Origin of the sequence: Clostridium sp. D46t1_190503_E9 (assembly GCF_015555225.1) — a bacterium.
In the GTDB taxonomy this organism is placed as follows: domain Bacteria; phylum Bacillota; class Clostridia; order Clostridiales; family Clostridiaceae; genus Clostridium.
The window spans coordinates 173,015-403,700 of record NZ_JADNKB010000001.1; the positions used below are offsets into that span (position 1 = coordinate 173,015).

A 230,686-nucleotide genomic window follows, 5' to 3' on the forward strand; every position below is an offset into this window, starting at 1 on the left:
TGAAAAATTAACAATATTATTATTTCTTTCGTTATAGCTTGCTACAGTTACAGTATACTTTGAGTTTGATGGGTTTGTAATAGTATTATATGGATCAGATGGACTGAACCTTGTATTTTCTGGTCTAATACCCCTTTGAGGTAACCATAAATTAAATGTACCATTTATAATTAATTTTCCTATTATTCTAAATTGCCATATACCTGGAACTAGATTATGAAATGTAACTCTTATAAGTTCATCTCCAGATGTTTGTTCTGGTATAAAGTATGAAATCTCAATATTGGTTTCCTCTAATATATATTTATAATTCATTGTAAAATTCATTAAAGATGGATTCAAACCAGTACTTTCTCCTGCTGGTGAAACAACTTCAATAGTCATAAAATTAGGCGCATCTATCCATATTTCTACAGGTAAAATTTTTTGTCTCTTATTAACATCTAATTGAATTATCTTCATCTCTCCTTCAGATTTTATTATACCCGAGGCATGTCCGCCATTAGCCCCTTCATTTCCTGTTCCCGATACAACTACTACGCCTCTACTCATCGATATTAGCTCAATATATTCCTCTAATATCCCACTTCCTTTATGATTTCCAGAGTTAGTTCCTAGAGGAAAATATATAACAATTGGAGTTAGATTTTTTAATTTATATTCGTATAAAAATTTTAATGCTATATATATTGAAGGTAAATTATATATAGGTATTTCTACTTGATATTCATTTTTATAATACTCAGTTTCTTTTAATTTAATAACTATAAAGCTACATTTACTTGCTATACCTTTAAAATTATTATCTCTATTAAATCCTCCTATAATACTTGCTAGTGTTGTTCCATGACCATTAACATCTATACTAGGTACTATGCTATAAGGGTTTCCTCCATTTCTAGCTAAGCTAATGGCATTATTTATCATTTCATTAGTATATATACTTCCATAATAAGCTTGCTTATCTTCAGATTTTCCATTTGAAGGTATAGTTTGATCCCAAATTAACTCTATTCTACTTTTCCCATCTTCTGTAATAAAGGTATTAGATAAATAATCTATACCTGTTCCTATAACTGCTACCATAACTTTATTACCGGTTAAATCTAATGGATTTTTTATATCTATAACATTACTCTTATTCTCTTGATTTAGTTTAATATCTTGTAATGTATATAATTCCGGATACATTACATAAAAAATTGATTTAAACATTTTATAATTTATCTCTAATTTCTCTTCCGTAGCAACTACTGCATATTTTTCATCTAGTATAAGTACATGATATCCAGGTACTTTCTCTACTTCGCCCTTTATATCTCCTTCATATTCAACTATATATTGCTTATAATTTGGATTTATAAAATAATAATCAAAATTTTCAACACCATTCATACTTTTATATCTCCATATCTTTTGGAAGTCTTATAAAAAGATTTCCAACATAGTATTCATTATATTTATAATCTCTGCTATAGCTTTTATATAGTCCAGCAATAAATTTAAACGTTCCTAATATATCTAAATCCCCATACCCGAACTCCCTACTAGGGTAAATAAAATCACTTCTTCTTTGTGCTCCATACATAATATATGATCTAATTTTTATTGAATCCATAGTTAAATCATTTTTATCAATTATTCCCCATTGCAATAATAAACAACAAGCTCCTGCACATACTGCTGTTGCTGCACTACTTCCAGAAAGTGTACTAACTCCTCCTAATGGCTTTGTAGTTAAAATATTTACTCCTGCTGTTACAATATCTGGATTTATTAGTCCATTAGAATTGAACCCTCTCCCTGATTCAGAAACGCCTCCTTTTTTTTCATTATTATAATAACCTACAGTGACAACCTTTCTAGCAGTTGAAGGAATAGTAAGCGTTATATTAGGATCAGGCTCCAAAAAAACTGTTCCTTCAGGTAATACTTCTTTTGGTGGAAGCCATATATCATATATACCATCAACTATATACTCTCCACTTAGTTGTATCTTCCATATTCCAGGTACTAAATTCCTAAAACCTATTATTATAACTTGATGCCCTGTAAATGTTTCTGGTATAAAATGATATAAACTCATAATCGTATTGCTTAATACGTATTTTATTTCTGTTTTACTTTTTCTCTTAGGTGAAATAAAATTTGATTGTTCTCCTACTGGTGATATTATATTTATTGACATTTTATTAGGCCTTTTAATCCAAATATAAAAAGGAAGCTCCACAAGGAATTTAGGTATTTTTAACTCTATAGTTTTAATCTCACCTTGATTTTTAATGGCCCCTGAAGAATGTCCTTGAGCAGCTCCTTGATTTCCTGTTCCACAAACTGAAACTACCCCTCTATTTCTAGAAACATTAGTTAAATATCTTGATATCAGGTTATTACCATCATGACTGCCTTCTGTAGTCCCAACCCCCAAACAAATAACTAATGGTCTCTTTGCTTTTAATGCATATTTTTTTAAATAATCTATACCAGCTAAAATTTCTGATGCATTATAAACACTTCTATCTGGAAGTCCATTTTCTCTCAACACTTTTTTAAAATTACTAGATTCTAAAAGCTTAACAATTACAAATTCACAATCATTTGCTACACCTTTAACATTACTATTAAATCCTCTGGCTCCAATTATACTTGCCATCTTTGTTCCGTGCCCAACCGTATCTTTTGTTGGTACAATATTGTATGGATCTCCATTATTCTTAGAAAAACTTATTGCTTTATTTATGTCCTCAGCACTAAATATTCTACCAATATATACATTTTCACTTGTACTATTTACAATAGTTTGATCCCAAATACTTAATATTCTTGTTGATCCATCTTCTCTTGTAAATTCTTCATTTAAATAATCTATTCCTGTATCAACTAAACCAACTAATACTCCTCTTCCTGATAAATTTAAATACGGATCATTATTTATTGTATAAAAACTATCTATATCAATTGGTGAAATATCCTGAAGAACATAAGTACTTCTTGGCTCTAAAAAAATTATACTTGGTACTTCAGTCAATAATCTATCTAAATTAGCAGTATTTACTGATACTACTCCTATTGTTTCTGTTATTCTATCTCCACATGCGTAATCTATCTTTTCCATTTCCTCTTGAAATCCTAAACCATATTCCACTAGAAAATTTGGTGAATCTTCATTGTAGTAATACTTATTACACTTATTTCTGTTAGCCATATATATCCTCACTAAATATTTATTTATAATATAAATATTTAATTTGTATATATAATATTCTAAAAAGTTCCTTCATCTTTAATTACTTATAATTTTTTTCTACATAGTTAATCCAATTATTTTTTAGTTCCTCAATTGATAAATCTAAAATATTTTCTATATCATTAGGAGATTTTATAACTTGAATTAACTTTTCATATCCAAATTCATTTACAATGAAATCTACTATAGATCCTGAATATAAATAACTAAATTGATTATTATAAAAATTATCATTTATATCATCTATAGTAATATCTGTATTTTGGGATAGATTTTCTCTTATGGCTTTCTTTTCATAATCTGTTATTTGATTAGCTTCATAAACTGATATACCTTCCATAAACCAAGTAGGTATATTATTTTCTTTTTGATTATTAATATTAAATGTTACTATATGCACAAACTCATGTACAATAACCTTAAGAAGTGATTCCTTGTTATGAATTGAACCTGGATTTAATGGTGATACCATTTTTATTGTATTGTCATATGCAACTCCAACTATTCCATCACTAGCATCTTCATTTCCAATAGCCTTATGAAATTCCTTTATATTCGGATAAATTGTTATTTCTACTTTTGTTTCTAAATTAGTGTCAAAACGCTCTGTTATAGCACTATAATTATCATTCAATACTTCGCTTAACTCCTTAATAGCCTTTGAATCATTTTCATTTGAATAATACTTAAAATATTTGTCTTCTTCTTGCAGTTTTATCTTATCTTCAATAGTTCCTAACTTTCTATAACCAAAAGTAATAATAATTATCATAATTAATATAAATATCCCTATTATTGAAACCTTTTTATTCATACTATACCCCTAAGAACTTTCTAATTTCCTTTAAATTATCTCTGCTCGTCCAATCTGATACATTATCCATTGACTCTACAAGCGCCTTTTCCCAAGGCTCAAATTGAGATGAATCCTTTTTACTTAAAACTCCCTTTAACATCCCAATTAGTAATTTATCCTTAAATGTCATATTCTTCAAATCAAACATTCCCCTTAAATAAAAAAGTTTAATATTTTCTAAATCTCCAGATAAATTATGTTCCTTTAGATGATTATAAGCTTTTTCATCATATGGTGATGCTCCAACTGCAAAGATTGTTATATTTTTATCTTTTAACTTACTATAATTTTTTTTAATAAAAGATAATCCAGCTATTCCAGAAGCATAAATTCCTCCACCGTAAATAATAGTGTCATAACTATTAAGAATTTCAACTTTACAGTTGTCTTGCAAATATAAATCTGCTCCAATATCTTCTGATAACCATTCTGCATATTTTTTTGTTGCCCCATACTTACTTTTATATACAACTGCTATCTTTGACATACAACCTTTCCCCCTTATATTTATTTTTTTATTTATTGCTTATATAAGTTTATTTATAATTATTATAAAATTATTTTAGCTCTAGCTTCACTTTTTTTAATTATTGAAATCTGAATCCTTGTATAGAACCTTTTAATCCATATATCTATTAATTCATATATCTATTAATTCATAATAAGTAATCATCTATTATATCCATTCCAAATCTTCCATTCTAACTTTATAGACATCATGAATCTATAAATTCTCTCTTTCAGTTGAGTTAATCTAAATTACTAATGTCATTTTCCTACTTTACTTGTCTAAAAAAATATTTGAAATATAGCCATTAAGAAAATTACAATCCCTATAATAATTGAAAATATCCCAACACTTTTATTTCGTTTTCTTACTGCATTCGAATTTGTTCTATTTGATAATTCTATTTGGCTTACTCCAGAAAATAATTGACTTAATCCTAATGTCATAATTACAAAATCAAACTTTATATATCCTCCAAAATACATTCCAATTAATATTAATGTCATTACAGAAAAAATTACGGCTATTATTGACCATATTTTTTTATTTATCTCCATTTATACTTTCCTTTCTTCTCTTTCTTAAATTAAAATTTAATATACATTTTATAATAATTATACACAAACCCCAGCACTTATTAAACATAATTTACCATTTTATAATCTTAATATTTCTTAATTTTTCTAAAACAAAAGATTGAGGTACTTACCTCAATCTTAATACTTCCTAATTATTCATTTCTACTAATATAATATGTAAATATAAATCCTCCAATTCCAAGAATTACACCTATTATACTACTTACTCCATCAATGCCTGGGAATACTGAAAATACTGAACCTAATATAAATCCAAATATTAATATATATGTTTGTTCTGGATACTTTAGTAATAACATTTCTATTATTTTAGCTGTTGCCAATGTTCCGACAATTCCGCCTATTGCTATTGGTATTAAAACTGGTATATTCATTTGAACTACAGCTGTTATAACTGTATTGTACAAACCTAAAACATATAGCATAAATGAACCACTTATACCTGGTAAAATAAGAGCTACTGCTACTACTACCCCACCAATAAAAAGCCATAAGAAGCTCCCTAAACTTAATGAAGTAATTATTGCTGATGCATCATTATTTGGACTACCCATCATTAAAACTATTATTATACCAGCAACTAAATATAAAAGACTACTTTTCTTAAATCCTTTAACTGTTGCTTTTCTAAACATAAGCGGTGCCCCACCTAATATTACACCAATAAATAAATATCCAACTGGAATAGGAAAATTATCAAATAATGTTTTAACTATATTACTAAATAAGAATATTCCTACAACTGCCCCAATTCCTACCTGCATCAATATCTTATATTGATTTTTAAAATCTTTAATAATATTATTTACTGCATGAAGTAGCTTATCATATATTCCAAGGATCATTGCAATAGTTCCACCACTAACTCCAGGAACAATTTGCGATATACTAATTGCCACTCCTTTAAAAAAATTTTTTAAAAAATCCATTTTCACACCTCTATCGAAAATTATATTGTATTGTTTCCCATACTAGCATATTCTATACAAAAAAGTCAAAAGCCTTAACATATATTTAACATAAGTATTTATTATTTTATATCAATATAAATTTGTATGCTTATTTAATATACTACTATTTTATAAGATATTGACACATGTATTCTAGCTACCACATAATGTTATTTTAAATTATACCATTGGTATTTATAATTTAATACACTAATTATCCTAAAGAAAATAAACATTAAAGAAAATTATTCTAAAGAATTTCTTAAGATGTATAAAACTATAGAAAATTAAATACTAAACTATAATTTTACATACCTAATATTTTATTAGTTTATCTCATTTTTAGAAACTATAATATACTTTCATTATTAGGACTTAATGTTATAATAATGTTTAAGTTTAAAATTATAACAAAGGACTGATAATATTGATAAAACTAATACAATTCATGAAAGATTACAAAAAAGAAGCTATACTTGGTCCAATATTCAAATTAATAGAAGCAATTCTAGAATTATTTGTTCCTATAGTTATGGCTAAAATAATTGATGTAGGCGTAAGAAATAATGATATAGTTTATATTCTTAAAATGGGTGGTGTACTTATTCTTCTCGGAGCTAGTGGGCTTGGATTCGCTTTAATTTGCCAGTATTATGCTTCTATAGCCTCTCAAGGTGTTGGTACTTCAATTAGAAGTGCTCTATTTAAGCATATAAATAGTTTTTCTCATGCTGAAATTGATAAAATAGGTACTCCAACATTAATCACTCGTTTAACCAATGACATAAATCAAATACAAACCGGTGTAGCTATGATGATTAGATTGGGATCTAGAGCTCCCTTTATAATAATTGGCTCAACTATAATGGCAATAGCTTTAGATTTAAAGCTTTCTATTATCTTTATAATCACAACTCCGCTTATTGCACTTGTGATTTACTTTGTAATGAGTAAATCTCTTCCTTTATACAAAATAATTCAAAATAAACTTGATAATATTTCTTTAATAACTAGAGAAAATCTTGATGGTACAAGAGTTATTAAAGCTTTTTCTAAGGAAGAAAGTCAAAAGTTAAGATTTAATGATGCTAGCAATGATTTAAGTAATACCTCTATAAATGTAGGAAAGATGTCTGCTCTTCTTAATCCAATTACATATATAATTATGAATTTATCTATAGTTGCTATATTATGGTTTGGTGGAATCAGAGTAAATTCAGGTTCATTGACTCAAGGTGAAGTAATAGCATTTGTTAATTATATAACTCAAATTCTTCTTGCCTTAATAGTTTTTGCTCAATTAATAGTTACCCTTACTAAAGCATCTACATCAGCTAATAGGGTAAATGAAATTTTAGAAATTAAATCTACAATAACAGAAAACAGTATTGTTAAGTCTTATAGGTTTTCATCAGCTCCAATTATTGAATTTAAAGATGTTTTCTTTTCATATGCTGACTCTAATGAATATTCATTAAGTAATATATCATTAACTATTAATAAAAACGAAACTATTGGAATTATAGGTGGTACCGGTTCTGGAAAATCTACTCTAGTAAATTTGATCCCAAGGTTTTATGATGCTACAAAAGGGCAAGTACTTATAAATGGAACAGATGTTAAAGATTATTCATTAAAAACTCTTAGAAACTTAATAGGTATAGTTCCTCAAAAAGCTGTTTTATTTAAAGGTAAATTAATAGAAAATTTAAGATGGGGAAATAAAGATGCCACTATTAAGGACATTGAAGATTCATTAGAAATTTCTCAATCATCATCTTTTGTCCAAGCTTTACCTGAAAAATATGATACAAATATACTTCAAGGCGGTAAAAATTTATCTGGTGGTCAAAGGCAAAGACTTACAATTGCAAGAGCTTTAGTTTTAAAACCTAAAATTTTAATATTAGATGATAGCTCAAGTGCTTTAGATTTTGCTACAGATGCAAGCCTAAGAAAAGCCTTAAAAGAAAAAGTTAAAGATACTACAGTGATAATGGTATCTCAAAGAGCTAGTAGTATTAAAAATGCAGATAAAATAATAGTTCTAGATAATGGTGAAATAGCAGGTATCGGCAACCATGATTATCTAATTAACAATTGCGAAGTATATAAAGAAATTTATTCTTCTCAATTAAAAAATTAGGAGGTGACTTCATATTATGAATATTTCATTAGTAAAAAGAATTTTAAGATATACTAAATCTTATAATAAATATATAATTCTTGCTTTTTTTAGTGCAATAATTAATATAACTCTTACACTTTTAACTCCAATTATTATCGGTGAGGGAGTAGATTTAATAATCGGTCCAGGTAATGTTAGCTTTAATGGATTATTTAAAATACTAATTCCCCTTTCATTAACAGTTATATTTTCTTCCATTTTCCAGTTTATTATGACTAGATGTACTAATATTGTGAGCTATAAAACTATTAAGGATATAAGAATCGATGTATTTAATAAAATCAATGCTTTACCATTAAAATATATAGATAGTACTTCTCATGGATCTATTATAAATGGAGTAATTAATGATATAGAAATTGTATCTGATGGTCTTTTACAAGGATTTTCGCAACTTTTTACAGGAATAGTAACTATAATTGGAACACTAATATTTATGATCTCCATAAATATTAAAATCGCTCTTATAGTAGTTGTAATTACTCCACTATCCTTATTTACAGCTTCTACTATAGCTAAACATTGCCATTCTATGTTTAGAAAGCAATCTCAAGTCCGTGGTGAGCTAAGTGGATATGTTGAAGAAATGATAGGAAATCAAAAAGTAGTTAAAGCATTTTCATTTGAAGAACGATCACAAGAAACTTTTGAAGAAATAAATAAAAGATTATATAAATACGGACAAAAGGCTCAGTTTTATTCAGCATTAACTAATCCTTGTACAAGATTTGTTAATGGAATAGTTTATGCAGCAGTAGGAATAATTGGTGCTGTTAGTGCTATTAATGGTGCTATAACAATAGGTCAGCTTTCATCATTCTTAAGTTATGCTAATCAATATACTAAACCATTTAATGAAATATCAGGTGTTATTACAGAACTTCAAGCTGCCTTTGCATCTGCAAGTAGGATTTTTAAAATTTTAGATGAAAAAGAAGAAATTCCAGATCCTAAAGATTTAACTATTCTAAATTCTTGTGAAGGATATATAGATATAAATGATGTTTCATTTTCATACAGTAAGGATAAAAAGTTAATTGAAAACTTCAATTTAAAAGTTAAACCTGGAGATAAAATAGCAATAGTTGGTCCAACTGGTTGTGGAAAAACTACACTAATTAATTTACTTATGAGATTCTACAACATAAATTCTGGAGAAATTAAAATAGATAATATTAATATAGATGATATTACTAGAAATAGTACAAGAGGTTTATACGGAATGGTCCTTCAAGATACATGGTTATATTCTGGAACAGTTAGAGAAAATATAGCTTATGGAAAGCCTGGTGCGTCTTTTGAAGAAGTAATAGCAGCTGCCAAAAATGCTCATGCTCATAAATTTATAATGAATTTACCTAATGGCTATGATACTATCCTTACTGACGATAATTCTTTATCCCAAGGTCAAAAGCAGTTACTATGCATTGCTAGAGTTATGTTATCTAAGCCACCAATGCTTATTTTAGACGAAGCCACTAGTAGCATAGATACACGTACAGAAATTTATATTCAAAAAGCTTTTAATAAATTAATGGAAGGTAGAACAACTTTTATTGTAGCTCATAGACTTTCAACTATACGTGAAGCAGATTTGATTCTTGTTATGAATAATGGAAAAGTTATAGAACAAGGTACTCATGATGAACTATTAAATAAAGGTGGATTCTATGCTAATTTATATAATAGTCAATTTGCTTTATCTTAAAAATAATGAGTGGTACTAAGAAGTACTTCTTAGTACACACTTTAAACATTTAATTATTAATTTAAATTATTTTAGTTGTATATTGTTATATTTTCAATTTCTACTTTCTTATTTTTAAATTTTTCATTATCACATTTAGTAAATATATCAACACTATATTCTTTATCTTCTTTAAATATTAAGGTTTGATTATTATCTAATGTCATGGTTAGTGGAAAATCTCTTATTATATATTCTTTAAAAATTTTCTTTATTAATTCTATATCATTAGTAGTAATTGGGCCCTTTACTATAATCTTCTCTATTCCTAAAATTTCATTATCTATACTATTTGGAACCATATATTCTTCCATAAACTTACGTGATTTATCATCTTTCATCTCTTGTAAACCAATTTGGAGTGGAATCCCATCCAAAAAGTTAACATAACTATTTCTCCAAGGCATTGTTCTCGTAAATAAATTAAAGAACCATTTAAATTTTAAAAACTCTGGCTTTGAAATATTTATATTTCTATTTTTAAATATATCATAAATCTTATCAAGACTATTTGTATCTATCATCAAACAAACTAAGCCCCTATGTATTCTTTTACTAAATCAACATAGTTTATTGCATCAATTGAATTTCTATGTCTTAGTACATTTTCAACTTCCTTTTTTCTTTCTGATCTTACTCTCTTAAAATACTGCCAATCTTCAGCAGAATAAATAGCCATCATTTTATCCCATCCATCTATTAACTCCCTTTTCTTATAAAGCAAATCCTCTAGCATTATAGGATCATAATCTTCAATTCTCGATTGCATAACAAGATCTGCATTTCTTCCTACAACATTTAATGGGTCATATTGAACACATCCTACTCTTTTTATAAAATCTTTAATCCCTTCTTCTCCAATAAAAGTATTAGTAGTATATAGCCCTTGATATACTACTAGGAATTTTCTTAGATCTTCCTTTGATATGGTAATTGCTTTCATATTTTCACCTCTCAAAAACCTTATGCTTTCTTAATTTAAATCCATATAACATGACAATAATTAAGCTTATTTTTGTAGTTAAATTTATTCGATAACTATACATTTCAAACACATATTTTATAAATATAGTTTAACATATTTTTACAAAACAATATCTCTTTATTATAAAAAACCTATGCATTTATTTATTTTTACTTTTGCACAGGCTTAATTTTATATATTTAATATTAAGGTGAATATAATATCATTATCTATAAATTCATAATTCAAACTCCATTCATTTTCTTTAGCAAGTTCACTACATAAATATAGACCAAGACCTGAACTACTCACTTCTTTAGATATATCATCGTAATAATTGTATTTTTTAAATGGTTCAAATAACCTATCCTTTATATCAATAGGAATTTCTAAACAATTATTCTTTAATTTTAATACTATATTTTCATTTTCCTTATATAATTTAATTGAAATCTCATTAGAATCTGAGTATTTTATGCTATTATCTAAAAGATTTAAAATAATTTGTTCAAAGTCTTCTAAAACTCCATATATCATAATTTCTTCTAACTCTTCTTTTATATAAAGATCTTTATTTTTTAACCTTAATTCTAAATCCTCTATTATTTCTTTTATTATATTAGTTAATGAAAATTCACTCTTATTTTTACCTTTACTTATTTTACCTCTTGAACTTTCTAAAATCTTCTCTACTAACTTTTTCATCTTTTCACATTCAAGAACTATTCTATTACTTGCTCTTTTTAAAAATTCCTCATCAATTTCTTTTATATCTTCGTCTCTTATTATTTGAGAATATAAAGAAATAGCTGTAACTGGAGTCTTTAGTTCGTGAGTTGCATTATTAAAAAATTCTATTAGAGCTTTTTCTTGATTATTAATTTGATTTTTCATAGAATTATAAGTTCTAGTCAAATCTGCTATCTCATCTTGTGTATTTATCTCTATATCTTTAATATCTTTTCCTAATTTAAATTCCTTCATAGAAGTGGTTAAATCTCCAAGTGGTTTTGTAACCTTCTTAATTATAAAAGATATAACATATATAATTGTTAAGATAGCAACTACTTGACCAAAAATGATAATTCCTATTGTCTTTATCATTTCATTATACTTAATTGTATAATCTTTTTGTATTATTAAATTACCACTAAAGCTATCATTAATATATAATGGATAATTATAAGTTACAAAATAAGAGTTATTTTCATGTTTAAATTTGATTACTGATTTAATATTATTACTTTCTTTAACTATATCAATTATTTCTTCATTATTTATAACTTTTCCTATTGATTGATTTATATTTCCATAATCATCAGATATAGTAACATATCCTTGTGTTATTTCATTAATTGGTGATAATGCTTTCCAAATAGGTTCTTCTATTATTTCATTTTGTCTAATTATATTTAAAGAAGTTAATTTAATCTTATTCATTTCTTCTATAATATCATTTTTAAAAGACTTATCTAAAAATAATGAAATAAATATGGTAAATATTGTATTTATCGTTACCACTGATACTATTGTCCCAATTAAAAGCTTACCTCTTAAGGTTTTACTCAAAACATCACCTCATTATATATCCTATTCCAAACACTGTTTCTATAATAGAATTATCTTTATCCTCATTAAGCTTTTCTCTTAGCCTTCTTATATGAACATCTACAGTTCTCGTATCACCTTCATAATCATATCCCCATACTTTATCTAATAAATCATTTCTTGAAAATACAATTCCTTTATTTTCATATAGAAAATTTAATAAATCAAACTCCTTTCTTCTAAGAATAACTCCTTCCCCATCTTTTATTACGCTTCTTTCTTTTGTATTAATTTGTATAATTTCATTTTTCTTATCTCCATCTAAGAAATTATTTTCTACTAGTCTTTTTTCATTTCTTCTAAATATAACTTTTATTCTAACCAGTACTTCTTTGATTTCAAAAGGTTTTACTATATAATCATCAGCACCAAGTTCCAACCCAAGTATCCTGTCTATTATTTCTCCTCTTGCAGTTAACATTATTACATAAGTGCTTTTAGATATTTCCTTACAAACATCAAAGCCATCTATATCAGGTAACATTAAGTCTAATAATACTAAATTAGGCTCAAACTCTCTAACTTTTTCTAATGCATCTCTTCCTTTAAATACACTTCTTACATCATAACCTTCTTTTCTAAGTGCAAATGTTACTGCATCATTTATTGAATATTCATCTTCAACTACTAATATTTTTTTCTTTCCCATAGTTCCCCCATAAATTTACTTTTCTTCGATTTCTAAAAAGAAATATTTAGAGTCTTTTAAAATTGACTTTGCTCCTTCTGAATGATCAAAGGCTTCTAATGCAAAGAAAATACTACTTTCATCTTTATTTGCTTTTACCGTAAGACTATCGTAATTTTCTAATCCTGCTAATCTATAAATCAAATCAAATTCATAATTGTCATTTATTTTCGCAAGATAAACCTTATTATTAGTACTAACTAGAAAAAACTCGGTATCTTCAATTTGACTCTTTATAAATACTTCTTTATTCAAAAATATAAGTTCATCTGTTCTTATATTATATAATATATATTCAAACCTCTCATTACCTCTTACTTGAAAAATCAAATTATCTTCACTAATTATGTACCCATTGAACATAGGCTTTTTATTATCAAATAAACTTTCTATACCAATCTTTGAGATATTTATATACCCAAAATCTTCAAAATAAATCTTCCCATCTTTTAGAATTACTTTTTTTATTTTGCCTAAACTATCTAAAGCCATTAAAGATTTTTCTTTTTCATCATAGTAAAACTTATTAGGATTCGTTTTAATTATATCTGTTGTGTAATAAGTTTTATTTTTTATATCTACTATTAATATAGATTTTTCTTCTTTTGATTCATAGTTTTCCGTTACATTATTTATTTCTTCTATATAATAGTCATCCTTAATTTGAAAATAATCTTCATATCTATATTCAAATGAATCAATAACGTTATAATACATTTTGTCATATCCAACTAATTCAAATTTAACATTCTTTTCTAAATCCATATAATAAAAAGTATTATCTCTTGTATGAAGTCCTTCACTATACAAACCTTTGTATAATTTACCTCCTCTTCTTCTGATAAAATTTGCACCTTCCTTTGAAAACCATTTGTTTTCTTCCTTAACCAATACTCCATCCTCATTTAATATATATGGAACTCTTACTTCGTTATCATTAACAGTTCCTTGCTTTCTAGTGTCTAAAATTCCATTAACTCCATCATCATCATAAAAAAGCGGCTCAAAAGCTCTATCATCATAATTTATATTTACATTTCTTTCTGTAATTTTATATTTATTTAACACTTCATTATCCTTAGTATTTTCTTCTAAGATTTTTGTGTTATTGCAACTAACTGTAAATACAGATAAGCTAGCCAAAATAAACAAAAATATTCTTTTCATAATAAAAAACCTCCATGTACTATTTTATTATATATTACATAGAAGTTTTTACATAGTTTATTTAAGTTGTTACAAAGTTGTTAAATTTAAAAATTCTTTTATACTTTTATATATTTTAAATAAAAATTTATATTTTTATATAATCATTATTTTACTTTTCTTCTAATTATATAATATTTATTTATATTAAAAATTCACATTTATTTTCTAAATTTGAAATAAAGTTGATAATAATTATTTATAATGCTATTATTGTAAATGTTTGTACAATTAATGAAATTAGTAAGGCATATTTAGTTTATTATAGATATGTATATGGAGGGGATTATTTATGACAAAAGATATGACAACAGGAAATCCTGTAAAACTTATTTTAACATTTTCTATTCCTTTACTTATAGGCAATATATTTCAACAGTTTTATAGCATGGCTGACACTATAATAGTTGGTCGCTATCTAGGTGTAAATGCATTGGCTGCAGTCGGATCTACTGGTGCTATGGCTTTTTTAGTTAATGGTTTTGTTATTGGACTAACTAGTGGTTTTGCAGTTTTAGTTTCACAAAGATTTGGTGCTAATGATGAAGAAGGTGTAAAGAAAGCTTACGCTAGTTCTTTAATTTTATCTGCCATCATGACTATAGTAGTAACTATTATCAGCATTGCTTCTGCAAAACCATTACTTCAACTTATGAATACACCTGCTGATATTATGGATGAAGCATTAGCATATATAATAGTAATTTATGCTGGTAATATAGCAATAATATTTTATAATATGTTTGCAAGTATTTTAAGAGCTTTAGGTGATAGTAAAACGCCTCTATACTTCTTAATTATAGCTTCAATCCTAAATATAATTTTAGATATTGTGTTTATTGTTAATTTTTCAATGGGAGTAGCTGGAGCTGCTTATGCCACTATTATTTCTCAATCAATATCAGCTATATTATGTGCATTATATATAATTAAAAAATTCCCTATATTGAGATTACAAAGTAGGCATTGGAAAATCAGAAAAAACTATGTTAAAAGCCAATTAAGAATTGGTATCCCAATGGCACTTCAATTTTCAATAACAGCTGCTGGTGCTATGATTCTCCAAGGTGCTTTAAATAATTTTGGTTCTAAAATAATAGCTTCATACACTGCTGCATCTAAAGTTCAACAACTAGTTATGCAACCTGCCGTTACATTTGGTGTTGCTATGGCTACTTATTCTGGACAAAATCTTGGTGCTGGAAGAATAGATCGTATTAAAGAAGGAGTTAAAAAATGTACCATTATTAGTATTATTGTAAGTATAATATCCACAATTGTTGTAGTTACATTTGGTGGTACCTTTACAAAGTTATTTATTGATGGAAGTGATTTAGAAGTAATAGAATACGCAAGGCATTACTTAAATACAGTTTCCATATTTTATATACCTTTAGGATTAATTTTTATATATAGAAATACTCTTCAAGGAATTGGAGATAGCTTTGTACCTATGATGGCTGGAGTTGCGGAAATGATAGCTAGAACAGTTGTTGCATTTACATTGCCAAGCTTAATAGGATTTACTGGAATTGCTTTAGCTGATCCTGCTGCTTGGTTTGCCGCTGCTATTCCCCTTGGAATTACTTATTTTAAAAGAATTAACGTAATTTTAAAAGAAAAGCAATTAGCTGAATAGAAAAAACAAAAGAAAATTTCTAATAAATCATGCTACATTTATTAGAAATTTTCTTTTACTTTAGTTATTATATTTAATATTTCTTAGCATTTCTATGTGAGGTATATCATCTTCTAAATATGCATTAGAAACTTCTATAAATCCTAAGCTTTTATAAAAATCTTTTATGTAAACTTGTGCAGATATTCTAATTGGACTTTCACCATAAGTATTATTAATAAATTCTAAAGCCTTTTTCATAGCTTTTCTACCTAAATCTCTACCCCTATATTTTTCATCTACTACTACCCGTCCAATAGACACTTCATCATAAGAAACACCTTTCTTAAGTATTCTTAAATATGCCACTGTACTATTATCATCAGTACAGAATAAATGATATGCCTCTAAATCTTTATAATCGCAATCTTGATAAATACATTCTTGTTCTATAACAAAAACTTTATTCCTTAAAGCTAGTATACTATAAAGCTCTTTAGTACTTAAATCCTCAAATTTTTTTATCTTCCATTCCATATTAACCACCCCCTAAACGACTTATTATTAGGTAATTAACTATAAAATTTATATTATATTTTATAATTAATATACAATCGCTTAAAAGTTAAAGCCATTAAATCCCCAGTTTTCTACTTGCTCATATTTAATATATATCGCATCTTTAGGGATATTTAACTCCTTTTCATATAAATCACAAATTTCCTTAGTTACTTTTTCTAAATCACTTTTTGAAGTTTCCCCAAAAATTTTCACCTCAACGAATGCTCCATATTTCAATTCTTCTCCTCTAAAATATAAAGAGTATTCATCTTGAAATCCTATCATAAGATAATTTTCACTTTTACCAGGAATTTTTGTAATTATATTTCCTAATTTAGTTTTTAATAATTCTTTTTCTTCTGAACTTAATTTCACAGTTACTTTTGAATCTATAAAAGGCATCACTTTCCTCCTTAATTTGCTTTATATATTTTCTTATATTGTAAGATACTAATTTATTAATACTTTCCTCATCAGTACCATATTTTATACTTTTAATTACTTTTTATACTATTCATAATATTTCCTTACTTTCTATAAACTTGATTATAGCATAATAAACTAGTTCATTAAAGAAGAGATTATTACAATTTAATGTATAGTCTCCTCTTCATGCAAATTAAAATGTTATTCAATAAATATATCTAAATATATTAATCCAGCTTTTCAGTTCCATCAATTAATGTATCTTTAAATACATCTTTTATATAATTAATCAATGCATTAATATCTGTAAATGTTTCTCCTGCCATTATAGCTTCTATTGTAATAGGTAAATTTACCCCTCCAAAAACACAATACTTTTCTTGATTATTAACTAAATTAATCATTACTCTATTAAAAGGTGTTCCTGCAAATAAATCACATAATACAATCACTTTATTATAAATACTTAAATTTAATAAGGAATCATTTAACTTCTTATCATAATCATTTATGCTGTCCCCTACAATAAAATCAACTACTTCTACATTATCATAATCACCATTTAAACACTTTAAAGCACTATACAAACCAGAAGCAAAGGTACCGTGTCCAGTTATTAAAAATCCTACAGATAATTTTTTTCTGTTACTAGAAACGATGTAATTATCAACTATATTATTAATATTATAAGTTATATTTGTATCCATTTACTCCTCACTAAAAATATTTATAGCCTACTATATTATATTTTATTAAGTATGTGAAGTTACAGGAAAAAGTATTTCTCCATCTCTAACCTTACCCTTGCAATTTTTTATAAATAAAGCATTATCATCATCTATAACATCTCTTGTAATAACTTTAAACTTATTAGATTCTGGTATAAAGTTAATCTTAATATTCTTATCATCACTTTCAATAACCCTAATTAATATATTATCAATATCTATAGGATTTTTACTTATAATATCATATATAATAACCTCATCATTTTTCCTTTCTAAAATAACTACAATATCATCATCTTGAAAATAATAAAGATTATTATTAAATATATAATTACAATATACTTTTAATGGCCATTCATCCTTTATTATTCCAAATTTATTTGATACAGGATATCTATCTTTACATAATCTTTCCATAATTATTTTATCTGTTGGCAATGATAAATTTAACCTTCTTACACTTGCAACATTTTTATACCCCATTTTTTTATAATTAATCTTCCTAGAATTTCTATTTCTTATATCATTCATGCTTATTTTATATTCAGTTTCATTTTTTCTATTGAATCCAAACTTAGTATAAAAATCTAAAACAGAATTATTAGCAAATAAATATATATAGTCTACCTTATTCTTATAATCTTTAAAGATTTCATTTATTAATCTTCTTATTAAGCCTTTATTTCTATAATTACTATCTGTCATAACAGTACCTAACTGAATTACTTTTTTTATTTCTCCGTCTTGCATTATTGTAAATTTATTTATAGAAACATTTGATATTACTTTTTCATTGTATATATAAGAATATGTAATATAATTCTCATTACAATACCCTTCTGCAAACCACAACTCGAAATTTAATCCAAATATATCTGAAGCTAAATTACTAAAACTTTTTCTATACTTCTTATTTTTACTAAAATTTTTAAATAAAACAAACTCATCCATTTTCTTATATCCTTCTCTTTAATAAAATCTTGATATAAACTTATAATTACTATTATAGTATTCTATAAATTAATTTTATTTCTATATTATTAGTAATTCCATACTTATATATATTAAATTATCTTTTATAATCTTAATATAAGTTTTGATTTCACTTACTTTTACATAATTTAATATCATATTATTTTTATTAGCATATAATATTTAAAAGCAATTAATAAAGTGTGATTTTATGAATTACCTATTAGAAATTCAAAACTGTAAATTATTAGGTTCCGGAGCTGAAGGCTCTGTTTACTTAACACCTGAAGGCTTTGCTCTTAAGACATTTAAAAATGTTAAAGCAGCTAAAAATGAAGAAGAAATACTTAGAAAAACTTTAGATAGTCCTTTCTTTCCAAATCCTTTATTAAGAGTAAGTAATATATTAGTGAGAGAATATGTAGGTGGAGAAAATCTTTTTGAATATATCTCTAAACATGGCCTAACTTATAATTTATCTATAGAAATTATAGATTTAATCGAGGACTTGAAAAGACTGAACTTTAAAAGAATTAACATAAGAAACGCTCATATATTTGTAAACTCAAAAGGTAAGATTATGGTTATAGATCCCAGAAAACCATATACTAAAGTAACACCATATCCTAAAGACATAATAAAAATACTAGCTAAACTTCATTTATTCGATAAGTTTTTAAAAGATGTTTTGGAATATAAACCAGAGCTGCTTCCTTATTGGACTTCTGCATATGATTATCTTGCATCTCCAAGGGAAAAGAGAATTTATCGATATGGTTAATCAAAATTAATCATTATATATTTATTTACATTTTATATATTTTATGGTAATATGTCTTTAATGGAATAAAGTATATATCTTGTACATTTTATCGTTATTTTTATAGTTGTTAAGCTGTAAATATAATCTTCAAATTATAGATAAAATTTTCTTTACTTAACTACAGTAGATACAATAGACATTCTTAAGCCCTTAATCTTATGAATTAATTATAAAAAATAAATGGTTAGTAAATATAAATTTTATATTTCTAACCATTTATTTTTAATAACTATAAAGCTCATTATAGCTTAAAGCTAACATTATTTTAGGATTATCTCCAGGATTTATCCATTGTAATATTTCCTTCATCTTACTTTGCTCAACTGCTACGCATCCCCAAGTAGGAACTCCAACATCTACGTGCAAAAATATAGCAGAACTTTTACCGCTTATAACAGGATACCTATTATAATCAATCACTAACGCATATTTGTATGAATTACTATGCTCTATTAAATACTCAGCTGAATTCCATCGTCCATTTGGCTCTCCAAATTGCATTGTATTATAATAAGGAGAGTTAACATCATCTACCCAATATTCTGACCCATCTAAAACTCGATATGGAACTCCACTTCCTGGGTTTTGGGCAGCTCCAAAAGCTTCTGTTAAACTATATACTCCAGTTGGGGTGCATAAGTCCATTTCATAAACATCATTTGCAGATTTCATTCCATTTTCTCCAAGTCTTGCAAACATACTATCATATTCATACCATTTTCCATTACTATCTTTTTGCCATAATACTAACTCTGCTGTACTACCACCTGTACTTACTACTGAAATTATTTGTCTGGAATTTTGTGCAACAGAAGTATTTGCAATTTTAGGCTCATTATTAGTAGAAACTGGTTGTTGTACATTGGTTCCGTTGCTTATATTTGATGTATTGGATTTATTTACAATATCTTCTTTTTTAGCATCTTCTTTTACTTCTTCTTCCTTTTTTTCACTTTCATCTTTTGATGCCAATTCTCTTTCATTTTCTTCTCTTATTCTTTCTTCTTCCGCATTTTTCTCTTCTTCTTCTTTAACTCGCTTTTCAACAGAAGATTTTAAATCACTCATCGTTTTTAAAGTCTCATTAGCTTCAATTAAATTTTTATCACTTATAGATTTATTAAAGCTTTCTTTTAATTTCATATAAAGTTCTTCTTCATCACTATTCATATTAGAAATTTTCAAAGAACTAAAAACTTTATTTACTTCTTCTATTTGCACATTTAAGTTTTTTTCTTTGCTAACCTTTACAAGGTAAGCTCCAGTACTGCCTAAAATAATAAGTGTTACTATAAGTAAAATACTTATTATCTTCATCTTTTTAGTTTTTATCATCTTCTTCCCCCATATAATAATTTTTTTTTGTTTAAATGTATTATAATAAACCCATTTCTTATAATACATTATTTTTTATTCTAAATAAATAGTTGATTCTTACAAAATTATTTTTTTAAAGCCTATTTACATATATTCTTTTAAAAGATTTATTCATAAATACCTTTATTTTTACTATAAGTAACATTAATCATTTTATAAAGTTATATATGTATATATTTTTATATTAAATTTTACAAATCTTCTATATAACTAAAATATTAAAACAATTAAATATTGACTTTTATAGCAAATTTATGTAAGCTTTACTTATAAATTAAATAATTTAAGTGCTAGGGGTGCCTTTTGGCTGAGAAATGATAATTCATTAACCCTCTTTTACCTGATCTGGATAATACCAGCGTAGGAAAGTCACGATGTACTTTTATAGGAATGATTATATCAAAGCTATAAGTATACCTCCTAGCAACTTTTAGGAGGTATTTTTTATGGATATTTTTATTAACACATTAAAAGAAGGTTTTACTGAAATCTTGAAAAACCCACTTTCTTTAGCTACACTTATTGGTGTAATAATATTAATATTATCACTTATTAGATTTAAGAAAATTAATCTAGATGCTAAAATTATATCTAGAATTGGTATTGCTTTAGCTCTTGCTACAATACTTCATCTTATAAAGATTGTGGATTTGCCTAATGGTGCTGGAAGTATTAACTTAGGGAGTATGGTTCCTATTTTAATTATCGCCTTTATGTATGGTCCTGAAATTGGTATGCTTACAGGATTTTTATTTGGAATTATATATTTGATTATAAGTCCTTATATACTCCATCCAATTCAAGTTCTTTTCGATTATCCTCTTCCATTTATGGCTATGGGAATTGCTGGATACTTTAAGAATAAAAAACTCTTAGGTATTTTCGTAGGCATGTTTATAAGATTTATATTTCACTTTATATCAGGCTTCTTATTCTTTGGACAGTTTGCCCCAGAAGGCTGGTCTCCTATGCTTTACTCCTTACTTGCTAATGGATTAGTGGTTGGAGGTAATTTCATTGTAGTATTAATAATTACAGCATTGCTACCAATAGATAGAATCATTGAAAAAAGTAGCAATTTCACAATATGAATTTTATAAATCATTATAAATATTATATTTTACTGTATTTATTTAATTATATACTTATGCATTAAAAACTTATTCTTAGTAATGATTGAATATTTTTATTAAATAGTGAATAATCGGTCAATTAAAAATGGAATAAGAGCTAATTATAATTAGCTCTTATTCCATTTTCTTCTCTAATTTCACTTGTATAAAACTACTATGAATATAAGACTAAAATTGAGTATGATTTCAACTTTGGCACTTCTGATGTTTTAACTGTCTTTATTATTTCTACTCCTGCTTTATTAAAATCAGCAATTATATTCCATTCCCCTTTTTTTGAAGCTGGTATATATTGATTTATATCATAGTCATCTATTGATGTTCCATTGTATACAACAATTAAATCATTAATATTTTGTTCTATATGGTTTAAATTTTTAAAATGCCATTTAATTACTCCAACCTTTTCTTCACCATTTAAAAAGCTAATTTCAATATTGTTTAACTCTTCTCTCTTTTCTAGTCTAAACGCTTTAAAATTCTTCCTAATTTCTATTAAGCCCTTCACATAGTTAAATACTTCAATATATTTTGCTTTATCTCTCCAAAATATTGCATTTATATTATCAGGACTCTTATAACTGTTATGATCACCATTTTTCGTTCTTAATATTTCAGCTCCACCCTGTATAAATGGTATTCCTTGTGATGTTAATATTATTGCAAGCGCTAATATATTTCTTCTCACCAAATGATTTTCAAATATATTTTCTTCTTTAATTTTTCTATAATCTTTCTCTTTAATGTCAGGTGTTAAACTTTTTTCAATTTGATCCCAAAGAGTATAATTATCATGTGCATCTACATAATTTATACTTTCTCTTGGATAATATGTCAATGTATTTATAGATCCTTTTAACCCTTCTATTATGCTCCATGCTGTAGCTCCATCATGTTGACTTCCATTGACAAATCCATTAGATGGGTTATTATTTCCTCTTATAAAATCTCTAAATGAATCATTAAATATGGAAAAATCTTCACCCCTTTGACTACCTTTATAAGTTCCATTTGTAAGTGATGACTCTCCACCTTTCCATGGCTCACCATAAATTAATATGCTTTCATCTATTTTCTTACTTTCTTTTACAACTTCCTTCATAGTATCAATGTCTATTAATTCCATAAGGTCAAATCTTAGTCCATCTATATTATAATCTTTTAACCAATGTTTTATAGAATCAATTATAAACTTTCTAACCATAGGTCTTTCGGTTGCTATTTCATTTCCACATCCTGATCCATTTGTAAATCTACCTCTATAATTAGTTCTAAAATAATATGCTGGAACTATATTATCTAAACTTCTTGTTTCCTGCATATGATTATAAACTACATCCATAACTACCCTTATTCCGTTTTTATGAAGATTTTTAATCATTTCCCTGAGCTCGATTATTCTCGAAATTGGATCATATGGATCACTTGAATAACTACCTTCAGGCGCATTGTAATTCTTAGGATCATATCCCCAATTTCTATTACCTTTTTTATTTGATTTTCTTTCATCAACTGAGCCAAAATCAAATACAGGTAACAGATGTATATGTGTTATTCCAAGTTCTTTTAAATGATCAATTCCTGTTTTTACAGTAATCTTTCTTTTCTTATCTTTATAAGAAGTTCCCTCTTTAGCTAATCCCAAATATTTACCTCTGATATTTTTATCTATTCCACTATCATCACTTATAGTAAAATCCCTTACATGTACTTCATAAATTACAGAGTCTTCTTTTCTTAAAAGCTGTGGTCTTTTGTCACATAACCATCCAAATGGCATTGATTTTACATTATTTATATCTACTAAAAATCCTTTTTCTCCATTTATTCCTACTGATACTGCATAGGGATCTACTGCATAATTTATCTTTATATATTCTAATCCATTTCTATCTATATCTTTGAAATATAGTTTATATAGATAAAAGCTACATTCATTTTTTTTTCTACTAATCTCAGTAAAATAAGTTCCGCTTTTTTCATCTTTATCCATATGATATATGTTTTTTTCACTTTCATTAATATCATACCAATTTTCATATAAACATAAATCTACCTTAAATGCTGTAGGAGCCCAAATTCTTAAATATATATTTTCCTCATCATATACAACTCCCATATCAGTTCCATCATAATAATAATTATCTAAAAAGTTTCTCATGGTTACTTTACAAGGTAAAAATGTATTACTAGCCCTTATTTCAACTAAATCACTTGGTGATATTTTGGCATCTAACTTTTTAAACTCAACCTTTTTAAATAATTTATCAATTACATACTCGCAATTTTCTTTTTTAATTCCATTAATGTATAGATAAAATTTAGTACCATCCAAAGGAGTTTTAGATAAAAATGCTGTAATGCTATCTTTATTATCCATTATTGCAATTTCAATCCTAGGCTTTATATATTCAATTACATCTTCTAAATTTGTTATAATTTTATTTTCTCCATAAACTATATAACAATTTTTTATTCCTTTTGGTATTTCAAATGTTGCTGTTTGCTCAGACCAATCATTTCCCCAGTTATCTCCCCAGGCTTTTCTTCTTGCAATTATATTTTCTTCCCTCACAAATGCACATCTACCAAAATCACTTTTATTTTGTAACTCAACTGCATATGAAACTCCATGATTTGAAAAGCTCCATAAATCCCACTTGTATCCATTTCCAAAATAATCGCCATCATTTTTTATGAAATGTATTAATGTTCCTTCTACTTCATTTAAAATAATAGAAAACTCTCTGCAGGCTCTTTCTCCTGTAATTTTATCTATACAAGTTACTTTAAGAGAGTTTTTATTTCTTAATAGTTTACTTATTTTAATTATATTATTTGAAAGCGTGATATCTTTTCCTAAATAATCAATTGTCCAATAAACATCTCTTATTTCTTTTATTCCAAATATCGATTCTTTTAATGCTACTAATTGTATTTCCTCACCTAAAAAAAATACATTACTAGATGCTTTTATTTCTAATGAGTTAATATTATATATTTTATTAGAGTTGTTATTGTTTATATAATTATGTGTTATATTATCGCTATAGCTTATCATTCCTTCAACTCCTAAAACCTTGCTATTATATTTTATTCATATAAATAATTATTGCCCCTACTTGTTTCTTCTTAATCATTAGTAAAATTTATTTGATTCATAAAATAATATTATTAGACTTTAATTTTATACTTCACCATTCATGAACTTTTTCATTATATATCCTACTAATTCTTGTATTAATTTGATATTGATTTGTGAAGATCACTAAGTTAATAATCCCAATAATTGTAATCAATATATAACTTACTTTAAATATAAAAGTCAAAAAATAAAAACTATATATATAATTTGTAGCTTACTTACATAAACATCAAATTCCTTTATAGTTTTTACTCATATCTTAATCCACACTATAATATTAAATCACAAAATTCAATTGCAACATTTAAATCATTTATTTGATAGTTTTCAATAGTCATATTTTTATTTAAATCTTGAAACATTAACTTTGGTAGTAATATTGTTAATTCATTTCCTTGAGAATATTTATTATTAATATATACTTTTCCATTATGAAGCTCTAATAAAGATTTAGCTATTGATAAATTCTTAGCATAAAATTTAAATGAGTAACTGTTAATATTATTTCTTAATGAATTAAATATACAATTATCAACATTATTTCCATTATATTTAAATTTAATTTTTACATAACTTTTTGTCTCTGAAATGCTTATAAATATATCGGAATTTTCTACTGATACCATTAATGTATTTGAAATAATACTTAGTATTATTTTTTCAATTAAATTTGGATCACACTTTATAATTAATTCTTCTATTTCTGTATCAAATATTAAGTTATTATTTTGAAGACTTGCATATTTTACAGTTTTTGATACAATGTCTTCAACTAAGTAAACTATATTATAATTTTTAAATTCCACCTTTAATTCATCTGCATCTATTTTTACTGCATCAATTAAATTATTTATAGTTTTTAATACCTTTAAACAATTTTTTGTAACTACAGAATTGTATTTTAAATAATACTCCTTTAATTCACAACTCCCAATATTACTCATATTATCTATTAATTGAATACAAGAATAAATTGAGTTAATTGGTTCTTTTAAATCATACGACAATTTCGAAAAAAACTTTTCTTTTATCTTATCATATGACTTTAGTTCATTATATCTAGCATTTATTTTAGTTACTTTTTTTTCATTTTCTATATTAATATCCTTCAAAATCGAATTGATTCTTTTTGCAATTATTAATGCTTTTTCATAGTCACCATTATTCTTATAAGCTAATTTAATACCATTATAGCATCTTAAAGTATATCTAATATTGAATTTGTAAGAGTTTCTTAATGCATCATTATAATACTCTAATGCTTTTAAATAATCTCCTTCTGAAAAACTAATATCTCCTTTTATTATTATTATCCAATAATATATGTCAGAGAACTTAAAATTTTTCTTATACTTAATATAGGTTTCTTCACTTTCCCTAATTAATCCTTTAACTATAGATAGATTTTCCCTTTTAGATACATCTTCTGCTATTTCAAGCATTATTTTTCTACATATTAATATATTTACTTTAACCTTAAACTGCTGTTGCTTTCTCTTATCTAACTTCTTTAAGATTTTATTAATATAAGCAAGCAATACTTCTATATCTTTATTTATTTTCTTCTCATTTATATATATTTCAAATATCTCTATAGCTAAAGATAATTTTGTCATTATATTCAATTTTTTTTCATACGTTTCTATAGTTTCAATAATTATTTCTCTCGCATCAGATAATCTGTTATCAATTACATAAATATCTTTCAAAAAACAAACTGTAAATGCAATTTCATCATATTTATTATTAAGCTTTGCATATTTCATAGCTTCCTTAAACATATTTTTAGCCGATTCATAATCTTTTATATAAATGTACACTTCACCAAGACAAACATAAATATTGAATACATCTTCGTCTTTTAACAAAGTTATCATTTCCCTAGTTTTCTTTAAATATTTTTTTATATAATAATTTTCTCTTCTTTTTAATGCTTCAGTGTACATTGTTGATAAATATAGCTGAATTAAATAATAATATGACTTTTCTTCTATAAAAATTTCTTCTGCTAAATTAAAATATTTCTTTTGAAGATAACTTTCATTAAGATCAGAATAACACTTAGTCATATATAAAAATATTTTTCCTCTTTCATGTAAATCATTTATCTTATTGCTACTTAAAGTTCTACTAAAAAATTTAGCTGCTCTTTTTTTGTCTTTTTCTAAATAATAATAAATAGCTTTTGCATATTGTACATATTCATATTTTTTTTCTTCTTCTATATAGATTTGTATATTGTCCTTAACTTTTTGCAAATCTTTATTCCTTAATATATTTAAATATCCATGATCTACATCATTTATTGACTTAGCAAATAATCCATCCATTCCTATAACCCCTATTAATTATATAAATCATAAATATCAGATAATTCTACTGATATCTTTTCAACATTTAGTTTATATTCTTCTTTATATTTATTATTTTCCTCTATTAACCTATATTTAGGTAAACTTACCACAAATTCGCTTCCATCTTTATATTCTGTATTTAAATATATATTCCCATTCATTAAATCTAATAAGGATTTTACTAAAGATAAACCTATCCCACTTCCTTCGGTACTTCTATTTAATGACTTATCTACTTGAATAAATTTTTCAAAGATTTTCTCTTTCATTTCCTTAGGTATTCCAATTCCTGTATCTCTTACACGTATTTCTACATTATCTGTTTTATTATAAATATTAACCATAATCTTACCATTTGCTGGAGTAAATTTTATAGCATTTGATAATAAATTCAATATAATTCTTTCTAGCATATAAGCATCACATTTTATTATTAGTTCTTCTATATCTGTATCAAATAATATTATTATTTTTTTTATTTCTACATATGGTGCTACTGAATTCGTAATTTTCTCTACTAAATCAACTATATTTATATTTTTAAAATTAGCTTCATAAATTCCTTTTTTTATTTTTGTTACATCTATAATATTGTCTATAAGTTTAAAACTCCTTAAGCAATTTTGTCTAATATTATTTTTATATTTTAAATAATACATCATAAATTCTTTTTCATCTTTATCTTTATATAAATTTAAAAGTTGCATTGACGAATATATTATATTAATTGGAGTCTTAAATTCATGAGAAATATTTGCAAAGAATTCACTTTTAGCCTTTTCTGATTCTTGTAACATTTCAAGATTTCTATACAGCTCTAAATACTTTTCTCTATATTTATTATTATCATATGAAAGCATTATTGAATTAGCTTTCTCCATATATTCCATAGCACATCTAAAATCACCAAGCTTTTCGTATGTTTTTGATAACCTTTCATATGTTTTTTCTATAAATCTATAACCATACTTTTGTGATAGTTTCGTTAAGTTATTATAATGAATTAATGCTGTTTTGTACTCATTTAAATTATAGTATATATCACCATATAACATTTCTATATATAAATCAAAATTACTAAATCTAAAAGTATCACTATATTTTTCATAAATAGACTTTGCTTTATCTAATTCTTGCAGTATATACTTTCCCTTTTCCTTCATTTTAATAAAATATCTACACTTAAGAAGTATTAAATTTGCTTCAAATTGTTTTTTAGTTTTAATTGGTATTTTCTTTATATTTTCTTCAATTAAACTTATTAATGACTCTACCTTGTCCATATTTAAATTTAAGTCTATATATAATGTTGATAGCTCCATATAAATTGTTGTAATAATTAATAAAGATAAGTTATTTTCTTTGTTATTTATAATTTTATTATATAGCTCTATTGCATCTCTTCTTCTACCTATATATGTATATCCAACTGCTATATAATACATCAATAAAAATTGAATCTTTTTCAAATTATATTTTTTGGCTAATTTGTATCCTCTATTATATAAATCTATTGCTAGTTCATTATTATTTAGCTCTATAGAAAAAACTGATCCAACATTAAGATATTCTTCAGCTACCCAATATTCATCATTATTGTCTAATAAATCAATAGCTTTTTTTAATATATTTATTCCTTCACCCTTTTTTTCATTTCTGATAAATCTTGTTGCTACATTGATATATAAACTTACTAATTCTTCATATTTTTTTTCTGATGACAATGCTTTTTCCGCCAACATTAAATGAATTTTATATCCATTCATATTATTTTGAACTAAAAACATTTTTGTTAGCTCTGCATATATTTTCCCTGAAGATATCTTTTCAACATTTTTTATCAAAAACTCTTTTTCAAGATTTTCTATTGCATCATCTAACAAAATTTTATTCATATTAATTAAAGCTTTTAAATGATATGATTGCACTTTATCAATACTTTTTGAACCATCATCTACTTTTTCTAAAGCACTCATTGCACTTAAATAAGCCTTATTTATAGTATCTCTATTTTCTTTTGTTTCTCCAATATCTTGTATCTCATTAATTTCTTTTCTTAATGTTTTCATTTTATCCCCTTATAGCTACATATCAACTTAAATACATCCTAATATACTATATTATAGCTTTTGCACTAAAATTTAACAATATTTTATTTAATTTTATTTAATATTTAGATGAAATTTAATTAATTTATTTATATTTATTGAAGTTTAGGATTATTTTTCAAATTAATAGTATGTTTTTGAAAATATATTTCTCTTTTTAAAATATATCTTGAAACATTTTATCTCTTGGGTTACAATTATACTATCTTGTAAATGTTTCCATTTAATCTGATTTTTAATTTAATTCTATATTAATATTAAAATTATTAAAATTCATTTAGGAGGGGTATTATGAATAAGAAAAAAGCTTTGACATTATTTTTACTTGCTAGTATCTCTAGCCAAGCGATAACTTGGCAAAATTCATTTGCATCAGTAAATGAATCACCATTATTCAACTTCAAATCCTATGATTTTACTACAATGGATGCAACTTATGATGAAAACACACCTGTGTACCTTTATAAAAATGGTCCTAAGGTAACTATTCCTGATACGTTTGTTAGTCCAAAAGAACAATTTAGAACAGCTTGGCTATCAACCGTTGTAAATATTGATATTTCTGATGTCACTAGTGATCCAAACCTTTCAGCTGAAGAAGAATTCAAAAATGAACTTTCTTCGATTCTTGATAGATTTGAAGAGCTAAACTTAAATGCAGTTACTTTTCAAGTTAGTCCTATGCTTGACGCTTGGTATCCATCAGATATAGCACCTTGGTCTCAATATCTTCATAAAGGTGGTACTAGCTATACATTTCAAGGCAAAGACCCTGGTTTCAATGGTTTTGATCCATTAAAATGGCTAATTAGTGAAACTCATAAAAGAGGTATGGAATTCCACGCATGGTTTAATCCATATAGAGTTACTAACACTGTTGATAAAAGGTCTATAACAGAGAAATTGAATGAGCTTTCAGAAAGTAATTTTGCAAGAAAAAATCCTCATTTAGTTTACGAATTTCAAAACAAATTATTTTTAGATCCTGGTAAACCAGAAGTTATTGATTATGTAGTTCAAAGAGTAGAAGAAGTTGCTAGTAAATATAACGTAGATGCAATTCATTTCGATGATTATTTTTATCCATATAAATATAGTGAAAATGGTAAAGATATATACTTCTATGCTCAAGATTTAGATAAACAAACATTTTTAAATTATAATAGAGGGTTTGGTGAATACACTATTGAAAATGCTGCTAAATGGAGAGAAAATAATATTAACCTTCTTATTAAATCAATAAAAGATAAAATAACAAACATCAATATAATTAATAATAGATCAATACAATTCGGTGTTTCACCATTTGGAATATGGGGACATGCTGAGAACTATCCTGAAGGCTCTAATACACCTACTGGATCAACATCAAGTCTTAGAGACCAATTTGCTAATACGAGAAAATGGGTTAAAGAAGGTTTGGTTGATTATTTAACTCCTCAAATTTATTGGGCTTTTAACACCGCTGCTGCTCCATATGGAGAATTACTACAATGGTGGGATTCTCAATTTGAAGGAGTAAGTAACTCTCATCTTTATATTGGACATCCTAATTATAAATATATCGATGCATCTTGGGATAATAACTTTAAAAACCCATATGAAATAGCTAACCAATTAAGATTCAATCAAAAATTTGAAAACGTTAAAGGAAGTGCATTCTTCTCCTTTGATAAATTGTTGCCTAAATCAGTTACTACTCCTGGAGATAAATTTGATATATTAAATCATTCTAATGATATTTTAGAAAAGAGCTACTTAAACTTACCAGCAAATGTTCCAGGAAAACCTTGGCTTGACAAATTAGAAACTACCCCTGTTACTAATATCAAATATGAAATAAAAGATAATACTATTAAATTAAGTTGGGATGATACTAATGCTGATAGTAAATTCTATTGCATTTATAAACAAGAAGGAAACCTAGATACAATTGATATCACTAATCCACAAAATTTAATTGTTAGAAAAGGTATAGAATCCGGAAAAGAATTTATTGATACATCTATTGAAGCTAATAAAACATATACTTATGCTGTTACCATAATAGATAATGCCTCAACTGAAAATGAAGCCAAAATATTTAATAAAGTTGTTTTAGATAATGAAAATGCTGCTTTACCTATTATAGAGGCAATTAACAAAATTCCATCATTAGATATATTAACATTAGAGCATGAATCCCTTGTTACTTCTGCAAGAACTCTAGTTACAGCTTTAAATAATGATTCCTATGTTACTAATTTAGATATATTAATTGCTGCTGAAGGCAAAATATCTGAACTTAAGTCAGAAAAAGTTAAAGAGGAACAAATAGCAAAAGAAACTGCAGCTATTTCAGCAATAGACAAGCTTCCAATTTTAGAAAATATAACTTTATCAGATGAAGACTCTATTAAAGATGCAAGAAAATTAGTTACTATTGCAAATAATGATTCAGCAATAACAAACTTAGATAAACTGGTAAAAGCTGAAGCTAGAATTAAAGAATTAAAAGAAAATTCTAATACAAATCCTGAAAACAACAATAATAACAACAATAATAATAATCATAACAACAATAATAATAATAATCATAACAACAATAATAATAATAATCATAACAACAATAATAATAATAATAATAATAATAATAATAATAATCAAGGCAGTAAACTTCCAACTACAGGAGGAAGAAATTCATCAATATTATTGAGTTTTGCATCAATGCTTACCATAGCTGGCGTCACTTTATTTAAGAAAAATAAATAATAAAAACATATTAATCCTAGCAAGTTTTTCTTGCTAGGATTAATTATCCTTATACCTTATTTATTCTTCTTTAAAATTTATTGAATTTGTAGTTAATATATTTATAATATAAAATTCATTTATAAAATATATTATGATTATATAATAGTTCTACTTTATATTTTTATATTTTTATATGTTCTATTGAAATAATGTAAATTTTCCCAACGGGAAAATTATTTCTACCTTTGTACCAACGTTTTCCTTTGATTCTAATTTAATTCCTAAACCTAATTTTTTACATAGACTACTACATAAATATAATCCTATCCCTGTTGACTTTCCATATATTCTACCATTTTCTCCTGTAAATCCTTTTTCGAAGACTTTATCTATATCTCTTTGATTTATACCTACTCCATTATCTTCTATTATTAATGAATTACTGTTTTTATTAGACTTAGTATATATGGTTATTTTTCCTCTTCCCTTTTGTGAATACTTAATTGAATTTCCTATAATCTGATTAATAATAAAGCTTATCCATTTTATATCACTAAATATCATTATATCTATTTCTTTAAGATCTAATATTATTTTTTTATTTATAAAATCTCTTGAATTATTTCTTATTGCTATTTTAACAGCTTCTGATAAATTAAACTCTTTTATAATATAATCCCTGCTCACATCATCGCTTTTCGAATAATATAATACTTGTTCTATAAACCCCTCTACTTTTTTTATTTCATATGATATTTTTTCTGCAATTTCACTTTCACTATTTTCTAAAATTAATTTAGTTGAAGCAATTGGAGTTTTTATTTCATGAACCCAGGTTTCAATATACTCTCTATACTCTGCTTGTTTTTCTTTGTAATATTTAACATTTTCGTTCATATTTTTATTTGTTTCCTTTAAGACATCATAGACTATTTTTCCTTCTAAAAATTCAGGTTCTTCGATTATTTCAGGAAGTAAGTATTTCTTATCTAAGTTTTCCAATACAGAAATCATATTTTTATAGAAGCTATTTTGTTTAAAATATTCTAAAAAAATATTTATAAATAAAGGAAATATCCAAGTTAAAAATATTAATACTATAAACCAGTTATTAACACGTGCTACAAACAAAATTATAGATACAAGTATAAAAAGAAAAATATTTATTATTATTATAGCTCTTCTGTCCTTTATATAGTCTAATATATTCATGGCATTATATATCCTAATCCTCTTCTTGTTTCTATAATATTATTTAATCCTATTTCTTCAATCTTTTTTCTTAATCTAGTTACATTTACCGAAAGAGTATTATCATCTAAAAACAAATCGGATTGCCATAATGCATCCATTAATGCATCTCTAGAGACAATTTTACCTTTATTCTTTATTAAATATGCTAAAATCTTCAATTCATTTTTAGTCAGTTCTATAGTATTTGACTTATATGATATACTCCCATTTGCAAGATTTAACTTCAAATCCCCATAACTAATTATTTCATCATTGCTACTTTTTCCATAACTTCTTTTTAATATTGCTGATACTCTAGCAATTAGTATTTCAGTATTGTAAGGTTTTGTTATGAAATCATCAGCACCTAAATTCATACTCATAAGCTCATCAACTTGGCTATCTCTACTTGTAACAACTATTATAGGAACATCTGATTTTTTTCTAACTTCCCTACAAATATAATATCCATCATAAAGAGGAAGATTAATATCAAGTAAAATTAAACTTGCATTACTTTTATCAATATATTCAATTATATTTTCAAAAGAATCTGGAGTTTCAACTTCATATCCATATCTTTCTAAATATGTCTTAAGCTCTTCTCTTATAGATTCTGAATCTTCAATTATAACAATCTTATACATTATTTCACCTCTATACTAAGTTTTTATTTTATATATTCTTAAATCAATCTCATAAATAATTAATACTGATAGCTATTGATATTTAGTATAATTATTTAAGTAATGGCATAATTGAAATCATATGTTTATTATATACCAAATCCTACTATTTATCACACAGTCCACACAGTCATATCATTTTACTATAGAACCTATATATTTTCAAAAAAATAGGGCTGTATCAAAATGAATTTTGATATTATCTGATAAAAAGGAACGTTTTAATTTGAACTTTCCTTTTTGTGCATATATAAATAATAGATAAAAATTTCTATTTATGTTTTAAAACCGTCTTTAAGTAAGTAAAATCAATGGTTTAAAAGGGGCTCGCGTTTCGCGAGCCCCTTTATAAAAATAATAAATTAACTTTTTTAAGGCAATAAAACTTGATTGAATTTGAATAAATTCTATATTAAATAGATTTCTAGAGACTGTGCCTTTTTTTATTTAACTACGTTTTTGTATCCAGTATATGTTGCATAAAAATATCCTGCATAAATTGCTACTAAAGTAAATAAAGTAACAAAAGATGATAATCCTATGCTTGGCTTATTAAATAATACTATAAAATCATTTATAACACTAATTCCTACTATTGAGTGAACAATCGCTAAAATAAGTGGAATCATAAAATATATTATTGTTTGTTTAAATATAGTTTTATTTATCATCCTTTTAGATGCTCCAATTCTTTTAAGTGAGCTATATCTTTCTTTACTATCAGCAGCTTCAGATAGTTGTTGTAATGATAATATTGCAGCACTAGAAATTAAAAATACTATTCCTAAGTATATTGCTATAAATAAAATGACAGTTGTCATACTTTTATTCTCCGTATATATTTGATTTCTAGTATAACCTAATACAAAATCTGTATAATCATTTCTTGTATAACTTCCACTTCTAAAATCTGTAAATAAGTCTTCATATTTTTCTTCATACTTACCTTCAGAATAGTTAACATTTAAAATTGATCTTGAAGGAATTAACTCTCCCTTAAAATTATCTGGAACTATTATAGTAAATACATTTTCCGAAATTGAATCTGTATAAAATGACTCTGTAATTAAATCTGAATTTGCTATTTTATATTCCTCGCCGCTTAAAATTATAGTTTCTTCATTTTTAGCAAATTTACTTATTTCCTTAATTTTATTTTCAAAACTTGACGCAATTAAGACTTCATCTTGATTCAAATACAAATCCTTTTCACCTTTAAGAGACTTAATTTTATTATAATCAGATATTTTTATAAATTCTATTTGATTATCTCCAAATCCCTTTATATCTTCGGGACTTTTTATATAATCTTTAAGAATATCCTTTAGTTTCTCATTTGAGATATATTCGGTATATATTATATATTTTTCATCATCATTAAATTTAAAATTCAATTTGTCTAAATTTTCTTTTATATCCTTTGAATTAGATCTCTCATCTAGAAACATAAGGGCTGAAGCTGAAAATGGCGTCGTATCTTTTAAACTACTTTCTAAAGCATTTTTAAAACTAAGCCCAGTTGAAAGTGTTGTTATTGTTAAAAATAACATTAATGAAATTATCGTCATAGATACAAAGTTAGTATTAACCTTGCTACTTATTTGTCTTAAAACAAATATATTAAGTTCTTTAAAATAAGCTTTTTTATTATTTTGAATTAGATATATGCTAAATCCACCTAAACTTATAAAGAATAATAATGTTCCTACAATTCCCAATACTAAAGACATAACAAACCTACTATCTTCAGGCTTTAATCCAGCTTTTATAACTAAGTAATATGCAGCAAATAATATTATTATTGATAAAATAAATATTATAATATTTACAATTGGGTTTTTAAATTTTACATTTTCGCTTTTTCTTGAGGCTGTCAACATATCTATTAACTTGTATTTTGATACAACAACAGTATTAAAAATCATAACTAATAAAAACATTATTCCAAAGTAAATAGTACTTTTAATCATTGCTTCAAATGAGATTATAAATTTATATTCTCTCATCCCAACATCAAATAGTTTAGCTGTAAATACTGATAATCCTTGTGAAAAAATCATTCCTAATACAAGTCCTGCTAATAATGACATTATCCCAATAATTAAAGTTTCACAAAGTAATATTTTAGAAATCTTACTTTTTCCCATCCCTAGTGTCATATAAATTCCAAGCTCTTTTTTACGTTTTTTAATTAAAAAGTTATTAGCATATATTATTAAACTTCCAAGAATAACTGATACAAATATTGAAACCATTCCTATAATTTTGCTTAAACCACTTATCGTATTTGACTGACTACTATTCATTTCAAATATAGCTTTTTGGGATTCTATTGAATTAAAACTGTAAAATATACAAACTGCAAATGTTAATGTCAAGAAATATATTGCATAATCTTTTATACTCTTTTTTACGTTGTTAAATGCTATTTTAGAATACATTTCCTGCATCACCTCCTAAAAGAGTAACCACTTCAATAATTCTATTGAAAAATTCCTTTCTGGAATCTCCTCCTCTTACAAGTTCATTGAATATCTTTCCATCTTTAATGAATAAAATTCTATGTGCATAACTTGCTGTAAATGCATCATGAGTAACCATTAATATAGTTGCTTTTAATTCTTTATTAAGAGTTTCAAATGAATCTAAAAGTAACCTTGATGATTTAGAATCTAATGCTCCTGTTGGCTCATCTGCTAATATCAATGATGGGTTAGCAACAATTGCCCTTGCTGAAGCAACTCTTTGTTTTTGTCCACCTGACATTTGATACGGATATTTACTTAATACTTCTGTTATTCCAAGATTACTTGATATATCTTTTATAAGTCCATCAATTTTATTATGACTTCTTCCTTGGATAGTTAGTGCTAATGCTATATTTTCATAAGCAGTTAAAGTATCTAAAAGATTAAAGTCTTGAAATATAAACCCTAGCTCATCCCTTCTAAATTTTTCTAATTGTTTTGATTTAAGCTTTGTGATATCCTTATCGTTTATTATTATCTTTCCTGTAGTCACAGTATCTATTGTTGAAATACAATTAAGTAGAGTTGTTTTCCCACTACCAGATGGCCCCATTATTCCAACAAATTCTCCTTTATCAACTTTAAAGCTTATATTATCAATTGCTTTAGTTACATTATCTTTGTTTCCATAATACTTTTCGATTTTCTCTACACTTAAAATATTCTTCATGTTATCCTCCATCTAATTAATTATATTAATGTTTAAAAAACTACTAATTTCATTACAATCATATTTTAACCTAATATTTATTAATTACGTATTTATCTAACTTTCATTAACCTTTCATTTTCGTAAGATTATAATAAAAAAACAACCCTCTATATATTAAAGGATTGTTTAATATTTATATCTTAACTAATCTTAAACTTCATTACTATCAATTTTATTTTGTCTTGCAAACTTTGTTTTATTGATTATTTTTCTTATAGATAGCTTTAAAATATCTCTGTAATCTTTATTTATTTTATTTTTAGTTTCATAAATTAATAAAAATATTCCTACAGTTAACGGAATGATATAATAACTTATGCGATACAACAATAAAGCTAGTAGGGCTTCTTCTTTATTTATACCAAGAGCATTCACCCCTAATATAAATGATAAATCAAATCCACCAATTCCTCCTGGCATCATACTCACAATTCCTACAGCTGAAGATACTACGTAAATTGGGAATATTTTTGATAAAGGTAATGCATTTCCTAATAGTTTTAAAATGCTAAACAATAATAGTGCCATTGCTATCCATTCTAAAATTGAGATTATCATTATTTTTATAGTCTTTATAGCATTTTTTCGCATTTCTTTAGTTCTACATCTATATAAGTTATAGATAAAAAGGATTGGTGCATAAAGTGCAGCTAATAATATGCCTATTTTTACAAATTCAATTTTCTTTAAACTTGCTATGTTTAAAATTGAATAAATGAAGCAAATTGCAGAAAATCCAGTAAAATTTAATAATACTACTTTTGAAACTTCTTTTACTAATTTTGTCTTGTCCTTAATATAAGGTGAATAAAAATGACTTTTAAGTGCTATTGCAGCTGTGCCACCAAAACCAACTATACTTGAAATAGAGCTCGCAATCCAAGAAGATTTATAAAGACTCTTGTTATCTAAAGAAATATTACAGGTATCCTTGATTATAAAATCATATAACGATAATGGTAAATATGATAATAACCCTAAAATTATAATAATACTTAAGCTTATAAAAGAAAGCTTGTCTTTATATATGTAAAATGTATGTGTATCAAAATCTGAAAATAGCTTTCTGAACTGAATAAGTATTATTGTCAATATAGTAAGTATAAAAACTACTTTCATCCATACTTTTACCTTGCCTTCTGATTTAACAAACATATAAATTCTCCCTACAAAATCAATTTATACTATACATAAAAATTTATTTACTTAATCTTTATTAGTATATATCAATAATAAGGTAAATACAAAATATTTTTATTTAATACTGGAAATTTTAAGTAAAATTATATTAAAATATTATATTCAAAATTTGAATTAATATTTAATATGTTAATTTGTGAATACTTTATAAATCAAATTTTTTTTCATCATAACCAGCAAATACTACTAAAGCAACAACAGTTAAAACATCTTTAATCTTTCTCATAAAAAAACCATCTCCTAATCTCAATTTATAAATTTATTATATTATTTATTTTTCCTTTGTAGTATTTATGTATATTACGAAATGCTTTCAATTATGTAACCTTTTTTATTTTCTATAAAAAAAATCATCTTTTTAAGTAAAGGATAGTTTAATTTTATCTTTTACTACTTAAAAAGATGACTTTATAATTTCCATATTTTTTTATTTTTTTAATTTTCTATAATAAGTATTTTCTAATGGCAATTTAGTTCTAAATTCACCATCTAATTTATAGTATGCTCCTTGCATTGCTGGTGCAGCTGGAACAACAACAATTTCTCCAACTCCTTTTGCTCCATATGCTAAGCTAGATTTATTTTTTTCAATTAAGATAGTTTCTATTTCTGGAACTCCTGTTGATCTAAATAATCCTAATGTTCCAAATTTAGCTAATGGAACTCCATCTTTTAATGGATAATCTTCTGTTAATGCATATCCAAGCCCCATAACTACTCCACCTTCAATTTGTCCTTCTACAGCTATAGGATTTACAGCTCTTCCAATATCGTGAGCTGCAACTACTTTTAGTACCTTACCATTATCATCTAAAACTACTACTTGAGTTGCATAACCATAAGCAACATGACTTACCGGATTTGGCTTTGTACTTCCCATTGGATCTGTATCTGAAACATACTCACCATAAAATTCTTCACCCTCTAGTTCCTCTAAAGACTTATTCTCTAAAGCTGCCTTTAGCTTTAAAGAAGCTGCTCTTGTTGCTTCTCCTGTAAATACAGTTTGTCTTGAAGCTGTTGTTGTTCCTGAGTTTGGTGTAGTAAAAGTATCTGGATTATCTACTAAAACTTGATTTGGTTTTATTCCTGTAGTTTCACAAAGAATTTGTGTTGCTATTGTACCAACGCCTTGTCCAATGCAAGCTGCTGATGTTCTTATGACAGCCTTTCCATCTTTAATTACTATTCTACATCTACCTGTATCAGGAATACCTACACCTAATCCAGCATTTTTAAATGCACAGGATATACCTACATTTTTATTATTTTCAAAAGCATCTTTTACAGCTTCTAAAGTTTCTACTAATGCTGTTCCTTCATCAGCAATTTGTCCATTTGGCAATACTTGACCTGGCCTAATTGCATTTTTATATCTAAACTCCCATGGTGAAATTCCTACAAGCTCTGCAAGCTTATTTATATTACATTCATTTGCAAATGCTGATTGAGTAACTCCAAATCCCCTAAATGCTCCTGCTGGAGGATTATTTGTATATACTGCAATACCTTCTATTTCTACATTTTGATAGTTATATGGCCCAGCTGCATGAGTACAAGCTCTTTGTAATACCGGTCCACCTAATGATGCATAAGCTCCTGTGTCAGAAATTATTCTTGCTTTCATTCCTGTTAAAATTCCATTTTCATCACAAGCTGTAGTAAATTCCATTTCCATAGCATGTCTCTTTGGATGTATTATTATACTTTCTTTTCTACTTAAAGCAACTTTCACTGGTTTCTTTGTATAATAAGTTAAAAGTGCTGCATGATGTTGTACACTCATATCTTCCTTACCACCAAATCCTCCTCCTACAAGCATGCTTTTAATTCTTAATTGGCTTGGATCTAAGTTTAAAAGCTTTCCTATTTCACGAAGCTCATCATAAACCCCTTGTCCACCTGTATATACTGTTAGAATTCCATCTTCATAATTAGCAACTGCACATTCTGGTTCTAAAAAAGCATGTTCAGTTGGTGGAGTGCTATACTTTTCTGTTACAACATATTTTGAATTTTTTATTGCTTCATCTGCATCTCCTCTTTTTAAATATTGTCTACTTAATATATTTCCACTTTCATGAACTTTAGGAGCATCATCTTTCATTCCCATTTCTGGATTTATTACAGGTGAAAGTTCTTCGTAATCAACTTCTATAAGGTTTAATGCTTCTTTTAATATCTTCTTATCTTTTGCTGCTACTAAAGCAACAGCATCTCCTAAATATCTAGTTTCTTCTCCTATATCTATCATAGCTGGCCAATCTTGAACTAAATGACCTATAAATCTATCCCCTGGTATATCTTTTGCAGTTAAAACAGCATAAACACCATCCAGTGCTTTTGCCTTTGATGTATCTATATTTTTAACTAAGGCTCTTGGATATTTTGATCTTAATGCAGATCCATAAAGCATTTCATCAAAGTATAAATCATCTGCATATTTACCAATTCCTAAAGTCTTAACTTCAGCATCAATTCTAGGTAAATTTTCTCCCACTAATCCTTTACAATATACTTTAGGTACTTCTTCATTATTTCTTAAAAGTTCTGCAACTAAATTAATTGCTTTTATAATTTTTACATATCCAGTACATCTACAAATATTCCCTTTAAGAGCAATTTTTATTTCATCTTCAGTAGGATTTAAATTTGTATCAAGCAGTCCTTTTGCACTTATAACCATTCCTGGAATACAAAATCCACATTGTACTGCTCCACATTTACCAAAGGCATAAGCAAAAACATCTCTTTCTCTTTCACTAATTCCTTCAACTGTGATTACATCTTTATTTTCTAATCTACTTAACTTTTGAATACATGCTCTTTGTGCTATACCATCAATTAATACCATACAAGCACCACAAGCACCTTCTGCACAACCATTTTTTACGGATGTCAATTGTGCTATATCTCTTAAATAATCAAGTAAACCCATATCTTCATTTACTGATACACTTTTACCATTGAGCTTAAAACTATACATTTAATTTGCTCCTCCCAATTATCAAAATAATAATTTTAATGTTTTATAAATAAAAAATCTTTTTGATAACTTATTATACGTAATTTTTTAATTCTTCTTCTTTTAAAGCATCTATTTCATCAATATAATAAGGATAATCTTTTAAAATCGTTTCAGCAGTAATTTCTAATTTACTCTTGTTTTCTTTTGAATTAACTGTATATATATATTCTTTTCCATCTTCTCTTAATAAGAATTTATCTTCTCCAATTCTTAATAATCCAGTATTCTTTGAATTATTATATTCTTCTAAATTCTTATAAATAGTTGGTTTCTTAAGATATGGGAAGCCTCCTTTTGGACAGAACATATGGCAGTTACCACATTCATTACACATATTTTCAATATGTGCTATTTGATAATTAGCTGAAAGCTCTTCAACAGGTACTCTCAAATTAGCTCTATTTGGACATATGTCAACACAAATTCCACAACTCTTTAAACAATCAAATGTCTCTAGCTTATCTTCTAAAATTTTACCATTACCTTTATTTTTATAATTAGTGTCATTCTTTGCCTTATCTGCTAATTCATTTAAAGCCTCAATATTTAATCCTTCAGGTGCATGTCCTGCTTTTTTCATTTCATTTAATACACCAATATTATTTGCGTAGCCTTTGGGTTGCAAAAATAACGTTGCTATTGTAATAGGCGCAATTCCAGTATTAAAAACATCTAATGCATTATTTTTATCTATTCCTCCTGATATGGACATATTTATGTCCTTAAACTCACTTGCAATATTTTTAGCTACATTTATTGCTATTGGATATAGTGGCTTTCCAGACATATACATAGCCTCACCTGGCATAATATTTCTATTATTAACTACTGGCAATGTGTTAGTTAATTTAACTCCAAATGTCACATTATTATCTTTTCCTATTTGTAGTAACTTAGATATTATTTCTTTAGCCATATCAAATTGTAAATCGTGTTCAAAGTCTTCTCTTTTTAACTCGATATCATTGTATCCTAAATCATCTAATATTTTTCTTACAGCATCATATCCTAATAATGTAGAATTACATTTTAATAATGTATTTATCTTTTTATTTGATAATAAGTGAGTTGCTATATCTAAAATCTCACTTGCTTTACATCCATGCATTGTTGAAAGTGTAATTATATTTGTAATCTTTGAACTTATCTTATCTATATCTTCTAATTTAAATCTTTTAAAATTATTTATATTTTTCTTTAATACTTCTATACATTCTTTAAAAGCCTTAGTATCTTTTGATTCTTTAAGATCATCAATAAAATCAGAAATCTTTTTTGATTGAATTCCTTTAAGATCATATCCTACACTTATATTAAGTATAAAATCTTTTACATCAGACAATCCAAGCTCAATTCCCATTACTTGTAATAATACAGAAGCTTTAATATACTCATCTTTTGCTTCTTCAACTGTTAATTCTGTAGACCATTCTACATTGTATCCTACATTTTTAACATCAATACAAGGTCTTGCTATCATTTCTTGCATTTCTTTTCCATCTACTATTTGAACAGTCTTAGGTTCAAAATATCTACATCCTGTTAGATAAGCTGCTAAAAAATTTTGAGTTAATTGTGTATGGGGACCAGCTGCAGGCCCTACTGGAAATCTTAAGTACTCACCACAAAAATTCATTTCTATACTATTATCAATATCTCTATAAAAATCCTTTTCTTCTATTCCAAATATTTTTCCTTTTGTATAATAATCTTTAAGAGTTATCTCAAGAATTTTTTCAAAAGACATTACTTTCATTACATCGCTCATAATTGTTCCACCTTTCTTAAAACAAATTTAATATGAATTCCCATCACTATAAATTTTAATTATTAATAAATTTTGATATAAGTTTACTTACTCTATCACTTCTATTAAAGTTAATACAAACTTTTCTATTCCCATATACATAAAAAACTTATTAAACATATAATTAAGAACTCTTACATTTGATCCCATAACTTTTGAGCTATTTTTCTTGAATCTGCAAATATTTTTTCTTCATCTATATTTACTAATTCTCTATTTTTCATAACAACTTTTCCATTTATAATAGTTGTTATTACAGATCTTCCTGTAAATCCAAAAAGCATATGACCATTTATATTACTTGCATTCATAGGAGTTAGAGGATTATAATCAACTATAATCACATCTCCATAAGCTCCTTCTTTTAATATTCCAAGATCTTTATTAAAGAATCTATTTGCTATATTTCTATTATTTTCAAATAACAACTTAAATGTTTCATTAAAAGCTACACTTGGATGACATCTATTATGTCGTTGTATTATAGGGAAAACCTTCATTGATTCAAACATATCGCTAGTATATCCATCAGTTCCCATTCCTATATTTATACCTTTATTTATCATTTCTAATACTGGGGAGCATCCAACTGCATTTCCCATATTTGATTCTGGATTATTAACTACATTTGTATTAGTATATTTTAATAATTCCATTTCTCTATCATTTATATGAACACAATGAACTGCTAAAGTTTTTTCGCCTAATATATTGAAATCATAAAGCCTTTCGATGACTCTTTTTCCACTATGTCTTAAAGACTCATGTAAATCTGATATTCCCTCTGCAGCATGAATATGAAATCCTGAATTTAAGCCTTGAATTTCTTTAGCACATTTTTCTAAAGTTTTATTACTTAATGTAAAAGACGCATGAAGCCCAAATAGGCCTTTTATCATATCACTTGAATCATTACTAGCATACTTAATAAAGTTTACGTTTTCATTAATCCCCTCTTCGACTATTTTATATCCATCTCTATCTGATACTTCGTAACATAATGAAGTTCTAATTCCAAGATCTTTTGCTACATCCCCTATAGTAAACAAACTATTTTCTATACTCATAGGGCTTGCATGATGATCAAAGACAGTTGTAACTCCATTTTTAATACAATCAATATATGTTGTATATGCACTATATTTTGTATCCTCAAGGGTCAATTTTTTATCTAACTTCCACCAAAGTCTTTCTAGTATTTCATTAAAATTTTGTGCAGGGCTTTCTTTTGCATCCATGCCCCTAGCAAAAGCACTATATATATGATGATGTGTATTTATTAATCCTGGCATTATAACCTTACCTTTAGCATCAATAAGTTCAAAATCCTTATATTTAGCTCTTAAGCTTTCAAAATCTCCAACTTCAATAATTAAATTTTCTTTTATAGCAACAGCTCCATTATCTATAATGGGGTTATCAATATCCTGGGTTATAACTATACCATTACCAATTAAAATCATCTATTATCCCTCCAGTATAATATAATCAAAATTATACTTAGCATTATCCATGCCAAGCTTTATTAATTAAAGCTCTTAATTTAATTTTATTTTAATTATTTTTATAAAATTACTTATGGTAACAATACTTTAATTAAAAGTTATAAATAAGTTATATTGTTTCTATTTATTAGATATTCAAAATTTATAACTAATAAAATTTAGCTTTATTATCAATTTAGTAATTGTAATTATCATTTTAAGAATAAAATAAATCTACTTTTCAAATATTATGTTCTAAGCTTTATAGCTTTTAAGTTTCCTGCACATAAAAAATAGCCTCTAAAATTTATACTATTAAAGTATATATTTTAGAAACTATCTTAAAATTTCTGTAACTTGAACTCAATTATTTTTATACCTCTTTACTATATAGTGCCATAAATAAGACTAATATTTTGAGGCAAAATTTTGAAAGTTCGCCCTTATTGTGATACTAAATTCAAAAATATTTATATACTTTTTAATAAATCATCTAATATCAACTGCATAAATTGCAGTAAGAAATTTCCTAAAAAACTAAAATATAAAATACTCTAAATTATATTATAAGTATTTTACGAATATTATTATATTTATTTTTTATAAACCAAATAAATTTTTACTTAGGTAAACTTACTAAAACTCCAAAACTATCAATAGCTTTCTTTGTATTTATATCAGGTTTATGGGGATGTTTCGTTAATGGTTTATCTCCATTATGGTCAAAATATAAGTGATAGTTAATATATTTAATAACTATCACTTATATTTTTAAATTTATTCAATCTTTTAATTTATTATACATAAAATCTATCTTTTCTCTTATTTCTTTATTTTTCAACCTAATATTTTTAATTAATTTATATACTAATATTATAATCCCAAACAGTAAAAACAAATTAATAACGGTTGCAATAATAGTTGCATAATTTATCTCAATAATGCTGTTCATATAATTTCTCCTTTCTTTATAATACCAACTCTCTTAAATCGCTAACACTCGTTAAATAATAACTTGAATTTTCTTTCATAAACTCAATTATTTCTGGTATTACATGAGACCATCCTGCACTAGCAAAATCTACATTGCAAGCTTTTGCCATATCTAATCCTGGTTTTAAATCATCTACTACTAATATATCTTCATTACTTAAATTAAATATCCTCATAGTTTCCTGAATTGAAAAAGGATTTGGTTTTCTTTTATCCTCTTCAAGATCCCAGCCAAATATTTTATCTGGAATAATTCCACAATTAATCTTATAATCTCTTTCAATTTGTTTGCTTTCCGAATGAGAAGCAACACAAATTATTCCACCTAAATTTTTAAATTCTTTTATTAATTCTGAAAAGCCAGGATAAAAATCTGGAATCTTTGATTTTGTATAGCTAGTCCATACTTTATATTGATATTCTTGTTCTTCTTTACTAAACTTTAATACATCTCTACATAGCTCTGAAAATCCAGGACTAAAACAATTATAAACAAATTCTTCGAAAGTTAATAATTTTTCATTTGGTCTTAGTGATTTAAGCGCCTTAATAAAGGATGGATAATGTATATTTGGAGTACTCATAGTAACTGTATCATCATGATCTAAAATTAAACATTTATATTTCATTAACAGAAACCCACCTTAAAGATTATTCATTTTACATGTCCTAAATAAAAAGCTAATTATTCAAATACTATACTTATTATAAAAAATAAAGTATTTCTCTATAAATCAAAAATAGAATAAACATTATAACTTGCAATATTTCAACTCTTTCTATATAAAGTAGCTAACCCTATTCCAAGTTTTTTAGCTGCCATAGATTTTCCTTTAGTATCATGTCCACATTTTTCCAAAGCATAATTTATATATTTTTTTTCTAATTCATCTAATGTTATTAAATCTCCATCTATAATTTTATCTAAATAATTTGCATTATTTTTGTTATAATAATCTATTATATAATCAGGAAGAATACTACAAGTTATTATATTATCTTCATCTACTAAATTTATCATGAATTCCAAAGCATTTTGTAATTCTCGTATATTTCCTTCCCATGGATAATTTTTTAGTTTTTCTATAACATCATCTTTAATATAAATTTTTTCTAAACTATAAGTTGAACAATATTTATCTATAAAATTTAAGGCTAACTCTTTTATATCTTCCTTTCTCTCTGAAAGATTAGGAATTTCGATAGGTATTACATTTATTCTATAATAAAGATCTTCTCTAAACCTTTTTTCTTTAATCATTTTTCTTATATCTTTATTAGTTGCAGCTATTACCCTTATATCTAAATTTATCATTTGGTTAGATCCTATCTTTGCAAATTTCCTTTCCTGAAGAACTCTAAGAAGCTTTACTTGTAATGCTAAAGGCATGTCTCCAATTTCATCTAAAAATATTATTCCTCCATTAGCAAGCTCAAACTTACCTATTCTACCACTATTACTTGCTCCACTAAATGCACCTTTTGCATAACCAAATAATTCACTTTCAAGTAATGCTTCTGGTATAGCTGCACAATTTATAGCTATAAATGGCTTATTACTTCTGTTGCTTTGTGAATGTATAGCTCTTGCTATAACTTCCTTCCCTGTCCCACTTTCTCCTGTTATAAGCACTGATGAGCTTGAATTTGCTATTTTCACAATTTTTCTTTTAATATTTTTCATTGCCTCTGATTCACCAATTATAGATTTTAATTTTATTTCTCCCCATACATTATTTTCATTTATATTATTGCATTTATCCTTTTTACAAATTTTATTTAATATAATAATATTTTTATAATTATATGAATCTAAATCAATTTCTAATAATTCTCCTATACCATCGTAATCAATCCCTTTGGCTCTTATCCCAATTTTATTATTTTCTGCACCATTACTTCTAAATATTTCTATTTTTTCTAAGTCACTACTTTGAATATTTAAGGCTTTTCTTACGTAATTGTTTGCATAAATTACTTTGTCGTTAGAATTTAAAATTACAATTCCATCGCTTATTTTGTTAGCTATGTCTTCAATAAATTTTTCTTCCATGCTATCACCTTTTGTAATATATTATTGATTATCATATTCTCTCTCAATATTATGTTACCATTTTTTCCTTAGCCTTACAATTATTATAATCATCAAAAAAGAAGCTTCGAATCATAAAATAACCTTATTATAAGCTTATTTTATATCTAATGCTCCCTTTTAATTAGTTTATTTACTATTTATTCTACTCATATATATTGTAGGAATTAATGCATACATAGCTGCTGACTTTACTATTTCACTCTTCCAAGTTCTTTCATTCGGTGCATGAGCTTGATCTTCATGTCCTGGTCCAAAACCTATACATGGAATGCCATACCTACCCATTATAGAAACACCATTAGTTGAAAATGTCCATTTATCCACGATTGGTTCTACCTTAAACAAACTCCTATATGCTTCTATAAGTGTCTGGCATACCTCATGTTCTTCCTGTATAACCCAAGTTGGAAAATACGCTTGTGTTTCATAAGAAAGCCCTGTATAAGATTCCTTATTATAATTATACATAGATACTTGTGCTTGTGCCTTTTTAACCGAAGGCAAATCTTTAATTTGATTTATTGCAAATTGATAAGTTTCTCCGTCTGTTAATCTTCTATCTATAGAAATACTACATCCATCTGCCACAGCACATCTTGAAGGTGATGAATAAAATATTTCTGATACAGTTAATGTTCCTTTACCAAGAAAATCATTATCCATAAGTTCACCACCTAAATTTTTTAATTCATTTAAAATTGGAGCCATCTTAAATATCGCATTTTCTCCTCTTTCTGGAGCTGATCCATGACAACTTATTCCATTAGTACTAACCTTTATTTCAACTCTTCCTCTATGACCTCTATTGATATTACATGAAGTAGGCTCTGTAATCACTACAAATTCTGGTCTTATGTTATCTTCATTAATTATATATTGCCAGCAAAGTCCATCACAATCTTCTTCTTGAATAGTACATGCTATAAGTAAAGTATAGTCATTTTCTAAGTTTAGATCTTTAATTATTTTTCCTGCATAAACCATGGCTACTAATCCACCGCCCTGATCACTTGCTCCTCTTCCTAAAATTAGCTCTGCATCTTCATCACCTTCGTATGGATTATAATTCCAGAGACTTGGATCTCCTACCCCTACAGTATCAACATGTCCATCCATAGCAATTAAATGATTTCCTGTTCCAATATAAGCTAAAATATTACCCATTGGATCTATTTCTATCCTATCGAAGCCAACCTTTTCCATTTCCTTTTTTATTCTCATTATTTTACGTTCCTCATTACAACTTTCACAAGGTATAGCTATTATTTCTCTTAAAAAGTCACTCATATCTTCCTTGTATTTTTCTGCACATTTCATGACTTCTTCAGATATAAATCTATAATCCATATTGGTTCCCTCCACCGTAATCTCTAAATATATATCTAATTATTTATCTATAAAGCATATTTTGTGCCAAAACTTTCTTATAAGATTTTATTAAAACAAGCAAATTCCATAATAAATTTATTAATATTATTTAAGCAGTTATCAAAATAATAATTTATATCATTTTGATAACTGCTTTTTATTTTTATTACACTAAAATGAATTTCTTATAGTCCTCTATATTATCAATATCTTGCAAAAATAACTCATTTTCTATATCTATATATTTCACTTTACTTTTATTATTTTTTATTACTTCTCGTCCCCCAATATCTCCCTCTAATAACTCTAAATCACGTTTCAAACATTTAGGGAAAATAACTGGACTGCCAGTCTTATCTTTTACTCTTGGTACTATTATTTTATCTTCACAATTTAAAGATTCAGTTATTAATTTATTTATAGACATACTATCTATAAAGGGCTGGTCTCCACAAAAAAACATAAAATCTTTATTTAAGTCTGCCCTAGATAATCCTAGTTTTATTGATTGACTTTGTCCATAAATAGCAAATTCATTTTTTATTACTTGTATTTCTTCTCTAATTCCTAATTCGATAACATTATCTTCCCTTGCAACTAAAATTATATTAGAAATATCACTTTTCTTGATTTCACCTATAACTTTTTCTAATATTGCCTTTTCTCCAATATTCATTAATAATTTATTTTTTCCCATTCTTCTACTAAATCCAGCTGCTAAAATTATTCCATTCATTTACCCCACACCTTTATTCTTAGGTAAGCGCTTCCATATAATAAGCTTAATTCAGTTTATTAAAAAACTTTATATATTTATTATATTTTTGCAAATAAATTTTCTACTGCTTTTCTAGCTTCAAAAACAGTTTTTTCTTCATCTATTGTAGTAAGCTTACCATCTTTTACAACTATTTTCCCAGCTATTATAGTATAATCTACAGGTGATTTACATCCTACTGTACCTAGTATTGATTTTGGATCATATTCTGCACCTATAAATTCTATTCTATTAGAATTTATCATGAATAAATCAGCAGCTTTTCCAACTGCAAGTTCTCCTATATCTTTCCTACCAAGAACTCTAGCACTTCCTTTTGTAACTAGTTTTAATATATCATACCCTGTTGGTGCTTTATTACTCCAATTTAATCTATGAAGTAAGTAACAAATTCTAAGTTCTTCTAAAAGGTTTGAACCATCATTACTTGCACTTCCATCAACAGCTAATCCTACAGGAACGCCTAAATTTACCATTTCTGGAATCCTTGCTATTCCTGATGATAATTTCATATTAGAAATCGGGCAATGTGCCACTCCAGTTTGAGTCTTTGCTAAAACTTTAAGTTCATCAGTATTAAAGTGAATTCCATGTGCATACCATACATCATTACCAATCCAATTAAGAGTTTCCATATATTCAAGAGGTCTCATATTGAATCTTTCAATAGTATATTTTTCTTCATCTTTTGTCTCTGCTAAATGTGTATGAAGTCTTACATTATATTTTCTAGCTAAAGCTGCACTTTCTTTCATAAGTTCAGCTGTAACATTAAATGGGGCACATGGTGCTAAAGCAACTTGTCTCATCGAAAATTCATTTGCATCATGGTATTTTTTTATTATTCTTTCAGAATCATATAAAATCTTATCCATTTTTTGAACAACAGAATCTGGTGGTAATCCTCCATCTTTCTTGCTTAAATCCATACTTCCTCTTGATGCATGGAATCTAATTCCCAAATCTTTAGCTGATTTAAATTGTTCATCAATAAGCGTTTCTTCAGCTTTTTCAGGAAAAAGATAATGATGATCAAAGCAAGTTGTACATCCATACTTCATTAATTCTCCCATGCCAACTAAAGCACTATATCTTACTGATTCAGAAACTACACCTTTCCAAATTTCATATAATGTAGTTAACCAATCAAAAAGTTCCATGTTTTGAACTTGAGGTAAATTTCTAGTAAAGGTTTGAAAAAGATGATGATGGCTATTTATAAGTCCTGGATACACATACATATCCTTTGCATCAATTACCTCATTTGCCTCATATACATCTTTTCCTATATATTTTATAACTCCATCTTCAATATATAAATTTACATTTTCAAATAAATTATCTTTCTCGTCACATGTTACTAAAGCTTTTATATTTTTTATAAATAAGGTATTTTTCACAATAATCCCTCCAAACTTTATAAATTAACTAGCTTTAATTAGCTTATATTTTCTTTATTCTTCTAAAGATTTTTTTGTTGCATTAAATATTTTTTGATATCCTGTACAACGACATAAATGTCCTGAAATTTCTCTCTTGATTTCTTCATCAGTAAACTTTTTACCACTATTTACAAGTGAAGTAGTTGTAAGAACTAATCCAGGAGTACAAAAACCACATTGAACAGCGCCCTCTTCTATATATGCTTTTTGCACCTTCGAAAGTTCTCCATTTTTTTCTACTCCCTCTACTGTTAAAATTTCTTTTCCATCTGCCCATACAGCCATATATATACATGAATCTATTGGAACACCGTCAACTAATACTGTACAAGCTCCGCATTCTCCAACAGAACACCCTCTCTTAACTCCTGTATAATGTAACCTCTCTCTTAATACATCTAATAAAGTTTCTCTTATATCCACTTCTATACTATGCTTTTTTTCATTAATTGTAAGAGTTATTTTTTTCATAAAGTCATTACTCATTAACTACACCTCCAGTCCTTTTAATTACCTCTAAAATTCCTCTCTTAGTTAATTCTTTTATCAAATGTTCTCTGAAATCTTTTGAACCTCTCCATGAATTTCTTGGTTTTGCATCTAGTAATGCTTTTTCTGATATTTCTATTATATTTTTCATATTTACTTCTATACCTTTTGCAAATTCTTCTCCCTTTGAGCATCTTATTGGAGTTGGTGCTGCTACCCCTAATGATATTCTTAAATCCTTAAATTTATTATTTTCAATAGCTCCAACTACAGATACTCCAAGCATTGCAATATCCATAGCTTTTCGATTACTAAATTTTATATAGTTACCTTTATATCCTTTATAGTCTTCTTTTTTTATTATAATCTTTACTAATATTTCATCTCGAAGGATATTTACTTTACCTGGTCCTAAATAAAATTCTCTTATTGGTACTATTCTTTCTTCATTTTTTCTTCTTAGTAAAAGCTGTGCATTTAATGCAAATAATGTTGTTGCGCTGTCTGCTGAAACTGCACCATTACATACATTTCCACCTATGGTAGCCATATTTCTAACTTGTGGTCCACCCATTGATACTGCCGCCTCTGATAATACATATATATTTTCATTTATTATTTCATTTCTACATATATCTGTAAAAGAAGCCATAGCACCTATTTCTATATCTTCGTTATCATTGAATTTTATTACTTTTAGCTCTTTTATATTTCTTATACTTAAAAGTTCAATTCCAAGCATATCTCCGTGATGCAATTTTATTAATACATCCGTTCCACCAGCTATAATTTTTATATTTTCTTTATTGTCTAAAATATCTAAAGCTTCTTCTATAGTTTTAGGTTCGTAAATATTACTTATATCAAACATTTCTTCTTCCTCCTTATATTAGTCCAAGTTCTTTAAATTTCTCAAAAACTGACTGAGGATTCATTGGAATTTTATTAAAGGCAACTCCTGTTGCATCTAATACAGCATTACGTATTGCTGGTGCTGGTGATATTGTTGTATTTTCACCAAGAGACTTTTGACCAAATCCAGCTGCTGGTTCAAACTTCTCTACAAATGCAGAACCTATATTAGGCGTATCCATTATTGTCTGTAATTTATAATCAAGTAAATTATTATTTAATGCTTTTCCTGTTCTTTCATCAAATAACATTTGTTCTGAAAGTGCATATCCTAATGACATACTAACTCCACCGTGTACTTGTCCTTCTGCCAATTTATGATTCATTATTATTCCTGAATCATGTACATTATAAATTTCTAATACTTCTATTTGTCCAGTTTTCATATCTACTTCCACTTCTGTAAAAGTTGTACCATATGCTATTGCATTACTTCTAACATTTACAGATGTATCACTTGTTATAGGTGCAGATTTTATCCTGTCATAGAATGATTCCATAGCTATTTCTTCTAATGAACAAATAACTCTACCTAATTCTTTCTCAATAATATTGCAATTTTCCATATCTAATGCTTCTTTATCTAACCCACATTTATCACTTGCAAATTGTAATACTTTGTCTTTAACCTCTAATGCAGCTTTCTTAACAGCTGCACCTGATACAAATGTTTGTCTTGATGCATAAGATCCTGTATCAAAAGGCGTTATATCAGTATCTTGATTACTTATAACATGCACCATATCTAAAGGAAGTCCTAGCACTTCTGCTACCATTTGACCAAATACTGTATCACTACCTTGTCCTATTTCTGTAGCCCCAATTTGTAATTGAACTGAACCATCTTGATTCATAACTATTCTTGCTCCTGCAGCTTCTAATGAAACTGGATGTGTTCCGCTAAAATAGCTAAAGCATGCCATTCCTAGCCCCCTTCTTTTGTCCCCAGTTTGATTCTTATAAAGTTCCTTCTTTTCATCCCATTTAATTAATTCTTTTCCTTTTTGAATACATTCAGGAAGTGCAAAAGCTCTAGCAATATTTTTACTAACTGGTTCTACATACCCTTCAGTTATTAAATTATTCAATCTAAATTCTATTGGATCTATATTAAGTTTTCTTGCTATATCTTCAACATGACTTTCAAGAGCAAAAAACATTTGTGGTGCTCCATATCCTCTCATTGCACCAGCAACTGGTAAATTTGTATAAACTGTCTTTGGACTATATTTAATCGAATTAAAATTATATAATGGTCTGAATTTTCCCCCAGAACTCATAGTTACTGAATGTCCATGAGACGCATATGCTCCATTATTCACCAAATTATCTATAGATGTTCCAAGTAGCTTACCTTCTTTTGAAACTGCAGTTTTAAATTTAAATTTCATAGCATGTCTTGTTCTACTATCTATAAAACTTTCTTCTCTATTTAATGCATATCTAACTGGTTTCCCATTTACTGCTAAACTCATTGCTACTGTTAGAGGTTCCAAAACTACATCTTGTTTATTTCCAAAACCTCCTCCAACATACGGCTTTATTACTCTTATCTTTCCCCAAGGGATACCAAATGCCTGTCCTACAACTCTTCTTACTATATGGGGTATTTGTGTAGATGAAACAACTATAATTCTTCCTTCACCATCTCGATATGCATATGCACTATGGTTCTCCATTTGGCAATGTTGTACTATGCTCGTTTCATAAACACCTTCAAAAATACTATCTGCATTTTTAAAATCTTCATCTACATTTCCTGATTCTGAGCCCATTTGACTTAAAATATTATCAGGCCTTTCTTCATGTATAACTGGTGCACCTTCTTTTATTGCATCTTCAGGATTTATAATATGAGGCAAAACTTCATATTCAACCTTAATAAGTTTTAATGCTCTCTCTGCAATGACTTCATCTTTTGCTACAACTGCTGCCACAGCATCTCCAACAAATCTTGCCTTATCTGTTAGTATAAGTCTATCTTCAATATCTCTATGGCTAGCCTCTAAGGACCAAGGATGACCTGCTGTAGAAAACTTTATTTTTGGCAAATCTTTATAAGTTATTATAGCCTCTACACCATCTATTTTTTTTGCTTCACTCACATCTATATCTTTTATTCTTGCATGAGCATAAGGGCTTCTTAGTACCTTTCCAATAAGCATATCCCTTTCAAAAAAATCATCAACATACTTTGCCTTTCCTGTAACTTTAGCAACTGCATCAATTCTGTTTACGTTGCTTCCTATTACTTTATAAGTCATTTTACACCTCCAAAAATACTATTTGTAACTGTTTACAGAAGTAGATTATTTAATATAATATTACTTTTGTAATATACTGTCAATAATCACTTTTTATGTTTATATAATAAGAGTAAAAATCTTTTAATAACTTTTTATTCTTACTTACTATTTTAATAATTTATATTCATCAATTTTTCTATATAATGTTGCTATACCAATTCCTAATTTTTTGGCAATCATTTTCTTATCCTCTGTTGTTGTACCATAAATGTCTAATGCTTTTTTTATTTCAATTTCCTCTAATTCTTTAAGAGTAATAATTTCACTTCTATCTGATATTCTTTCAATTTTTTCACATAGTAAAATATTCTTAGGAATTACATCCTTATCTATTATTCCATCTACACCTATCATATTAACTATAAACTCTATTGTATTTTCTAGTTCTCTAACATTGCCTGGCCAAGAATATCTATAAAAAGCCTTCTTTACTTCTTCTGTCATTACTATATTCTCAAAACTCTTATCTAACAAATTTGTGTATTTATTAATAAAAAACTTTATCAGTAACTCAATATCATCTATTCTTTCTCTTAATGGAGGAATTTCAAAAGGTATTACATTTAATCTATAATATAAGTCCTCTCTAAATTTATTTTCTTTTATCAATTCCTTCAAATTTTTATTTGTTGCTGCAATCACCCGTACATCTATGTCAATTTCTTTATTTGAACCAACTCTTGTTATTTTTCTCTCTTGAAGCACTCTTAATAGCTTTGTCTGAAGATAAATAGGCATATCACCAATTTCATCCAAAAAAATTGTTCCCTTATTTGCAAGTTCAAATTTTCCAATTTTGCCCATAGGATCTGCACCAGTAAATGCACCTTTAACGTATCCAAATAATTCACTTTCTAGTAGAGTGTCTGGAATAGCTCCGCAATTTATTGCAACAAATGCTTTTGCTTTTCTATTTCCTTCATTATGTATAGCTCTTGCAAATACTTCTTTGCCAGTCCCGCTTTCCCCTGTTACTAATACAGTTGAAGTTGATAAAGCTATTTTTTTTACTTTTCTTTTCAAGTCCTGCATTATCTTAGTTTGTCCTAAAATATTTTCCGTTTTTATTACATTTTTTATATTAGTATATTCTGATATATCATCTCTAAACCCTTTATAATCCCTAAATATGAAAATCTTATCGAATTGATTGTCATTTATCTCCATAGGAAAAATATTACCTATAAACTGAAAGACTTGATTTCCAATAGATACTTTATATATCTCCATCTGAAATAAGATATCTCCAGTAGGCTCAATAGATACTTTGGATATAAAAAAATTATCAACATGCTTAATTAATTCTACCCCTTTTGAATTTATATGTGTTACTTTATCATTTTTATTTAATACCATTACCCCTTGATCCATTTTATCTATAATCAAATTTAATGATTTTACTACTACATCTTCTCTTTTTCTTTGAAGATTTTCATAGGCTGCTGTACTTATAAATTCAGCTATTTGCTCCATAAAAGCTTTATAATTTTCAAATCTTGCAAGTATTTGATCTTTTTGCTCTTTACTAAAACAAACTAAGCCTATAACGCCAATGATTCTTCCTTGAAACTTTATTGGTGTACTCATTTCAAATAGTTCTTCACATTTTCCTCTTTTTATACAACTACTACAAATAATATCTTTTCCAGGCTCGGTTATAGCTTTAAATTCTCCAGACTTTAAAACTTCCCTATATGCATAGCCTTGCTTTGATATATCATTATCTATTCTATTTCTATAAGCTCCTGTTGCTGCAATTCTTATTAAATTTTCGTCGACTACTTCTACGTCAACCATTAATATTTTTTCAACTATATTAACATATTTCATTACAGCACCTTGAATTTCTTTCAATATAGACGACATATCCAAACACCTCTTTTAGCTTTTTTATATAACCATGTAGTTTACTTATATATTTATAGCAATTTTTATGCCACTATCTTACTGATTATTAAATTGTAGTAGTTTAACCATGTATTACCTTAAAATATATTAAAGGCTATGCACAAAAATTCTATTTTTTATGCATAGGCCTTATTATTATAACTATCCTTCTATTTCATTTCTTTCATTTTCTTCTTCTTCTATACTTTGCCTTGGTAAGATTAAATTTAATAGTATAACTACTATAGTAGTTATTACTACTGGTGAGCTTCCAAAAACCATGCTTACCCCACTTGGAAATGCATCTAAAACTCCTGGAACTTGTGTTACTCCCATCCCAAGAGCAACAGAAAGACCCACTATACTTACATTTCTACTTGATAACTCATCTTTAATTATTATCTTAATACCAGTCATTGTAATCATTGCAAATACTATTACAGTTGCTCCACCTAAAACACTTTGCGGAATTGTTGTTATTAAAGCTCCAAACTTAGGTATAAATCCAGCTATTAACATAAATATAGCTGCTATTGCTACTACAAACTTACTAATAACTTTTGTCATAGCAACTATGCCAACGTTTTGACTATAAGTAGCTGTTGGAAGGCCTCCAAAAAAAACTCCTAATACACTAGCTATTCCACTTGCTATTATTCCTCCAGATATTTCAGTATCTTTGGCTTCTCTACCAAGTCCCCCTTCTGTTATCGCTGAAAGATCTCCTACTGCTTCTACAGAATTAACTATATATATTACACTAATAGAAATTATCGCTGAGGGTACAAATTTAATTCCAAAATGCATTGGAGTTGGCATTTGTATCCAAGATGCTTCAATTATCGGTGCAAAGTCTACTCTTCCTAATACTACTGAAAAAACATATCCTACAATTATTCCAATTAAAATAGATGCTAACTTAGCATATCCCTTAGTAAAATGATTGCAAAATAACACTACAATTAATGTAAGTATAGCTATCCCCCAATTAATTGGCGACCCGAAATCACTTACATTAGAGCCTCCAGCCATATATCTTACTGCTGTTGGATATAAAGATAAACCTATTGAAAATACAACAGTACCTGCAACCAATGGTGGAAATAACTTTCTCATTGGCTTTAAAAAAGCTCCAAAAAGTATAGCTACAAAACCACCAACTAATTGAGCTCCAAAGATAGCTTCTATACCATAAGCCATCCCTATTGCTGTTAAAGTTGGTACATAAGTAAAACTAACACCAATTACCATTGGTAATCCTGATCCAATTTTCCACATAGGATATAATTGCATCAGTGTTGCAATTCCTGCTAAAAAAAATGATGCCTGCACTAAAAGAGTAGTATCACTAACTCCAAGCCCTGTGGTCCCTGCAACTATAAGCGCAGGCGTTACATTTCCTACTATCATAGCTAATAAATGTTGTAGTGATAATGGCATTGTTTTCTTTAATGAAGGTACTCCGTCCAAATCAAATATCGAAGTACTTCTAGTCCCTTTTTTACCTAATGTTAACATAATAATATATTCCCCCTCATGTAAACTTATTAATTTAAACTCAATACATCACTCGAGAATATATGATAATTATCAACTTAAAAATCACTTCTCATTTTGATAATAACCCTATTCTTATATATCTTTAGTAACAATTTTCATTAATTACAATATTGATTACTATATATAAATATTTAAACATTTACTAATACAATAATAACTTTAATTTTAGTTCTCTATCTTACTTCTTTCATTATCTTCTTCTTCAATTGTTTGATTTGGCAATATTAAATTAAGTAATATTACAGTAATTGTTGTAATTACTACTGGAGAGCTACCAAATATCATATTTACCGCACTTGGAAAAGCATCTAATGCTCCAGGAACCTGTGTTATTCCCATTCCAAGAGCAACTGAAAGTCCAACAATACTTACATTTCTACTTGAAAGTTCATCTTTTATTATTACTTTTATTCCTGTCATAGTTATCATTGCAAACACTATAATAGTTGCTCCACCTAAAACACTTTGCGGTATTGTAGTTATTAAAGCTCCAAACTTAGGTATAAAACCAGCAATCAGCATGAATAAAGCTGCTAGCATAATTATATACTTACTTACAACCTTAGTCATTGCAACAATTCCAACATTTTGACTATAAGTAGCTGTCGGTAATCCCCCAAAGAATGCTCCAATTATACTAGATACTCCATTTGCCATTATTCCTCCTGATAACTCTGTATCTTTCGGTTCTCTACTTAATCCACCTTCTGTTGTAGCTGAATAATCCCCAACGGCTTGCACAGAATTAACTATATAAATTATTACCATAGATATTATAGCAGAAGGTATAAATTTCATTCCAAAATGCATTGGTGTTGGCACTTGAATCCATCCTGCATTTGTAATTGCTGTAAAATCTACTCTTCCAATTATTATAGAAAAGATATATCCTACAATTATTCCGACTAATATAGAAGCCAATTTAATATAGCCTTTTGTAAAGTGATTACAAAACAAAACTACAACTAGTGTGACTATAGCTATTGTCCAATTTATAGGAGATCCAAAATCCTGTGCCGAAGCTCCACCAGCCATATATTTTACAGCTGTAGGATATAATGATAATCCGATTGTAAATACAACAGTTCCTGCAACTAATGGTGGAAATAACTTTCTTAAAGGCTTTATAAAAGCGCCTACTAATATGGCTGCTATACCACCTATTAATTGAGCTCCAAATATAGCTTCTATTCCATAAGCTGATCCTATAGCAGTTAAAGTTGGAACATAAGCAAAGCTTATTCCCATAACAACTGGCAATCCTGAACCTAGCTTCCAAACAGGGTATAATTGCATTAAAGTTGCAATACCAGCCATGAACAATGAACATTGAACTAATAAAGTCTTATCACTTAAATTCATTCCTGTAATCCCTGCTACTATAATAGCTGGTGTTACATTTCCTACTATCATAGCAAGTAAGTGTTGCAAAGATAATGGTATGGCTTTCTTTATTGGTGGTACTCCTTCTACATCAAAGATTGAAGTGCTCTTCTTATTTCTTTTACCTATCTCTAACATATGATATATTCCCCCTCATGTAAATTTTAAATCCAAATTAAATACATCATTCTAGAATATATATCTATTATCATATTGAAAAAATCTTCTCATTTTGATAACAGTTCTATTATTTTAAACCCCTTAAGTAATCGTTTAAATTTTAATATTATTTTCACATAGCTATATGTTAAATTATTTGCAACTTAAAAGAGCCTTTAAAGTTGCACTTAATCTTAAAGCAATAAGTGTGCCAAACTTTAATAGGCTCTTAAATTACAATATTTTACTTTATTCCATTGTTTTCACTATATAAAATAATATCTAAACTATTAATATTATATATAAATATTAAAATGATAATTATAAATTCTTATAATGGCGTATTTACTAATATAAAATTATCAATTCGAGTATATCAATTTAATAATTATTATCATAATGATATTACCAAATTACCTCATGCTCTATATTAAATTTTACTAATAACCTATATATTAAACTTACCATATTCCACATATTTTCTGTTTCATCTTCACAATCAATTATTAAATATGCATTCTTACCTTCAGTATAACACTCAACTATGATATCATAACCTTCATTAATAAAATAATCTTCTAATATTTCAGCAAGATTGTCCCCTTTTTCGTATAAATAATTTTCACCTAATTTCAACTCTACAACATAATTTAATTTTACAATATTATAAAGATGTAAAAGGCTTTTATATGTAGTATTAATAGTATTTAATTTTTTCTTTTTTAAGTTCCCTTTAATTCGCTGTCTCACTTCTTTTCCCTCACCATATAATTAATATTTAATTATTAATTTGCTTCTTAGACTGTCTATCTTCTATATAAGATACTATTATAGACGATATCATAAGGAAAATTCCTAAATATAAAATAGGTCTATTATCTTCAATAGGGCATGTGCCTATAGGCAAATCCCTTCTTACTTCATATATTTTATAAAAACCATATAAACTTACAACTATCGCTATAGTAAATAGTATATTTGATAATTTAATTATTTTTTTCACTATTATTTTCACCCTTCGTAAAGACTTATAAAAATATAATTATATTGTACCATATTTATATAATTTCGTGAATTTTTTTGTACTATTTTTTAACTTATTGTAAATACTATTGAGGTATTTATTTTTTTAATAATTGTTAATAAATATATTTTCTATTTATTTTTAGTAGTATTTATAATTTTTTAGAATAAAAATAGACATATTTAAGTTTATTTCTTTCCTTCCTTTACAAGAAGTCAATTAAACTTATATATGTCCATTTATAATATTATTTCTTAGTAATATCACAATATATTCTTAGTACTTCTCCAACACTCCAAGCTTGTGAATAGCATCCTCTACTTGTAGATGAAAATTCTCCATCAAATATTTCTGCTATTCCATTTATACATCCATCTTTCATATGATCTTCAAATACAGATATCATTTCTTTTGCTTTTTTTATAGATTTTTCATCATAATCATTTACTTTACAATATGCTGTAATAAATGGTCCTATTAAAAATCCCCAAGTTGTTCCCATATGATAAGCTAAATCTCTTTTAAACAGATCACCTATATATTTATTTTTAAACTCTTCATCCATAAATGAAAGAGACCTTAACCCATAAGTCGAATACAAATGCTTATATGCAACTTCAACTATACTCTTTTCTTTTTCTCTATCTAATATTGAAAATGGTAATGAAATTGCCCATAATTGATTCGGACGAATCTTATCATCATTTTCATCTACCACATCAAAAAGACATTTTTTATCTTCATTCCAAAATTTTTTGTTAAAAGAGTTCTTAACTTTTAAAGAAAGTTCTTTATATTTTAAATCTTTTTTATTAAATTTAATTCTAAGTTCCTCCATTATACATAATGCATTATACCATAAAGCATTTATTTCTACAGGTTTACCGTGTCTTGGAGTTACAACAAAATCTCCAACCCTTACATCCATCCAAGTTACTTGATCTATACCTGAACCAGCAAAAATTAATCCATCATCATCCATACCTATTGAAAAATCTGTTTTAGTTGAATATGCTTTAAAAATTTCTACTAATTTATCATATATTTTTTTCTCTATAAAACTGTAATCTTCATCTGTACCTGTATATTTCAAATATTTATAAACAGCTTGAAAATACCAAAGTGATGCATCTACTGTATTATACAAAGGTTCTGTATTAGTATCTGGAAATAGATTAGGGATTAATCCATTCTTCACGTATTTGGAGAATGACTCTAGTATTTCTCTTGCATCTTCAAATCTCTTAGTACATAAAACTAATCCTTCAAAAGCAATCATAGTGTCTCTTCCCCAATCAGTAAACCATGGATAACCTGCTAATATAGTCTTTAGGCCTGTACTATTTCTATTAACTATAAAATGATCAGAAGCTTTAACAAGATTATTAGCAAAATTATCATTATAGCCTGCTTTTTTTACTAAATCTTCTGCTCTCTTCTTGTACTCTTTTTCTATCTCAAATCCAGTTTTACTTATATTTTCTTCTAAAGTACATATAATGTAAAACTTTTTTGTTTCTTTAGCTTTTATTTTTATATTTATTTCGTACGGAGTATAATGATTATCTATGCCTAAAAATCCTGTTCTATTATCTATCATATAATATTGATTTTCTTCAAATAAATAATTAGGAGTTGCCATTGTAGTAGGTATTAAACTTCTATCATAGTATTCTCCTTCTGATGCATAAAAAGTAATCCTTACATCCTTATTTTCTTCTGGAATTAAAATAATTTTATTATTTTTAACTTCTTTACTAAATTTTAAATTAGTTTTTTCTATTGAATCTCCTGGTAATCTATAATTAAACAAAGGAATTATTTTAAAATTTAAATCTTCACTTCCATTTTCTATTTCATAACAAACAGCTGTTGTATTATACCCATATTCCATTGAAATACTTTTTTTAATCTTAACATCTTCTACTCTATAAATATATTCTGGAATTATATCAAAATTAAATCTTTCTAAGTGTTCTTGTCCGTTTTTGGACATATTAATATATTGTTGAGAAGTTAAATCATACGTTCTACCATTTATATTCACTTCTTCTTGAGTTCTTGTAAAGATTAAATATCTATTCAGTGGTGGGTTTAACGCTGCTATTAGGTAGCCATGATGCATCATAGCACTTCCACCAGAAACTGTACAATTAGCATATCCACCTATTCCATTTCCAATCATCCAAGATAACTCATTTCCTTCTTCTATTGTCTTAAAAGAACCTCTTCCATAACTATATATCTTTTCCACCTATACCCCTCCAAAACTTCTTTAACTTTTGCTTTTCATATTAATTATATAATTAATACTATATTTATTTAATTGTATAGAAGTACAAAAAGGAGGCAGCTAATTTATATATTCTACAATCTTATATTGTAAAAAATCATAAAATTATTATTTCATGTGTAACATTTATACTCTTATATTCATATTATTATAATAGCTATTAGCTTTATGGCTAATCCATATAAATTCATCTCCTTCATTAATTATAAAAAAAGAATCAAGGCTTTAGCTTTGATTCTTTTTTATAATTCTCCAAATTTTATACTTATTTTCTTAAATGCTACTTCTTTTGTTACAGTAAGACTTTCTGGATCTATTATAATTTTAAATATATTAGGGCATTTTTCTGATCTCCATAATTTCATAAACTTAGGAGTTGCTGTTAAACTAGCATAATATTTTTCTTCAAAATCATCAAAAAACTCTAGGAACTCTAACTTGCTAACTTTATCAACTACCAAATTGTCTTTTTTTATATTTTTTACTATTGGTACAAAATATCTTAATGGAATTTCATAATTATACCTTCCTTTTATCTTTTTTCCCTCTAATATTGGTCTCTTTAAAAAAGGAAATTTTATTATATCATCATCTTTTAAATTAATTTTAAAAATAGGTTCTTCATTTTTACCCTTTTGTATTTTTATCTTAATCATTTGTTTCACCTTTGGTTTATATTTTAATTTATTCCCATGTATCCCAAACTTCTTTTTTATACCCAAGAGTTGCAGTGTTTCCATTTCTAACTATAGGGGATTTAAATAGTTTAGGATTTTTTAATAAAATCTCTTCTTTCATTTCGCAGCTTCTAATTTTATCTAAATTTAGATTTTTATATTCCTTGCTAGATTGATTTATTAATTCATTTATTGAAATATTCCTTTTAACAGAATTAAGTTCTCCCTTACTAAGCCCTTTAATGTCTATATCTATAAATTGAAAGTTTATTTTTCTCTCTTTAAAGTATCTTTCTGCTTTCTTTGTATCAAAGCACTTCTTTCTTCCAAATACTTGTATATTCATGTAATTGTCACCTCCTAATGTCTCTTTATTATAACATAAATTTATATTATATATAAAAAGTAGATTATTTGTTCATTATCTATCAAAAATATTTTCCGTAATCATATATAGCAAAATGATTTATTTATAAACAACAATAATAAAAATATTATTTTATTATTATTTATAGAATATTTTTTCTCCATTGGTACAAGCTAATATTATAAATAAATCTTCCAAACAGAAATAGTATTTTTATTGTATAGTTATTATAAAAAAAATTATTAATGATATCTATCAAAACACTTAAATATAATATATTAACGAATGTCTATCATCTCAATGCCTTACAATACCTTATTTAAATAATCAATTAATTATTTAAGTAAGTATAAGCAGGGAATAGATTTTCTATACAGCATCAAAAAAGCAATTACATATTCCTTTTTGCTTTTTTGATGCTGATTTATTTTGTTGAAATATGAACTTTTTCACTATATTATTCTATACTAATAATTAAGATGAATTTTTAAGGATGATGATTTTGCAATATTTTATTTTAATTTTAAAAGTTTTTATTATAGAATATATAATTATATTTTTGCATGAACTTTCTCATTATATTGTATCTTTATTTTTAGGATTTAAATGTTCCTTTTATCATGTAATTCCTTTTACTATTTATAAATATGACGGTAAATTCAAATTTAAATTAAAGCCTTTAATACAAGGCAATATGACAAGTAGATTACATTTTAACTCAATAAAAATATCTTCCAAAATAGAATACAACATTCTTTTAAAAAAGCTTAAAATATTTTTTTGGATTGGTCCAGTATTGGATTTTATAATATTTATAATATTGTTTTGTATCGGAGTCAGTAATGTTAACTACTCATACTTAGCATTAATTTCACTTATTCATCTATCTATTACTACTCTTAACTTTTTCAATAGCGATGGTAAATATGCCATAGGAGCAAATGAAGACTCTAGAATTGCTTTTGACTTAATTAGGAGCTTTACTATTTGCGGAAACGGAGAAATTCCATATGAAAGTAAAAGAATTCTTACTGACACACATATGGAAATTGCAGATGAGATAACTTTAGAAAAATTTGATGTAAATGATCTTTGGAACTTTCTAAATAATATTTCTTTTTTCACTAATTCTCTTTTAAGTTTTTTAAATAAAGATCTATTAACCATACATTCATCAACCTTCAAATTTTTTGAAAGTTTAATTATTGATTTTGATGATATAAAAAAATATGATTATAGGCAAATAGAAAAGACTTCTATTTCTTTAATTTATTATTTTATATATAAAAAACTTAAAGACAAATCTTTTTATCCAAATGATGATATTATAAATAATATTTATAATGGATGTAATTCAATATATTTTAGAAAGTTATTTGATTTATATTTCACTTCTAATAACAATAATATTGAATACTTGATTAATGAAAATAATATGCCAAATTTTATGTCTCACTGTGAAGGTTATAATAAACTTCTTATAAATATTATTAATTTATATAAAAATGAAATGGTATAGTTAAAGCACTGTATTTTTAACTACAGTGCTTTAACTATATTTTAATTCATTTCTATATTATCAAATTTGTTATTTAAAATTAATATATCAACTCTTCTATTTTTAGCTCGTCCCTCTTCTGTAGCATTATCTGCAATTGGTCTATACTCACCATACCCTACAGCTGATAATCTGCTTGGAGATATCGATCCATAGCTAATTAAAAATTCAACTACATTAGAAGCTCTAACAGAGGAAAGTTGCCAATTTGAATGATAATCAGTAGTACTTATAGGCAAATTGTCAGTATGACCTTCTACCCTTACATAATTATCTATTTTGTTTAAAACATTTGATACAGAAATAAGTTTAGGTTTCAACTCCTCTTTTATATCCGCCTTTGCACTATCAAAAAATATACTATCGGTAAAGCTTATAATAAGTCCTCTTTCTTCTATACTTGTAGTTACACTTTCTTCTAACTCTAAGTCTTTTACTATATCATTTACTTGTGATTCTATACCTTGTAATTTTTCTTCTTCACTTTGAACCAATGGCTTTAACTCTCCTGCCTCATCACTTGAACTACCTGAATTTTCAGCACTTCCTAAAACTGAAGATCCACCTGTGAATACAGCTCCCATAGAAGTAGCTAACTGCTTATACTTTGATTCATTAACACTAGAAGCGGAATATAATACAACAAAAAATATCATAAGCAAAGTTATAAGATCTGAATATGTAAGCAACCATCTTTCATGATTTTCTGGTTTTTCTACTCTCTTTTTCATCTATTTTCCCTCACTTGATTCAAGCTTCTTTAAGTCCTCTTCAGTTAAAAATCCTTCTAATTTACTTATTATAGAACTTGGACTAGCACCAGCTTGTACCAATAATAAAGCCTCAATACACATCTCTTTTTCAATTATTTCTTCACTATTTAAAATTTTTAGTTTATTTGCTATAGGCAACCAAATTAAATTAGCAGTTCCTATACCATAAAGAGTTGCAATAAAAGCTACAGCTATTTTAGGGCCTAAAGTACTTGGATCATCTAAATTACCTAAAACTTGAACAAGCCCCATAACTGTTCCTATAATCCCCATTGTTGGTGCATAACCACCAGCCGCCTCAAAAATAGAAATTCCTTGATGATGCCTTTCTGAAATTTGTTCTAGTCTTGTTTCTAATGATCCTTTCATGATCTCTGGATCAACTCCATCTACTATCATTTGCAGGCCTTTTTTTATAAAAGTATCTGTTTCTGTATTATTTAAATCTGCTTCCAAACTTAATAATCCATTTTTTCTTGTTTTTACTGTAATTTCCTTGAAGAATTCTACATTTTCTATAAGGTTACTATTTCTTTTCTTAAATGCAATGCTAAAAACCTTAGGAAATCTTTTTAAAGTTTTTCCTGGAAAAGCAACCCCAACTGCTCCTATTGTTCCACCAACAACTATTAATAATGCTGTGAATTGATATAAAGCTCCTAATGCTCCTCCTTCTAAAATAAATCCTAATATAATACAAGCAAAGGAAAATATAATACTAATTATTATTGTTATGTCCATATTTCACCATCCATATAATTTATTTCTAAATTATATATTTTTTATATTTACATATCAATCTCATTATTTTGTTATTTTTTATCTATTTTAGTCGATTTTTTCTCGTTAAAAAAAACTATTGTGTAATAACTAACTTTATCGTTGCAATACACAATAGTCTATTTCTATAATATATTTTTTAATTCCTTTACCCAGCTTCTTGCTCCATTTACTGAATCCCAAGCAGTTTCTGCATTTTTCATATAGTAGACTGCATCTTCTTCAGTCCCTAAACTTTTAAGTTCAGGTGGATTTTTAGGAATTCTTTTTTGCTTGATTATATAATCTATAACAAATGGATTAGAAGCATTTGCAATTCTTAAAGCTCTTTCTGCTTCCTCTAATTTTCCTACTTTAAATAAATAAAGGGCTTTTGAGAATTTTGTAGATGGTAAGTAATCATTTTTATATTTATTTAATACATTTAAAACTTCATCATCTAAATTCTCTGTAATTAACCATGAAAGCAATACCCCTCTTATTAATAATCTATCTTCCGGATCTAGATTTATTAAATCATTAAACTCTTTTATTGCTTCTAACTTTTCATTTATGCTCCATAATAAATTTCCAAGTCTATATTTGGCGCTATAGTATGGTCTTGTAACTTCTGAATCTAAGAATTTCCCTATATACTTATCTATATTTTCTTCACCTATAGCATTTTGAGCAACTTCTAATGCTTTTAATACTAAGGCCTTTTGTTCATTTATTCTTAACGAATTGTCATAAGATAATATTATATAAGCTTCCGCACATTTTTCACTTATTTTTAATGCTTCTTTAGCTAATTTAGCTTTTTTCTTATAATTTTTTTGATTCCATGCCTCATTAGCTATCTTATTAGCCTTTTTTAAATCCTCATCTTCTATAATCTCAGCTTCTACTTTTGAAACGCAAACCTCATCTAATGTTTCTTTCTCTATCTTTTCCTTTTGTTCTTCTTCCAAATCTATCTCATTATCCGCAATTTTCGAATTATCTAAAGAATCGCCTTTATTACACGTTATTAACCATTTATCATCTTCTAAATCTATTAACGCTCTTACTTCTCTTGATTTTGAAAGACCTGTACTACTACTTACCTCAAATAATTTATATAAATCCCCTGCTTTAATATTTATGCCTGTCTTATTTGTGAATAATCCATTTTTTAACCCCAAAGCATGTACAATTCCGCATGCCCATGAATTTGCTTTTCCTTTATTTAAATTAACTTCTTTTAATTCAGATATTTCTTTACATAAGCTCTCTGCAAGAAACAAATATTCTTCATTTAAGTTTTTTTTACAAACCTCTTCTATAAAACTCATTACTTCTAAATATCTCTCATTACTTACTTCAGATGTTTTTTGCATTACTTATTTTCTCCTTTTTCTATTATGTTATTTGGAATATTATAAAGCCCATTATACTTAAATAACATACTCCAATTGATGATTTAAACCGATGTTTTATATTATATGATATTTAATTACTTTTTTCAAATAATAGTATGTTTTAGAAGTTAATATAAGTAAATTTATGTAAATTTGTAATAACTTTTCAATTATGCTATAATATGATTATATAAATTATTAAACAATATATATTTCAATTTTACTATTTTATTTAAAGAAGTGCATTACATAATTAATATCCTTTTAATTTTAATTAGGTAATTGTAATTGAAAAATATATTTTTAAGGAGGTTAATAAATGAAAAAAAGAATTTTAGCAATATTAATATCATTATCTATCCCTTTTTCAATGATTTCTTGTGGAGCAGAAGCAAATAGTAACAAAAATAATACAGCATCTAATATTAGTAATAATGAAGCTACTCTAATCGATGAAGAAGATAATATTAATGATAATACTCAAAATGATATTAGTAATTCTAATGAAACAATAACTGATAATGCAAATATTTATTATTATGACGTTGTTACTGATAAAATAGTTTACATAAGTAAAACTATTGAAATTAAAGATAAGGCTGTAGCAACTGCTTTAGTTAAAGAATTAAAGAAAGCTCCAAGTGAAGAAATTGCAGCTTCTTTAAATAGTGATATTTCCTTAAACTCGGCTGAAGTTGATAGTACTAATGATATTATAAAACTAGATTTTTCATCTAATTTTGTTGAAGCTCAAAACTTAGGTTCTGGTCCTGAATCTAGCACTTTAACTGCTATTTGCAATACATTTGGTGATTATTTTAATGTAACTCAAGTAATCATAACTTTAGACGGAAAACCTTATACTTCTGGACATATTTCAATGAAAGATGGAGATATATTTAAGGTTAACTTAGATAATACATTTGAATTAACAAAATAAAACTTATGATTTTAAATAATTTAAAATAAATTATTTAATATTTCTTAACTATAATTATACCCTATAGAGTAATAATTTTAATACTCTATAGGGATTCTTTATTCTACTTATATTCAATTCCTCTAGTATAAAATAAATCATCAGAAATCGCTGCTATTCCTCTAACTTTACTTCCTCTCTTTAATCTTTCTTCCTTAATTGGATCTAAAGGATATGCATTACCATTAAACTTTAATAACCTAAAATCATCTCCATTACTATTTAGTAACTTTACTACTAAATCTCTATATCCATTTGTTTTATTTTCAGATATTATAATTGGATTTGTAGCATTACTTATCTTTGATAAAACATTATATTCATTATCTTTCTCCTCTAATATAACTAAAGTTGCACCTCTTTCAGTACAAAATTTAGGTCCTTCTAAATAAACTAAAATTTGATAACTATCATCATCTTTTAATTTTACTTTATTATATAAGTAATTTACCTTATCCTCATCTGGATTTAATAAAAATTCTTTTTCGATTATCCTTTCTATAGCTTCATCTTTAACTACTTCTGATTCTATGAATTCAACCTTTGAAAAATCTAAGTAATCTTTATTTAATTCATCCTTTGCCCTAACTAACAAATTTGGTGTCTTTTCACCTAGTATTCCTACAAAAGAATCTACCCTAGTAAAAGTAATACCTTCAAAAGTTAAAACATTGCTCATTACCCCAAGAATATCTTTTTCATTAGTTCCTATAATTTTTTGTGTAACCAAAAGATCGTATACTCCCCTTCTTAGTAAATCTATCGGACTTATTCCAGATAAAGCTAAAACTTTTCCTATTATTTTTTTCTTTAAAGTACCATTATTGTTATATAAACCATTTAAGTAATCTTTATCTCTTCTACTTATATCTATGGAATAGGTCATTCCCTTATCTATATCTATTACATCCACAGTATAGTTATCTTGATATATAACTTGATATGAATCAAGTTGATTATAATAATTTGTATCAAAAATCTTTATATCTTTATCTCCATCTAAATGATACATATTAGCGGTTATATATCCATTATTTCCTATGTCTTCTATTGTAAATAATATTTCATTATCTTTTATATTTTTAAAATGCTCTAATACTATTCTAGGATTATATCCTTCTATTCCCCTTAAATCTATAGTTGTTATCTTTCCACTTTCTCCGTCAGAAATTATAATTTGCATATTATGGTAAATCGTATTTTTCCCAAGCCCTCTCTTATTGCCAACTAAGTAAATAATATCTGTATCTCTACTTCCTTTTACATCACCAACTATAGTCATTATAACTTCTCTCTGTCCATGTTTATTCACTTCATTTCTCTTTAAGTTTTTTAAATATATAGCCATAAAAACCTCTTTTATAATATTACTACATTATATAATATTATAATATTATAATTTGTGTTATTTATATTACAATTGTCTATGATGCATGGATCTAATATATTTATCTTTTATAATTATATTTTAGTTATTTTATAATGATAAATTATAAAAAAAAGATAGGCTACTCCTATCTTTAAAATATAGTATTTAAAATATTTTTATAATTAAATAAATTGCAACTAATTATTGGTAATTTCCTTATAATTAAAATTTTCCTTCTCCATCACAAACAGGACATATAAAACTTCCCTCACCATTACAGGTAATACATCGAGAATTAGGTAATTCTTCTGTTCCACAATCGCATTTTATTTTACCTGTTCCACTACAACTTATACATTCACTCATGTATTCTTCCTTATTAACCTTCATTTATATTCCTCCTTTGCTAGTTCTATCTATTAATTATTGTCTTAAATAATATTTTTATTCAAAATTTTTTTATATATAAAAAAATATGAAAGTAATAATATATTTATAAATATATTATTACTTTCATAAATAATTATGCTAAACAGAAATTTCACTCTTTATTTCTAAGGCATCTTTATTAACTTCTATAATTGGGTTTATATAATTTTCTATAAATTCTATAACTTGACTTGGTGCTCTACCTACAAAGTTAACTGGATTAATTATATTTTTTATTTCTTCTTCACTTAACATAAAACTATTATCTTTTATAATTCTTTCAATTAAATCATTATCTAAACCTTCACCTTTTACTCTTTGTGCAGCTGCCATTGAATGAATTCTAATTCTTTCATGAAGCTCTTGTCTATCTCCGCCTCTTTTAACTGATTCCATCATTATATTTTCTGTGGCCATAAAAGGCAACTCATTATTTACATGCGCTGTTATTACTTTTTCATATACAACCATATTTTCTGCAATGTTTATATATAAATTTAAAACACCATCCAAAGCTAAGAAAGCTTCTGCTACAGCAATTCTTTTATTTGCTGAATCATCTAAAGTTCTTTCAAACCATTGAGTTGCAGCTGTTATTGCTGGATTTAGTGAATTAACTATTACATATCTTGCTAAGGATCCCATTCTTTCACTTCTCATAGGATTTCTTTTATAAGCCATAGCAGATGATCCTATTTGATTTTTTTCAAATGGTTCTTCAATTTCTTTCATACTTTGTAATAATCTTAAGTCATTACTAAATTTATAAGCACTTTGAGCAACTTCTGATAATCTATTTAATACTATAGAGTCTAATTTTCTAGGATATGTTTGACCAGTAACACCATAGCTTTTATCAAAGCCCATTTTTTTTGCTACTATATTATCTAATTCTTTAACCTTCTCTTCATCGTTATTGAATAAAGTCATAAAACTTGCTTGAGTACCTGTAGTTCCTTTTACTCCTCTTAATTTTAATGTTGATAGTAAAAAATCTATATTCTCTATGTCTAATACTAAATCTTGCATCCAAAGAGTTGCTCTTTTTCCTACAGTAGTTAATTGAGCAGGCTGAAAATGTGTAAATCCAAGGGTTGGCATATCTTTATATTTCATGGCAAAATTTGATAAATGATTTAATACTGTTACTATCTTCTTCTTAATCAATAGTAAAGCATCTCTCATAATAATTATGTCTGTATTATCACCTACATAACAACTAGTCGCTCCTAAATGTATTATTCCTTTTGCACTAGGGCATTGTAATCCATATGCATATACATGACTCATAACATCATGTCTAACTTCTTTTTCTCTTTTTATTGCTTCATCATAATTAATATTATATATATTAGATTTTAGCTCATCTATTTGATCTTCAGTTATATTTAAACCTAATTCTTTTTCTCCTTCTGCTAATGCAACCCATAATTTTCTCCATGTTGAAAATTTCATATCTTCTGAGAATATAAAACTCATTTCTTTTGATGCATATCTTGAATTTAATGGTGAATCATATAAATCTTTCATCCTTAGATAACCTCCGAATAAATTTTTATTTTTTTACTTTATAATTCGTATTATAACATAACATAATTATTTTTTCAGTATTTTTAAAATAATTTTCAGCTATATTTTTATTATTTATTAATTCAGTTATATTTTTGTTATTTATTAATATATATATACTGTATTAATTCATAAGGAGGATAAATTATGTGTAAAATAAATCTCGTTGACAAAATATCTTTTATATTAGTATTAATTGGAGCAATAAATTGGGGCTTTATAGGCTTATTAAGTATAAACCTAGTTACTTTCCTTGTTGGTGGGTCAGTTTTATTACAAAGAATAGTTTATATCTTAGTATTTGCTGGAGCTATAGACTTGATTGTTTTAATATTTAAATGTAAATCTCTAAATTTATTTAGTTAACTACATACTATCATAAATATTAAGTTAAATAAAAAGTGGATATATATTATTACCTATTCTAACATTTCTTAAAGATTAACTAACTATTATATATGTTCACTTAGAACTAAAGTAATAAAAGTTAAAATGGATATATTTTTAGTATAATAGTACTAAAAGCTTTATATAATATCATTTTAAGATTTTAACCTTTACTATAAATAAAAAAAGTGCCTATTGGCACTTTTTTTATTAGTCTTCTAAGCTAGCTATTAAGTTAGAAATTTCTTCTACTGCTAAAGCTTCGTCATCTCCACTTGCTAAAACAGTTATAGCAGCTCCTTTAGTTACTCCTAAAGAAAGAACTCCTATTAAACTCTTAACGTTTGCTTTCTTTCCGTTAAATTCTATGCTTACATCTGATTTGAAAGATGAAGCTTTCTTCACTAATAAAGTTGCTGGTCTAGCATGTAAACCAGTTCCGTTGTTTACTACAACCTCTTTAGATACCATTAAACACACCTCTTTACATTAAATTTCAAATAGTTATCTATTTAACTATTACATTATATATGTAAATCAAAAAAAATTCAAGGCTTATGACACCTATTTTCCTTAATATGAAAAAGAACTACTATTATGTAGTCCTTTTCTTTATCTCCCCTAAAATAAATTCTCTCCCCAAATTAAATTCCAGAACTTACTATCTTGGTTGAACGATTAGTTTTATTGCTGTTCTCTCTTCACCATCTATTTCAATATCAGTGAATGCTGGAACACAAACAATATCTTTTCCGCTAGGGGCAACGAAGCCTCTTGCTATAGCAATTGCTTTTACGGCTTGATTTATAGCACCTGCTCCTACTGCTTGGATTTCTACTATATTTTTTTCTTTAATTATGGCAGCTAATGCACCTGCCACTGAATTTGGATTTGATTTTGTTGAAACTTTTAATACTTCCACTTTGTCTTTACCTCCTAGATAAAAATCGTTTACAATATATTGCAGAGTTTTTACTCTTGCAATATATATATTCTATAAGTTATTAAAAAATCCTCCTTTATTTTGAAAATTTTTTAATCTTTTTTTTCAAATTTCAACATAAAAAATAAAGTACACTTTGCATTGCAAAATGTACTTTATATTATTTAGCATAATCTACTGCTCTTGTTTCTCTTATAACATTAATTTTAATTTGACCTGGATATTCTAATTGTTCTTCTATACTTTTAGCTAAGTTTCTAGCTAATTCTACAGATCCAGCGTCATCTAACTGATCTGGTTTAACCATAATTCTAATCTCTCTACCAGCTTGAATTGCATATGACTTTTCTACACCTTCGTAAGAATTTGCAATTTCTTCAAGTTTCTCTAAACGCTTAATATAAGCTTCTAGAGTTTCTCTTCTAGCACCTGGTCTTGCTGCTGATATTGCATCAGCTGCTTGAACTAAAACGGCTTCTAGTGTTAACATTTCAACATCTCCATGATGCGCAGCTATAGCATTTGCTACAACTTGTGATTCTCCATATTTTTTAGCAAGATCTCCACCTATTACAGCATGACGACCTTCTTCTTCTTGTGTTGCTACTTTACCTATGTCATGTAATAAACCTGCTCTTTTAGCTAGATTTACATCTAAGCCTAATTCTGCAGCCATAACACCAGCTAAATATGAAACTTCAATAGAATGCTTTAACACATTTTGTCCATAACTAGTTCTATACTTTAGTCTACCAAGTAATTTGATTATTTCAGGATGAACACCATGAACACCAGTTTCTAGTGTTGCTTGTTCTCCTTCTTCTTTAATATCATTTTCTACATCTTTGGTAGCTCTTTCTACCATTTCCTCGATTCTAGCTGGATGAATTCTACCATCTACAATTAACTTTTCCAAAGCTATTTTAGCAATTTCTCTTCTAACTGGGTCGAAACTTGATAAAATAACTGCTTCTGGAGTATCATCTATTATTAAATCTACTCCTGTTAATGTTTCAAGAGTTCTGATATTTCTACCTTCTCTACCTATAATCCTACCCTTCATTTCATCATTAGGAAGGGCAACAACATGTACTGTTGATTCTGATACATGATCTGCTGCGCATCTTTGAATAGCAGTTGTTATAATTTCTCTAGCTTTTTTATCTGCTTCTTCCTTTGCTCTAGCTTCTATATCTTTGATCATTATAGCAGTTTCATGAGTTATTTCTCTTCTAACTTCTTCTAAAAGGATTTCTCTAGCTTCATCACTAGATAAAGTTGCTATTCTTTCAAGCTCCTCTCTTCTCTTAGAGTACAGTTCCTGTACATTTGCTTCCATTTCATCGATTTCTTGTAATCTTTTATTTAGAGCTTCTTCTTTCTTTTCTAAAAGATCACTTTTTTTGTCTAGGGATTCTTCTCTTTGAATTATTCTTCTTTCAAGTCTTTGAATTTCATTTCTTCTTTCTCTTGAATCCCTATCTAGATCATTTCTTAGTCTATGAACCTCTTCCTTTGCTTCTAAAATTGATTCCTTCTTAGTAGCTTCAGCTTCTCTTTTAGCATTTTCCAAAAGAGTTTCTGCTTCTTTTTCTAAGCCTTCTATCTTACTTTTAGAAGCTCTTTGTATAGCTTTATAAAGTAAAAAACCGAATACGATTAATACTATAATATTAACTATTATCCAAGTAAGAATATTATCCATAACAACACCTCCTCCATTCATATAAACTTATGTTTAACAGAAAATGTAGTAGGTATCATACTTAATCTAACTGATATTTGAAATATGATAAAACCAGTATTTGTTATTATTTTATCTTAAAATTAAAATTATGTCAAGTTTAGTTGTATAATTCACAAAGTAAATTTAATTGTTTACATCCTTATTGTTACGTAAATTTAAGTTGCTTTATCTTACTATTAAACAAGAAAGTCGATAATAATAATATAAAAATATTATTATTATCGACTTATATTATTAACATATTTAGCTAATTATATTCTAGTTACTACAAATTTTATTTTTCTTCCACATTATTATCTATAGCAACTTCCTTCATAAGAGGTAATTCATACTTCTCTCTTATTCTATTTTCTATTTCTAGAGCAATTTCTGGATTTTCCTTTAAGTATTGTTTTGCATTTTCTCTACCTTGACCTAATCTTACATCTCCATAAGAGAACCATGCTCCACTCTTTTGAACCATTCCTTCTTTAACACCTACATCAACTATATTACCAGTTCTTGATATACCTTCATTATACATTATATCAAATTCAGCTTGTTTAAATGGAGGTGCTACCTTATTTTTAATTACCTTAACTCTTGTTCTGTTTCCTACAACATTTTCACCTTGCTTTATTGAATCTATTCTTCTAACATCAAGTCTTACTGAAGAATAGAATTTTAACGCTCTTCCTCCTGTTGTAGTTTCAGGATTTCCAAACATAACACCAACTTTTTCTCTTAATTGGTTTATAAATATAGCTATACAGCCTGTTTTTTGTATAGTTCCTGTTAGCTTTCTTAAAGCTTGTGACATAAGTCTTGCTTGAAGTCCAACGTGAGAATCTCCCATTTCACCTTCTATTTCAGCTCTTGGTACTAATGCAGCAACTGAGTCAACTACTATAACATCTATTGCTCCAGAACGAACTAAAGCCTCAGCGATTTCAAGACCTTGTTCTCCTGTATCTGGTTGAGAGACTATAAGATTTTCTGTATCAACACCTAATCTTCTAGCATAACTTGGATCTAAAGCATGTTCTGCATCTATAAATGCAACTGCTCCTCCTAGCTTTTGTGCTTCAGCAGCAACATGTAATGCTACTGTTGTTTTACCTGAACTTTCCGGTCCATATATTTCTATAATTCTTCCTTTAGGTAATCCCCCTACACCTAAAGCTATATCTAAGTCAAGACACCCAGTTGAAATAGTCTCAATGTTTAATGCGCTATTTTCTCCTAGCTTCATTATGGATCCTTTACCAAATTGCTTTTCAATTTGACCCATTGCATTTTCTATAGCTTTTAACTTATCCATATCTATATTTCCCATATAGCACCTTCCTCTCTAAAACGAACATCTGTTCTATAAATAAATTATATATTATATGTTAACTATAGTCAACATATAATATATAATTTCATACTAATATCTTGCATATTAAAAGTTCCAACTTTGGAAGATGGAACTTTTATTTTTAATTATATCCTATTTATTTTATAATAAACTATTTATTAGTATTTATTATTTTTTTATTTTTACTAAAATAGTCAATTCCAGATACTATTGTCATCACAACAGCTAGTAATAATAAAAACTTTGGACCATATGTAATAATATTTCTAAATATATCACTTTCAACAACTAATGTTGTTAAATATTTTGAAGATCCTACATTAACTTGAATTAATAAAGCTATTATAGCTGTTATTTGAGTAACAGTTTTCACTTTTCCCCAAGTGCTTGCTGCAATTACTTTTCCTTCAGCAGCTGCAATTGTTCTAAGTCCTGAAACTGCAAATTCTCTTGCTATTATAACCACAGTTGCCCATGCTGGTATAAGCTGAAGCTCAACTAATGATATTAATGCAGCTGTAACTAAAAGCTTATCTGCAAGAGGATCCATAAATTTTCCAAAATTAGTTATTTGATTTCTACTCCTTGCAATATATCCATCCAATTGATCTGTTAAAGATGCAATTATAAATATAAACGTAGCTATGAAAGTACCATATGGAATATTTTTTACAGCAATAAATATTAAAAATAAAGGTACTAAAAATATTCTTAGCATTGTTAGCTTATTTGCTAAATTCATCGTATATCTCTCCTACTAAATCATACTCTAATGCTTCCTTAATTTTGACTTTTACAATATCACCTTTTTCAAGCTTTTGAGTTGTATTAACCAAAATATTTCCATCAATTTCAGGTGCCATTTCTGAACTTCTTCCAATGAAATATTTACCTTTTCTTCCTTCTATAATAGTATCATAAACTTTTGATATTTTCAATTTGTTTAATTCTTCTACTACATTTTTTTGAACCATCATTAGTTTTTCTTGTCTTTCTTCCTTTATTTCCTCTTCAATTTGATTTTCCATATTAGCTGCTGGAGTTCCTTCTTCTTTTGAGTATTTGAAAACACCAACGTTATCAAGTTTATAGTCCTTTAAAAAGTCACATAACTCATTAAAATCTTCTTCTGTTTCTCCAGGGAAACCAACTATAAGAGATGTTCTAAGAGCTATTTCTGGAATTCTTTTTCTTAATTTATCAATTATATTAGTTATTGTTTCTTTATTTGTTCTTCTTGCCATACGCTTCAAAATATTATTGCTTATATGTTGTATTGGTAAATCTAAATATTTTACAATCTTTGGATTTGTCGCCATTTCTTCAATTAACTCTTCTGTTATTTCTTCTGGATAACAATAAAGTAACCTTATCCATTCAACTCCATTAACATTAGAAATTTCACTAACTAATTCATGAAGTTTATTTTCTTTATATATATCCATTCCATAGTATGTTAAATCTTGAGCTATTAATATGATTTCCTTAACTCCATTTTTTACAAGAAGATTTACTTCTTCTAATATTGCTTCTTTGGATCTACTTCTAAATTTTCCCCTTATTTTAGGTATTATGCAATAAGTACAGTAATTATCACAGCCTTCTGCAATTCTAACATATGCAGTATATTTATCAGTAGTTAAAAGTCTTATTCCTTCATTTATATTTTCATCGCTATAATTTGTTGCAAGTAGCTTTCTTTCCCCTTTTATAAAATCTAAGATAAGCTTATGTAACTTCATATAGTCGTTAACACCCATAAGTATGTCAATTTCAGGCATAAGTTCTAATAATTCTTCACCATACCTTTGAGTTAAACATCCTGTGGCTATAAGCATCTTACATTTATATTTATTCTTGTATTCAGCCATTTCTAGTATTGTATCTATAGATTCTTGCTTTGCACTTTCTATAAATCCACACGTATTAACGATTATTATTTCAGCTTCCTTAGGATCATTAGTTATTTCATAAAATTTATTTATTGTTCCAAGTATAAGTTCAGAGTCAACTCTATTCTTATCACATCCTAAACTTACCATCCCAACTTTATATTTTTCCAAAGCTACTTCCTCCTATGTTCTATAAATTATTGCTCATTTGGCCTAAATATTATTTTAATGTAGAAAAATAATATTTACAAGTTTTTTTAATCTTCCATATTTAATTCTTCTTTTGAAACTAAAACTTGTCTTGGCCTGCTTCCATCTTTCTCTGATATAATACCACGCTCTTCAAGTTCATCCATTATTCTTGAAGCTCTATTAAACCCTATTCTAAGCTTTCTTTGAAGGAATGATGTAGATGCTTGATTGTATTCTATAACAACTTTTATTGCTTCATCTAAAAGTTCATCACCACTCTCATTATCTCCAAAATTACTTGTATCTTTTGCTCCATTTTCTATATGTTCAATTATAGATTCTTCATAATCTACATTTGATTCTTCATCTTTTATAAAGCTAACAACCTTTTCTACTTCTTCTTCGGATATAAATGCTCCTTGAACTCTAATAGGTTTATTTTCCCCTATTGGACAATATAACATATCTCCTCTTCCAAGTAATTTTTCAGCACCTGTTGAATCTAATATAGTCCTAGAATCTATACCAGAAGAAACAGCAAACGAAATTCTAGATGGTATATTAGCTTTAATTACACCTGTAATTACATCTACAGAAGGTCTTTGAGTTGCAATTATTAAATGCATTCCTGCTGCTCTAGCCATTTGTGCTAATCTACATATATAATCTTCTACATCATTAGGGCAAGCCATCATTAAATCAGCAAGCTCATCTACTATCATAACTATATATGGTAGCTTTTCTTCAATTATTCCCTTTTCATAAAGAGCATTATAGCTTTCTATATTTCTTACTGATGAATCTGCAAATAATTTATATCTCTTATTCATTTCATTAACTGCCCAGTTTAGTGCAGCTGCTGCCTTTTTAGGATCTGTAACTACTGGGATTAAAAGATGTGGTATTCCATTATATACACTAAGTTCTACTACTTTTGGATCAACCATTAATAATTTAACTTCATTTGGACTATATTTATATAACAAACTGACTATAAGCGTATTAATACATACTGATTTACCAGATCCAGTTGCCCCTGCAATTAACATATGAGGCATTGTAGATAAATCTCCTACTACGCATTTTCCTGCTATATCTTTTCCTAATGCAAAAGCCAATTTTTTATCTGATGTCCTAAATTCATTAGAGTCTAAAACTTCTCTTAGAAATACTGCTGTTTGCTTATTATTTGGAACCTCTATGCCTATTGCTGCTTTTCCTGGTATAGGAGCTTCCATTCTTACACCACTAGCTGCAAGTCCTAAAGCTATGTCATCTTGTAGATTTACTATTTTTGAAACTTTTACCCCAGGACTTGGTTGAATTTCAAATCTAGTTACTGAAGGTCCTTTAGTTACTTGAACTACCTTTGCATCTACTCCAAAATCATTAAGAATCCCCTCTAGCTTACCTGCATTTTCTATCAACTCTTTCTTATCCTCACTTTTAAGCTTCATCTTACTATTTATATTTAAAAGCTCTACAGATGGATGATTATAAATTTTCTCTTCCTTCTTTTCATCTGTTAAACTTTCTTCTATTTCTTTACTTACCACATCCTTAACTGTGTTATCTAATTTTTCTTTTTTCTTAATCTTTTCTTCTTTAACTGCTTTATTTACTGTATCATCTTGCTTTTCTTCATCAAAGACTTCTATATTAAAAGGATTATTTTTTTTATTTTCTTTTAACTCTTCAACTGAACTTTCAAGTGCTCCTTCATCTAAAGAAGAATTCTTCATAAAATCAAGAATTTTTATTTTATTATTTATTCCATTTATAAACTCTTCTCTTTCTCTTTCTTTCACCTTAGGAACAGCATCTATTAATGGAGTTTTTTCTTTTTCCATTTCTTTTTCTACATTAACTTTAGTCTTTATTTCCTTTCTTTTTGGTTTTATCTTTTGACTTTCCTCTTTAAAGAACATGATTATATCATATAAAGTTATATCAAATATTAATATTGTTCCTATTGCCCAAAATGCAACATATAATATATATGACCCTATATAACCTATAAGTTTCCCTAATGGATAAGAAATTAAATGTCCTACAAGTCCTCCATGTACTCCATAAACCCTAACTACTTCTTGCCAAGTTTCATAAAATCCTTCTTTTGATTGCAATACATGAATACTACCAGTTGCACAACCTAATGTTATTGATGCTATAATTAGAGTAATACCAAAAAACCTTCTTGTTACTTTAATGCTTCCCTTCGAAACTATACTATGATACCCAAAATAAATTAAATATAATGGAAGTACAAAAGCACTTACTCCTATTAGTTTATATATTACTTGCCTTGATAAAATAGATAATGCTCCTGCCCAAGTTGTGTAAATTGCTATAGCTAATAAAATACCTATTGCTATATAAACTATTCCTTTAATATCTCCATTTTCTTTTACATCCTTTTTTTTATTTGTGTCCTTTTTGCTATTAGTATTTTTTGCTTTGACTCTAGACACACAATCACCTCGCAATTTTCCCACTTATTGTAAGTTAATTATTTACATAATATTATTATAAACTTTAATGAAAAAAAAGCAATTTAAATAACTGTCTATTATTTAAACTGCTTAAATTAATATAATATATTCTAAAGTAAATTTCCTTTTTCATAAATTTATATAATTATTCCTTAACTTATTTTTGATTTTCTTTTTCTTCAATTAGCTCCTTCAATTTACTTAAAGCGTCTTTAATTCCACCCTCTTCATCTATTAAGCCACATTCTACTGCTTGCTTTCCAATTAAAATAGTTCCCATATCATTTAATAGCTCATCTGATTTTAGCATCATTTGTTTTAATTCATCTTTATTTATTTTAGATGTTCTTACAATAAAATTATCTATGCGCTCTTGCATCTTTTGAAAGTAATTAAATGTTTGAGCTACACCTATAACAAATCCATTCATTCTTATAGGATGAACTATCATTGTAGCTGATGGTGTTATAAAAGAATAACTTGATGAAGTTGCAAGTGGTACCCCAATTGAATGTCCACCACCTATAACTATTGAAACTGTAGGCTTTGATAGGGAATTTATCATTTCCGCAATTGCTAACCCAGCTTCTACATCTCCACCAACTGTATTTAGTATTATTAATACTCCTTTTACATTATCGTTTCGTTCCATAGATATAAGTTGAGGAATCACATGTTCATACTTTGTTGACTTTGATTGTGCTGGTAAAACTTGATGTCCTTCTATTTGCCCTATTATAGGTAGTATTTGAATACTTTCGTCTTGTGCAACACCATTATCAGTTCCAAATTCTTTTATTTCTTCTCTTTTTTCCTTAGATTCTTTTAGCTTTTCTTCTTCATTCTCTATATCCTTATTTTCATCTTTTGATGAGTTAAAAAAATTATTCATAATAAAATCCTCCTATACAATATTATTTTGTACAAGAGGATTTATTTTATTCACCTAAATTAAATGCTTTATGAAGTAAATTGAGAGCTCTCTTAACATACTCAGATTTAATTAAGCACCATATTGTCATATTAGAATCAGCTGTTTGAAGAATTTCTATTGAACCTTTTGATAATGTATTTATTATTTTCGCCATTATACCAGGTACTCCAGTCATTCCTATCCCAACTATAGCTATAGTGCTACAATTTTCTATTAAGTTATATTTTATATCTGCTTCCTTAAGAACTCTTTCTAGTTTTTCCTTTTTACATGAATCTATAGTGAAAATTTGTTCAGTTGGAAATATATTTATTAAATCTAGACTGATATTATTTTTCGCTAAAATTTCTAATAAATATCTATAATTTACTTTATCTTTATTTTCATTTAATCTTACTGTTACTTGAGCTCTATTATTTAAATGTGTTATCCCTGAAATAGTTCTTTCATGATTACTTGTTCCATAGCTATTAACTAAAGTACCTTTACAGTTACTCATAGTATTCTTAATAACAATTGGAATATTAGCTTTTCTTGCACACTCAACAGCTCGTGGATGTATAACCTTTGCTCCTTGATCTGCAAGTTGAAAAACCTCATTATAAGTTATTGTATCTATTAACGAAGCATCATCAACGATTCTTGGGTCAGCAGTCATTATACCATCTACATCTGTATATATTTCTATTTCTTCTGCATTTAAAGCTTCACCTATAATACATGCTGATGTATCACTTCCCCCTCTTCCAAGGGTTGTTAAATATCCTTTTTCAGTTATTCCCTGGAATCCAGTAACAACTGGAACTTTTCCGCTTTCTATAATACTTTTAATATTTTCTGTTTTTGTATAAAGTAAATCTGCTTCAGAAAAATTATCATTTGTTATAATACCTGCTTGACCACCAGTAAGTGGAACTGCTTGGATACCTTCATTTATTAAAACATTGCTCATTACTACACTGCTTATAATTTCTCCACAGCACATAAGCATATCAGTTGCCTGTAGGTTATTCCTCTTGAAATTATTATCTAATAAAGATAATAAAGTATCTGTAGCATAAGGTTCTCCTTTTCTTCCCATTGCAGATACAACTACTACAGGGGAAAATCCTTCATCTATTGCATTTTTAACCTTAGCTACTACTTGATTTCTTCTCTCTTCAGTAGATACAGATGTACCTCCAAATTTTTGTATAATTATTTTCAAGTAATAACCTCCCTAAATTTATGCTCTTGCCCTTTTTATTTTCTCCTTATCAGCTGAAACAACTATAACATTTGCTCCAATTTTAGTAACATAGCTCCAAGGGATTTCTACATATTCCCTACTACTGAATAGGCCTAATTTACTTCCGGCAACAGCAGCAACTATAAATTGCAAATTTCCATTTTCATCAATTATAAAATCTAAAGCTTGCTGAGTATCATATTTTTCTGCTTCTTCTGTATTAAATATTTCATATCTTTCTAAATCACTAAGAAGTCTATACTTAGATTCTCTTTTGGACTCATCTTCATAATACTCACCTTTTTTTCTATCTCCTCTTAACATAAGATTCACCTCCACACTATCTTATGTAAATCCTATGCTAATCAGAGATAATTTAGTACCTAATATTAAGATTAAAATTATATTCTTCTTATTCCATTTTTATTTGAATTATCATATGCTTTTATATTAGGTTCTATTATATTATTTAATTTCTCCCATTCTATATCTTGACCTACATACGCTGAACTTATTATGCCTGGTTTAAAGCAAGTATCTAATACATAATTTATGTCATCAGCATTTATATTGTTAATTCTTTTTATTACTTCCTCTTGTGTTTTGATCTTATTTTGTAGTAGCATACTCTTTGCATTTGAAAACATTCTTGATGATGTACTTTCTAAACCTAATATATAACTTGCCTTTATTTTTTCCTTGTTAATTTCTAATACATCATTAGAAATTCCATTTTCAGCAAATTTTTTAAGTTCCTTATTAATAACATCTAGTGCCTTATCTGCAGATTGTTTACTTACTCCTGTATATATATTATTTATTCCAGTCCCTAAATATGGCTGAGCATATGAATAAATAGTATAGCAAAGTCCTAACTCTTCTCTTACATTTTGAAATAATATAGATGATGCTCCTCCTCCAAACACATTGTTTAGAAGTACTAGAGAATAAGATTTTTCATGCGCATATGGCAATCCTTTAAATGCTAAATTTATATGAAGTTGTTCTATTGGTTTATTTGTATATTTACTTTGTGAAAGTAAAATTGGGGTTTTATATTCTGGCTTATAATCTCCTTCCCCTTCCCAAGACCCGAAATTATCTTCTATCATTTTCAATAATTCTTTTTCATCAAATTTTCCACATACAGAAATTACTGAATTATGAGGCGCATAATGTGATTTAACAAATTTCTTTATCTTTTTACTATTAAATGACTTTATATTTTCTATAGTACCAAGTATAGGATAAGATAATGAATTATCTCCAAAAATAGCCTTTGATGAATCATTATCTAAAACATCTTCTGGAGTGTCTTCACTCATATTTATTTCCTCAATAACTACACCTTTTTCTTTTTCTATTTCTTCATCATCAAACTTAGAATTTAATATCATATCAGCTAAAATTTCTATTGATAAATCTAAATGTGTATTTAAAGCTTTTATATAATAACAAGTTGCTTCTTTGCTTGTATAAGCATTTATTTGACCCCCTACATTTTCTATTTGTTGAACAATTTCCTTTGAAGTTCTTTTTTCTGTTCCTTTAAAAAACATATGCTCTATAAAATGTGATATACCGTTTAACTCTAAATCCTCATTTCTTGAACCATTTTGAACCATAACACCAACACTTATTGAATTTACGTGATCTATATATTCTGTTACAACTCTTAAACCATTTTTTAATGTATATATATTGTACATAGTTCCTCCTCTTTATTTCTAAATTTATTCTATATTACTATTATTCTATATTATTTTATAGTTATGTAATACTTAATTATTAATTATTAATTATTAATGTTTAATTTAAATTTTATCATATAAAGAAAAAAAGGCAATAAATTGCCCTTTACTAACTTTTTCTATTCGCTTTTCTCAGTCTTTTCTTCTGAGTCATCAGTTAAAGCATCTTTTCTTGAAAGATTAATTCTTCCTTGATTATCTATCTCAGTTACCTTGACTAATATTTCATCACCTACAGATACCACATCTTCAACTTTATTTACTCTTGCTTTGTCTAATTTTGATATATGACATAATCCTTCTTTATTAGGAAGAATCTCAACAAAAGCACCAAAAGTAGCTATCTTAGTTACTTTTCCTAAGTAAACTTCTCCGACTTTAACTTCTTTTGTTAAACCTTCTATAATAGCTATTGCTTTATTTACGCCATCATGATCTGCTGAAGATACAAAAACTGTACCATCTTCTTTAATATCAATTTTAACTCCAGTTTCTTCGATAATCTTATTTATAACTTTTCCACCAGCACCTATAACATCTCTTATCTTTTCTGGATCTATACTTATTATTGAAGTTTTAGGAGCATATGTTGAAACTTCTCCTCTTGGTCCTGGAATACATTCACTTATTTTATCTAAGATATGAAGTCTAGCCTTTCTAGCTCCCATTATAGCATCTTCTATAACTTTAAAACTTAATCCCTTTATCTTAGTATCAACTTGTATTGACGTAATTCCTTCTACAGTTCCTGCAACTTTGAAGTCCATATCAGCAAAGAAGTCTTCTATTCCTTGAATATCAGTTAAAACTTCTTCTCTTGTAAGATCTTCTGAAGTTATAAGTCCCATTGCTATACCTGCTGCTGGTCTCTTAAGAGGAACTCCTGCATCTAATAATGCTAAAGTACTACCACAAACTGAAGCTTGTGATGTTGAACCATTAGAACTTAATACTTCTGATACTAATCTAATAGTATATGGGAATTCTTCTTCTGAAGGTATTAATGGTTCTAATGCTCTTTCTGCTAAAGCTCCATGACCTATTTCTCTTCTTCCTGGTCCTCTTAAAGGCTTTACTTCACCTACTGAATATCCTGGGAAGTTATAGTGGTGCATGTATCTTTTTGATTCTTCTTCACCTATACCATCAATTATTTGAATATCTCCTACTGCTCCTAATGTAGCAACAGTCATTACTTGAGTTAATCCTCTTGTAAATAATCCTGTACCATGAGTTCTTGGTAAAATTCCTACTTCACATGATATTGGTCTAACTTGATCAAATGCTCTTTCATCTGGTCTTCTATGGTGATTTAAAAGCATATCTCTTACAACTTCTTTTTGTAAGTTATAGATTATTTCCTTTATATCTCCTACGTTTTCTGGATACTTTTCTTCAAATTCTGCATAAACCTTTTCATTTACTTCGTCCATTGCAGCATTTCTTTCATCTTTATCAGTTATCCACATAGCTTCTTTAATTATTTCACCAGCAAATTCTTTTATTTCGTTTTCTAACTCTTTACTTGGCTTATATAATTCAGGAACCATTTTTTCTTTTCCAAATCTTTGCATTGCTTCTTCTTGGAATTTAATGATATCTTGGCAACTATCAAATCCAAATTTAATGGCAGCAAGCATAACATCCTCTGGAATTTCTTGACCACCAGCTTCAATCATCATAACTCTTTCACTAGTTGCACAAACAGTTAATTGGAGTTCACTTTCTTCTCTTTCTTTAGATGTTGGATTTAAAATGAAATTTCCATTGATTAGACCTACTTGCACAGCTGCAACAGGAGTTGTAAAAGGAATGCTTGATAAGCATAATGACAATGATGCTGCATTAATTGCTAGAATTTCTGGTAGGTTATCCTTCTCAACTGATACTACTGTACATACAACTTGAACATCATTTCTATATCCCTTTGGAAATAAAGGTCTTAATGGTCTGTCAACTGCTCTTCCAAATAATATAGCATTTTCTGAAGGTCTACCTTCTCTTTTAATAAAACCACCTGGTATTTTTCCTACTGAGTATAATCTTTCTTCATATTCAACACTTAGAGGAAAGAAATCTATTCCCTCTCTTGGTTTTTCTGAAGCATTAACATTAGTTAAAATTACTGTGTCTCCATAGCTAATAAATGATGCTAAATTTGATAACATCCCAATCTTTCCAAATTCCAACTTAAGTTCTCTACCAGCTATAGTTGTTTTCATTACATTGTTCATTTTGTAACCTCCCTTCAGGCTTATATCTTATCATTTAAAATTGTTAAAATAATAGAGCGGCTTAAAAACCGCTCTAAAGACTATCTTCTTAAGCCTAATTTTTTAATTATAGCTCTGTATCTTTCGATATCTTGATCAGCTAAGTAATTTAAAAGACCTCTTCTTTGTCCAACCATCATTAAAAGACCTCTTCTTGAGTGGTGATCTTTCTTGTGCATCTTTAAATGATCAGTTAAAGAATTAATTCTTTCTGTTAATAAAGCGATTTGCACTTCTGGTGAACCAGTATCTCCTTCATGTCTTCCGTGTTCTTTGATTATTTCTTGCTTTCTTATTGCGTCCATTGTTCGCACCTCCGTAAATTTATCCCCTATATCCAGGAAATGAGCTAGCACCCTCATATCTTAGAATTAGGTTCTTCTTTGCTATTATAACAAATGATATAGATATTGTAAATTATAAATTTACATAATTATATTACTATATCTCTATCTTCCGCAAATTTTTCATCCTTTTTAATTTGTTCAACAAGTTCCTCTAAGGAATTAAACTTTATTTCACCCCTTATTCTTTCAATAAAATAAACTTTAATTTCTTGTCCATAGATAGTATCATCAAAATTTAATATATATGTTTCTATAGTTAATTGTTGCCCATTTACTGTAGGATTATTCCCAACAGATGTAATTCCTTTATAAATTTTATTATTATACTCTACATTAGTATAATAAACTCCCTTATCCGGAATTATTATTTTATTATCGAACTCTAAATTTGCAGTTGGAAATCCTATTGTTCTTCCTAGTTTTTTACCATGAATAACTCTTCCTTTAATTAAATATGGCTTAGATAACATTTTAGAAGCTTCTTTTACATCTCCTTCTAAAATACTTTTTCTTATTCTAGTACTACTTATTACATCACCTTTATAAGTGTATGGTTCCATAATATATAATTCATATCCATATTTACTTTGAAGATCTTCTAATAATTTTACATCCCCTAAATTTTTATATCCAAATTTAAAGTTAAATCCAACTATAATTCCTTTTACATTATAGTCTACACAAAGTAATTTTATAAAATCCTCTGCAGACATTGACATAAATTCTTTAGTAAAGCTTCTTAGTATTACTATATCTACATCTTCTTGTTCTAAATACTTAAGCTTCGTTTCTAAATCCATAATTAATTTAGGTGTACTTTCTGGCTTTACTAATGTTTTAGGATGATTTTTATATGTAAACACCATACTTTTGCCTTTTTTTTCATTAGCAACTTGGACAGTCTTTTTTACAAGGGATAAATGACCATAATGAAGTCCATCAAAACTTCCTAATGCTACATAGTTGTCACTATCCTTATTTTCCATAATAATATCATCTATTACTATCATATCCTGCTCCCCTAATTAATTAATAATTTTTCTATTTTAAAGCCTTGATGATCGCTTTTACCAAGTCCTATAAACATTCCACTTTCATCATAAACTCTATATAGTTTTCCTATTTCAATATTTTCTTTGGTAAATCTCTTATCAAAAACTTTAACTCCATTAATTAAAAGTTTTGAATATTTAGTTAAAACTATTAATTTTTCATAGGAATCTAAAGCATCCTCTATACTTATAATGTAATCTTTTATATTTTCAGAATTTATATCTTCTATATTAATAGATTCATCCTCAGTAAATTTAGATGTTTTACTTCTTTTTAGCTTTGTCATAGTAGCTCCAACATTTAAAGTTTCCCCTATATCATAACAAAGACTTCTTATATATGTCCCTTTTGAACATGTAACTTTCATACTAATATATGGATTGTTTATCTTTACATCTTCTATCTTATATATATTTACAAGTCTACCTTCTCTTTCTACTTCTATGCCTTTTCTTGCCAATTCATAGAGCCTTACACCATTTTGCTTTAAAGCAGAATACATAGGTGGAACTTGAGAATATTCTTTTTCATAAGAATAAATAGCTTTCACTATATTTTCATCGCTTATATTAGATGGATCTTTTTCCTCTATTATATCTCCCTCTAAATCATATGTAGTAGTTTTTATACCAATCTTAAACTCTACTTCATAGATTTTTTCACTATTCATTATATAATCAATAATTTTTGTTCCTTTGCCTATACATATAGGCAAAACACCACTTGCTTCTGGATCTAGTGTTCCAGTATGTCCAACCTTTCCAGTGCCTGCTGCTTTTTTTATTATTCTTACAACATCAAAAGAAGTCATACCAGTATTCTTAAAAATATTAATTACGCCGTTCATTATAACAACTCTTTCTCTATTTCCTCTAGAATTTTGTTCTTAGCCTCGTCTAATTTTATCCCCTTTAAAGTTATCCCCGCAGCTTTCACATGGCCACCGCCACCTAGCTTTTCAGCTATATTTCTAACATCAAATTTATCTTTTGATCTTAAACTTGCCTTAGAACCATTTTCTATTTCCTTTATTAGAACTGCAACTTCTACACCTTTTATTTGTAAACCGAAAGATATTATATCTGATGTATCCCCTATTTCTATCCCAAGCTCATCCCCATAAGCCATAGGAATTTTAATTAATGCTACTTTACGATCAAATAAAAGTTCCATGTCATTCAATGCTTTACCCATTAATCTAATCTTTTCAAAACTCTTGTTATCAAAAAGATTTTGATGTATGTAGGTATTATTTACACCAATTTTTCTTAATTTTGCTGCAATATTATGAGTTCTAAAAGTTACATTTGAATGCCTAAATGCACCTGTATCTGTAACTAATGATGTATAAAGACAAGTACCTATATCTCTTATATCATCACTTTGATTATTAAAATTAATTCCTAATGATTCTAACAATTCAAAAACTATTTCTGCTGTAGCCGCAGCTTCTACATCTACATAATTTAAATCTCCATATTTATCATTTGTAATATGATGATCTAAATTTAATATACTTCCTTTAAAATTATCTAAGTCTGCAGATATTCTTTCATAATTTCCACAATCTAATACTACAACTATTGAAGTATCATCAACTGGAGTTATTAAATTTCCTGTAGCTTCATTTGCACCTTTAAGAAATTGAAGATTTTCTGATATTATATCTTTTGAAATTAAATAAGCATCTTTTTTTAAGGTTCTTAATCCATTTAATAGTGCAAGTGCACTACCTACTGCATCACCATCAGGTGATACATGGTAGGTAATGCCTATTTTTTTACTATCTAAAATTGCTTTAGATATATCTTGTAATGTGTTCATTACTTTTCCTTAACTTTTTCTATAAGCTCTTCTATTTTCATACTGTAGCTTATAGAATCATCAAGCTCAAATAATATTTGAGGTGTATTTCTCAAATTCATTCTTTGGCTTATTTCTTTTCTTATATATCCGCTTGCACTTTTTAATGCTGCAAAGGTTTCATTTTTTTCTTCTTCATTTTTACCAAAAATACTTACAAATACCTTTGCATATCTTAAATCCTTAGTTACTTTAACTGCTGTAATTGAAACCATAGCAGTCATTCTAGGATCTTTAATTTCATCTCTTATGATAACACTTATTTCTCTTCTAACTTCTTCGTTTATTCTGCCACCTCTGTAATTAGCCATTTAAAATCACCTCTTTAATTAAAGCTGCTTTCTTTCAATTGCTTGCATACTAAATGACTCTATTACGTCACCTTCTTTAAGATCATTAAACTTTTCAACACTTAAACCACATTCATAACCAGTGTTTACTTCCTTTGCATCATCTTTAAATCTCTTAAGTGAAGCTAAAGTTGATTCAAATATTACTATTCCATCTCTTATAACTCTAACTTCAGAGTTTCTTATTATTTTACCATCTGTAACGTAACATCCAGCAATTGTTCCTACATTTGAAATCTTATAAACCATTCTTACTTCTGCTTTTCCATTTACAACTTCTTTATACTCTGGATCAAGCATTCCAATCATAGCTGATTTAACATCTTCTATTGCATCGTAAATTATTCTATATGTTTTAATTTCGACCCCTTCTTTATCTGCAACTACTGTAGCATTTGAATCTGGTCTTACATTAAATCCTATAAGTAATGCATTTGAAGCCGTTGCAAGAGTAACATCTGTTTCAGTTATAGCACCAACACCACCATGAATTACTCTTACTTTAACATCTTCAGTTGAAAGCTTTTCTAATGATTGTTTTATAGCTTGAACTGACCCTTGAACATCAGCCTTAACTATAATACCAAGTTCTTTAACTGTTCCTTCTTGAATTTGGCTATATAAATCTTCAAGAGAAACTCTATTAGCTGAATGGAAGCTTTCATCTTTAATTTTTTGTTTTCTTGTTTCAGCCATATTTCTTGCTGTTTTTTCATCTTTAACAACAGTAAATCTATCTCCTGCTGCTGGAACTTCTGAAAGTCCTAAAATTTCCACTGGAATTGAAGGACCAGCTGCTTTTATACTCTTTCCTTTATCATCAAACATAGCTCTTATTCTACCATATGTAGAACCAACTAATATTGAATCTCCTACATGTAATGTACCATTTTGAATAAGTAGTGTTGCTACTGCACCTCTACCTTTATCAAGTTTAGCTTCTATAACAGTACCCTTAGCTTTTCTCTTTGGATCAGCTTTAAGTTCTGCCATTTCTGCTGTTAATAGAACCATTTCTAATAATTGTTCTAAATTTTCACCTGTCTTTGCTGATACAGGAACACATATAGTATCTCCACCCCAGTCTTCGGCTACTAATTCATATTCAGTTAATTCTTGTTTAACTCTGTCTATATTAGCTCCTGGTCTATCTATTTTATTTATAGCTACTATCATAGGAACTTCTGCTGCTTTACAGTGGCTAATAGCTTCTTTTGTTTGTGGCATTATACCATCATCTGCTGCAACAACTAATATAACTACGTCTGTAACTTGAGCTCCTCTTGCTCTCATTGCTGTAAAAGCTTCGTGTCCTGGTGTATCTAAAAATGTTAATTTTTCGCCATTTAAATTTACAGTGTAAGCTCCAATATGTTGAGTTATACCACCAGCTTCATGAGCAGTAACATTAGCTTTTCTTATAGCATCTAATAATGAAGTCTTACCATGGTCAACGTGACCCATAACTGTAACTATAGGAGGTCTCTTAACTAGGTTTTCTTCTACCACTTCTTCTTCTTCAACCACTTCTAGCTCTTCTTTTTCTTCTTTTTTAACAACTAAACACTCATATTTTTCACATACTTTTTCAGCAGTTGCAAAATCTATTTCTTGATTTATAGCAGCCATAACGCCTGTAAAAATAAGAGTCTTTATAACATCTGCACTTGGTTTTCCAAGTTTTTCTGAAAGTTCTTTTACAGTTATTGTCTCTCCAATTTCAACAACACCTGATCCGCCTTCACCAATTATGTTAGCGTCTTCTTCTACTTTCTTTCTTTTTCTTTTTTTAGCTTGATTATTAACTTCTTCAGCTAATATTTCTTCATATTCATCAACTATAGTTTTATCTCCTGATGCTCCAGTATCTCCAATTAACTCTTTGATTAACTCTGCATCTTCATCTTCTATAACGCTCATATGATTTTTTACATCAACGCTAAACTCATTCATTAATAATTCTATAAGTTCCTTTGAACTTATTTGCAGTTCTTTTGCCAATTCATATACTCTGATTTTTGACAATAAAATCACCCCCGGTTAAATTTTAACTTTTTCCTCTTCGTAAAGGGTATAAAGTTTTTTAGCCATATTTTCATCTGTTATAGCTAATATTTTCACTTCTTCTCTTCCAATTGCAGCACCTAACTCTTCTTTTGAAAAGTCTTCTATAAATTCTATATCTTTTGATACGCAATGATTTTTAAATTTCTTTTTTGTACTATTTGAAGCATCATTAGACATGATGAATAAAAAAATAGATTTCCTATTTCTTTGCTCGTCACATTTACTATACCCTTCAACTAAATTTCCTGATCTTTTAGCTAGGCCTAGAAAATTAAAAAATTTATTCATTTTCAATCTCTTCCCTTAATCTATTGTATATAACTTCATCTATAGCTATATCTAAATTTCTTGAAAGCCTTTTTGTTTTAAAAGCTTTTTCTAAACACTCTTTATCTTTGCAAATATATGCGCCTCTGCCTGATTTTTTCCCAGTTAAATCAACTGAAACATCACCTTCTGGAGTTTTTACAACCCTTATAAGTTCCTTTTTAGGTTTCATCTCCATACATCCTGTGCACATTCTCAAAGGAATTTTCTTTACTTTCATAAAAATCCTCCCTTATTCTATAGTTTCTTCAACTGTTTCTTCTTTTAATGCATCTGCTTGAGATTTGCTTTTTATATCTATTTTCCAATTTGTTAACTTAGCTGCAAGTCTAACATTTTGCCCTTCTTTTCCTATTGCAAGTGATAATTGATTATCGTCTACGACTACTTTAGCAGATTTTGTTTCTTCACAAGCAACTACTTCTAAAACTTTAGCAGGACTTAATGATGCTGCTATAAACTCTTCAGGATTTTTGCTCCATTTTATTATATCAATCTTTTCACCTTTAAGCTCGTTAACTATATTTTGTACTCTTGTTCCTTTCGGTCCAACACAAGCCCCCATTGGATCTACATTTTCATCATTTGAGTAAACAGCAATTTTACTTCTTGAACCAGCTTCTCTTGAAATACTCTTTATTTCAACAACACCTTCATATATTTCAGGCACTTCTAACTCAAATAGTCTTTTTACTAAACCTGGATGGGTTCTTGAAACTAAAATTTGAGCCCCTTTTGATCCATTTTTAACTTCTACAACATATAGTTTTACTTTTTCATTAAATTTATATTCTTCTCCTGGAATTTGTTCATTTGGTCCAATAGATGTTTCTATTCTTCCAAGATTTACAAAGACATTACCTTTATCTTTTCTTAAAACAGTACCAGTAATTATGTCATATTCTAATTCTTTGTATTCTGAATATACTATGTTTCTTTCAGCTTCTCTTATTCTTTGAGTTACTACACCCTTAGCAAGCTGAGCTGCTACTCTACCAAAATTCTTTGGAGTAACTTCTAAATCAACTATATCATCAAGATCATATCTTGGGCTAACTTCCTTAGCTTCTTCTAAACTTATTTCAGTTACATCATCATACACATCTTCAACTACTACTTTTTGAGCGTATACATGAATTTCTCCTGTTTCTCTATTTATACTTACTTTAACATTTTGTGCTGAAGTTGTTGGGCTAGCGTAGTTCTTTTTGTATGCTGCAACTAACGCATCCTCAATAGTTGTAAAAAGTAAATCTTCGCTAATCCCCTTATCTTTAACAATTTCTCTAAGAGCACCTATAAACTCTTGGTTCATTTTAATATCCTCCTTATTATATTTCCCCTTCTAAATTGGCTGATTTTATTTTATCTTTTGGAATTGTAACTAACTCATCAGCTTCAACTACAACTGAATCATCACTTACTTCCTTTAATATACCTTTTAAATTTTTTCTTCCATTTAATGATTTTGTGAATTTAACCATTATCTCTTTTCCTATTTGCTTTTTAAAGTGTTCATCTGTAAATAGTCCTCTATTTAATCCTGGTGATGAAACTTCCAAGAAGTATGCATCTTTGATTGGATCTTTTTCATCCATGACATCACTTACTCTTCTAGACAATGCTTCACAATCAGATAATGCTATACCACCATCTTTATCAATATATATTCTTAAATAATAATCTCCATTTTCTTTTACATACTCAATGTGATAAATTTCATAATTAAGTTCTTCAGCTATAGGTCTTACTAATTGATCAATAGTTTCTAATAATGCATCAACTTTCATATTAACCCTCCTTTACTATATTCAGTTTTTAAATTTTAAAGCTTTACTAAATCTTAACTACTCTATAAAAAAAGCAACTATTTGTAGTTGCAATTAAATAGAAAGAGCGGGCATTTATCACTCCCACTCACATTTTCTAGCTATTAGTAAATTACTTCTTTAATTATCCTATCATAATTTCCTAATTAATACAAGGGGTAGTAATTAAATTGTTACGCTACTTATATTAATTACTTGCCCCATATATATTATTTTTATACTTAATTTAAAACAAGGATAACTGATTCGTTTCTGACATTCCTTCAAGGCACCCATGATTACTCAATGTTTCTATTACAGTTTTTGAAACTTTTGATCTTACTCTTAAATCCTCTTTAGATATAAATTCGCCTTCTTTTCTAGCTTCTACTATACTTTTTGCTGCGTTATCTCCAACTCCTTGAAGCGCACTTATAGGAGGTCTTATTCCATCCTTCTCAATTGTAAACTTTGTTGCTTCTGATATATATAAATCTACCTTTAAGAATTTGAGTCCTCTTGCATAAAGTTCATAGGAAAGTTCCAAAACAGTAATTAATCCCTTATCTTTTGCTGTAACTTTATTCCCTAGTTCGTAAAGTTCATCTAATTTTGCTTTTATTGCTCCTGGTCCCTTACAAATAAGGTCTGCATCAAAATCATCTGCCCTTACAGTAAAATATGTTGCATAATATGCTTCAGGATAATATACCTTAAAGTAAGCTATCCTTACAGCCATCATTACATAAGCAACAGCATGCCCTTTAGGGAACATGTATTTTATTCTTTTACATGACTCTATATACCAATCAGGAACATTATTTTCCTTCATTGTTTTTTCAAATTCTTCTGTAAGTCCCTTACCTTTTCTTACACTTTCCATTATGGTAAACGCCATCTTAGGAGGTACTCCAGCATACATTAGATAAACCATGATATCATCTCTTGTAGATATACAGTCTTTAAGTGTAGTATATCCTTCTTTTATAAAGTACTGTGCATTGTTAAGCCATACATCTGTACCATGTGAAAGACCAGATATTCTAACTAAATCTGCGAAACTTTTGGGTTGAGTATCTACAAGCATTCCTCTAACAAATTTTGTACCAAATTCCGGAAGTCCATAACTACCAACTTCACACCCTAGTTCTTCCTTAGTTACTCCTAGTGCTTCTGGTGAAGTAAATAAAGAAATAACTTTTTTATCATTTAAAGGTATTGTCTTAGGGTCTACTCCTGTTAAATCTTGAAGCATTCTTATCATAGTTGGATCGTCGTGTCCAAGTATATCAAGCTTAAGTAATCTTCCTGATATAGAGTGATAATCAAAATGAGTTGTTGTAACATCTGATGTTGGATCATCAGCAGGACGTTGTATTGGTGTGAAATTATAAATTTCATTATCACTTGGAACAACCATAATACCACCTGGATGCTGTCCTGTTGTTCTTTTTATTCCTGTGCAACCAATAGTTAATCTTTCAATTTCAGCACTTGATGCTCTAAGCCCTCTTTCATCTAAATATTTTCTTACATATCCATATGCTGTTTTTTCAGCAACAGTACCTATTGTTCCTGCTTTAAATACGTATCCTTTACCAAACAAAACTTCTGTATATTTATGAATTTCTCCTTGGTTATCACCTGAAAAGTTAAGATCTATATCAGGTTCCTTATCACCTTCAAATCCTAGGAAAGTTTCAAACGGTATATCATGACCATCTTTTATATATTTAGCTCCACATTTCGGACAATCCTTATCTTCTAAATCAGCACCTGAGCTTACAGAACCATCTAAGAAGAACTCCGAATTTTTACAGTTAGGGCAAACGTAATGTGGAGGTAACCCATTAACCTCTGTTATATTTGACATTGTTGCAACAAAAGATGATCCAACAGATCCTCTTGATCCAACTAAGTAACCATCTGCTAGTGATTTTGCAACTAGTTTTTGGGCAATCAAATATAACACAGCATACCCATTATTTATAATTGAGTTTAATTCCTTATCTAATCTTTTTTGAACTATTTCGGGCAGTGGATCTCCATAAATTGAATGTACCTTTTTCATAGTCATTTCTCTAATTTCATCATCTGCACCTTCTATTTTAGGTGGATATGTTTCATCTGGTATTGGCTTTAAAACATCTATAGAATCTGCTATTTCTCCTGGATTAGTTATTACAACTTCTTTTGCACCATCTACTCCTAAATAAGAAAACTCTTTTAACATTTCTTCAGTAGTTTTTAAATATAAAGGTGGCTGTTTTTCTGAATCTGAGAAACCTTGCCCTGCCATTATTATTCTTCTAAAAACCTCATCTTGTGGATCTAAAAAGTGTACATCTCCTGTTGCTACTACTGGTTTATTAAGTTCTTTACCTAAATTATATATCTTAGTATTTAAACTTCTAAGTTCGTCTTCATCTTTTACATTTCCTTTATTTATAAGATATTCATTATTCCCTATAGGCTGGATTTCTAAATAATCATAAAATCCCATGATTTCTTTTAGTTCTTCATCTGACTTTCCATCTAAAACAGCTCTATATACTTCTCCAGCTTCACAAGCCGAACCAATAATTAGCCCTTCTCTCATTTCCATAAGCTTACTTTTTCTAACCCTTGGATTCTTATGAAAATTATCTATATGAGCTTCAGATACTAATTTATATAAGTTCTTCATACCTGCTTGAGTCTTTGCAAAAATTATTATATGATATGTCTTTTCCTTTTTAATATCCATTTTTTCAATGAATTCCCTATTTAAATCATTAAGACTATTCATATTTAATTCTTCTACCATCTTTTTGATAGATATCAAGAAAATTTCTGCAGTTGCCTTTGCATCATCAACTGCTCTATGATGATTTTCAAGTGAAACTCCAAGATGTTTAGCTACTAAATTTAATTTTACTCTTTTTAATTCAGGGTATAAAAATCTTGCAAGAGGAACTGTATCTACTATAGTTGAATTAAATTCAAGACCTAAGTCATTACAATTCTTTTTTATAAATCCTGTATCAAATGCTGCGTTATGAGCTACCACTGCACAATCATCTATAAACTCCATAAATTTAGGTAAAACAGCTTCTATAGGATCTGCATCTTGAACCATTTCATCAGTTATTCCAGTAAGTTCCGTTATCTTATAAGGAATTCTACATTTAGGATATACAAATTCACTAAATGTATCTATTACTTCTCTTCCCTTAATCTTCACAGCTCCTATTTCTATTATCTTATCATTTTTAGCTGAAAATCCTGTAGTTTCTATATCAAATACTATAAAAGTATCATCAAAGCTTTGCCCCATATCATTTAATGCTATAGGTATTCCATCATTAACTAAATATCCTTCTACTCCATATAGCACCTTAATTTTATTCTTTTTAGCTGCAATTTGAGCATCTGGAAAAGCTTGAACAACACCATGATCTGTTATTGCGATAGCTTTATGACCCCATTTTGCTGCTCTTTCTATTATTTTAGTAGCTGACACAACGCCATCCATAGCACTCATGGTTGTATGACAATGAAGCTCAACTCTTTTTTCTTCAGCTCCATCCATTCTTTCTATCTTACTCATTCTTAAGATATCTCTTCCCATTATTACTACTTCTCTAGCATATGTATCGTAAATTGCTTCTCCTCTCACTTTACAGTATAAGCCTTTTTTAACATTATCTAATACTTCTTCAGTTTCTTGTGGCTTTAAAAAGCATTTTACAGTTATTGAACTTGTATAGTCTGTAATAAAGAAAGTTAATATAATTTTACCTGTTTTAGTTTCAACTATATCTGTTTTAAATACTTCCCCTATAACAGCAACAACACCTGAAGTTTCATCAATTTCCTTAATTGGTATAGCTTCTTGACTTATACCTCTTCCTAAAATGCTATTTTCACTTTTAGGCTCTCTTTTGAATTCTCTTTTTTCATATGGTTTCTTAGCCTTAGCATTTTGTTTTTCTTCACTTGGATTACTTGTAGACTGCACTGAAATATTTCTTCCACTGAAGATTTCTTTTAAAACTTCTTTTTCTTTTTCAAGTTTTTCAGTATAGTTACTTTCTACTTCCAAGCTACTATCATACTCTAAAGTTATTTTAGATTTTATTCCAAATATACTTTCTATCTTTAATGCTATTTGCTTTGGAATATCTTTTGTATTTAGATGCTCATTTATTTTCTCATATCCACTAGCTATATTTATAGTATTACCATTAACACTCTTCTTTCCTTTAATAAGTACTGGTTTAGATAAAGGTGCTTTTTTCATTACATCTTCTGTAACTTCAAGCCAATGTTTTTCTACTATCTCATTTAGTGTTAAGTTTGATATATCCCTATAAAATAAGACTTCTATATTTATATCAATTCCTAATGTTTTCTTAATTGCCCTTTTAACTTCATCTTCTTCTTGATTATTTAAACCATCTTTTCCACGTAATACAACTTTTAGAAGATTGCTTTTCTTTAAAAACTGAAACTTTATTATATTTATTCCTTTATCTTCTAATGATTCATTCTTATTTATTTCTTTCTTTATAAGTTTTAAAGCATCTTCACTCAAATAAATAACACCTCCTGTATACTTGATCATATCTAATTGATAATGCATAGTTTAATATTTTATGAAGTGTTGAGTAAAATATTTATTAATATTTGGCAAATAATAATTAACGAAATAATTGACAATGTAAAATGTCAATTAAGTATTTATCCAACTTAATTTTTCATTATTCATTGTCAATTATTTTAATTACATATTTTCTATTTCTTTCATTAACTCTTCAATTAAATCTTCTTCTTTTACTTTTTTAACAATTATACCTTTTTTAAAGATTAAACCTTCTCCTCTACCACCGGCAATTCCAATGTCTGCTTCTCTTGCTTCTCCTGGTCCATTAACAGCACAGCCCATTACAGCAACCTTAATATTTTTGTTTATACTTTCTAATTTTTTTTCAACTTCTTGTGCTATTTTAATAAGGTTAATTTGAGTTCTGCCGCAAGTAGGACAAGATATAAATTGTAATCCGCTTTCTCTTAATTTTAAGGCTTTTAATATTTCCTTAGCAACCTTTATTTCTTCAATCGGATCACTAGTTAAAGATACTCTAACAGTATCGCCTATACCTTCTGCTAAAAGTGTACCAAGTCCAATACTTGATTTTATTGTTCCCCTAAAAGGTGTTCCTGATTCAGTTACACCTAAATGAAGAGGATAATTGCAACTTTGACTCATCAATCTATATGCTTCTATCATCATTACAACATCAGATGATTTTATTGAAATAACTATATCATAAAAGTCTAATTCTTCTAGTATTTTAACATGTCTTAAAGCTGATTCAACTAACCCCTTTGCAGTTGGCTTTCCATCTCTTTCTAAAATATCTTTTTCTAAAGACCCTGAATTTACGCCAATTCTAATTGGTAAGTTTTTAGCCTTTGCTGCTTCTGCAACTATTTTAACTTTTTCTATACTTCCAATATTACCTGGATTTATTCTTAAAGCAGATACTCCATTTTCGATAGCTGCTAAAGCTAATTTATAATCAAAATGTATATCTGCAACTACAGGAATTGGTGAACCTTGGCATATTTCCTTTAATGCCTCTGCCGCCTTCATATCAGGAACTGCACATCTTATTATTTCACATCCTGCTTTATATAAAGTATTTATTTGTTCTAATGTAGCTTCTACATCTCTTGTATCTGTATTTGTCATTGATTGAATAGATACAGGAGCATCTCCTCCTATATAACAACTTCCAACCTCAACTTTTCTTGTTTGTTTTCTTTCCATTTTATTTCCTCTCCTAAAGTTGTATAGGGAATAATATATCTTTTATTGTAACTATAATCATAAGCCCAAAAAGTAACATTATTCCAACATAGTTCATTGCCCCAACTAATTTATCTGGTACTTTTCTTCTTGTAATAAGCTCTATTAATAATATTACAGTCCACCCACCATCTAAGGCTGGGAATGGTAACATGTTAAATACAGCTAAATTTATGCTTATAAAGGCTACAAAATACATAAGATTCCATATACCATTTTTTGCGGCCTCACTAGACATTCTGATAATAGATACCGGTCCCCCTACATCTGTTTTAAAATTAACTTCACCCATAATCATCATCTTTAAACTTTTATAAGTTTGACTAATTACTGATAATGTTTCTTTGAAGCTTTGTTTAAAACTTTGTACAATACCCGGGTTATCTACTCTTTCGAATCCAAAGCCTATCATGTATCTTTCCCTTCCATTTTCCTCTGTCAACTTTGGAGTAACAGTAACTTCCTTCTTCTCCCCATTTCTTTCAATTAAAAAGTTAATTGGATTATTTTTTGCAAGACTTATCCCTATAGTTAAATCATCTGCTGAAAATACTCTACTTCCATTAACCTTTACGAAAGTATCGCCTTCTTGTAATCCAGCTTCCATTGCTGGCATATTTTCAATTAAGCTATTTACCTTAGGTAAACTATATCCAAACTTATTTAAAAATACTGTAAATATAATTATAGCAAATAAGAAATTCATAGTTGCTCCAGCTATAATAACACTTATTCTTCTAAGAGGCGACTTCGAAGAAAAGCTTCTTTCATCTTGAACCTCTTCTTCTTCTCCCATCATTTTAACATATCCTCCAATAGGAAACAAACCTATTGAATATTTTGTTTCTTTTCCTTGAGTTGAAAGTATTTTAGGTCCCATTCCAATAGCAAATTCCTCAACCTTTATTCCATTTACCTTTGCCATTACAAAATGACCAAGTTCATGGACTATTATAAGTAAACTAAATCCCAATAACGCATAGATTATATACAATATATTTCTCCTCCTAATTCCATCTTACCCTTATATATTCTCTTACTTTCTTATCTAATTCAATTACATTTTCTAAATTAACTTCCTTTGATTTTTCTTCTTTAAAATGTTCTAAAGCCTCTTCTATGATTTCTGAAACTTGTAAAAACTTTATCTTTTCTTCTAAAAGTAAAGATACCGCTTCTTCATTAGCACCATTTAATATACATGGAGCTAACCCTCCTTCTTTTCCAGCTTTATAAGCAAGCTTTAAACACTTGAAAGTTTCTAAGTCAGGTTTTTCAAAAGTTAATGCTCCAATTTCATAAAAATTAAGTTTTTTTGCTATAGCATGTTTTCTTTCTTTTTTATTAATTGCATATTGTATAGGTAACTTCATATCCGTTGAACCTAACTGAGCAATAACACTTGCATCATTATACTCTACCATTGAATGAATTATGCTTTGAGGGTGCACTACTACTTCTATATTTTCATATGGACAATTAAACAAAAAATGTGCTTCAATAACTTCAAGTCCTTTATTCATAAGTGTTGCTGAATCTATAGATATTTTTTGCCCCATATTCCATTTTGGATGTTTTAATGCATCATTTACCGTCACACTTTTTAAGTATTCATTATCTTTTCCTCTAAATGGTCCCCCTGAAGCTGTTAAAATAATTTTACTTACATCATTTTCAGTATACCCATTTAAAGCTTGGAATATAGCACTATGTTCCGAATCTACTGGTAGTATATCTACTCCCATTTCTTTTGCTTTTTTCATAACTAACTCGCCAGCTACAACTAAAGTTTCCTTATTAGCTAATGCTATATCTTTTTTTGCTTCAATAGCTTTTATAGTTGGTCTTAATCCAATCATACCCACTACTGAAGTTAAAACCATATCTATTTCTTCCAATGTAGCTATTTTTTCAAGACCTTCTATTCCTGAATAGACTTCTATCTTCAAATTGTTATCTAAACAATAACGTTTAATAACTTTTGAACTTTCCTCATCCATCATAGCCACATACTTAGGATTAAATTCATTTATTATTTCCTTAATCTTTTCAACAGATGAATTAGCACTTACACCTATAAGCTTAATTTCATTATTTGAACTTCTTATTACATCTAAAGTTTGAGTACCTATTGAGCCTGTAGCCCCTAAAATCGAAATGTTTTTCATACTTACCTCCTCGAATTCAGTATTTAACTACTGTATATCATATCTTTTGCAATTATACTGTAAATTGGACCTGCAATTATACCAATAAATCCAAACATTTTTACCCCTACATAAATCGATACTATTACTATTAATGGATGAATTTCTAATTTGCTACTTAGAAATTTTGCCTCTAATATTTCCCTAACAAACCGTTCTAACAAATATAATGAAATTAATCCAATTATTAATAAATACCTCTTCATTATAATATTGTATATTATAATTGGTATAAAAACAATTGTTGTTCCAACAAAAGGAAGTATATCTAAAATTGCACATAGACTTCCTAAAAAAATACTATTATGTATTCCAAGTATCTTAAATCCTAATGTTATTATAAAAGCACTTAATATTATTAACCTTACTTCTATTTTAAAAACTTCTTTTAAATTTTTTATTTTCTCCATGAAATTATTTATAACTTCATTTGGAAATATGTTTTTTAACAAATCATAAATTTTACTCTTATCAACTAATATAAAATAATCTATAATATTAGCTAAAAAGTATGCTATAACTCCATCTCCAGTTACTATTGCACCTTGCATTATCATATTACTACTAAAGAAACCACTTAAAGTTTGTAGCATTTTATTCAAGTCAAAATTCAAAAGTATTTTCATATTTTTAATAAATGCATCTACTTCTGACATATTATTTCTATAAAACTTATAAAATAAACTTAAAATTGTATTTCCAAAATAAAATATTATAACAAACATAAAAATATTTATTATAAGTAAACTTAAGATTGCACACATAGATTTCGGTAAGTTAGTTTTTATAAAAAATTTATATAATGGCTGAGTTATTAAAATCATTATAACAACAATAATAAAAGGTTGAAAATAGTTTTTTATTAATAATGTAATTAACGAAATAATAATAAATGCAATTACTAAATTTATTATTTTACTATAAGTATCGTATAATTTCATAATATTGCTCCTTAACATATCATATATAGGTTGTACTTGAATTATATTCAACTTAAATATCCAAATAATTATTAAAAGTATTTAAGTAAACCTAATATTTTTCAACTTATATAAAAAATTTAAATACTATATGTTTTTAATCCAATATTTTATTAGGCTTAATATATACAAACATTTAATATATCAATACTTTGAATTCATAAATCACTAATCAAAACATACATACTATGATTATATTAATCTTGATTCTAATACATACCTTACTATTTAGTAATATAATTTTTTTAATACAAAAAAAGGTAGAGAAGTAATTTCTCTACCATCTTTAATTAATAATTTATATTTATTAAAAAATTTAATATTATATCATTTAAATCTAAATTCCCACAATAAAAGTTAGGTAATAGAAAACTACAGCTGCATTAAATAATATAGAATCAAATCTATCTAAAATCCCACCATGTCCAGGTATTAAGTTACTATAATCTTTAATCCCCACATATCTTTTTACAGATGATGCAACTAAATCACCGAATTGACCCATTATTCCGCATAATGCACCTATTAAAAAGAAATGAATTATTGAAACCTCTGGAACATAGTTAACAATTATCAACCCATATATTCCACAACCAATAGTACTTCCTAAGAATCCCCCAACTGATCCTGCAACTGTCTTTTTAGGGCTAACCTCTGGACAAATCTTTCTTTTTCCTAAATACTTACCTGCATAATATGCAGTTGTATCAGCAACCCAAGATCCTAAGAAAATTAACCAAACTAAATATTCTCCACCAGTTTTACTATTTACTATAGGAATAAAGCTAAATAGCACACCTATATATAAGAAACCTAATAAAGTTATTGAAACATCAATAAATGTATATTTTAAATTTATAATAGGTATAATTAGTAAAACTATAGCTGCAAGAACTATAATATACATAATTTCCTCAAAATTATTTCCTATTAAATAAAAAATTGCTAAAAGTGCATATCCTACTATAGGTACTGGCTTAAACTTCTTTTCTTTTAATGCTTTATAAAACTCATATAAACCACATACTGAAATGACTATTGTAAAAGACTTAAGCCAAATTCCACCTAGTAAAATAAACAGTATAAATGGAGCTATCATAGCCGCTCCCAAATATCTACTATTTAACTTCATATTTCCACCTCAACTATTATACTCCACCATATCTCCTGTCTCTATGCTGATAATCATATATGGCTTTATGTAAATGTTCTTCTTTAAAATCTGGCCAACATACATTGGAGTACCAAAATTCTGAATAAGCACATTGCCATAACAGGAAATTACTAATTCTTTGTTCACCTGAAGGTCTTATAATCAAATCTGGATCTGGTGTATTATTAGTATATAAATATCTTTCAAATATTTTATCATTAATATCATCTATATTTATATTTCCCTTTTTAGCATCTTCTGATACCATTTTAACTGCTCTTATTATCTCATCTCTCCCACCATAATTGAAAGCTATACTTAAAACTATTCCTTTATTATCTTTAGTTATATTTATTGCTTCATTAATTTCTTCTTGAGCATCAATAGGTAACTTGTTAATATCCCCTAAAACTTTGATTACAACACCATTTCTATTTAATTCTGCTAATTCACTTCTCAAATATTCAACTAGCAATTTCATAAGTGCAGAAACTTCTTCATTTGGTCTTTTCCAATTTTCAGTTGAAAATGCATATAACGTAAGGTATTTTATTCCTAAAATATGCGATTCTTTTATTACTCTTCTTATAGTTTCAACACCAGCTTTATGCCCCATAGTTCTTGGAAGCTTTCTTTGCTTAGCCCATCTTCCATTTCCATCCATGATTATAGCTATATGTTTAGGTATATTTTCTTTATCTAAAACTATTTCTTCTTTATTTTTTTTATTTCTACTAGTTTTAAAAATATCTAACATATTTGTGTTCCCTCCACCATTACTAATATGGAAAAAAACCTGCTAAAGGCAGGTTTTAAATTGACATAATCTCTTTTTCTTTTGCCACAATTATTGTATCTACTTCTTTAACGAAAGAATCTATTACCTTTTGAACTTTTTCTTCTGAATTTTTAAGTTCATCTTCAGTTATTTCTCCATCTTTCTTTAATGCTTTAATCTTATCATTAGCTTCTCTTCTTATAGATCTTAAAGCAACCTTTGCTTCTTCACCTGTTTTTTTAACATTTTTAACAAGGTTTTTTCTTGTTTCTTCTGTTAATTCTGGAACTACTAATCTGATTACGCTACCATCATTTGATGGATTTATTCCTAAATCTGAAGTAAGTATAGCTTTTTCTATTTCTTTCATTAAACTTTTTTCCCAAGGTGATATTACTAAAACTCTTGGTTCTGGTGCCGAAATATTAGCTACTTGATTTAATGGACATGGACTACCATAGTAATCAACTTGTATTCTATCAAGCATTGTTGGGTTAGCCCTCCCGGCTCTCATAGTTGAAAGATCAGATTTTAATACAGAAATAGTTTTGTTCATTTTTTCTTCTGCTCTTTGAATAATATCCTTAATCATAAAAACCTCCTATTTTTTAGATGAAACTAAAGTTCCTATTTTCTCACCAGAAATAGCTCTTTTTATATTTCCTGGTTCCTCTAATCCAAATACTAAGATTGGAATACTGTTATCCATACATAAAGAAGTTGCAGTTGAATCCATTACTTGTAACCCCTTCTCAAGAACTTCTATATAAGTAAGTGTATCATATTTTTTAGCATCTGAGTACTTATATGGATCTTTATCATATACACCATCAACTTTTTTAGCTAGTAGTATAACATCAGCTTCAATTTCTGCTGCTCTTAAAGCTGCTGTAGTATCAGTTGAGAAATATGGATTTCCTGTTCCTGCTGCAAATATAACTACTCTACCTTTTTCTAAATGCCTCACTGCTCTTCTTCTTATAAATGGTTCAGCAATTTCTTTCATTTCGATAGCTGTTTGAACTCTTGTCATTACTCCGTTTTGTTCAAGTGAATCTTGAAGCGCTAAAGCATTTATACATGTAGCAAGCATTCCCATATGATCTGCTTGTGATCTATCCATACCTTCTCCACTTCTTCCTCTCCAGATGTTTCCTCCACCTACTACTAATCCTACTTCTACTCCCATTTCTACTAAGTCTTTAACTTCTAATGTGATTCTTTTTATTATATCAAAATCAAATCCAAATCCATTTACACCTGCTAAAGCTTCTCCTGAAACCTTTAGAATTACTCTCTTATATTGACATTTATCCATTCTTAGTACCTCCATATATTATTCGGTTACTTCCTAAAAAAAGAGAACACATATGTGTCCTCCTTTGTATTACTTAGTCATCTTAGCTACTTCTTCTGCGAAGTTATCTTCTGCTTTTTCGATACCTTCTCCTCTTTCGAATCTTACGAACTTATTGATAGTTATAGGAGAACCAACTTCCTTTGATTTTTCTTGAAGGTATTTGCTTATGCTCTTATCGCCATCTTTTACCCATGCTTGATCTAAAAGACAAACTTCCTTATAGTATTTTTGAATTCTTCCCATTACCATTTTTTCAACTATGTTTTCTGGTTTTCCTTCATTTAAAGCTTGAACTCTGTAGATTTCTTTTTCTTTTTCTAATGATTCTTGATCAACATCTTCTCTGCTTAAGAATGTTGGGTTAGCTGCAGCAACTTGCATACAAACGTCCTTTGCTACTTCTGTTAAAACAGTAGCATTATCAGCTTCGCATCCTAATTCAACTACAACACCTATTCTTCCGCCACCATGGATATAGCTTTCTACAACGCCATTTGCCACAGCAAACTTGTTGAATCTTCTTACAGTCATATTTTCACCTAACTTAGCTATTAAAGCAGTAAGTGCTTCTGAAACTGTATTTTCAGCATCAAATTTTTCAGCAACAAATTCTTCTACAGTTGTAGCAGAAGTTGTAGATGCCATTTGAGCTAATCTATCTGCAAAAGTTACAAATTCTTCATTAGCAGCAACGAAGTCTGTTTCACAGTTTAATTCAACTATACCTGCTGATTTCTTATCTTCAGATATGTAAGTTTTTACTATACCTTCAGCAGCAACTCTTCCTGCTTTTTTAGCAGCAGCAGCAAGACCCTTTTCTCTTAATATTTCAACAGCTTTTTCCATATCTCCTTGAGCTTCTGTTAAAGCTTTTTTGCAGTCCATCATTCCTGCACCAGTTTTTTCTCTTAATTCTTTAACTGATTGAGCAGTTATCATAATGTAAATTCCTCCTAACTTAATGTAAACCTTATTATTTAGGTCAAAAGGTAAATGAGTTAACTCACCTACCCTTTAATTTTATTACTCAGCTAATTGTTCGCCTTGTCTTCCTTCGATTATACCATCAGCAATTTTAGCAGTTATTAATTTAACAGCTCTGATTGCATCATCGTTTCCTGGAATTACGTAATCAACTTCTTCTGGATCACAGTTAGTATCAACTATACCTACTACTGGTATTCCTAATATCTTAGCTTCTGAAATTGCGTTCTTTTCTTTTCTTGGGTCAACTACAAATATAGCACCTATGTTAGTAGAATCTAAGTTCTTAATTCCACCTAAGTTCTTTTCTAGTTTTTCCATTTCACCTTTTAACTTTATAACTTCTTTCTTTGGTAAAACTTCAAATGTACCATCTTCTTCCATAGTCTTTAAAGTTTCTAATCTGTTAATTCTTGTTTTGATAGTTTTGAAGTTTGTTAACATACCACCTAACCATCTGTTATTAACAAAGTGCATGTTTGATCTTATTGCTTCTTCTTCGATAGCTTCTTGAGCTTGTTTCTTAGTTCCTACAAATAAGATCTCTTTTCCTTCTGCTGCAACTTCTTTTATAAAGTTATAAGCTTCATCAACTTTCTTAACAGTCTTTTGAAGATCTATTATATATATTCCATTTCTTTCTGTGAATATATAAGGAGCCATCTTAGGGTTCCATCTTCTTGTTTGGTGTCCAAAGTGTACACCTGCTTCTAATAATTGTTTCATTGATATAACTGACATTCTGTTACCTCCTGGTTTTTTCCTCCATTGCCTTCTTATAGAGTTTCCTAAAATAAGGCACCATCTCTATAAATCTGACAATGTGTGTATTTATTTACCTTAGATAGTATAACATAAGCTAATTGTAGTAGCAACATTTTTTTCATCTAAAAATCAATAAATGTAAAATTAAATATTTTTTACATTATTAGAAAATTCAATATCTTTCTACAATCTTTTTATTTCATAAAACTTTTTTAATTACTATCAAATATTTTTGTATAAACTATTCTAATTTTTCTTATAAATTCTAAAAGCGTCAAATTACAACAAGTAACTTGACGCTTTTAGTTTATGTTAATTTATCTTTTTTAATTCATCTAATAACTTTTCATTTAATATTTTTATGTGTGTTCCCTTCATCCCAAGAGATCTTGATTCTATTACTCCTGCACTTTCAAATTTTCTAAGTGCATTAACTATAACACTTCTTGTTATACCAACTTTATCAGCTATTTTTGATGCAACTAATAATCCTTCATTTCCTTCTAATTCACCAAAAATATGTTCCACAGCTTCAAGTTCTGAGTATGATAAAGTTCCTATAGCTAATTGTACAACAGCTTTCTTTCTTGCTTCATCTTCTATTTCTAATTGCTTTGATCTTAGTATTTCCATTCCTACTATAGTTGCACTATATTCAGCTAAAACTAAATCTTCATCTGTAAATTCTTCACCAAATCTTGCAAGAATTAAAGTACCAAGTCTTTCTCTATTTCCGATTATAGGAACTATTGTACTAATCTTATCTTCCATAATACAATTTCCTTGATTTTCAAAAACACATAAACCTTTGTTAGCTAAATTAGCAATACTTTCATGAACATTTAATAAATTATCATTATAATCTTTTGGAAATCTCTTTTCATCTATAACTTGATTTTTCATAACATCACATTCAAAATTTTTTGAAAATGAATATCCAAGAATCTTACCTTTTCTGCTTGCCACATAGACATTACATAATAATACTTCACTTAATAAAGAACATATGTCTTCAAACGCTACAGGATCTGTACCGGATTTTTGCAGTATCTTATTCAACATTCTTGTCTTATTTAATAATGATGACATCCCATCTTCCTCCTATAAATAAAGCCTGTTAAATTTTTTGAAAATTTGAAATTGATCAAATTTTCTCAAAACATCTTAATTACTTATTTATACTAACATAGGAAGTACTTATTTTCAACAAATTTTTTATGCTTTTCGACATTTCCTTAGAAAAATTGCTTATTTTAATATTTTATTAAATTGTAATTGATTTCTATTCGTTAATTGTCATTACTTTCCCTATTTAAGTTAACAGTTTTGTTACAATTCGAATCAGAACATTGTGCATAGCTTCCTTTAGCTTTACTATATTTTAAAACCATATAAGCACCACAATCTGGGCATTTATCTTTTAACGGTTCATTCCAACTAACAAAATCACATTGCGGATAATTAGCACAACCAAAGAACTTTTTACCTTTTTTACTTTTTTTCGCTAATATCTTTCCTCCACATTTTGGACAAGGTGCTTCAATTTCTTCAACAATAGGTTTTGCATTTTTACATTCAGGATATCCTGGGCAAGCTAAGAAATCCCCATATCTACCATGCTTTATTACCATCATACGACCGCATTTATCACACGGAACATCACTTACCTTATCCTCTATAACGACCTTAGAAACCTCTTTTTCAGCCTTATCTATTGCAATTTTTAATGGCCCAAAGAATTCTCCAACTACTTTTCTCCATTCTTCTTGACCTTCTTCTATATGATCGAGATTTCTTTCCATTTCAGCTGTAAAATCAACATCTACTATTTGTTTAAAATATTCGCTAAGCATATTATTAACTATAAAACCAAGTTCTGTTGGAAATAATACTTTCTTCTCTCTCTTTATATAATCTCTACTCAATAATGTAGTTATTGTAGGAACATAAGTACTCGGTCTTCCAATTCCCTTTTCTTCTAGTAATTTTACAAAGGATGCTTCAGTATAACGTGCCGGCGGTTGTGTGAAATGTTGTTTTCCTTCTATATCAACTTTATTTAACTCATCATTTTCTTCTAACTTAGGCAATGAAACATCTTCATTATCTTCATCCGTTAAATATTCATAAAGTTTCATAAATCCATCAAATTTTACAGTAGATCCACTTGCTCTAAACTTATAGTCTCCATTTTTAATTTCTATGTTATTAGTATTCAACTCACAGGAAGCCATTTGACTTGCCATAAATCTATTCCAAATTAATGCATATAACTTATATTGCTCTGTAGTTAAAGAAGCCTTTGCAATTTCCGGAGTAATATCAATTATAGATGGTCTTATGGCCTCATGAGCATCTTGAATATTTTTCTTTCCCTTATATATTCTTGGAGAATTTGGTGCATAATCTTCTCCAAAATTCGAATTGATAAATTCTAATGCTTTTCCTTGTGCTTCATCTGAAATTCTAACTGAGTCAGTTCTCATATAAGTTATTAATCCTACTGTTCCATAACCTTTAACTTCAACACCTTCATATAGCACTTGAGCTATAGACATTGTTCTTTTAGTCATAAAGTTCAACTTTTTTGATGCTTCTTGTTGAAGTGTACTTGTTGTAAAAGGTGGTAATGGATTTTTTACCTTCGTTCCTTTTTTCACTTTAGTTACAATAAACTTATCTTTCTTTAACTCGTCTATTATTTTCTCACTTTCTTCTTTAGTACTTATTTCAATCTTTTTACCTTTATATTGTGATAACTTTATTGGAAACTTCTTTCTGTCTTTAGTTGCTATGCAATCAACGGTCCAATACTCTTTAGGTTCAAAACGATTAATTTCTTCTTCTCTATCGCATATAAGTTTTAACGCTGCTGATTGAACTCTTCCTGCACTTAAACCCCATTTTATATTCTTCCATAATATAGGGCTAATTTCATAACCAACTAATCTATCTAATATTCTTCTCGCTTGTTGTGCATCTACTAAATTTATGTTTATCTTTCTCGCTTCTTTTATAGATGCCTTTACAGCTGTTTTAGTAATTTCGTTAAATACTATTCTACATTTTTCATCTTCTGAAATATGTAAAATATTAGCTAAATGCCATGATATTGCTTCCCCTTCACGGTCAGGGTCAGTTGCAAGATATATCTTATCTGCTTTCTTAGCTGCCTTTTTAAGTTTACTTAAAAGTTCGCCTTTTCCTCTTATAGTTATATATTTTGGATTAAAATTATCTTCTATATCAACGCCCAATGTACTTTTTGGCAAATCTCTTACATGTCCCATAGATGCTTCTACTATATAATTCTTACCAAGATACTTTCCTATAGTCTTAGCCTTTGCAGGTGATTCTACTATTACAAGATTTTGTCCCATACATAAAAACTCCAGTAATTTTTATGGAGTTTACACCCCCTTAAATTTATAATGATTTTGCATAATAATTGCCTGGAAGACAAATAATTTCATTTCTATTTTGCATTTCAAATAATAACTCAAATAATACCTTTCTGTCAACATTTACAGATTCTATTATATCATCTAAATGTTTTGGTTCATTATCTATAACCTTTAAAAGACACTGTTTATATCCATTATTTTCATTTTTTTCTTTAATATCTTTTTTTATATTAAAAAAATCATATAAATCTTCTATTTCAGTAAATGGTTTTGCTCCATCTCTTATTAATTTATTACATCCTTCACTATTCCCATTTATCACCGGTCCAGGAACTGCCATTATGTCTTTACCTATGTTTAAAGCATAATCTACGGTGATAAGAGTACCACTTTTTTTGGTTGCTTCCACTATTATTACTTTGTCACTTATTCCACTTATTATTCTGTTTCTTCTTGGAAAATTATATGCCATAGGTGGAGTTTTAGGTAAAAATTCTGAAATTAATAACCCTTCTCTTATAACTTTCTCATATAATAATTTATTGCATTTAGGATATACTACATCTATTCCACATCCTAATATTCCTATAGTTTTACCTCTATATTCTAAAGCAATTTTTTGTGCTACTGAATCTATTCCAGCTGCTAATCCACTTACAACAGTTATATTATTTTCACTTAATTCTCTTCCTATAATTTTAGCTACTTCTATTCCGTATTGTGTGCATTTTCTAGCTCCTATTACAGCTGCCAATTTTCCCCTTAATAAATCTAAGTTTCCTTTATAAAATAGTACGTAAGGTGGTTCTTCAATATGCTTTAAAATTTCTGGATACTCTTTTGAGTTAATTGTAATATATCCTATTCCACTACTATTTATGTAATTATTAAAATCACTGATTTTCTCTTCAGAAATATTTTTATCTTTTATCTTTTGTAATTCTCTTATTTCATTTTTTTGCTTCCTAATATTACTTTCATTTTCATATCTTTTTAATAGTAATAACTTCTTCTCGTTAGATATATTAGTTAAAATAAACCATAATTCGTCATTTTTCATAATAACCACCTTTAATTAAATTATTTCTCCATCTACATTTTTTCTATACCCTAATGCTTCAAAAACGTGATGTTCATATATTTTATCTGAAGCTTCTAAATCTGCAATTGTTCTAGAAATCTTTATTATTTTATCATATCCTCTCATTGTTAAATTGTATCTTTCATAACACATCTTTAATAAACTTTTTGCGCCTTCTGAAATTTTAAATAAATACTCAAAATCTCTTCCTCTCACCTCTGAATTATAGCTATATTCACTATTTTTATATCTGATTTTTTGTATTTCTCTCGCTTCTAATACCTTTATTTTCATCTTTTCGGAACTTAAATTATCATTTTTTTTCGATATATCCTCATACTTTAATCTCGGTACGTAGTTTAACAAATCAATTCTATCTAGAAGGGCTCTTGATAATCTATTTAAATATTTTCTTCTTTCATTTTCTGAACATATACATCTATTTTCATCTACTCCTCCTAAGTAAAGTCCACAAGGACAAGGATTAAAAGCTCCAACAAGCAAGAAATTAGAAGGTAATTTATATGTTCCATTAACCCTATTGATATTAATAACTTTTTCTTCTAATGGTTCTCTTAAAACTTCTAACACTTCTCTTTTAAATTCCAATATTTCATCTAAAAAAAGTACTCCATTATGTGCTAAAGTTATTTCCCCAGCCTTTACTTCTTTTCCACCACCAACCAATGCTATTTTAGTTATTGTATGATGTGGATTTCTAAAAGGTCTAATTACTCCATCTTCACCTGAAAATATACCAGATGCACTATATATCTTTGCAATTTCCATTTCTTCCTTATAAGTAAGAGGTGGTAATATAGATGGCAATGCCTTTGCAAGCATTGTCTTGCCTGAACCTGGTGACCCATAAAGCAATATATTATGTTTACCTGCAGCTGCTATTTCCATTGCTCTTTTAGATGTTTTTTGTCCTATTATATCTGAAAAATCTAAATATAATTTATTAGCTTTTTTAACCTTTTCTTCAAAACTAAATGGCAATAAATCTTCATTATTAATAAATGAAACAACTTCTTTTAAATTTCTAAAAGGATAAAAATTACCTACATTAAAGGATCTTAATTCATTTAGATTATTAAAAGGAAAAATGAAATTATTTTTCTTATTATTTTCCCCTTCAAATATTATCGGAAGTATTCCCTTTATCTCTTTTAGATCTCCACCTAAAGAAAGTTCACCAAAAACTATAAATTCTTTTAAATTTTTGTTAATTATTTGATTTGATTTCATAAGTATGCCAAGAGCTATAGGTAAATCAAGTAATGAACCTATCTTTTTAATATCTGCTGGCGCTAAATTTATAGTAATTCTTCCTAGTGGAAACTCAAACCCGCTATTAACTATAGCAGACCTTACTCGTTCCTTTGATTCTTTTATTGAAGCATCAGGAAGACCCACTATACTAAAACTTGGCATTCCTTTATTAATATCCACTTCAACATTTATAAGTATTCCATCAAGTCCATTATGTGTAGCACTTATTATTTCTATTGACATAATTATCACCTCTTAAACATTATTGACATTCTAATTTAATTATTAAACATCATTTTTTATGATTTAATATATTATTTTTGTCAATATTATAAGGTGATGATAATTTTCTATAATTATTAATTTTATTTAATTAATGGTGGTATTTTATGAGTAAATTTAATAAATGTATTGGATCTTATGGTGAAGATTTAGCTTCATCTTATTTAAAATCTAAAGGCTATTACATATTGAAAAAAAATTTTAGAAATAAATATGGAGAAATTGATTTGATATGTAGACATGATGGTTTAATAATATTTGTAGAAGTAAAAAGCAGGTATAACTACAACTATGGATTACCATGTGAATCTGTTACTTCTTCAAAACAAAAACAAATAATTAATTTATGTAAATTTTATATACTTACAAGAAAGTTATTTAATTATAATTGTAGGTTTGATGTTGTGGAAATTTATTTCAATTCAAATAATGAATCTTATTTACTAAATCATATAGAAGATGCCTTTAGAGGTTATTAATAAAATAAGTATAAACGGTTTAAAAGGATCTCACATTTCGTTACCCCTAAAAAATAATATGGAATCATAAAGGGAGTCGCGAAATGCGACCCCCTTTCAAAAAAATAAATTAACTTTTTCAAGGCAATAAACCTTACTAAAATTAAATAAAGTAAATTCATAAGACTGTACTTCTATATTATATATTTGACTTAAAGTATATTCTTTAAAAATGATTTTCTATGTATTTTACATGCTCCAAATTTCTTTAAACCTTCAATATGTTTACTAGTACCATAACCTGCATTTTCCTCAAAAGCATAATGTGGATACTCTTTTGCATAATCTTTCATTAAATTATCTCTATAAACCTTTGCTAAAATAGATGCAGCAGCTATTGATGCTGACTTTGCATCACCTTTTATTACTGATTTATTTGGAATATTAATTCCCTTAACTAAATATCCATCTGATAAAACAAGATCTGGCTTAATTTTCATTGATGTACAAGCTTCTAGGAATATATTATTATTACAATAAGCTATACCCTTTTCATCGATTTCATCATTTGAGCTTTCTGAGATAAAATATGCTAACGCTTTTTCTTTTATTATTTCCGATAAAGCTTCTCTTTTCTTTTCTGATAATTTCTTAGAGTCATTTAACCAAAGTATAAGTTCATCTTCCATGACATTTAAATCTAATATAACTGCACATGATACAATTGGTCCTGCAAGCGGTCCTCTTCCTACTTCATCAACTCCAGCTACATATGTATACTTTCCAAATCCTTTATCGAAATTATACATTAATTTTACTCTTTGAACTTCTTTTTCTATCTTTTTCTTTTCTTTAAGTAACTTTTCAGCTAATGCTTTAACATTTTTTCTTTCATCTAAAGATAGCTTATCAATCAAATATACAAGTTCTGCATTATTTCTTTCTTCAATTATATTTATATTATCTACATGAGACTTTATATCTTTATAACTTAAAGTTTTTATATCCTTTTTTAATAAATCCATTAAATTACCCCTCTAACTCTTCTATATCATTTGGGCGCTCTAATGAAATATTGCCTATTTTCCCACCTCTAAACTCGTCTAAAAGAATTACAGCTATTCTATTATAATCTATTTCTCCGCCTTTAACTAAGCATCCTCTTTTTCTCGCTATGCTATTTAGTGTTTCTAGTGAATCTTCATTTATTTCTTCAATTTTATATCTTTCTTTTAATTTATCACCATAAAAGCTTTGAAGTCTTTTTACTAAATTAAATGATAGTTCCTCTATATCCATTATTTCATCCTTAATTGCTCCAGTAAAAGCTAAATTAAGGGCGGTTTTTTCATCTTCAAACTTAGGCCATAAAACTCCAGGTGTATCAAGCATTTCTATATCCATCTTAGTTTTAATCCATTGTTTACTCTTTGTTACTCCAGGTCTATCCCCTGTCTTTGCTATATTATTTTTAGCCATCTTATTTATAAATGTAGACTTACCCACGTTAGGTATTCCTACTACCATAACTCTCATTTGTATTTTTACTAAACCCTTAGCCTTTAATCTATCATGCTTTTCCTTTAATAATAAATCTAAGGTTGGTTTAATTTGATTTAATCCTTTTCCTGTTAAACAATTTACTTCTATAACTTTTACATTTTCTGAAGATAAATGATTCATCCACATTTTTGTTACTCTTGCTTCTGATAAATCACTTTTATTTAAAAGTATAACTCTTGGCTTTCCTTCACAAAGTTTATCTATATCAGGATTTGCTGAGCTTCTTGGTATTCTAGCATCTCTTATTTCAATAATTGCATCTACCAATTTTAAGTTTTCTTTTATTTCTCTTTGAGTTTTTTTCATATGTCCAGGAAACCAGTTAATTGTAGGCATATTAAAATTCCTCCCTATCTACTTAATATTTTGTATTATATCCATTTATATTTTCTTATATATCAATAATTAAAATTTAATTTCTTTATAAGTAAAAAAGCAATCATATGTAATTCACATATCATTCCGTTGCCTTATTTCAGTTTAACGCAAATTTACATATGGTCACTTTAAAAATGAAGATAAATATTATATAAACTTATTTACACAATAATATCATTGTACTTTCCTAAAAATAAAGAAAAAGGGACTTATAAAAGTCCCTTACTTAATCATTAGATAATTATCTAACGTTTAATTCTTTAACTTTAGCAGCCTTACCTACTCTGTCTCTTAAGTAGAATAACTTAGCTCTTCTAACTTTACCTTTTCTTACAACTTCCATTTTATCAATGATTGGAGAGTTCATTGGGAAAGTTCTTTCTACTCCAGTTCCGTAAGCAACTCTTCTTACAGTGAAAGTTTCTCTTAATCCACCGTTTTGCTTCTTAATAACTGTTCCTTCAAACATTTGTACTCTTTCTCTTGTACCTTCTTTAATTTTAACGTATACTTTAACAGTATCTCCTACGTGGAAATTTGGAAGATCACTTCTCATTTGTTCTGCTTCAATAGCTCTTATTATTTCGTTCATTGTGTAGTCCCTCCTTAAATTTATATTAGACGTTCTTAACAAATACTTGACAGAGGACCGCCCGTACTAACACAAAGGTTATTTTAACATAAGTAATGTTATATTTCAACAATTTATTTATACTTTTCTAGTATTTTTTTATCCTCTTTAGTAAGAGTCATTTTATTATATAAGTCTTCTCTTTTTCTTTTAGTTATTATTAATGATTGAGCTCTTCTCCATTTTCTTATGTTCTCATGATGTCCTGAAAGCAATATATCTGGAACCTTATCCCCTTCAAATTCCTCTGGTCTTGTATACTGTGGATATTCTAATAATCCATCTGAAAATGATTCATCAATATAACTTTCTTCTTTTCCCAAAACTCCATTTTTTAATCTTAATATAGAATCAATTATAGGAATTGCTGCCATTTCACCACCAGTCAATATAAAATCTCCTAATGATATTTCTAAATCTATATGCTTATAAACTCTTTCATCAATACCTTCATAATGTCCACACATAAATATAAGCTCATCTTCCTTTGCTAAGTCTTTAGCCATATCTTGATTAAAAGTTTTTCCTCGTGGTCCTAGAAAAATTACTTTTCCATTATTAGATTTTTTGCAATGCCTTATAGAATCTACTAATGGTTGAGGAGTCATTACCATTCCAACTCCTCCACCATAAGGATAATCATCTACTTTTTTGTGCTTATTCACTGTAAAATCTCTTATATTTATTGCATCTATTTCTACAAGTTTTTTTTCTTTAGCTTTTCCTATAATACTGTGATTAAATATATCAAACATTTCAGGAAATAATGTAAGAATATTAATCTTCATCTTGCCATTCTCCTACTGGTTTTATTGTAATTTTTCTATTTTCTACATCTATATCTGTCACTATATCCAAAAGAACAGGTATTAATAACTCCTTTGGTTTTCTTATCCAATACACATCATTATTTTTTGTTTGTATTACATCATAAACTTCCCCTAAAGATTTACCTTCTGTATCATAAACATTGCATCCTATTATATCTGCAATATAATATGTATCCTCTTCTAATGGAACTGCATATTCTCTTGGAATTTCCATATATTTATTTTTATATTTTTCTGCTTCTTCTATAGAATCAATTCCTTCTATTTTCACTATTACTCTATCTTTTTGAAATTTACAACCTTGAATTTTTCTTTCTACTCCATCAATTAATACAAAATCTAAATCATTATATCTTTTGGGGTCATCAGTTAAAGCTATAACTTTTACTTCTCCTTTTAATCCATGAGTATTTACTATTTTCCCAACTCTTAAAATATCCCTCATTTTAGCACCTCTTTTTATTAAATTATTTATTTCAATTTATCTATTTAGCTTAGTATTGTCCATATATACTAAAGTTAAAACACTAATTTTAATTTAGCATATTTAATATTTCTAATATTTCTATAATATTTGATAGATACATTAGAAATATTACAATTAATTATATATTTCCTTATAGTAATTGTATGTTTAAAAAGAGTTAGGATTATCCTAACTCTTTACATCAATAATTTCAACTACTACTTTTTTGTCTTCTTTCATTGCTGCTGCTTTTACAACAGTTCTAATAGCTTTTGCTATTCTTCCCTGTTTACCAATTACTTTTCCCATGTCTGCAGGAGCAACCTTTAGTTCCAGAATAATTGATTGCTCTCCTTCGATTTCATTTACATGAACTTCATTTGGATTATCCACAAGGGATTTAGCTATAATTTCAATTAATTCCTTCATAAACACCTGTAATTATGATAATTACAGAGTTCACCTCCTAAAAATTACTTATTTAATCCTGCTTGAGCAAAAAGTCTCTTAACTACATCTGTAGGTTGAGCTCCATTTTGAACCCATTTAGTAGCTTTTTCTTCATTGATTTTAACTTCAGCTGGTTCAGTTAAAGGATTGTAGTATCCTATTTCTTCGATGAATCTACCATCTCTTGGTGCTCTTGAATCAGCAACTACTATTCTATAGAAAGGAGCTTTCTTTGCACCCATTCTTCTTAATCTGATTTTTACTGCCATGTTGTTTCACCTCCTTTAAAAGTATAATTTATATTAACTCATAAAAGGTAATTTACCAAAGAATCCTTTTTTAGATTTCTTTTGAAATGACTTCATTTGTTTCATTTGCTTTCTCATCATATCAAAGCCCTTAATGAGTTTATTTACTTCTTGTAATGATGTACCTGAACCTTTAGCAATTCTTTTCTTTCTTGAAGATGATCCAGCTATAAGCTTTGGATTTCTTCTTTCCTTTGGTGTCATTGAATGAATTATAGCTTTTACTCTGCCTAACTGTTTTTCACCAGCATCGAAATCTATATCTTTCATTTCTTTTGGTATCCCAGGCACCATTTCCATTATCTTGCTTAAAGATCCTAGTTTTTTCATTTGTTCCATTGCTGTTAAATAATCTTCATAAGTAAAATCATTTTCTAGCATTTTTGAGCTTAATTCTTGTGCTTCTTTATCGTCAAAGGCTTGCTGAGCTTTTTCTATTAATGAAAGAACATCTCCCATTCCTAATATTCTTGAAGCCATTCTATCTGGATAGAAAACTTCAAAATCACTCATTTTTTCACCCACACCAATAAACTTAATTGGTTTTTCTGTAACACTTCTAATTGATAAAGCTGCTCCACCTCTCGTGTCACCATCAAGCTTAGTTAATATAACACCAGAAACATCCAATGAATTATTAAAGCTTTCAGCAACATTTACGGCATCTTGACCTGTCATTGAATCTACTACAAGTAATATTTCTTGTGGATTTACCACTTCTTTGATAGATTTCAATTCTTCCATAAGATTTTCATCTATGTGCAGTCTACCTGCTGTATCTATTATTATTACATTATTTCCATTTTCCCTTGCATGAGCTATACCTGCTTTTGCAATATCAACAGGATTTACTTTATCACCCATTTGAAAAACTGGAATATCTATTTGCTTTCCAACTACCTCTAATTGTTTAATAGCTGCTGGTCTATATATATCACAAGCTACTAAAAGAGGTTTTTTATTTTGCTTTCTAAGTTGTAGTGCAAGCTTACCACTCATTGTAGTTTTACCTGCCCCTTGAAGACCAACCATCATTATAACTGTTGGACCTACAGAGTTAAAGTCTAATTTACTTTCACTACCTCCCATAAGATTAGTAAGTTCTTCGTTAACAATTTTTATAACTTGTTGAGCTGGAGTTAAGCTTTCTAAAACTTCATTTCCAACACACTTTTCACTAACGCTTGAAATAAACTTCTTAACTACTTTAAAGTTAACATCAGCTTCAAGTAACGCAAGTTTTACTTCTCTCATGGCTTCTTTTATATCTTTTTCAGTTAGCTTTCCTTTGCCCTTAAGCTTCTTAAAAGCTTCCTGTAACTTATCGGATAAACCTTCAAAAGCCACGTTAATCCCTCCTATGATCTTATAAATCTTCTAAAATACTTTTATATTTATTATAATCATCTTCAGATATTGAGTATTTATTTTTTAAATCCTCAAGAAGACTTATAATTACTTTTTCTTGATTAAAACTTTTTTTAAGTAAATTAAGTTTACTTTCATAGGATAGAAATTGTTTATAGCATCTCTTTATTAAATCATGGATAGCCTGACGACTCGTGTTATTCAATTCAGCAATTTCAGCTAAGGATAAATCCTCATTATAGTAAAGCTCCATAATTTTATACTGTTTCTCTGTTAATAATGGACCATATAAATCCATTAATAATGAAATCTCAACCCTATCTTCCATTTCATCACCTTACCCACAAAAGAGATTTTAACAAAACAATTCTATACTGTCAAGTATTTTTACTTAACACCCAATAAAAATTTTGTTCAAAATTTTTAAATGTACAATTGATAATTATCAATTGTTAAAACAGTGCTTCTGCAAATCCTTCTGCATCGAATTCTTGAAGGTCATCTATTCCTTCTCCTACACCTATATATCTAACTGGTATATTTAACGTGTTTTTAATTGAAATTACAACTCCACCTTTAGCTGTTCCATCTAGCTTAGTTAATATAATACCATCAATAGGGCAAGCCTCCATAAATTGTTTTGCTTGAATTACGGCATTTTGACCTGTAGTTGCATCTAATACTAAAAGTGTTTCTTTTGATGCATCATTAAATTCTCTATCTATTATTCTGCCTATTTTAGATAATTCATCCATAAGATTTTTTTTATTATGAAGCCTTCCTGCTGTATCACATATTAATAAATCAATATTTCTTGACTTAGCTGCATTTACAGCATCAAAAACTACTGCTGCTGGATCAGAACCTTCCATATGCTTTACTAAGTCTACCCCTGCTCTTTCACTCCATACTTCTAGTTGGTCTATAGCAGCTGCTCTAAATGTATCTGCTGCTGCAAGTAATACTTTTTTACCTTCTTCTTTACTCTTTGCTGCAAGCTTCCCTATAGAAGTAGTCTTACCTACTCCATTTACACCTATTACAAGTAATACTTTCTTTTTAGAAGCTATATCTTCTTCTTTTCCTTCTGTTCCTTCAAGTAATATATCTTTGATTACAGCTTTTAAAGCTGGATAAACTTCACTTGGATCATTAATTTTTTCTTTTCTTATTTTTGCTTTTAATCTATCTATAATTTCTACTGTTGTATCCATTCCTATATCAGACATAACCAAAATTTCTTCTAATTCTTCATATAAATCTTCGTCTATAGTAATAGCTAGTTTTAGTGTTTCATTTATTTTATCTGTAAGTGCATCCTTTGTTTTTGAAAGTCCTGATTTTAAATTGTCAAATATTTTTCCAAATATGGCCATAGTTTACCTCCTAATTATCTTTGCTTAAGTCAACAGAAACTACTTTTGAAACTCCTTTTTCTTCCATAGTCACTCCATACATAACATCACTTGCTTCCATGGTACCTTTTCTATGTGTAATAACTATAAATTGTATATTCTCAGAGAATTCCTTTAAAAACTCTGCATATCTATATACATTTGCATCATCTAATGCTGCTTCAATTTCATCTAATATACAAAATGGTGTTGGCTTCATCTTTAAAATTGCAAATAAAAGTGCTATAGCAGAAAGGACTTTTTCTCCACCTGACATTAAATTTATATTTTGAAGCTTTTTACCTGGTGGTTGAACATTTATTTCTATATTAGCTGTTAGTTCATCACCTTCACCTAAAATAAGTTCTGCATTTCCACCTTTAAATAAATCCTTGAATGTTTCATTAAAGTTTTTATTTAGTATCTTGAAATTTTCTCTAAATAACTCTTGCATCTTTGAAGTCATTTCATTAATAACGGTCATCAACTCATCTTTTGCTTTGTTTAAATCCTCTTCTTGAGCAGACATAAACTCATATTTTTCGCAAACTTCTTCATATTCTGCAATTGCTGCTAAATTTACTGTTCCAAGTGCAGTAATTTTAGCTTTTAACTTAAATATCTCATCCTTAACCTTTGAAATATTTTCTATCTCTAATGCAATTTCAACAGCTTCTGCTAAGGTTAAATTTAATTCTTCATTTAACCTTTTATAATGATTTTCCCTTTCACTTTCTATTTTGGCATATGCTATTTCCCTTTTATTTAGCTCTCCTTCTAGATTTCTTAATGTTTCTATTAATTCATTAGTTTCTCCATCTTTTATTTTTAACTTATCCTTTAAAGTTATTCTTCTTACTTCATCAGACTTAAAAATATCTTCAAGTTCATTTAACCTCTTATTGATTTCATCTATTAAATTTACTTTTTCATCTATTTGATTTTTTAAGTAGTTTATATTTTTTTCCTTTTCAGTATTTTCAACTTTAAGCTTTAATATCTTTTCTTCTTTTTCTTTTTCATCTTTTTCTTTTCTTTTTATTTCTGATTCTTTTCCATAAACTACTTCGTCTAATGTTGCTTTATTTATTTTTATTTGCATAACTTCATCTTTTATTTTATCAAAGTTTTCCTTCTTTTCAATCAATAATGTTTGTAAACTTTGTGACTCATTTTTATTGCTCGAATTATTTTCTTTTAATTTGTCTAATAGTTCTTTTTTTATCTTTATTTCTTCTCTTAATCTATTTAAAGTTTCCTTATTTAAAGATAATTCTTTTTTTGAAACTTCAAGAGAGTTTTTAAGCTTATAACCTTCATTTTCTAATGCTTTAATTTCACTTTCAAATCTTGTTATGTCAATTGTCTTTTCATGGACTTCATCGCTTTTATTTAGATTTTCTTCATCTATTACTTTTATTTCTTCTTTTATTTTATTTAAAGACTCCTGCTCTAAAGAATATCTTTCTTTACTCTTTGATATATTTTCTTCTAATTCCTGAAGTTCTCTTCTTCTTCCTAAAATACTTGAATTATTTTTCTTATATATACTCCCTCCAGTAAGAGCTCCTCCTGGACTAATAACTTCACCATCTAAAGTGACTATTTTTAATTTATAATTTCCAAGTTTAGATATTTTTAAGGCACAATCCATATCTCTTGCTATTATTGTTTTACCTAAAGAATAATCCATTATCTCCTTAAATGTACTGTCAAACTCAATTAAATCAGATGCTAATCCTAAAAATCCAGGAACATTTTTTATATTGTCAGAAATTATTAATCTATTACCCTTAATAATATTTAATGGTAAAAAAGTCGCTCTTCCTAAAGAATTTTTCTTAAGATAATCTATTAATAGCTTTGCTACATTTTCATCTTTTGTAATTATATTTGAAATAGCTCCACCTAAAGCTATTTCTATAGCAGTTTCATACTCCTTATTCACAGTAAATATCTCACCTAAAACCTTAGTACCTTTTCCATAAGAAACCTGACCTTTTTCTATTCTTTCCATCAATCTCTTTACGGATAATTGATAACCTTCATAGCTTTTTTCTAAATCCTTTAAAGTTGTTAATTTACCTTCTAAAGTATTAATATTTTTAGATATTTCTCTTATAAGGCTTTCTTTCTTTGTTGCTGAACTACTAAAATTAGAAAGCTTTTTCTTATTTTCAATTATATTATTTTTTATTTCTTCTCTTACTTTTCTTGTTTCATCAATATTTTTCTTAAGGCCTAAAATTGTAGCTAAGTTAATACTTATATTTCCTTCAATAGTCTTTAAAGTATTTTCTCCATTTGCTCCTAGTTCCTCTTTATTTAAGATTTCTTTATTTAATAAAGCTATATTATTATTTATTTCTGATGTCTTCCTTAAAAGTTCAAATTCTTCATCTTTGAAATGTTGAATCTTTTTCTCTAACTCCTGAATTTCCCTATTTAAATCTTGTACTTCTTTTTCTAACCTCTTAATATCATCTTCTCTTTGTATTTGCTCTTTTATCTTTTCTTCTAGTTCCTTGCCTAAAAGGTTTTTTTCATCTATAGAAATTTTCAAACTCTTTTCTAAATCTTCTATTTCTGATGAGTCTCTCTTTATTACTTCATCTAAATTTTTTATCCTCTCTTTGAATATTTCTATATTCTTTAGACTTTGATTTAATTCTTCCTTTTTAGTATAATATTCACTTTTTTCTGCATTATTTTTGTTTTCTAACTCTTCTATCTTACTTTCTAGCAATAGAAGCTCTTCTTTGTCTTTATGTAACTTATTTCTTTTAGTTTCAATATCACTTTTTCTACCAGTTATATCTTCACTTATTCCATTAATTTCTTCGTCAATTCTACTTATATTATTAACTAAAACAGAAACTTCTTTAACTTTAAGCTCTTCTGCTAAAGTTTTATACTTTAAAGCCTTTTCTCTCTCTATTTTTAATGGCTCTATTCGCTCTTCATAAGTAGATATTATGTCTCGTATTCTAACTAAATTATTTTCAGTATTAGATAGCTTTCTTTCTGCTTCTTCTTTTCTTGACTTAAATTTAACTATACCTGCAGCTTCTTCTAATAGAGCTCTTCTATCTTCTGCTTTACCACTTAATATAGCTTCTATTTTACCTTGTCCAATAAGCGAATACCCCTCTTTACCTATCCCTGTATCCATAAACAAATTATTAATGTCTTTTAGCCTACATTTTTGATTGTTTATTAAATACTCCGTTTCACCAGATCTAAATATCCTTCTTGTAACAGTTACTTCTGAATAATCTGTATCCAATGAATTATCTGAGTTATCTAGCGTAAGTGAAACTTGAGCTAGTCCAACAGGTTTTCTAAACTGAGTCCCCGCAAATATGACATCCTCCATTTTTCCACCTCTAAGTGTTTTTACACTTTGTTCACCAAGAACCCATCTTACAGAATCAGATATATTACTTTTTCCACTTCCATTTGGACCTACTACTGCTGTTACTCCTTTTCTAAACTTTAACTGGGTTTTATCTGCAAAAGATTTAAAACCTCTTATTTCTAGGGATTTTAAAAACATAGATACACTCCTTACCTATATCAATGATACTACTAAACTCATTGAAAACATGATTGCTAAAATTATAGTAATTACATATATCATTTTTTGTCTTGTTTGCTTCTTCATAATTACCACTCCTATTCTTATTTAAGTTTATAGTAAAGATGCTAAAATATCAATAATAAGGTAGGCAAAATCTTGCCTACCTTATATACTAACCTTTTCTATTCTTTTTAGCACGATAATATTAACATTTCCTCTGTCTACTTTATCTTTGGTAGCTATTAGTATTTTTCCTTTATGATTATTTCTTAAGTTATTAAAATATACTTTCTTATTTGCATAAAGCTTACTTAAATCTTTTGAATTTATTTCAATAATTATATCTTCATTTTCATTTATGACAGATCCAATTTTATCACAAATTAAACTTCCCTCTACCAATTCTCTAAATGATGGATGGAACGGTCCATCTATTATATCTTTTCCCCATGTTATACTTTCAGTTGGCTGAAGACCTATTCTAATTATATTAACATTTGCATCTTTATATAGCCTATATAGATCTTTAGATATGTCAACAGCTTCTTCTAAGGAATACGGTTTATATTGACCTCTTTCATACATGTCAGCCATAGGTGTGTCTTTAATTACTAATGAAGGATATATCCTACATATATCCGGCTTCATTTTTATAGACTTCTTTACAGTTTCTATATCTTTTTCAAAAGTATCCCCTGGAAGTCCTGGCATTATTTGATGTCCTAATGTAATACCATATTCTTTTATTAGTTTAGAAGCTTTTTCTACATCTTCTGCACTATGCCCTCTTCCTGATAATCTTAACACTTCATCATCTAAAGATTGTACTCCAAGTTCAATTACATCTACCTTATAATCTTTTAAATAATCTAATATGTAATTATTTATTGCATCAGGTCTTGTAGACATTCTAATTTTATCTATATAACCTTTTTCTTTATATTCTTTTGCAACTGCTAGTAATTCTTTTTGTTTATTTACATTTATTGCAGTAAAAGTTCCTCCAAAAAATGATATTTCGACAGTTGCATTTTTATGATCTATAGTCTTAAGATATTCATCTACAGTTTCTCTTACATCTTTATCTGTAACTTCTTCATGAACAACTTTTGCTATTCTATCTTGATTACAAAATACACACTGATGCGGACACCCTTGATGAGATATAAATATTGGTATTATATAATGTCTTTTAATCATTTAATTCCTCCAAGTTTCTTAAGGCTTCTTTAGCTGCATTTTGCTCTGATTCTTTTTTGCTATAACCTTCACCTTTTCCAAGCTCTTTATCTTCAATTAAAACTGAGGTATAGAACTTTCTCCTGTGTGGAGGTCCTTCATACTTAAGTAATTCATATATTATAGAGACTTCCCCTGACTTTTGCATTTCCTCTTGAAGCTTAGTTTTATAATCTAAAACAATATCATTATTTATTGCTTTATTTATTATTTCTTTAAAGTGGCCTAAAATATAATCCTTAACAAATTCAAGCCCTTTATCTAAGTAAATTCCTGCAAGTAAAGCCTCTACAGCATCAGCTATTATAGAAACCCTTTCTCTTCCTCCTGTTAGCTCTTCACCCCTACTTATTCTAATAAAATATCCTAAATTTAATTTTTTACCAATTTCATAAAGTGAGTTTTCACAAACTATAAGGCTTCTTATTTTTGTTAATTCACCTTCACTCTTATTTTTATAATTTAAGAAAAGATACTCAGTTATACATAACTGTAATATAGAATCTCCTAAAAATTCAAATCTTTCATTATACTCTTGATCTTTGTGTTGATTTGCGTAAGAACTATGTGTTAATGCTGTTTTTAAAAGCTTTGGCTCATTAAACGTTAATCCTATACTATCCTCAACTTCTTTTATATTAAACTTCGCCATTTCGTACACTCCTTGAAGTTTATTCTTCAATTTGCTTTTTAAGAAACTCTTTTTAATAGAGCAAATTCAAGAATAAACCAAATTCTCCTGTATATTTTAAATATAAAATCCCGCATTAAAGCGGGATTATATTATTCTTCAACATGATTCTTTAAATACTTAACTACATCTCCGACAGTTTTAAAATTTTCTGCTTCTTCATCTGGGATTTCAGTATCTAGCTCGTCTTCTAAAGCCATCATAAGTTCAACTAAATCTAATGAATCTGCATTTAAATCGTCAACGAATGAAGAATCCATTGTTATATCATCTTCGTTAATGCTTAATTTTTCAGCTATTATTTCTTTAACTTTCTCAAACATCTAATTCACCTCCTACATACATCATTTAGATAATATTATATATTATTTATCTAGTCAATATGCATATTGGAATAAATTATATATTATTTTGAAGTTCTTCTTTTATTTTTTCTAATACACCATTGTCATAAAAAGTTTTTGTTTGCCTTATAGCATTTTTAAAAGCTTTTCCATCTGAACTTCCATGGGCTTTAATACAAATACCTTCTACGCCTAAAAATGGTGCTCCACCATATTCTTTATAATCAAATTTCACTTTTAATGACTTAAATACAGAACTTAAAAGACCAGCACCTATTTTACTCATTATACCACCTGATAAAATTTCTTCTTTTATCATGTTTAATAATGTTGATGCTACACCTTCATACATTTTTAACAATGTATTTCCTACAAAGCCATCACAAACTAAAACATTTACATCACCTTTTGATGTATCTCTTGGTTCTACATTACCAATAAAATTCAAACTATCTTCTTCTTTTAACAGCTTATGAACAGTTTTAGTTAATTCGTTCCCTTTTTCTTCTTCTGCACCTATATTAACAAGCCCTACTGAAGGATTATCATTCCCTAGTACACCTTGATAATATACTTTCCCCATCTTAGCAAATTGAACTAAGTAATTAGGCTTACAATCTACATTTGCTCCAGCATCTACTATCATGAAACTACCATTTTTCCCAGGCATAATTGGAGCAAGTGCTGGTCTCTCTACACCTTTTATCCTTCCAACTATAAGTGTACAACCTGCTAAAAATGCACCTGTACTACCTGCTGATATAATAGCATCACATTCTTTTTCTTTAACAAGTCTCAATGCTTTGCATATACTTGAATCCTTTTTCTTCTTTAAAGCCATTACAGGATGCTCATTTGGAGAAATAACCTCTCTTGCATCGACTATACTAATTAGTCCTTCATCATATTGGTATTTCTTTAGCTCTTCTTCTATTTGCTCTTTAGGACCTGTTATATAATATTCTATTCCTTCATATTCCTTCAAAGCTTGAATAACGCCTTCTACTACGGCTTTAGGTGCATTATCTCCACCCATACCATCTATAGCTATTTTCATAATACCACTTCGCCCCTTTTCTTTATATATAAAGAAAAGAAAGTCATTAGACTTTCTTTATTCTTCTACTGAAGCAACTACTTCTTTACCTTTATAGAATCCACAGTTCTTGCAAACTCTGTGAGCTAACTTCATTTCGTGACATTGTGGACACTCAACTATTCCAGGTAAGCTCGCCTTAAAAGTTTGAGCTCTTCTTGAATTTCTCTTTGCTCTATATGTTTTTCTAGCTGGATTTCCCATTACTACACCTCCTTATTTCCAAACAACTCTTGTAACTTTGCCAGTCTTAAGTCTACATCATTTGTCTCACATTGACAAGAACCTTCATTAAGATTTTTACCGCATTGGTAGCAAAGTCCCTTACAGTCATCTGTGCAAAGTCTCTTAATAGGTAAGGTTGAAATAATAACATTTTCAACTATTTTAGCAATATCTAAAGTATCGCTATCTACAAAAATAATTTCTTCATTATCTTGAAGTTCCTTATTATTTGTAAACCTTTCTTCTATATCAATATCTATTGGATAGATAAAGGCCTCTAGGCATCTTGAACAATTTAATTTCAATTTTGTTTTTATTGAAGCTTTTAAAGTTAAAACATCTTCAACAGAGATAACATTTCCAACTAAATTTACAGCTTCTACAGCTTCTATTTTTTCTCCATCAAAATAAAGTGGAGCTAATTCATATGTTACATTGATTTCTTTTTTTCTTTTCTTTGATGAAATTAAGTCTGAAAATTGTATAATCATATGTACTGCTCTAGACAATGTCCTCATATCCTTCAGGATACATTATACACCTTATGTGTATAGCTTGAGCAAAGCTTCATTTCACTCCTTAGATAAATATTTGCCGAATAAACACAATTTATTATATAAAGTGCATGATTAAAAGTCAAGCAATTTATTCTAAATAACCCAACTAATAATTATGCACTCTAAAAATCAACTACTTTATTAGTTCAACAGTATCTCTTGCTATAACTAATTCTTCATTAGTTGGTATAACAAAAGCTTTTACCTTACAACCATCTTTAGATATTTCTCTTACTTTACCTCTAACATTATTTCTTTCAGTATCTACTTCTACTCCTAAGAATTCTAATCCTTTTAGAATTGACTCTCTAGTTTCTGGTCCATTTTCTCCAACTCCAGCAGTAAATACTATAGCATCAACGCCACCCATTATAGCAGCATATGATCCAATTGTAGCTCTTACTTTATATTCAAATATAGCAAGTGCTAATTTAGCTCTATGAATTCCTTCTTTAAATGCAGCATCTTCAATATCTCTAAAATCTGAGCTAATTCCTGATATTCCAAGAACACCTGATTTCTTATTTAATAAATCGTTAACTTCATCAATTGATAAACCTTCTTCTTTCATTAAGAAAGTAACTATAGCTGGATCTATATTCCCACTTCTTGTTCCCATAGCTACCCCTTCAAGTGGAGTGAATCCCATTGATGTATCTATAGATACACCATTCTTAACAGCGCATAAACTTGCACCATTTCCTAAATGGCATGTAACTATTTTTAAATCTTTTATATCTTTCCCCATAACTTCTGCTACTTTTTGAGAAACATATTTATGAGAAGTACCATGGAATCCATATTTTCTTATTCCATGTTTATTATATAAATCATATGGAAGAGCATATAAATATGCTTCTTCTGGCATTGTACCATGGAAAGCAGTATCAAATACAGCTACCATTGGTGTATTTGGCATTAAATCCTCACAAGCTTCAATACCTATCATGTTAGCTGGATTGTGAAGAGGAGCTAATTTAAAGCAATCTTTAATATAGTCCTTAACTTCTTCATTTATAACTACAGAATTTTTATATTTTTCTCCACCATGAACAACTCTATGTCCAACAGCTGTTATTTCATCCATTGATGAAATAACTCCATTTTCTGCATCTATCAATGCATCTAAAACTAACTTTATAGCTATCTTATGATCATTCATAGGTTGCTTAACTATATACTTATCTCTTCCTTCAACCTTTTGAGTTAAAACTGATCCTTCAATTCCTATTCTTTCTACTAATCCTTGAGCTAATGATTCTTCAGTAGCCATATCGATTAATTGATATTTTAGTGATGAACTACCACAATTAATTACTAATACTTTCATTTGTTTTACTCCTTCCTAATGGATAATTATTTTTGAGCTTGCGCTTGAACAGCAGTTAATGCAACAACATTAACTATATCATCAGAGCTACAACCTCTTGATAAATCATTTATTGGCTTTGCAAAACCTTGACACATAGGACCTATAGCCTCTGCATTAGCAAATCTTTGAACTAATTTATATCCTATATTACCACTTTGTAAATCTGGGAATATTAATACATTAGCTTTACCTGCAACATTACTATTTGGAGCCTTTTGTGCTGCTACTTTATCAACTATAGCTGCATCTAATTGTAATTCTCCATCTATTAAAAGGTCTGGTCTTAATTCCTTTGCGAGTTCTGTAGCTTTTCTTACTTTATCAACCATTTCATGATCTGCACTTCCCATTGTTGAGAATGAAAGCATTGCCACTCTTGGTTCTACCTTGCAAAGATTTCTAGCTGTGTCCGCTGTAGCTATTGCTATTGCAGCTAATTGTTCGTAATTTGGATTTGGGTTAACTGCACAATCTGAGAATAGAAGCATACCTTCTTCTCCATATTTAGATCCAGGTACCATCATTATAAAGAAACTTGAAACAACTGACACTCCTGGGGCAGTCTTTATTATTTGTAATCCTGGTCTAAGTAAGTCTCCTGTCGTATGTACAGCACCTGATACCATTCCATCAGCATCATCTAACTTAACCATCATAGTCCCAAAATATAACGGATCTTTTACTATTTTTTCCGCCTTTTCTAAGGTCATACCTTTACTTTTTCTTAATTCATAAAACTCATTAATATAAGTTTCTAATCTTTCTGAATTATTTGGATCAACTACTTCTATTCCTTCTAAGTTTACTCCTAATTCTTTAGCCTTTTCATTAATTCTAGTATTATCTCCAACTAAAACTGGATAAGCTAAACCAAGCTCTTGGATTCTTTGAGCTGCTACTAAAGTTCTCTCCTCATCACCTTCTGGAAGAACTATTCTTCTTTTATCAGCTTTAGCTGCATCCCATAATTTATTCATAAGTTCCATAATATTTACTCCTTTCAAAAAGACACGGACTCATCTTCATATACTAATATACTCCTAAGTAACTATAATTTTCAACATAAAAATAGCCGAAAGATTTAATTCTTTATATTATAAATATTCAGAATATTCTCCTCGTATTTATAGTCCTCATCTTTCATATTAATCTTTTAATAAATTTTTATTATGCTATAATAATTTTATATTTCCCAATAAGGAGTGTATTTATGAATATAACAGGAATAATAACAGAATATAATCCTTTTCACAACGGTCATCTTTACCACTTAAATTCTGCCAAAAAAGAAACGAATTGCGATGGCATAGTTTGTATAATGAGCGGAAATTTTGTTCAAAGAGGTGAACCCGCATTAATTGATAAATGGAAAAGAACTGAAATGGCAATTTTAAATGGTGTTGACTTAGTTATTGAATTACCTACTTTTTATGCTTTATCTTCTGCAGAATTTTTCGCAAAAGGTTCTATATATATTCTTGACTCAATCGGTGTAATCAATAACATTTTTTTTGGAAGTGAATGCGGCAATATAAGTTACTTAGAAAAAATTGCTAAAACATTAACAATTGAATCCTATGATTTACAATCTAAAATTAAAGAAAATTTAAAAACTGGAATGACCTTTGCTAAAGCAAGAGAACTATCTTTAAAAGAGATATTAAAAGATGACTCAATTGAAGAAGTCTTATCCAGCTCAAATAATATTTTAGGAATTGAATACATAAAATCTCTAATAAATTTAAATAGTTCTATTGTCCCAATGACTTTAAAACGAGAAGGGGCAAGATATAACGATAAATCATTAACTAGTACTTTTGCTTCAGCAACAAGTATCAGAGAAAACTTAAAAAAAGATTTATCTTTAGAAGAACTAAATAAATATTTACCTAGTGTATCTTTAGATATTCTTTATTCATTAAAAGAAATTAATTACCCTTTTGTATTTGAAAGAGAAATGTATCCATACATTAAGTATAAACTACTAACTAATTGTATAGATTTTAACAATCTTTTCGAAATAAAAGAAGGCTTAGATAACAAATTTTTAAAGGAAATTTGCAACAGTAATTCATATGAAGATTTAATATTCAAAGTAAAAAGTAAGAGATATACATATACAAAAATTTCTAGATTAATGGCTCAGATATATTTATCTTTAGATAAGTATTCACATGAGGAACTAATTAAACCAACAAATCTGTATGCTAGAGTTCTTGGTTTCAATAACACTGGAAGATCTATATTAAAAGAAATGAAAAAAAAATCAAAAATACCAATTATAACAAAAGTGCCTAAAAATATAAATAACCCTTTATTGAATTTAGATATTCAAGCAACTAAGGCATACTCAATCTTAAATAACAAATTAAATCCATTAAGTGATTATTTTAAATCACCTATAATAAAAGATTAATATTAAAAAGTCATAGGCATATAAATACTATATAGGAGGTTAATTTTATGTTTAGTATTTTTGTTTTATGGCTTTTTGTTTTTTTTCTTGTAGCTTTATTATTAAAACTTTTAAATGTAAAAAAGAATTATGTAATTTGCTTTGCAATCACAATTTTTATTATTATATTTGTTGTAAATTTACAAGTCAGTATGGCTGCAGCCATAAATGGAGCAAAACTAGTTGTAGCTGCAATATTACCAACAATTTTTCCGTTTAGTGTTATATGTAATTTACTAATTTATTATGATGGTATAGGACTTTACTCAAAAATACTAGGTCCATTGCTTTGCAAACCATTAGGTCTTTCAAAAACTTGCTCTTTCCCATTAGCTGCAAGCTTTATATGCGGCTATCCTTTAGGAGCAAAGTATTCTTCAGATATTTATGAACTTGGATATATACATAAAAGCGAGTATGAAAGGCTATTAAATATAGCTTCTAATGCAGGTCCTATTTTCATATTAGGATCAGTTGCTGCTTCTATGCTTTATAATATAAAATTTGGATATATCTTATTAATTGCTAATTACTTATCTATAATTATTGTAGGTTTTTTAACAAGAAAAAAAACTATTAATATTATTTCATCTAATAATATTAATAGTACTTATAAAGAACATCCTTTTGGAACTAATTTGAAAAATTCCATAGAAGGTGCTATTACTACAACTATCAATGTAGGTGCCTTTGTAATAATATTTTCTGTAGTTATAAGCATAATAAAAAGCAACACTTATATAAGTACTGCTTTTGAAACTTTGGAAAACTTAATTAAATTACCATCTGGAACTTTATACAACTTATTTTTAGGTAGTATTGAATTTACAAACGGATGTAAATTAATATCTATATCCAATATATCTATGAACTTAAAATTAAGCATGATGAGTTTTATTTTATCATTTTCAAGCTTATCAGTTATAGCTCAAGTAAGCTCTATAGTAAGCAAAAGTAATCCAAATATGAAAAAATATATTTTTTATAAATTTATCCAAGGAGTAATAAGTTTTGTAATAACCTTTGTAGTAAGTAATATATTATTATCTTCAATACCTACTTCAAATATAACTCCAAGTGAAAATTATACTATTTTAACATTTTATAAATTTTTTATTCCTATATTAATATTCTTTACTATAACACTATTAATATCGATGATAGTAAAAAACTTTAAAAGAAGATTACATTCCTCTTAATTCTGAAATGTTTTCTTTAATTTTATCTCCTGTACTACTTAATTTTTCATCTATATCTTTTGCTGCCATTTCAAAAGATTTTTGCATATTTTCAATTAGCGTATTTCTTTTTTCTTCAATTTCTCTATCTAATTGAGCTAAAATTTCTGTTGAATATTCTCTAGAACCAATTCTAATTGCCTTAGCATCTCTTTGAGCTAGGGCAATTATTTCATTAGCTCTTATTTTTGCTTCCTTAACTATATCATGATTTTCAACTTTCTGCTTCATCATTTCCATAATTTCACTTTTGGTTGATTCATAATGCTTTTGAGCATCACCTAAAATTCTATCCTTTTCAGTCATTACCCATTGTGCTTTTTTTAATTGATCTGGAAGATAATTTACTACTTGATCTATTACTTCTAAGAATTCCTTCTTATCTATTACACTTTTACCTGTTATAGGTACCTTAGGTGCTGTTTCAATTAATTCCTCTAAGTATTCTAAAAGTTCTATAATATTAACTTCAATCTTCTCCATACCTCTTCCCCCTTGATAAAAATCATTAAAATCTATCCATAACTTCTGTAATTAATTCTTCAGGTACAAGACCTTTAATATTTCCACCAAACTTTGCTACTTGCTTTACTGAAGATGAACTTACGTAAGAATATTCTGAAGAAGTCATAATGAATACAGTTTCTATATCTGAATCAAGTTTAGAATTCATAAGTGCCATTTGAAATTCATATTCAAAGTCAGATACTGTTCTAAGACCCTTTAATATAACTTTTGAATTATGCATTCTTGCAAAATCCACTAACAATCCATCAAAGCTTAAGACTTCTACATTTTTTAAATCCTTAGTAACTTTTTTTATTAACTCAACTCTTTCTTCAATGTCAAATAAACATTTTTTATCCATATTTACTAGCACTGCAACTATAAGCTTATCATAAATTTTAGCGCCCCTAGTAATTATATCTAAGTGACCATTAGTAATAGGATCAAAACTTCCTGGATAAACTGCTATATTCATATCTCTCACCTTTTAAATTACTCCTCATATTTATAAAAACATACTGTTGTATTACCATACTTTCTACTTTGTAATAACTTTATATCTTTATATCCATCATATATTTCTTCTATAGAATCTATTTTAGTGACTATTATTCCACTTTCTTTTAGCATATTATTTTCTTTAATTATTTTTATTGCTTCTGGAATCATTTCCTTACAATAAGGTGGATCTATAAATATAATATCAAAAATCTTTCCTTTTTTATTTAACATTTTTAAAGCATCATATGAATCCATATTTAATGGAGTACAAAAATCTTGAAATTTTAAATTTTCTACATTTTGTTTTAATAAAGGAAATGTTGTGTTACTTTTATCAATTAAATAAACCTCTTTAGCTCCTCTACTTGCTGCTTCTAAACCAAGACTTCCTGTCCCTGCAAAAACATCTACAACAACTGCTTCTGGTATGTATCCTTGAATTATACTAAACATAGCTTCTTTTACTCTATCTAAAGTTGGTCTAGTTTCCATAGTTGCAGGAGGTATTAATTTTCTTCCTCTTGCTTTTCCTGCTATTATTCTCATTTAGTTTCCTCCTTAGGTACTATCATTTCAATTTTAACATAATATTTCTTTATATACAATTTTTTTAGTTAAAACAAATATATCGACTATATCTCTCAATTGAATTAGATATTTCATTACATAATTTTACATGCTCTATTTTATCAGAGTTAATTAAATTATTAGCTTCATATCTTGCACATTTCAATATATCTATATCTTCATATATATCTGCAAGAACAAGCCCAATATCCCCACTTTGCTTAAGTCCAAACATTTCACCTGCACCTCTTAGCTTAAGATCTTGTTCTGATATATAAAAACCATCTGTTGACTCTGTCATTATTTCCATTCTCTTTTTTGTCTTTTCATTTTTAGCTTTTCCTATTAAAATACAATATGATTCATATTGCCCTCTTCCTACTCTCCCTCTTAATTGATGAAGTTGTGCTAATCCAAATCTTTCTGAATTCTCTATAATCATCATTGATGCATTAGGCACATTTACACCTACCTCAATAACAGTGGTTGAAATAATAACTTTTACTTTATTATCTTTAAATAAGTTTATGAGCTCATCTTTTTCTTTTGGCTTCATTTTACCATGTAATATTTCTACACTCACATTCCTGAATACACCATCTTTTAATTCTTCATAAAGCTTTTCTACTGAATTTAATTCCATTTTCTCATTTTCTTCAATTAAAGGACAAACTATATAAACTTGCCTTCCTTTTCCTATTTCATCTAAAGCTAAATCATACGCTAACATTCTATCATTTTCAGAATAAAATCTTGTATCTATTTTCTTTCTTCCTGGAGGCAACTTATCAATTATTGATACATCTAAATCAGAATACATATATAAAGCTAGTGTCCTAGGAATAGGTGTAGCTGTCATAACTAAAACATCTGGTCTTCTTCCCTTGTTTATAAGCTTACTTCTTTGTTCAACACCAAATCTATGTTGTTCATCAGTAATAACAAGTCCTAAATTGGTAAAATCTACATCTTCTTGTATTAACGCATGTGTTCCTATAACTATTAATGGTTCTCCAGTTGATATTCTTTCTTTTATTCTTCTTTTTTCTTTTAAACTAGTACTTCCAGTTAGCAATTCAACTTCTACATTGAAATTTTTTAAAATTTTCAATGTTTCTTCATAATGTTGATTAGCGAGTATTTCTGTAGGAACCATTAAAGAAGCTTGGAACCCATTTTTTATAACATTAAACATAGCTATTATGGCAACAATAGTTTTTCCACTACCAACATCCCCTTGAACTAACCTGTTCATAGAATATTTACTTTTTTGATCTCTTAAGATTTCTCTAACAACTTTTGTTTGTGCATCTGTTAAATTAAAAGGTAATGATTCCTTTAACAAAGTTAATTCTTTATGCCAATAAAAAGAAATACCATCATTGCTTCTTAACTTATTTTTAAGTAATAACAGTTTCATTGAGTAAGTAAATAATTCTTGAAATTTTAATCTTATAACTGCTTGATTTAAATCACCTTTGCCTTTTGGAAAATGTATTTCTCTGATAGCTTTATCAAGACCTATCATATTATACTTATCTAAAATTTCCTTTGGTAAATTATCTGTTATTATTACTTCATCTAATATCTGATTTATAAGCTTTGTAATTATCCTATCACTTAAATCACCCTTTAATGGATATTTGGGGATAATTTCGCTTTTTTTTGCATCTCTACATCCAACCATAGGATTTATTACTTCTAATAAATTTCCTGTTCTTTTAAACTTCCCAACTAAATCATAAGATTCATTTAATCTATAAGAATTTTTTATGTATCTTTGATTAAACCATTTTGCGATAACTATATGTCCTTTATAATCAAATTTTATTGCAGATATTATCTTACCAGTTTTAGTTTTAACATCTCTATCGTATCCTATTACTCTACAAGTTAAAATTTGTTTTTCTTCGCCATCTATTTCATTAAAGTCAACATCACCTTTAATAAATTCATAATCTCTAGGAAAATATAAAAGTAAATCATATATGGTAAATATCCCACATTTATTAAGCTTTTCAGTAAGCTTTGGTCCCACTCCTTTTAGAGTAGATATTTCCATAAATATATTCATTTGCTCACCTCAAAATTTTAATTCAATAAATATTAAAGCACAAGTTTCCACTTATGTAAATAAAGTAGTAACTTGTGCTCTTATCATTATTCCACTGACATTAAGAAGTAATAAAGAGGTTGTGCTCCTCTGTAGCATTGAACATCTAAATCTTCATACTTTTCTTCTATTTCTTCTGCAAATTTTTCTGCTTCTTCTTCAGTAACATCTGCACCATATAATATTGTTATAAGTTCACTTTCTTCATCTATCATCTCAGCAAGTACTTCTTTTGCGACATCACAATATGATGATCCAACTTTCTTTATCTTGCCTTCAATTAGTCCAAGCATATTTCCTTCTTTTATTTCTATTCCATCCATTTCTGTATCTCTTACAGCATAAGTTACAGAACCTGTCTTAACCATTCCCATTGCTTCATTAAGATTATCTATATTTTCCTCAACTTCAGCTTCTGGATTAAACATAGTTATGCATGTTATCCCTTGAGGAATTGTAGTTGTTGGAATAACTTTAACATCTTTATCAGATATTTCAGCTGCTTGATTTGCTGACATTATTATATTTTTATTATTAGGTAAAACAAATATATGTTCAGCATTTAATTTAGATACACACTCCATTATATCTTGAGTTGAAGGATTCATCGTTTGACCACCTTCTATAACATAATCAACACCTAAATCTTTAAATATATTCGTTATTCCTTCTCCCATAGCAACTGCTACGAAAGCATATTTCTTCTTTTCTTGCTCTAATTCTTCAACAGCAGCTTCACCTTCAAAATGATTTGAATCATCTACATGAGCTTCTTTATATTCTTCTTTACTTAAAAGCACTTCTCTATGCTCTTCTCTCATATTATCTATTTTTATTTTAGATAATTCTCCTAATTTAACAGCCTTTGCTAAAACAGCACCAGGATCATTAGTATGAATATGTACTTTTATTACATCTTCATATCCAACTACAACTTGTGAGTCTCCCATAGGTATTATTTCATCTCTAAATTTGTCTGCTTTACTAGCATCTGCAAGAATTATAAATTCAGTACAATATCCAAATTTTATATCAATATCTTCTGTACCTTGAGCTCCTTGCATTTTAGATGAAGCTGGCTTAATATCTTTTATTTCTGCTTTTATATCATCTTTTAAAGCATCATACATCCCTTTAAGGATAATATATAATCCCATTCCACCTGAATCTACAACCTTAGCCTTCTTTAAAGCTGGTAATAAATCTGGAGTTTTATCTAACATTATTTTTGCTTCTGTTACTATAACATCCATAAGATCTACCACATCTTTAACATCTGTATCTATAGCTGCTTCTGCAGCTGCTCTAATTACAGAAAGTATAGTTCCTTCTGTTGGCCTCATAACTGCTTTATAAGCAGCATTACTACCTTCTTTAAACGCTATTGCAAGTTCTACAGTGTCTACTTCAGTTTTTCCTTCTAATCCCTTAGAGATACCTCTTAGTATTTGTGAAAGAATTACTCCTGAATTTCCTCTTGCACCCATTAAAGCTCCTTTTGCAAGCTTTTTTGAAGTTTCTGCAATTGAATCAGAATTTAATCCTTCTATCTCTTTAACCGCAGCTTTAAATGTAGCTGACATGTTTGTTCCTGTATCTCCATCTGGAACAGGGAATACATTTAAAGAATTAACGTATTCACTTTCTTCTAACAATCTATTGCTAGCGTTAACAACCATATTATAAAAATCATGGCCATTTATTTTCTGATATTTCATCTTTTTACCTCCTAGACTCTAACTGCTTGAACATTTACTGTAACAGATGAAACTTTTAATCCAGTAAAGTTTTCCACACTATAACGTACCTTTTGTATTATGTTATTTGCTATTACAGAAATCTTTGTTCCGTATTCAACCATAACATATAATTCTATAACTAATTTATCTTCATTAAACTTTAGCTTAACACCCTTACTTAAATTTTCTATTCTCATTAATTCCCATAAGCCTTCAGTGGCATTCTTAGAAACCATACCAACTACTCCATAGCACTCCATAGTTGAAAGTCCAACAATTTTTGCAAGTACCTCTTCAGAGTAATGTATATTTCCAAGTTCATTTGAATATCCTACCATATAGAATCCTCCTTATAAATATCCTTATACTATATTTTATATTACTTACATTTATTATTCAAGTAAATATTACATAGGTTAGTATATGGAAATATGCTTAGATATATAATTTTTTTTAATTTAAAAGTTTTTTCATTTTTTTCTCAATTTCTCTTGCTTTTTTGACACTTACTATGTTAAAATTTAATCTGTCCTATTGAAGAGAAATTATCTTCACAAATAAGGAGGTGTTTTCAAGTGGCAAGAAGATGCGAAGTTTGTAATAAAGGGGTTGTATCTGGAACTCAATACTCCCACTCACATCGTCAATCAAAGAGAACTTGGGCTCCTAACATAAAGAGAGTAAAGGCTTTAGTTAACGGAACACCAAAGACAGTTCATGTATGTACAAGATGCCTTAGATCTGGTAAGGTTCAAAGAGCAATATAAGTTCAAATAGAAAATGCAATTGACTTAGCAATTGCATTTTTTATTTTGCCTTTTTTAATTTTTAAAGGATTCTTCCTTAATAGTCATATACTCTTCATATGTATTTTATTTTTTTCTTTTAAAAAATCTTATAAAATTCGAAATAAACTTCGGTAATTTTATAGCTATTATCTTCATAAATTCTCCCTCCAATAAAAAATCACTCATCTCTTTATATACATTGTATGCAAATAAATAAAATGAGTGATTACTTTTTTAAATTTAATCTTGTGTATAGAGAACCATTAAAATTCCATTATCAAATGTAACTTCTATATCATTACCTATAAATTCATTCGATGTTGTTAATCCATCACCAAAATATAAATCATAATTTAAAAGATTATACTTAGCTCCATTTATATTAAGATTTTTTACTACCTCGCAATATGCATGAAAAGACACAGTTTCTCCTTTATTTCCTTTTAGTACTATGCTTTTATCAGTCAAAAAAATTTTATTGTTATCATCTATTATTTTAGTGCAAATTGACTTTTTTAAGCCTTTTAGCATGAGTCCTAAATTACTTAGTGAATGATCATATCTCGTTCCTGTAGCTCCTAATAACACTATATTACTAGCACCTTTTTCAATTGCTAAGTTAAAGGCAATTTCTGTATCTGGAAAGTCCTTTTCCTTTTTATATTTAAGCTTTTCGCAATCTAAAACTTCCATAGCTTTTATTATATCTTTATTAGCTGAATCAAAATCACCTAATATGTAATTTGGAGATATATTATACTTATATAATACCTCACACCCCTTATCAGCACCTATTATTAAATGCGCATCCTTAATTTCATTTAACAATAGTTCTTTTGAAGGTGCTTTTCCTCCTGATACTATTACTGCCTTCATTTTATTCTCCTCTTATTGCTTTTATATTTTCTTCAAGTTTTCCATCTCCAAATACAGCAGATCCAGCTACTAAAACATTAGCTCCAGCTTCAATTATAACTTTAGCATTTGTTCTATCTACCCCTCCATCTACTTCTATTAATAAATCTTTATTTGAATTTGAGCTCATTTCTTTAACTTCTTTAATTTTCTCTAAAGTATACGGTATAAACTTTTGCCCACCAAATCCAGGATTAACCGACATAATTAAAACTAAATCTAATTTATTTATTATATCCTTCAAAACAAAAGTTGGAGTTCCAGGATTTAGTGATACTCCTGCTTTTATTCCCTTTGATTTTATATATTCTATAGCTCTATCTATATGCTTTTCTGCTTCATAATGTATAGTTATTATGTCTGCTCCTGCATTTACAAATTCATCTATATATCTTGATGGATTTTCTATCATTAAATGAACATCAAAAATTTTAGATGTTTTATTCCTTATTGATTTTATTACTGGTAATCCTATGCTTATATTAGGCACAAAATTTCCATCCATAACATCTATATGAATAAAGTCTGCTCCCGCCTTATCTACATTAATAATTTCTTCACCTAATTTTGAAAAGTCTGCTGATAATATTGATGGTGATATTTTTACCATTTGTATTTTTCCCCCTCTAGTAATTCTTCTAGTATTCTTATATAAAAATTATATCTAGTTTCGTTAATTTTACCTTCTTGTAGTGCCTTTTTTACTGCACATTCAGGTTCTTTATTATGAAGGCATCCTCTAAATTTACAATTATGATTGTATTCTTCAAATTCTGGGAAAGAATATCTAAGTTCTTCTTTGTCCATAAAGCTAATATCTATATTTGAAAAACCTGGACTATCTACTAAATATCCATCTTCTATTTCAATAAGCTCACTATGCCTTGTAGTGTGCTTTCCTCTACCTATTTTTTCTGATACAACTCCTGTTTCCATATGTGATCTATTTATAAGAGTATTTATAAGAGTTGACTTCCCTGCCCCAGAAGGACCGCATAATACAGTTTCATTATCTTTCAATCTTTCTTTAAGTAATTCTATGCCTAATCCCTTTTTTGCATTTATAAATAATACATCATAACCAATATCATTAATTTTTTTCTTAACTTCTTCTTTTTCTTCTGTACTTGCTAAATCTACTTTATTTAGACAAACTATTGCCTTAATATTGTTATACTCACATAAAATCAAAAATCTATTTAAAAGATCAAAATTAATGTCTGGATTTTTTATTGCAAACACTACAAAAGCTTGTGTAACATTTGCTACCGTAGGTCTTATTAATTCAGAAGTTCTATCGTGTATATCTTCTATTACTCCTTTTCCATTAGAAACATTTATATCTACATTATCTCCAACCATAGGCTTCATATCCTTATGCCTAAATTTTCCTCTTGCCTTACATTCTATAATTCCTTCTTTAGTTTTAACATAGTAAAACCCACCAATGCCTTTTATTATTTTTCCTTCCATACTTCCTCCGAATAATTTAATCTTTATATTTATAATAAACAGATTTCACCAAAAAATGCAAATAAATTTTAAATAAAATAAAAATCAGCTAAAAGCTGATTTTTATTTTATTGATTATCTTCATTATTATTAGCACTATTGTTAGCATTTATATTGCTGTTATTGACTTGAGGTTTCTCTTGTTCTTCTGCATTAGCTGAATTTTTGGCTTTAATTTTTACTGTTTGACCTTTTTTGATTTCCTTAGTAAAGCTTTCAACGATATCCCCAACACCATCAATTTCATATGATAAATCGTGTGAAAGAAGTATTGTTACTGCGTCATCTACTCTCATTCCTGACTTAAGTCCTAATCCAGCAATATCTATAGCTTCTTCCTTAACCTTCTCCTCATACTTTCCTACTGTTAAAGTAATTGGCGTTCCTTCCTGAACCTTAGTACCAGAGTAACTTTGATCTAATACTACCCCATCTTGTTTTTTATCCTTAGTTATTTCTTCTTTAACCTCAATTTTAAGACCATTTAATAACTCTTGAGCTTCTGATAATGATTTACCTTTTACTTCTTTTACATCTATAAGTTTAACTTCTGGTCCCTTACTAACTACTATATCTATCTTAGTATTTTTACTAATTTTAGAATGAGCTTCAGGACTTTGTCTTATTAAATATCCTTTATCAAATGTTTCACTATATTCTTCACTAATTGTATAATTAGTGAATCCTTGAGATATTAAAACTTGCTTTATATTATTAACTTCATAATCTCTAAAATCAGGCATATCAATTTGTTCTTCTCCAGCTGAAACCACAACTTTAATTGTCGAATCTTTTTTTACTCTTGTTCCTGCTTTTGGATCTGTTTCTAATATAGTATTTTCAGGCTTATCGCTATTTTGTGTAGATTTAATTTCTATTTTTAAGCCTAATTTTTCAACTTCTTCTTTAACTTCATCTATAGTCTTTCCAATAATACTTGGAACTTCAACTTCTTTGCTACTTCCATTCCCTTGAGCTAAGAAGAAACCCACAGAACCTAAAATTATAACTCCAATTATAATTCCAATTATAACTATAGCTTTTTTAGCTGAATTTTTGTTTTTCTTTTTCTTCTTAGGTAGCTCATCATCATCTTCTTCTTCATAATCATCATCATAATCTTCGTCATACTCATCATCTTCATAATAATCATCTTGTAATTTAGAAATATTAGTTGCTTTTTGATTATTAATTGGTGTCATAATTATAGTATGATCACTATTATCAACGATTGGATTACCAATAACTACATCTGGATTTTCCTGTATTTTTTGCAAATCTTGAATAATTTCTTTTGCATTTTGATATCTCTTAATTGGCTCTTTCTCAACAGCCTTAAGTATTAACTTATTCAAACTATCTGGAATAGCAGAATTTATATTTTTAGGTGGAATAGGATCTTCTTGCAAATGCTTTAATGCAACTGTAACTGGTGAATCACCTTCAAAAGGTAGTTTTCCTGTAACCATTTCATATAAAACTATTCCAAAAGAATAAATATCTGATCTAAAATCAATATATGTTCCTTTTGCTTGCTCTGGTGAAAGATAATGTGCTGATCCAATAATACTTGTAGTATTAGTTATAGTTTGAGAATCTGTAGATTTTGCTATTCCAAAATCAGTAACCTTTACTTCACCAGATTCTGTAACTAATATATTCTGTGGCTTTATATCCCTATGGATAATATTATTTCTATGTGCACAATCTAAAGCTTTAGCTATTTGAAGTGCTATTTTTATAGCAGTACTATAATTAAGCTTTCCACTATAATTAATAAACTCCTTCAAAGTTTTTCCACTTATATATTCCATTACTATATAATCTATATCATCTTGTGTACCTACATCCAAAACATTAACTATATTAGTATCAGATAAATTTGCAATGGCAGTTGCTTCTCTTTTGAACTTTTGAGAAATTTCTTTATTGTCTGCAAATTGCTTTTTTAATATTTTTACTGCAACAAATCTATTAAGCTTATTACATTTAGCTTTATAAACTTCAGACATTCCGCCTTCCCCTACTTTTTCAAGAAGCTCATATCTACCACCTAGTATAATTCCGTTCATATTACACCTCTCCTCCAAATAACATTACAGTTATATTGTCTCTTCCACCATTAATTTTAGCTAATTCAACAAGCTTTTCACAAATATTCTGTAAGTATTTTTCTTCTATTTCAAATGATAAAACCTCTTCTAAATCTATTTCATTGCTTAATCCATCACTACACATAAGAAAAAACTCAAATTTATCTTTTTCTATATCAAATACATCTACATCTACAGTTTCTTCTGTTCCAATTGCTCTAGTTATAACATTTTTTTGAGGATGATTTACAGCTTGTTCCTTAGAAATGCTACCGCAATCTAATAGTTCTTGAACCAAAGAATGATCCTTTGTTATTTTAGTAATTTTATTTACTTTAATTCCATAACAAGAACTATCTCCAACATTAGCTACTTGAATTGTATCTTTAGTTATTAAACATGCAACTAAAGTAGTCCCCATTCCATTATAAGTTTCATTGCAATGTGCTAAGTTAAAAACTTTCAAGTTTGCATGTTTAATAGCTTTTCTTAATATTTCTGTATTATTAATATTTTTAAAATTATCTCTTATGTATTTTATTAAAGATTTTGAAGCCATTTTACTAGCAATCTCGCCAGCATTATGTCCGCCCATTCCATCTGCCACTACATAAATTTTAAACTCTTCATCTTCATAAAATTCTGCATAATCTTCATTTAGGTTTCTTAAGTTCCCTACATCACTTTTTATACCAATCATGAACACCCACTCCCTCTAATTTTGAGACTTTAAGAAATTTCTCCTTAATTGGCCGCAAGCTGCATTGATGTCATTACCCATTTCTCTTCTTACAGTTACTTCAATTCCATTTTCATTTACTATCTTTTCAAATTCTTCTATAGTCTTTTTTGAAGGTCTTTTTAGAGTATTTTCTTTTATTTCATTAACAGGTATAAGGTTAACATGACAATGCCTTCCTTTTAATAATTTTGAAAGGGATTTCGCGTCTTCCTTACCATCGTTTATACCTGATACTAATGAATACTCAAAAGTTATACGTCTACCCGTTTTCTCAAAATAGTAATCACACGCTTGTAGTATTTCTTTTATTGAATATTTATTGGCAATAGGCATTATTTCTCTTCTTTTTTCATCACTAAATGCATGTAATGATATAGCTAGTGTTATGCTATATCCTTTATCTGCTAGTTCATAAATCTTAGGTACTAATCCACAAGTAGATAAAGTTATATGTCTTTGACCTATATTTAAACCATACTCTGCATTTACTAAATCTAAGAATTTAGTAACATTTTCATAGTTATCTAAAGGCTCTCCACTTCCCATCAATACTATATTAGAGATTCTTTCTCCTAAGACCTTTTGTGCTACAATAACCTCTGATAAAATTTCTCCAGCTGTTAAATTTCTCACTCTACCTTCTAAAGTTGATGCACAAAACTTACATCCCATCCTACATCCAATTTGTGTAGAAATACATATAGAGTTTCCATGTTTATATTTCATTATTACACTTTCAATGATGTTACCATCATCGAAAGCTAATAATAATTTTTGTGTACCATCCAAAGTTGACTCATACTTTTCTACAACTTTTGGTATTCCTATATAAAAATTTTCTTTAAGTTTCTCTACTAGAGAATTAGGTAAATTCTTCATATCATCGAAATCCCAAATATTCTTGTAAATCCATGAAAAAACTTGTTTTGCTCTAAAAGCACTTTCTCCATTTTCCTTCATCCATAAGGAAATTTCATCTAAACTGTAATTTAAAATATTATTCATTATATCACCTATTTTATCTTCTTTATTTTTCCTATAAAGAAACCATCCATAGAATCATTTGGTAATATAGTTAAACTTCCATCTTCATTGTATATAAAGTTATTGTTGTTTCCTATATATATTTTTTCTATTTCTGCATCATTATGTTTTGATAAGAACCATTGTAGATTTTCTTCATTTTCTTCTTTATTTAATGTGCATGTAGAATAAACAAGAGTTCCACCTGGCTTTAAATATTGCCATGCATTTTCCATTATTTCTCTTTGTATTGGAACTAAATCTTTTAATTGTTGTCTTGTTTTATTCCATTTTATTTCTGGTTTCTTTCTTATTATACCAAGTCCTGAACAAGGTACATCTATTAATACTTTATCTCCATAGCTTATATAATCACTATTTAGCTTGGTAGCGTCCATAGCCTTACACACTATATTATTTAATCCTAATCTATTTGCATTTTCTTCTATAAGAGAAAGTTTATTTTCATGTAAATCAAAAGCTAAAACTTCCCCAGTATTTGCTAGTAATTCAGCAATGTGAGTTGTTTTACCACCTGGAGCAGCACAAAGATCAAGTACTTTATCTCCTTCTTTTAAATCTAATAGAGGTGCCACTAGCATTGCACTTTCATCTTGAACTGTAATAAGTCCTTCTTTAAATAATTCGTTATCCTCTATCCCTTTTCCACCTTTTATAGCTATCGCTTCTGGACAAGCATATCCATCTTCAATATTATATCCTATTTCCTCTAATTTTTCATAAACTTCATCATACTCTGCTTTAAATTCATTTACTCTTACAGTAACCTTTGGCGTTTCATTTAATCCAGCCATTAATCTCATAGTTCTTTCTTCACCATATTGTTTTATAAACAATCTTATCATCCAAGGTTGGAAAGAAAATTTATAAGCAAGTTCATCTATTCTATTTCCTGGAACTACAATTTCCTTTTCATCCTTAATATAATTTCTTAAAATACCATTTACAAGCTTTGATGCTTCTAAAGAAATTTCCTTTGCTTCTTCTACTGCTTCATTGCAAGCAGCATATTCAGGTATTTTATCTAAAAAGTACATTTGATAAATAGCTACTCTTAATATATTCAATACAGTTGTATCAATTAAATTAATATCTTTAACAAAGTTTCCTATTAATACATCTAAAGTTTTCTTTCTTCTTAAAGTACCATACACAATTTCTGTTACAAGTCCCTTATCTTTATCTTCAATATCTCTGCTATTAAGTTCATTTGAAAGAACTAGGTTTGAATATGCTCCTTCTTCTAAAACTCTTTGTATAATTTGTCTTGCAAGTTTTCTACTGTTCATCCTTCTACCTCTTAATTATCATTATATCTATTGTTTATAGCTATTAATCTTATTAACTGAGAAATAGCCATAAGAGTTGCTGCTACATATGTCATTGCAGCTGCATCTAAAACTTTTTGTGCTCCTTTTAATTCATCTCCATATAGGAAGGTTCTAGTTTTTAATATATTTAATGCTCTTGTTGATGCATTAAATTCTACTGGAAGGGTTACTAATTGATAAATAACTGCACCTCCAAAGAATATTATACCAACCTTAGCAAATAGTGGATTACCTAAGAATATCCCTATCATGAATAAATATATTGATAATGTACTTCCTATATTAACAACTGGCGCTATCCTAGTTCTTAAAACTAAAGGTGCATAGTGAGTTTGATGCTGAATTGCATGCCCGCATTCATGGGCAGCTATCCCAGCAGCTGCTACAGTTGCTCCGTCATATACTTCTGGTGAAAGTCTAATTACTCTTGATGATGGATCATAATGATCTCCAAGATGCTTTCCATACCTTTCAACTCTTACATCAAAAAGTCCTGCTCCATCTAATATACTTCTTGCAACTTCGCTTCCAGTAACACCACTTAAAGTTCTAACAGTTTTATACTTTTTATAAGCATTATCTATTTTAAACTGTGCCCAAAAAGCTATTATCATAGCTGGTATTAAAATTAAATATGTTGGGTCAAATAAAAATCCTGGGTAAAACATAAACCCATCTCCTTTTATATAGTTTAATTAATTATTATAGCTCTTAAATAACTTTTTTACTTATTTCTAGTTCATTACCATTTATATATTGCTCTATAGTTAAAGGCTTACCATTTGGAAATTGAATTTTTTTAACTAATAGTACTCCTGAACCTGTTGAAACTTTCATACCTTCTTTTGATACATTTATTATAGTACCAGGCTCTTTATTACTATTTTCACATAATACTTCGCTCTCATATATTTTCATTGATTTATCATCATAAGTAGTATGCGCAATAGGCCATGGATTAAGTCCTCTAATTAAATTATGAATATCCTTAGCTGTATTATTCCAATTTATTCTTCCAAGTTCTTTATTTAACATTTTAGCGTAAAAAGTTTCTTCACTTTGCTTTTCTGGAATGATGCTTCCATTATACAATCCCTCTATAGTATTAATTAAGAGTTCTGCACCTTTCTCCATTAATACGTCATGTAATTCTCCAGCTGTCATATTATCAGTTATTTCAACTTCATCCTTAAGAAGCATATCTCCAGTATCAAGACCTACGTCCATTAACATTGTAGTATTACCAGATTTCTTCTCACCTTTTATTATAGCCCAGTTTAAAGGTGCTGCTCCTCTATACATCGGTAACAATGATGCATGTAGGTTTATACATCCATACTTTGGAATATCTAACACTTCTTTAGTCAGTATTTGACCAAAAGCTACTACAATTATAAAATCTGGCTTTAACTCTTTTAGATACTCTATAGCTTCCCTATCTTCTTTTAATTTAATAGGTTGAAAAACCCTTATATTTTTTTCTAAAGCTACTTCCTTAACTGGAGAATAGGCCATTTTCTTTCCTCTTCCCTTCGGTTTATCAGGTTGAGTAAATACACTTTCAACTCCATAAATCTCTATTATCTTTTTTAATGATGGTACTGCAAAATCTGGAGTTCCCATAAATACTATTTTCATGTTAATCCTCCTTTGCTATTTTAAATAATCTATAAATAGAGTTCCATTTAAGTGGTCATTTTCATGAAGTATAGCTCTTGCTAAAAGTTCTGTTGCTTCTAAAACAAACTCTTCTCCCTTTTCATTTAAAGCTTTTACCTTTACATAATTTGGACGTTCAACATCTGCAACTTCTCCAGGTACGCTTAAACATCCTTCTTCTCCTAATTGACTTCCTGAAACTTCTAAAATTTCTGGATTTATAAATACTCTTAATCCATAATCATCATAAACATCTATAACAAATATTCTTTGAAGTATTCCAACTTGTGGTGCTGCTAAACCAACTCCATCGGCTTCATACATAGTGTCTGCCATATCTTCTATTAATTTAAGTGTTCTTGGTGTTATTTCAGTAACAACCTTACATTTCTTTCTTAATGCTTCATCGCCATTTTGTCTTATATTTCTAATTGCCATTTCTTTACCTCCTAAGTCAAATTGTTTGGATTAATATCAATAGTTACTTTTACTTCATTATATACATTCTTATTTAATTGATAAAGTTTATCTTTTATTTTTTTACAAAAATCTAGAGATAAATCACCTTTAAATAATATTTGCCATCTATAATTATCTTTTATTTTAGAAACTATGCATGGAACTGGTCCAAGCATTTCTATATTTAAATATTCATCTTTAATTATTTCCATCTCACCTTTTATTAATTTCATAAAATCTTTAAGTGAGTTTTCATTTTTAGAAGAAACATTCACTAATAGTATTTTACCAAAAGGAGGATAATACATCAAACCCCTTGTAGTAAATTCTTCATCATAAAACCCTTCATAATTATAGTTTTTTGCATAAATTAGACTATAATGCTCTGGATTATATGTTTGAACAATTACTTTACCTTCTTTACTTCCTCTACCTGCCCTTCCAGCAACCTGAGTTACTATTTGAAAAGTTCTTTCTGCTGATCTATAATCTGGTATATTTATAGACATATCAGCAGCAAGTATTCCTACTAATGTTACATTTTCGAAATCTAGACCTTTTGATATCATTTGAGTTCCAATAAGGATATCTCCTTCTCCATTTTTGAATGCTTTATATATTTCTTCATGAGAATTCTTACCTCTTGTAGTATCTACATCCATTCTTAGAACTCTAGCATCCTTAAAGTACTTTTTAACCTCTTCTTCAACCCGCTCTGTACCAGCCCCAAAATGTTTTACATACTTACTTTTACATTTTGGACAAATCTTTTGTTGCTTTTGGCCGTAACCACAATAATGACACACTAAATATCCATTTTTATGGAATGTCATTGCTATATCACACTTAGGGCATTTAAAAACATATCCGCAGCTTCTACAAGATACAAATGTAGAAAATCCTCTTCTATTTAAAAACAAAATGATTTGCTCTTTCTTATTTAATGCTTCCTTGATTTCAGTAAAAAGTTTTCTGCTAAACATAGAAACATTACCACTATTTAATTCTTCTCTCATATCTACTATATCCATTATAGGCATTGGCTTATTATCTATTCTATTATTTAATTCTACTAATTCTATCTCCTCTGTTATAGCCCTGTAATATGTCTCTATAGAAGGGGTTGCTGATCCTAATATAACTTTACAATCTTTTATTTCACTTAAAAATTCAGCTACTTCTCTTGTTACATATTTAGGATTTTGTTCAGACTTATAAGTACTTTCATGTTCTTCATCTATTATAATTACACCTAAGTTAGGTGCTGGTAAAAACAACGCACTTCTTGCTCCTATTACAAGTTTAGCTTTTCCTTCTTTCACCCTAAACCATTCATCATATCTTTCTCCATCTGATAATTTACTATGAAAAACTGCAACTTCCTTTCCAAATCTTCCTTTAAATCTTTCTATCATTTGTGGTGTTAAAGAAATTTCAGGAACTAAAACTATAGCACATTTTCCATCTCTTATAGTATCACTTACAAGCTTCATATATACTTCTGTTTTTCCTGATCCGGTAACACCTTTCAGTAAAAATACTTTTTTATCAGACTTTTCAATTTTTTCTAAAGCTTTAATTTGATCCTTTGTAAGCTTTTTCTCTTTATAATCAATATATTCTTTATCATTATATCTATATACTATTTCTTCATCCACTTTCAAATATCCCTCTTTAATAAGCTTATTTATTTTATATAATGAAAGTGAATGTAAATTTACAAGTTCATTTTTATTAAATTTCCCATTATTATCTTTTATAAATTTTAATATATCTCCATATTTCTCTTCAACGTCTTTGCCGTAAGACTTATTTCCTAGTGCTATTACCATCTTGTATTTATTTTTTGCACCCTTTAAGACACCTTGTGGAATAAGAAGTCTTATTGCATCTATATATTTACATAAATAATTTTCCCTTATAAAGTAAACAAGTCTTAAATCGTCATTATTTAAAAGCGGTTCTATTGAACCTATAGATTTTATCTTTTTTATTCTAATACCTTTTATTTCATCTTCTTTTATAGATAATATGAATCCATCTACAAGGGAATTTTTCATTCCAAAAGGTACCTTTACCCATTGCCCTACCCTTATATCACTTTTAAGATCATCTGGTATTTCATAAGTAAAGGGTTTATCTATATCTAAAGCATCACTATTTATAATAATTTGTGCATATATTTTCAAATTCATCACCCTTTTATTAGGTTCTATTTCCCCCTATACAAGAAGAAAGCGCATCTTAGCGCTTTCTTAATATAGTTTCAAATATTTTAGATGCAACTTCTTTTTTACTCATCTTATCTAAATATATTTCTTCTCCATCTTTTGAAATGATAATAACTTTATTATCTTCACTTCCAAATCCGGTGTCAGCACTTGTAATATCATTAGCTACTATATAATCTAAATTCTTATTTTTTAGTTTCCTCTTTGCATTTTCTAATACATCATTACTTTCTGCTGCAAATCCAACAAGAATTTGATTACTTTTCTTTTCGCCTAATATTTTTAAGATATCATTATCTCTTACAAAGGTTAGGACTAAATCTTCATCACCTTTTTTTATCTTTTCATTACTATAATTTTTTGCTTTATAATCTGCAACAGCCGCAGATTTAATAACTATGTGACTTTTTTCAAAATTATCTAAAATTGCATTTTTCATTTCTTCATTTGTTGTTACATTTATTACAGTCACTCCATTAGGAGGATTAAGATTTGTAGGTCCTGATACTAATGTGACATTAGCACCTCTACGTTTAGCTTCTTCTGCTATATAATATCCCATCTTTCCTGTAGACCTATTTGTAATAAACCTTACTGGATCTATTTTAGAATGAGTTGGTCCTGCACTAACTAAAACATTTTTACCGCTTAAATCCTTAGTAAATTCTTTTTCATCTAATGCTTCTAATACTCTTTCTACAATTGTATTTACATCTGCAAGCTTCCCTTTTCCTAAATCGCCACAAGCAAGTCTTCCTGAAGCTGGCTCAATAAATTCATATCCATATTTCTTTAATTTTTCCATATTATCTTGGACTATTGCATTTTCATACATATTAGTATTCATAGCTGGAGCAAAAATAACTTTTGCTTTTGTGGCCATAATAGTCGTGGATAGCATGTCATCAGATATTCCATTTGCAACTTTTCCAATTATATTTGCAGTGGCTGGTGCCACTAAGAAAACATCTGCTCTTTTTGCTAGTGATATATGCTGTATTTCAAAAGCCTTAGGTTCTGCAAACATATCAGTTACAACCATATTTTGACTTAATGATTGAAATGATAAAGGAGTTACAAACTTAGTTGCAGATTCAGTCATAATAACTCTTACATCAATATCTTTCTTTTTTAAAGCACTTACTATGTCTAAAGCTTTATAAACTGCAATCCCTCCGCTTACTCCTATACATACACACTTTTTTTCATTCATAATTATTTAAATCCTTCTTTTAAAGGAGCAGGTTCATATCCTACTTCACCTTCATTAACTTCATTAATAGCAATTGTTAATGGCTTCTTTGATTTTGTTGCAACCATTGGTTCACTTCCATCTATTATTTGTCTTGCTCTTTTTGAAGTAACTATTACTAAAGAATATCTGTCGTCTACCTTTTTAAGTAAATCCATTATTGATGGATTAATCATAGAGTTGTTCATGAATTAAGCCCTCCTTAGAATCTAAAATTGTATTTTCTTTTATTCTATCAACTCTGCACTTTTCAGCAGCTATAATTGATTCTACCTTTGAAACTGCTAAATCTAAAGTATCATTAACTACAGCATAATTATATTTTGATACATAATTTATTTCTTTATATGCATTTTTAAATCTAGTCATTAATGATTCTTCTGTTTCGCTGCCTCTTTTTATAATTCTTTGTTTTAATTCTTCCATTGATGGAGGAAGAATAAAGATGAATACACCTTCACTGAAATTTTCTTTAACTTGTAATGCTCCTTGGATATCAATTTCTAATATCACATCTTTACCTTCTTCAAGCATTTTTTCCACATTAACTTTTGGAGTACCATAAAAGTTTCCATGTACATTAGCATATTCTAAGAATCCATTTTCAGCTACTTTTTCTTCAAAAGATTCTTTTGTTAAGAAGTAATAATTTATTCCATCTACTTCTCCAGCTCTTGGAGATCTTGTTGTAGCTGAAACTGAAATGTATATATTTTCATGTCTTTCTAATAGTTCCTTACAAATAGTACCCTTTCCCGCTCCTGATGGACCTGAAATAACTATTAATACACCTCTATTACTCTGCATTATTCATCAACCTCATCTACAGCTTCATCTTTTGCTACAAGTCTATGAGCTACTGTTTCTGGTTGAACAGCTGATAATATAACATGATCACTATCTGTTATTATTACAGCTCTTGTTCTTCTACCATAAGTTGCATCTATAAGCATTCCTCTATCTCTAGCCTCTTGTATTATTCTTTTTATAGGCGCTGATTCTGGACTTACAATAGCAACAAGTCTATTAGCAGAAACTATATTACCAAATCCAATATTAATTAACTTTATACCCATTACTTTCCTCCTAGTTATTCTATATTTTGCGATTGTTCTCTTATTTTTTCAATTAAGTTTTTTATGTTAATGACATAATTTGTCATATTCATATCACTAGATTTAGAAGCAATAGTATTAGCTTCTCTGTTCATTTCTTGAATTATAAAATCAAGTTTTCTTCCAATTTGCCCGCCTTCTTCAAAGGTTTTTCTCATTTGATTTAAATGGCTTTTTAATCTGATAATTTCTTCATCTACTGCAGACTTATCTGCTATTATAGCTATTTCTTGCGCTATTCTTGTCTCATCTATTTCTATGCCACCAAGTAAATCTTTAAGTTTTAACTCTAGTTTCTTTTTATATGTACTTGGCACTGTATATGCTATTTTATCTATTTCATAAACTAAAGACTCTATTTCATTTAATTTTTGTAGAATATCTTCTTTAAGCTTCTCGCCTTCAAGTATTCTCATTTCATCCATCATTGATAAAGATGAATCTATAAGCGGCTTTATAACACCCCAAATTTCTTCTATTGAACCCTCTTCTTCAACAATTGTTATAACATCTGAAAATCTTGCTATTTGAGTAGCTGTGATATCATTTTTTATATTAAGATTTTCTTCTATTTCTTTTAAACAATTATAGTAACTTTCTGCAAGTCTCAAGTTTAATTTAGCTATTCCTTCTCCACCTGAATAACTTTTTTGATTAATAAAAACATCTACTTTTCCTCTAAAAAGCTTTGAGTTTATTAACTTTCTAATTTCTTCTTCCAAAGAAATTATGCTTTTAGGTAATCTTACATTAACGTCTAAATATCTACTATTTACACTTTTCATTTCAACTGAAAATAAATATTTATTTCCTTCTTCGCTACTAGCTCTGCCAAAACTAGTCATACTTTTAACCATATATGCCTCCACAGCCTATCTTATATAAATTTTATAAATATGTATATTTCTATAAATCGTTATAAATTTATAGAAATCATTTTATAGATTTATATTATTTTAATTCCTTAAGAACATATTAATATTAATTTATATTTCACTTAACTGTCAATAACTTGTTCATAAATTGTTAACATTTTATTTTTATCACTAAAAAAGAAGTAGATAAATTCTACTTCTTTTTTGGGATTTACGAATACAAAAGAGTTATCTCTTTTATAATTTATATAAATTTTGATATAAATTATCTTTATTTTATAGAAAAGCTAACTTAATTATGAATAATATTGCAAGTATTATCATAACTACTGATACCTTAGTTCTATCTTCTTTATCTTTACATAATAAGTTATAAATTAAATTAATAACTACATATGATAATATTCCTATAGTTAAACCATCACCTATACTATATGTTAAAGCCATAGTTGTTATTGTTAGGAAAGCTGGCACACCCTCAGTTATATTATCAAATTCAATATTTTTTACAGCCCCAAGCATTAGGTATCCTACATAAATTAATGCTGGTGCAGTAGCACATGATGGTATAGCTATAAATACCGGTGAAAAGAACATAGCAAGTAAGAACAATATTCCAGTAGCTATTGCTGTATACCCTGTTTTTCCCCCTGCTGCAACTCCTGTTGAACTTTCTACATATGTTGTAACTGTGGATACTCCCATTGCTGCTCCTATTGTTGTTGAAACAGCATCAACTAATAAAGCTCTACCTGCATTAGGAACATTTCCATTTTCGTCAAGCATATTTGCTCTTGATGATACACCTACTAGAGTACCAACTGTATCGAAGAAATCAACGAATAAGAAAGTGCATATTACAACTATAAATGTTCCTATGGTTTCTTTGTTTGTTAAATGTGAAAAATCTAACTTCCCTGCTATTGGTGCTATACTTTCAAACTTAAATAATCCTTCTGGTAAATATATTCCAAGGTCTGCTGCAACTTCTGGATTTATTAATGCATATCCCCATGCTAGTAATGTACTTGTCAATATTCCAAATAATATAGATCCTTTTATTTTCTTTTTATCTAATACTGCTATTATAACAACACCAACTAATGCAATTATAACTGTTGGTGAAAAGTGTCCCATTGTTACTAATGTTGAATCATCATTTACTACTAATCCTGCTCCAACCATTCCTATAAATGCTATAAAAACTCCAATACCTGCAGTTACTGCATGCTTCATTGTCATTGGTATTGCATTTACAACAGCTTCTCTAACTTTAAATATGGATAATAATATAAATATAATTCCTTCTATAAATACTGCTGTTAAAGCCATTTCCCAAGATATTCCCATTCCTATCACAACTGAAAAGGCAAAAAATGCATTAAGTCCCATTCCAGATGCTAGTGCAAAAGGTAAGTTTGCAAATATCCCCATTAATATACATCCAATAGCTGCTGTTAAACAGGTTGCAGTAACTAAAGCCCCTGCTGGCATTCCTGTTTCTGATAATATATTTGGATTTACTGCTATTATGTAAGCCATTGTTAAGAAAGTAGTAATACCAGCTACTATTTCTCTTTTTAAATTTACATTTTCATTTGATAATATAGGTAATAATACTTGTGTTTTTGATGAGTTTTTCATTGCTAATCCCCCTAGTATTTTTATACAACAAAAGCCGCTATGAATTATCAATAGATAACTCATAGCGGCTTTTAGCTAGAAATGCTGACATGATTATATATCTAATAATATAAACTTGCTCGCATTTTACTCATAGTCAAGATATTTACGGTATCTCGGTAGAAACTTTTGACCCTTATCGCCAATATTATATGAGTTATCTCCTCTGCGAATATTATTATATATTTTAGATAAATCCTTGTCAATACATACGCATGATTTTATTTTAATTTCCGTTAAAATTCGTATTATTTTTAAATGATTCTCTAATATCAATTGCTTTTTTACTTGAAAGAGCTACTATAAGCTTAATTCTTGCCTTTTGTCCTGGCATACTTTCTTCAAAAAATACCCCTAAATCCTTAAGCATCTTTCCGCCTCCATCATATCCATATGATTCATAAACTCTTCCTTCAAAACATCTTGATACAACAACCACAGGTATATTCTTATTTAAAGCTCTTTTTATACCATCAACCATAGTAGGTGGAACATTTCCTCTTCCTAATGCTTCAATTACTATTCCTTTATATCCTTTATCTATAAAATAATCTATATAATCCGCACCCATTCCTGCAACACATTTTATTAAGGCAACTTCATCAATTATATTTTCTACATGATATACCCTATGTTTTTTTGTATTTCTATAAAATAAAACTTTATTATTATCTACTATACCTATCGGACCAAAGTTAGGAGTCTTAAAAGCATTAAGTGCCATAGAATTTACTTTTGTAACTTCAGCTGCTGAATTCAGTTCTCCATTAAAACAAACTAACACACCTCTACCTTTAGCATCCTCTGAAATTGCTGTACAAATAGAAGTCGCTAAATTAAAAGGACCATCATAACCAAGCTCTGAACTACTTCTCATTGCTCCAGTAACTACTATGACCTTTTCAGTATCTATAGTTAAATCTAAAAAATATGCTGTTTCTTCCAAAGTGTCAGTCCCATGAGTTAACACTACACCATCTATATCATCTCTATCTATTAATTCTTTTATAAATTTACTAAGCTCTAACATATTTTGTATAGTCATATGTGGAGAAGGCTTGCTAGAAAAGCTATGAGATTCTACCTCTGCAAACTCCTCTATTCCAGTTACCATTGACATTATTTCTTCCCCAGTCAAGCTTGGAACAGCTGCTTTAATTCTTTCATCAACCTTCATTGAAATTGTTCCACCATTAAAAACTACTGCTACCTTTTTCATAGTTTCCTCCTAAAGTTAATTATAAAATAAAAACTCTTGGTGTACCCAAAAGTTTAAAAATTGTAAAAGTTGATTATTGGTAGGTCGGCGTATCCTACATCTCTTATTACTGAAAATCCAGCGCATGAGGAGCCATTTCTCACCTCAATAATCTCTTTATTCTAAGCCAATATACATATTATAGCTTTTATATTAAAATGTTTCAACTTTTATTTTTATCTCCATCTTATTAATTTTCCACTATATAATTTATTATTTATCTTCCCTTCTGTTATAGGATACATAGTAGAAACATATATATAATCTCTCTCGTTATCTATATCTATACCTATTAGTATATTAGAATCTACCTTTTTAATCAATTCAATATGAGTTCCATTTTCAGTTAGCTTATATACTCCTATATAGTCTGGTTCTTCAATTATATCTTTCATACATTCTATTAAATTCCCAGCTATCTTTTTACTCAAATGTTTTCCATGTCTTTTTTTAATATGCTTTATTACCCCTGGGGATGCATAGATGGTACCTGTAAATTTTACCCCTAAGTTTTCTGCCATTCTTTCTTTAAAATACCCTACTCTCTTATAGGTACTAAATCTGTCTTCCATATCTATCCCTCAATTCTGTATAGTGTATATGAGCTTAATTTGTAAAACATCTCTTATATAATATATTATTCATTAACATTGTATAAATTTACTGATATTAGAAATTTGTATAAAAAAAGAAAAAGACTAGCCTAAAAAAAGACTAGTCTTCCTCCCTTATAATATTATGCAGATTAATCCGCCACTACCTTCATTTATAATCTTTTGAAGAGTTTTTTGAATCTTTACTTGAACATCATCAGGCATTTTATATAGTTTATTTTGTAATCCTTCTTTAATTAATACTTCTAGCGGTTTACCAAACATATTACTTTGCCATAATGAAGCTGGATCTTTTTCAAATTGTTCCATTAAAGACTTTACAAGCTCTTCGCTTTCTTTTTCTGAACCCATTATAGGACTTATCTCAGTTTTTATATTAGCTTTAATAAAATGCAATGATGGTGCTGATGCTTTTAATTTGACACCAAACTTGGTTCCTTGCTTAACCATTTCAGGTTCTTCAAATTTCATCTCTGATAATTGAGGTGCAACTAAACCATAACCAGTTTCACGTACATCAATTAATGCATCTTTCACTTTATCATATTCTTTTTTAGCAAAGTTAAGTTCTTTTATTAATGATAATAAATCACTTTCAGACTTAACATCTAAATCACAAATTTCACTTAATATGTTATAGAATATTCCATCTTTAGGCTTCATAGTAATTGTTGCCTTACCTTCACCTAAATTAACTGAACTCATTTCTGTTGGAGCTAGGTTTTCTTCCTCTTTTAATAGATTCAATGTAGATTTTATATCTCTAACTCTACTTATGTTTTCACACATTCCTTTAATTATACCAAAGAAATTCTTTTTTAACCAATGCTCCGGTTCTAACTTCTCAACCCAGCTAGGCATTTCAATATTGATTTCTTTAACTGGGAATTCTTTAAGTACATGTTTAAATACATCCTCTACATCATTTTCATTCATATTAGCTACATCCATAACTTGAACTGTAACATCATATTTTTCTTCTAATTCTTTCTTCATTGCTCTTGTTTCTGGAGCATTAACATATTTCGTATTAAGTACAACTATAAAAGGCTTATTTATTGCCTTTAATTCTTCTATTACTCTTTCTTCCGCTTCTAAGTACTCATCTCTTTCTATCCCTGTAATACTTCCATCTGTTGTTACCACAAGGCCTATTGTAGAATGATCTGTTATTACTTTTCTAGTTCCTATTTCTGCTGCATCTTCAAAAGGTATCTCGTATTCATACCATGGAGTATTTACCATTTTAGCTTGGTCGCCATCCATATATCCTACTGCACCCTTTACTATATAACCAACACAATCAACCATTCTAACCTTAAATTTTATGTCTTCATCAATAGTAATTTCTACAGCCTCATTTGGAATAAATTTAGGCTCTGTGGTGTGAATGCCTTTTCCTGATCCACTTTGAGGTAGTTCATCCTTTGCTCTTTCCTTCTTATAATTATTATCAATCTTTGGTATTACCATAAGGTCCATAAACTTTTTTATAAATGTTGACTTACCTGTTCTAACTGGACCAACAACACCTACATATATGTCCCCTTGTGTTCTTTCAGCTATATCCTTGTATATATTAAAGCTGTCCACGGTGTAACCTCCTATTTATTTTTAACACTATATATATATTCGAGAGTGGAAAAAAGTATACAACTTTTTTTAAATTTTAATTTTTTCTCAATTACATATATAATAATATATTGTCTCTAGTTATAATTTATTACTAATGAAAAAGGAGAAGTAAACTTTACTTCTCCTTTCTCATTAGTATATTTCACTTTTTCTTTTTCTTTCCATCAAATCTATAACGGCTTCCTTAGGATTTTTATTTTCAAATAAAATCTTATATAAAATATCTGTTATAGGCATTTCTACATTTAAATTTTCTTTAACTTCATAAAAAGCCTTACATGCTTTAATACCTTCAACAACCATTCCGACTTCTTTAATAGCTTCCTCAGTTGTCTTTCCTTTACCTATTAAATATCCTGCCTTCCTATTTCTAGAATGAAGACTGGTACAAGTTACTATAAGATCACCCATTCCTGTTAGCCCAAGGAACGTCTCAGACTTTCCTCCAAGCTTCATTCCAACTCTAACTATTTCGGCCATTCCCCTCGTCATAAGAGCTGCCTTTGAGTTATCTCCATATCCAATACCATCACAAACTCCTGCTGCTAATGCAATAATATTCTTAACTGCACCACCTATTTCAACACCTACTAAATCTTCATTAGTATATACTCTAAAGTTTTTATTAATAAATAAATCCTGAACTTTTTTAGCAGCCTCTATATTTTCAGAAGAAACAACTACAGTTGTTGGAATATCGAAAGCAACTTCCTCAGCATGACTAGGTCCAGATAATATCACAACTTCATTATTTGGCAATTCATCTTTAATAACTTGCGATAATCTTAAATTACTTCCTTCTTCAATTCCCTTTGCTATACTTACTATAATTACATCATCATTTATTTTACCTTTTAATGATCTTGCAATTGTTCTTATTACATGAGATGGAACTGATAATACTATATAATTTGCTCCTTCTATAGCCTCATCTAGATTCGTATAAGCAGTGACATTTTCAGGTATATGTAGATCTTTAATATATCTATTATTTTTTCTATTTATATTTATATCGTCAACAACATTTTTATTTCTATCATATATGCTAACATTATTTTCCTTTTTAGCTAACAATATTCCTAAAGCAGTACCAAAACTACCTCCGCCTAAAAAAGTCACCTTGCTCATGCTTATTCCTTCCTTTCTCTATATTCTATTTGAATACCTGTTCCACTAAAATCAAAGCTTTCTCTTAATTGATTTTCAAGATATCTTTCATATGAAAAATGAGATGCACTTGAATCATTAACAAAGAATATGAACTTTGGTGGTTTTGATGCTACTTGAGTTGCATAATATATTTTCATTCTCTTAAGTCCTACTATCGGAGGTTCTTTCATAAGAACCGCTTTATTTATAACTTCATTTAATATTCCTGTAGGGATTCTCTTTGAATAGTTATCATAACATTCCTTTGCAGTTTCTAAAACCTTATGTGTTCTTTGTCCTGTCTTAGCAGATATAAATAAGTACTTTGCATACTTTAGAAACTTAAGATTCATTTGTAGTTCTTCTTTATATCTTTGCATTGTTTTATCATCTTTTTCAATTAAATCCCACTTATTTACTATAACCATAATAGCTTTATTCATTTCATGAGCATAACCTATTATTTTTTCATCTTGTTCAGTAACACCTTCAGTAGCATCTATCATTAATATACATACATCAGCTCTTTCAATAGCTGTATATGTTCTAATCACTGAATATCTTTCTATTTCCTCTTTAACCTTACTTTTTCTTCTAAGACCAGCTGTATCAACTAAAACAAACTTCCCTTGCTCAGTTTCTAAAGCACTATCTATAGAATCTCTTGTTGTTCCTGGGATATCAGAAACTATCAATCTTTCTTCTCCTAATAATCTATTTATTAAAGATGATTTTCCTACATTAGGTTTTCCTATCATAGCTATTCTTATAAATTCATCTTCTTCATCTTCTTCGATAAATTTATCAAAGTTTTCTACAACTCTATCTAGCATATCTCCAAGCCCTAATGCTTGAGAAGCTGAAATAGTTACTGGGTCTCCAATTCCCAAGTTATAGAATTCCCATGCGTTCTCTTCCTCTTTTAAAGAATCTACTTTATTAACTACTAAAACTACTTCTTTTTTACTTTTTCTAAGCATATTTGCTACTTCATGATCAGCAGGAGTTAACCCTTCCTTACCATCCACAACAAATATTATGACATCAGCAGTTTCTATAGCTATATTTGCTTGCCTTCTCATTTGTTTTACTATTATATCTTCTCTTTCTGGTTCTATACCACCAGTATCTATCATTGTAAAATTATAGTTAAGCCATTCTGCTTGAGCATATACTCTATCTCTAGTTACCCCCGGTGTATCTTGAACTATAGATATTCTTTGTCCAGCTAATTTATTAAATAGGGTAGATTTACCTACATTGGGTCTTCCAACTATTGCTACTATTGGTTTAGCCATTATTTTTCCTCCTTACAATTTGCATTTATTATATCAATAAGGTCATCTCCTGTATAATCACAAACTATCACCTTAACGCCTAACGCTTTTTCTACATCATCAATTCTTAAATCATCTAACATAACCATATCTGCAGGTGCAAGTTCATATCCTTTTCTAAACATATTACTTGGCATAATTAAATAATCTGTTTTTATCTTTCCTTTTAATTGATCTATTATATCAGTTCCAGTTAAAAGTCCTGCTACAGTTATAGTATTTCCAAAGAAGTTATTAATAACCTTATATACATCTATTTCAATGTTTGAATTATGCTTCATAATAAGATCTGCAGACCTTTTTATTTCATCATAAGCTAATTCTCCAGTTACCATTGAAAAACTTCCTTTTGACTTTTTATCTAGAAATTCTATTGATCTTTGCACTACTTCCCTATAATATCTAATCATTCCAACCCCATCTTCTAGTTGGTCATATTCTGAATAAAATTCTTCGTTTGGAACATCTAATCCAGATACTATATAAAATTCATCTGATAATCTAACAAATGGTGCTCCTGTTTCTTCAATAAACCTCTTTTGTAGATCTTGTATCATCATTATTTCTTTTTTTGATGTTTCTTTTGTAAATGTATCAACATAAGGTAGGTTTTCTCTAAACTTAGTAATTCCTATTGGTACAACAGCTACATTTTTCACATATGGATGTAATTCATATAAATCAAGAACAGTTTTTCTTAATTCTTCTCCATTATTTACATTAGGAATACAAACTATTTGTGCATGCATTTCAATTTCTGCATCTCTAAGCTTTTTAAGTCTATCCATTATAGCTCCTGCAAATCTATTTTTCAACATCTTTACTCTAAGCTCTGGATTTGTTGTATGTACTGAAATATTTATAGGACTTATTTTATATCTTATTATCCTATCTATGTCTTCATCTTTCATATTTGTTAAAGTTACAAAATTACCTTGTAAAAATGATAATCTTGAATCGTCATCTTTAAAATATAAAGAATTTCTCATTCCTTTAGGAAGTTGATCTATAAAACAAAACATACACTTATTAGAACAGCTCTTTGCCTTATCCATTATTCCGCCTTCAAATTCAAGACCTAAATTTTCTCCATATTCCTTTTCAATTTCATATTCCCAAACTTCACCATTAGGTTTTTCAATTTCTAGTAGTACTTCTTCATCTACAGCTAAAAATTTATAATCTATAATATCATCTATAGGTGTGCCATTAATTGATAGTAATACGTCATTAACTTCTATTCCAACCTCTTCCGCGATACTTCCAAGGTCTACTTTTTTTATTAGATTTTTCATTTTTTTCACCTCAATATCTTAAACATATTGTCTTATAGTTTATCTAAATTAACATTATCTTTTTTTAATCAACTTAAATATCCATAAATACTTAGTTTATTTTTTGTGATAGAGAGCTTATTTAATTATAAGCATACCCCACCTAAGTATAATAATCACTTGATGTTATATTACATTAATAATAAATTCTAGTCAACAGAAAACATCCCCATTATAGGGGATGTTTTTCTTTATCTATTCATTTAAATCAACATAATTACCATTCTTAGAGAATATTATCCACTCACATATATTAGTGACATGGTCACCAACTCTCTCTAAATACTTAGATGCAAATAATATTTGTGTTCCTTGATTTATCATGGATTCATCTTTCCCCATTTTCTTTAATACAATCTCAAACATGCCTTGATAAATTTCATCTACTCTATCATCCATATCGCAAATTTCATATGCAGCTTTTTCATCTCCATTTACATAGGCTTCAATTGCAAGTTTTATCATGCTTATAATTATATCTACTATTTGCCAAATTGGTGCTATTTCATTTGAAAAATTTACCCCTTTAACTCTTGGAACTATCTTGCAAATATCTACTGCATAATCAGCCATTCGCTCAAGGTCAGTTACAATTTTAGATGTAGTATATATACTTCTTAAATCTCTTGCAACTGGTGATTCAGTAGCCATAAACTTTACACACTTTTCTTCTATCTCTCTTTGAAGATTATCCACCTTATCATCATTTTTCATAACTTTCTTTGCTAAATCTAAATCTTGATTTTTAAGCGCAGTCATACCGTCATATATTTGTTTTTCTACCAAGCTAGCCATTTCTATAAGTTCTGAGTTTAACAATTTTATCTTGTTGCTCATTACTTCTCTCATCATTTCAAATCACCTCTTATATATTTTTAACCGAATCTTCCTGTAATATAATCCTCTGTCCTTTTATCCTTAGGCTTATAGAATATATCTTCCGTATCAGCATATTCTATTACCTCACCATTTAAGAAAAATGCAGTTTTATCAGCAATTCTTCCTGCTTGTTGCATGTTATGAGTTACTATTATAACTGTGTATTTCTTTTTTAACTCTTCCATCAATTCTTCCATTTTATTAGTTGAAATAGGATCAAGTGCAGAAGTTGGCTCATCCATTAATATAACTTCTGGTGAAACTGCTATAGTTCTAGCTATACAAAGCCTTTGTTGCTGTCCTCCTGATAAACCTAAAGCACTTTTTTTGAGTCTATCCTTTACTTCATCCCAAAGTGCTGCACCTTTTAAACTTTTCTCAACTATTTCATCTAAAGCTTTTTTATCGCTTATCCCATGTAATCTAGGCCCATATGCTATATTATCATAAATTGACATTGGAAAAGGATTTGGCTTTTGAAAAACCATTCCTACCTTTGTTCTTAATGCTATAACATCTTTACTTTTATAAATATTTTCTCCATCAACTAGTATTTCACCATCAATTTTAACATTATCTATTAAATCATTCATTCTATTTAAGGTTCTCAAAAATGTTGATTTACCACATCCTGAAGGTCCTATAAATGCTGTTACTTTATTTTCTTCCAAATCTATGTTTATGTTTTTTAATGCTTGATTATCCCCATAATATAAATTCAAATTTCTTACTCTAATTTTAGGCATTAATTCCTTTGACATACTTACACCTCTTAGCTTTTATTCTTAATTAGTAATTTGCCTTACTAAATTTCTTAGTTATTAACTTTGCTAAAATATTTAAAATCAATATTATTGCTATTAATACTATACCAACAGCTGCTGCTTGTTCTATATCTCCAGATTCCTGGGTCACTAAATAGGATTGAACTGTTAGTGTTCTTGCACTAGACATTATCCCTTTAGGCATTTTAGCAACAGTACCTGCAGTTAGAAGTATTGCTGCCGATTCTCCGACTACACGCCCTACTGATAGTATTACCCCAACCAAAATACCTGGAATAGCACTAGGCACTATAACCTTATAAAGAGTTTGGAATCTTGTTGCTCCTAGTCCCAATGATGCTTCCTTATATGATGCTGGAACTGATTTTAAAGCTTCTTCTGTGGTTCTCATTATTACTGGCAATATAATTATTGCCACTGTTAGTGATCCTGCCAATAATGAATATCCAAGTTTTAATGTTACAACAAAAAATATTGACCCAAATAATCCATATACTATTGATGGTATTCCAGATAAACTTTCTGTTGCAAATCTTATAATTTTCACTAATTTACCTTGCTTTGCATATTCTGTTAAATAAATAGCAGCTAATATTCCTATTGGCGTTGCTACTATTATTGATATAAAAACCGTATATAAGGTAGCCACTATCATAGGTAAAATCCCACCATTACCTGATGCGGAATAATTTTTAGTTAAAAAACTTATATTTATATCTTTATAACCTTTTAAAAATATAAATCCTAATATAAATATTAATACTCCAACTGTGAGTCCGGCAGAAATCCATACTAATGCTTTTAGTAAATTTTCTTTAAATTTTCTCATATCTAATTACCTTCCTTATTAGAAAGTTTACTTAATACTAAGTTTAACAATAATATAAATAAGAACAATATTACTCCTGTTGCAAATAACATTTCTTGATGTGTTCCGAATGCATAACCCATTTCTAATGCAATATTCGTAGTTAAAGGTCTTACAGAATCCATTAATGAACTTGGAATTATAGCTGAGTTCCCTGCTACTAATATTATTGCCATAGTTTCTCCAATGGCCCTACCTATACCAAGAACAACAGCGGCTAAAATACCTGATTTTGCAGCTGGTACAACAACCTTAAAAGTTGTTTCTATATGTGAAGCTCCAAGAGCTAAAGATCCTTCTTTATATGATTTAGGAACTGCTCTAATTGCAGTTTCTGAAACTGTTACTATTGTTGGCAGCATCATAATTGCTAAAACTATTATAATCGCTAAAAGACTTTGCCCTTTTGGTAAACTGAATGTGTCCATAATCCATGGTACTATTACCGCTAAGCCAAATACCCCATATAAAACTGATGGAATTCCTGCTAAAAGTTCAACGGCTCCAGATATTATTTTACCAACTTTTTTAGGCGCAATTTCTGCTATAAAAATAGCTGTCAGTATTCCAATTGGTACTCCTATTATTAAAGATCCTAAAGTTCCAAAAATAGATGCTAGTACCATTGGTAAAATTCCAAATTGGTCAGAACTAGGAATCCACCTTGTTCCAAATAAAAAATCTTTAAAAGAATATCCTTTACTTACAAAAGGCGTTAATCCCTTATAAAATACAAAACATATAATTAACAATAAACTTATTACTGCAATTAGAGCACTTGCTAAAAATACTCCCTTTGATATATTTTCTATTAAGTATTTACTATTGTTGTTTTTTTTTACATTTAACATGCTTATCCTCTCCTATGAAAGTAAGAATGCTCGATAATGAGCATTCTTAATAACTCAAAGTTATTTAACTGGAATTAATTTATTTTCTTTAACTATTATTTGACCTTCATCACTTAAAATAAAATCAATTAGTTTTTGACCATTTTCACTTAAGTTTCCTTCCTTAGTTGCTAATAAGAATGGTCTTGAAATCTTATATTCTCCTGATTTTACTAAGTCAGCTTTTGGCTCAACATTTTCAACATTTACAATATTTACTTTGTCATCTAAGTATTCAAAAGATACAAATCCAATTGCATTTTCATTTCCTACAACTATTTCTTTTAATCCCCCATTTCCATTAGAAATCATTGCATCAGCTTTTAATTCTTCTGATTTATATCCAACTATTTGTTGGAATGCGTCTCTTGTTCCTGACCCCTCTTCTCTTGAAGATACAACTATAGGTGCATTTTTTCCACCTTCAATTTCACTCCAGTTAGTTATTTTTCCTGTAAATATTCCTTTTATTTGATCTAATGTGATATTTTTAATTGGATTATTTTTATTAGTTATTATTGCTATACCATCATAAGCTATAACCGTTGACTTAACTTCTTTTTCTTCTTCACTCTTTAGTTCTCTTGAAGACATACCTATTTCAGATATTCCATTTATAGTATCTTTTATTCCTGCTGAAGATCCTACTTGATTTATTTCAATTGATAAATTACCATTGTCACCCTCATACTTTTCTGCAATTTTTTCCATTAACGGTCCAACTGATGTCGACCCTGAAATTGATATTGTTACTGACTTTCCAGCACCTTCACCATTTTCTTCGCCATTACCGCAACCTACAAAAGCTCCTCCTATTATTGTAACTAATAAAACTGTACATATAAGTTTTAAGCTCTTTCTTTTCATAAATTTCTCCTCCAATTAATAATTTAATTTAATCTTTTATATTTATTAATTTTCTCTACATACTTATATTAATCCCTAAAAGTTAAGTAAATATTAGTTCAAAGTTAAGAAAAGTTATGATCTTGTTAAGAAAAATTAACACTACTTCAGATTTAAATACAAAAAAAGAAAAGGCAATACAGCCTTTTCTTTTTAATATGTAAAATCATTTATATTTATATTTTTTCTTAATTTTATTGTAAATTTAGTTCCTTTATTTAAAGTTGATTTAACAAAAATTTCTCCATTAAACATTTTAGCTATATGCTTTACTATGGCTAATCCTAAACCAGTTCCACCCTTAGCTCTTGATTTATCAACCCTATAAAATCTTTCAAATATTCTTGGTAAATCCTCTTTAGGGATGCCAATTCCATTATCTTCTACTTCTATATAGGTATAATCATTAACCTCATAAGTCTTAATACTTATTAAAGTTTTATCATTTGAGTATTTTATAGCATTTTCTACTAAATTCAATATCATTTGAAAGAATTTATCTCTATCTCCAATCAATTCATTTGTACAATTATTCGAAAAATCTATTTCAATTTGTTTACTATTCATCTGAGGAGTAACCATATTTATAACATCTTCTATTACCTTTGATGGATTAAACTTTTCATCTTTCATTTTATGATTATTTTCAATATTAGAAAGAATTAATATATCATTTATTAAATTGGTTAATCTTTCTGCTTCTTTATCAATTATATCCAAAAATTTATTTCTAGTAGGTGAATCCTCCACAAATTTAAGTGTTTCAGCAAAACCTTTTATGGATGTTAAAGGTGTTTTTAATTCATGAGATACATTTGCAACAAACTGACTTCTTATATTTTCAAGCCTTTTTATATCTGTTATATCTAAAACAGTTATTACTACACCTATTGGAATTTTCTTATCATTTATTATAGGAGCTTTCTTAATTCTAAGTTCTCTTAATATTGGATGAATAATTTTTATTTCTTTTGTTCCTATTGCTGGAATATTCTTCATAAAGCTTAATATATCATAATCAATTATATACTCTGAAATATTTTCTCCTATAATATCCTTTTGTATGCCAAACAAATTTTTAGCATATGGATTAATAAGCATTACCTTTTGCTTATTATCTACTGCAATTACTCCACTCTCCATACTTTCCAATATAGCTTCCAACTTATTTTGTTTATCTAGTGAATCACTAATTCTAGATTGCAACTGATCTGCCATATTATTAAAAGTGCTTGCTAATGATCCAATTTCATCATTTGTATATATACTAACTCTTCTACTATAATCACCATTTGCAATTTTATTAGTAGCAATTTCTAATTCCTTAACAGGATAAATTATAGCTCTAATCAGTTTTAAAGAAAGCCCTAATGATAATAAAATCACAAATACTATAACTATAAAATAATATATAATATAACTTTCAGAAAATACTTTTATTGTATATAAAGGTACAGATGATCTTACTAATATATTTTCATCTATTTTAGTTGCATAGTAAATAACATTTGTAGCTTCAGTATTACTATATCTAGTAGATGAAGCTTCTCCTCCTTCTAAAGCTTCAACTATTTCATCTCTATTTAAATGATTTTCAAGATTTTCCCCATCAGTATCTTTCAATACATTTCCATACTTATCCACAAAAGTAAATCTTACCTTTGTATTATTTATTTTAAACTCATCTAAATTGCCATCTTTAAAGCTATTTGATTTTATTACTAAATTATTATAAACAGATAAAATTTCTTTAGTTTTATCTATTTCTTTAATATTTACTAATGCTATAAAAGAACATGTTACAATTAGTAATGCAAAAATTACAGTTATTAATGATGATGCTAATATTCTCTTCTTCATAAATTAGTTATTAGGATTAAATCTGTATCCTACTCCTCTTATAGTTTCTATAAACTTTGGATTTTTATCATCTACTTCTATCTTTTTTCTTAAATATCTAATATGAACATCTACAGTTCTCGTTTCACCAACATACTCATATCCCCATATTTTATCTAGAAGAGTTTCTCTAGTTAATATTTTCCCTTTATTTTTAATTAATATTTCTAACAGCTCGAATTCCTTTAGTGTTAAATCTATTTTTTTATCAGATATAATTACTTCTCTTCTATCAAAGTTTATTAGAATTCCCTTAGTCTTAAATATCTCCTCGCTTCCCCCTAATGACTTGGTTCTTCTTAAAACTGCTTTTATTCTTGCTAATAATTCTCTTATTGAAAAAGGTTTTGTCATATAATCATCGGCGCCAAGCTCAAGCCCTAATATTTTATCTAACTCTTCTCCTTTTGCTGTTAACATTATAACCGATATATCTTTAGTATCATTATCACTTCTTATAGCTTTACAGACATCATATCCATCTAATCCAGGAATCATTAAATCTAATAGTATAAGCTTTGGATTTTCTTCTTTTGCTAGTTTAACAGCATCTATTCCATTATTAGCAGTTAAAACTTTATAACCTGAATTCATTAAATTATAGCTTATAAGTTCTACTATATGGTCCTCATCATCAACTACTAGTATTTTTTCTTCTGCCATTAATATTCCTCCCTATTTTATAAATGCAAATGAAAATAGTCTTCCGTAAGTACCAACTGATTTTCTATATGAATATAACTTTATATTCTTCTCACAATGTGTACATAAATTTAGTGAATATATATTATTTTCATTTATCCCAAATTCTCTTAAATCTTTTAAGATACATTCTTGCATACTTAAATTTTTTCCATCAAATAATTTATCTTCTTCTATCATGGTCTTTTCTATAAATTTTTCTTTCAATTCTTCAGAGATTTCATAACAACACTTTCTTATATGTGGTCCTATAAAAACCTTTGTTTCATTTATATCTATATTAAACTCATCCTTCATTCTTAATAAAGTCTTCAAAGCTATTGAGTTAAATGTTCCCTTCCACCCACTATGAATAGTTGCTACTATATTACTTTTTTCATTCACTATTATTATTGGCACACAATCTGCTGTAAACACCCCTATTGCTATATTTTTCTCTTTTGTAATTAAAGCATCTCCTTCTTCATCTTTTATATTTATATAATTTTTGTCATAAGTATAAATTTTATCACTATGGATTTGATTTAAATAAACAATATCACTTAAATCAAAATCTTTTATTATACTTTTTAAATTATTAACTCCATCCTCTGTATGTCTATTAAAACTTCTATCTTTTTCTGCTGTTGAAAAAACTAGCTCTATTTTTCCTAAATCATAAACTAAAAAATCTTTTTTTAACTTAAAATCCCTTACAGATAAGTTTATCATGTAGTCACCTCTTTAATTTGTTTTAATACATTTTACCATTTATTAAGTATGTTTTCTATTTTTTTTTACTTTATTAATCATGTTTTAACTTACTTTTAACCTTGTTTTTTACATAAAAAAAGTTAACTTAAAATAGAAAATTTCTACTTTAAGTTAACTTTTTATTCATTAGATACCAAATTTTTAATTTCTTCTAAAAAAGTATTTATATCTTTAAATTGTCTATAAACGGAAGCAAATCTAACATATGATATTTCATCTAAATTTTTAAGCCTCTCCATTACCATTTCTCCAATGATTTTAGAATTAACTTCTGTTATCATTTTATTTGAAATAGCCTTTTCAACGTCTTCTGCTAACTCTTCTATTTGTTTTCTTGATATTGGTCTTTTTTGACAAGCTATAATTAGACCATTAATTATCTTTTCTTTATTAAAATTTTCTCTTGTCAAATCTCTCTTAACAACTAATATCGGAATATCTTCAACCTTTTCATATGTAGTATATCTTTTGTTGCAGTTCAAACATTCTCTTCTTCTTCTAATAGTAGTATTATCATCTGTAGATCTAGAATCTACTACCTTACTCTCTTCAAAGGAGCAAAAAGGACATCTCATTTTATTCACGCCTTTCCTAAGTATTGTCTTAAGTATATATAGATTATACAGATTTTTTTAGAATTTTACTAGATATTATTTTATAAATTAAATCCTTCTATATCAGAACTATCAACTAATATAACTTCTACTCCTGCTTTTTTAACCTTACTCCATGGTATTTCTAAATCTTCTTCCTTACTAAACCAGCCCTTCGCGGTTCCTGGTAATATTATTGATATAACCTTACTTTCTTCTATATTAATAACAAAATCTTTTATATATCCCATTTTCGATCCTGTTTTAATATCTATGACTTCCATAGTTCTTAATGCATTTAAAGAATGTAGTAATAAATCATCTTCTTCTACTTCAGAATACATTTCATTTTCAGTTTTAATATTATCAAATAATCCCATAAAAAATCCCCCTTTAAATAATCGCCTATAATAAATATTCTTATGTTCTTAAGATTTAATTTATTCAATACAAAATTAATAGCATGTACATCTTTTATTATTTTAAAAGAGCTCTATTAAAAGAGCTCTATACATACTTTCTCATATGCTTTAATGCAGTTTTCTCCAATCTTGAAACTTGAGCTTGAGATATTCCTATTTCGTCAGCAACTTCCATTTGAGTTCTTCCATTAAAAAACCTTAATGTTAATATAAGCTTTTCCCTATCATTTAACTTTTTCATTGCCTCTTTTATAGATATATTTTCAAGCCAATTTTCATCACTGTTTTTTGAGTCACTTATTTGATCCATAACATAAATGGCGTCTCCACCATCATGATATATAGGCTCAAATAGAGATACTGGATCTTGTATAGCATCTAATGCAAATACTACTTCTTCTCTTGGTAAATTAAGTTCTTTAGCTATTTGTGAAACAGTAGGTTCTTTGTTATTTTCCTTTATTAGTTTATCTCTTACTAATAAAGCTTTATAAGCTATATCTCTTAGTGATCTACTAACCCTTATTGAGTTATTATCTCTTAAATATCTCCTTATTTCCCCTATTATCATTGGTACTGCATAAGTTGAAAATTTAACATTTTGACCTAAATCAAAATTATCTATTGCCTTCATTAGCCCTATACAGCCCACTTGGAATAAGTCATCAACATTTTCACCTCTATTATTAAATCTTTGTATAACACTTAAAACCAATCTTAAATTACCTTTAATAAAAGTTTCTCTAGCACCCTTATCTCCATCTCTCATTTTTAAAAGTAACTCTCTTTTTTCTTTTTCTTTTAATATAGGTAGTTTTGAAGTATTTACTCCACATATTTCTACTTTATTAATAATCAAGCTCATCAACCCCTTCGGAAGTAATAACATACTGCATTAAAAATTATCCCCGAGAGTGATTAATTTTATACTAAAGACAACCTATATCATTTTATTGATTTCTTTTTTCAATCGATTTATTATTTTCTTTTCTAACCTTGAAATATATGATTGAGATATTCCAAGCATATCTGCAACCTCTTTTTGAGTCTTTTCTCTAGTACCATTTAAACCAAATCTTAGCTTAACTATTTCTTTTTCCCTATCATTTAAATGCTTTAATGCTAAAAATAATAACTGTCTATCAACCTCATCTTCAATCAAATTATAAACAATATCATTTTCAGTTCCTAAAATATCTGATAATAAAAGTTCATTACCATCCCAATCAATATTTAATGGCTCATAAAAAGATATTTCTGCTTTTACTTTACTATTTCTTCTTAAATACATTAAAATTTCATTTTCTATACATCTAGAAGCGTACGTAGCTAATTTTATCTTTTTCTCTGGATTAAAAGTATTAACCGCCTTTATTAATCCAATAGTTCCTACAGAAATTAAATCCTCTACGCATACTCCTGTGTTTTCAAATTTTCTTGCTATATATACTACTAATCTTAAGTTTCTTTCAATTAATATATCCCTTATAGATTCATCACCATGTATAAGTTTCTCTACAAGTTCTTCTTCTTCCTCCTTTTTTAAAGGTGGTGGAAGTGCATCATTTCCTCCCACGTAATGGACTTCATTCTTAAAAATTTTAAGTCTTTGTAAAATTCTATTTATTAATACTCTTAAATTCATCATATTCTCACCTATATTACTCCTCTTGATAATAATGCGTTAAATTCATTTTCCTTACTTAATTTATTTTTACAGCTACAAATTATAGCTTCTATAGTTCTCCATTCTTTATCTTCTCCACGAATTCTTACTTTTTCACTTTTGAACCCCTTTAAATTTCCTTCCTCTCCAATAGTGCTATAAGGAATGTAAAATTCTTCATCCTTTTGTATCTCAAATCCATTTAAAAAATCATTTTCTATTATAATACAAGGCAAATTAGTAACAGGCTCTCTTAAAGCATTTCCAGTATCTAATAATCCTTTAATAAATAATGTGTTTTTTTCATCAGATATTTCAATTTCATATATAAAATTATTAATTACAGCTCTTTCCCTTAAGTAATCTACTACCCTAACTATAACTATGTATAGTATCATTATTGATATTAATAAATACTTCATAGAATAATTACTTATTTTAAAAGAATCAAAGATACTGTACTGGTTGTCCATCAACGAAAAACTAAAACAAAATCCAGCTAGTGTAAATGACATAATTAAAAATGTTATTGAAGCTTTTATAATACTAAGTATTTTAAAACTTTTATTTGAAATTGTGACCATTATTAAGACTACTAAAAGTTTAAATGGTAAAGATGTTAAAATACTATTTTCAAAGAATAATACTATCGTATAAAGCGATCCAATTACAGCTGCAAAATAAATAGTTTTATTATATTTATACCTAGACACCTTCATAGTAATTAATAATAAAAATAGATTTACAATAAAATTTTCTATTATAAGTATATCTATGTAAACTACCATATACATCTCCCCCCTCGTACTTAAATTATAAACTGTTACTCTTTAAAATTTTGTCATAAAAACTCTTCGCAAAATATATTTTCATCTCTTATTTATTACATATAACTACAGTTATTTGATTATTATAATAAAAAAAACAAAGAAGTACTATAATTGTTAATGCGCATTAAAAACAAAAAAGACTAAGAAAGTATGACTTTCTTAGTCTTTTTAATTAACTATTTTCTTGATCTTAAAAAGCTTGGTATATTTACACTGTCAGTTTCAATATCTAAAAGAGGATCTACTCTTTTTGTAGGCTCGGATATTTCAACTTCCTGTTTAATTGGTTGCTCTTTAACTACTTTCTTCTCAAATACCGGTTCATGATGTAATATTTTATTGTTATCTTCCTCAAATCCTGTAGCTATAACTGTTATTCTAATTTCATCAGACAGTGTTTCATCTATAACAGCTCCAAATATTATATTTGCATCTGGATCAGCCGCTTCTCTAACGATATCAGCTGCTTCATATACTTCTATAGCTCCAAGGTCTACTCCACCTGTAAAGTTAATAATAACTCCTGTTGCTCCATCTATTGATGTTTCAAGTAATGGAGATGAAATAGCTTGTCTTACAGCATCTTGTGCTTTAGTATCTCCAGTTCCATGACCGACTCCCATATGAGCAAGCCCTTTATTTAACATAACAGTTTCTATGTCTGCAAAGTCAGCATTAACTACCCCTGGAATAGTTATAAGGTCAGATATAGCTTGTACCCCTTGTCTTAATACCTCATCTGCTAATTTAAATGAGTCTAATAAAGTTGTCTTCTTATCAGCCATACTTAGTAATTTCTCATTTGGTATAATAACTAAAGTATCAACAGCCTTCATAAGGTTTTCAATCCCCATTTCCGCATGTCTCATTCTTCTTTTACCTTCAAAAGGAAATGGCTTAGTAACTACACCTACAGTTAGTATGCTCATAGACTTAGCTATTTCTGCAACTACAGGAGCTGCACCAGTACCTGTTCCACCGCCCATACCAGCAGTTATAAATACCATGTTTGCTCCCTTTATAGCTTCAGCTATTTCTTCTCTACTTTCTTCTGCTGCTTTTTTTCCTATTTCAGGATTAGCACCAGCTCCTAGCCCCTTTGTTAACTTTTCTCCAATTTGGATTTTAACATTAGCATGAGATAGCATTAAAGCTTGTTTATCTGTATTAACGGCAATAAACTCAACGTTTTTTAGCCCTTCAGCAATCATTCTATTAACGGCATTTCCTCCACCGCCTCCGCAACCAATTACCTTAATGTTGGTTAACTCTTGCATATCTACTTCGAAATCTAACAAAATAATTCCTCCTTTAGAAAATATCTACTAGTAATTTTTCTACTTTGTTTCTTCTCTTCATTCATTTACTAATCTCAAATTCAATAATAATATATCTTCGTATATTAATTTTACATCATACTGTACCTTTTTAACAATACTTTAATATCCTAAATAAGAAAGATTTTGTTATTTAAAGACAATAAATGTATATTCTTGGACTTTCACTTGTATTTTTTACTTATATTCTTTTTAATTACTATTAAAATTTAGAAATCAATGTAAATTTTATTTACTTTTATAAATATAACCATAATTTTTATAATTAAATTTAATAAAATTCAATTATATTTTATCATCTACAGTGAAATAACTCAACCTTTTCGTTAATATTATGATTATTTTTAAAGAAATCATCCGTACTTCTTTTAATAACACTCCCTTTATCCATGTATAATAAGCTTTTCTTATTATCTATTGTTAAATACATTTAAAATATATAAAAAAATATTTATAATCTTATATTCAACAAAGATTCTAAATTTCCTCTAATAAGTTATACTATTTTATAAATTTAATAAAAAAAACAGAGTATAAACTCTGTTTTATAACATCATTATTCTTTTTATAGTATCTCTATCAACTGAATATGTTAATGCAGTTTCTCCACTTATGATTCCCTTTTTATATAATTCTGCTAACGCCATATCCATAGTTTTCATTCCATATTTTCCACCTGTTTGAATTGCTGATTCTATTTGATGTGTTTTACCTTCTCTAATCAAATTTTGAATACCCGGTGTTGTAGTCATTACCTCTAAGGCCGCAACCCTTCCTTTATTATCTTCAACTGGTACTAATTGCTGAGATACAACACCTTGTAATACCGCTGCTAATTGTACTCTTATTTGTTGCTGTTGATGCGGTGGAAAAACATCTATAATTCTATCAATAGTTTTAGCAGCTCCTATTGTATGTAGTGTGGAGAATACTAAATGACCTGTCTCTGCTGCAGTTATTGCAATTGAAATAGTTTCTAGGTCTCTCATCTCCCCTACAAGTATAACATCTGGATCTTCTCTTAAAATAGCTCTTAGTGCACTTTGATAACTTTTGCTATCTTTTCCTATTTCTCTTTGATTTATAATGCAATTATTATGCTTATGAAGGTATTCTATTGGATCCTCTAATGTTATAATATGGGCCTCTCTTGTATTGTTTATTTCATTTATCATGGCTGCTAATGTTGTACTTTTGCCACTTCCTGTTGGCCCAGTAACTAATACTAATCCTCTTTGCTTTTGAATTATATCCTTTATCACTTTAGGATGCTTTAATTCATCTAAACTAGGTATTTTTAATGCAATTACTCTAATAGCAATAGCATCACTGTTTCTTTGTTTAAATATATTTACTCTAAACCTTCCTGTTCCAGAAATAGAATACGATGTATCCATTTCACCAGTTTTATTATATAACTCAAAATTTTCTCCTAAAATTTCTTTTGAAAAATCCCTTAATGCACTTGGCATTAGTTTTTCAGTTCCTAATTTGATCAAACTTCCATTAACTCTTATAGTTGGAGGTAACCCAACTGTCAAGTGCAAATCTGATGCACCCTTTTCTATTGTCTCATTTAATAAATCATTCAACACATACATAATTCTATATCCTCCATGTTGCTAGACTATGTCTACTTTAATTTATTCGATAAAACTTTTCATATTCCTTCTTTATATTACATAATATTTCAACATAGGATATATGTGTTTATAACACTATTTTGTTGATAATTCTTTTTTCAATTTCTTTAAAGCTTTCTTCTCAATTCTTGAAACATATGATCTTGATATTCCTAATAATGCTGCTATTTCCCTTTGGGTTCTGCACCTACCATCAATAAGACCATACCTCATTTTCACAATTTCTCCTTCTCTTTCGCTTAATGAAACACATATTTTATTATATAATTGCTTAATTTGAAGGTTACTTTCAACTTTTTCTAAAACAGAATCTTTTTCACTACTTAAGACATCAATTAAGCAAATTTCATTTCCTTCTTTATCAACTCCAATAGGATCCTGTAAATAAACTTCATTTTTTTGTTTTTTATTATTTCTAAAAAGCATTAATATTTCATTTTCTATACATCTTGATGCATAAGTCGCTAATCTAGTTCCTTTTGATGCATCAAATGAATCTATTGCCTTTATAAGCCCAACAGTTCCTATAGATATTAGTTCGTCAATGTCTTTATTTGGGAAATTATATTTTTTTACTATATGTGCTACTAATCTAAGATTTCTTTCTATTAATATACTTTTTGCTTCTTTGTCCCCATTTTTTAAAAGTTTTAAATATTGCTCTTCTTCTTCTTCATCAAGTGGTTTTGGAAATGTATTATTGCCTGAAATATATCCTGTTAAAAATACAGAATTACATAACAGCTCTATAATATTAGATAAAAAAAACACAGAACTTCCTCCTCGTAGTGCTTATTATATAATATGATGAAATCCGAAAATATTGCTTGTGTTTCTTAAAATAAAGTTGGAATATTTTTTTATATTGTTATATGAGTCATTTTTCATTATTATTAATTTTTTATATCCATATATAATACAACTTATAAAATCATATTATCTCATAAAATAAAAACTGTTATAAAATCAACACAGATTTTATAACAGTTTTATTATTTATAATAATTTTATATTTTTTTATTAAAATTAAGCTTCTTATTTCTTAGTTAATGATGTAACTATATCTCTAAATATAGGAGCTCCAGTATTTCCTCCTCCAAGTTCTCTTCCATCTGGATGTTTTTCTCCGATATTAGGGGCAATAACCACTATAGTATACTTTTTGCCATCCATTTCAAAATATCCAGCAAACCACCCATGATTAGTACCACCATTACCTGTTGATGTACCAGTTTTACCTCCAATATTAACACCTTCTACCTTAGCTTCAAACCCTGAACCTTCCCAAATTACTTTAGACATAGTTTCCTGAGCTAGTCTTGCAGCAGTTTGACTGAATACCCTTACCTGCTCTTCTTTAAATTCTTTTACAATATTATCATTATCATCTACTATTGACTCAACTATAGTAGGCTTTATATAAACTCCATCATTAACTACTGTATTATATAATCCAGCCATTTGTACTGGAGTAACCATTATAGTTTGACCTATTGAAATATTATTCATACTATTTTCTAAAGTAGGCTTTACTCCTGAAGCTTCATTTCTATTTTCACCTTTTAAGTTTAAAACTGGTTTAAATAATCCCATCTTTTCTAAGTAAGTCATCATTTCATCATAGCCAACTTTTGCCCCTACTTTTGCAAAAATATCATTACATGATACTTTTAGTGCATCCTCTACTGATAAATCGCCATGACCATAAGGTTTGCCATTCTTGCTACAAATCTCACCAGTACAAGAAAAAACATCTGTTGGACTTATAATACCTTTATCTAATGCAATGGTTTCTGTTATTACTTTAAATATTGACCCTGGTTCATAGCCTAATTGCTCTATTCCTAAATCTACATTAGCTTGAGTTTCATCCTTCTGAACCATAGCTTTTATCTTCCCTGTTTCAACATCAGATACTACTACGCCAACATTTTTTAAAAATGCATAATCCTCTTTTTTAAGTACTTCCCTAACTTTATCTTCCCAAGTTTCATCTACAGTTAGTTTAATATTATTATTATTTTCTAAAGTTAGCTCCCCATCTCCATAAATAGCTTTTTCATCTAAATAAAATTTAGCTTCTGGATAAGTATTATTTTTTATATAAGAATTTAAATCGTATTCTAGTGATCCTTCAATAACATTTTCATCAGATATATTAGCTAAAAAATTACTTGTCTTCCAAGCTTCTTTAGTATCAACTTCATCATATGTATAGGTATATATTCCTTTTATATTCTTTAATTTATTTACTTTATTAAAAGTTTCCTCACTAACATTATAGTATATTTTACCATCATTTTTCATAACATCTGAATAGTTAAAATCAGGCTCTTCAGATTTCATGATAAAATTTAAGGCCATTAAATCTTCTAATGTCTCTTCATAGTTATTAAGCATAAAAGGCTTAGTATCTAATATTACTATATATTTTTTATTATAATCCATCATGTCCTTTCCATTAGTATCGAAAATTCTATATTTCATCTGAGATAGATTTTCTGATTGGTAATTTTGCATTTGTCCCGAAACATTGGATGATGGATGTATCTGAAGAAAGTATAATCTTACAATCAATAAAGATATAATTATTAAGTAACTCCCCATTATTATTATAACTCTTTTTAAATTCACTCTATTTTTATTCATTATTAAAAAAACACCTCCCTAGGCTTAATTCTAGCCTTTAGAGGTGTTTTCTATACATTTTTTTCTATTTTATTATATCTTTTATTTTAGTCACAAGTATATCAATTGCAACTTTATTCTGTCCACCTTCTGGAACTATAATATCTGCGTATCTTTTTGTTGGTTCTGTAAATTGCATATGCATAGGTCTAACAACATCTAAATATTGACTAATAACTGAATCTACAGTTCTTCCTCTTTCATTAATATCTCTAACTAATCTTCTAAGGATTCTTATATCAGCATCAGTATCAACATATACCTTTATATCTAACAGCTCTCTAAGTCTTTCATCTTCTAATACCAATATACCTTCAACGATTATGATATCTTTAGGCTCTATCCTTACTGTTTCTTTAGCTCTATTATGATTTGAAAAATCATAAATAGGCTTATCGATAGCAATTCCATTCATTAAATCGCTTAAATGTTTAATTAGCAAATCATTATCAAATGCCCTTGGATGATCATAATTTGTTTTTACCCTTTCTTCCATAGATAAATGACTTTGATCTTTATAATACATATCTTGTTGTATCATTACTATACATTCATTAGAAAAACTTGAATATATGGCATCTGCAATGCTACTTTTACCAGATCCTGTTCCCCCAGTTATTCCAATTAAGATTGGCTTTTTCATTATAGTTCCTCCTTCTTATGTCTATAGCTCTAAAACTTTCTTACCTTTAATTAACATATCTTTTTCTTTTAATGGAGTCTCAACTTTAGCTTTAAATATCATATGTGCTCTATTCGCAACATTAGTTTTAACATCTTTCTCCACATCAAACATTTCTTCAAGTTTTACATTGAAATTAGGTGTATGAGCTCTTAAAACTTCAACTTCATCTCCTTCAAAAACTCTATTTTTTTGAAGGATAGTTGCTTCTTTAGTTTCAGGATCATAACTTTGAACAATACCTACTATATCATAATCTCTAACATAAGATGACACATCATAATTTTGTTCTCCAGTCTTGCCAAAGAAGAAACCTGTATGATATTGTCTATGACTTATTTTTAATAATGTATCCATCCATTCTTGCTTAAATTCATAGCCTTCAGGATTTGCCATATATGAATCAACAGCTTCTCTATATGCTTTAACAACTGAAGCTACATAAAATTCACTCTTCATTCTTCCTTCTATTTTTAATGAATGAATCCCGCTCTTAATAAGTTCTGGTATATGCTTTATCATACATAAATCTTTTGAATTCATTATATATGTACCATTATCATCTTCTACAACTGGATAATATTCGCCTGGTCTAGTTTCTTCAACTAAATAATACTTATATCTGCATGCATTTGAACATATTCCCTTGTTAGCATCTCTGCCTAACATATAATTTGAAATAAGACATCTACCTGAATATGCAATACACATTGAACCATGTATGAATACTTCTAATTCGCAATCCTCTGGTATATTTGCTTTTATTACATTAATTTCATTTAAAGTTAATTCTCTAGCTAAAACTACTCTCTTAACACCTTGTTCATACCAAAACTTAGTTGCCATCCAGTTAACTGTATTAGCTTGAGTACTTAAATGTATTTCTAAATCTGGTGCTGCTATTTTAGCTGCCATTACTATTGATGGATCTGCAGCTATAATTGCATCTATACCTAAATCATATAATCCTTTAATGTATTCTTCTACACCTTTTAAGTCATGGTTTCTTGGAAATACATTCATAGTTACATATAATTTTTTCCCTCTATCATGACAGTATTTTACACCTTCTGCCATTTCTTCGTTTGTGAAGTTATCTGAAAAAGCTCTTAAATTAAGCCTTCCTCCACCTATATATACTGCGTCTGCTCCAAAGTCTATTGCAATTTTTAATTTTTCTAGGCTCCCTGCTGGTGCTAAAATTTCTGGTTTTATCATATTTTTACCTCCTTTTAGTCACTGCAATTCCATCCCCCATTGGTATTACAGAAGTTATTAAATTTTTATCATTAGATACTAATTCTAAGTATTCTCTCATTCTTTTTACTATTGTAATTTTTCGTCTTTTTACTAATTCATTAGATGCAACCATGCCTCTAAACAAAACATTATCTGCTACTATAATTCCATCATCTTTTAACAATCTTAAACAATGTGGTAAAAAATGATTGTAGTGACCTTTGCCAGCATCCATAAATATTAAATCATATGGTTCTTTTAAATCCTCTAAAATTTCTAGACAATCTCCTTCTTTAATCTCTATTTTCCCTTCGAGATTATACTTTTTTAAATTTTCTCTAGCATATCTTATCATATTTTCATCACGTTCTATAGTAGTAATAGTTGGTTTCGTACCTGAAGCTTCGTACATTAATATCGCTGAATATCCTATAGCTGTTCCAAGTTCTAAAATCCTTAAAGGTTTTTTCATACTAACCATAAATTCTAGAAATTTAGCTGTTTCTTTTTGTGCTATTGGAACCTTATTTTCCTTAGCAAAATCCTCTAAATCTCTGTATTTATCACAAGCTTCAGGTATTAAACTTCTTATATATTCTTCCATATAATCATGGGTTATTCCACTCATATTACTCCTCCGAATAGCGGCTATAATTTATAACATTAAGTTTTTATCTTAATATCCAAGTTCATCTTGTTTTTTCATAAAATCTTCATAGTTATTAGTAAAGTAATGGGTTTTATCATTTTGTAAAACATAAAATAAATAATCTGTTTCATCAGGTTTTAGTGCAGCTTTTATTGATTCTAAACCTGGATTAGAGATTGGTCCTACAGGTAATCCATAATTTTTATATGTATTATATGGAGAATTTGTTTCTAAATGACTATATAATACTGTATCTACATGTTCACCTAATGCATATATTACAGTTGCATCTATCTGTAACATCATATCAATATTTAGTCTATTGATTATTACAGATGCAATCATAGGCCTTTCAGAATGAACTATTGCTTCTTTCTCAATCATTGATGCAATTGTTATTACAGTTTCAATATCTTCATCCTCAATATTTGTATTTGTTTCTTCCATTGCTTTATTAAGAATTTCTTTAAATCTTGAAACCATTTTTGTAATTATTTCTTTAGGTGTTTCTCCAACTTTTATTAAATATGTATCTGGAAATAAATATCCTTCTAAATTATATCTTTTTTCACTATTTATTTTTACAAATGACGGCAACTCATATTCTTTTATAGCTTTAATAAAATCCTCTTTACTACATATTCCTTGTCTTTCCATTTCCTCACTTATGTCATCTATTGTATATCCTTCAGGAACTGTAAACTTCACTATATTTAGTGACGATTCATTAGTTAATTTATTTATTAATTCATTAACACTTAAATCTTTTTGTAACACATATTCACCTGGTTTCACATCTATGTTTTTTCCTGAAACCTTAACAAACAATTTAATAAGCGGCAGACTTTTAATTTTTTTTTCTTTTGCTAAAGTATTTATTATACTATAAAAACTATCCCCTTCTTGTACATTGATAACTATGTCTTCTGAAGTGTTTAATGGTTTATTTATTACTCTTTTAAATAAAACAAACAAACTTATAATTAGTATTAAAATTATTATTATGGGAATTGTTTTGGATTTAAATTTTCTCATAAAAACCCCCTACATATAAAGTAAATAGCCTATTATGGCTATTTACTTTATTATAATACTTTTTTTTATACTTATAAAGAGATTTTATTTCATTTATTATTTTTTACTTCTACTTGATATTCTTCTTCTTTCAGCTGCATCTAATACTCTTTTTCTCATTCTTATATTTTCAGGTGTAACTTCAACTAATTCATCTGCATTAATAAATTCAAGACATTGTTCTAATGACATTGGTCTTGGTGGTGTTAGCTTAAGTGCATCATCTGATCCTGATGCTCTAGTATTAGTTAACTTTTTACCTTTACATACGTTTATATCTATATCTTCTGCTCTTGAACATTCACCAACTATCATTCCTTGATATACAGGAATTCCAGCTCCAATAAATAATGTTCCTCTTTCTTGTGCATTAAATAGGCCATATGTTATTGCATCACCATCTTCAAATGAACATATTGATCCTCTACTTCTTCCTGGAATTTCTCCTTTATATTTATCATATCCATGGAATACATGGTTCATTATACCATTACCTTTTGTATCAGTCATGAATTCACTTCTAAATCCAATTAAACCTCTTGCTGGAACAACAAACTCTAATCTTGTATAACCATTTACTGCTGAAGTCATATTTACCATTTCAGCTTTTCTTGGTCCTAATTTTTCCATAACAGGTCCCATAAATTCTTCTGGAACGTCTATAGTTAAGTACTCCATAGGTTCTAACTTTTTACCATTTTCTTCTTTAAAGATAACATTGGCTTTTGAAACCTGGAATTCATAACCTTCTCTTCTCATTGTTTCAATAAGAATAGATAAGTGTAGTTCCCCTCTTCCTGAAACTTCGAAGCAATCTGAAGATACTTCATTAACTTTTAAACTTACGTTTGTTTCTAATTCTTTTAATAATCTATCTCTTAAATGTCTTGATGTAACAAATTCACCTTCTCTACCTGCAAAAGGAGAATCATTAACCATAAAGTTCATACTTAATGTAGGTTCATCTATTTCAACAAATGGTAGAGCTTCAGGTTCTTGGGCATCTGCTATAGTTTCCCCTATATTACAATCAGGAATACCACTTAATGCAATTATATCTCCAAGTGAAGCTTCTTGAGCATCTTCTCTATTTAATCCGTTATATGTAAATATACTTGAAACCCTATAATTTGTTGTACTACCGTCTTTTCTTACTAAAGCAACTTGTTGATTCTTTTTAACGGTTCCTCTATGTATTTTACCAATAGCTATTCTTCCTACATATTCATTTGTATCTAATGTAGTTACAAGCATTTGGAAAGGTCCATCTATATATCCCTTTGGAGGTTCTACATTTTCTAATATAGTTTCAAATAATGGAACCATATCAGTATTTGTATCCTCAACATTATATCTTGCAAATCCTTCTCTTGCAGATGCATAGATTATTTGGAAATCTAATTGTTCATCATCTGCTCCAAGCTCTAGGAATAATTCAAATACTTCATCAATTACTTCTTCTGGTCTTGCATTTGGTTTGTCTATCTTATTTATAACAACTATAGGTTGTAATCCAAGTTCTAATGCCTTCTTTAAAACAAACTTAGTTTGAGGCATTGGGCCTTCGTAAGAATCAACTACTAATAAAACAGAGTCTACCATCTTAAGTACACGTTCAACTTCTCCACCGAAGTCAGCATGCCCTGGAGTATCTACTACATTTATTTTAACCCCATTGTACATAATAGCTGTATTTTTAGAAAGAATTGTAATCCCTCTTTCTTTTTCTAAATCATTTGAATCCATTACTCTTTCTTCTACTTTTTCATTGTTTCTAAAAACGTGACTCTCTTTTAATAAAGCATCTACAAGTGTAGTCTTACCATGGTCAACGTGAGCTATTATAGCTATATTTCTTATATCATCTCTACTTATTAAATTCATTTAATTTCCTCCAGTATATTTTTAATGTAAACCTATAACTTATTTTTCCCAAAATAAAATTGGATACACCTGTATCCAATTTTTTTTAAAATTTATATCTTAGACTATATTCCATTCTAAGATTATTATTGCAAAATGTCAACCTTACAGATTATATTTCCATTATTATTGGTAATATCATAGGTTTTCTTTTTGTCTTTTCATATAGATATCCTCTTAGTTCATCTCTTACTTTAGACTTTAAGCTTGCCCAATCAGTTATATTATTTTCTTCACACTGTCTTAAAGCATCCTTAACTATTTCTTTAGCCTCGTCCATTAATCCCTCAGATTCTCTAACATAAACAAATCCTCTAGATATTATATCAGGTCCTGCAATAACTGAATTGTTCTCTTTTGATAAAGTTACTACAACAGTTAAAATACCATCTTGAGATAAATGTTTTCTATCTCTTAAAACAATATTTCCAACATCTCCAACACCCAATCCATCAACAAAGACTTGACCTGAATTTACAGATCCATTTCTTCTAATACTACTTCTATTAACTTCTATAACTCCACCATTTTCAGGAATTATAACATTTTGTTCTGGCATACCTAGAGATATTGCTAGCTCACCATGTTGCTTTAAGTGTCTATATTCACCATGAACCGGTATAAAGAACTTAGGTTTTACTAAACATTGCATTAACTTCAATTCTTCTTGACATGCATGCCCAGATACATGAATTTCTGCTAATGATTTATATATAACTTCAGCACCCTTTTGGAATAATTGATTTATAACCTTAGAAACCAATTTTTCATTTCCAGGAATTGGCGTTGCAGAGATTATTACAGTATCACCTTCTACAATGTTAACCTTTCTATGCTCTGAACTTGCCATTCTTGCAAGTGCTGACATCGGTTCACCTTGACTACCTGTAGTTATAATTACTACTTTGTCATTTGTGTACTTGTTGATTTGATCTATGCTGACCAAAATATCTTTTTCAAATTCTAAATATCCAAGTTCCGCAGCTACAGCTACTATATTTTCCATACTTCTTCCTGATACTGCAACTTTTCTTCCATGCATACTTGCTGCATCAATTATTTGTTGTATTCTGTGTACATTAGATGCAAATGTTGCAACGATAATTCTACCTTTTGCTTTCGAAAATAATCTTGCAAAACTTTCACCTACTACTTTTTCAGACATAGTGTATCCTGGCTTTTCAACATTTGTTGAATCAGCCATCATTGCTAACACACCTCTTTTACCAATTTCAGCAAATCTTGCAAAATCCATTGGTTCTCCATCTATAGGAGTGTAGTCAATTTTAAAATCTCCTGTGTGTAAAACTACCCCAAGTGGAGTGTGTATTGCTATTGCAACTGAATCTGCAATAGAATGATTTGTTTTTATAAACTCTACTGAAACTGAGTTTAATTTAATTACATCTCTTGGTTTAACTCTTATTAATTCTGTTGAACTTAATAATCCGTGCTCCTTAAGCTTAGTTTCAACAATTCCAAGAGTTAATTTTGTTCCATATACAGGTACATCTAATTGTTTTAAAACATAAGGTAATGCACCTATATGGTCCTCGTGCCCATGAGTTAAAAATATCCCTCTTATCTTATCTTTATTTTTTAATAAATAACTAATATCTGGTATTACTAAGTCAATACCGAACATATCTTCATCTGGGAATTTCAAGCCGCAATCTATAACTACTATATCATTTTTATATTCTATTGCAGTTATATTTTTACCTATTTCATTTATCCCACCTAAAGGAATAATCTTAACTTTTGCCTTCTCGTTTTTCAATATGTCCCCTCCTTCTTCCTAAAATATGTATTACAAAGGTTGTCATCTCCATAGAGAGGATTTCCCTTATTTATCTTATTTATTGTTATCCATTTTGCTTTGGCATTTTCTACAAACACCAAAGAATTTAACACTATGGTCTACAATTTTAAAACCATATGATCTTTCAACTTCTTCTTCAAGTTCATCTAATAAATCATCCTGAACCTCAATAACGCTTTTGCATTCATTACAAACTAAGTGATGGTGTCTATGCCCCTCATCTTTACGAACTAATTCATATCTACTACAACCATCATTTAAATCCAGCTTACAGATTACACCTAATTCTTCTAACAAAATTATAGTTCTATATACTGTAGCTAAACCAATCTCAGGACAACTCTTTTTAACTTCATCATAAATTTCTTCTGCAGTTAAATGTTCTCCTTCTTTATCTATAATAGTGTCAACTATAGCTCTTCTTTGAGGCGTCAATTTATACCCTTTTTGTTTTAAATCTTCTTTTAAAACATTAAAATCTATACTATTTGATTGTTCCACAAACAACACCCCTTTCCTTTTTTCTTAGTTAGATTTTATTCTTCATCAGCAAAAATAGTATCATAAGCTTCTTGAACGGCTGCTAATTCAACTTCGTCATCTATAGGTATTAATAGATCATCTCCGTCTTCATCTACTCCTACCTTTAAAGCAAATATATCATCTTCAGTATAATCATCATCATAAACTATAACATATTCACTTTTTTCTTCTGTATCTGGATTTACCATATCAAAAAATGCAACAACATTTAACTTTACTAATTTTCCATCTTCATCATATAATTCTAATTGTTTTAAATCCTTATCCATAAATTTTCTCTCCTTTTTTTATAATTGTAATTTTTACCTTAATGGTTGTCAATAATAATTTTCAATTGGAAATGAATTAATTATTTCATACTAAGCCTATCTAAATATCCTTGTAGTATATAAGTAGCTGCTATTTTATCAACTATTTTCTTTCTTTTTCCCCTTGATAAGTCCGCTTCAAGCATCGCCTTATGAGCAGCTACAGTAGTAAGTCTTTCATCCCACATCTCAATTTTTATACCTGTAGCTTCTTTTATTATCTCTGAAAGTTCTAGTACTCTTTCTCCTGATTCCCCTATAGTCCCATTCATATTTTTAGGTAAACCTATTACTATAGTTTCAACAGAATATTCTTTACATATTTTTTTGATTTCTTCTATATCCTGCTCTCTTTTAGTCCTTCTTATAGTAGTAATTCCCTGTGCAGTCCAACCTAAAGGATCACTTATTGCAACACCTATAGTTTTAGATCCAACATCTAAACCTAGTATTCTCATATTTATCTCCTTAAACATTAAAGAGTGCCCGATTTAACGGGCACTCTTTATTTTATTTCTAAATAAGATTTTATAACTTCCTCAAGAATTTCATCTCTTTCAAGTTTTCTTAGTAAAGCTCTTGCTCCGTTGTAGCTTGTGATGTAAGAAGGGTCCCCTGAAATAAGATATCCAACTAACTGATTTATCGGATTATAACCTTTCTCCTGTAACGCATTGTAAACATCTGTCAATATTGACTTTGTTAAATCCTCTTTGTTGATGTTTAAATTAAATTGCATTGTTTGATCTAAGTTATTATTCATACAACTGCTGCTATTTGCAGCTCACCCCCTTACTTATATTTAGTTTAACAGTATCCCTAATAATATTATCTCTTATTTTAAAAATTCTATTCACGGGTTTACTTAATTTAATTATATTATAAACCATATAATTATAAAAGTACACTATTTTACTAAAGATTATTTTATTAAAGATTCTACTACTACGTATGTTTTTTCAATTGCAGATTTGATATTTTCTGGATTCTTACCGCCAGCTTGAGCCATATCCGGTCTTCCACCGCCGCCTCCGCCTACTACTGCAGCAACCTCTTTAATTATCTTTCCACAATGAATACCTTTTTCTAAAACATCCTTAGTAGCCATAGAAACCACATTAACTTTTCCACCTACATTACTTAATAAGACAACAACTCCACTTGAAAGTTTATTTCTCATTTTATCTCCTAAGTCTCTTAATGCATTTCCATCTATTCCTTCTACACCATAAGCTACTACTTTTACACCATTTACTTCTTTAACTGAGGCTAAAATATCATCTTCAACACCGCTTGTTAACTTACTCTTAAGCTCTAAAATTTCTTTTTCTTTTTCTTTAATTTCAACACCTTGTGAAGCTATCTTCTTTAATACATCTTTTTCACTACATTTTAAAGCACTACATGCTTCTTTTAGGAGTCTTTGCTTTTCTTCCATATATTTTATAGCATTTAATCCTGACACTGCTTCTATTCTTCTTATTCCAGCAGCAACACCTGCTTCATTTATTATTTTAAATAATCCAATTTCTCCTGAGTTATTAACGTGAGTACCTCCACAAAGTTCCTTTGAGAATTCTCCAACACTTACAACTCTAACCTTATCTCCATATTTATCATCAAATAAAGCCATTGCACCTGATTCTCTTGCTTCATCTAAAGTCATAAGATTTGTATTAACATTAAATACTTCCATTATCTTTTTGTTAACTAACTCTTCTACCTTTTCTATTTCATCTTCTGTTAACCCTTGAAAGTGAGCAAAGTCAAATCTTAATCTTTCATCATCAACATATGAACCTGCTTGATTTACATGCTTACCTACAACTTGTTTTAACGCCTCATGTAGCATATGTGTAGCAGTATGATTCTTAGTTATATTATTTCTTCTTAAAACATCTATCTTTAGATTTGCCACTTCATTTATCTTTATTGTTCCATCTAAAACTTTAACATAATGAATAGTTTTTCCACCAACATTTTTCTTAGTATCATAGACACAAGCTTCTCCAGAAGAAGTTTTTATAATACCTTTGTCACCTACTTGACCACCCATTTCAGCATAAAAAGGTGTTTTTTCAGTAACTATATATCCCTTTTCACCTTTTGACAATTCATCTACAAACTCATTATCATTAGCTAAAACAAGAATTTTAGAATCTACTTCAACATTGCTATATCCAATAAACTCAGTATTTATTGAAGCTTCTATCTTATTAATTGGGCTTTCATCGCTTCCCATATATGATGATTCCCCTCTTGCACTTCTTGCTCTTTGTCTTTGCTCATCCATTTCTTTTCTAAATGCTTCGTGATCAACATTCATGCCTTTTTCTTCTAAGATTTCTTCTGTTAACTCTATAGGGAATCCATAAGTATCATATAGTTTAAATGCTTTTTCACCCTTTAAAGTTTTTTCATTAGAAGATTCCATATCTTCTATATAGTCATTTAATATGTTCATTCCTGAATCTATTGTTTCATTAAATCTTTCTTCTTCTAGTAAAACTATTCTTTCTATATATTCTTTATTTTCTATAAGCATTGGATACGCACCACTATAGTTTTCAACTACTGATTGAACTATTTCAGCTAAGAATAATCCCTTTATACCAAGTAATCTTCCATGTCTAGCTGCTCTTCTTAAAAGTCTTCTTAATACATATCCTCTACCTTCATTACTTGGTTGAACACCATCAGAAATTAGCATAGTTACAGATTTAACATGATCTGTTATTATTCTTAAAGAAATGTCTTTAAGCTTATCTTCCCCATATTTTACTCCTGAAAGCTCTGATACTTTATTTAAAATATTTTTAACTGTATCTATTTCAAATATATTATCTACACCTTGCATTATAGTTGCAATTCTTTCAAGTCCCATTCCTGTGTCTATATTAGGATTTGCTAATTTATTGTAATTTCCTTCTTCGTCCTTATCAAATTGAGTAAATACAAGATTCCAAAACTCAACTACTCTATCTTCATCACTTGCTTTTACAAAGTCATCTACATTTGTAATTACACCCTCGCCTCTATCATAATGAATTTCTGTACATGGTCCACATGGGCCAACACCTATTTCCCAGAAGTTATCATCTTTTCCTAATCTAAATATCCTATTTGGATCTACATTTGTCTTTTTACACCAAATATCATAAGCTTCATCATCTTCTAAATATATTGTTACGTATAATTTATCTTTTGGAATTTGAAGAGTTTCAGTTATGAACTCCCAAGCCCAAGGAATAATTTCTTCTTTAAAATAATCTCCAAATGAGAAGTTCCCAAGCATTTCAAAGAATGTACCATGTCTTGAAGTCTTACCTACATTTTCTATATCTCCTGTTCTTATGCACTTTTGGCAAGTAGTTATTCTTTTTCTTGGTGGCTCTTGTAAGCCAGTGAAATATGGCTTAAGAGGTGCCATACCTGCATTTATTAATAATAAAGATTTATCATTTTTAGGGACTAGAGGAAAACTCTCTAATCTTAAGTGATCTTTTGATTCAAAAAATCTTAAATAAGCTTCTCTAAGCTCGTTTGTTCCCATGAACTTCATATATATTACCTCCATTTTTTACTTTACAGTATTTTATAATAAAAAAAGTTTCCATCCCTATAAAAAAGGGACGAAAACATAAATTCCGCGGTACCACCCTAATTATGTATTAACAATACATCACTTAGATAATATAGCTCCAAGATAGCTTCAATATATTATGTAAGAAGTTTTCACCAACCACTTCTTCTCTAAATACATAGTGTATATTTACTCATTCTCTTCAACGCTAAATATTAATTTTTCTTATATTTCAATGAAATTATAGTTTATTTATTAAAATATGTCAATTATTTTATTAAAACAAATAATCATTGATATCATCATATATTACTTTAACTATAACTCCTATTGGAACTGCCACTATCATCCCTATGAGCCCACCTAATTTTTCTCCTACCAACAATAAAATTATAATTATTATAGGATGCATATTAGTACTATCTCCTGTTATTTTAGGAGATAATATATTTCCTTCAATTTGTTGTATCAAAAATATTGCTAAAAGTGTCCATAAAGCTTTATTGGGCGATTCCAAAAGTGCTACAAATATAGCAGGAACTCCACCTATTATTGGCCCAAAATAAGGTACTATATTCAAGACACCATTAAATATACCAAGTATTAATGCAAATTTAACATTTATTATAAGTAGAACAATAAATGTTAGTACTCCTATAATTAATGATAATAATAATTGACTTATTATATATCTTGACAAAACTTTATCTATATGACTAATAACCTTTTTAGCAATTATCCTCTTTTCTGTTGGTAATATTAATAAAAGCTTATTATAAATAAGATCACCATCAACTAGGAAATAATATGTTACTATTGGTACAATAGCAAAAGAAATCATACTTTCAAAACAAACCATTAAGTTTTCCAAAAAATTATCAGTAGCTTTACTAAAAAACATATTTATTTCTTCACTCATTTGATTATATATTGATTTTAAAAAGGATATATCATTTAAATTCAATTTATCTACAATATTCTTAACATATTCATCAATATTATCTAGTATATATCCAATATTAGAGCTTTCTCTTAACATTGAAGGGATAACTATATATGAAAGTAATATTAAACCAAATAATATAGTTAGTATTATAGAAATTGACGAAATCCTTTTGCTTAATTTAAACTTCTCACTTATAGTATCTCTTAGAGGTTTTAAAGCATAGGCCAATATAAATCCTATAAAAATAATATTTACTATACTGTTTATTGTCTTAATTTTTATATACAAAATTAAAATTAAAACAATTGATAGGATTATTAAAATTGAATTTATAATCTTTTTATATTTCTTATATATCAACATGTTTTTCTTTTACGAGGTATACTTTGAAGCCTAACCTCATCACTTCCATAATATAAGATAAAGTCTTCACCTAATAAACAATCTTTCAATAACAATATTTCTTTACCTTTTATCATCCTATCAAATATTCCCGAACTCATAACTATGCCTTTTATTGATAAATCTTTTTTTTCAATTATTAAATCTTCTAATACCCCTCTCATTGTATTATTTTTATCTTTAATATCCATATCTTTTATACTCTTAAAAGATAATCCTTCTTTTTTATTTAATTCTTTTACAATCATTACTTCTTCTAAAGAAATAATATCACCGCTTCTAACAAAATTTTTCTTACTAAACAGAAGATAATTAGAAACAAAAAAACCAACTATTTTACCTTCATGAAAATTAATATATATGTCATCTACAACACCTAGGTACTTCCCCCTTATATCATACACTTTTAGTAGATAGAAATCCTTACTCTTTAACATAAGCTTTCTCCCTTCTATATAGAATAACTATATTATCTCCTAAAGATAAAAAAAAATTCTCATATATACATATGAGAATTTTCTTATTTATATAATTTCTTCTATTATTCCGCCACCAACAACGACGTTTCCATCATAAAATACAACTGATTGTCCTTTAGTTATAGCTCTTTGCTTTTCCTTAAAAGAAACTTTAACTTTTCCATCTGCAAGTGGTGATATTATTGCTTCAGAAGGTTTTGCCTGATATCTAACCTTAGCAAATACAGTTGTTTCTTCATTAAGAGAATCAAAAGGAATAAAGTTAACATCCTTTGCAACTAAATCAGTTTTAAACACATCTTCTTCTGGCCCTATAACAACTTCATTAGTTCTTGGGTTTATATCAGTAACAAAAATAGGAGTTCCTAATGCTAAACCTAAGCCTTTTCTTTGGCCAATTGTATAATAAACTATACCTTTATGTTTACCTAATATATTACCATTTTTATCAACAAAATTTCCTTCTCTCACTTGATTTGGTCTAGCATTTAAAATGTATTTACCATGATTATTATCAGGTATAAAGCATATTTCTTCACTATCTTTTTTATTGTGAACTGCAAGACCAATCTCTTTAGCTATTTCTCTTATTTTATCCTTAGTATAATCTCCACAAGGCATTAATGTTTGACTTAATTGTTCTTGTGTAAAGTTATATAAAGCATATGTCTGATCTTTTTTATCATCATCTGCTTTTATTAAAAGATATCTACCATCTTCTTTTTTCTCTATTTTAGCATAATGTCCTGTAGCTACATAATCAGCTCCAATCCCTTTTGCTCTTCTTAGAAATTCATCAAACTTTATATGTTTATTACAAGCAATACATGGATTAGGTGTTTTTCCTTCCATATACTCTTGTACAAAATAATCTATTACCTTTTCTTTAAATGAATCCTTAAAATTAAGAACATAAAAAGGTATTCCTAGTTTATCGGCAACTCTTCTTGCATCTTCTACTGAAGAAAGAGAACAACATCCACCTTCTCTTTCAACATAGTCTTCATCTTCATCATCAAAATGTTTCATTGTTACGCCTATTACTTCGTAACCTTGCTCTTTTAAAAGATATGCAGCAACGGAGCTATCAACTCCGCCACTCATACCTACAACTACTTTTTTCTTCATATTAATTCCTATTCGTGACCATGAACATGATCATGTATATCATCATGTTCTTCAAAATCCCAAAGCTCTAAACCTGTGTTTTTTCTATAGTCATTAATTGCCTTATGTATAGCTTCTTCTGCTAAAACAGAACAATGCATCTTTACAGGTGGAAGTCCATCTAAAGCTTCTGCTACTGCTTTATTTGATAATTCCCAAGCTTCTTCTACAGTCTTTCCTTTTATTAATTCTGTTGCCATTGATGATGAAGCAATAGCAGATCCACATCCAAATGTTTTGAATTTAACATCTTTAACTATATTGTCTTCAATTTTTAAATAAACCTTCATTATATCTCCGCATTTAGCGTTTCCCACTTCACCTACGCCATTTGCATCTTCAATTTCCCCTACATTTCTTGGATTTCTAAAATGATCCATAACCTTATCGCTGTACATCATAATATTTTTCTCCCTTCTTTAAAAAGTCTTCCCATAATGGAGACATATTTCTAAGTCTTTCTATAATAGGTGGAACAACTTCAAGTACATAATCTACATCTTCATCTGTTGAACCATCACCTAATGTCAATCTTAGAGATCCATGAGCTAACTCATGAGGTAATCCTATTGCTAGTAATACGTGAGATGGATCAAGTGATCCTGAAGTACATGCACTACCACTTGATGCGCATACACCTTCAAAGTCTAATGATAGAAGTATTGATTCACCTTCTATAAATTCAAAAGTAATATTAGCATTACCTGGTAATCTTTTTTCCCCTACTGGTCCATTTAATCTTGTATGTGGTACATTTAATAAACCTTCAATTAATCTATCTCTAAGTTTAGTTATCTTCTTATTATGTTCTTCTAAATTTTCAGTAGCAAGTTCAATTGCCTTTCCAAGCCCTACTATAGAAGCTGTATTTTCAGTTCCAGCTCTTCTAGCTCTTTCTTGACCACCACCATGAATTAAGTTGTCAATTCTAACGCCTTTTCTTATATAAAGTGCTCCTATTCCTTTTGGTCCATAAACTTTATGTCCTGCTAAAGATAATAAATCAATATTCATTTCTTTAACATCTACTGGAACATTTCCTATTGCTTGAACTGCATCAGTATGGAATAAAACTTTTCTTTCTCTACAAATTTCCCCTATTTCTTTAACAGGTTGAATAGTTCCTATTTCGTTATTTGCAAACATAATTGAAACTAATATTGTCTTATCAGTTATAGCATTTTTAAGTTCTTCTAAGTCAATAAAACCTTCTTTGTCTACATTCAGATAAGTCACTTCAAATCCATTTTTCTCTAAGTATTCACATGTGTGAAGTACTGCATGGTGTTCAATTTTTGTTGTTATAATATGGTTTCCCTTTTTTCTATGAGCTGATGCTATTCCTTTAATAGCCCAGTTATCTGCTTCTGATCCGCCACCAGTAAAATAAACCTCATTTGGATCACAATTTAAAGTATTAGCAACTCTACTTCTAGCTTTATCAATAGCCATTTTAGTTTCTCTAGAAATTCCATAGAAAGATGATGGATTTCCGTACCTTTCAGTAAAGAATGGCATCATTTCTTCTAAAACTTCTGGTTTAACATATGTAGTTGCTGCATAATCCATGTATACATTTCTCATGTCTATTCGCTCCTTTTAACAATCTTAACGGATTGATTTTCATCCTTCATTCTTACATAATCATCTACTATATCTTGAAGTGTAATGTTTTTCATTACTTCATCAATACTATTTTTAATTTTTTCCCATAACAATCTAGTAGCACAAAAATCTACGTTATCACACTCTGTTCCTTCAATGCATTCAGCAATTTCAACAGGTCCTTCAAGTACATTCATAACATCTGCTACTGTTATATCCTTTGGAGCATAATTTAACACATATCCACCTTGAGCACCTCTTATACTTTTAATAAGTTTTGCTTTTCTAAGTGGTGAAAATAATTGCTCTAAATAATATTCTGATATATTTTGTCTTTGGGAGATTGTTTTTATTGAAACGGGGGCATCTCCATAGTGCATTGCAAGGTCTACCATAGCCTTGACCCCGTATCTACCTTTAGTAGAAAGCTTCATTATACTTCCCCCTTTAATGTTGACTATTTTACTAGTATTTACTTTATATATCTTACCAAACCACTCTACTATTGTCAATAATCATCATTTCATCATAACTCCTTATTTTATCTTGTTCCAATACATAGTTATGCTTTCCTCATATTTATTTTTTTGAGGAAAATAATATTTAGAATCTTTTAATCTTTCTGGCATATATATTTGTTTTACATAGTTATTTTCATAATCGTGTGGATACTTATACCCTGAAACACCTAAGCTTTCTGCTCCGGAATAATGTGCATCCTTTAAATAATTGGGTACATCTCCTATATTCTTGTTTTCTAAATCCTTCATAGCATTAGCAATAGCTAAATATGCACTATTAGATTTAGGTAATGTAGCTAAATATATAACAAGTTCTGCTAGTATTATTTGTGCCTCTGGAAGCCCTACCTTTAAAGCCAACTCTATACCTGAATTTACTACACTTAGCGCATTAGGATGTGCAAGTCCTATATCTTCTGCTACTATTACAGAAATTCTTCTTATTATTGCCGTTAAGTTTCCTGATTTAATAAGCCTTGCTAAATAATGTATAGCTGCATCAGGATCACTGCCCCTTATGCTTTTTTGCAATGCACTTAATAAATTGTAATACTCATCACCACTTGCATCTGCTCTCATATGAGATTGATTCAAACTTTCTATATATTCTACAGATATTTCCTTTATATTTTTAAGTTGTGAATTTATAGTTAATTCTAATATATTATAAGCTTTTCTATAATCTCCTTGAGAAATTTCACCAATATACTTCAAAGCTTCTAAAGAATACTCTACATTAATACCTTCACCAATTAGCTTTTTTATCGCCTTCTCTAACCCTATAGTTATATCATGTATATTTAGTGCCTCAAATTTGAATATATTACATCTACTTAATATTGCCTTATGAATTGCAAAATAAGGATTTTCTGTAGTGCTTGCTATTAATGTAACTCTTCCATTCTCTATAAATTCCAAAAGTGCTTGTTGCTGTTTTTTGCTAAAATGCTGTAATTCATCAATATATATAACTACTCCATTATAGTTAAGTAAACTATCCAAACTCTCAGTAATTTCTTGTATATCTTTTACAGAAGCAGTTGTAGCATTTAATTTATAAAATTTTCTATCAACATAATTTGCCATTATATTTGCTAAAGTTGTTTTTCCTGTTCCTGGTGGTCCATACAGTATACAATTTGGAATCATCTTATTTATAATTAAGTTATATAACGGCTTTCCTTTAGCTAATATCTCATTTTGACCAACAAAATCTTCTAATGTTTTTGGTCTCATTATTTCTGCTAATGGTTTCATTATTTTCACTCTTTCTTTTTGTTATTTTTAATTAAATCCTTCATTTAATTCTTTAGCCTTTTCAATATCTTCATATTCAGTAAATCCTTCTATAAAAATTTCTCCGTCTTTTTCTTTTACAATTACTTCAATTGGTACATCTTCGCCTATAGCCTCATCACTTGCATGTTCATCGCCATGTGTCTCTAAAGCTTTTGCTACCATATCAAGAGTCATACACACTTTATATTTTCCATTTTCATTTTTTATACTTACTATTTTACTTTCATATTTCTCAAGATTTAATTCACCTATATATAATGAGTAAAACTCTACATAATTGCAAACATAAAAATTATCCTCACTTATATGTTTCTTCATAGTATCATCGTATCCATCTTTATATGATAAAACTAAATCAATTGTTTCTTTTATCCTTTTCTCATCTTGCCTACTTACATCCTTTGTACATCCAAACATAAGTATTTGTGCAAATAATAATAAAGATATTATTAATATTTTCTTTTTCATATATTTCCTCCATTTTGTAATATTAATTCTTTGTAATATCTTAATAAATTCTCTTTATAAATAATATCACAATTTCTTGTCATATATGAGTAATATGTAAATAAAAAATAGAGACTACATAAGAGTAGCCTCTATTTTTTTATCATAAAATATTATTTTTTCTTAGTTTCTTTTTTAACTTCTTTAGTTTTTGGACCTTCATAAGCTGTAATATACATTTCTCTTAATTCACTCATTAATGGATATCTTGGGTTAGCACCTGTACATTGATCATCAAATGCTTGCTCAACCATTTCATCTAATGTTTCATAGAACTTAGTTTCAGATACTCCAGCTTCTTTTATAGTTTTTGGCATATTAACTTGAGCTTGTAATTTCTCAACAGCCTTTATTAATAATTCTACCTTTTCTTCTTCAGTGTTTCCGCCTAATCCAAGATGATCAGCTATTCTAGCATATCTCCATGCTGCATTTGGATATTTGTATTGAGCAAATGCTGCTTGTTTAGTTGGAGCATCAGTTGCATTGAATCTTATAACTTCATTCATTAATAATGAGTTTGCCATACCGTGTGGTAAGTGATGGAATGCACCTAATTTATGAGCCATTGAGTGTGTAATTCCTAAGAATGCATTTGAGAATGCCATCCCAGCCATACATGATGCATGAGCCATTTTTTCTCTAGCTTTAACATTAGTTGTTCCTTCATTATAAGCATCTGGTAAATACTTAAATACTAATCTTATTGCTTCTAAAGCTAAACCATTAGTATATTCTGAAGCCATTATTGATACATACGCTTCAATTGAGTGAACTAATACGTCTATTCCTGCACAAGCTGTTAATCCCTTTGGTGAAGTCATCATAAGCTCAGCATCAACTATTGCCATATCTGGAGTTAGTTCATAATCTGCAAGTGGATATTTAACACCTGTAGTTTCATCTGTAATAACAGCAAATGGAGTTACTTCTGAACCTGTTCCTGCTGATGTAGCTATTGATACCATCATAGCTTTTTCACCCATAGTTGGGAATTTATAAACTCTCTTTCTTATATCCATAAATCTCATTGCTAAATCTTCAAATTTAACTTCTGGATGTTCATACATTACCCACATAATTTTTGCAGCATCCATTGCTGATCCACCACCAAGGGCAATTATTACATCTGGATTGAAATCTAACATTTCTTTTGCTCCAGCTTTTGCACATCTAAGTGTTGGGTCTGGTTCAACATCTGAGAATATTTTAAATTGTATTCCGTTTCTTTCTAAAACTTCTGTAACCTTATTTGTATATCCCATTTCAAATAATACTTTATCAGTTACTATAAATGCCTTCTTTTTACCCATATCTCTTAATTCTTCTAAAGCTACTGGTAAACAACCATATTTGAAGTAAACTTTTTCTGGAACTCTAAACCAAAGCATATTTTCTCTCCTTTCAGCTATGCTCTTAATGTTAATTAAGTGCTTTGGACCAACATTTTCTGAAACTGAGTTTCCTCCCCATGATCCACATCCAAGAGTTAATGATGGAGCTAGTTTAAAGTTAAATATATCCCCAATAGCACCTTGAGATGCTGGCATGTTTATTAATGTTCTAGCTGTCTTCATCATTTCTCCAAATTTTAATATTCTATCTCTTGATTTAAGTTGATCAGTGTAAAGAATTGAAGTATGTCCCATACCACCTAATTCTATTAATCTATTAGCCTTTTCTAAAGCCTCTTCATATGACTTAACTCTATACATAGCTAAAATTGGAGATAATTTTTCATGTGAAAATGGTTCTTCTAATTCTACAGATTCAACTTCACCAATTAAAACTTTAGCTGTTGTTGGAACATTAACTCCTGCCATTTCTGCAATTTTATAAGCTGATTGACCAACTATATTTGCATTTAATCCACCTTTTTCATTTAATATAATCTTTCTAACCTTATCTACTTCTTCACCCTTAAGAATGTAAGCTCCTCTATCACTTAATTCACTCTTAACTTCATCATAAACTTGATCTATAACAACTAGTGATTGTTCTGATGCACAAATAACCCCATTATCAAATGTTTTTGAAAGTAATATTGAGTTTACAGCCATCTTTATGTGAGCAGTTTCATCTATTATAGCTGGAGTATTACCTGCTCCAACTCCTAAAGCTGGTCTTCCTGATGAATAAGCCGCTTTTACCATTGCTGGACCACCTGTTGCAAGAATTATATCAGATTCTCTCATAACATTTTGTGATAATTCTACTGATGGCTCATCTATCCATCCTATGATTCCCTCTGGAGCTCCAGCCTTAACTGCTGCTTCTAATACTATTCTAGCAGCTTCAATTGTAGCTTTCTTTGCTCTTGGGTGTGGTGATATAATTATTGCATTTCTAGTTTTTAATGCTATTAAAGTTTTAAATATAGCTGTTGAAGTTGGATTAGTTGTTGGAACTATAGCTGCTATAACTCCTATTGGTTCTGCAACCTTTGTTATACCAAAAGTTTTATCTTCTTCTAAAACTCCACAAGTTTTCATATCTTTATATTGATTATATATATATTCAGCTGCGAAATGATTCTTAATAACTTTATCTTCTACTATTCCCATTCCAGTTTCAGCAACTGCCATCTTTGCTAATTTAATTCTGTTATCATTTGCCGCCATAGCTGCTTGTCTAAAAATCTCATCTACTTGCTCTTGATTATAAGTAGCAAATACCCTTTGTGCTTCTCTTAATTCTTTAATTCTTTGAGTTAATTCCTGTGCATTTGTTACAGCCATCTTTTATTCCTCCTAAATATCTATAAGTTAATTTTTACATTCTGATTTATTTACTTTTTTAATATTATGTTTAACTTAACTACATTTTCATTTTATTCCATTGTTTAATTTTTGTCAATCTTTTTTTGTTAAAAGTTTATCACATTTTTTATTTTCTTATTTTTTGTACTATTTTAATGCAATTTCATAAGTTTAAATTTTCCTTTCTTTATTTATTTTGTATTCAAGTTTGATATTTCTTATAATATTCGACTTTATACCTCTACCATTTTCTGAATACTTGCTCATTTTTGAGTTATGGTATAATTTTAGAAAAAATCCCCAAGAAATTTGTTGAGTTAATTTTGTAAATTTCGGTAGTTAATTGTTATATTTATAACAATTAATGAGTTAAACATAACAATTCCTTGACCAATATTTTCAAAAATAAAAATATTAGCTTTATTAGAAATACTAAAGCTAATATTAATTTTCCAAAAATCCGTTTAAATATTTATATATAATAATCTTTAATTCGTAAGATTATTATATTAAACTTTATATTCACTTATATATTTTTATACGTAATTATCTAATAAGGTTAAAAGCTATTTTTCTTTAATTACTTATTATTAAGTTTCCCTTTTTTCTTATATAATTAATTTAAAATATTCAAAAGAATATATTCTATAAATTATATATTCCATCCATAATATATAAACATCATAATCATTATTTTTATTTAAATTTTTATTAGTTATTTTATAAAAAATAAAGGTAATATGTTTATATTTATAAACATATTACCTTTATTTGTACTAATCATTCAGGAATAGCTCTATGCCCTATCCCAATCACTACTTCATCTAAATGTAGTAGTCCAACACTTAGAAAAATACATACAGTTAGGTGTTCTCCTCTTCTTGCAATCCCTACTTTTCCACCTACATTTTGTCCACTTGCTCTGTTCCAAACCTGCATCAATGCATCTCTAGTTGCTCCAATTACTCCACCTTCGTGTAAATGTTCTTCTCTTATTACTCCATTTCTTTTAGAAGCTACTAATGCTCTTTCTAATATTTTAGATGTTGAATCATTTATATTACCACCTATATTTACAGCAGTTACTAAGACACCTTTTTTCTTAAATTCAACCTTAAGTTCTTCCTCTTCATCTCTAGATGAAATTGCCATCCTAGTTGCATACTTAGCAACTTCTAAACTAGTGTTTCCCATAATATCCTCCCACCCCTAATATTTATACATTAATAATATCATAAACATTAGATTCATTATAGTAACTTAAACTGATTACTTTATTAGAACAACTAGTTTTTCTTACTTTATATTTTCACATTTATCTTTAAAATATTTATTTAATTTATCTAAAGACCCTATCAATACATTCTTTTCATCTTCTGAAAGATCATCCATCATACTTCTTACCATTTCATTATGAAATCTTTCATGTAGTCTATGTGCAACTTTTCCCTTTTTAGTTAATTCAACTAACACTACTCTTCTATCTTCTTCTATTCTTTTTCTATCTACATATCCCTTTTTAATTAATCTATTAATTGATGTAGTTAATGTTCCAACAGTTATACCTAAATCCTGTGCTACTTCACTCATCATTCTTTGTTCTTTTCTTCCTATTGTCTCGATTGTATGCATTTCTCTAACAGATAAGTCTGAAAAATGCCCACTTTTCAAAGTTTTTTCTTCAATTTGTAATATTTCATTAAATATTTTTACAAGCAACTCATTAACTATATTTTCACTTCTTTGCATAATAACTTTATCCCATCCTTTTTCTATAGTTCCTCAATTAAATAATAATCTAATAGTAATCAAATTTCAATTGTATAATAAATATTTTTATATAAAGTATTTTGAATATCAAAATTAATTTAACATTTTTATATAAATTATATTTTCATTATTTCTTAATACATCTATTATTTTATCCAATTTTACATATCCAGGTTGTATAATTGTATATATAGCATGAACCTCACTTTCATCATAACGATTTTTTTCTTTATCTAAAAGGTATTCAACTATTTTTATCTTTAAGTTTTCATTTTCAAGCGATTTTTGTATTTCTATATTTACATTCTCTATATCATGATATTTAATTTCAACCTTCTTAACTATATTCTTTGATATAAACTTGCTTTCTATTCTTTTCAAAAAAACTAATGTTATAACTATTATAATAGCTCCAAATATACTTATATAATATTCTCCCATCCCTATAGATAGTCCTAGACAAGCAACTATCCATAAAGTTGCTGCAGTAGTTAATCCCTTAATATTTCCCTTGGTATGGATTATAGCTCCTGCTCCAATAAATCCAACCCCAGTAATTACTTGTGCTCCTAGTCTTCCATAATCAATTTTTATAACATCACTTAACTCTTTATTTGCTTCAATCATTGCAATTGCTTTATTTCCCATATCAATTTGTAATAAAGATATTATTGTTGCTCCTAAGCATACTAATATATGGGTTCTAAATCCTGCTGCTCTATGTTGCATTTCCCTTTCATATCCAATTATTCCTCCAACTATAACAGCAAGAACTAACCTGATTATTATTTCTCTAATGTCTAATATCATCTTATCCTCCTTTAAAGTGCTAAGTTAAAATACTACATTATTTATCTTATGATTCAAAGTAAAGTATTTTGATTATATTTCTATAAAACATATATTATTTTCTATATTTTTTTATAATAAAAAAGGGGCTATACCAAAATAAATTTTAATATTAGCCTACAAAAAAGAAGTTCTAATTTAATTCAAACTTCCCTTTTTGTAAATATATAAATAATAAATAAAAATTTGTATTTAAGTTTAAAAACATCTTTAAGTAAGTAAAATCAATGGTTTAAAAGGGGCTCGCGAAACGCGAGCCCCTTTATAAAAATAATAGATTAACTTTTTAAGGCAATAAAGCTTACTTGAAATTGAATAAATTTTATATTAAATAGATTTCTGAGACTACACCTTTAGCTTTATATCTTAAACCTATCAATAGATTTTAAAACTTCAATACTTCTATATGCTAAATCCTCAGAATCCTCAGCTACATTTTCACTAAATTTATTTAAATCATTTGATGATGCCGTTATTTCTTCAGATGCACTAGATATCTCCCTTGATGCTTTTGCCACATTTATAATTTTCTCTAGTATATTCTTCTTTCTTTCATCTATTTCTATAAATGAAGTATTTATATTACTTATTCTAGGTGTTATACTCTTTACCTCTTTAGCTATATCATTAAATGAATTAATTGAATTATTTATAATACTTCTTTGTAAGTGAAGCTTTTTATTAATTTCTACAGTATCTTCTGCTATTGCCTTTGTATTTTTAAATACATTATTTAGTATAATATGAATATTATTTGATGCATTATTTGAATTTTCCGCAAGCTTCCTTATTTCATCAGCTACTACAGCAAAACCCTTTCCAGCTTCCCCAACTCTAGCTGCTTCTATAGCTGCATTTAAAGCTAATAAGTTTGTTTGATCCGAAATATCATTTATTAAAACTAGTATATCTTTTACTGTGCTTATATCATTAAGCATATTATCCATATTATCACTAAATTCACTAAATCTATTATCAAAATCCTCAGCCGCCACTATTAAAGTATTCATTTCACTACTATTCTTTATTGATTTAATTTCGATATCTTTTGCCATATCATCTATCTTTACAATATTCCTTGAAATTTCATCTATTTCTTCACTAAAGACATTAATTACACCTATTGTATTTTCTAATTCCCCTTTTTGAGTATTACTAAATGCTGCTACTTCAAAAATAGAAGTAGATATATCACTTGCTAATTTATTTAATTCTTTAGAAACAACAGCAAGAGAAGTTGATTTTTCTGAGACATCTTTTGAAGATATTTTTATTTTAGATATAATATCCTTTACTGAACTTCTAGTAGTTTCTATAGACTTACATATATCCCCTATTTCATCTTTTCTATTTAGATGATTTTCTGCAAAACTAACTGTTAAATCTCCGTTAGAAATATGTATCATATTAGTTTTTATATTTTCTAAAACTTTTGTTATTCCCCTAGTAATAATATATATTAATAAAATACTAAAAATTAATATAGAAGAAACTATTAGTAATGTAGTATTTCTAAATTCTTTCAATGATTTAAGCAAGTCATCACTATCTACAGTTATTCCTATAGACCAACCAGTACTTGCTATAGGAGAATAAGCAATATAAGATTTATTACCATTTTGATTATACTCTGAGGAACCACTTTTTCCAGAAATCATATCTTTTTGTACATTTATAACATCCTTATAATTCTCATCATTTCCATATTGATTAATTAAATTGCTTTTTTCCATAACAAAATAAAAATCATCATGGGCTATAACAGTTCCTTCAGAGTTTAAAATAAAAGCTGAGCCAGTATCTAAAAATTCAATATCATTTGATAATTTACTAAAATCTTCTGTTGATTTTAATCCTAGTATGGCTCCAACTATTTTATTATCCTTTTTTAGTGGTACAGTATATGCAGTTACTCTACTTTTATCAATAGATGATATAAATGGATCTGATATTACCTCACTACCATTTATTGTCTTCTTGAAATAATCCTTATCTTGTATATGTTCCATTCCATCCTTATAATAAACAACTCCATCTAATCCACATATTCCTATATTATCAAAGTTCCTCTTTTCAATCTCATTTTTCAGTATATCTCTTTTTTCTTTTATTGATATTTCATCGCTAGAAAGTCTTTTATCCATAGCTATTTCTTCTAAATTTTTAGTACTTTCTAAAAACTTATCATTTATTCTCATTGAGGCTTGTTTGGACATTTCCTCCATTATAATTAGGCTATTTTTTACTAATGTATTTTTCGCAGTATAATATGATATAGTTGAGTTGCTAATAGTTCCTATAGCTATTACTGGAATAAAAAATAGTAGCATCTTTACTAATAGCTTTTTAAAATTCATCATAATCCCCCATATACTTATTTTTCTTGGCAACGTTTCCAAAACTTTATATTACAATTCATTTGATTGATATAATATAAGATAAGTAAACATTTACTTCTATATTTCAATTATATCTCCTAAATTTATACTGATACAATAGTATATTTGCATAAGTATTTTGTAATATTTTGGATTCTTATACAATTTAAAAATAATAAAGGGCTAAACATTAGCCCTTTTAAATTATAGTCATTGATAATAAGGTGATAACTATTCCTATTATAATTGTTAAATAATAAAAGTTATATATCTCTTCATTACTGTATATCTTAAGCTTTTCTACTTTTCCTTTTGGATATATTACTTCTAATTCATCACCCTTTTCCAAATTAAACTTTTCATTTAAATATGATATAGCAACTCTTACCTTCTTATTATCTTCCTCAACTTCTAAAATCGGATAAATACTAGCATTATAAACTGCATGATATTCAGCTCCTGGCATAAAGTAAGTATAGCTTTCAAACCCTATTACTTTAGCCTTTTTTATTATAGATTTTTTCTTTACTTCAATACTTCTTATTAAATTAAAAGCCGTAAATATAGTTAATATTATCCCAATGATCGCAAATAAAATTCCCACTTTAATTCCCCCAACTAAATTTTATTTTCTTCACTATATAGTATGCTGTATATATTTAAAAGATATATGATATAAGTTTTTTCATACTTTTCTAGTTTTTTCTCTAAATATCTGCTATTTTCTTTCATAAATTTTATTATTAATAATAATTTATTAGTTTTTTTAGGCATTTTATGAAATTTTTTAAATTTAACTTTTGTTGATAATAGACATTAATTTCGTTTACTATTTTCTTCTAATAAGATATTATTTAAATATAGCTATTAATAGGGGGTCTATTCAATATATGAATTACACAAAAGTTAAGTTTGAAATATTTATTCCTTTTGAATTTGTAGATAAATTGAGGGAAGCAATAAATAGAACTGGTGCTTTGACTATAGGAAACTATGATAATTGTATGTCTATAAGCGAAGTTAATGGTTACTTCAGACCATTAAAAGGATCTAATCCTCATATTGGGAAAGAAGGTAACTTATCTATTGAGAAAGAGGCTAAAATAGAATTTAGATGTGATAAAGATTTAGCCTTTGAAGTTATTAACGTTATAAAAAAACTTCATCCATATGAAGAGCCTGTTTATAACATATTTCCTGTAATAAATTAATTTATAAAGATAATTATGACGACTTTATTTTAAAGTCGTCATTTCCGTTTTAATAGCTATGTAATAAAAACCAAATTATAGTATCATTTTAATGACCATAGAATAGTTTATTATTAACATTAATATTTGAGGTATAATATAATGAAAATTATTATAATAGGTGGTGGTTTTGCTGGTTGTCAAGCTGCTATACAAGCAAGAAAAATGGGCGCAGAAGTTCATATAATTGAAAGAACTGATATGCTTTTAGGTGTTGGTAATGTCGGTGGAATAATGAGAAACAATGGTAGATTTACAGCTGCAGAAGAACTTTCATTATTAGGTGCTAATGAGTTAATAGATATTATCGATTCTCTTGCTATTCATAAAAATATAGAATTTTCTGGCCATAAACATGCTAATTTAACTGACATAGCTAAAGCAGAACCAGAGATAAGAAGATACATTTTATCTTTAGGAATTAATATTCATTTTAAGAGCAGAGCAATCAACGTATCTTTGGCAAACAACTCTATAACTAAAATCAAATTGGCCGATGGATCTTTTATAGATGGTGATGTATTTATAGAAACTACTGGTTCAACAGGTCCTATGACTAATTGTAACAGGTATGGAAATGGTTGTTCCATGTGCATATTAAGGTGTCCTTCATTTGGTGGAAGAGAAAGCCTAAGTGCTAAAGCTGGTATAAAAGATATCATAGGAGAAAGAGCAAATGGTACTCCTGGAGCTATGAGTGGATCCTGTGAACTCCCTCGAGAATCACTATCTAAAGATATACTAGATATACTTAATCAATATGGGGTTGCTACTCTACCAATTCCACAAGAAGATGTAAATCTAGATAAACTAAGTCAAAAAGTTTGCCAGCAATATGCTTTAAAAGAATTTGCTGAAAATGTTATTTTATTGGATACTGGACATATTAAACTTATGACTTCATACTATCCATTAGATAAGCTTAGAAAAATACCCGGACTTGAGAATGCAAGATATATCGATCCATTGTCTGGTGGTCAATCAAATTCTATTAGATATTTAGCTTCAAGTCCTAGAGATAATTCAATGAAAATATTTGGGTTAAATAATATGTTTTGTGCTGGTGAAAAATCTGGATTTTTTGTAGGTCATACAGAAGTTATGGTAACAGGGGCTTTAGCAGGATATAATGCTGTTAAATTTACATTAAATGAGCCATTATTAGTTTTACCTAGAGATTTAGCAATAGGTGATATAATTGCCTTTGCAAATGAAGCTTTAGATATGGAAGATGGTAAAAGCCTAAGACATACATTTTCTGGTGGAGAATACTTTGAAAGAATGAAAGAACTTAATTTATATACTACAGATAAAGATATTATTTATGAAAGAGTTAAATCTTTATCATTATTAGATATATTTAATAAGTAATATAAGAAAGAGATATAAACTTTAATTTGTCAATAAAGCTTATATCTCTTTTTATTCTTTAATTAATCTTATTTTAAGCTAATTATATTAAATATGTCCATTATTTTAATAATAATGCTAGAGATAAAGACATTGAATAATTTGCATCAATCCCTCCCAAACTCTCTCCATTTATACCTCTTAATTGGACTATTTCCGAAGATCTCCCTGTAACAGTGTTCCTACATACCAGCTGGAAAGCTTTCATAACATAAATCTATATTCTAGAATATAGTAGGAACCATCCCGCCATCAATACGAAGTGCTGCTCCAGAAAGAGATGAAGCAAATGGACTTGCAACAAAGGCTGCAAAACGCCCAATTTCTTCTGGTCTAATTAATCGCTGTATCTGAGAAAGTGGTCTATGATTCTTCATGAAATCAGCTTCCCATTCCTCTGGTGCTATAGAGCTATCACGATACATATTCTCAAGCATTTCCTGCACTCCTTCTGTTAGTGTAGAACCAGGCATAATGGTATTCACTGTAACCTGTGTTCCCTTTGTCAATTTTGACAGACTTTTCGCAAGTGATAGATTCATAGTTTTTGTCATGCTGTACTGTGGCATTTCCCCAGATGGCATTAATGCTTCCTCACTTGCAACAAAAATGATCCTACCAAAATTCTGCTCCAACATATGCGGCATATAAAATTTTACTAGGGCATTTCCTGCCATAACATTAACTTGGAAAAACCTTTCCCAAATCTCATCAGTTATATCCCAATATTCCATTGGCTGAAAAATCCCCATATTATTAATTAAAATATCAACTCTTGGAAACTTCTGAAACAACCTTTCCCTTTCTGAATAATTTGCTAAATCCGCGGAAGCACTCTGAGGTTTTGTATCTGGAAACTTCTCCTTAATTTCCTCTACAACCTTCAATACATCATCTTCTTTTCTACCATTTATTATAACATTCGCTCCTTCTTTTGCCAGCTCAATGGCAATTGCCTTTCCAATGCCTTTCGTTGAACCAGTAACAAGTGCAAGCTTATTCCTTAATCCTAATTCCAAAATAAACACTCCTTTCAACTCATTGAGATTATGATATTATATTAAATTATATGAAATGAAAACTTGCTGGATCTGGTCCTACATATAAACAATATATCTAATTATCTCTTCTTTTATAGTTTCATTTGTTTCATTATAGTTTAATTTAAATAATTCAAAACCAAATCCATTTATTTCAACTCCATTTTCCAATATCATTCTCGTTTCTAATGTATAAATAATTTATATATCCTCTTTTTATTATTACCAACATCAATATATAATATATAATTTTTAAAGATAATTTGTCTAGTACCTACTTTTTTGTGTTATACTTACCTAAAAGTAAATCTTGTTAAAATAAAAGAATCTGTTAAGCCGTTATGAAAAAAACTCTTAATAAATCTTAGAATTTCTCATTCTTTGAAAACTATCTAAGTTTGGATATTTTTTGCATAGCAAATAAGCCTGCAATAAAATTAGATTTTCAGGTTAATCAAAGATATTAAAGCTAATTATGCAGATAATAAACAAGAGTTTTTAGTAAAGCTATCGATAGCGAAAATGAATTAAATCCTTTTTTGTGTTTATACCGCGCTTTAAAAATTTTGCTAAAAGATTCTATATTATTAATGTTTATATCATTAGACATTTGTTCTCCTTAGGGGTGTTTTGTATCTGGCAATAACATAGCTATTGCTTTCTTATATGCTTACCATCTATCTGAAATTAAATTTAATGGTGAACCATATTTTTTAGCTTTATTTTTTTATTAAATTTATGCGATTATAATGTTTGTATGAATGCTGTAAGTAAGTTCCTTTCAAACTTATTGTATTTCCTTGAGTAGAGAAGATCAATGTTCATATAACTTAACAGATCGAACTAAGAAATTTGGAGGTAATTATGGAGAAAAAAATTTATAACATTGGTGTTGAGGCCACAATGGACGTCATTGGCGGCAAATGGAAACCTATCATTTTGTGCAATCTACGTTATTCTTCATTAAGACCAAGTGATCTACAAAGAAATATTCCAAGAATTAGCCAAAAGATGTTAATACAACAACTTAGGGAACTAGAGGCTGACAATATCATTACTCGTACTGTCTATAATCAAGTTCCGCCAAAGGTAGAATATTCATTGAGTGAATATGGAAAATCATTGGGTGATGTACTTGATGTGTTATGCAATTGGGGAGAATCACATGTAAATCACCTAATAACACAAGGAAAAGATGTCGCCTTACGCTGTAAAAAATAAATCTTAAACAACTAATGCCCATGAGCTTGATTTCCTTCTAAATGATTATACATTTTAAATTTCATTCTTATAAAAAAATGAGAATGTAGAAAGATTTGTGTAAAAGCAAATCTACTACATCCTTTTTTATATTTTAAGTGGTAGATGATGTTTATCCTATAGTATATATGGATGCTATTCATTTCAAGGTTAGAGATGCCATAGAATAGCAACTAAAGCAGCCTATATATGCTTATGAATTGATATGAATAGATATGAAGATATCCTTGGAATTTGGATTGATGAAGCAGAAGGTGCAAAATTTTGGCTAAGTGTATGCAATGGCTTAAATAATAGAAACGTTAAAAATATATGGAATGACAAGTACTCAAATGTAATTGATTCTTGTTATATAAATTGGGATAAATTATCAACATTCTTTGCTTTTAATGAACAAATAAGAAAAATGATATATACTACAAATATTTTAGAATGGATAAATAGACAGATAAGAAAATTCACAAAAACAAGAACCATCTTACCAACAGACGATCCTTTAAGAAAATCATTATATTTAGCTACCGAAGTTATTATGCAAAAATTGACGTCACCAATTTCTAATTTGGTGTTAATCATATCTCAATTTATGATAATATCTTGGGATAGATTAAATAAGAATGAAATAATTTAAAGCTTCTACTTTTTAAGTTCTAATGAATATTAAATCATTTTATCAGAAACTAAAGGTATAAAAAAACTCAGTATTATTATTTCAATAAAAGGATAAAAATATAACTGGAAATAAAATTTCCAGTTATATTAGTAAATTAAATTTATTATTTACACAAATTTTTAGATATTCTCTTAAAATATTAATAAAACCTATATCTCTTTTATTTTTTTCTATAAATATTCTATAAAATTATTTAATTACTTAATCTAATTATATTTAATTGTGCTCCGACTGCTGGTGATAATGCTAAAGTTAAAGACGTTGCAGAATTATTACGCAATGTCACTACAGCATTTGCTGCTAAAGTTAACATAGCTGTTCCACTTATTTCTCCTGTAGTTATTAATGCTGAAATATTAGTTGATGTTTGAACTGTTCCACCTACAGCAATTGCAAGTGCTGCACCTACTCCAGCTGTAATAAAGATATTATAGGTTATTTCATATACTCCACCAAGCGGAACTGTTATACTTGTTGCTCCTGCTGTATGAACTATTCCTGATAAAGGACCGTTATTACTAAAAGGAACATCAGCACCTCCTGCAACAACAGATGTTAACGCAGATGCTAAATGATATACATAACCATAAGTTGATATTCCTGAGCCTGTGGCTCCTGTCACACCTGTTGCTCCTGTTGTTCCAGTTGTTCCTGTTACTCCTGTTATTCCAGTAGCTCCTGTTATTCCAGTCACTCCGGTTGATCCAGTTACTCCCGTTGCCCCAGTTACTCCAGTTACCCCAGTTACTCCAGTTGATCCAGTTGCTCCTGTTACTCCTGTTACTCCTGTTACACCCGTTGCTCCAGTTATTCCGGTAACTCCAGTTGTTCCTGTTACTCCGGTCGCTCCTGTTATTCCTGTTGCTCCTGTCGTTCCTGTTATTCCAGTTACTCCAGTTATTCCTGTTACTCCTGTTGTTCCTGTTGCCCCGGTTTCTCCTGTCACACCTGTTGTCCCAGTAACTCCTGTTGTTCCTGTTATTCCAGTTACTCCCGTTGCTCCGGTTATTCCTGTTGTTCCAGTTACTCCAGTTGCTCCAGTTACTCCTGTTGTTCCTGTTTCTCCTGTTGTCCCAGTGACTCCAGTTGAGCCAGTTACTCCAGTTACTCCTGTTACACCCGTTGCTCCAGTTATTCCGGTGACTCCAGTTATTCCGGTAACTCCAGTTGTTCCTGTTATTCCTGTTACTCCTGTTGTTCCTGTTGCCCCGGTTTCTCCTGTCACACCTGTTGTCCCAGTAACTCCAGTAACTCCAGTCTCTCCTGTTATTCCAGTTGCTCCTGTTGATCCTGTTACCCCGGTAACTCCAGTTACTCCAGTTATTCCTGTTGCTCCTGTTGATCCTGTTACCCCAGTTACTCCCGTTGCTCCGGTTATTCCTGTTGTTCCAGTTACTCCAGTTGCTCCAGTTACTCCTGCTGTTCCTGTTTCTCCTGTTACCCCGGTAACTCCAGTTACTCCTGTTGTTCCCGTTGATCCAGTTACTCCAGTTGCTCCGGTTGCTCCAGTTATTCCTGTTGCTCCAGTCGTTCCAGTCGCTCCGGTTTCTCCTGTTATTCCAGTTGTTCCAGTTACCCCGGTTACTCCGGTTATTCCAGTTACTCCTGTTGCCCCAGTTACTCCTGTTGCTCCTGTCGTTCCTGTTATTCCAGTTACTCCAGTTATTCCAGTTACTCCAGTTGTTCCTGTTATTCCAGTCACTCCCGTTGATCCTGTTTCTCCAGTTATTCCTGTTGCTCCCGTTGTTCCTGTTTCTCCTGTTACTCCGGTCGCTCCTGTTATTCCTGTCGTTCCTGTTATTCCAGTTACTCCAGTTGTTCCTGTTACTCCTGTTGTTCCTGTTGCCCCGGTTTCTCCTGTCACACCTGTTGTCCCAGTAACTCCTGTTGTTCCTGTTATTCCAGTTACCCCAGTTGCTCCTGTTTCTCCGGTTATTCCTGTTGTCCCAGTAACTCCAGTTGCCCCAGTTACTCCAGTTACCCCCGTTGCTCCAGTAACTCCAGTCTCTCCTGTTATTCCAGTTGCTCCTGTTGATCCTGTTACCCCAGTTACTCCCGTTGCTCCGGTTATTCCTGTTGTTCCAGTTACTCCCGTTGCTCCGGTTGCCCCAGTTACTCCTGTTGTTCCCGTTGTTCCCGTTGATCCAGTTACTCCAGTTGTTCCTGTTAGCCCGGTTGCTCCTGTTGTTCCTGTTATTCCAGTTACTCCTGTTGCCCCGGTTACTCCAGTTGTTCCTGTTATTCCAGTTACTCCAGTTACTCCAGTTATTCCTGTTTCTCCTGTTATTCCAGTAGCTCCCGTTGCTCCAGTTGCTCCTGTTGCTCCTGTTGCTCCTGTTATTCCAGTCACTCCCGTTGATCCTGTTATTCCAGTCACTCCCGTTGCTCCTGTTACTCCAGTTGATCCAGTTACTCCAGTTGTTCCTGTTGCTCCTGTCGTTCCTGTTATTCCAGTTACTCCTGTTGATCCTGTTGATCCAGTTACTCCTGTTACTCCGGTTGATCCAGTAACTCCAGTCTCTCCTGTTGCTCCTGTTGTTCCTGTTATTCCTGTTACTCCTGTTGTTCCTGTTGCCCCGGTTTCTCCTGTCACACCTGTTGTCCCAGTAACTCCAGTTGAGCCAGTTACTCCTGTTTCTCCTGTTTCTCCTGTTATTCCAGTTGCTCCTGTTTCTCCTGTTACCCCGGTAACTCCTGTTACTCCAGTTGTTCCTGTTGCCCCAGTTACTCCCGTTGCTCCTGTTTCTCCTGTTGTTCCAGTTACTCCAGTTACCCCAGTTACCCCGGTTACTCCAGTTACTCCAGTTGTTCCTGTTATTCCTGTTACTCCAGTTGTTCCAGTTACTCCAGTTACCCCAGTTGCTCCAGTTGCTCCTGTTATTCCTGTTGCCCCGGTTACTCCTGTTACTCCCGTTGCTCCAGTTGTCCCTGTTACTCCAGTTGTTCCTGTTATTCCAGTTACTCCTGTTGCTCCGGTTGCTCCAGTCGTTCCAGTCGCTCCGGTTTCTCCTGTTATTCCAGTTGTTCCAGTTACCCCGGTTACTCCGGTTATTCCAGTTACTCCTGTTGCTCCTGTCGTTCCTGTTATTCCAGTTACTCCTGTTACTCCTGTTGTTCCTGTTGCCCCAGTTACTCCTGTTTCTCCTGTTTCTCCTGTTATTCCAGTTGCTCCTGTTTCTCCTGTTACCCCGGTAACTCCTGTCACTCCAGTTATTCCTGTTGCTCCTGTTGATCCTGTTACCCCAGTTACTCCCGTTGCTCCGGTTATTCCTGTTGTTCCAGTTACTCCAGTTGCTCCTGTTGCCCCAGTTACTCCTGTTGTTCCCGTTGTTCCCGTTGATCCAGTTGCTCCAGTTGTTCCTGTTAGCCCGGTTGCTCCTGTTGTTCCTGTTATTCCAGTTACTCCTGTTGTCCCAGTGACTCCTGTTTCTCCAGTCGTTCCAGTCGCTCCGGTTGATCCCGTTACTCCTGTTATTCCAGTTGATCCTGTTGCTCCAGTTATTCCAGTCACTCCCGTTGCTCCCGTTACTCCAGTTGTTCCTGTTATTCCTGTTACTCCTGTTGTTCCTGTTGCCCCGGTTTCTCCTGTCACACCTGTTGTCCCAGTAACTCCAGTTGAGCCAGTTACTCCAGTTACCCCAGTTGCTCCTGTTGATCCTGTTACCCCAGTTACTCCCGTTGCTCCGGTTTCTCCGGTTGTTCCTGTTATTCCAGTTACTCCAGTTATTCCAGTTACTCCAGTTGTTCCTGTTATTCCAGTCACTCCCGTTGATCCTGTTTCTCCAGTTATTCCTGTTGCTCCCGTTGTTCCTGTTTCTCCTGTTACTCCGGTCGCTCCTGTTGTTCCTGTTGCCCCGGTTTCTCCTGTTACTCCAGTTGTTCCAGTTACCCCGGTTACTCCGGTTATTCCAGTTACTCCTGTTGCCCCAGTTACTCCTGTTGCTCCTGTCGTTCCTGTTATTCCAGTTACTCCTGTTACTCCAGTTGATCCTGTTGTACCCGTTATTCCTGTTGCTCCGGTTTCTCCTGTTTCTCCTGTTATTCCTGTTACTCCAGTTGAGCCAGTTACCCCGGTTACTCCAGTTACTCCAGTTGCTCCGGTTATTCCTGTTGCCCCGGTTACTCCTGTCACACCTGTTGCTCCGGTTACTCCTGTTACTCCAGTTGAGCCAGTTACTCCGGTTGCTCCGGTTGATCCGGTTGATCCCGTTACTCCTGTTATTCCAGTTGATCCTGTTGCTCCAGTTATTCCTGTTGCTCCTGTCGTTCCAGTCGCTCCGGTTTCTCCGGTTTCTCCTGTTATTCCAGTAGCTCCTGTTATTCCAGTCACTCCGGTTGATCCAGTTACTCCCGTTGCCCCAGTTACTCCAGTTACTCCAGTTGCTCCAGTTGCTCCTGTTGCTCCTGTTGCTCCTGTTATTCCAGTCACTCCCGTTGATCCTGTTATTCCAGTCACTCCCGTTGATCCTGTTATTCCAGTCACTCCCGTTGATCCTGTTACTCCAGTTGATCCAGTTACTCCAGTTGTTCCTGTTGCTCCTGTTGTTCCTGTTATTCCAGTTACTCCTGTTGCCCCGGTTACTCCAGTTGTTCCTGTTATTCCAGTTACCCCAGTTACTCCAGTTACTCCAGTTATTCCTGTTTCTCCTGTTATTCCAGTTGCTCCAGTTACTCCAGTTGATCCTGTTGTTCCAGTTACTCCAGTTGTTCCTGTTGCTCCTGTTATTCCTGTTGCCCCGGTTACTCCTGTTACTCCCGTTGCTCCAGTTGTCCCTGTTACTCCAGTTGTTCCTGTTATTCCAGTTACTCCTGTTGCTCCGGTTTCTCCGGTTGTTCCTGTTATTCCAGTTACTCCAGTTATTCCTGTTATTCCAGTTACTCCTGTTGTTCCTGTTATTCCAGTCACTCCCGTTGATCCTGTTGCTCCCGTTGTTCCTGTTGTTCCTGTTATTCCAGTCACTCCCGTTGATCCTGTTGCTCCTGTCGTTCCTGTCGTTCCTGTTTCTCCTGTTATTCCTGTTACTCCAGTTGAGCCAGTTACCCCGGTTACTCCAGTTACTCCAGTTGTTCCTGTTATTCCTGTTACTCCAGTTGTTCCAGTTACTCCAGTTACCCCAGTTGCTCCAGTTGCTCCGGTTATTCCTGTTGCCCCGGTTACTCCTGTTACACCTGTTGCTCCGGTTACTCCTGTTACTCCAGTTGAGCCAGTTACTCCGGTTGCTCCTGTAGTTCCAGTTGCTCCAGTTATTCCAGTCACTCCCGTTGATCCTGTTTCTCCAGTTATTCCTGTTGCTCCCGTTGTTCCTGTTTCTCCTGTTACTCCGGTCGCTCCTGTTACCCCAGTTACTCCGGTTGCTCCGGTTTCTCCTGTTATTCCTGTTACTCCCATTGCTCCTGTTTCTCCTGTTATTCCAGTCACTCCCGTTACTCCCGTTATTCCTGTTGTCCCAGTGACTCCAGTTGAGCCAGTTACCCCGGTTACTCCTGTTACTCCCGTTGCTCCAGTTGATCCACTTACCCCAGTTACACCCGTTGCTCCTGTTGCTCCTGTTGATCCAGTTGTTCCTGTTACTCCTGTTTCTCCTGTTATTCCAGTTGCTCCAGTTGTTCCTGTTATTCCTGTTTCTCCTGTCGTTCCTGTTGCTCCCGTTACTCCAGTTGTTCCAGTTACCCCGGTTGCTCCAGTTGATCCAGTTGTTCCTGTGACTCCTATTGATAAATTATCATCTTCAATTACTACAATAGTTGCCTTTAAAGGTACTATTGTAGCATAATAAACTACACCATTACTTGCATTTACTAAAGATAATGTAACTGGTGCAGTTATAACTTCAATTATTCCTATTCCTACTACTTCTCCAGTTTTAATTGGTGAATTTCCTTCAAAAAAATCTCCTTGAGATGATGCTATAGCAAATACTGCACCATTTGTCGATGTGGTCGATTGTGTAGCTACCCACCAATCTATCACATATCTTCCTGGTTCATTAAACGTAATTACTCCAGTTAGGCTATTATAATTAACATTTCCTGAAGAATAAACTAATGTTTCAAATATTACATTTGCACCAGAAACTATACTTCCACCAGATGAACGTTCTATTTGTAAAGCTATATTACTCATACTTACCTCCTTCATCATGTTTGTTAATATAATTACACAGATATCTCTGAAATTATAATATTAGCCTGTCTAGGCGTATTTCCATATATAACGCTATTTCCAGTAGTGTTAACTAAACTTAATATAGCTGGCACTGACCCAATAGTGACAAGTGCACTTCCATTTAGTTGTCCAGTTACTATTGGCGAGGATCCACTAACTTCCATTCCACCATTTAATCTTATAGCAAAATTAGTAAATGTACTTTCTCCTGCACCATCTACTGATACCCACCAAGTAACATAATAATTACCAGTTTTCAAAATTGTAAACTCTCCTGTTAATGAATTATAAATAATATCTAAGCTTTGATTATTTAAAACCATATTAAATATTACATTACTATTATTGTTAACAAACCCCACAGGATCTCCTATTAATTGAGCTTGAATTCCCCTTAACTGACCAATTCCTCCTGTTGCACCCGTTGCTCCTGTTGCTCCCGTTGCTCCTGTTGCTCCCGTTGCTCCGATCGGTATTGTATGGTTTTGACACAATTTTAAATAAGGACCATTTCCAGATCTGCTTGAAGCAAATTCGACATATTCTTTTGAATTTTCTATCCGTATAGTTATACCATAGTTAGGAAAAATATCATTAATCCAATCCCTTATCAATTCTTTAATGCTTATACTTATATACATATTAACATCTGCAGAAGATATTATCTTACTTATTCCTGTATATATAGCTCTAGGTGCAGTAGAATCAGTAACACTATTTACATTATAATCTTCTAAATTTCTATATATATCTATTTTTACTCTGTCACAATTTGTAAAGTTTGCTGATGTAACATATAGCATTAGATTACTTTCAGAAAAATACATAATTTGATTAAATTCATTAAGATTGAACTTCATCAATGTCATAAACTCTCCTATAAATCTTCTGTAACTACTACAGTTGTAGCCTACTGCTAAATATGGTAAATCAGAAAAATTTTTATTTACTAGTCTATTAAATACAAAAGTATCTTCGCAAGTATATATATTTCTATAAACCAATTGTAGCACCCCCTAATTAGCTTCTTATTACATAATATTCAAAAAAGTAAATTATGTTTATCTCAAATGCATTTTTATCATATAATTACTGAAGTTTCTATTTAATTCTTCTATTAATTATAAATTTATAATTTGATCTTACTTTCGAACAAAAAAATGTACAGAAGAACTACCCTCTGTACAAATTTTTTGATATATTTAATTAGAAATATAAATTAATCTATAGAAATACCTGCAATTGTAGTACCATTACCAGTGGTACCAGGAATTGTTGCTGCGAAAAATAATAGCAAACCTTCTCCTAATATTACTGGTACTGATAAATTTTGAGTTATTCCAGTAATTAGTTCATACATATATTCTCTTACATTAATACTATGCAGAAACTTAGACTGTTGCTTCTACAATTACTATATTAGCTTGTATTGATGTTCCTGCATAATTAACAGTTTGACCTGTTCTATTTACTAAAGTTAGTGTAGAAGGAGTATTCAAAACTGTTACAAACGCCATTCCATGAATTTGTCCTGTTGTATTAGGAGATGAACTAGAACCTACTACATCATTATTTAATTGTAAATCAAAATCTATAAAATTAGCTGATCCTGCACCATCAGTATTTATCCACCAAGTAACATAATAATTACCTGCGGCATTAATTGTAAATTCACCAGTTGACCTATTATAACTAATATTTTGACTTTGATTATTAATTATATTATCAAATGTTACATTGTTTTCATTTAAAATTGATCCAGACCTACTTCCTATCAAATCCGCATTTATGCCTCTTAATTGGACTGTTGCTCCTGTTGCTCCGGTTGCTCCAGTTACTCCTTGTACTCCTGTTGCTCCGGTTGGTCCTACTGGTCCTTGTGGTCCCATCTCTCCTGTTGCTCCTGTTGCTCCTGTTGCTCCTGCTGGCCCTACTGGTCCTTGTGGTCCCATTGCTCCTGTTGCTCCAGTTGCTCCTTGTGCTCCTGCTGGCCCTACTGGTCCTTGTGGTCCCATCTCTCCTGTTGCTCCTGTTGCTCCTTGTGCTCCTGCTGGTCCTACTGGTCCTTGTGGTCCCATCTCTCCTGTTGCTCCTGTTGCTCCGGTTGCTCCTGCTGGCCCTACTGGTCCTTGTGGTCCCATTGCTCCTGTTGCTCCAGTTGCTCCTTGTGCTCCTGCTGGCCCTACTGGTCCTTGTGGTCCCATCTCTCCTGTTGCTCCAGTTGCTCCTTGTGCTCCTGCTGGTCCTACTGGTCCTTGTGGTCCCATCTCTCCTGTTGCTCCTGTTGCTCCGGTTGCTCCTGCTGGCCCTACTGGTCCTTGTGGTCCCATTGCTCCGGTTGCTCCAGTTACTCCTTGTGCTCCTGCTGGTCCTACTGGTCCTTGTGGTCCCATTGCTCCTGTTGCTCCTGTTGCTCCTTGTGCTCCCACTGGTCCTACTGGTCCTTGTGGTCCCATCTCTCCTGTTGCTCCAGTTGCTCCTTGTGCTCCTGCTGGTCCTACTGGTCCTTGTGGTCCCATTGCTCCTGTTGCTCCGGTTGCTCCTTGTGCTCCCACTGGTCCTTGTGGTCCCATTGCTCCTGTTGCTCCGGTTGCTCCTTGTGCTCCTACTGGTCCTTGTGGTCCCATTACTCCTGTTGCTCCGGTTGCTCCTTGTGCTCCCACTGGTCCTACTGGTCCTTGTGGTCCCATTGCTCCGGTTGCTCCAGTTGCTCCTTGTGCTCCTGCTGGTCCTACTGGTCCTTGTGGTCCCATTACTCCTGTTGCTCCGGTTGCTCCTTGTGCTCCTACTGGCCCTACTGGTCCTTGTGGTCCCATTACTCCTGTTGCTCCGGTTGCTCCAGTTGCTCCTTGTGCTCCCACTGGTCCTACTGGCCCTACTGGCCCTTGTGGTCCCATTGCTCCAGTTGCTCCTTGTGCTCCTACTGGTCCCTGTGGTCCATATGGTCCTTGAATTCCTTGTGGTCCTCTTGGCCCTACTGGTCCCCTCGGACCTCTTTCACCATCTACGCCATTTATTCCTGGTAGCCCCATTGGTCCTACTGGTCCCATTGGCCCTCTTGGTCCTGCTGGACCAATTGGTCCTCTTGGCCCCACTGGTCCCCTTGGTCCAACACAACAGCAATTATTACATCTACAATTCGGTTGACATTGATTATTATTAGAATATCTATATCTACGTTCAAGTTCTTCTAAATACTCATCCATATTCATATTCTATTTTTCCTCCTTAGTTTTATATAAATTTACTTCGTATAATACATAATATTCTAACAATTATAGTATGTTCTTCGTTTATAAATAAAACAAAAATTAATTTAAATATATATTTTTTTTAAACAAAATTAGCATTGCACAATCTTATTTTTTATAATTCATTTTTTAATATAAACTTAATAAAATATTATAAAAAAGTGGATTCTTAACGAATCCACTTTGTATATAAATTAAAAATAATTTTAATTTAAAAATATATTTTTTATAGCACCTGTTGGACATTTTTTAGTACATAATTGACAATTTACACACTTATCATAATCAACCTTAGCTAAATTATTAGTTACATGAACAGCATCCTTAGGACAATTTCTTTCACATAACCTACAGCCTATACATGCAGCCGAACAATTTTCTTTAACATGTCTTCCTATTTCTATATTGTTACATTCAACTCTTACTTTACTTGAAACAGGGACTGATTCAATAAGTCCTTTAGGACATATATTTATACACGCTCCACAGTTTGTACATTTGTCCATGTTGACTTTAGCAATTCCATTTACGATTTCTAATGCTCCAAACTCACAAACGCTAACACAACTTCCAAGACCTAAACATCCATATGAACATGATTTAGCACCACCATCAATCATTAATGATGCTGTAAGACAATCATTTACACCTTCTAAGTCATATTTTGACTTAGCTGAATCACAATTTCCATTACACTTTACAAATGCAGTCATCTTTTCTGTTGCATCTACTGCTATACCTAATATTCCACCTATATCTCCTGCAGTTTTTACTCCGCCTACAGAACATAAATTTGGTTTTGCACCAGCTGTTACAACAGCTTCTGCATAAGCATCACATCCAGCAAAACCACATCCCCCACAGTTTGCTCCTGGTAAACATTCTCTTAACATAGGTATCTTAGGATCAACTTTAACTTCAAAAGCCTTTGAAGCAAAGCCTAAAAGCACTCCAAAAATTAATCCTAGAATTCCTAAGCTTAACGCTGCAAATAAAATATTCATTTTAAATCTCCTCCTAGTGAATTAATCCTTGGAATCCTAAAAAGGCAATTGACATTAATGCCGCTGTAAATAATGTTATTGGCAACCCTCTTAGAACAACTGGTATATTTTCATTATTATCTATTTTCTCTCTTATGAAAGCTAATAGTACTATTGATAGCATATATCCTGATGCAGCGCCTAATCCATTTACTATAGCTTCTATAAAGTTGTATCCTTCTTGTATATTTAATGTAGCCATCCCTAAAACTGCGCAGTTTGTTGTTATAAGTGGTAAATATATCCCTAATGCCTTATGAAGAGCTGGAGATAATTTTTTCATTGCCATTTCAACAAATTGAACTAATGCCGCAATTACTAGTACATTAGCTATTGTTTTTAAATATTCTAATTCTAATGGAACTAATATTCCATTATATACTAGCCATGACATTATTGAAGCCAATGTCATAACAAATGTTACTGCAAGTCCCATTCCTACTGCAGCATCTTTTTTCTTTGAAACTCCAAGGAATGAACATATCCCTAGGAATTTTGAAAGTACAAAGTTATTTACAAGCATTGCTGCTATGAAAATCATAAATAATTCCATTTGTTACACCCCTCTTAGTTTTTCTTATTTTCTTTTATTTCTATTCCACTATTACTGCTACCACAGCTTCCTGTTCCACATCCTGAACAACTTCCACAACTATGTTCTAGCGTTTTAACTGCTTCACCAGTTTTTGCTGCTTTTCTTATATTATAAGCATTTAAGACTACCATAAGCCCACCTAAAGTAAAGAAGGCACCTGGCGCTAATATCATTATGGACGCAGGTTTAATACTTTCAGGTATTATTTGAATACCTAAAATTTGTCCTGCTCCTAAGATTTCTCTAAATGTTCCTATTAAGAATAATGCAATAGTAAATCCAAGTCCCATTCCAATAGCATCAAATATAGATGGTAAAATTGGATTTTTTGAAGCATAAGCTTCTGCTCTACCTAATATTATACAGTTAACAACTATTAACGGTATGAAGATTCCTAAAGATGAATATAAGCTAGGAATATACCCTTGCATTAACATATCTACTACTGTAACAAATGATGCTATAACTACTATATACGCTGGTATTCTAATCTTATCTGGAACTAATTTTCTTATTGCTGAAATCATCATATTAGAAAATATTAAAACTACAGTTGAAGCTAGTCCCATACCTAATGCATTTTTAGCACTTGTTGTAACTGCTAAAGTAGGACACATAGCTAAAACTTGAACAAAAATCGGGTTTTCAGTAATTATCCCATTTTTTAATCTTTCAATCAACTTATTCATTATTTTCCTCCTAATTTATTATTAATTTGCACTAGCCCCTGTATCTGCATCAGTATCTTCTTGTGGTGCTACTTCTTCTCCCTTTATGTTTTCTAAATAGAAAGTTATAGCTTCATTTACTGCACTAACAGATGCTTTACTTGAAGTTGTAGCTCCTGATATAGCCTCTACTTCATTATCCTTATTAGGAGTTACTTTAACTACTTCTAAATATCCTACTGCAGGCTTATCCTTAAATCTAGAAGTAAATTTATCTTCTGCAATTTTAGCTCCAAGACCTGGTGTTTCACTATGCGCTAATACCTTTATTCCTGAAACCTTATCTTCTTTTGATATTCCTACTACAAAATCGACTGCCCCATGGAATCCTTTGCTAGTAACTTTTAATACATATCCTACTACATCATTTCCATTAACAGCTTCATATATTTCCTTTACATTACCTTCAGAATCAAGTGCAATATCCATATCTTGAATACCTTCTGCTTCAGGCATTATATAACTTAAATCCTCTTTACTTACTTTTGAATTTTCTATAATTGCTTCTTTAGTTAAATCATTTGCAAATCCAAGTACAAGACCTGCAATCATAGTTATAATTAGAAGGATTCCTCCTAGCTTAAAATTCTCTTTCATAATTCTATTAAGCCTCCTTCTTAACTTTTATTTTTTTAGTTGTAAAATACTCTATAAGAGGAGTAAATAAATTAGTAATTATAATTGCATAATAAGGTCCTTCTGGATTAAATCCCTTAACAGCTATAATTGCTGCACAAACCCCTGCTATTATTCCGAATATGTATTGTCCTATCTTTGTCATTGGTGTTGTTCCATAATCTGTAGTCATAAATATAGCTGCTACAAAAAATGCTCCAGGAAGTAATAAGTCTTTTCCAAAAATATTATACATAATCATTGATGAAGCTATAAATGCGATTGGTCCTCTTAAGCTTATTCTTCCTCTTAATACTAAGTATAGTCCCCCTATACATAATGCTAAGATAGAAACCTCTCCTATACTTCCATTTGCTTGTCCTATAATTTTATCAATTAATGGAACTACTACCTCTGCTGAACTAGATGCTGCTGATGTTGCATCTGTAGCTGGCTTTGCCATAACTCCAGCCCATGAAGCAATTAAGAATGCCTTTGTAGCGGCTGCTGGATTCATAAAGTTTTGGCCAAGTCCACCAAAAAACTGTTTAACAACAATTGTTGCAAATATTGATCCTATGATAGGGATCCATAACGGAACATAAGTCGGCATAATAAGTGCTAGAATAATACCTAAAACTATTGGGCTTAAATCAGTAAAAAAAGATTTTTTCTTTACAAACTTATTCCAAAGCCCTTCTGCTATAATACTAGTTACAACAGTTGCAACTATTACTTTAACAGCATCGATCTTATAAAAATATACTCCTGCAAATATTGCTGGAATTAATGCTATAATAAAATCAAGCATTATCTTATTAATCCCAAGACCTTTTTTCACATGAGGTGCTGGTGATATTTTAAGATTTTTAATTTCCACTCTCTTCACTCCTATTCAGATTTATTACTATTTAAATGTTTTTGAAGTTTTAATTGTTTGTGCTATTTCTATATTAGAAGGACAAACAAAACTACATAAACCACAATCAATGCATTTTTCTCCGCCAAACTTTACAAATTCTTCTTTTGCACCCATTTTATAAAGTTCAACTAATTTTATTGGGTTTAATCCTTCTGGACAGACTCTTAAGCATTTTCCACATCTTATACAACTGTAACTTGCTTCAGATGGTGAATCTTTTTCTGTTAAGAATAAAATCCCTGTAGTTGTATCACCTATTACTGAATCTAAATTATATATAGGTGTTCCATTTATACTACCACCATTAATAACTTTCTTAAGTTCATTTGCATTACCATTTAATGCATCAAACACTTCTTTATATGTTGT

204 protein-coding genes, 1 pseudogene, 2 riboswitches and 1 other annotated feature (2 of these 208 cut by a window edge) are annotated in these 230,686 nt (G+C 28.9%); of the genes and pseudogenes, 17 read left to right on the top strand and 188 right to left on the bottom strand.

Annotated elements, in window-relative coordinates; genetic code table 11:
• The 6 genes from I2E83_RS00765 to I2E83_RS00790 all read right to left on the bottom strand — a co-directional run.
• Positions 1 to 1,395: the 5' portion of a S8 family peptidase gene (locus I2E83_RS00765; protein ID WP_195263041.1), read on the bottom strand. The gene continues 315 nt to the left of window position 1, outside the view; 1,395 of the gene's 1,710 nt are visible here — the first part of the coding sequence; it begins with the start codon at positions 1,393 to 1,395; its stop codon lies off the left edge, out of view.
• A gap of 4 nt (positions 1,396 to 1,399) precedes the next feature.
• Positions 1,400 to 3,205 carry a S8 family peptidase gene (locus I2E83_RS00770; protein WP_195263040.1) on the bottom strand — a complete coding sequence of 602 codons (1,806 nt, stop codon included), beginning with the start codon at positions 3,203 to 3,205 and terminating at the stop codon, positions 1,400 to 1,402.
• 82 nt (positions 3,206 to 3,287) lie between these two features.
• Positions 3,288 to 4,061: a peptidase MA family metallohydrolase gene (locus I2E83_RS00775; RefSeq protein ID WP_195263039.1), complete on the bottom strand. Its 774-nt coding sequence runs from the start codon at positions 4,059 to 4,061 to the stop codon at positions 3,288 to 3,290.
• A gap of 1 nt (position 4,062) precedes the next feature.
• Positions 4,063 to 4,590, bottom strand: a complete 528-nt coding sequence (locus I2E83_RS00780) for a flavodoxin domain-containing protein (RefSeq protein WP_195263038.1) — start codon at positions 4,588 to 4,590, stop codon at positions 4,063 to 4,065.
• Positions 4,591 to 4,892: 302 nt separating this feature from the next.
• Positions 4,893 to 5,168, bottom strand: a complete 276-nt coding sequence (locus tag I2E83_RS00785) for a hypothetical protein (protein ID WP_195263037.1) — start codon at positions 5,166 to 5,168, stop codon at positions 4,893 to 4,895.
• Positions 5,169 to 5,341: 173 nt separating this feature from the next.
• The gene (locus tag I2E83_RS00790; protein ID WP_195263036.1) at positions 5,342 to 6,139 is read right to left on the bottom strand and encodes a DUF368 domain-containing protein; all 798 of its coding nucleotides are present in this window, start codon (positions 6,137 to 6,139) and stop codon (positions 5,342 to 5,344) included.
• Between the two features lie 448 nt (positions 6,140 to 6,587).
• Here I2E83_RS00790 and I2E83_RS00795 point away from each other — a divergent pair, with 448 nt between their 5' ends.
• Together I2E83_RS00795 and I2E83_RS00800 are read left to right on the top strand one after the other, a co-directional pair.
• Positions 6,588 to 8,306, top strand: coding sequence for an ABC transporter ATP-binding protein (locus I2E83_RS00795; protein ID WP_195428234.1), 1,719 nt, complete (start codon positions 6,588 to 6,590; stop codon positions 8,304 to 8,306).
• A gap of 16 nt (positions 8,307 to 8,322) precedes the next feature.
• Positions 8,323 to 10,056, top strand: a complete 1,734-nt coding sequence (locus I2E83_RS00800) for an ABC transporter ATP-binding protein (protein WP_195428236.1) — start codon at positions 8,323 to 8,325, stop codon at positions 10,054 to 10,056.
• 71 nt (positions 10,057 to 10,127) lie between these two features.
• Here I2E83_RS00800 and I2E83_RS00805 read toward each other — a convergent pair whose 3' ends face one another.
• The 5 genes from I2E83_RS00805 to I2E83_RS00825 all read right to left on the bottom strand — a co-directional run bounded on the left by I2E83_RS00805 (position 10,128) and on the right by I2E83_RS00825 (position 14,522).
• Entirely contained in the window at positions 10,128 to 10,622 is a 495-nt protein-coding gene (locus tag I2E83_RS00805; protein ID WP_195428237.1) for a hypothetical protein, read from the bottom strand.
• A 5-nt stretch (positions 10,623 to 10,627) separates the two neighbouring features.
• Positions 10,628 to 11,038, bottom strand: a complete 411-nt coding sequence (locus I2E83_RS00810) for a crosslink repair DNA glycosylase YcaQ family protein (RefSeq protein ID WP_243249522.1) — start codon at positions 11,036 to 11,038, stop codon at positions 10,628 to 10,630.
• A 213-nt stretch (positions 11,039 to 11,251) separates the two neighbouring features.
• Entirely contained in the window at positions 11,252 to 12,628 is a 1,377-nt protein-coding gene (locus I2E83_RS00815) for a HAMP domain-containing sensor histidine kinase (RefSeq protein ID WP_195263032.1), read from the bottom strand.
• Positions 12,629 to 12,632: 4 nt separating this feature from the next.
• Positions 12,633 to 13,316: a response regulator transcription factor gene (locus I2E83_RS00820; RefSeq protein WP_195428239.1), complete on the bottom strand. Its 684-nt coding sequence runs from the start codon at positions 13,314 to 13,316 to the stop codon at positions 12,633 to 12,635.
• A gap of 15 nt (positions 13,317 to 13,331) precedes the next feature.
• Complete coding sequence (locus I2E83_RS00825; protein ID WP_195428240.1) at positions 13,332 to 14,522, bottom strand: hypothetical protein; 1,191 nt, start codon at positions 14,520 to 14,522, stop codon at positions 13,332 to 13,334.
• 331 nt (positions 14,523 to 14,853) lie between these two features.
• Between I2E83_RS00825 and I2E83_RS00830 the strand changes: the two genes are divergently transcribed.
• Positions 14,854 to 16,200 (top strand): MATE family efflux transporter, encoded by a 1,347-nt coding sequence (locus tag I2E83_RS00830; protein WP_195263029.1) that lies wholly within the window; start codon positions 14,854 to 14,856, stop codon positions 16,198 to 16,200.
• A gap of 60 nt (positions 16,201 to 16,260) precedes the next feature.
• Here I2E83_RS00830 and I2E83_RS00835 read toward each other — a convergent pair whose 3' ends face one another.
• The 4 genes from I2E83_RS00835 to I2E83_RS00850 form a co-directional block, all read right to left on the bottom strand.
• Entirely contained in the window at positions 16,261 to 16,716 is a 456-nt protein-coding gene (locus I2E83_RS00835) for a GNAT family N-acetyltransferase (RefSeq protein WP_195263028.1), read from the bottom strand.
• An 81-nt stretch (positions 16,717 to 16,797) separates the two neighbouring features.
• Entirely contained in the window at positions 16,798 to 17,142 is a 345-nt protein-coding gene (locus I2E83_RS00840; protein WP_195263027.1) for a phenylpyruvate tautomerase MIF-related protein, read from the bottom strand.
• A gap of 251 nt (positions 17,143 to 17,393) precedes the next feature.
• Positions 17,394 to 17,873, bottom strand: coding sequence for a PTS sugar transporter subunit IIA (locus tag I2E83_RS00845; RefSeq protein ID WP_195263026.1), 480 nt, complete (start codon positions 17,871 to 17,873; stop codon positions 17,394 to 17,396).
• A 45-nt stretch (positions 17,874 to 17,918) separates the two neighbouring features.
• Positions 17,919 to 18,845 (bottom strand): GNAT family N-acetyltransferase, encoded by a 927-nt coding sequence (locus I2E83_RS00850; RefSeq protein WP_195428241.1) that lies wholly within the window; start codon positions 18,843 to 18,845, stop codon positions 17,919 to 17,921.
• A gap of 232 nt (positions 18,846 to 19,077) precedes the next feature.
• On the opposite strand from I2E83_RS00850, the gene I2E83_RS00855 reads away from it, so the two are divergent.
• Positions 19,078 to 19,647: a serine/threonine protein kinase gene (locus I2E83_RS00855; protein ID WP_195263024.1), complete on the top strand. Its 570-nt coding sequence runs from the start codon at positions 19,078 to 19,080 to the stop codon at positions 19,645 to 19,647.
• Positions 19,648 to 19,911: 264 nt separating this feature from the next.
• Here I2E83_RS00855 and I2E83_RS00860 read toward each other — a convergent pair whose 3' ends face one another.
• Positions 19,912 to 21,024 carry a L,D-transpeptidase family protein gene (locus tag I2E83_RS00860; protein ID WP_195428242.1) on the bottom strand — a complete coding sequence of 371 codons (1,113 nt, stop codon included), beginning with the start codon at positions 21,022 to 21,024 and terminating at the stop codon, positions 19,912 to 19,914.
• 324 nt (positions 21,025 to 21,348) lie between these two features.
• A riboswitch (TPP riboswitch) is annotated at positions 21,349 to 21,450 on the top strand.
• Between the two features lie 62 nt (positions 21,451 to 21,512).
• Between I2E83_RS00860 and thiT the strand changes: the two genes are divergently transcribed.
• The gene (gene thiT / locus I2E83_RS00865; RefSeq protein WP_195428243.1) at positions 21,513 to 22,157 is read left to right on the top strand and encodes an energy-coupled thiamine transporter ThiT; all 645 of its coding nucleotides are present in this window, start codon (positions 21,513 to 21,515) and stop codon (positions 22,155 to 22,157) included.
• 196 nt (positions 22,158 to 22,353) lie between these two features.
• Here thiT and pulA read toward each other — a convergent pair whose 3' ends face one another.
• The 3 genes from pulA to I2E83_RS00880 all read right to left on the bottom strand — a co-directional run bounded on the left by pulA (position 22,354) and on the right by I2E83_RS00880 (position 29,767).
• Positions 22,354 to 25,260, bottom strand: a complete 2,907-nt coding sequence (pulA, locus tag I2E83_RS00870; RefSeq protein ID WP_195263021.1) for a type I pullulanase — start codon at positions 25,258 to 25,260, stop codon at positions 22,354 to 22,356.
• Positions 25,261 to 25,613: 353 nt separating this feature from the next.
• Positions 25,614 to 27,674, bottom strand: coding sequence for a hypothetical protein (locus tag I2E83_RS00875; RefSeq protein ID WP_195428244.1), 2,061 nt, complete (start codon positions 27,672 to 27,674; stop codon positions 25,614 to 25,616).
• A gap of 14 nt (positions 27,675 to 27,688) precedes the next feature.
• Positions 27,689 to 29,767 carry a HAMP domain-containing sensor histidine kinase gene (locus tag I2E83_RS00880; RefSeq protein WP_195428245.1) on the bottom strand — a complete coding sequence of 693 codons (2,079 nt, stop codon included), beginning with the start codon at positions 29,765 to 29,767 and terminating at the stop codon, positions 27,689 to 27,691.
• A 330-nt stretch (positions 29,768 to 30,097) separates the two neighbouring features.
• Here I2E83_RS00880 and I2E83_RS00885 point away from each other — a divergent pair, with 330 nt between their 5' ends.
• Positions 30,098 to 32,557: a family 10 glycosylhydrolase gene (locus I2E83_RS00885; RefSeq protein ID WP_195428331.1), complete on the top strand. Its 2,460-nt coding sequence runs from the start codon at positions 30,098 to 30,100 to the stop codon at positions 32,555 to 32,557.
• 180 nt (positions 32,558 to 32,737) lie between these two features.
• On the opposite strand, the gene I2E83_RS00890 is transcribed toward I2E83_RS00885, so the two are convergent.
• The 25 genes from I2E83_RS00890 to I2E83_RS01010 all read right to left on the bottom strand — a co-directional run bounded on the left by I2E83_RS00890 (position 32,738) and on the right by I2E83_RS01010 (position 64,929).
• Positions 32,738 to 33,751, bottom strand: a complete 1,014-nt coding sequence (locus I2E83_RS00890; protein WP_195263017.1) for a sensor histidine kinase — start codon at positions 33,749 to 33,751, stop codon at positions 32,738 to 32,740.
• A complete protein-coding gene (locus tag I2E83_RS00895; RefSeq protein ID WP_195263016.1) occupies positions 33,748 to 34,419 on the bottom strand; it encodes a response regulator transcription factor in 672 nt (223 codons plus the stop codon). The genes I2E83_RS00890 and I2E83_RS00895 overlap by 4 nt, the downstream gene beginning before the upstream one ends.
• A gap of 482 nt (positions 34,420 to 34,901) precedes the next feature.
• The gene (locus I2E83_RS00900) at positions 34,902 to 36,899 is read right to left on the bottom strand and encodes an FtsX-like permease family protein (protein WP_195428246.1); all 1,998 of its coding nucleotides are present in this window, start codon (positions 36,897 to 36,899) and stop codon (positions 34,902 to 34,904) included.
• A complete protein-coding gene (locus tag I2E83_RS00905; RefSeq protein ID WP_195263557.1) occupies positions 36,889 to 37,656 on the bottom strand; it encodes an ABC transporter ATP-binding protein in 768 nt (255 codons plus the stop codon). The genes I2E83_RS00900 and I2E83_RS00905 overlap by 11 nt, the downstream gene beginning before the upstream one ends.
• A 192-nt stretch (positions 37,657 to 37,848) precedes the next feature.
• Positions 37,849 to 38,853, bottom strand: coding sequence for a lysylphosphatidylglycerol synthase domain-containing protein (locus tag I2E83_RS00910; protein WP_195428247.1), 1,005 nt, complete (start codon positions 38,851 to 38,853; stop codon positions 37,849 to 37,851).
• 472 nt (positions 38,854 to 39,325) lie between these two features.
• Positions 39,326 to 41,884, bottom strand: coding sequence for a selenium-dependent xanthine dehydrogenase (xdh, locus tag I2E83_RS00915; protein WP_195428248.1), 2,559 nt, complete (start codon positions 41,882 to 41,884; stop codon positions 39,326 to 39,328).
• Between the two features lie 73 nt (positions 41,885 to 41,957).
• The gene (locus I2E83_RS00920) at positions 41,958 to 43,694 is read right to left on the bottom strand and encodes a hypothetical protein (RefSeq protein ID WP_195263560.1); all 1,737 of its coding nucleotides are present in this window, start codon (positions 43,692 to 43,694) and stop codon (positions 41,958 to 41,960) included.
• Between the two features lie 173 nt (positions 43,695 to 43,867).
• Positions 43,868 to 45,196 carry a putative aminohydrolase SsnA gene (ssnA, locus tag I2E83_RS00925; RefSeq protein WP_195428249.1) on the bottom strand — a complete coding sequence of 443 codons (1,329 nt, stop codon included), beginning with the start codon at positions 45,194 to 45,196 and terminating at the stop codon, positions 43,868 to 43,870.
• A gap of 802 nt (positions 45,197 to 45,998) precedes the next feature.
• The gene (locus I2E83_RS00930) at positions 45,999 to 46,169 is read right to left on the bottom strand and encodes a hypothetical protein (protein WP_195263704.1); all 171 of its coding nucleotides are present in this window, start codon (positions 46,167 to 46,169) and stop codon (positions 45,999 to 46,001) included.
• 16 nt (positions 46,170 to 46,185) lie between these two features.
• A complete protein-coding gene (locus tag I2E83_RS00935; protein WP_195428250.1) occupies positions 46,186 to 46,839 on the bottom strand; it encodes an HAD hydrolase-like protein in 654 nt (217 codons plus the stop codon).
• Positions 46,840 to 46,979: 140 nt separating this feature from the next.
• Positions 46,980 to 48,263: a sigma-54 dependent transcriptional regulator gene (locus I2E83_RS00940; protein WP_195428251.1), complete on the bottom strand. Its 1,284-nt coding sequence runs from the start codon at positions 48,261 to 48,263 to the stop codon at positions 46,980 to 46,982.
• A 168-nt stretch (positions 48,264 to 48,431) separates the two neighbouring features.
• Positions 48,432 to 49,652 carry a YgeY family selenium metabolism-linked hydrolase gene (locus I2E83_RS00945; RefSeq protein WP_195428252.1) on the bottom strand — a complete coding sequence of 407 codons (1,221 nt, stop codon included), beginning with the start codon at positions 49,650 to 49,652 and terminating at the stop codon, positions 48,432 to 48,434.
• Between the two features lie 187 nt (positions 49,653 to 49,839).
• Positions 49,840 to 50,409 (bottom strand): NTP transferase domain-containing protein, encoded by a 570-nt coding sequence (locus tag I2E83_RS00950; RefSeq protein WP_195263566.1) that lies wholly within the window; start codon positions 50,407 to 50,409, stop codon positions 49,840 to 49,842.
• 80 nt (positions 50,410 to 50,489) lie between these two features.
• Positions 50,490 to 51,851 carry an 8-oxoguanine deaminase gene (locus I2E83_RS00955; RefSeq protein ID WP_195428253.1) on the bottom strand — a complete coding sequence of 454 codons (1,362 nt, stop codon included), beginning with the start codon at positions 51,849 to 51,851 and terminating at the stop codon, positions 50,490 to 50,492.
• Between the two features lie 54 nt (positions 51,852 to 51,905).
• Entirely contained in the window at positions 51,906 to 52,379 is a 474-nt protein-coding gene (xdhC, locus tag I2E83_RS00960; protein WP_195428254.1) for a xanthine dehydrogenase subunit XdhC, read from the bottom strand.
• A complete protein-coding gene (gene xdhB / locus I2E83_RS00965; protein WP_195428255.1) occupies positions 52,372 to 53,253 on the bottom strand; it encodes a xanthine dehydrogenase FAD-binding subunit XdhB in 882 nt (293 codons plus the stop codon). The genes xdhC and xdhB overlap by 8 nt, the downstream gene beginning before the upstream one ends.
• 13 nt (positions 53,254 to 53,266) lie before the next feature.
• Positions 53,267 to 55,558, bottom strand: a complete 2,292-nt coding sequence (gene xdhA, locus I2E83_RS00970; protein WP_195428256.1) for a xanthine dehydrogenase molybdenum-binding subunit XdhA — start codon at positions 55,556 to 55,558, stop codon at positions 53,267 to 53,269.
• 147 nt (positions 55,559 to 55,705) lie between these two features.
• Positions 55,706 to 57,466 carry a sigma 54-interacting transcriptional regulator gene (locus tag I2E83_RS00975; protein WP_195428258.1) on the bottom strand — a complete coding sequence of 587 codons (1,761 nt, stop codon included), beginning with the start codon at positions 57,464 to 57,466 and terminating at the stop codon, positions 55,706 to 55,708.
• A gap of 183 nt (positions 57,467 to 57,649) precedes the next feature.
• Positions 57,650 to 59,005 (bottom strand): nucleobase:cation symporter-2 family protein, encoded by a 1,356-nt coding sequence (locus I2E83_RS00980; protein WP_195263572.1) that lies wholly within the window; start codon positions 59,003 to 59,005, stop codon positions 57,650 to 57,652.
• A 207-nt stretch (positions 59,006 to 59,212) separates the two neighbouring features.
• Positions 59,213 to 60,568, bottom strand: a complete 1,356-nt coding sequence (locus I2E83_RS00985) for a nucleobase:cation symporter-2 family protein (protein WP_195428260.1) — start codon at positions 60,566 to 60,568, stop codon at positions 59,213 to 59,215.
• A 426-nt stretch (positions 60,569 to 60,994) separates the two neighbouring features.
• The gene (locus tag I2E83_RS00990) at positions 60,995 to 61,339 is read right to left on the bottom strand and encodes a hypothetical protein (protein WP_195263574.1); all 345 of its coding nucleotides are present in this window, start codon (positions 61,337 to 61,339) and stop codon (positions 60,995 to 60,997) included.
• Between the two features lie 28 nt (positions 61,340 to 61,367).
• Complete coding sequence (locus tag I2E83_RS00995; RefSeq protein ID WP_195263575.1) at positions 61,368 to 61,592, bottom strand: hypothetical protein; 225 nt, start codon at positions 61,590 to 61,592, stop codon at positions 61,368 to 61,370.
• A 268-nt stretch (positions 61,593 to 61,860) separates the two neighbouring features.
• Positions 61,861 to 63,867, bottom strand: a complete 2,007-nt coding sequence (locus I2E83_RS01000; protein WP_195263576.1) for a glycogen debranching enzyme family protein — start codon at positions 63,865 to 63,867, stop codon at positions 61,861 to 61,863.
• A 281-nt stretch (positions 63,868 to 64,148) separates the two neighbouring features.
• Complete coding sequence (locus tag I2E83_RS01005; RefSeq protein ID WP_195263577.1) at positions 64,149 to 64,562, bottom strand: hypothetical protein; 414 nt, start codon at positions 64,560 to 64,562, stop codon at positions 64,149 to 64,151.
• Between the two features lie 28 nt (positions 64,563 to 64,590).
• Entirely contained in the window at positions 64,591 to 64,929 is a 339-nt protein-coding gene (locus I2E83_RS01010) for an arsenate reductase family protein (protein WP_195263578.1), read from the bottom strand.
• Between the two features lie 715 nt (positions 64,930 to 65,644).
• Between I2E83_RS01010 and I2E83_RS01015 the strand changes: the two genes are divergently transcribed.
• The gene (locus tag I2E83_RS01015) at positions 65,645 to 66,469 is read left to right on the top strand and encodes a hypothetical protein (RefSeq protein WP_195428261.1); all 825 of its coding nucleotides are present in this window, start codon (positions 65,645 to 65,647) and stop codon (positions 66,467 to 66,469) included.
• A 41-nt stretch (positions 66,470 to 66,510) separates the two neighbouring features.
• Here the strand turns inward: I2E83_RS01015 and I2E83_RS01020 are convergent, their stop codons facing one another.
• The 3 genes from I2E83_RS01020 to I2E83_RS01030 form a co-directional block, all read right to left on the bottom strand.
• Positions 66,511 to 67,239: a flagellar motor protein MotB gene (locus I2E83_RS01020; protein WP_195263580.1), complete on the bottom strand. Its 729-nt coding sequence runs from the start codon at positions 67,237 to 67,239 to the stop codon at positions 66,511 to 66,513.
• Positions 67,240 to 68,022, bottom strand: a complete 783-nt coding sequence (locus I2E83_RS01025; protein WP_195263581.1) for a flagellar motor protein — start codon at positions 68,020 to 68,022, stop codon at positions 67,240 to 67,242.
• A 164-nt stretch (positions 68,023 to 68,186) separates the two neighbouring features.
• Complete coding sequence (locus I2E83_RS01030) at positions 68,187 to 69,419, bottom strand: DUF6398 domain-containing protein (RefSeq protein WP_195428263.1); 1,233 nt, start codon at positions 69,417 to 69,419, stop codon at positions 68,187 to 68,189.
• Positions 69,420 to 69,759: 340 nt separating this feature from the next.
• On the opposite strand from I2E83_RS01030, the gene I2E83_RS01035 reads away from it, so the two are divergent.
• Positions 69,760 to 70,380, top strand: a complete 621-nt coding sequence (locus I2E83_RS01035) for a GerMN domain-containing protein (protein WP_195428265.1) — start codon at positions 69,760 to 69,762, stop codon at positions 70,378 to 70,380.
• A 103-nt stretch (positions 70,381 to 70,483) separates the two neighbouring features.
• On the opposite strand, the gene I2E83_RS01040 is transcribed toward I2E83_RS01035, so the two are convergent.
• From I2E83_RS01040 to purB, 3 genes are all read right to left on the bottom strand, one after another.
• Positions 70,484 to 71,767 (bottom strand): hypothetical protein, encoded by a 1,284-nt coding sequence (locus I2E83_RS01040; protein WP_195428267.1) that lies wholly within the window; start codon positions 71,765 to 71,767, stop codon positions 70,484 to 70,486.
• A gap of 243 nt (positions 71,768 to 72,010) precedes the next feature.
• Positions 72,011 to 72,178 carry a hypothetical protein gene (locus I2E83_RS01045; protein ID WP_195263585.1) on the bottom strand — a complete coding sequence of 56 codons (168 nt, stop codon included), beginning with the start codon at positions 72,176 to 72,178 and terminating at the stop codon, positions 72,011 to 72,013.
• Between the two features lie 138 nt (positions 72,179 to 72,316).
• Positions 72,317 to 73,747, bottom strand: a complete 1,431-nt coding sequence (gene purB / locus I2E83_RS01050; RefSeq protein ID WP_195428269.1) for an adenylosuccinate lyase — start codon at positions 73,745 to 73,747, stop codon at positions 72,317 to 72,319.
• A 186-nt stretch (positions 73,748 to 73,933) separates the two neighbouring features.
• Here purB and I2E83_RS01055 point away from each other — a divergent pair, with 186 nt between their 5' ends.
• Positions 73,934 to 74,152 carry a DUF378 domain-containing protein gene (locus tag I2E83_RS01055; protein ID WP_195263587.1) on the top strand — a complete coding sequence of 73 codons (219 nt, stop codon included), beginning with the start codon at positions 73,934 to 73,936 and terminating at the stop codon, positions 74,150 to 74,152.
• A gap of 231 nt (positions 74,153 to 74,383) precedes the next feature.
• On the opposite strand, the gene I2E83_RS01060 is transcribed toward I2E83_RS01055, so the two are convergent.
• The 37 genes from I2E83_RS01060 to I2E83_RS01240 all read right to left on the bottom strand — a co-directional run bounded on the left by I2E83_RS01060 (position 74,384) and on the right by I2E83_RS01240 (position 116,863).
• Positions 74,384 to 74,644 carry an HPr family phosphocarrier protein gene (locus tag I2E83_RS01060; RefSeq protein ID WP_008678438.1) on the bottom strand — a complete coding sequence of 87 codons (261 nt, stop codon included), beginning with the start codon at positions 74,642 to 74,644 and terminating at the stop codon, positions 74,384 to 74,386.
• 190 nt (positions 74,645 to 74,834) lie between these two features.
• Positions 74,835 to 75,095, bottom strand: coding sequence for a stage V sporulation protein S (locus I2E83_RS01065; protein ID WP_016206312.1), 261 nt, complete (start codon positions 75,093 to 75,095; stop codon positions 74,835 to 74,837).
• A 181-nt stretch (positions 75,096 to 75,276) separates the two neighbouring features.
• Positions 75,277 to 76,812: a ribonuclease Y gene (gene rny, locus I2E83_RS01070; protein WP_195428332.1), complete on the bottom strand. Its 1,536-nt coding sequence runs from the start codon at positions 76,810 to 76,812 to the stop codon at positions 75,277 to 75,279.
• Between the two features lie 325 nt (positions 76,813 to 77,137).
• The gene (gene recA, locus I2E83_RS01075; protein ID WP_195263588.1) at positions 77,138 to 78,178 is read right to left on the bottom strand and encodes a recombinase RecA; all 1,041 of its coding nucleotides are present in this window, start codon (positions 78,176 to 78,178) and stop codon (positions 77,138 to 77,140) included.
• Between the two features lie 175 nt (positions 78,179 to 78,353).
• Positions 78,354 to 78,944, bottom strand: a complete 591-nt coding sequence (pgsA, locus tag I2E83_RS01080) for a CDP-diacylglycerol--glycerol-3-phosphate 3-phosphatidyltransferase (protein ID WP_195263589.1) — start codon at positions 78,942 to 78,944, stop codon at positions 78,354 to 78,356.
• Positions 78,928 to 80,265 (bottom strand): 30S ribosomal protein S12 methylthiotransferase RimO, encoded by a 1,338-nt coding sequence (rimO, locus tag I2E83_RS01085; RefSeq protein WP_195428271.1) that lies wholly within the window; start codon positions 80,263 to 80,265, stop codon positions 78,928 to 78,930. The genes pgsA and rimO overlap by 17 nt, the downstream gene beginning before the upstream one ends.
• A gap of 86 nt (positions 80,266 to 80,351) precedes the next feature.
• Complete coding sequence (locus I2E83_RS01090; protein ID WP_195428273.1) at positions 80,352 to 82,757, bottom strand: DNA translocase FtsK; 2,406 nt, start codon at positions 82,755 to 82,757, stop codon at positions 80,352 to 80,354.
• Between the two features lie 178 nt (positions 82,758 to 82,935).
• The gene (locus I2E83_RS01095) at positions 82,936 to 83,670 is read right to left on the bottom strand and encodes an ATP-dependent Clp protease proteolytic subunit (RefSeq protein ID WP_195428275.1); all 735 of its coding nucleotides are present in this window, start codon (positions 83,668 to 83,670) and stop codon (positions 82,936 to 82,938) included.
• A 46-nt stretch (positions 83,671 to 83,716) separates the two neighbouring features.
• Positions 83,717 to 84,919 carry an aspartate kinase gene (dapG, locus tag I2E83_RS01100; protein ID WP_195263593.1) on the bottom strand — a complete coding sequence of 401 codons (1,203 nt, stop codon included), beginning with the start codon at positions 84,917 to 84,919 and terminating at the stop codon, positions 83,717 to 83,719.
• 18 nt (positions 84,920 to 84,937) lie between these two features.
• Entirely contained in the window at positions 84,938 to 85,264 is a 327-nt protein-coding gene (locus I2E83_RS01105; protein ID WP_195263594.1) for a YlmC/YmxH family sporulation protein, read from the bottom strand.
• Positions 85,265 to 85,341: 77 nt separating this feature from the next.
• Positions 85,342 to 86,649: a pitrilysin family protein gene (locus I2E83_RS01110; protein ID WP_195428277.1), complete on the bottom strand. Its 1,308-nt coding sequence runs from the start codon at positions 86,647 to 86,649 to the stop codon at positions 85,342 to 85,344.
• 161 nt (positions 86,650 to 86,810) lie between these two features.
• A complete protein-coding gene (locus I2E83_RS01115) occupies positions 86,811 to 88,925 on the bottom strand; it encodes a polyribonucleotide nucleotidyltransferase (protein ID WP_195263596.1) in 2,115 nt (704 codons plus the stop codon).
• Between the two features lie 80 nt (positions 88,926 to 89,005).
• Complete coding sequence (gene rpsO / locus I2E83_RS01120; protein WP_195263597.1) at positions 89,006 to 89,269, bottom strand: 30S ribosomal protein S15; 264 nt, start codon at positions 89,267 to 89,269, stop codon at positions 89,006 to 89,008.
• A 128-nt stretch (positions 89,270 to 89,397) separates the two neighbouring features.
• Positions 89,398 to 90,321, bottom strand: coding sequence for a bifunctional riboflavin kinase/FAD synthetase (locus tag I2E83_RS01125; RefSeq protein ID WP_195263598.1), 924 nt, complete (start codon positions 90,319 to 90,321; stop codon positions 89,398 to 89,400).
• Positions 90,322 to 90,332: 11 nt separating this feature from the next.
• On the bottom strand, positions 90,333 to 91,211 hold the full coding sequence (gene truB / locus I2E83_RS01130) for a tRNA pseudouridine(55) synthase TruB (RefSeq protein ID WP_195263599.1): 879 nt from the start codon (positions 91,209 to 91,211) through the stop codon (positions 90,333 to 90,335).
• Entirely contained in the window at positions 91,211 to 92,188 is a 978-nt protein-coding gene (locus tag I2E83_RS01135; RefSeq protein ID WP_195428280.1) for a bifunctional oligoribonuclease/PAP phosphatase NrnA, read from the bottom strand. The genes truB and I2E83_RS01135 overlap by 1 nt, the downstream gene beginning before the upstream one ends.
• Positions 92,188 to 92,538 carry a 30S ribosome-binding factor RbfA gene (gene rbfA, locus I2E83_RS01140; protein ID WP_195263601.1) on the bottom strand — a complete coding sequence of 117 codons (351 nt, stop codon included), beginning with the start codon at positions 92,536 to 92,538 and terminating at the stop codon, positions 92,188 to 92,190. The genes I2E83_RS01135 and rbfA overlap by 1 nt, the downstream gene beginning before the upstream one ends.
• Before the next feature lie 18 nt (positions 92,539 to 92,556).
• Positions 92,557 to 94,602: a translation initiation factor IF-2 gene (infB, locus tag I2E83_RS01145; protein ID WP_195263602.1), complete on the bottom strand. Its 2,046-nt coding sequence runs from the start codon at positions 94,600 to 94,602 to the stop codon at positions 92,557 to 92,559.
• Between the two features lie 15 nt (positions 94,603 to 94,617).
• The gene (locus I2E83_RS01150; RefSeq protein ID WP_195428282.1) at positions 94,618 to 94,932 is read right to left on the bottom strand and encodes a ribosomal L7Ae/L30e/S12e/Gadd45 family protein; all 315 of its coding nucleotides are present in this window, start codon (positions 94,930 to 94,932) and stop codon (positions 94,618 to 94,620) included.
• Complete coding sequence (locus I2E83_RS01155) at positions 94,925 to 95,191, bottom strand: YlxR family protein (RefSeq protein WP_195263604.1); 267 nt, start codon at positions 95,189 to 95,191, stop codon at positions 94,925 to 94,927. Before I2E83_RS01155 ends, I2E83_RS01150 begins: the two co-directional genes overlap by 8 nt.
• Positions 95,192 to 95,203: 12 nt before the next feature.
• Positions 95,204 to 96,286 carry a transcription termination factor NusA gene (nusA, locus tag I2E83_RS01160; protein WP_195263605.1) on the bottom strand — a complete coding sequence of 361 codons (1,083 nt, stop codon included), beginning with the start codon at positions 96,284 to 96,286 and terminating at the stop codon, positions 95,204 to 95,206.
• Positions 96,287 to 96,302: 16 nt separating this feature from the next.
• Positions 96,303 to 96,761 (bottom strand): ribosome maturation factor RimP, encoded by a 459-nt coding sequence (gene rimP / locus I2E83_RS01165; protein ID WP_195428284.1) that lies wholly within the window; start codon positions 96,759 to 96,761, stop codon positions 96,303 to 96,305.
• 265 nt (positions 96,762 to 97,026) lie between these two features.
• Positions 97,027 to 101,355: a PolC-type DNA polymerase III gene (locus I2E83_RS01170; RefSeq protein WP_195428286.1), complete on the bottom strand. Its 4,329-nt coding sequence runs from the start codon at positions 101,353 to 101,355 to the stop codon at positions 97,027 to 97,029.
• Positions 101,356 to 101,544: 189 nt separating this feature from the next.
• Entirely contained in the window at positions 101,545 to 102,594 is a 1,050-nt protein-coding gene (ispG, locus tag I2E83_RS01175) for a flavodoxin-dependent (E)-4-hydroxy-3-methylbut-2-enyl-diphosphate synthase (protein ID WP_195428288.1), read from the bottom strand.
• A 13-nt stretch (positions 102,595 to 102,607) separates the two neighbouring features.
• On the bottom strand, positions 102,608 to 103,627 hold the full coding sequence (locus I2E83_RS01180) for a M50 family metallopeptidase (RefSeq protein WP_195428290.1): 1,020 nt from the start codon (positions 103,625 to 103,627) through the stop codon (positions 102,608 to 102,610).
• A 13-nt stretch (positions 103,628 to 103,640) separates the two neighbouring features.
• A complete protein-coding gene (gene dxr / locus I2E83_RS01185) occupies positions 103,641 to 104,801 on the bottom strand; it encodes a 1-deoxy-D-xylulose-5-phosphate reductoisomerase (RefSeq protein WP_195428292.1) in 1,161 nt (386 codons plus the stop codon).
• 23 nt (positions 104,802 to 104,824) lie between these two features.
• The gene (locus I2E83_RS01190) at positions 104,825 to 105,781 is read right to left on the bottom strand and encodes an AI-2E family transporter (RefSeq protein WP_195263611.1); all 957 of its coding nucleotides are present in this window, start codon (positions 105,779 to 105,781) and stop codon (positions 104,825 to 104,827) included.
• Positions 105,782 to 106,157: 376 nt separating this feature from the next.
• On the bottom strand, positions 106,158 to 106,952 hold the full coding sequence (locus I2E83_RS01195; RefSeq protein WP_195428294.1) for a phosphatidate cytidylyltransferase: 795 nt from the start codon (positions 106,950 to 106,952) through the stop codon (positions 106,158 to 106,160).
• Between the two features lie 16 nt (positions 106,953 to 106,968).
• Complete coding sequence (locus tag I2E83_RS01200) at positions 106,969 to 107,730, bottom strand: isoprenyl transferase (protein ID WP_195263613.1); 762 nt, start codon at positions 107,728 to 107,730, stop codon at positions 106,969 to 106,971.
• 55 nt (positions 107,731 to 107,785) lie between these two features.
• On the bottom strand, positions 107,786 to 108,343 hold the full coding sequence (frr, locus tag I2E83_RS01205; RefSeq protein ID WP_195263614.1) for a ribosome recycling factor: 558 nt from the start codon (positions 108,341 to 108,343) through the stop codon (positions 107,786 to 107,788).
• A 9-nt stretch (positions 108,344 to 108,352) separates the two neighbouring features.
• Positions 108,353 to 109,069 carry a UMP kinase gene (gene pyrH / locus I2E83_RS01210; RefSeq protein WP_195263615.1) on the bottom strand — a complete coding sequence of 239 codons (717 nt, stop codon included), beginning with the start codon at positions 109,067 to 109,069 and terminating at the stop codon, positions 108,353 to 108,355.
• 69 nt (positions 109,070 to 109,138) lie between these two features.
• On the bottom strand, positions 109,139 to 110,050 hold the full coding sequence (tsf, locus tag I2E83_RS01215; protein ID WP_195263616.1) for a translation elongation factor Ts: 912 nt from the start codon (positions 110,048 to 110,050) through the stop codon (positions 109,139 to 109,141).
• An 84-nt stretch (positions 110,051 to 110,134) separates the two neighbouring features.
• Positions 110,135 to 110,836 carry a 30S ribosomal protein S2 gene (gene rpsB, locus I2E83_RS01220; RefSeq protein ID WP_195263617.1) on the bottom strand — a complete coding sequence of 234 codons (702 nt, stop codon included), beginning with the start codon at positions 110,834 to 110,836 and terminating at the stop codon, positions 110,135 to 110,137.
• A 336-nt stretch (positions 110,837 to 111,172) separates the two neighbouring features.
• Positions 111,173 to 111,949, bottom strand: coding sequence for a GTP-sensing pleiotropic transcriptional regulator CodY (codY, locus tag I2E83_RS01225; RefSeq protein ID WP_195263618.1), 777 nt, complete (start codon positions 111,947 to 111,949; stop codon positions 111,173 to 111,175).
• A gap of 200 nt (positions 111,950 to 112,149) precedes the next feature.
• Complete coding sequence (gene topA, locus I2E83_RS01230; protein WP_195263619.1) at positions 112,150 to 114,240, bottom strand: type I DNA topoisomerase; 2,091 nt, start codon at positions 114,238 to 114,240, stop codon at positions 112,150 to 112,152.
• Positions 114,241 to 114,286: 46 nt separating this feature from the next.
• Positions 114,287 to 115,324 carry a DNA-processing protein DprA gene (gene dprA, locus I2E83_RS01235; RefSeq protein ID WP_195263620.1) on the bottom strand — a complete coding sequence of 346 codons (1,038 nt, stop codon included), beginning with the start codon at positions 115,322 to 115,324 and terminating at the stop codon, positions 114,287 to 114,289.
• Between the two features lie 15 nt (positions 115,325 to 115,339).
• Positions 115,340 to 116,863 carry a YifB family Mg chelatase-like AAA ATPase gene (locus tag I2E83_RS01240; protein ID WP_195263621.1) on the bottom strand — a complete coding sequence of 508 codons (1,524 nt, stop codon included), beginning with the start codon at positions 116,861 to 116,863 and terminating at the stop codon, positions 115,340 to 115,342.
• 146 nt (positions 116,864 to 117,009) lie between these two features.
• Here I2E83_RS01240 and I2E83_RS01245 point away from each other — a divergent pair, with 146 nt between their 5' ends.
• Positions 117,010 to 117,381, top strand: a complete 372-nt coding sequence (locus I2E83_RS01245) for a YraN family protein (RefSeq protein ID WP_195263622.1) — start codon at positions 117,010 to 117,012, stop codon at positions 117,379 to 117,381.
• 191 nt (positions 117,382 to 117,572) lie between these two features.
• Here the strand turns inward: I2E83_RS01245 and I2E83_RS01250 are convergent, their stop codons facing one another.
• From I2E83_RS01250 to pta, 19 genes are all read right to left on the bottom strand, one after another.
• Positions 117,573 to 118,385 (bottom strand): ribonuclease HII, encoded by an 813-nt coding sequence (locus tag I2E83_RS01250; protein WP_195263623.1) that lies wholly within the window; start codon positions 118,383 to 118,385, stop codon positions 117,573 to 117,575.
• 4 nt (positions 118,386 to 118,389) lie between these two features.
• Entirely contained in the window at positions 118,390 to 119,259 is an 870-nt protein-coding gene (gene ylqF / locus I2E83_RS01255; RefSeq protein ID WP_195428296.1) for a ribosome biogenesis GTPase YlqF, read from the bottom strand.
• A gap of 283 nt (positions 119,260 to 119,542) precedes the next feature.
• Complete coding sequence (rplS, locus tag I2E83_RS01260; RefSeq protein ID WP_195263625.1) at positions 119,543 to 119,893, bottom strand: 50S ribosomal protein L19; 351 nt, start codon at positions 119,891 to 119,893, stop codon at positions 119,543 to 119,545.
• A 113-nt stretch (positions 119,894 to 120,006) separates the two neighbouring features.
• The gene (trmD, locus tag I2E83_RS01265) at positions 120,007 to 120,720 is read right to left on the bottom strand and encodes a tRNA (guanosine(37)-N1)-methyltransferase TrmD (protein WP_195263626.1); all 714 of its coding nucleotides are present in this window, start codon (positions 120,718 to 120,720) and stop codon (positions 120,007 to 120,009) included.
• Positions 120,710 to 121,207, bottom strand: a complete 498-nt coding sequence (rimM, locus tag I2E83_RS01270) for a ribosome maturation factor RimM (protein ID WP_008678380.1) — start codon at positions 121,205 to 121,207, stop codon at positions 120,710 to 120,712. Before rimM ends, trmD begins: the two co-directional genes overlap by 11 nt.
• A gap of 210 nt (positions 121,208 to 121,417) precedes the next feature.
• Complete coding sequence (locus I2E83_RS01275; protein WP_008678378.1) at positions 121,418 to 121,657, bottom strand: KH domain-containing protein; 240 nt, start codon at positions 121,655 to 121,657, stop codon at positions 121,418 to 121,420.
• A 44-nt stretch (positions 121,658 to 121,701) separates the two neighbouring features.
• Positions 121,702 to 121,947, bottom strand: coding sequence for a 30S ribosomal protein S16 (gene rpsP, locus I2E83_RS01280; protein ID WP_008678375.1), 246 nt, complete (start codon positions 121,945 to 121,947; stop codon positions 121,702 to 121,704).
• A gap of 33 nt (positions 121,948 to 121,980) precedes the next feature.
• Positions 121,981 to 123,333, bottom strand: a complete 1,353-nt coding sequence (ffh, locus tag I2E83_RS01285) for a signal recognition particle protein (RefSeq protein WP_195428298.1) — start codon at positions 123,331 to 123,333, stop codon at positions 121,981 to 121,983.
• Positions 123,334 to 123,352: 19 nt separating this feature from the next.
• Entirely contained in the window at positions 123,353 to 123,682 is a 330-nt protein-coding gene (locus I2E83_RS01290; protein ID WP_195263628.1) for a putative DNA-binding protein, read from the bottom strand.
• 124 nt (positions 123,683 to 123,806) lie between these two features.
• Positions 123,807 to 124,724 carry a signal recognition particle-docking protein FtsY gene (gene ftsY / locus I2E83_RS01295; protein WP_195263700.1) on the bottom strand — a complete coding sequence of 306 codons (918 nt, stop codon included), beginning with the start codon at positions 124,722 to 124,724 and terminating at the stop codon, positions 123,807 to 123,809.
• Between the two features lie 16 nt (positions 124,725 to 124,740).
• A complete protein-coding gene (smc, locus tag I2E83_RS01300) occupies positions 124,741 to 128,304 on the bottom strand; it encodes a chromosome segregation protein SMC (RefSeq protein ID WP_195428300.1) in 3,564 nt (1,187 codons plus the stop codon).
• 189 nt (positions 128,305 to 128,493) lie between these two features.
• On the bottom strand, positions 128,494 to 129,528 hold the full coding sequence (locus I2E83_RS01305; protein WP_195428302.1) for a radical SAM protein: 1,035 nt from the start codon (positions 129,526 to 129,528) through the stop codon (positions 128,494 to 128,496).
• Positions 129,521 to 130,219, bottom strand: a complete 699-nt coding sequence (rnc, locus tag I2E83_RS01310) for a ribonuclease III (protein WP_195428304.1) — start codon at positions 130,217 to 130,219, stop codon at positions 129,521 to 129,523. The genes I2E83_RS01305 and rnc overlap by 8 nt, the downstream gene beginning before the upstream one ends.
• Positions 130,220 to 130,350: 131 nt before the next feature.
• The gene (gene acpP / locus I2E83_RS01315) at positions 130,351 to 130,581 is read right to left on the bottom strand and encodes an acyl carrier protein (protein ID WP_008678360.1); all 231 of its coding nucleotides are present in this window, start codon (positions 130,579 to 130,581) and stop codon (positions 130,351 to 130,353) included.
• A 76-nt stretch (positions 130,582 to 130,657) separates the two neighbouring features.
• Positions 130,658 to 131,659, bottom strand: coding sequence for a phosphate acyltransferase PlsX (gene plsX, locus I2E83_RS01320; protein WP_195263632.1), 1,002 nt, complete (start codon positions 131,657 to 131,659; stop codon positions 130,658 to 130,660).
• A gap of 57 nt (positions 131,660 to 131,716) precedes the next feature.
• On the bottom strand, positions 131,717 to 131,902 hold the full coding sequence (rpmF, locus tag I2E83_RS01325; protein ID WP_008678357.1) for a 50S ribosomal protein L32: 186 nt from the start codon (positions 131,900 to 131,902) through the stop codon (positions 131,717 to 131,719).
• Between the two features lie 2 nt (positions 131,903 to 131,904).
• Entirely contained in the window at positions 131,905 to 132,414 is a 510-nt protein-coding gene (locus I2E83_RS01330; RefSeq protein WP_195263633.1) for a DUF177 domain-containing protein, read from the bottom strand.
• A gap of 199 nt (positions 132,415 to 132,613) precedes the next feature.
• On the bottom strand, positions 132,614 to 133,810 hold the full coding sequence (locus I2E83_RS01335) for an acetate kinase (protein WP_195263634.1): 1,197 nt from the start codon (positions 133,808 to 133,810) through the stop codon (positions 132,614 to 132,616).
• Between the two features lie 26 nt (positions 133,811 to 133,836).
• Positions 133,837 to 134,838, bottom strand: a complete 1,002-nt coding sequence (pta, locus tag I2E83_RS01340) for a phosphate acetyltransferase (RefSeq protein ID WP_195263635.1) — start codon at positions 134,836 to 134,838, stop codon at positions 133,837 to 133,839.
• Between the two features lie 224 nt (positions 134,839 to 135,062).
• On the opposite strand from pta, the gene I2E83_RS01345 reads away from it, so the two are divergent.
• Together I2E83_RS01345 and ylbJ are read left to right on the top strand one after the other, a co-directional pair.
• Positions 135,063 to 136,268, top strand: a complete 1,206-nt coding sequence (locus I2E83_RS01345; protein WP_195428306.1) for a nucleotidyltransferase — start codon at positions 135,063 to 135,065, stop codon at positions 136,266 to 136,268.
• A 47-nt stretch (positions 136,269 to 136,315) separates the two neighbouring features.
• Positions 136,316 to 137,506 (top strand): sporulation integral membrane protein YlbJ, encoded by a 1,191-nt coding sequence (gene ylbJ / locus I2E83_RS01350; protein WP_195428307.1) that lies wholly within the window; start codon positions 136,316 to 136,318, stop codon positions 137,504 to 137,506.
• Here the strand turns inward: ylbJ and I2E83_RS01355 are convergent.
• From I2E83_RS01355 to I2E83_RS01380, 6 genes are all read right to left on the bottom strand, one after another.
• Complete coding sequence (locus tag I2E83_RS01355) at positions 137,492 to 138,028, bottom strand: ATPase (RefSeq protein WP_195263638.1); 537 nt, start codon at positions 138,026 to 138,028, stop codon at positions 137,492 to 137,494. The genes ylbJ and I2E83_RS01355 overlap by 15 nt on opposite strands.
• 25 nt (positions 138,029 to 138,053) lie before the next feature.
• Positions 138,054 to 138,527 (bottom strand): pantetheine-phosphate adenylyltransferase, encoded by a 474-nt coding sequence (gene coaD / locus I2E83_RS01360; protein WP_195263639.1) that lies wholly within the window; start codon positions 138,525 to 138,527, stop codon positions 138,054 to 138,056.
• A gap of 17 nt (positions 138,528 to 138,544) precedes the next feature.
• Entirely contained in the window at positions 138,545 to 139,099 is a 555-nt protein-coding gene (rsmD, locus tag I2E83_RS01365; protein ID WP_195263640.1) for a 16S rRNA (guanine(966)-N(2))-methyltransferase RsmD, read from the bottom strand.
• A gap of 64 nt (positions 139,100 to 139,163) precedes the next feature.
• Positions 139,164 to 141,194, bottom strand: a complete 2,031-nt coding sequence (gene recG / locus I2E83_RS01370) for an ATP-dependent DNA helicase RecG (RefSeq protein WP_195263641.1) — start codon at positions 141,192 to 141,194, stop codon at positions 139,164 to 139,166.
• Positions 141,195 to 141,280: 86 nt separating this feature from the next.
• Positions 141,281 to 142,951 carry a DAK2 domain-containing protein gene (locus I2E83_RS01375; RefSeq protein ID WP_195428308.1) on the bottom strand — a complete coding sequence of 557 codons (1,671 nt, stop codon included), beginning with the start codon at positions 142,949 to 142,951 and terminating at the stop codon, positions 141,281 to 141,283.
• Between the two features lie 11 nt (positions 142,952 to 142,962).
• A complete protein-coding gene (locus I2E83_RS01380) occupies positions 142,963 to 143,310 on the bottom strand; it encodes an Asp23/Gls24 family envelope stress response protein (protein WP_008678337.1) in 348 nt (115 codons plus the stop codon).
• Positions 143,311 to 143,547: 237 nt separating this feature from the next.
• On the opposite strand from I2E83_RS01380, the gene rpmB reads away from it, so the two are divergent.
• Entirely contained in the window at positions 143,548 to 143,739 is a 192-nt protein-coding gene (gene rpmB / locus I2E83_RS01385) for a 50S ribosomal protein L28 (protein ID WP_008678335.1), read from the top strand.
• Between the two features lie 261 nt (positions 143,740 to 144,000).
• Here the strand turns inward: rpmB and I2E83_RS01390 are convergent, their stop codons facing one another.
• The 65 genes from I2E83_RS01390 to I2E83_RS01710 form a co-directional block, all read right to left on the bottom strand.
• Positions 144,001 to 144,636, bottom strand: a complete 636-nt coding sequence (locus tag I2E83_RS01390) for a thiamine diphosphokinase (protein WP_195263643.1) — start codon at positions 144,634 to 144,636, stop codon at positions 144,001 to 144,003.
• A 1-nt stretch (position 144,637) separates the two neighbouring features.
• On the bottom strand, positions 144,638 to 145,285 hold the full coding sequence (gene rpe, locus I2E83_RS01395) for a ribulose-phosphate 3-epimerase (RefSeq protein ID WP_195263644.1): 648 nt from the start codon (positions 145,283 to 145,285) through the stop codon (positions 144,638 to 144,640).
• Complete coding sequence (gene rsgA / locus I2E83_RS01400) at positions 145,279 to 146,148, bottom strand: ribosome small subunit-dependent GTPase A (protein WP_195263645.1); 870 nt, start codon at positions 146,146 to 146,148, stop codon at positions 145,279 to 145,281. The genes rpe and rsgA overlap by 7 nt, the downstream gene beginning before the upstream one ends.
• A 107-nt stretch (positions 146,149 to 146,255) precedes the next feature.
• The gene (gene pknB / locus I2E83_RS01405; RefSeq protein ID WP_195428309.1) at positions 146,256 to 148,259 is read right to left on the bottom strand and encodes a Stk1 family PASTA domain-containing Ser/Thr kinase; all 2,004 of its coding nucleotides are present in this window, start codon (positions 148,257 to 148,259) and stop codon (positions 146,256 to 146,258) included.
• A 1-nt stretch (position 148,260) separates the two neighbouring features.
• The gene (locus tag I2E83_RS01410) at positions 148,261 to 148,980 is read right to left on the bottom strand and encodes a Stp1/IreP family PP2C-type Ser/Thr phosphatase (RefSeq protein WP_195263647.1); all 720 of its coding nucleotides are present in this window, start codon (positions 148,978 to 148,980) and stop codon (positions 148,261 to 148,263) included.
• A gap of 15 nt (positions 148,981 to 148,995) precedes the next feature.
• Positions 148,996 to 150,027, bottom strand: coding sequence for a 23S rRNA (adenine(2503)-C(2))-methyltransferase RlmN (gene rlmN, locus I2E83_RS01415; RefSeq protein WP_195263648.1), 1,032 nt, complete (start codon positions 150,025 to 150,027; stop codon positions 148,996 to 148,998).
• Between the two features lie 8 nt (positions 150,028 to 150,035).
• Positions 150,036 to 151,355 (bottom strand): 16S rRNA (cytosine(967)-C(5))-methyltransferase RsmB, encoded by a 1,320-nt coding sequence (gene rsmB, locus I2E83_RS01420; RefSeq protein ID WP_195263649.1) that lies wholly within the window; start codon positions 151,353 to 151,355, stop codon positions 150,036 to 150,038.
• Between the two features lie 11 nt (positions 151,356 to 151,366).
• A complete protein-coding gene (locus tag I2E83_RS01425; RefSeq protein WP_195263650.1) occupies positions 151,367 to 152,065 on the bottom strand; it encodes a zinc metallopeptidase in 699 nt (232 codons plus the stop codon).
• 43 nt (positions 152,066 to 152,108) lie between these two features.
• Positions 152,109 to 153,035: a methionyl-tRNA formyltransferase gene (gene fmt / locus I2E83_RS01430; protein WP_195428310.1), complete on the bottom strand. Its 927-nt coding sequence runs from the start codon at positions 153,033 to 153,035 to the stop codon at positions 152,109 to 152,111.
• A 15-nt stretch (positions 153,036 to 153,050) separates the two neighbouring features.
• On the bottom strand, positions 153,051 to 153,494 hold the full coding sequence (gene def / locus I2E83_RS01435) for a peptide deformylase (RefSeq protein WP_195263652.1): 444 nt from the start codon (positions 153,492 to 153,494) through the stop codon (positions 153,051 to 153,053).
• An 11-nt stretch (positions 153,495 to 153,505) separates the two neighbouring features.
• Positions 153,506 to 155,704, bottom strand: coding sequence for a primosomal protein N' (priA, locus tag I2E83_RS01440; protein ID WP_195428311.1), 2,199 nt, complete (start codon positions 155,702 to 155,704; stop codon positions 153,506 to 153,508).
• Positions 155,705 to 155,759: 55 nt separating this feature from the next.
• Positions 155,760 to 156,959: a bifunctional phosphopantothenoylcysteine decarboxylase/phosphopantothenate--cysteine ligase CoaBC gene (gene coaBC / locus I2E83_RS01445; RefSeq protein ID WP_195428312.1), complete on the bottom strand. Its 1,200-nt coding sequence runs from the start codon at positions 156,957 to 156,959 to the stop codon at positions 155,760 to 155,762.
• A gap of 2 nt (positions 156,960 to 156,961) precedes the next feature.
• Complete coding sequence (gene rpoZ, locus I2E83_RS01450) at positions 156,962 to 157,186, bottom strand: DNA-directed RNA polymerase subunit omega (RefSeq protein WP_195263654.1); 225 nt, start codon at positions 157,184 to 157,186, stop codon at positions 156,962 to 156,964.
• Positions 157,167 to 157,805, bottom strand: coding sequence for a guanylate kinase (gene gmk, locus I2E83_RS01455; RefSeq protein ID WP_195263655.1), 639 nt, complete (start codon positions 157,803 to 157,805; stop codon positions 157,167 to 157,169). Before gmk ends, rpoZ begins: the two co-directional genes overlap by 20 nt.
• Positions 157,805 to 158,074 carry a DUF370 domain-containing protein gene (locus I2E83_RS01460; protein WP_008678315.1) on the bottom strand — a complete coding sequence of 90 codons (270 nt, stop codon included), beginning with the start codon at positions 158,072 to 158,074 and terminating at the stop codon, positions 157,805 to 157,807. The genes gmk and I2E83_RS01460 overlap by 1 nt, the downstream gene beginning before the upstream one ends.
• Positions 158,075 to 158,088: 14 nt before the next feature.
• Complete coding sequence (locus I2E83_RS01465; protein ID WP_195428313.1) at positions 158,089 to 158,970, bottom strand: YicC/YloC family endoribonuclease; 882 nt, start codon at positions 158,968 to 158,970, stop codon at positions 158,089 to 158,091.
• Positions 158,971 to 159,264: 294 nt separating this feature from the next.
• Positions 159,265 to 160,632 carry an NCS2 family permease gene (locus I2E83_RS01470; protein ID WP_195263657.1) on the bottom strand — a complete coding sequence of 456 codons (1,368 nt, stop codon included), beginning with the start codon at positions 160,630 to 160,632 and terminating at the stop codon, positions 159,265 to 159,267.
• 113 nt (positions 160,633 to 160,745) lie between these two features.
• A riboswitch (purine riboswitch) is annotated at positions 160,746 to 160,847 on the bottom strand.
• A gap of 50 nt (positions 160,848 to 160,897) precedes the next feature.
• Positions 160,898 to 161,890, bottom strand: a complete 993-nt coding sequence (locus I2E83_RS01475; protein WP_195263658.1) for an asparaginase — start codon at positions 161,888 to 161,890, stop codon at positions 160,898 to 160,900.
• Between the two features lie 215 nt (positions 161,891 to 162,105).
• Positions 162,106 to 162,501: a PBECR2 nuclease fold domain-containing protein gene (locus I2E83_RS01480; protein ID WP_195263659.1), complete on the bottom strand. Its 396-nt coding sequence runs from the start codon at positions 162,499 to 162,501 to the stop codon at positions 162,106 to 162,108.
• 156 nt (positions 162,502 to 162,657) lie between these two features.
• Positions 162,658 to 164,136, bottom strand: a complete 1,479-nt coding sequence (gene spoIVA / locus I2E83_RS01485; RefSeq protein ID WP_195263660.1) for a stage IV sporulation protein A — start codon at positions 164,134 to 164,136, stop codon at positions 162,658 to 162,660.
• 174 nt (positions 164,137 to 164,310) lie between these two features.
• Positions 164,311 to 165,306, bottom strand: a complete 996-nt coding sequence (locus tag I2E83_RS01490) for an NAD(P)H-dependent glycerol-3-phosphate dehydrogenase (protein WP_195263661.1) — start codon at positions 165,304 to 165,306, stop codon at positions 164,311 to 164,313.
• 2 nt (positions 165,307 to 165,308) lie between these two features.
• Positions 165,309 to 166,625 carry a ribosome biogenesis GTPase Der gene (gene der / locus I2E83_RS01495; RefSeq protein WP_195263662.1) on the bottom strand — a complete coding sequence of 439 codons (1,317 nt, stop codon included), beginning with the start codon at positions 166,623 to 166,625 and terminating at the stop codon, positions 165,309 to 165,311.
• Positions 166,625 to 167,959, bottom strand: a complete 1,335-nt coding sequence (locus I2E83_RS01500) for a DUF512 domain-containing protein (protein ID WP_195263663.1) — start codon at positions 167,957 to 167,959, stop codon at positions 166,625 to 166,627. Before I2E83_RS01500 ends, der begins: the two co-directional genes overlap by 1 nt.
• Before the next feature lie 234 nt (positions 167,960 to 168,193).
• Entirely contained in the window at positions 168,194 to 168,850 is a 657-nt protein-coding gene (phoU, locus tag I2E83_RS01505) for a phosphate signaling complex protein PhoU (RefSeq protein WP_195263664.1), read from the bottom strand.
• A 23-nt stretch (positions 168,851 to 168,873) separates the two neighbouring features.
• Entirely contained in the window at positions 168,874 to 169,623 is a 750-nt protein-coding gene (gene pstB, locus I2E83_RS01510) for a phosphate ABC transporter ATP-binding protein PstB (protein WP_195263702.1), read from the bottom strand.
• A gap of 43 nt (positions 169,624 to 169,666) precedes the next feature.
• Positions 169,667 to 170,491, bottom strand: coding sequence for a phosphate ABC transporter permease PstA (gene pstA / locus I2E83_RS01515; RefSeq protein ID WP_195263665.1), 825 nt, complete (start codon positions 170,489 to 170,491; stop codon positions 169,667 to 169,669).
• A 2-nt stretch (positions 170,492 to 170,493) separates the two neighbouring features.
• Positions 170,494 to 171,381: a phosphate ABC transporter permease subunit PstC gene (pstC, locus tag I2E83_RS01520; protein WP_195263666.1), complete on the bottom strand. Its 888-nt coding sequence runs from the start codon at positions 171,379 to 171,381 to the stop codon at positions 170,494 to 170,496.
• A 60-nt stretch (positions 171,382 to 171,441) separates the two neighbouring features.
• Positions 171,442 to 172,287, bottom strand: a complete 846-nt coding sequence (locus I2E83_RS01525; RefSeq protein WP_195428315.1) for a phosphate ABC transporter substrate-binding protein — start codon at positions 172,285 to 172,287, stop codon at positions 171,442 to 171,444.
• Between the two features lie 192 nt (positions 172,288 to 172,479).
• On the bottom strand, positions 172,480 to 174,186 hold the full coding sequence (locus tag I2E83_RS01530; RefSeq protein ID WP_195263668.1) for an ATP-binding protein: 1,707 nt from the start codon (positions 174,184 to 174,186) through the stop codon (positions 172,480 to 172,482).
• A gap of 3 nt (positions 174,187 to 174,189) precedes the next feature.
• Positions 174,190 to 174,888 (bottom strand): response regulator transcription factor, encoded by a 699-nt coding sequence (locus I2E83_RS01535; RefSeq protein ID WP_195263669.1) that lies wholly within the window; start codon positions 174,886 to 174,888, stop codon positions 174,190 to 174,192.
• A gap of 12 nt (positions 174,889 to 174,900) precedes the next feature.
• A complete protein-coding gene (gene pgeF / locus I2E83_RS01540; protein WP_195263670.1) occupies positions 174,901 to 175,638 on the bottom strand; it encodes a peptidoglycan editing factor PgeF in 738 nt (245 codons plus the stop codon).
• Between the two features lie 161 nt (positions 175,639 to 175,799).
• Entirely contained in the window at positions 175,800 to 176,255 is a 456-nt protein-coding gene (gene nrdR / locus I2E83_RS01545; protein ID WP_195263671.1) for a transcriptional regulator NrdR, read from the bottom strand.
• 80 nt (positions 176,256 to 176,335) lie between these two features.
• Complete coding sequence (locus I2E83_RS01550; protein WP_195263672.1) at positions 176,336 to 176,653, bottom strand: YlmC/YmxH family sporulation protein; 318 nt, start codon at positions 176,651 to 176,653, stop codon at positions 176,336 to 176,338.
• 127 nt (positions 176,654 to 176,780) lie between these two features.
• Positions 176,781 to 177,554 (bottom strand): RNA polymerase sporulation sigma factor SigG, encoded by a 774-nt coding sequence (gene sigG, locus I2E83_RS01555; RefSeq protein WP_195263673.1) that lies wholly within the window; start codon positions 177,552 to 177,554, stop codon positions 176,781 to 176,783.
• Between the two features lie 81 nt (positions 177,555 to 177,635).
• A complete protein-coding gene (gene sigE, locus I2E83_RS01560; protein ID WP_195263674.1) occupies positions 177,636 to 178,343 on the bottom strand; it encodes an RNA polymerase sporulation sigma factor SigE in 708 nt (235 codons plus the stop codon).
• An 8-nt stretch (positions 178,344 to 178,351) separates the two neighbouring features.
• Complete coding sequence (gene spoIIGA / locus I2E83_RS01565) at positions 178,352 to 179,149, bottom strand: sigma-E processing peptidase SpoIIGA (protein ID WP_195263675.1); 798 nt, start codon at positions 179,147 to 179,149, stop codon at positions 178,352 to 178,354.
• A 218-nt stretch (positions 179,150 to 179,367) separates the two neighbouring features.
• Positions 179,368 to 180,489: a cell division protein FtsZ gene (gene ftsZ, locus I2E83_RS01570; protein WP_195263676.1), complete on the bottom strand. Its 1,122-nt coding sequence runs from the start codon at positions 180,487 to 180,489 to the stop codon at positions 179,368 to 179,370.
• 584 nt (positions 180,490 to 181,073) lie between these two features.
• Positions 181,074 to 182,129, bottom strand: coding sequence for a type IV pilus twitching motility protein PilT (locus tag I2E83_RS01575; RefSeq protein WP_195263677.1), 1,056 nt, complete (start codon positions 182,127 to 182,129; stop codon positions 181,074 to 181,076).
• A 117-nt stretch (positions 182,130 to 182,246) separates the two neighbouring features.
• Positions 182,247 to 182,942: an RNA polymerase sporulation sigma factor SigK gene (gene sigK / locus I2E83_RS01580; protein WP_008678288.1), complete on the bottom strand. Its 696-nt coding sequence runs from the start codon at positions 182,940 to 182,942 to the stop codon at positions 182,247 to 182,249.
• 264 nt (positions 182,943 to 183,206) lie between these two features.
• Entirely contained in the window at positions 183,207 to 184,820 is a 1,614-nt protein-coding gene (locus I2E83_RS01585) for a penicillin-binding transpeptidase domain-containing protein (RefSeq protein ID WP_195263678.1), read from the bottom strand.
• A gap of 64 nt (positions 184,821 to 184,884) precedes the next feature.
• Positions 184,885 to 185,502 carry a uridine kinase gene (gene udk, locus I2E83_RS01590; RefSeq protein ID WP_195263679.1) on the bottom strand — a complete coding sequence of 206 codons (618 nt, stop codon included), beginning with the start codon at positions 185,500 to 185,502 and terminating at the stop codon, positions 184,885 to 184,887.
• Positions 185,503 to 185,523: 21 nt separating this feature from the next.
• Positions 185,524 to 186,759, bottom strand: coding sequence for a U32 family peptidase (locus I2E83_RS01595; RefSeq protein WP_195263680.1), 1,236 nt, complete (start codon positions 186,757 to 186,759; stop codon positions 185,524 to 185,526).
• Between the two features lie 4 nt (positions 186,760 to 186,763).
• A complete protein-coding gene (locus I2E83_RS01600) occupies positions 186,764 to 187,408 on the bottom strand; it encodes an O-methyltransferase (protein WP_195428317.1) in 645 nt (214 codons plus the stop codon).
• Between the two features lie 48 nt (positions 187,409 to 187,456).
• The gene (gene mltG, locus I2E83_RS01605; protein ID WP_195428318.1) at positions 187,457 to 188,464 is read right to left on the bottom strand and encodes an endolytic transglycosylase MltG; all 1,008 of its coding nucleotides are present in this window, start codon (positions 188,462 to 188,464) and stop codon (positions 187,457 to 187,459) included.
• Positions 188,465 to 188,560: 96 nt separating this feature from the next.
• Positions 188,561 to 190,387, bottom strand: a complete 1,827-nt coding sequence (typA, locus tag I2E83_RS01610) for a translational GTPase TypA (protein WP_195263683.1) — start codon at positions 190,385 to 190,387, stop codon at positions 188,561 to 188,563.
• A 151-nt stretch (positions 190,388 to 190,538) separates the two neighbouring features.
• The gene (locus I2E83_RS01615) at positions 190,539 to 192,206 is read right to left on the bottom strand and encodes a ribonuclease J (RefSeq protein WP_195263684.1); all 1,668 of its coding nucleotides are present in this window, start codon (positions 192,204 to 192,206) and stop codon (positions 190,539 to 190,541) included.
• Between the two features lie 75 nt (positions 192,207 to 192,281).
• Positions 192,282 to 192,749, bottom strand: coding sequence for a Fur family transcriptional regulator (locus I2E83_RS01620; RefSeq protein ID WP_195263685.1), 468 nt, complete (start codon positions 192,747 to 192,749; stop codon positions 192,282 to 192,284).
• Positions 192,750 to 192,784: 35 nt separating this feature from the next.
• The gene (locus I2E83_RS01625; RefSeq protein WP_195263686.1) at positions 192,785 to 193,060 is read right to left on the bottom strand and encodes a DUF1292 domain-containing protein; all 276 of its coding nucleotides are present in this window, start codon (positions 193,058 to 193,060) and stop codon (positions 192,785 to 192,787) included.
• A gap of 80 nt (positions 193,061 to 193,140) precedes the next feature.
• Positions 193,141 to 193,557, bottom strand: coding sequence for a Holliday junction resolvase RuvX (ruvX, locus tag I2E83_RS01630; protein WP_195263687.1), 417 nt, complete (start codon positions 193,555 to 193,557; stop codon positions 193,141 to 193,143).
• 47 nt (positions 193,558 to 193,604) lie between these two features.
• A complete protein-coding gene (locus tag I2E83_RS01635; protein WP_008678270.1) occupies positions 193,605 to 193,862 on the bottom strand; it encodes an IreB family regulatory phosphoprotein in 258 nt (85 codons plus the stop codon).
• 159 nt (positions 193,863 to 194,021) lie between these two features.
• A complete protein-coding gene (alaS, locus tag I2E83_RS01640; RefSeq protein ID WP_195428319.1) occupies positions 194,022 to 196,661 on the bottom strand; it encodes an alanine--tRNA ligase in 2,640 nt (879 codons plus the stop codon).
• 63 nt (positions 196,662 to 196,724) lie between these two features.
• Positions 196,725 to 196,897: a binding site (T-box leader), on the bottom strand.
• Positions 196,898 to 196,959: 62 nt separating this feature from the next.
• Positions 196,960 to 197,991 (bottom strand): AI-2E family transporter, encoded by a 1,032-nt coding sequence (locus I2E83_RS01645; RefSeq protein WP_195263689.1) that lies wholly within the window; start codon positions 197,989 to 197,991, stop codon positions 196,960 to 196,962.
• Positions 197,985 to 198,467, bottom strand: coding sequence for a PRC-barrel domain-containing protein (locus I2E83_RS01650; RefSeq protein WP_195263690.1), 483 nt, complete (start codon positions 198,465 to 198,467; stop codon positions 197,985 to 197,987). Before I2E83_RS01650 ends, I2E83_RS01645 begins: the two co-directional genes overlap by 7 nt.
• An 87-nt stretch (positions 198,468 to 198,554) precedes the next feature.
• Positions 198,555 to 199,643 (bottom strand): tRNA 2-thiouridine(34) synthase MnmA, encoded by a 1,089-nt coding sequence (mnmA, locus tag I2E83_RS01655; RefSeq protein WP_195263703.1) that lies wholly within the window; start codon positions 199,641 to 199,643, stop codon positions 198,555 to 198,557.
• 2 nt (positions 199,644 to 199,645) lie between these two features.
• Positions 199,646 to 200,077, bottom strand: coding sequence for a Fe-S cluster assembly scaffold protein NifU (gene nifU, locus I2E83_RS01660; RefSeq protein WP_008678265.1), 432 nt, complete (start codon positions 200,075 to 200,077; stop codon positions 199,646 to 199,648).
• A complete protein-coding gene (gene nifS, locus I2E83_RS01665) occupies positions 200,061 to 201,260 on the bottom strand; it encodes a cysteine desulfurase NifS (RefSeq protein ID WP_195263691.1) in 1,200 nt (399 codons plus the stop codon). Before nifS ends, nifU begins: the two co-directional genes overlap by 17 nt.
• A 2-nt stretch (positions 201,261 to 201,262) precedes the next feature.
• A complete protein-coding gene (locus I2E83_RS01670; protein WP_195263692.1) occupies positions 201,263 to 201,715 on the bottom strand; it encodes an Rrf2 family transcriptional regulator in 453 nt (150 codons plus the stop codon).
• Positions 201,716 to 201,817: 102 nt separating this feature from the next.
• Entirely contained in the window at positions 201,818 to 203,059 is a 1,242-nt protein-coding gene (locus I2E83_RS01675; RefSeq protein ID WP_195263693.1) for a replication-associated recombination protein A, read from the bottom strand.
• A gap of 27 nt (positions 203,060 to 203,086) precedes the next feature.
• A complete protein-coding gene (locus tag I2E83_RS01680; protein ID WP_195263694.1) occupies positions 203,087 to 203,569 on the bottom strand; it encodes a hypothetical protein in 483 nt (160 codons plus the stop codon).
• A 152-nt stretch (positions 203,570 to 203,721) separates the two neighbouring features.
• Positions 203,722 to 206,346: a bifunctional acetaldehyde-CoA/alcohol dehydrogenase gene (gene adhE / locus I2E83_RS01685; RefSeq protein WP_195263695.1), complete on the bottom strand. Its 2,625-nt coding sequence runs from the start codon at positions 206,344 to 206,346 to the stop codon at positions 203,722 to 203,724.
• A gap of 801 nt (positions 206,347 to 207,147) precedes the next feature.
• Positions 207,148 to 207,561: a HutP family protein gene (locus I2E83_RS01690; RefSeq protein WP_195428320.1), complete on the bottom strand. Its 414-nt coding sequence runs from the start codon at positions 207,559 to 207,561 to the stop codon at positions 207,148 to 207,150.
• Between the two features lie 102 nt (positions 207,562 to 207,663).
• Entirely contained in the window at positions 207,664 to 208,116 is a 453-nt protein-coding gene (locus I2E83_RS01695; RefSeq protein ID WP_195263697.1) for a MarR family transcriptional regulator, read from the bottom strand.
• A gap of 114 nt (positions 208,117 to 208,230) precedes the next feature.
• Entirely contained in the window at positions 208,231 to 208,947 is a 717-nt protein-coding gene (locus tag I2E83_RS01700) for an MgtC/SapB family protein (protein ID WP_195263698.1), read from the bottom strand.
• Positions 208,948 to 209,345: 398 nt separating this feature from the next.
• Positions 209,346 to 211,343 (bottom strand): methyl-accepting chemotaxis protein, encoded by a 1,998-nt coding sequence (locus tag I2E83_RS01705; protein ID WP_195428321.1) that lies wholly within the window; start codon positions 211,341 to 211,343, stop codon positions 209,346 to 209,348.
• A gap of 220 nt (positions 211,344 to 211,563) precedes the next feature.
• Positions 211,564 to 211,968, bottom strand: coding sequence for a hypothetical protein (locus tag I2E83_RS01710; protein WP_195428322.1), 405 nt, complete (start codon positions 211,966 to 211,968; stop codon positions 211,564 to 211,566).
• A gap of 286 nt (positions 211,969 to 212,254) precedes the next feature.
• Between I2E83_RS01710 and I2E83_RS01715 the strand changes: the two genes are divergently transcribed.
• Together I2E83_RS01715 and I2E83_RS01720 are read left to right on the top strand one after the other, a co-directional pair.
• The gene (locus tag I2E83_RS01715) at positions 212,255 to 212,575 is read left to right on the top strand and encodes a cytochrome C biogenesis protein (protein ID WP_195266890.1); all 321 of its coding nucleotides are present in this window, start codon (positions 212,255 to 212,257) and stop codon (positions 212,573 to 212,575) included.
• Positions 212,576 to 212,716: 141 nt separating this feature from the next.
• Positions 212,717 to 213,985, top strand: coding sequence for an FAD-dependent oxidoreductase (locus I2E83_RS01720; RefSeq protein WP_195428323.1), 1,269 nt, complete (start codon positions 212,717 to 212,719; stop codon positions 213,983 to 213,985).
• A gap of 263 nt (positions 213,986 to 214,248) precedes the next feature.
• Here I2E83_RS01720 and I2E83_RS01725 read toward each other — a convergent pair whose 3' ends face one another.
• Positions 214,249 to 215,043: an SDR family oxidoreductase gene (locus I2E83_RS01725; RefSeq protein ID WP_195428324.1), complete on the bottom strand. Its 795-nt coding sequence runs from the start codon at positions 215,041 to 215,043 to the stop codon at positions 214,249 to 214,251.
• Between the two features lie 885 nt (positions 215,044 to 215,928).
• Here I2E83_RS01725 and I2E83_RS01730 point away from each other — a divergent pair.
• Together I2E83_RS01730 and I2E83_RS01735 are read left to right on the top strand one after the other, a co-directional pair.
• Positions 215,929 to 216,285, top strand: coding sequence for a helix-turn-helix domain-containing protein (locus I2E83_RS01730; protein ID WP_195266887.1), 357 nt, complete (start codon positions 215,929 to 215,931; stop codon positions 216,283 to 216,285).
• Between the two features lie 140 nt (positions 216,286 to 216,425).
• Positions 216,426 to 216,955: pseudogene (locus tag I2E83_RS01735) on the top strand (transposase); the annotation flags it as partial.
• Positions 216,956 to 217,190: 235 nt separating this feature from the next.
• Here the strand turns inward: I2E83_RS01735 and I2E83_RS01740 are convergent.
• The 10 genes from I2E83_RS01740 to I2E83_RS18215 all read right to left on the bottom strand — a co-directional run.
• A complete protein-coding gene (locus I2E83_RS01740; protein ID WP_195428325.1) occupies positions 217,191 to 223,121 on the bottom strand; it encodes a hypothetical protein in 5,931 nt (1,976 codons plus the stop codon).
• Between the two features lie 32 nt (positions 223,122 to 223,153).
• A complete protein-coding gene (locus tag I2E83_RS01745; RefSeq protein WP_195264359.1) occupies positions 223,154 to 224,167 on the bottom strand; it encodes a DNRLRE domain-containing protein in 1,014 nt (337 codons plus the stop codon).
• A gap of 215 nt (positions 224,168 to 224,382) precedes the next feature.
• Positions 224,383 to 224,523, bottom strand: a complete 141-nt coding sequence (locus I2E83_RS01750) for a hypothetical protein (protein ID WP_195264358.1) — start codon at positions 224,521 to 224,523, stop codon at positions 224,383 to 224,385.
• 31 nt (positions 224,524 to 224,554) lie between these two features.
• Positions 224,555 to 226,375: a collagen-like protein gene (locus I2E83_RS18115; protein WP_195428326.1), complete on the bottom strand. Its 1,821-nt coding sequence runs from the start codon at positions 226,373 to 226,375 to the stop codon at positions 224,555 to 224,557.
• A 245-nt stretch (positions 226,376 to 226,620) separates the two neighbouring features.
• Positions 226,621 to 227,418: an RnfABCDGE type electron transport complex subunit B gene (locus I2E83_RS01760; protein ID WP_195264356.1), complete on the bottom strand. Its 798-nt coding sequence runs from the start codon at positions 227,416 to 227,418 to the stop codon at positions 226,621 to 226,623.
• Between the two features lie 13 nt (positions 227,419 to 227,431).
• Complete coding sequence (rsxA, locus tag I2E83_RS01765) at positions 227,432 to 228,010, bottom strand: electron transport complex subunit RsxA (protein WP_195264355.1); 579 nt, start codon at positions 228,008 to 228,010, stop codon at positions 227,432 to 227,434.
• A gap of 14 nt (positions 228,011 to 228,024) precedes the next feature.
• Complete coding sequence (locus tag I2E83_RS01770) at positions 228,025 to 228,741, bottom strand: electron transport complex subunit E (RefSeq protein ID WP_195264354.1); 717 nt, start codon at positions 228,739 to 228,741, stop codon at positions 228,025 to 228,027.
• 21 nt (positions 228,742 to 228,762) lie between these two features.
• Positions 228,763 to 229,377: an RnfABCDGE type electron transport complex subunit G gene (locus I2E83_RS01775; protein WP_195264353.1), complete on the bottom strand. Its 615-nt coding sequence runs from the start codon at positions 229,375 to 229,377 to the stop codon at positions 228,763 to 228,765.
• A 7-nt stretch (positions 229,378 to 229,384) separates the two neighbouring features.
• On the bottom strand, positions 229,385 to 230,275 hold the full coding sequence (locus I2E83_RS01780; protein ID WP_195264352.1) for an RnfABCDGE type electron transport complex subunit D: 891 nt from the start codon (positions 230,273 to 230,275) through the stop codon (positions 229,385 to 229,387).
• Positions 230,276 to 230,302: 27 nt separating this feature from the next.
• Positions 230,303 to 230,686, bottom strand: partial view of a 4Fe-4S dicluster domain-containing protein gene (locus I2E83_RS18215; protein ID WP_195264351.1) — the 3' portion only. 543 nt of this gene lie beyond the right edge of the window; only the last 384 of its 927 coding nucleotides appear in the window; the start codon falls outside the window, past its right edge; its stop codon occupies positions 230,303 to 230,305.

Bases quoted from the DNA above. Each gene is read 5' to 3' on its own strand.
- I2E83_RS00770 (WP_195263040.1), bottom strand. From the start codon at position 3,205: ATGGCTAACAGAAATAAGTGTAATAAGTATTACTACAATGAAGATTCA.
- I2E83_RS00775 (WP_195263039.1), bottom strand. From the start codon at position 4,061: ATGAATAAAAAGGTTTCAATAATAGGGATATTTATATTAATTATGATA.
- I2E83_RS00780 (WP_195263038.1), bottom strand. From the start codon at position 4,590: ATGTCAAAGATAGCAGTTGTATATAAAAGTAAGTATGGGGCAACAAAA.
- I2E83_RS00785 (WP_195263037.1), bottom strand. From the start codon at position 5,168: ATGGAGATAAATAAAAAAATATGGTCAATAATAGCCGTAATTTTTTCT.
- I2E83_RS00790 (WP_195263036.1), bottom strand. From the start codon at position 6,139: ATGGATTTTTTAAAAAATTTTTTTAAAGGAGTGGCAATTAGTATATCG.
- I2E83_RS00800 (WP_195428236.1), top strand. From the start codon at position 8,323: ATGAATATTTCATTAGTAAAAAGAATTTTAAGATATACTAAATCTTAT.
- I2E83_RS00810 (WP_243249522.1), bottom strand. From the start codon at position 11,038: ATGAAAGCAATTACCATATCAAAGGAAGATCTAAGAAAATTCCTAGTA.
- I2E83_RS00820 (WP_195428239.1), bottom strand. From the start codon at position 13,316: ATGGGAAAGAAAAAAATATTAGTAGTTGAAGATGAATATTCAATAAAT.
- I2E83_RS00825 (WP_195428240.1), bottom strand. From the start codon at position 14,522: ATGAAAAGAATATTTTTGTTTATTTTGGCTAGCTTATCTGTATTTACA.
- I2E83_RS00830 (WP_195263029.1), top strand. From the start codon at position 14,854: ATGACAAAAGATATGACAACAGGAAATCCTGTAAAACTTATTTTAACA.
- I2E83_RS00835 (WP_195263028.1), bottom strand. From the start codon at position 16,716: ATGGAATGGAAGATAAAAAAATTTGAGGATTTAAGTACTAAAGAGCTT.
- I2E83_RS00840 (WP_195263027.1), bottom strand. From the start codon at position 17,142: ATGCCTTTTATAGATTCAAAAGTAACTGTGAAATTAAGTTCAGAAGAA.
- I2E83_RS00845 (WP_195263026.1), bottom strand. From the start codon at position 17,873: ATGGATACAAATATAACTTATAATATTAATAATATAGTTGATAATTAC.
- I2E83_RS00850 (WP_195428241.1), bottom strand. From the start codon at position 18,845: ATGGATGAGTTTGTTTTATTTAAAAATTTTAGTAAAAATAAGAAGTAT.
- I2E83_RS00855 (WP_195263024.1), top strand. From the start codon at position 19,078: ATGAATTACCTATTAGAAATTCAAAACTGTAAATTATTAGGTTCCGGA.
- I2E83_RS00860 (WP_195428242.1), bottom strand. From the start codon at position 21,024: ATGATAAAAACTAAAAAGATGAAGATAATAAGTATTTTACTTATAGTA.
- thiT (WP_195428243.1), top strand. From the start codon at position 21,513: ATGGATATTTTTATTAACACATTAAAAGAAGGTTTTACTGAAATCTTG.
- pulA (WP_195263021.1), bottom strand. From the start codon at position 25,260: ATGATAAGCTATAGCGATAATATAACACATAATTATATAAACAATAAC.
- I2E83_RS00875 (WP_195428244.1), bottom strand. From the start codon at position 27,674: ATGGATGGATTATTTGCTAAGTCAATAAATGATGTAGATCATGGATAT.
- I2E83_RS00880 (WP_195428245.1), bottom strand. From the start codon at position 29,767: ATGAAAACATTAAGAAAAGAAATTAATGAGATACAAGATATTGGAGAA.
- I2E83_RS00885 (WP_195428331.1), top strand. From the start codon at position 30,098: ATGAATAAGAAAAAAGCTTTGACATTATTTTTACTTGCTAGTATCTCT.
- I2E83_RS00890 (WP_195263017.1), bottom strand. From the start codon at position 33,751: ATGAATATATTAGACTATATAAAGGACAGAAGAGCTATAATAATAATA.
- I2E83_RS00895 (WP_195263016.1), bottom strand. From the start codon at position 34,419: ATGTATAAGATTGTTATAATTGAAGATTCAGAATCTATAAGAGAAGAG.
- I2E83_RS00900 (WP_195428246.1), bottom strand. From the start codon at position 36,899: ATGTATTCTAAAATAGCATTTAACAACGTAAAAAAGAGTATAAAAGAT.
- I2E83_RS00905 (WP_195263557.1), bottom strand. From the start codon at position 37,656: ATGAAGAATATTTTAAGTGTAGAGAAAATCGAAAAGTATTATGGAAAC.
- I2E83_RS00910 (WP_195428247.1), bottom strand. From the start codon at position 38,853: ATGTTTGTTAAATCAGAAGGCAAGGTAAAAGTATGGATGAAAGTAGTT.
- xdh (WP_195428248.1), bottom strand. From the start codon at position 41,884: ATGTATAGTTTTAAGCTCAATGGTAAAAGTGTATCAGTAAATGAAGAT.
- I2E83_RS00920 (WP_195263560.1), bottom strand. From the start codon at position 43,694: ATGAGCGATGTAATGAAAGTAATGTCTTTTGAAAAAATTCTTGAGATA.
- ssnA (WP_195428249.1), bottom strand. From the start codon at position 45,196: ATGATTTTAATTGGTAATGGTATAGTTATAACCCAGGATATTGATAAC.
- I2E83_RS00930 (WP_195263704.1), bottom strand. From the start codon at position 46,169: ATGAACAGCATTATTGAGATAAATTATGCAACTATTATTGCAACCGTT.
- I2E83_RS00935 (WP_195428250.1), bottom strand. From the start codon at position 46,839: ATGAAATATAAATGTTTAATTTTAGATCATGATGATACAGTTACTATG.
- I2E83_RS00940 (WP_195428251.1), bottom strand. From the start codon at position 48,263: ATGGAAGAAAAATTTATTGAAGACATAGCTAACAAAATAAGCGATGGA.
- I2E83_RS00945 (WP_195428252.1), bottom strand. From the start codon at position 49,652: ATGGATTATAGATTTATATCTGAAGAAGTCATGAAATGTGCAGAAAAA.
- I2E83_RS00950 (WP_195263566.1), bottom strand. From the start codon at position 50,409: ATGAATGGAATAATTTTAGCAGCTGGATTTAGTAGAAGAATGGGAAAA.
- xdhC (WP_195428254.1), bottom strand. From the start codon at position 52,379: ATGAGTAATGACTTTATGAAAAAAATAACTCTTACAATTAATGAAAAA.
- xdhB (WP_195428255.1), bottom strand. From the start codon at position 53,253: ATGTTTGATATAAGTAATATTTACGAACCTAAAACTATAGAAGAAGCT.
- xdhA (WP_195428256.1), bottom strand. From the start codon at position 55,558: ATGACTTATAAAGTAATAGGAAGCAACGTAAACAGAATTGATGCAGTT.
- I2E83_RS00975 (WP_195428258.1), bottom strand. From the start codon at position 57,466: ATGTCGTCTATATTGAAAGAAATTCAAGGTGCTGTAATGAAATATGTT.
- I2E83_RS00980 (WP_195263572.1), bottom strand. From the start codon at position 59,005: ATGTTAACATTAGGTAAAAAAGGGACTAGAAGTACTTCGATATTTGAT.
- I2E83_RS00985 (WP_195428260.1), bottom strand. From the start codon at position 60,568: ATGTTAGAGATAGGTAAAAGAAATAAGAAGAGCACTTCAATCTTTGAT.
- I2E83_RS01005 (WP_195263577.1), bottom strand. From the start codon at position 64,562: ATGATTAAGATAAAAATACAAAAGGGTAAAAATGAAGAACCTATTTTT.
- I2E83_RS01010 (WP_195263578.1), bottom strand. From the start codon at position 64,929: ATGAATATACAAGTATTTGGAAGAAAGAAGTGCTTTGATACAAAGAAA.
- I2E83_RS01015 (WP_195428261.1), top strand. From the start codon at position 65,645: ATGACAAGTAGATTACATTTTAACTCAATAAAAATATCTTCCAAAATA.
- I2E83_RS01020 (WP_195263580.1), bottom strand. From the start codon at position 67,239: ATGAAAAAGAGAGTAGAAAAACCAGAAAATCATGAAAGATGGTTGCTT.
- I2E83_RS01025 (WP_195263581.1), bottom strand. From the start codon at position 68,022: ATGGACATAACAATAATAATTAGTATTATATTTTCCTTTGCTTGTATT.
- I2E83_RS01030 (WP_195428263.1), bottom strand. From the start codon at position 69,419: ATGCAAAAAACATCTGAAGTAAGTAATGAGAGATATTTAGAAGTAATG.
- I2E83_RS01035 (WP_195428265.1), top strand. From the start codon at position 69,760: ATGAAAAAAAGAATTTTAGCAATATTAATATCATTATCTATCCCTTTT.
- I2E83_RS01040 (WP_195428267.1), bottom strand. From the start codon at position 71,767: ATGGCTATATATTTAAAAAACTTAAAGAGAAATGAAGTGAATAAACAT.
- I2E83_RS01045 (WP_195263585.1), bottom strand. From the start codon at position 72,178: ATGAAGGTTAATAAGGAAGAATACATGAGTGAATGTATAAGTTGTAGT.
- purB (WP_195428269.1), bottom strand. From the start codon at position 73,747: ATGAAAGATTTATATGATTCACCATTAAATTCAAGATATGCATCAAAA.
- I2E83_RS01055 (WP_195263587.1), top strand. From the start codon at position 73,934: ATGTGTAAAATAAATCTCGTTGACAAAATATCTTTTATATTAGTATTA.
- I2E83_RS01060 (WP_008678438.1), bottom strand. From the start codon at position 74,644: ATGGTATCTAAAGAGGTTGTAGTAAACAACGGAACTGGTTTACATGCT.
- recA (WP_195263588.1), bottom strand. From the start codon at position 78,178: ATGGGAAATATAGATATGGATAAGTTAAAAGCTATAGAAAATGCAATG.
- pgsA (WP_195263589.1), bottom strand. From the start codon at position 78,944: ATGAATTTAGCAAATAAGCTAACAATGCTAAGAATATTTTTAGTACCT.
- I2E83_RS01095 (WP_195428275.1), bottom strand. From the start codon at position 83,670: ATGAATAATTTTTTTAACTCATCAAAAGATGAAAATAAGGATATAGAG.
- I2E83_RS01105 (WP_195263594.1), bottom strand. From the start codon at position 85,264: ATGTTAAGAGGAGATAGAAAAAAAGGTGAGTATTATGAAGATGAGTCC.
- I2E83_RS01110 (WP_195428277.1), bottom strand. From the start codon at position 86,649: ATGTACAATATATATACATTAAAAAATGGTTTAAGAGTTGTAACAGAA.
- I2E83_RS01115 (WP_195263596.1), bottom strand. From the start codon at position 88,925: ATGAACAATGTAATGAAAACAACTATAGCTGGTAGAGAACTTAAGTTG.
- rpsO (WP_195263597.1), bottom strand. From the start codon at position 89,269: ATGGACGCAATAAGAAAGCAAGAAATAATCAAAGAACACGGAAGACAT.
- I2E83_RS01125 (WP_195263598.1), bottom strand. From the start codon at position 90,321: ATGATAGTAATAGATGATATTATTATGGAAAATAAGGATAGTGACAAC.
- truB (WP_195263599.1), bottom strand. From the start codon at position 91,211: ATGAACGGCGTAATTAATATTTTTAAGAATACTGGTATGACTTCTTTT.
- I2E83_RS01135 (WP_195428280.1), bottom strand. From the start codon at position 92,188: ATGAACACATTACAAGATATATCTAAAGCAATTTTAGATAGTAAAAAA.
- rbfA (WP_195263601.1), bottom strand. From the start codon at position 92,538: ATGGCTAATTACAGAGGTGGCAGAATAAACGAAGAAGTTAGAAGAGAA.
- I2E83_RS01150 (WP_195428282.1), bottom strand. From the start codon at position 94,932: ATGAATAAATTTTTTAATTTTCTAGGCCTAGCTAAAAGATCAGGAAAT.
- I2E83_RS01155 (WP_195263604.1), bottom strand. From the start codon at position 95,191: ATGAAAGTAAAGAAAATTCCTTTGAGAATGTGCACAGGATGTATGGAG.
- nusA (WP_195263605.1), bottom strand. From the start codon at position 96,286: ATGAACCAAGAGTTTATAGGTGCTCTTAGAGAAATTGTTAAAGATAAG.
- rimP (WP_195428284.1), bottom strand. From the start codon at position 96,761: ATGAAAGTTGATGCATTATTAGAAACTATTGATCAATTAGTAAGACCT.
- ispG (WP_195428288.1), bottom strand. From the start codon at position 102,594: ATGGAAAGAAAACAAACAAGAAAAGTTGAGGTTGGAAGTTGTTATATA.
- dxr (WP_195428292.1), bottom strand. From the start codon at position 104,801: ATGAAAAACATTTCGATTTTAGGGGCTACAGGCTCAATAGGTACTCAA.
- I2E83_RS01190 (WP_195263611.1), bottom strand. From the start codon at position 105,781: ATGAAATTATACGATACTTATAGTAAAATAATAAATTTAGTAATTGCA.
- I2E83_RS01195 (WP_195428294.1), bottom strand. From the start codon at position 106,952: ATGAAGTTAAATAGTAGATATTTGGGAGCGGCTATGATAGCTCCATTT.
- I2E83_RS01200 (WP_195263613.1), bottom strand. From the start codon at position 107,730: ATGTTAGATATTTTTAAAACTAGTAGAAATAAAAAAAATAAAGAAGAA.
- frr (WP_195263614.1), bottom strand. From the start codon at position 108,343: ATGATTAAGGATATTATTCAAAGAGCAGAAGAAAAAATGAACAAAACT.
- pyrH (WP_195263615.1), bottom strand. From the start codon at position 109,069: ATGGATAAATGTCAATATAAGAGAGTAATTCTAAAGGTTTCAGGAGAA.
- tsf (WP_195263616.1), bottom strand. From the start codon at position 110,050: ATGATAACTGCTCAATCAGTTAAAGAATTAAGAGAAAAAACTGGTGCA.
- rpsB (WP_195263617.1), bottom strand. From the start codon at position 110,836: ATGTCAGTTATATCAATGAAACAATTATTAGAAGCAGGTGTACACTTT.
- codY (WP_195263618.1), bottom strand. From the start codon at position 111,949: ATGTCATCATTATTAAATAAGACAAGAATGTTGAATAAGATACTGCAA.
- topA (WP_195263619.1), bottom strand. From the start codon at position 114,240: ATGGGACAAAATCTTGTAATAGTAGAATCACCTGCAAAGGCTAAGACT.
- dprA (WP_195263620.1), bottom strand. From the start codon at position 115,324: ATGAAAAATGACGAATTATGGTTTATTTTAACTAATATATCTAACGAG.
- I2E83_RS01240 (WP_195263621.1), bottom strand. From the start codon at position 116,863: ATGTCAATAGAAATAATAAGTGCTACACATAATGGACTTGATGGAATA.
- I2E83_RS01245 (WP_195263622.1), top strand. From the start codon at position 117,010: ATGAGTAAATTTAATAAATGTATTGGATCTTATGGTGAAGATTTAGCT.
- I2E83_RS01250 (WP_195263623.1), bottom strand. From the start codon at position 118,385: ATGGATTTATTAAAAAAGGATATAAAAACTTTAAGTTATAAAGATATA.
- ylqF (WP_195428296.1), bottom strand. From the start codon at position 119,259: ATGCCTACAATTAACTGGTTTCCTGGACATATGAAAAAAACTCAAAGA.
- rplS (WP_195263625.1), bottom strand. From the start codon at position 119,893: ATGAACGAAATAATAAGAGCTATTGAAGCAGAACAAATGAGAAGTGAT.
- trmD (WP_195263626.1), bottom strand. From the start codon at position 120,720: ATGAAGATTAATATTCTTACATTATTTCCTGAAATGTTTGATATATTT.
- rimM (WP_008678380.1), bottom strand. From the start codon at position 121,207: ATGAGGGATATTTTAAGAGTTGGGAAAATAGTAAATACTCATGGATTA.
- I2E83_RS01275 (WP_008678378.1), bottom strand. From the start codon at position 121,657: ATGAAGGAATTAATTGAAATTATAGCTAAATCCCTTGTGGATAATCCA.
- rpsP (WP_008678375.1), bottom strand. From the start codon at position 121,947: ATGGCAGTAAAAATCAGATTAAGAAGAATGGGTGCAAAGAAAGCTCCT.
- I2E83_RS01290 (WP_195263628.1), bottom strand. From the start codon at position 123,682: ATGGAAGATAGGGTTGAGATTTCATTATTAATGGATTTATATGGTCCA.
- smc (WP_195428300.1), bottom strand. From the start codon at position 128,304: ATGTTTTTAAAATCCCTAGAAATAAGAGGTTTTAAATCTTTTGCAGAT.
- I2E83_RS01305 (WP_195428302.1), bottom strand. From the start codon at position 129,528: ATGATTAAAAGACATTATATAATACCAATATTTATATCTCATCAAGGG.
- rnc (WP_195428304.1), bottom strand. From the start codon at position 130,219: ATGGCGAAGTTTAATATAAAAGAAGTTGAGGATAGTATAGGATTAACG.
- acpP (WP_008678360.1), bottom strand. From the start codon at position 130,581: ATGTTTGAGAAAGTTAAAGAAATAATAGCTGAAAAATTAAGCATTAAC.
- plsX (WP_195263632.1), bottom strand. From the start codon at position 131,659: ATGAAAATAGCTATAGATGGTATGGGTGGAGATAATGCACCTAAAGCC.
- rpmF (WP_008678357.1), bottom strand. From the start codon at position 131,902: ATGGGAAATCCAGCTAGAAAAACATATAGAGCAAAGAGAAATTCAAGA.
- I2E83_RS01330 (WP_195263633.1), bottom strand. From the start codon at position 132,414: ATGATTATACAATTTTCAGACTTAATTTCATCAAAGAAAAGAAAAAAA.
- I2E83_RS01335 (WP_195263634.1), bottom strand. From the start codon at position 133,810: ATGAAAGTATTAGTAATTAATTGTGGTAGTTCATCACTAAAATATCAA.
- pta (WP_195263635.1), bottom strand. From the start codon at position 134,838: ATGGAACTTATGAATAAATTATGGGATGCAGCTAAAGCTGATAAAAGA.
- I2E83_RS01345 (WP_195428306.1), top strand. From the start codon at position 135,063: ATGAATATAACAGGAATAATAACAGAATATAATCCTTTTCACAACGGT.
- ylbJ (WP_195428307.1), top strand. From the start codon at position 136,316: ATGTTTAGTATTTTTGTTTTATGGCTTTTTGTTTTTTTTCTTGTAGCT.
- I2E83_RS01355 (WP_195263638.1), bottom strand. From the start codon at position 138,028: ATGGAGAAGATTGAAGTTAATATTATAGAACTTTTAGAATACTTAGAG.
- coaD (WP_195263639.1), bottom strand. From the start codon at position 138,527: ATGAATATAGCAGTTTATCCAGGAAGTTTTGATCCTATTACTAATGGT.
- rsmD (WP_195263640.1), bottom strand. From the start codon at position 139,099: ATGAGAATAATAGCAGGAAAAGCAAGAGGAAGAAAATTAATACCTCCT.
- recG (WP_195263641.1), bottom strand. From the start codon at position 141,194: ATGAATATATTTATGGAAATATCTACTCTAAAAGGAGTGGGACCAAAG.
- I2E83_RS01375 (WP_195428308.1), bottom strand. From the start codon at position 142,951: ATGAAATATCAGAAAATAAATGGCCATGATTTTTATAATATGGTTGTT.
- I2E83_RS01380 (WP_008678337.1), bottom strand. From the start codon at position 143,310: ATGGTAGGATATTCAAATGAACTTGGAAATATACATTACTCTGAAGAG.
- I2E83_RS01390 (WP_195263643.1), bottom strand. From the start codon at position 144,636: ATGAAGGCAGTAATAGTATCAGGAGGAAAAGCACCTTCAAAAGAACTA.
- rpe (WP_195263644.1), bottom strand. From the start codon at position 145,285: ATGGTAAAAATATCACCATCAATATTATCAGCAGACTTTTCAAAATTA.
- rsgA (WP_195263645.1), bottom strand. From the start codon at position 146,148: ATGGAAGGAAAAATAATAAAAGGCATTGGTGGGTTTTACTATGTTAAA.
- pknB (WP_195428309.1), bottom strand. From the start codon at position 148,259: ATGAACGGAATTATACTAGGTGGTAGATATGAGCTTCTTGAAAAAGTA.
- I2E83_RS01410 (WP_195263647.1), bottom strand. From the start codon at position 148,980: ATGATTGGTATAAAAAGTGATGTAGGGAACTTAAGAAACCTAAATGAA.
- rlmN (WP_195263648.1), bottom strand. From the start codon at position 150,027: ATGAATAATATTTTAAATTACAGTTTAGATGAAATTTCCTTATGGATG.
- rsmB (WP_195263649.1), bottom strand. From the start codon at position 151,355: ATGAACAGTAGAAAACTTGCAAGACAAATTATACAAAGAGTTTTAGAA.
- I2E83_RS01425 (WP_195263650.1), bottom strand. From the start codon at position 152,065: ATGTTTTACCCAGGATTTTTATTTGACCCAACATATTTAATTTTAATA.
- fmt (WP_195428310.1), bottom strand. From the start codon at position 153,035: ATGAAAATAGTATTTATGGGAACTCCAGATTTTGCAGTACCATCATTA.
- def (WP_195263652.1), bottom strand. From the start codon at position 153,494: ATGGCAATTAGAAATATAAGACAAAATGGCGATGAAGCATTAAGAAAG.
- coaBC (WP_195428312.1), bottom strand. From the start codon at position 156,959: ATGAATGAAAAAAAGTGTGTATGTATAGGAGTAAGCGGAGGGATTGCA.
- rpoZ (WP_195263654.1), bottom strand. From the start codon at position 157,186: ATGAACAACTCTATGATTAATCCATCAATAATGGATTTACTTAAAAAG.
- gmk (WP_195263655.1), bottom strand. From the start codon at position 157,805: ATGCAGAGTAATAGAGGTGTATTAATAGTTATTTCAGGTCCATCAGGA.
- I2E83_RS01460 (WP_008678315.1), bottom strand. From the start codon at position 158,074: ATGGGTATAAAGTTAATTAATATTGGATTTGGTAATATAGTTTCTGCT.
- I2E83_RS01465 (WP_195428313.1), bottom strand. From the start codon at position 158,970: ATGGTTAAAAGTATGACTAGTTTTGGCAGAGCTAGTAGCGAAGAAGGA.
- I2E83_RS01470 (WP_195263657.1), bottom strand. From the start codon at position 160,632: ATGAAAAACTCATCAAAAACACAAGTATTATTACCTATATTATCAAAT.
- I2E83_RS01475 (WP_195263658.1), bottom strand. From the start codon at position 161,890: ATGAAAAAGGTAGCAGTAGTTTTTAATGGTGGAACAATTTCAATGAAG.
- I2E83_RS01480 (WP_195263659.1), bottom strand. From the start codon at position 162,501: ATGGAAGACAGATTTAGTACCTATAAGAGAGTAGGGTATTTTAAAGAA.
- I2E83_RS01490 (WP_195263661.1), bottom strand. From the start codon at position 165,306: ATGAGCAAGGTGACTTTTTTAGGCGGAGGTAGTTTTGGTACTGCTTTA.
- der (WP_195263662.1), bottom strand. From the start codon at position 166,625: ATGGCTAAACCAATAGTAGCAATAGTTGGAAGACCCAATGTAGGTAAA.
- I2E83_RS01500 (WP_195263663.1), bottom strand. From the start codon at position 167,959: ATGAAAAATCTAATAAAAAAAGTAGACCTTGGAAGTATCGCGGAAGAG.
- phoU (WP_195263664.1), bottom strand. From the start codon at position 168,850: ATGATGAGAGAAGTAATGAGCAACAAGATAAAATTGTTAAACTCAGAA.
- pstB (WP_195263702.1), bottom strand. From the start codon at position 169,623: ATGCCTAAAATTAGAGTAAGAAATTTGAATTTATATTATGGGGATAAT.
- pstA (WP_195263665.1), bottom strand. From the start codon at position 170,491: ATGAGAAAATTTAAAGAAAATTTACTAAAAGCATTAGTATGGATTTCT.
- pstC (WP_195263666.1), bottom strand. From the start codon at position 171,381: ATGTTAAATGTAAAAAAAAACAACAATAGTAAATACTTAATAGAAAAT.
- I2E83_RS01525 (WP_195428315.1), bottom strand. From the start codon at position 172,287: ATGAAAAGAAAGAGCTTAAAACTTATATGTACAGTTTTATTAGTTACA.
- I2E83_RS01530 (WP_195263668.1), bottom strand. From the start codon at position 174,186: ATGAAGAAGAGAATATTAGCATCATCATTAATAACTGTAATTTTTGCA.
- I2E83_RS01535 (WP_195263669.1), bottom strand. From the start codon at position 174,888: ATGGCAGAAGAAAAAATACTAGTAGTTGATGATGAGGACCATATAGTA.
- pgeF (WP_195263670.1), bottom strand. From the start codon at position 175,638: ATGATAAACTTATCTGTAAGGGATTTTAAGTTAAAAAAAGATTTTTTA.
- nrdR (WP_195263671.1), bottom strand. From the start codon at position 176,255: ATGAGATGTCCTTTTTGCTCCTTTGAAGAGAGTAAGGTAGTAGATTCT.
- I2E83_RS01550 (WP_195263672.1), bottom strand. From the start codon at position 176,653: ATGGGATTATTTGATAATATTAAAACTGAAAATGAAATGTATTCTGAA.
- sigE (WP_195263674.1), bottom strand. From the start codon at position 178,343: ATGATGAATTTAAGAGTATTAATAAATAGAATTTTACAAAGACTTAAA.
- spoIIGA (WP_195263675.1), bottom strand. From the start codon at position 179,149: ATGGTAGTTTACATAGATATACTTATAATAGAAAATTTTATTGTAAAT.
- I2E83_RS01575 (WP_195263677.1), bottom strand. From the start codon at position 182,129: ATGTATGTGTTGAATGATTTATTAAATGAGACAATAGAAAAGGGTGCA.
- I2E83_RS01585 (WP_195263678.1), bottom strand. From the start codon at position 184,820: ATGAATAAAAATAGAGTGAATTTAAAAAGAGTTATAATAATAATGGGG.
- udk (WP_195263679.1), bottom strand. From the start codon at position 185,502: ATGAAAAAGCCAATCTTAATTGGAATAACTGGGGGAACAGGATCTGGT.
- I2E83_RS01595 (WP_195263680.1), bottom strand. From the start codon at position 186,759: ATGATAAAACCAGAAATTTTAGCACCAGCAGGGAGCCTAGAAAAATTA.
- I2E83_RS01600 (WP_195428317.1), bottom strand. From the start codon at position 187,408: ATGAGTGGAATAACCCATGATTATATGGAAGAATATATAAGAAGTTTA.
- mltG (WP_195428318.1), bottom strand. From the start codon at position 188,464: ATGAGAAAATTTAAATCCAAAACAATTCCCATAATAATAATTTTAATA.
- typA (WP_195263683.1), bottom strand. From the start codon at position 190,387: ATGAATTTAATAAGTAGAGATGATATAAGAAATATAGCTATAATAGCT.
- I2E83_RS01625 (WP_195263686.1), bottom strand. From the start codon at position 193,060: ATGGATAAGGATTTAAAACAATTAGAATTATATGATGAAGATGGAAAA.
- ruvX (WP_195263687.1), bottom strand. From the start codon at position 193,557: ATGAGAATACTAGGTTTAGATGTTGGATCTAAAACTATAGGTGTTGCA.
- I2E83_RS01635 (WP_008678270.1), bottom strand. From the start codon at position 193,862: ATGAATAATAACTTAGATCAAACAATGCAATTTAATTTAAACATCAAC.
- alaS (WP_195428319.1), bottom strand. From the start codon at position 196,661: ATGAAGTTCATGGGAACAAACGAGCTTAGAGAAGCTTATTTAAGATTT.
- I2E83_RS01645 (WP_195263689.1), bottom strand. From the start codon at position 197,991: ATGTTGATATATAAGAAATATAAAAAGATTATAAATTCAATTTTAATA.
- I2E83_RS01650 (WP_195263690.1), bottom strand. From the start codon at position 198,467: ATGTTAAAGAGTAAGGATTTCTATCTACTAAAAGTGTATGATATAAGG.
- nifU (WP_008678265.1), bottom strand. From the start codon at position 200,077: ATGATGTACAGCGATAAGGTTATGGATCATTTTAGAAATCCAAGAAAT.
- nifS (WP_195263691.1), bottom strand. From the start codon at position 201,260: ATGAGAAATGTATACATGGATTATGCAGCAACTACATATGTTAAACCA.
- I2E83_RS01670 (WP_195263692.1), bottom strand. From the start codon at position 201,715: ATGAAGCTTTCTACTAAAGGTAGATACGGGGTCAAGGCTATGGTAGAC.
- I2E83_RS01675 (WP_195263693.1), bottom strand. From the start codon at position 203,059: ATGAAACCATTAGCAGAAATAATGAGACCAAAAACATTAGAAGATTTT.
- I2E83_RS01680 (WP_195263694.1), bottom strand. From the start codon at position 203,569: ATGAAAAAGAAAATATTAATAATATCTTTATTATTATTTGCACAAATA.
- adhE (WP_195263695.1), bottom strand. From the start codon at position 206,346: ATGGCTGTAACAAATGCACAGGAATTAACTCAAAGAATTAAAGAATTA.
- I2E83_RS01690 (WP_195428320.1), bottom strand. From the start codon at position 207,561: ATGGGAAACACTAGTTTAGAAGTTGCTAAGTATGCAACTAGGATGGCA.
- I2E83_RS01695 (WP_195263697.1), bottom strand. From the start codon at position 208,116: ATGCAAAGAAGTGAAAATATAGTTAATGAGTTGCTTGTAAAAATATTT.
- I2E83_RS01700 (WP_195263698.1), bottom strand. From the start codon at position 208,947: ATGATATTAGACATTAGAGAAATAATAATCAGGTTAGTTCTTGCTGTT.
- I2E83_RS01705 (WP_195428321.1), bottom strand. From the start codon at position 211,343: ATGAATTTTAAAAAGCTATTAGTAAAGATGCTACTATTTTTTATTCCA.
- I2E83_RS01715 (WP_195266890.1), top strand. From the start codon at position 212,255: ATGAATTACACAAAAGTTAAGTTTGAAATATTTATTCCTTTTGAATTT.
- I2E83_RS01720 (WP_195428323.1), top strand. From the start codon at position 212,717: ATGAAAATTATTATAATAGGTGGTGGTTTTGCTGGTTGTCAAGCTGCT.
- I2E83_RS01730 (WP_195266887.1), top strand. From the start codon at position 215,929: ATGGAGAAAAAAATTTATAACATTGGTGTTGAGGCCACAATGGACGTC.
- I2E83_RS01740 (WP_195428325.1), bottom strand. From the start codon at position 223,121: ATGAGTAATATAGCTTTACAAATAGAACGTTCATCTGGTGGAAGTATA.
- I2E83_RS01750 (WP_195264358.1), bottom strand. From the start codon at position 224,523: ATGTATGAACTAATTACTGGAATAACTCAAAATTTATCAGTACCAGTA.
- I2E83_RS18115 (WP_195428326.1), bottom strand. From the start codon at position 226,375: ATGAATATGGATGAGTATTTAGAAGAACTTGAACGTAGATATAGATAT.
- I2E83_RS01760 (WP_195264356.1), bottom strand. From the start codon at position 227,418: ATGAATATTTTATTTGCAGCGTTAAGCTTAGGAATTCTAGGATTAATT.
- rsxA (WP_195264355.1), bottom strand. From the start codon at position 228,010: ATGGAATTATTTATGATTTTCATAGCAGCAATGCTTGTAAATAACTTT.
- I2E83_RS01770 (WP_195264354.1), bottom strand. From the start codon at position 228,741: ATGAATAAGTTGATTGAAAGATTAAAAAATGGGATAATTACTGAAAAC.
- I2E83_RS01775 (WP_195264353.1), bottom strand. From the start codon at position 229,377: ATGAAAGAGAATTTTAAGCTAGGAGGAATCCTTCTAATTATAACTATG.